Annotated in this window: 150 protein-coding genes, 2 tRNA genes and 1 other RNA gene; 109 read left to right on the forward strand and 44 right to left on the reverse strand. The window is 69.4% G+C overall.

Annotation, left to right across the window (positions count from 1 at the left end; genetic code table 11):
• Nucleotides 1-24 precede the first annotated feature (24 nt).
• The gene (locus tag M0G41_RS12480) at nucleotides 25-651 is read left to right on the forward strand and encodes a CoA transferase subunit B (protein ID WP_248209833.1); all 627 of its coding nucleotides are present in this window, start codon (nucleotides 25-27) and stop codon (nucleotides 649-651) included.
• A gap of 633 nt (nucleotides 652-1,284) precedes the next feature.
• On the opposite strand, the gene gmk is transcribed toward M0G41_RS12480, so the two are convergent.
• Together gmk and M0G41_RS12490 are read right to left on the reverse strand one after the other, a co-directional pair.
• Entirely contained in the window at nucleotides 1,285-1,902 is a 618-nt protein-coding gene (gene gmk / locus M0G41_RS12485; RefSeq protein ID WP_248209835.1) for a guanylate kinase, read from the reverse strand.
• Nucleotides 1,903-1,913: 11 nt separating this feature from the next.
• Nucleotides 1,914-2,771: a YicC/YloC family endoribonuclease gene (locus M0G41_RS12490; protein ID WP_248209838.1), complete on the reverse strand. Its 858-nt coding sequence runs from the start codon at nucleotides 2,769-2,771 to the stop codon at nucleotides 1,914-1,916.
• Nucleotides 2,772-2,838: 67 nt separating this feature from the next.
• Here M0G41_RS12490 and rph point away from each other — a divergent pair, with 67 nt between their 5' ends.
• From rph to M0G41_RS12515, 5 genes are all read left to right on the forward strand, one after another.
• On the forward strand, nucleotides 2,839-3,567 hold the full coding sequence (gene rph, locus M0G41_RS12495; protein WP_248209841.1) for a ribonuclease PH: 729 nt from the start codon (nucleotides 2,839-2,841) through the stop codon (nucleotides 3,565-3,567).
• A gap of 266 nt (nucleotides 3,568-3,833) precedes the next feature.
• The gene (rdgB, locus tag M0G41_RS12500; RefSeq protein ID WP_248209854.1) at nucleotides 3,834-4,424 is read left to right on the forward strand and encodes an RdgB/HAM1 family non-canonical purine NTP pyrophosphatase; all 591 of its coding nucleotides are present in this window, start codon (nucleotides 3,834-3,836) and stop codon (nucleotides 4,422-4,424) included.
• A gap of 245 nt (nucleotides 4,425-4,669) precedes the next feature.
• Nucleotides 4,670-5,293, forward strand: coding sequence for a hypothetical protein (locus M0G41_RS12505; RefSeq protein WP_248209856.1), 624 nt, complete (start codon nucleotides 4,670-4,672; stop codon nucleotides 5,291-5,293).
• Entirely contained in the window at nucleotides 5,290-7,086 is a 1,797-nt protein-coding gene (locus M0G41_RS12510; protein ID WP_248209866.1) for a DUF7507 domain-containing protein, read from the forward strand. Before M0G41_RS12505 ends, M0G41_RS12510 begins: the two co-directional genes overlap by 4 nt.
• Nucleotides 7,087-7,247: 161 nt before the next feature.
• Nucleotides 7,248-8,906: a M10 family metallopeptidase domain-containing protein gene (locus M0G41_RS12515; protein ID WP_248209868.1), complete on the forward strand. Its 1,659-nt coding sequence runs from the start codon at nucleotides 7,248-7,250 to the stop codon at nucleotides 8,904-8,906.
• An 80-nt stretch (nucleotides 8,907-8,986) separates the two neighbouring features.
• Here the strand turns inward: M0G41_RS12515 and M0G41_RS12520 are convergent, their stop codons facing one another.
• The 3 genes from M0G41_RS12520 to M0G41_RS12530 all read right to left on the reverse strand — a co-directional run bounded on the left by M0G41_RS12520 (nucleotide 8,987) and on the right by M0G41_RS12530 (nucleotide 15,109).
• Nucleotides 8,987-12,535 (reverse strand): RCC1 domain-containing protein, encoded by a 3,549-nt coding sequence (locus M0G41_RS12520; RefSeq protein ID WP_248209879.1) that lies wholly within the window; start codon nucleotides 12,533-12,535, stop codon nucleotides 8,987-8,989.
• A gap of 439 nt (nucleotides 12,536-12,974) precedes the next feature.
• A complete protein-coding gene (locus tag M0G41_RS12525; RefSeq protein WP_248209880.1) occupies nucleotides 12,975-13,904 on the reverse strand; it encodes a DHH family phosphoesterase in 930 nt (309 codons plus the stop codon).
• Between the two features lie 83 nt (nucleotides 13,905-13,987).
• On the reverse strand, nucleotides 13,988-15,109 hold the full coding sequence (locus M0G41_RS12530; RefSeq protein ID WP_248209882.1) for an alkane 1-monooxygenase: 1,122 nt from the start codon (nucleotides 15,107-15,109) through the stop codon (nucleotides 13,988-13,990).
• 83 nt (nucleotides 15,110-15,192) lie between these two features.
• On the opposite strand from M0G41_RS12530, the gene M0G41_RS12535 reads away from it, so the two are divergent.
• Genes M0G41_RS12535 through M0G41_RS12545 form a run of 3 tightly spaced genes read left to right on the forward strand, consistent with a single transcriptional unit; the run spans nucleotide 15,193 to nucleotide 21,023 of the window.
• On the forward strand, nucleotides 15,193-16,308 hold the full coding sequence (locus tag M0G41_RS12535) for an AraC family transcriptional regulator (RefSeq protein WP_248209885.1): 1,116 nt from the start codon (nucleotides 15,193-15,195) through the stop codon (nucleotides 16,306-16,308).
• A gap of 30 nt (nucleotides 16,309-16,338) precedes the next feature.
• Nucleotides 16,339-18,396: a S46 family peptidase gene (locus M0G41_RS12540; protein ID WP_248209888.1), complete on the forward strand. Its 2,058-nt coding sequence runs from the start codon at nucleotides 16,339-16,341 to the stop codon at nucleotides 18,394-18,396.
• 59 nt (nucleotides 18,397-18,455) lie between these two features.
• A complete protein-coding gene (locus M0G41_RS12545) occupies nucleotides 18,456-21,023 on the forward strand; it encodes a sensor histidine kinase (RefSeq protein WP_248209890.1) in 2,568 nt (855 codons plus the stop codon).
• On the opposite strand, the gene M0G41_RS12550 is transcribed toward M0G41_RS12545, so the two are convergent.
• Nucleotides 21,015-21,809 carry a helix-turn-helix transcriptional regulator gene (locus M0G41_RS12550; protein WP_248209892.1) on the reverse strand — a complete coding sequence of 265 codons (795 nt, stop codon included), beginning with the start codon at nucleotides 21,807-21,809 and terminating at the stop codon, nucleotides 21,015-21,017. The two genes, M0G41_RS12545 and M0G41_RS12550, sit on opposite strands and share 9 nt — an antisense overlap.
• A 107-nt stretch (nucleotides 21,810-21,916) precedes the next feature.
• Here M0G41_RS12550 and M0G41_RS12555 point away from each other — a divergent pair, with 107 nt between their 5' ends.
• The 3 genes from M0G41_RS12555 (at nucleotide 21,917) to M0G41_RS18685 (ending at nucleotide 25,577) form a co-directional block, all read left to right on the forward strand.
• Complete coding sequence (locus M0G41_RS12555; protein ID WP_248209895.1) at nucleotides 21,917-22,321, forward strand: hypothetical protein; 405 nt, start codon at nucleotides 21,917-21,919, stop codon at nucleotides 22,319-22,321.
• Nucleotides 22,321-22,701: a hypothetical protein gene (locus tag M0G41_RS12560; protein WP_248209898.1), complete on the forward strand. Its 381-nt coding sequence runs from the start codon at nucleotides 22,321-22,323 to the stop codon at nucleotides 22,699-22,701. The genes M0G41_RS12555 and M0G41_RS12560 overlap by 1 nt, the downstream gene beginning before the upstream one ends.
• A gap of 158 nt (nucleotides 22,702-22,859) precedes the next feature.
• The gene (locus M0G41_RS18685; protein ID WP_282452902.1) at nucleotides 22,860-25,577 is read left to right on the forward strand and encodes a methyl-accepting chemotaxis protein; all 2,718 of its coding nucleotides are present in this window, start codon (nucleotides 22,860-22,862) and stop codon (nucleotides 25,575-25,577) included.
• Between the two features lie 58 nt (nucleotides 25,578-25,635).
• On the opposite strand, the gene M0G41_RS12575 is transcribed toward M0G41_RS18685, so the two are convergent.
• A complete protein-coding gene (locus tag M0G41_RS12575) occupies nucleotides 25,636-26,478 on the reverse strand; it encodes a bifunctional transcriptional activator/DNA repair enzyme AdaA (RefSeq protein WP_248209899.1) in 843 nt (280 codons plus the stop codon).
• Between the two features lie 143 nt (nucleotides 26,479-26,621).
• Here M0G41_RS12575 and M0G41_RS12580 point away from each other — a divergent pair, with 143 nt between their 5' ends.
• The gene (locus M0G41_RS12580; RefSeq protein ID WP_248209902.1) at nucleotides 26,622-27,089 is read left to right on the forward strand and encodes a DUF1203 domain-containing protein; all 468 of its coding nucleotides are present in this window, start codon (nucleotides 26,622-26,624) and stop codon (nucleotides 27,087-27,089) included.
• Between the two features lie 30 nt (nucleotides 27,090-27,119).
• Here the strand turns inward: M0G41_RS12580 and M0G41_RS12585 are convergent, their stop codons facing one another.
• Complete coding sequence (locus M0G41_RS12585; RefSeq protein WP_248209904.1) at nucleotides 27,120-28,349, reverse strand: ATP-binding response regulator; 1,230 nt, start codon at nucleotides 28,347-28,349, stop codon at nucleotides 27,120-27,122.
• 30 nt (nucleotides 28,350-28,379) lie between these two features.
• Between M0G41_RS12585 and M0G41_RS12590 the strand changes: the two genes are divergently transcribed.
• Nucleotides 28,380-29,108, forward strand: coding sequence for a 4'-phosphopantetheinyl transferase family protein (locus M0G41_RS12590; protein ID WP_248209913.1), 729 nt, complete (start codon nucleotides 28,380-28,382; stop codon nucleotides 29,106-29,108).
• Here M0G41_RS12590 and M0G41_RS12595 read toward each other — a convergent pair.
• On the reverse strand, nucleotides 29,081-29,272 hold the full coding sequence (locus M0G41_RS12595) for a DUF2256 domain-containing protein (protein ID WP_248209914.1): 192 nt from the start codon (nucleotides 29,270-29,272) through the stop codon (nucleotides 29,081-29,083). The genes M0G41_RS12590 and M0G41_RS12595 overlap by 28 nt on opposite strands.
• Entirely contained in the window at nucleotides 29,272-32,124 is a 2,853-nt protein-coding gene (locus M0G41_RS18855) for a ligand-binding sensor domain-containing diguanylate cyclase (RefSeq protein WP_248209916.1), read from the reverse strand. The genes M0G41_RS12595 and M0G41_RS18855 overlap by 1 nt, the downstream gene beginning before the upstream one ends.
• Before the next feature lie 110 nt (nucleotides 32,125-32,234).
• On the opposite strand from M0G41_RS18855, the gene M0G41_RS12605 reads away from it, so the two are divergent.
• From M0G41_RS12605 to M0G41_RS12645, 9 genes are all read left to right on the forward strand, one after another.
• Nucleotides 32,235-32,789, forward strand: coding sequence for an RNA polymerase sigma factor (locus M0G41_RS12605; RefSeq protein ID WP_248209918.1), 555 nt, complete (start codon nucleotides 32,235-32,237; stop codon nucleotides 32,787-32,789).
• The gene (locus M0G41_RS12610) at nucleotides 32,786-33,247 is read left to right on the forward strand and encodes a hypothetical protein (protein ID WP_248209920.1); all 462 of its coding nucleotides are present in this window, start codon (nucleotides 32,786-32,788) and stop codon (nucleotides 33,245-33,247) included. Before M0G41_RS12605 ends, M0G41_RS12610 begins: the two co-directional genes overlap by 4 nt.
• Nucleotides 33,225-34,112, forward strand: coding sequence for a M61 metallopeptidase family protein (locus M0G41_RS12615; protein WP_248209926.1), 888 nt, complete (start codon nucleotides 33,225-33,227; stop codon nucleotides 34,110-34,112). The genes M0G41_RS12610 and M0G41_RS12615 overlap by 23 nt, the downstream gene beginning before the upstream one ends.
• 83 nt (nucleotides 34,113-34,195) lie before the next feature.
• Nucleotides 34,196-34,630, forward strand: a complete 435-nt coding sequence (locus tag M0G41_RS12620; RefSeq protein ID WP_248209928.1) for a hypothetical protein — start codon at nucleotides 34,196-34,198, stop codon at nucleotides 34,628-34,630.
• Nucleotides 34,631-35,147: 517 nt separating this feature from the next.
• Nucleotides 35,148-35,903, forward strand: coding sequence for a pyridoxine 5'-phosphate synthase (locus M0G41_RS12625; RefSeq protein ID WP_248209932.1), 756 nt, complete (start codon nucleotides 35,148-35,150; stop codon nucleotides 35,901-35,903).
• Between the two features lie 83 nt (nucleotides 35,904-35,986).
• Nucleotides 35,987-40,117 (forward strand): DEAD/DEAH box helicase, encoded by a 4,131-nt coding sequence (locus tag M0G41_RS12630; protein WP_248209935.1) that lies wholly within the window; start codon nucleotides 35,987-35,989, stop codon nucleotides 40,115-40,117.
• Between the two features lie 67 nt (nucleotides 40,118-40,184).
• Nucleotides 40,185-40,409 carry a DUF1289 domain-containing protein gene (locus M0G41_RS18905; RefSeq protein ID WP_248210185.1) on the forward strand — a complete coding sequence of 75 codons (225 nt, stop codon included), beginning with the start codon at nucleotides 40,185-40,187 and terminating at the stop codon, nucleotides 40,407-40,409.
• Nucleotides 40,406-43,054 (forward strand): DUF349 domain-containing protein, encoded by a 2,649-nt coding sequence (locus tag M0G41_RS12640; RefSeq protein WP_248209936.1) that lies wholly within the window; start codon nucleotides 40,406-40,408, stop codon nucleotides 43,052-43,054. The genes M0G41_RS18905 and M0G41_RS12640 overlap by 4 nt, the downstream gene beginning before the upstream one ends.
• Nucleotides 43,051-43,413 carry a tRNA-binding protein gene (locus M0G41_RS12645; protein ID WP_248209937.1) on the forward strand — a complete coding sequence of 121 codons (363 nt, stop codon included), beginning with the start codon at nucleotides 43,051-43,053 and terminating at the stop codon, nucleotides 43,411-43,413. Before M0G41_RS12640 ends, M0G41_RS12645 begins: the two co-directional genes overlap by 4 nt.
• Nucleotides 43,414-43,486: 73 nt before the next feature.
• Here the strand turns inward: M0G41_RS12645 and M0G41_RS12650 are convergent, their stop codons facing one another.
• The gene (locus M0G41_RS12650; protein WP_248209939.1) at nucleotides 43,487-44,791 is read right to left on the reverse strand and encodes an amidohydrolase family protein; all 1,305 of its coding nucleotides are present in this window, start codon (nucleotides 44,789-44,791) and stop codon (nucleotides 43,487-43,489) included.
• Nucleotides 44,792-44,807: 16 nt separating this feature from the next.
• Nucleotides 44,808-47,873, reverse strand: coding sequence for an amidohydrolase family protein (locus M0G41_RS12655; RefSeq protein ID WP_248209942.1), 3,066 nt, complete (start codon nucleotides 47,871-47,873; stop codon nucleotides 44,808-44,810).
• A 198-nt stretch (nucleotides 47,874-48,071) separates the two neighbouring features.
• Here M0G41_RS12655 and M0G41_RS12660 point away from each other — a divergent pair, with 198 nt between their 5' ends.
• The 10 genes from M0G41_RS12660 to M0G41_RS12705 all read left to right on the forward strand — a co-directional run bounded on the left by M0G41_RS12660 (nucleotide 48,072) and on the right by M0G41_RS12705 (nucleotide 55,355).
• On the forward strand, nucleotides 48,072-48,665 hold the full coding sequence (locus tag M0G41_RS12660; protein ID WP_248209943.1) for an anthranilate synthase component II: 594 nt from the start codon (nucleotides 48,072-48,074) through the stop codon (nucleotides 48,663-48,665).
• Nucleotides 48,666-48,720: 55 nt separating this feature from the next.
• Nucleotides 48,721-49,749, forward strand: coding sequence for an anthranilate phosphoribosyltransferase (trpD, locus tag M0G41_RS12665; RefSeq protein ID WP_248209945.1), 1,029 nt, complete (start codon nucleotides 48,721-48,723; stop codon nucleotides 49,747-49,749).
• A gap of 4 nt (nucleotides 49,750-49,753) precedes the next feature.
• A complete protein-coding gene (locus M0G41_RS12670; protein ID WP_248209948.1) occupies nucleotides 49,754-50,113 on the forward strand; it encodes an antibiotic biosynthesis monooxygenase family protein in 360 nt (119 codons plus the stop codon).
• A complete protein-coding gene (trpC, locus tag M0G41_RS12675) occupies nucleotides 50,110-50,898 on the forward strand; it encodes an indole-3-glycerol phosphate synthase TrpC (protein ID WP_248209954.1) in 789 nt (262 codons plus the stop codon). The genes M0G41_RS12670 and trpC overlap by 4 nt, the downstream gene beginning before the upstream one ends.
• A gap of 22 nt (nucleotides 50,899-50,920) precedes the next feature.
• Nucleotides 50,921-51,574 carry an HAD family hydrolase gene (locus tag M0G41_RS12680; protein ID WP_248209956.1) on the forward strand — a complete coding sequence of 218 codons (654 nt, stop codon included), beginning with the start codon at nucleotides 50,921-50,923 and terminating at the stop codon, nucleotides 51,572-51,574.
• Nucleotides 51,575-52,018: 444 nt separating this feature from the next.
• Nucleotides 52,019-52,732: an SEL1-like repeat protein gene (locus tag M0G41_RS12685; RefSeq protein ID WP_248209962.1), complete on the forward strand. Its 714-nt coding sequence runs from the start codon at nucleotides 52,019-52,021 to the stop codon at nucleotides 52,730-52,732.
• Nucleotides 52,733-52,808: 76 nt separating this feature from the next.
• On the forward strand, nucleotides 52,809-53,411 hold the full coding sequence (locus M0G41_RS12690) for an RNA polymerase sigma factor (RefSeq protein WP_248209964.1): 603 nt from the start codon (nucleotides 52,809-52,811) through the stop codon (nucleotides 53,409-53,411).
• The gene (locus tag M0G41_RS12695) at nucleotides 53,408-53,797 is read left to right on the forward strand and encodes a hypothetical protein (RefSeq protein WP_248209965.1); all 390 of its coding nucleotides are present in this window, start codon (nucleotides 53,408-53,410) and stop codon (nucleotides 53,795-53,797) included. Before M0G41_RS12690 ends, M0G41_RS12695 begins: the two co-directional genes overlap by 4 nt.
• On the forward strand, nucleotides 53,794-54,312 hold the full coding sequence (locus M0G41_RS12700; RefSeq protein WP_248209967.1) for a PDZ domain-containing protein: 519 nt from the start codon (nucleotides 53,794-53,796) through the stop codon (nucleotides 54,310-54,312). The genes M0G41_RS12695 and M0G41_RS12700 overlap by 4 nt, the downstream gene beginning before the upstream one ends.
• A gap of 74 nt (nucleotides 54,313-54,386) precedes the next feature.
• Nucleotides 54,387-55,355 carry a bifunctional helix-turn-helix transcriptional regulator/GNAT family N-acetyltransferase gene (locus M0G41_RS12705; RefSeq protein WP_248209969.1) on the forward strand — a complete coding sequence of 323 codons (969 nt, stop codon included), beginning with the start codon at nucleotides 54,387-54,389 and terminating at the stop codon, nucleotides 55,353-55,355.
• A 15-nt stretch (nucleotides 55,356-55,370) separates the two neighbouring features.
• Here the strand turns inward: M0G41_RS12705 and crp are convergent, their stop codons facing one another.
• Complete coding sequence (gene crp / locus M0G41_RS12710; protein WP_248209983.1) at nucleotides 55,371-56,057, reverse strand: cAMP-activated global transcriptional regulator CRP; 687 nt, start codon at nucleotides 56,055-56,057, stop codon at nucleotides 55,371-55,373.
• Nucleotides 56,058-56,215: 158 nt separating this feature from the next.
• Between crp and speD the strand changes: the two genes are divergently transcribed.
• Nucleotides 56,216-57,034 (forward strand): adenosylmethionine decarboxylase, encoded by an 819-nt coding sequence (gene speD, locus M0G41_RS12715; RefSeq protein ID WP_248209985.1) that lies wholly within the window; start codon nucleotides 56,216-56,218, stop codon nucleotides 57,032-57,034.
• A 291-nt stretch (nucleotides 57,035-57,325) separates the two neighbouring features.
• Here speD and coq7 read toward each other — a convergent pair whose 3' ends face one another.
• Both coq7 and M0G41_RS12725 read right to left on the reverse strand, forming a co-directional pair.
• Nucleotides 57,326-57,973: a 2-polyprenyl-3-methyl-6-methoxy-1,4-benzoquinone monooxygenase gene (gene coq7, locus M0G41_RS12720; RefSeq protein ID WP_248209992.1), complete on the reverse strand. Its 648-nt coding sequence runs from the start codon at nucleotides 57,971-57,973 to the stop codon at nucleotides 57,326-57,328.
• Entirely contained in the window at nucleotides 57,970-59,127 is a 1,158-nt protein-coding gene (locus tag M0G41_RS12725; protein ID WP_248209993.1) for a (Fe-S)-binding protein, read from the reverse strand. The genes coq7 and M0G41_RS12725 overlap by 4 nt, the downstream gene beginning before the upstream one ends.
• A gap of 100 nt (nucleotides 59,128-59,227) precedes the next feature.
• Here M0G41_RS12725 and rplM point away from each other — a divergent pair, with 100 nt between their 5' ends.
• The 4 genes from rplM to M0G41_RS12745 all read left to right on the forward strand — a co-directional run bounded on the left by rplM (nucleotide 59,228) and on the right by M0G41_RS12745 (nucleotide 60,554).
• Complete coding sequence (gene rplM / locus M0G41_RS12730; protein WP_248209996.1) at nucleotides 59,228-59,659, forward strand: 50S ribosomal protein L13; 432 nt, start codon at nucleotides 59,228-59,230, stop codon at nucleotides 59,657-59,659.
• Between the two features lie 15 nt (nucleotides 59,660-59,674).
• Nucleotides 59,675-60,067: a 30S ribosomal protein S9 gene (rpsI, locus tag M0G41_RS12735; RefSeq protein WP_248209997.1), complete on the forward strand. Its 393-nt coding sequence runs from the start codon at nucleotides 59,675-59,677 to the stop codon at nucleotides 60,065-60,067.
• 36 nt (nucleotides 60,068-60,103) lie between these two features.
• A tRNA-Gln gene (locus M0G41_RS12740) sits at nucleotides 60,104-60,178 on the forward strand.
• Nucleotides 60,179-60,481: 303 nt separating this feature from the next.
• Nucleotides 60,482-60,554 (forward strand) — tRNA-Ile (locus M0G41_RS12745).
• A 21-nt stretch (nucleotides 60,555-60,575) separates the two neighbouring features.
• On the opposite strand, the gene cdd is transcribed toward M0G41_RS12745, so the two are convergent.
• The 6 genes from cdd to M0G41_RS12775 form a co-directional block, all read right to left on the reverse strand.
• Nucleotides 60,576-60,983, reverse strand: coding sequence for a cytidine deaminase (gene cdd, locus M0G41_RS12750; RefSeq protein WP_248209998.1), 408 nt, complete (start codon nucleotides 60,981-60,983; stop codon nucleotides 60,576-60,578).
• A 537-nt stretch (nucleotides 60,984-61,520) separates the two neighbouring features.
• Complete coding sequence (locus tag M0G41_RS12755; protein WP_248210000.1) at nucleotides 61,521-62,738, reverse strand: CaiB/BaiF CoA transferase family protein; 1,218 nt, start codon at nucleotides 62,736-62,738, stop codon at nucleotides 61,521-61,523.
• 98 nt (nucleotides 62,739-62,836) lie between these two features.
• A complete protein-coding gene (locus M0G41_RS12760) occupies nucleotides 62,837-63,589 on the reverse strand; it encodes an SDR family NAD(P)-dependent oxidoreductase (RefSeq protein ID WP_248210001.1) in 753 nt (250 codons plus the stop codon).
• Between the two features lie 7 nt (nucleotides 63,590-63,596).
• Nucleotides 63,597-64,559, reverse strand: a complete 963-nt coding sequence (locus M0G41_RS12765) for an MBL fold metallo-hydrolase (protein ID WP_248210003.1) — start codon at nucleotides 64,557-64,559, stop codon at nucleotides 63,597-63,599.
• Nucleotides 64,560-64,673: 114 nt separating this feature from the next.
• Entirely contained in the window at nucleotides 64,674-65,039 is a 366-nt protein-coding gene (locus M0G41_RS12770; protein ID WP_248210005.1) for a DUF805 domain-containing protein, read from the reverse strand.
• Between the two features lie 84 nt (nucleotides 65,040-65,123).
• Nucleotides 65,124-65,495 (reverse strand): nuclear transport factor 2 family protein, encoded by a 372-nt coding sequence (locus M0G41_RS12775; protein ID WP_248210007.1) that lies wholly within the window; start codon nucleotides 65,493-65,495, stop codon nucleotides 65,124-65,126.
• A gap of 232 nt (nucleotides 65,496-65,727) precedes the next feature.
• Between M0G41_RS12775 and M0G41_RS12780 the strand changes: the two genes are divergently transcribed.
• From M0G41_RS12780 to M0G41_RS12810, 7 genes are all read left to right on the forward strand, one after another.
• On the forward strand, nucleotides 65,728-66,135 hold the full coding sequence (locus M0G41_RS12780) for a post-PEP-CTERM-1 domain-containing protein (RefSeq protein WP_248210009.1): 408 nt from the start codon (nucleotides 65,728-65,730) through the stop codon (nucleotides 66,133-66,135).
• On the forward strand, nucleotides 66,128-67,753 hold the full coding sequence (locus M0G41_RS18695; protein WP_282452904.1) for a PA domain-containing protein: 1,626 nt from the start codon (nucleotides 66,128-66,130) through the stop codon (nucleotides 67,751-67,753). Before M0G41_RS12780 ends, M0G41_RS18695 begins: the two co-directional genes overlap by 8 nt.
• A gap of 161 nt (nucleotides 67,754-67,914) precedes the next feature.
• Nucleotides 67,915-68,208, forward strand: coding sequence for a DNA-directed RNA polymerase subunit omega (rpoZ, locus tag M0G41_RS12790; RefSeq protein ID WP_248210013.1), 294 nt, complete (start codon nucleotides 67,915-67,917; stop codon nucleotides 68,206-68,208).
• Nucleotides 68,209-68,317: 109 nt separating this feature from the next.
• Nucleotides 68,318-70,495 (forward strand): RelA/SpoT family protein, encoded by a 2,178-nt coding sequence (locus tag M0G41_RS12795; protein WP_248210014.1) that lies wholly within the window; start codon nucleotides 68,318-68,320, stop codon nucleotides 70,493-70,495.
• Between the two features lie 94 nt (nucleotides 70,496-70,589).
• Nucleotides 70,590-70,982 (forward strand): RidA family protein, encoded by a 393-nt coding sequence (locus M0G41_RS12800; protein WP_248210021.1) that lies wholly within the window; start codon nucleotides 70,590-70,592, stop codon nucleotides 70,980-70,982.
• Nucleotides 70,979-73,090 (forward strand): ATP-dependent DNA helicase RecG, encoded by a 2,112-nt coding sequence (gene recG, locus M0G41_RS12805; protein WP_425511252.1) that lies wholly within the window; start codon nucleotides 70,979-70,981, stop codon nucleotides 73,088-73,090. The genes M0G41_RS12800 and recG overlap by 4 nt, the downstream gene beginning before the upstream one ends.
• 16 nt (nucleotides 73,091-73,106) lie before the next feature.
• Nucleotides 73,107-74,036 (forward strand): nucleoside hydrolase, encoded by a 930-nt coding sequence (locus M0G41_RS12810; protein ID WP_248210024.1) that lies wholly within the window; start codon nucleotides 73,107-73,109, stop codon nucleotides 74,034-74,036.
• Here the strand turns inward: M0G41_RS12810 and M0G41_RS12815 are convergent.
• Complete coding sequence (locus M0G41_RS12815; protein ID WP_248210033.1) at nucleotides 74,004-77,330, reverse strand: mechanosensitive ion channel domain-containing protein; 3,327 nt, start codon at nucleotides 77,328-77,330, stop codon at nucleotides 74,004-74,006. The two genes, M0G41_RS12810 and M0G41_RS12815, sit on opposite strands and share 33 nt — an antisense overlap.
• Before the next feature lie 88 nt (nucleotides 77,331-77,418).
• On the opposite strand from M0G41_RS12815, the gene M0G41_RS12820 reads away from it, so the two are divergent.
• On the forward strand, nucleotides 77,419-77,664 hold the full coding sequence (locus M0G41_RS12820) for a type B 50S ribosomal protein L31 (protein ID WP_248210035.1): 246 nt from the start codon (nucleotides 77,419-77,421) through the stop codon (nucleotides 77,662-77,664).
• A gap of 234 nt (nucleotides 77,665-77,898) precedes the next feature.
• Nucleotides 77,899-79,194 carry a citrate synthase gene (locus M0G41_RS12825; protein ID WP_425511253.1) on the forward strand — a complete coding sequence of 432 codons (1,296 nt, stop codon included), beginning with the start codon at nucleotides 77,899-77,901 and terminating at the stop codon, nucleotides 79,192-79,194.
• Between the two features lie 62 nt (nucleotides 79,195-79,256).
• Here the strand turns inward: M0G41_RS12825 and M0G41_RS12830 are convergent, their stop codons facing one another.
• Entirely contained in the window at nucleotides 79,257-79,856 is a 600-nt protein-coding gene (locus M0G41_RS12830) for a hypothetical protein (protein WP_248210037.1), read from the reverse strand.
• Nucleotides 79,857-79,889: 33 nt separating this feature from the next.
• The gene (locus tag M0G41_RS12835; RefSeq protein WP_248210038.1) at nucleotides 79,890-82,367 is read right to left on the reverse strand and encodes a penicillin-binding protein 1A; all 2,478 of its coding nucleotides are present in this window, start codon (nucleotides 82,365-82,367) and stop codon (nucleotides 79,890-79,892) included.
• A gap of 216 nt (nucleotides 82,368-82,583) precedes the next feature.
• On the opposite strand from M0G41_RS12835, the gene M0G41_RS12840 reads away from it, so the two are divergent.
• The 14 genes from M0G41_RS12840 (at nucleotide 82,584) to M0G41_RS12905 (ending at nucleotide 100,379) form a co-directional block, all read left to right on the forward strand.
• Nucleotides 82,584-83,642: a type IV pilus assembly protein PilM gene (locus M0G41_RS12840; protein ID WP_248210039.1), complete on the forward strand. Its 1,059-nt coding sequence runs from the start codon at nucleotides 82,584-82,586 to the stop codon at nucleotides 83,640-83,642.
• Complete coding sequence (locus M0G41_RS12845) at nucleotides 83,642-84,232, forward strand: PilN domain-containing protein (RefSeq protein ID WP_248210040.1); 591 nt, start codon at nucleotides 83,642-83,644, stop codon at nucleotides 84,230-84,232. Before M0G41_RS12840 ends, M0G41_RS12845 begins: the two co-directional genes overlap by 1 nt.
• Nucleotides 84,229-84,858, forward strand: coding sequence for a type IV pilus inner membrane component PilO (locus M0G41_RS12850; RefSeq protein ID WP_248210045.1), 630 nt, complete (start codon nucleotides 84,229-84,231; stop codon nucleotides 84,856-84,858). The genes M0G41_RS12845 and M0G41_RS12850 overlap by 4 nt, the downstream gene beginning before the upstream one ends.
• Nucleotides 84,858-85,373, forward strand: coding sequence for a pilus assembly protein PilP (locus M0G41_RS12855; protein ID WP_343226488.1), 516 nt, complete (start codon nucleotides 84,858-84,860; stop codon nucleotides 85,371-85,373). Before M0G41_RS12850 ends, M0G41_RS12855 begins: the two co-directional genes overlap by 1 nt.
• Nucleotides 85,339-87,642, forward strand: coding sequence for a type IV pilus secretin PilQ (locus tag M0G41_RS12860; RefSeq protein WP_248210046.1), 2,304 nt, complete (start codon nucleotides 85,339-85,341; stop codon nucleotides 87,640-87,642). Before M0G41_RS12855 ends, M0G41_RS12860 begins: the two co-directional genes overlap by 35 nt.
• 85 nt (nucleotides 87,643-87,727) lie before the next feature.
• Complete coding sequence (locus tag M0G41_RS12865) at nucleotides 87,728-90,334, forward strand: beta strand repeat-containing protein (RefSeq protein WP_248210048.1); 2,607 nt, start codon at nucleotides 87,728-87,730, stop codon at nucleotides 90,332-90,334.
• A 197-nt stretch (nucleotides 90,335-90,531) separates the two neighbouring features.
• Nucleotides 90,532-91,515, forward strand: a complete 984-nt coding sequence (locus tag M0G41_RS12870) for an AAA family ATPase (protein ID WP_248210049.1) — start codon at nucleotides 90,532-90,534, stop codon at nucleotides 91,513-91,515.
• A 7-nt stretch (nucleotides 91,516-91,522) separates the two neighbouring features.
• Nucleotides 91,523-92,509 (forward strand): DUF58 domain-containing protein, encoded by a 987-nt coding sequence (locus M0G41_RS12875; RefSeq protein WP_248210051.1) that lies wholly within the window; start codon nucleotides 91,523-91,525, stop codon nucleotides 92,507-92,509.
• 1 nt (nucleotide 92,510) lies between these two features.
• Nucleotides 92,511-92,969: a DUF4381 domain-containing protein gene (locus tag M0G41_RS12880; RefSeq protein ID WP_248210052.1), complete on the forward strand. Its 459-nt coding sequence runs from the start codon at nucleotides 92,511-92,513 to the stop codon at nucleotides 92,967-92,969.
• Nucleotides 92,969-93,964, forward strand: a complete 996-nt coding sequence (locus M0G41_RS12885; protein ID WP_248210053.1) for a vWA domain-containing protein — start codon at nucleotides 92,969-92,971, stop codon at nucleotides 93,962-93,964. The genes M0G41_RS12880 and M0G41_RS12885 overlap by 1 nt, the downstream gene beginning before the upstream one ends.
• Nucleotides 93,964-95,811 (forward strand): VWA domain-containing protein, encoded by a 1,848-nt coding sequence (locus M0G41_RS12890; RefSeq protein ID WP_248210054.1) that lies wholly within the window; start codon nucleotides 93,964-93,966, stop codon nucleotides 95,809-95,811. Before M0G41_RS12885 ends, M0G41_RS12890 begins: the two co-directional genes overlap by 1 nt.
• The gene (locus M0G41_RS12895) at nucleotides 95,808-97,472 is read left to right on the forward strand and encodes a BatD family protein (protein WP_248210056.1); all 1,665 of its coding nucleotides are present in this window, start codon (nucleotides 95,808-95,810) and stop codon (nucleotides 97,470-97,472) included. The genes M0G41_RS12890 and M0G41_RS12895 overlap by 4 nt, the downstream gene beginning before the upstream one ends.
• A gap of 87 nt (nucleotides 97,473-97,559) precedes the next feature.
• Entirely contained in the window at nucleotides 97,560-99,065 is a 1,506-nt protein-coding gene (locus M0G41_RS12900; protein ID WP_248210058.1) for an alanine/glycine:cation symporter family protein, read from the forward strand.
• A gap of 21 nt (nucleotides 99,066-99,086) precedes the next feature.
• Nucleotides 99,087-100,379, forward strand: coding sequence for a dicarboxylate/amino acid:cation symporter (locus tag M0G41_RS12905; protein ID WP_248210059.1), 1,293 nt, complete (start codon nucleotides 99,087-99,089; stop codon nucleotides 100,377-100,379).
• Between the two features lie 17 nt (nucleotides 100,380-100,396).
• Here M0G41_RS12905 and M0G41_RS12910 read toward each other — a convergent pair whose 3' ends face one another.
• Nucleotides 100,397-101,155: a class I SAM-dependent methyltransferase gene (locus M0G41_RS12910; protein ID WP_248210060.1), complete on the reverse strand. Its 759-nt coding sequence runs from the start codon at nucleotides 101,153-101,155 to the stop codon at nucleotides 100,397-100,399.
• 124 nt (nucleotides 101,156-101,279) lie between these two features.
• Between M0G41_RS12910 and M0G41_RS12915 the strand changes: the two genes are divergently transcribed.
• The 26 genes from M0G41_RS12915 (at nucleotide 101,280) to M0G41_RS13040 (ending at nucleotide 129,882) form a co-directional block, all read left to right on the forward strand.
• Entirely contained in the window at nucleotides 101,280-101,621 is a 342-nt protein-coding gene (locus tag M0G41_RS12915; RefSeq protein WP_248210061.1) for a hypothetical protein, read from the forward strand.
• Between the two features lie 101 nt (nucleotides 101,622-101,722).
• Nucleotides 101,723-102,460 carry a DsbC family protein gene (locus M0G41_RS12920; RefSeq protein ID WP_248210062.1) on the forward strand — a complete coding sequence of 246 codons (738 nt, stop codon included), beginning with the start codon at nucleotides 101,723-101,725 and terminating at the stop codon, nucleotides 102,458-102,460.
• A gap of 65 nt (nucleotides 102,461-102,525) precedes the next feature.
• Entirely contained in the window at nucleotides 102,526-106,377 is a 3,852-nt protein-coding gene (gene purL, locus M0G41_RS12925) for a phosphoribosylformylglycinamidine synthase (RefSeq protein ID WP_248210063.1), read from the forward strand.
• Nucleotides 106,374-107,027, forward strand: coding sequence for an exosortase H-associated membrane protein (locus M0G41_RS12930; protein ID WP_248210065.1), 654 nt, complete (start codon nucleotides 106,374-106,376; stop codon nucleotides 107,025-107,027). Before purL ends, M0G41_RS12930 begins: the two co-directional genes overlap by 4 nt.
• A complete protein-coding gene (gene gspE, locus M0G41_RS12935) occupies nucleotides 107,024-108,763 on the forward strand; it encodes a type II secretion system ATPase GspE (RefSeq protein WP_248210067.1) in 1,740 nt (579 codons plus the stop codon). Before M0G41_RS12930 ends, gspE begins: the two co-directional genes overlap by 4 nt.
• A 163-nt stretch (nucleotides 108,764-108,926) precedes the next feature.
• Nucleotides 108,927-110,144, forward strand: a complete 1,218-nt coding sequence (locus M0G41_RS12940; protein WP_248210068.1) for a type II secretion system F family protein — start codon at nucleotides 108,927-108,929, stop codon at nucleotides 110,142-110,144.
• Nucleotides 110,145-110,148: 4 nt separating this feature from the next.
• Nucleotides 110,149-110,583 carry a type II secretion system major pseudopilin GspG gene (gene gspG / locus M0G41_RS12945; RefSeq protein WP_248210071.1) on the forward strand — a complete coding sequence of 145 codons (435 nt, stop codon included), beginning with the start codon at nucleotides 110,149-110,151 and terminating at the stop codon, nucleotides 110,581-110,583.
• A gap of 5 nt (nucleotides 110,584-110,588) precedes the next feature.
• A complete protein-coding gene (locus M0G41_RS12950) occupies nucleotides 110,589-111,062 on the forward strand; it encodes a GspH/FimT family pseudopilin (RefSeq protein WP_248210073.1) in 474 nt (157 codons plus the stop codon).
• Nucleotides 111,063-111,096: 34 nt separating this feature from the next.
• Nucleotides 111,097-111,558, forward strand: coding sequence for a type IV pilus modification PilV family protein (locus tag M0G41_RS12955; protein WP_248210075.1), 462 nt, complete (start codon nucleotides 111,097-111,099; stop codon nucleotides 111,556-111,558).
• The gene (locus tag M0G41_RS12960; protein ID WP_248210076.1) at nucleotides 111,555-112,271 is read left to right on the forward strand and encodes a prepilin-type N-terminal cleavage/methylation domain-containing protein; all 717 of its coding nucleotides are present in this window, start codon (nucleotides 111,555-111,557) and stop codon (nucleotides 112,269-112,271) included. The genes M0G41_RS12955 and M0G41_RS12960 overlap by 4 nt, the downstream gene beginning before the upstream one ends.
• On the forward strand, nucleotides 112,268-113,158 hold the full coding sequence (locus M0G41_RS12965) for a type II secretion system minor pseudopilin (RefSeq protein ID WP_248210077.1): 891 nt from the start codon (nucleotides 112,268-112,270) through the stop codon (nucleotides 113,156-113,158). The genes M0G41_RS12960 and M0G41_RS12965 overlap by 4 nt, the downstream gene beginning before the upstream one ends.
• A gap of 10 nt (nucleotides 113,159-113,168) precedes the next feature.
• Complete coding sequence (locus M0G41_RS12970) at nucleotides 113,169-114,299, forward strand: PilN domain-containing protein (RefSeq protein WP_248210079.1); 1,131 nt, start codon at nucleotides 113,169-113,171, stop codon at nucleotides 114,297-114,299.
• The gene (gene gspM, locus M0G41_RS12975) at nucleotides 114,296-114,910 is read left to right on the forward strand and encodes a type II secretion system protein GspM (protein ID WP_248210081.1); all 615 of its coding nucleotides are present in this window, start codon (nucleotides 114,296-114,298) and stop codon (nucleotides 114,908-114,910) included. Before M0G41_RS12970 ends, gspM begins: the two co-directional genes overlap by 4 nt.
• On the forward strand, nucleotides 114,907-115,662 hold the full coding sequence (locus M0G41_RS12980) for a hypothetical protein (protein ID WP_248210083.1): 756 nt from the start codon (nucleotides 114,907-114,909) through the stop codon (nucleotides 115,660-115,662). Before gspM ends, M0G41_RS12980 begins: the two co-directional genes overlap by 4 nt.
• Nucleotides 115,663-115,673: 11 nt before the next feature.
• Complete coding sequence (gspD, locus tag M0G41_RS12985) at nucleotides 115,674-117,908, forward strand: type II secretion system secretin GspD (protein ID WP_248210088.1); 2,235 nt, start codon at nucleotides 115,674-115,676, stop codon at nucleotides 117,906-117,908.
• Between the two features lie 39 nt (nucleotides 117,909-117,947).
• The gene (locus tag M0G41_RS12990; RefSeq protein ID WP_248210091.1) at nucleotides 117,948-118,385 is read left to right on the forward strand and encodes a hypothetical protein; all 438 of its coding nucleotides are present in this window, start codon (nucleotides 117,948-117,950) and stop codon (nucleotides 118,383-118,385) included.
• A 168-nt stretch (nucleotides 118,386-118,553) separates the two neighbouring features.
• Nucleotides 118,554-120,323: a hypothetical protein gene (locus M0G41_RS12995; protein WP_248210093.1), complete on the forward strand. Its 1,770-nt coding sequence runs from the start codon at nucleotides 118,554-118,556 to the stop codon at nucleotides 120,321-120,323.
• A gap of 130 nt (nucleotides 120,324-120,453) precedes the next feature.
• Nucleotides 120,454-121,593 (forward strand): hypothetical protein, encoded by a 1,140-nt coding sequence (locus M0G41_RS13000; protein ID WP_248210094.1) that lies wholly within the window; start codon nucleotides 120,454-120,456, stop codon nucleotides 121,591-121,593.
• 60 nt (nucleotides 121,594-121,653) lie between these two features.
• Nucleotides 121,654-122,589 (forward strand): hypothetical protein, encoded by a 936-nt coding sequence (locus M0G41_RS13005; RefSeq protein ID WP_248210095.1) that lies wholly within the window; start codon nucleotides 121,654-121,656, stop codon nucleotides 122,587-122,589.
• 104 nt (nucleotides 122,590-122,693) lie between these two features.
• Nucleotides 122,694-123,284: a hypothetical protein gene (locus tag M0G41_RS13010; RefSeq protein ID WP_248210096.1), complete on the forward strand. Its 591-nt coding sequence runs from the start codon at nucleotides 122,694-122,696 to the stop codon at nucleotides 123,282-123,284.
• Between the two features lie 221 nt (nucleotides 123,285-123,505).
• Entirely contained in the window at nucleotides 123,506-124,246 is a 741-nt protein-coding gene (locus tag M0G41_RS13015) for an ABC transporter permease (protein ID WP_248210097.1), read from the forward strand.
• Entirely contained in the window at nucleotides 124,243-125,421 is a 1,179-nt protein-coding gene (locus M0G41_RS13020) for an ABC transporter ATP-binding protein (RefSeq protein ID WP_248210098.1), read from the forward strand. Before M0G41_RS13015 ends, M0G41_RS13020 begins: the two co-directional genes overlap by 4 nt.
• A 2-nt stretch (nucleotides 125,422-125,423) precedes the next feature.
• Nucleotides 125,424-126,263: a glycosyltransferase family 2 protein gene (locus M0G41_RS13025; protein WP_248210099.1), complete on the forward strand. Its 840-nt coding sequence runs from the start codon at nucleotides 125,424-125,426 to the stop codon at nucleotides 126,261-126,263.
• A complete protein-coding gene (locus M0G41_RS13030; protein WP_248210101.1) occupies nucleotides 126,260-127,141 on the forward strand; it encodes a class I SAM-dependent methyltransferase in 882 nt (293 codons plus the stop codon). Before M0G41_RS13025 ends, M0G41_RS13030 begins: the two co-directional genes overlap by 4 nt.
• Nucleotides 127,138-128,958: a DEAD/DEAH box helicase gene (locus M0G41_RS13035; RefSeq protein WP_248210103.1), complete on the forward strand. Its 1,821-nt coding sequence runs from the start codon at nucleotides 127,138-127,140 to the stop codon at nucleotides 128,956-128,958. The genes M0G41_RS13030 and M0G41_RS13035 overlap by 4 nt, the downstream gene beginning before the upstream one ends.
• Before the next feature lie 60 nt (nucleotides 128,959-129,018).
• Entirely contained in the window at nucleotides 129,019-129,882 is an 864-nt protein-coding gene (locus tag M0G41_RS13040; protein ID WP_248210105.1) for a glycosyltransferase, read from the forward strand.
• Here M0G41_RS13040 and ettA read toward each other — a convergent pair.
• Complete coding sequence (gene ettA / locus M0G41_RS13045; protein ID WP_248210106.1) at nucleotides 129,875-131,536, reverse strand: energy-dependent translational throttle protein EttA; 1,662 nt, start codon at nucleotides 131,534-131,536, stop codon at nucleotides 129,875-129,877. The two genes, M0G41_RS13040 and ettA, sit on opposite strands and share 8 nt — an antisense overlap.
• A gap of 97 nt (nucleotides 131,537-131,633) precedes the next feature.
• A complete protein-coding gene (locus tag M0G41_RS13050) occupies nucleotides 131,634-133,712 on the reverse strand; it encodes an O-linked N-acetylglucosamine transferase family protein (RefSeq protein ID WP_248210108.1) in 2,079 nt (692 codons plus the stop codon).
• Between the two features lie 83 nt (nucleotides 133,713-133,795).
• Between M0G41_RS13050 and glyA the strand changes: the two genes are divergently transcribed.
• The 6 genes from glyA (at nucleotide 133,796) to ribB (ending at nucleotide 138,963) form a co-directional block, all read left to right on the forward strand.
• Nucleotides 133,796-135,046 carry a serine hydroxymethyltransferase gene (glyA, locus tag M0G41_RS13055; protein ID WP_248210110.1) on the forward strand — a complete coding sequence of 417 codons (1,251 nt, stop codon included), beginning with the start codon at nucleotides 133,796-133,798 and terminating at the stop codon, nucleotides 135,044-135,046.
• Between the two features lie 111 nt (nucleotides 135,047-135,157).
• Entirely contained in the window at nucleotides 135,158-135,670 is a 513-nt protein-coding gene (nrdR, locus tag M0G41_RS13060; RefSeq protein ID WP_248210119.1) for a transcriptional regulator NrdR, read from the forward strand.
• A complete protein-coding gene (locus tag M0G41_RS13065; RefSeq protein WP_248210121.1) occupies nucleotides 135,667-136,149 on the forward strand; it encodes a GNAT family N-acetyltransferase in 483 nt (160 codons plus the stop codon). The genes nrdR and M0G41_RS13065 overlap by 4 nt, the downstream gene beginning before the upstream one ends.
• Nucleotides 136,146-137,270 (forward strand): bifunctional diaminohydroxyphosphoribosylaminopyrimidine deaminase/5-amino-6-(5-phosphoribosylamino)uracil reductase RibD, encoded by a 1,125-nt coding sequence (ribD, locus tag M0G41_RS13070; RefSeq protein WP_248210122.1) that lies wholly within the window; start codon nucleotides 136,146-136,148, stop codon nucleotides 137,268-137,270. The genes M0G41_RS13065 and ribD overlap by 4 nt, the downstream gene beginning before the upstream one ends.
• Nucleotides 137,255-137,857 (forward strand): riboflavin synthase, encoded by a 603-nt coding sequence (locus M0G41_RS13075; protein ID WP_248210123.1) that lies wholly within the window; start codon nucleotides 137,255-137,257, stop codon nucleotides 137,855-137,857. The genes ribD and M0G41_RS13075 overlap by 16 nt, the downstream gene beginning before the upstream one ends.
• Entirely contained in the window at nucleotides 137,854-138,963 is a 1,110-nt protein-coding gene (ribB, locus tag M0G41_RS13080; RefSeq protein ID WP_248210126.1) for a 3,4-dihydroxy-2-butanone-4-phosphate synthase, read from the forward strand. The genes M0G41_RS13075 and ribB overlap by 4 nt, the downstream gene beginning before the upstream one ends.
• 28 nt (nucleotides 138,964-138,991) lie before the next feature.
• On the opposite strand, the gene M0G41_RS13085 is transcribed toward ribB, so the two are convergent.
• Both M0G41_RS13085 and M0G41_RS13090 read right to left on the reverse strand, forming a co-directional pair.
• On the reverse strand, nucleotides 138,992-140,500 hold the full coding sequence (locus tag M0G41_RS13085) for a hypothetical protein (RefSeq protein WP_248210128.1): 1,509 nt from the start codon (nucleotides 140,498-140,500) through the stop codon (nucleotides 138,992-138,994).
• Nucleotides 140,497-140,958, reverse strand: coding sequence for a hypothetical protein (locus M0G41_RS13090; RefSeq protein WP_248210130.1), 462 nt, complete (start codon nucleotides 140,956-140,958; stop codon nucleotides 140,497-140,499). The genes M0G41_RS13085 and M0G41_RS13090 overlap by 4 nt, the downstream gene beginning before the upstream one ends.
• 167 nt (nucleotides 140,959-141,125) lie before the next feature.
• On the opposite strand from M0G41_RS13090, the gene M0G41_RS13095 reads away from it, so the two are divergent.
• Entirely contained in the window at nucleotides 141,126-142,784 is a 1,659-nt protein-coding gene (locus M0G41_RS13095; RefSeq protein ID WP_248210132.1) for a hypothetical protein, read from the forward strand.
• Nucleotides 142,785-143,153: 369 nt separating this feature from the next.
• A complete protein-coding gene (locus M0G41_RS13100) occupies nucleotides 143,154-143,687 on the forward strand; it encodes a hypothetical protein (protein ID WP_248210133.1) in 534 nt (177 codons plus the stop codon).
• A 529-nt stretch (nucleotides 143,688-144,216) separates the two neighbouring features.
• Here the strand turns inward: M0G41_RS13100 and M0G41_RS13105 are convergent.
• Nucleotides 144,217-146,910: a protein kinase domain-containing protein gene (locus M0G41_RS13105; protein WP_343226489.1), complete on the reverse strand. Its 2,694-nt coding sequence runs from the start codon at nucleotides 146,908-146,910 to the stop codon at nucleotides 144,217-144,219.
• Here M0G41_RS13105 and M0G41_RS13110 point away from each other — a divergent pair.
• The 3 genes from M0G41_RS13110 to nusB are packed head-to-tail and all read left to right on the forward strand — an operon-like array spanning nucleotide 146,909 to nucleotide 148,497.
• The gene (locus M0G41_RS13110; protein WP_248210137.1) at nucleotides 146,909-147,532 is read left to right on the forward strand and encodes an ECF-type sigma factor; all 624 of its coding nucleotides are present in this window, start codon (nucleotides 146,909-146,911) and stop codon (nucleotides 147,530-147,532) included. The two genes, M0G41_RS13105 and M0G41_RS13110, sit on opposite strands and share 2 nt — an antisense overlap.
• Before the next feature lie 39 nt (nucleotides 147,533-147,571).
• Entirely contained in the window at nucleotides 147,572-148,039 is a 468-nt protein-coding gene (ribH, locus tag M0G41_RS13115; protein WP_248210139.1) for a 6,7-dimethyl-8-ribityllumazine synthase, read from the forward strand.
• Nucleotides 148,036-148,497 (forward strand): transcription antitermination factor NusB, encoded by a 462-nt coding sequence (gene nusB / locus M0G41_RS13120; RefSeq protein WP_248210141.1) that lies wholly within the window; start codon nucleotides 148,036-148,038, stop codon nucleotides 148,495-148,497. Before ribH ends, nusB begins: the two co-directional genes overlap by 4 nt.
• Nucleotides 148,498-148,507: 10 nt before the next feature.
• Here nusB and M0G41_RS13125 read toward each other — a convergent pair whose 3' ends face one another.
• Nucleotides 148,508-148,978, reverse strand: a complete 471-nt coding sequence (locus M0G41_RS13125) for a hypothetical protein (protein ID WP_248210142.1) — start codon at nucleotides 148,976-148,978, stop codon at nucleotides 148,508-148,510.
• 150 nt (nucleotides 148,979-149,128) lie between these two features.
• On the opposite strand from M0G41_RS13125, the gene thiL reads away from it, so the two are divergent.
• Together thiL and M0G41_RS13135 are read left to right on the forward strand one after the other, a co-directional pair.
• On the forward strand, nucleotides 149,129-150,079 hold the full coding sequence (thiL, locus tag M0G41_RS13130) for a thiamine-phosphate kinase (protein WP_248210144.1): 951 nt from the start codon (nucleotides 149,129-149,131) through the stop codon (nucleotides 150,077-150,079).
• Nucleotides 150,076-150,543 (forward strand): phosphatidylglycerophosphatase A family protein, encoded by a 468-nt coding sequence (locus M0G41_RS13135; RefSeq protein ID WP_248210145.1) that lies wholly within the window; start codon nucleotides 150,076-150,078, stop codon nucleotides 150,541-150,543. Before thiL ends, M0G41_RS13135 begins: the two co-directional genes overlap by 4 nt.
• Nucleotides 150,544-150,549: 6 nt before the next feature.
• Here M0G41_RS13135 and M0G41_RS13140 read toward each other — a convergent pair whose 3' ends face one another.
• The 5 genes from M0G41_RS13140 to M0G41_RS13160 all read right to left on the reverse strand — a co-directional run bounded on the left by M0G41_RS13140 (nucleotide 150,550) and on the right by M0G41_RS13160 (nucleotide 159,054).
• Nucleotides 150,550-154,896, reverse strand: coding sequence for an RCC1 domain-containing protein (locus M0G41_RS13140; protein ID WP_248210147.1), 4,347 nt, complete (start codon nucleotides 154,894-154,896; stop codon nucleotides 150,550-150,552).
• A 71-nt stretch (nucleotides 154,897-154,967) separates the two neighbouring features.
• A complete protein-coding gene (locus tag M0G41_RS13145) occupies nucleotides 154,968-155,564 on the reverse strand; it encodes a uracil-DNA glycosylase family protein (RefSeq protein WP_248210148.1) in 597 nt (198 codons plus the stop codon).
• A complete protein-coding gene (locus M0G41_RS13150; protein WP_248210149.1) occupies nucleotides 155,561-156,952 on the reverse strand; it encodes an FAD-binding oxidoreductase in 1,392 nt (463 codons plus the stop codon). Before M0G41_RS13150 ends, M0G41_RS13145 begins: the two co-directional genes overlap by 4 nt.
• Nucleotides 156,945-157,298: a YraN family protein gene (locus M0G41_RS13155; protein WP_248210150.1), complete on the reverse strand. Its 354-nt coding sequence runs from the start codon at nucleotides 157,296-157,298 to the stop codon at nucleotides 156,945-156,947. The genes M0G41_RS13150 and M0G41_RS13155 overlap by 8 nt, the downstream gene beginning before the upstream one ends.
• Nucleotides 157,282-159,054 carry a penicillin-binding protein activator gene (locus M0G41_RS13160; protein ID WP_248210151.1) on the reverse strand — a complete coding sequence of 591 codons (1,773 nt, stop codon included), beginning with the start codon at nucleotides 159,052-159,054 and terminating at the stop codon, nucleotides 157,282-157,284. The genes M0G41_RS13155 and M0G41_RS13160 overlap by 17 nt, the downstream gene beginning before the upstream one ends.
• 43 nt (nucleotides 159,055-159,097) lie before the next feature.
• Between M0G41_RS13160 and rsmI the strand changes: the two genes are divergently transcribed.
• Both rsmI and rnpB read left to right on the forward strand, forming a co-directional pair.
• Nucleotides 159,098-159,964: a 16S rRNA (cytidine(1402)-2'-O)-methyltransferase gene (rsmI, locus tag M0G41_RS13165; protein ID WP_248210152.1), complete on the forward strand. Its 867-nt coding sequence runs from the start codon at nucleotides 159,098-159,100 to the stop codon at nucleotides 159,962-159,964.
• Between the two features lie 46 nt (nucleotides 159,965-160,010).
• Nucleotides 160,011-160,384: RNase P RNA component class A (gene rnpB / locus M0G41_RS13170), an RNA gene on the forward strand.
• Nucleotides 160,385-160,811: 427 nt separating this feature from the next.
• Here the strand turns inward: rnpB and M0G41_RS13175 are convergent.
• The gene (locus tag M0G41_RS13175) at nucleotides 160,812-161,915 is read right to left on the reverse strand and encodes an HDOD domain-containing protein (protein WP_248210155.1); all 1,104 of its coding nucleotides are present in this window, start codon (nucleotides 161,913-161,915) and stop codon (nucleotides 160,812-160,814) included.
• Between the two features lie 136 nt (nucleotides 161,916-162,051).
• Complete coding sequence (ppa, locus tag M0G41_RS13180; protein ID WP_248210161.1) at nucleotides 162,052-162,600, reverse strand: inorganic diphosphatase; 549 nt, start codon at nucleotides 162,598-162,600, stop codon at nucleotides 162,052-162,054.
• Between the two features lie 161 nt (nucleotides 162,601-162,761).
• On the opposite strand from ppa, the gene M0G41_RS13185 reads away from it, so the two are divergent.
• Complete coding sequence (locus M0G41_RS13185) at nucleotides 162,762-164,297, forward strand: bifunctional GNAT family N-acetyltransferase/carbon-nitrogen hydrolase family protein (RefSeq protein WP_248210163.1); 1,536 nt, start codon at nucleotides 162,762-162,764, stop codon at nucleotides 164,295-164,297.
• A 115-nt stretch (nucleotides 164,298-164,412) separates the two neighbouring features.
• On the opposite strand, the gene M0G41_RS13190 is transcribed toward M0G41_RS13185, so the two are convergent.
• Together M0G41_RS13190 and M0G41_RS13195 are read right to left on the reverse strand one after the other, a co-directional pair.
• Nucleotides 164,413-166,458: a sodium-translocating pyrophosphatase gene (locus tag M0G41_RS13190; protein ID WP_248210165.1), complete on the reverse strand. Its 2,046-nt coding sequence runs from the start codon at nucleotides 166,456-166,458 to the stop codon at nucleotides 164,413-164,415.
• 162 nt (nucleotides 166,459-166,620) lie between these two features.
• A complete protein-coding gene (locus M0G41_RS13195; RefSeq protein WP_248210166.1) occupies nucleotides 166,621-167,883 on the reverse strand; it encodes a 6-phosphofructokinase in 1,263 nt (420 codons plus the stop codon).
• Nucleotides 167,884-168,033: 150 nt separating this feature from the next.
• Between M0G41_RS13195 and M0G41_RS13200 the strand changes: the two genes are divergently transcribed.
• The 5 genes from M0G41_RS13200 (at nucleotide 168,034) to M0G41_RS13220 (ending at nucleotide 172,037) form a co-directional block, all read left to right on the forward strand.
• Entirely contained in the window at nucleotides 168,034-168,615 is a 582-nt protein-coding gene (locus tag M0G41_RS13200; RefSeq protein ID WP_248210190.1) for an adenylate kinase, read from the forward strand.
• A gap of 28 nt (nucleotides 168,616-168,643) precedes the next feature.
• The gene (locus M0G41_RS13205) at nucleotides 168,644-169,162 is read left to right on the forward strand and encodes a hypothetical protein (protein ID WP_248210167.1); all 519 of its coding nucleotides are present in this window, start codon (nucleotides 168,644-168,646) and stop codon (nucleotides 169,160-169,162) included.
• On the forward strand, nucleotides 169,159-170,517 hold the full coding sequence (gene mpl, locus M0G41_RS13210) for a UDP-N-acetylmuramate:L-alanyl-gamma-D-glutamyl-meso-diaminopimelate ligase (protein WP_343226490.1): 1,359 nt from the start codon (nucleotides 169,159-169,161) through the stop codon (nucleotides 170,515-170,517). The genes M0G41_RS13205 and mpl overlap by 4 nt, the downstream gene beginning before the upstream one ends.
• 53 nt (nucleotides 170,518-170,570) lie before the next feature.
• Entirely contained in the window at nucleotides 170,571-171,146 is a 576-nt protein-coding gene (locus M0G41_RS13215) for an LON peptidase substrate-binding domain-containing protein (RefSeq protein ID WP_248210168.1), read from the forward strand.
• Nucleotides 171,147-171,215: 69 nt separating this feature from the next.
• Nucleotides 171,216-172,037, forward strand: a complete 822-nt coding sequence (locus M0G41_RS13220) for an SDR family oxidoreductase (RefSeq protein ID WP_248210169.1) — start codon at nucleotides 171,216-171,218, stop codon at nucleotides 172,035-172,037.
• A 10-nt stretch (nucleotides 172,038-172,047) separates the two neighbouring features.
• Here the strand turns inward: M0G41_RS13220 and hemL are convergent, their stop codons facing one another.
• Together hemL and thiE are read right to left on the reverse strand one after the other, a co-directional pair.
• Nucleotides 172,048-173,337, reverse strand: a complete 1,290-nt coding sequence (hemL, locus tag M0G41_RS13225; RefSeq protein WP_248210170.1) for a glutamate-1-semialdehyde 2,1-aminomutase — start codon at nucleotides 173,335-173,337, stop codon at nucleotides 172,048-172,050.
• On the reverse strand, nucleotides 173,334-173,924 hold the full coding sequence (thiE, locus tag M0G41_RS13230) for a thiamine phosphate synthase (protein WP_248210171.1): 591 nt from the start codon (nucleotides 173,922-173,924) through the stop codon (nucleotides 173,334-173,336). Before thiE ends, hemL begins: the two co-directional genes overlap by 4 nt.
• A 132-nt stretch (nucleotides 173,925-174,056) precedes the next feature.
• Between thiE and M0G41_RS13235 the strand changes: the two genes are divergently transcribed.
• Nucleotides 174,057-174,242, forward strand: a complete 186-nt coding sequence (locus M0G41_RS13235) for a rubredoxin (protein WP_248210173.1) — start codon at nucleotides 174,057-174,059, stop codon at nucleotides 174,240-174,242.
• Nucleotides 174,243-174,246: 4 nt separating this feature from the next.
• Here the strand turns inward: M0G41_RS13235 and M0G41_RS13240 are convergent, their stop codons facing one another.
• Together M0G41_RS13240 and M0G41_RS13245 are read right to left on the reverse strand one after the other, a co-directional pair.
• Nucleotides 174,247-175,083 (reverse strand): SirB1 family protein, encoded by an 837-nt coding sequence (locus M0G41_RS13240; RefSeq protein ID WP_248210174.1) that lies wholly within the window; start codon nucleotides 175,081-175,083, stop codon nucleotides 174,247-174,249.
• Nucleotides 175,084-175,119: 36 nt separating this feature from the next.
• On the reverse strand, nucleotides 175,120-175,596 hold the full coding sequence (locus M0G41_RS13245) for a DUF192 domain-containing protein (RefSeq protein WP_248210177.1): 477 nt from the start codon (nucleotides 175,594-175,596) through the stop codon (nucleotides 175,120-175,122).
• Between the last annotated feature and the right edge of the window lie 236 nt (nucleotides 175,597-175,832).

Here is a 175,832-nt window from a genome sequence, read left to right on the forward strand (position 1 = left end):
GCAGACAAGACAGGAATCACGAGCATGCCCTGGAACCGCGACGAAATGGCCCAGCGCGCCGCGCAGGAACTCAGCGACGGCGCCTACGTGAACCTCGGCATCGGCCTGCCGACCCTGGTGGCGAACTTCATCCCCGATGGCATGGACGTCTGGCTGCAGTCGGAGAACGGCCTGCTCGGCATCGGTCCGTTCCCGACCGAGGACGAGGTCGATGCCGACCTGATCAATGCCGGCAAGCAGACCGTTACCGCGCGCGAGGGCGCCAGCTACTTCGGCAGCCATGACAGCTTCGCGATGATCCGCGGCGGGCATATCGATCTGGCCATCCTCGGCGCCATGCAGGTCACCGAGAAAGGCGACCTCGCCAACTGGATGATCCCGGGCAAGATGGTCAAGGGCATGGGCGGGGCGATGGACCTGGTCGCCGGCGTGAAGCGGGTGGTGGTGCTGATGGAGCACACCGCCAAGAACGGCGACCACAAGATCCTGCCCGAGTGCTCCTTGCCGCTGACCGGCGTCGGCGTGGTTGACCGGATCATCACCGATCTCGCCGTGCTCGACGTGACCGATGACGGGCTGAAGCTGGTCGAGATGGCGCCGGGGGTGACCCGCGAGGAGCTGGCGGAAAAGACCGGCTGCAAGATCGGCTGAGGCGGGATTGGGGCCTGCGGCGCAGGGACTAGAGACTAGGGCTCAGGGTTCGGCCGCTTCGCGGCAACGGCGGCTGCGCCGCCTGCGCCTTCGCTGCGCTCGGTCAGGGCTCAGGGCCTAGGGCCTAGGGCCTAGGACTGTCGGAGCGGAGATTGCTCCTCCCCTTGCGCCGGATGGCCGGGCGGTTGGGAGGGGGTGCCGGCGTGCGATGCCTTCCGCTTCGGCCCTCGCGGTGCGGGCCGGGCTGATCGTGGCGGGCGATTTCAGCGGTACGTACGGTGCGCCGGGGCGCACCCTATGGGGCGGGGCTCGGGGCTTGTCTCCTCCCTTTGCGCCGCGCAGCGGTGGAGGCGGGTGAGCAGGCTCGCGTGCCGAGGAACGCCCGTAGGCTGCGCCGGAGGGCCGGGCGGTCGGGAGTGGGTAGCGGCCCGCGGTGCAGTCCGCATCGGCCTTCGCGGTGTGCTTCGCGCTGATTGTCGGCGGAGAGTCGGGGCAACCTGAGCGGTACGTACGGTGCGCCCAGGCGCACCCTATGGCGGCCGCTTCGCCCGGTCGCGAGGGCGCGCGCGGGGTCGGGGCGATCGGCGGCACACATGGTGCGCCAAGGCCAAGGCGCACCCTATGGGCGGCGGATCAGTCGTCTGCGAGCAGGCCCTGGACCAGCGCGGCGTGGCGCTCGAGCTGCTGGGCGCGGCGCAGGCGCGAGGCGATGAAGATGCTGCGCATCTCCTGCACGGCGGCGTCGAAGTCCTCGTTGACGATGACGTAGTCGAAGTCGTGCAGGTGGGACATCTCCTCGCGTGCGGCGGCCAGGCGCTGCTGGATCACCGCCTCGCTGTCCTGGCCGCGCTTGCGCATGCGCTCGTCGAGTGCGGCGCGCGAAGGCGGCAGGATGAACACGGTGATTGCCTCGGGGATCTTGGCCCGCACCTGGCGCGCGCCCTGCCAGTCGATCTCGAGCAGCACGTCGCGGCCGGCGGCCAGCTGCGGCTCCACCGACTGCCGCGCGGTGCCCTTGTAGTCCCCATGGACCACCGCGTGTTCGAAGAACTCGCCCGCTGCGATCATGGTCTCGAACTCGTCCTTGCTGACGAAATGATAGTGCTGGGCGTGGCGCTCGCCCGGCCGCGCGCCGCGCGACGTGAAGGAGATCGACAGGCTGATCGTCGGCTCGATCTCCAGCACCGCATTGACCAGGGAGGACTTCCCGGCCCCGCTGGGGGCGGCGACGATGAACAGGTTTCCGCGCATGCGTCGCTCCCTTACTCGATGTTCTGCACCTGCTCGCGCAGCTGCTCGATCAATACCTTGAGTTCCACCGCAACCTGGGTGGTGCGGGCATCGATCGACTTCGAGCCCAGCGTATTGGCCTCACGGTTGAACTCCTGCATCAGGAAGTCCAGCCGCCGGCCGACCGGCTCGGACAGCTTGAGCACGCGGCGAGCCTCGGCGATGTGCACGCCAAGACGGTCCAGTTCCTCATCGACGTCGATCTTCGACAGGCCGAGCACCAGTTCCTGCTCAAGGCGCCCGTTGTCGGCGGCCTCGCGCAGGGCGGAGAGCTTGTCGCGCAGCCGCTGTTCCAGCGTCTGCCGGATCTCGGGCAGCCAGGCCCGCATCTGGGCGAGCTGGGCCTCCATCGCATCCAGCCGCTCGATCATCAGCGCGGCGAGCTTCTCGCCTTCGCGCTGGCGGGCTTCGGTGAAGGCCGAGAGCAGCTCGTCCACGGCGAGCAGGGTCTCCGCCTGCAGGGCCGTCGGATCGACCTCACCGCGCTGCAGCACGCCCGGAAACTGCAGCAGCTGGGCAAACTCCACCTTTAGCTGCGGAAAGCGCTTGTGCGCTTCGATGGCCATGTGGCCGAGCCGATCGAGCATGTCGGTGTTGAGGGCCATCTCGCCGCCGGCGTTGGCGCGGAAGCGCAGGCCAAGCTCGACCTTGCCCCGCTGCAGGCGCTGGGCGACCTTGTCGCGCACCGCGGGCTCGGCGGCGCGAAGCTCCTCGGGGGCGCGCAGCGAGAGCTCCAGATAGCGGTGGTTCACCGCCCGCATCTCGGCGGAGAGCGTGCCCCAGGGTGTGGCGCGCTCGACGCTCGCGTAGGCGGTCATGCTGCGGATCATCGGCGCTCCGGGTATCGGCTGAGCACGAATGGTAATCTTCGCCGCCCCGGATTCCCAAGGCGGCATGATGAGCGAGACTTCCCGACCCAGCGGCCGACGCGCCGATGAGCTGCGCCCGATGGCGCTGCAGCGCGGCTTTACCCGGCACGCCGAAGGCTCGGTGCTGATCAGCATGGGCGACACACGGGTGCTGTGCACGGCCAGCGTGGAGAACCGCGTGCCGGGCTTCCTGCGCGGCAAGGGCGAGGGCTGGGTGACCGCCGAGTACGGCATGCTCCCGCGCTCGACCCACTCGCGGATGGGTCGCGAGGCGGCCCAGGGCAAGCAGGGTGGGCGGACGCTGGAGATCCAGCGACTGATCGGCCGCGCCCTGCGTGCCTGTGTCGACCGCGGGGCGCTCGGCGAGCGCACCATCACCCTCGATTGCGACGTGCTGCAGGCTGACGGCGGCACCCGCTGCGCGGCGATCACCGGCGCCTACGTGGCCCTGGTCGACGCCGTGCGCACGCTGCAGAAGCGCGGCGACCTGTCGCGTGATCCGGTCCACGGCGCGGTGGCCGCGGTGTCGGTGGGCCTGGTCGGCAGCACGCCGGTGCTGGATCTCGATTACGCCGAGGACTCCGGCTGCGATACGGACATGAATGTGGTGATGAACGACGGCGGCGGCCTGATCGAGATTCAGGGCACCGCCGAAGGCCATGCCTTCCGCCGCAGCGAACTCGACGCCATGCTCAACCTGGCGGAGTCCGGCATCTCGCAGCTGCTGGCGGCGCAGCGGGCCGCGCTGGAGGGCTGATTGCCGGAACGCCGGCGCCGTGGGGCGTTTCGTGGATCCCTCCGGCGCGGCATGCCGTCACCCCCTGCCGACCGCCCGGTCCTTCGGCACGGCACGCCGCCACCCCCTCCCAACCGCCCGGCCCTCCGGCGCAGCCTACGGGCGTTCCTCGGCACGCGAGCCTGCGGCTCGCAAGCGTGCCTCCTCACCCCCCTACGCCGCTGCGCGGCGCAAGGGGAGGAGAATATTTCTGAGCCCTGAGCCCTGAGCCCTGAGCCCTAAACCCCATGCCCCGAATCCTGATCGCCACCGGCAACCCCGGCAAACTCGCCGAGTTCCGCGCCCTGCTTGGCCCGCGCGGCTTCGAGGTCGTGGGCCAGCGCGAGCTGGGCATCGACGATCCCGAGGAGACCGGGGCGACCTTTGTCGAGAACGCCCTGCTCAAGGCCCGTCATGCCAGCGCGCTGAGTGGCCTGCCCGCGCTGGCGGATGACTCGGGACTCTGCGTGGACGCGCTGGGCGGCGCGCCGGGGCTGTACTCGGCGCGCTTCGCCGGCCCGCAGGCCGGCGCTGCCGACAACATGGCCCTGCTGCTGGAGCGCCTGGCCGGCGTCCCGGCCGAGGAGCGCTCGGCGCACTTCGTCTGCGTGCTTGCCTGGCTCCGCCATCCCGGGGATCCCGATCCGCTGATCGCCAGCGGCCGCTGGCCCGGGCGGATCCTCGAGGCGCCGCGGGGCGAGGGCGGCTTTGGCTACGACCCGCTGTTCCTCGACCCCGCATCCGGGCTCAGTGCGGCGGAGCTGTCGGCCGAGGACAAGCATGCCCGCAGCCACCGCGGCCGTGCCCTGCGCCAGCTGATCGACGCCCTGCCGGACTGAGCCGGCGCGCTGCATCCTCCCTGCTGCCCGCTGCGTAAGGAGGGGAAAGGGCCGGCTCGCGTCGCAAGGCGTATGCTGTCCCGGTTGGGCAGGGGCGAGCAGATGGTCATCTTCTCCCAGTTCAGGCCGGTGTCGGATGCGCCATGCGTCCGGAGGTTCCGTGCCACCAGCGCGTCGCCCGCGCGGCGCCTTAGCTGCGCGCCTGCTCTCCGCCACGGTTCCCTGTGCCCAAGGAGGTCCTGGCCATGCGCTCGAACGCACACCTGACTCGCGCCCTTCCCGCCTGCGGCCCCTGGCTGCGCGCGGGCCTGACCGTTCTGCTGCTGGCTGGCGCGCTGCTCGCCGCCCGCCCGGCGCTTGCCTGCGAGGCGCCGATCTATGCCCAGTACCGCTCGCAGTCGCCGCTCCTGGCCGAGCTGGCCGACAGCGCCCTGCTGGTCGCGGTGCATGCCGATGGCTGCGTGCTCGCGCGCTTCCCCAAGCACGACCTGCGCGCCGGCACGCGCCAGATGGGCCTGTCGAAAGCCGACTGGCGATCGTTGCGCGCCGAGATCGACGCGGCCGCGGTGCAGTCGATCGACACCCGGCAGCTGAAGCAGCGCCTGGCCGCCGCCGACGCGGCGCAGAGCAAGGCGCTGGATGCCGGGCAATCGGCGCGCTTCCACGCCAGCGCCGACGAGAACCTGATCGAGTTCGTCCTGCCCCCGTCGGGTGCCGACAAGCGTCCGCGCGCGCTGAGCTGGACCGGACTGCATGCCGACCAGCTGCGCCTGCCGGGCGATCCTGAACTGGTCAGGATCGCCGCGCTGCGCGGCCTGTTCGAGGATCTCGCCAGCCAAGCCCACGCGAAAGGGGAGGTGCAGCCATGAGCCGCCAGTTCCCGGTCCTGATGGTGTCCTCCGGCCTCGCCCTGTTGCTCTGCAGCGGAGCCGCGCAGTCCGGCACCTTCCTGCAGTTCAACAACCGTCCGGCCAACCAGGTCGTGCACCCGCAGGGCTACAACGGCACCGGAGGCACGCTGCCGGTGCGCGTCTGCCTGGATCCCGCGGCGCGGCCGGCCTCGGGCGATCCGGCCCAGTCCTTCCGCAATGCGATGGCGACCTTCAACCGCAACCAGCCGGTGCTGGGCAACGTGGTGGTGAACCCAGGGGGCGCGGCCGACTTCGAGTCGGTCCTGCTGCACGAGGTCGGTCACTGCCTCGGCATGGGCCACAGCGCCGTCGGGCCCAGCGAGCAGGCCGCCGCCGGCGCCACAGAGGCGGCGCGCTACTACGCCAACGTGCAGACCGGCGGAAACGGGGTGCTCAATACCGATGCCGGCGCCGATGCCCGGCGCGGCAGCCGCGACGACGTGCGCGGAGACGACGTCAACATCAGCTGGTTCCGCAAGGGCGTGAACAATCCGTTCGAGTTGCCGCCCGCCACCGTCGACCGCGTCACCCACTCGGTGAGCCTCGGCGACCTGCCGATCGGCCACGCCTTCGCCGAGATCTCGACCTCGTTCGCGCCGTGCTCGCCCTCCTCGGCGAACACCAGCTCGCTGCGCGGGCAGCCGGCCACGCAGAACATCATGTTCCCGGTGATCTGCACCAACAACCACGTTCGCAACCTGGCTCCGGCCGACGTCACCCTGCTGCGCGTTGCGCGGGCCGGGCGTGACGGCGTCCAGGGCACGGTGGATGACTACACGCCACAGCTGCAGTACGTCGGCGAGACGACCAGCGGCTGCGACATCGTGGTCCGCTTCTCGGCCGGCGCCGGCTTCGCCTTCTGTTCGGTGGGCGGCGTTGGCATCTCCGGCAGTTCGGACATCGCCATCAGCTCCGCCGAGGTCCGCTTCGAGCGTACGGTGAACTGGCAGTTCAACCAGCAGGACACCACCGGCACGCCGACGGCGGAGTCCGATCTCTCGCTGAGCAAGGGCAGCACCAGCACCACGGCAGTGCCCGGGGAGACGGTGACCTTCTCCATCCAGGTGCAGAACCTTGGCAGCATCGCGGTCAATGATGTGCTGGTGACCGACCCGACGCCGGCGGGCATGAGCTTCGTCGCCAACAGCGGCGCCTGCACCACGGCCTTCCCCTGCGCGCTGGGTACGCTGGGTGCGGGCGGCAGCGCGACGATCAACGCGAGCTTCCGGGTCGATGACGGCACCGCGCCCGGCACTGTGCTGACCAACACGGCCAGCGTCAGCGGTGGGGTCAGCGACCCGAGCCCGGGAAACAACAGCGACGGCCATTCGATCACTGTGCAGGCGGCTCCCGGCGCGGACCTCGAGGTGAGCAAGGTCGCCTCGGCGCAGACCGGCTCGTTCGGTGACACCGTCACCTTCGACGTGACCATCACCAACAACGGGAGCGGCGTGGCGACCGGCGTGACGGCCGAGGACTGGGGGGCCGCCGGGTTCGCCTTCGTCTCCAACACCGGCGACTGCGTCACCGCCTATCCCTGCGATCTCGGCGTGCTGGCGCCTTCGTCTTCGGTCAGCTTCACCTCGACCTACACGATCGACGTCGCCCCGTCGGGAAGCGACTGGACGATGCTCACGCACACCGTGTCCAGCAGCTCGTCGGTCGGCGATCCGGATCCCGGCAACAACAGCGCGGTGAACTCGGTGCAGGTGGTCGACCCGGATCACCTATTCGGGAGCAGCTTCGAATAGGGCCGATGGGCGAAACCGTGACCCGGTCCACGTCCTGGGGGGCGCGCATCCCGCGGTTTGTGAACCGCTGCGCGTCCCCGAGGGCTGCCCCTCGATAGATTCATCGAACCGGCGGCGAACGGCTTCGTTCCCGCCGGCTTCGATGCGTTTCGAGGTGGCAGATGGTGCGGATGTGGAGTGCGGTGTGGCTGTTGGCGGTGGCGTTGGCGTTGGCGTTGGCGTGGTTCTCCGGGCCGGCGGCGGCCTTGAGCTACGTGATGATGGCCGACGAGGACCTGTTCGACGAGGCCGAGGGCGTGGCCCGGGTCACCGTGGTCTCGCGGCTGCCGCTGGCCGGCGGCGATCGTGAGACCCGCTACCTGCTGACCGTCAACCAGGTGCTGTCCGGGCCGAAGACGGCCGCGACCGAGATCCTCGCCCTGCCCGGCACCCGGCTGGAGGAGGGCGGTGGCTACTACGTGCCGGGAGTCCCCGGCCTGCGCGAAGGCACCACCCTGCTGCTGTTCTACAGCCGCGCCGAGGACGGTTCGCTGCGCGCCCAGCAGCTGAGCATGGGGCTGTTCGGCCGGGAGCAGACAGCCAAGGGGCAGTTCTACGTGCGCTACCTGGAGATGTCCTCCGACCTGTCGAAGGACGCGGTGCTCCGTCGCTACCACGCGCCGCGCGACCCGGAGGCCTTCGAGCGCTGGATCGCTGACCGCGCCCGCGGCGCCCGGCGGGCTCCCGACTACCTGCGTGGCGAACTGCAGGCGCTGCAGTCATCCAAGTTCAACTTCACTGTCTTCGATTTCGGCGGCAGCGGCAGCGGCCCCGCCCGCTGGTTCCAGTTCGACAGCGGCCAGTCGCTGGCCTGGACCGCCGGCTCGGGCGGGCAGGCAAACACCAGCTTCGACGAGTTCGCGTCCCTGCAGCAGGCGCTGGCGGCCTGGCAGAACGATGCCGGCAGCCGGATCCAGATGCACTACGTCGGCGCCCAGGCCTCGGCGCCGAGCTGCGTCGCCGGTGGCCAGAACAATTGCCTTGCCGGGCACGTGTACTGGAACGATCCCAACAACCAGATTTCCGGCAGCTTCAACTGCAGCGGAGGCGGCGTGCTCGCCATCGGTGGCTCCTTCGCCTACACCCCGGCAACCAGCTTCAATGGCCAGAGCTGGTTCCGGCGTTCGGCGGCGGACGTGATCGTCCAGGACAACGCCGGTTGCTTCCTCGACGGCAATTCGGGTGCCAACGGGGCCAACCTGCTGGCCCACGAGGTGGGCCACGCGATCGGCTTCGATCATTCCTGCGGCGATGCGGACAGCGGCTCCTGCAGCGGGCGTCCGGAGCAGAACGAGGCCACGATGCGCTCCCAGGCCCACAACGATGGCCGTGGCGCCGTGCTGGGCAGCGACGACCGGGCGGGTGCACTGGTGATCTATCCCGCGCCGCCCGCGACGCCAGTCGGGCCGACCCTGTCGCCGGTCTCGCCGCTCAACAACAGCACCACGGCGCTGGCCGGTGGTTCGTCGGGCACGACGGTGTCGGCCAATATCAGCTTCCAGGCCAGCGGCGGAGCGGCCGCCGGCACCACCCAGCTGGTCTGCAGCGGCAGCGGCGGCGTCAGCATCGGCTCCGGTTCGCCGCAGACCGTGGCGGTAGGCGGCACGGTGGCGCCGGTGGTGGCGCGCATGGTGCTGGGAGGCTCCGCCCAGTCGGGCTCGGTCGCCTGCACGATGACGCCGCAGAACGGCACGCCGGTGAACTACAGCTTCAACTTCACCGCGCCGGCGGCCAGCGCGGCCTGCACCGGAACCTGCCTGCTGCGCACGGGTTTCGAGTAGCGAGGAGCCCGTCGCGCCCGCTGGAGGGCAAGCGGTGGGCAGTCCCTGCGAGGGTGATCGAGGCTGCCCTGGCCCGCGGTCTACTCGAAATCGTGGGCGAACAGCGTGTCCGGATCCACCAGTGTCTCGCGGACGAAGATATTGCTTTGCCCGCCCGCCGCGGAAGCGGACAGGTTGCTGGCCGAGGACTCGTAGGCCAGCCGCTTGCCCATGTAGTCCAGCGCCGGACGCGTGCCTGCGCCGTTCGCGATGTCGCCGGTCCCGCCACGGTCGAGGCGACGAAGGCTTCCCTCGCGCAGCGAGAACACATGGACGTCGGACAGGCCATTGTTGTCCGCCTCGGTCGCGACCAGATTGCGCGCCTGCGAACTGAAGCTCACTGTGCGCCCGTCGCCCGAGATGCGGGGCTCCAGAGCCGCGCCGTTGCCGTCGGCCTGGCCTCTGCCCTCACTGACACGAATCAGCGCTCCGCTGGACAGATCGAGGTGATAGATGTCGGGAAGGCCGTTCTTGTCCGAACCCGAAAGCGGCAGCGAGCTCTCGAACGCGATCCGCGTTCCCGAATAGTCGACCTGCGGGCGGCTGCTTCCGGCGCCGGCCGCGCCGCATTGCTGGGCGTTGCCGGGCGCCGCGATGGTCTGGCTGCTGCCGGTGAGCATGTTGCGCATGACCAGCGCGGTGCCTGGGTTCGCGCACGGGCTGGACTGGCCGCCGAGGTTACTGGCCTCGGTCTCGAACACCACGATATTGCCGTTCGCGGACACCACCGGATTGCGGCTCGGTCCGTTGGCCATCAGACCGCTGCCGGCATCGGCGCAGGACAGGCATTGCGGATTGTCGGGAGCGACCGGAATGAACTCGCCCCCGCTTTCCTGCAGGGGCACCCGGAACACATTGATCTGGCCCGGCACGCCCTGCATCGGGTTGGATACCGCGCCCGAAAACACGACCGCCTTGCCGCCCGGAGCCAGCACCGGCTTGGCCCCGGTTTCGGGAGCGGTGGCCACGCGGCGGGTGCTGCCGGTCAGCATGTTGCGCATGAAGACGCCACTGCTGCTGCCCTTGCGCCGGGCGTCCGCGGACTTCTTCGACTCGCCCCTCAGCTTGCGCACCGCGGCATCGGGGGCGACGAAGACCACCAGTTGGCCATCTGCCGATACGGACGGCTCGCCGGAAGCTCCGCTGATCTGCTGGCCCGCATCATCCACGCTGACACGCTGGACAGCACCGGTGACCAGGTCGCGGCGGAAGATGTCCGGAGAGAGGTTGTTGTCGCCCGCCACCAGCGAATCCGAATCCGAGCGGAACACGACGTAGCGGCCCTGGGCATCGCTCACCGGCTCAGCGGAGTCGTCGTCGGCGCCGTCACTCGCGAGCGCGATCTCGCGGCTCGCCGAGTCCTCGATCACCGTGTCCGGCAGGAAGCGGCCGCCGGAGCTGCCATCGCCAAGGCGGCCGTAGTCGGAGAGTCCCCAGCAGCTGGCTGCGCCCGTGTCATCGATCGCGCAGCTGTGCGAGGTGCCGGCATCCACCCGCGCGTAGCGGATCGTCAGGTTGCCGACGCGAACGGGTGTGGACCGGTTGATCGTGCTGCCATCGCCAAGCTGGCCGTCGCCGTTGAAGCCCCAGCACCAGAGACTGCCGGACAGGGTTACGGCGCAGGTGTGCAGGTCTCCGGCACCCACCTGCGTGACCGGCGCATCGAAGCCCGACACCAGCTGCGGGGTGGCCGAGGCAAACGTGCCTGACACACCCAGCTGGCCACGGCTATTCGAACCCCAGCAGTACAGCGCGCCAGCCTGGTCGAACGCGCAGGCATGGTTGTTTCCCACCGCCAGCCCCTCTGCCGCGGGCAGGCCCTGCACCTCGACCGGGGTTCCGCTGGAGCCGCCCGGGACGCCGAGCTGCCCGGAGAAATTGACGCCCCAACACATCACCTTGCCGTCACCCTGGCGCGCGCAGCTGTGCTGGTCGCCGGCGCCGATCTGTTCCGCACTGCCTGAAATGCTCACTGCAACCGGACGGTTGCTCGCCACCGTTCCGCCGTCGCCAAGCTGGCCGCCGGTGTTGTCGCCCCAGCAGCGGGCCGCGCCGGACTGCAGCGCGGCGCAGGTGTGGAAGCGTCCGGTGGCGATATCGACGGCCGGGCTATCGAGGTCGACGACCGCGGTCGGTCGCTCGATGTTGAAATCGGTCACTCCGGCGCCCAGCTGGCCCTGCACGTTGATGCCCCAGCAGTCCACGCCGCCCACAGAGTCGATGGCGCAGCTGAACTCCAGCCCCGTATCGACCTCCTGGTAGCTTCCCGGCGGGCCGACCTGTGTCGGTAGCAGGCGGGTCAGGAAGCTGTCGTCGCCGATCTGGCCGAACCAGTTGTTCCCCCAACAGGCGAGCTCGCCTGAAGTGCCCACGGCGCAGGTGGTTGAGAAGCCGGTGGCGATGCGGCTGAGGCCGAAGGGCTGGCTTGCCACCGGGGTGGCGACCACCCGGTCTTCCGAGTCACCGGTGCCCAGCTGGCCGAAGCCGTTGTTGCCCCAGCACTGGAGCCGCTTGTCGCTGCTGATGGCGCAGGTGTGGGCCAGGCCACCGGCCAGCCGCGTGATGGTCCCTTCCAGACCCTGCACCGCCACCGGTGAAGTGCGGGTCTCGGTGGTCCCGTCACCCAGCTGGCCGAAGCTGTTGTCTCCGATGCAGGCCACCGCTCCGCCGGAAACCAGTGCACAGCGCTGCACGCCACCGATGGCGATGTCCAGCACGGTGCCGCCGAGGCCCCCGACCAGGGTGGGCGTGGCTTCGATGGTCTGGAAAGCGTCGCTGATCACCCGCATGCCCCAGCAGCGCATCTCGCCATTGTCCATGCGCGCGCAGCTCTGGGTGCCGCGGCGGTCGTTCTCGCTGGCCAGGATCTGGGCCACGCCGCTGGCAAGGCCGGACACCGCGACCGGTGCGTCGCGCTGGGTGAAGGTCCCGTCGCCGATGGCGCCATCCGAATTGCCACCCCAGCACTGCGCGCCGCCGTTGATGATGGCACAGCTGTGACGACCACCTGCCGTGATGTCGCTGACGCCGCTGACCAGTCCGCTGACCTGGGTCGGTACGGAGCGGAACGTAGTGCTGCCATCGCCTAGCTGACCGACGAAATTGTTTCCCCAGCACAGCGCAGCACCGGACACGGTGGCGGCGCAGGTATGCGTCGTGCCGGCGGAGAGTCGCTGCAGCGGCCCGGGCAGGCCGGACACCGCCGTGGGCGAGGACTTGATCTGCGTCGTGCCGTCGCCCAACTGCCCTGAGGAATTCGACCCCCAGCACATGGCCGATCCGTCGACCAGGCGCGCACAGGTGTGTGAGCCGCCGGCGCTGAGCTCGGCGACGGCAGCGCTGAAGCCGGTGACCTCTACCGGTGACTTCTGCTCGGTGAAGTGCCCCAGACCCAGCTGGCCGAACTGGTTGCGGCCCCAACAGAAGACGCGCCCATCCTCGAGCAGGGCGCAGGTATGGCCGTCACCTGAACTGGCCGCGATGACGCCGTCGAGGACAGGGGCAGCGTGGGCGGCAGAGGCGAGGAGGAAGAGCAGCAGGCCCGGGCCTACCACGGCCTTGAGCCAGCGGGTCCTGGTCAGGGTGGGCATCTTCGACACGCCGTTTGCGCCAATGCCGGAGACCGCACGCTACGCCGCCGTCGGCTCGCTGGCAAATTCACTTTTGCTGCGGACTCTCCTTGGACGCCGGCTTGTACCCGACGCACACCGGAAGGCGGCTGTTCCGTGCAATGCGGTAAGGCTTTCGGCCGCTTCGCGGCTACGGCGAGCTTTACTCGCTCGGCCGCTTCGCGTCTGCGGCGAGCTTCCCTCGCACGCCGGATCGCTGCTACGCAGCTCGAAATCCCGGCTCGTTCCGGCCAGAGCGCCTGCATGCGCTCTGGCGTTCGACCGCTTCGCATCTACGGCGAGCTTTCCTCGCACACCGGCTCGCTGCTACGCAGCTCGAAACCCCGGCTCGTTCCGGCCAGAGCGCCTGCATGCGCTCTGGCGTTCGCCGGCTCGCTGCTACGCAGCTCGAAATCCCGGCTCACCCATTCCGGTTGATGGCTTCGATCAGCTCGTTGAGCACCGCGTCGGCGCGGTCGTTTTCGACCTGGCAGGTGCCGGCGTTCTGATGGCCACCGCCGCCGTACTTCAGCATCAGCTCGCCGATGTTGGTTTTCGAGGTGCGATTGACGATCGACTTGCCGGTGGCGAAGACGGTGTTCTGCTGCTTGAGGCCCCACATGACGTGGATCGATATGTTGGTCTCGGGGAACAGCGCGTAGATGGTGAAACGGTTGGTGGCGTAGATGGTGTCCTCGCCACGCAGGTCGAGCACGGCGAGGTTCCCGTGCACGGTGGTGCAGCGGGTGATCTGCTCCTTGGCCCGCTCGGCGTGCTCGAAGTACAGCTCGACCCGCTCCTTGACGTCGGGCAACTGCAGGATGTCCTCGATGCCGTGGTCACGGCAGTAGCTGATCAGGTCCATCATCAGCTGGTAGTTGGAGACGCGGAACTCGCGGAAGCGGCCGAGGCCGGTGCGCGCGTCCATCAGGAAGTTGAGCAGCACCCAGCCGCGGGGCTCAAGGATCTCGGCGATGCTGAACTGCGCCGAGTCGCCCTTGTCGACGGCTTCCATCATCTCGGTGCTGATGGTGGGGAAGCGCTCGGCCCCGCCGAAGTGGTCGTAGACCACGCGTGCGGCCGAGGGGGCGCTGGCGTCGATGACGTGGTTGTCGCGCTCGCCGGGGTTGCGCACCGTCTCCGAGTGGTGGTGGTCGAAGGCCATGCCGATGCCGGGGACATAGGGCAGGTTGCAGCTGATGTCGCGCGGGCCGACCTCGATCTTGCCGTCCTGCATGTCCTTGGGGTGGACGAACTTGATGTCGTCGACCATGTCCAGCTCGTTCAGCAGCACGGCGCAGACCAGGCCGTCGAAGTCGCTGCGCGTGATCAGGCGGTACTTCTCGTCCATGCCTTGCCCCCTCTGCGCCGCATGCAGTACGGCTCCCTTCCCGCATTTCACTGCAGGCGGGCGGGCCGATGCAAGGTCGCGGATCAGCCCCGGTTGCAGCGGCTGCGATCGCCGCCGTAGAAGGCGATCACCCGGCGGTCCATCAATGCGAACCACAGCGGCGGAATCCAGGCCGCGGGGACCAGGGCCGCATAGCCGGCCGGCAGCTGCGGGCTGTCCTCGAAGTGACGCAGCAGCTGGTAGGGGCGCAGCGGGTGGGCGTGGTGGTCGGCGTGGCGTTCCAGCTGGTAGAGCAGCCAGTTGGACAGTCGCCGGCTGCTGTTCCATGAGTGCTGAGCCTGGCAGCGCTCGTAGCGTCCGCTGGCATCACGCTGGCGCAGCAGGCCGTAGTGCTCGATGTAGTTGACGGCCTCCAGCGTGCTGGCGCCATAGAAGGCCTGGGCCAGGAACAGGGGCAGGGCGATCCAGCCGAAAGCGGCGACCAGGGCTGCCGCGAGCAGCAGGCTGAGCAACCATCCCTGCAGGTTCTGGTTCTGCCAGTGCAGCACCGGTTTGCCCTCGCGGGTCAGGCGCTCGCGCTCCAGCGTCCACGCCGAGCGCAGGCTGCCGAGCAGGGTGCGCGGCAGGAAGCGCCAGAACGATTCGCCGAGCCGCGCGCTGGCCGGATCCTCGGGCGTGGCGACGCGCACGTGATGGCCGCGGTTGTGTTCGACCACGAAGTGCCCGTAGCAGGCCGGGGCCAGCGCAAGCCTTGCCAGCCAGGCATTGAGCGCGCCGCGCTTGTGGCCCAGTTCATGGCCGACGTTGATGCCGCCGCCGGCGACCAGGCCGAGGCTGGCGATCATGCCGAGCCAGCCGATCCAGCCCGGCGTCTCGTTGGCCACCACCCAGGCGGCGAGGACGAGGGCGGCGTAGTGCAGCGGGAGCCAGGCGATCAGCACGCCGCGATACCAGCCATCCGCAGCCAGTCCGTGGGACTGGGCCTCATCGGGATTGCGTGGATCCTCGCCAAGCAGCTGGTCGAGGAGGGGCACCAGTCCGTAGAGCACGCAGGGCGCGAGCCACCAGGCGAACTCGCCCATCGGTCCCCGGCTCGCCCACCAGGACAGCACCGGCAGCAGGGGGACGCTGAGTGCGATCAGCCAGACCGCGCGAGCGGGACGGGCGGGCAGGTCGCGCGGCGTGGAGGCCATTGTCTGCTGCATGGGTGTCGCCTCTGTCGGATGGAACAAGACTGGCTCCGGCGCTAAGCTCGATACTTGTCATTTTCTGCCAGGTGTCCTGGGCGATGGGTGGACCCAGACCCGATACGGCGAATCTGCCCGCGCGCTACTACCTGCGGCTCGGACTGTTGCTCGCCGAACAGGGCGTTCCAGCGGAGGACCTGCTGGCGCGGGCGAGGATTCCCGCGCGACGCCTGCTCGAGCCCGATGGCTCGCTGCGCATCCAGGAGGTCGAGCGTCTGTCGCTGGCGGCGCTGGCGCTGTTCCGGGGCAGCGACCTGGGCTGGCGGCTGGGGGCCGCGATCCCGCCTGCCGAGCACGCCACCCTGGGCCATGCCCTGCTCGACGCGCCGACCCTCGACGCGGCACTGCGCCTGGCCGCGCGCTATTTCTCCCTGCTTTCGCCCGGATTCCTGCTGCGCTACCGGATGCAGGACGGTGCGGGCGAAGTGGAGGTCATGCCGCGGCTGGCATTCGGCGCCGCCACGCTTCGGCTGCATCTCGACACCATCCTGACGGGCCTGCTCGCCGAACTCGGCTACCTTCATGGCCGGCCGCTTCCCTTGCTTGAGGTCGAGTGCGCACTGCCCGCGCCGGCGCCGGTCCGCAGCCAGCCCCTGCTCAGGCCGCATCGCTGCCGGTTCGGCATCGGGGGGCTGCCGCGCTTCGTGGTCCGGCTCCCCGAGGCCCTGCTGCTGGGCCGGCGCCAGCGAGAAGCCGGCGGCCTGCGCGAGGAGGCGCGCGGGCGGCTGGAGGCCGAGCGCGAACGCCTGCGCCACCGGGGCGGCCTGTCCGAATGGGCCGGCATGATGCTGCGAGAGGCCGAGGGCGGTCTTCCCACCCAGGCCGAGCTGGCCGGCCTGCTCGGCCTCTCTACACGCAGTTTCGCCAGGGAGCTGGAGCGCGAAGGCGTTGGATACCGCGCGCTTGCATCCGATATGCGCATGGCCAGGGCGCGGGCGGCGCTCGCTGCGGGCAGCCAGCCGATCACCGCGCTGGCCCTTTCACTCGGCTATGGCGACGTCGCCAACTTCAGCCGCGCGTTTCGCCGCGCCCACGGCGTCTCGCCGCGTGCCTGGCGCGCGGCCCGGCACCCGGGACACGGAAGCCTTCGGCAAGACGAGGGCGAGCCGCGGCCGTCCGTGACCCGGGCGCTTTGCCCGGCCCGGTGTGGACGCTAGGATGCCGGGTCCAGCCATCCGGAGCCCGCCATGCGCGTTCTCGCCACTGCCGTCCTGCTTGCCCTTGCTGTCCCGGTCGCCGCCGACGAGGGCATGTGGACCCTCGACAACCTGCCGCGCGAGTCGCTCAAGCAGCAGTACGACTTCGATCCCGGTGCCGAATGGCTGCAGCGCTCGATGAAGAGCGCCGTGCGCCTGGCCGGCGGCTGCTCGGGGTCCTTCATCTCGCCCACCGGCCTCGTGCTTACCAACCATCACTGCGTGCTGGGCTGCGTGCAGCAGCTGAGCTCGGCCGAGAACGACTACGTCAACGACGGATTCCTGGCCGCCTCACGTGGCGAGGAGCAGCAGTGCCCGGGGATGGAAATCAACCAGCTGGAGAAGACCGCGGACGTCACCGAGCGCATCCGCACGGCGACGCTCGGCCTCTCCGGCAAGGCCTACAACGATGCCAAGAAGGCCGAGCAGTCGAAGATCGAGTCCGAGTGCGTGGGCGATGACAGCAAGACCAGCCGCTGCGACATCGTCGAGCTCTACCAGGGCGGCGTGCAGCACCTCTACCAGTACCGCCGCTACCAGGACGTCCGTCTTGTGTTCACGCCGGAGTACGCATCGGGGTTCTTCGGCGGCGATCCGGACAACTTCAACTTCCCGCGTTACAACCTCGACATGGCCCTGCTGCGCGTCTACCAGGACGACAAGCCGCTGCAGCCCGAGGAACACTTCGCGGTCCGCGCCGAGGGCGCCAAGGAAGGCGAGCTGGTGATGACGCTCGGCCATCCGGGCAGCACCCAGCGCCTGTTGACCGTCTCGCAGCTGGAAACCCAGCGCGATACCGTGCTGCCCTTCCGGCTGATGTTCGCCGCCGAGATGCGCGGCATCCTGCGCCAGTTCGGCAGCCAGAGCGAAGAGAACGCGCGCATCGCGCAGAGCGACCTGGTCAGCGTCGAGAACGGCTTCAAGGCGCGCTCGGGCATGTTCCGCGCGCTGCTGGCGCCTGCGGTGATGGCCGAGAAGGCCGAAGCCGAGAAGGCCCTGCGCGACTGGGTGATGGCCGATGCCGGACGGCGCGAGCAGTACGGCGATCCCTGGCAGGAGATCGCCGGCGTGCAGCAGGCCTGGCGCGACCTCTACGTCGACTATTCGCTGGTCGAGGGCGGGCTGGGCTTCATCAGCCAGCACGTCGGCTGGGCCGAGACCCTGGTCCGCGGCGCCGAGGAGCGCGGCAAGCCCGATGGCCAGCGCCTGCGCGAGTTCGCCGAGGCCGGCCTGCCGGCGGTGCGCGCACGGCTGCTGGCCAAGTCGCCGATGTACCCCGAGTACGAGAAGGTCAAGCTGGGCTGGTCGCTGTCCAAGCTGCGCGAACTACTCGGCGCCGACCATCCGTTTGTGCGCGAGGTGCTGGGCAAGCGCTCGCCGGAGGCGCTGGCCGCGCACATCGTCGACAACTCGAAGCTCGCCGACCCCGCCCTGCGCGAGCAGCTCTGGGAGGGCGGCGCCGAGGCCGTCGCGGCCAGCGAGGATCCGGCCATCGTGCTGGCGCGCAGCGTCGACCGTTTCGGACGCGAGCTGCGCCAGCGCTATGAGGGCGAGATCCAGTCGGTGGAACGTCGTGCGGCCGAGCAGCTGGCCGCTGCGCGATTCGCCCTGAAGGGCACCAGCGTGTATCCGGACGCGACTTTCTCCCTGCGCCTGTCCTTCGGCACCATCAAGGGCTGGGAAGAAAAGGGTGAGCCGGTGGCACCGTTCACCACCATCGACGGGCTCTACGCCCGGGCCAGCGACTACGATCCCTACAAGCTGGCGCCGAGCTGGGTCGAGGCCAGGCCGAAGCTGGACATGGACGCGCGCTTCAACCAGGTCTCGACCAACGACATCATCGGCGGCAATTCCGGCAGCCCGCTGATCAACGCCCAGGGCGAGGTCGTCGGGCTGATCTTCGATGGCAATATCCACTCGCTGGGTGGCGCCTTCTTCATGGACGGCAGCGTCAACCGTGCGGTGTCGGTGCACCCGCAGGCCATGCTTCAGGCCCTCGAGAAGGTCTATCCCGCGGGCCATCTGCTGAAGGAAATCAGCGTCCGCTGATCCGCTCGCCGCGGCAGGGGCGCGCTCCCCTGCCGCGTTCGGGCTAAGCTCGGCGCAGGATGCCTTCCTCGCCCACGGTCCGCGATTCCAGCACCCACCCCGACCGCGACCCCGCAGCGGCGCTGGTCGCGCTCGCGGTGGCTGCCTGTGCCGCGCTGGTGATGCTCGCCTGGAAGCTGCGCCTGGATGCCGTGATCCAGGTGCTGCCGGGCCTGACGCCCATGCAGTTCAACACCGCGCTTGGCTTGCTCCTGTCCGGCAGCGCGATCGGCGCGCTGGCCATGGCCCGACCGCGGACCGCCGTGGCCCTGGCCCTGGTTGCCGGATCGATCGGCCTTGCCTCCTCCCTGCAGTACGCCACGGGGAACGATCTCGGCATTGACCAGCTGCTGCACCGCTCACACCTGGCCCAGGCCACGTCCCATCCCGGGCGCATGTCCCCGCCCACGGGGGTGGCCCTGTTCCTGCTCGGCTGCGTGGTAGTCCTGCTCGTGTCCGGGCGCGGCGAGCAGCGAGCGGTGCTGGCAAGCCTGCTTGTCTCGCTGGTGCTTGCCCTGGCCGGCTCGGCCCTGCTCGGCTACGCCCTGATCGGGACGCCCCTGCTGGGCGGGCCCGGGGTCACGCTGATGGCCGTCAATACGGCGCTTTTGCTCGCCCTGCTGGCGGTCGCCGTGCGCCGTCTTCTGCGCCCGCGGCTGAGCGCCGCGGAATCGCCGCCGCCACTCGCGATCGAACTGCTGGTGGTGAGCCTTCTGATCGGCAGCCTGCTGCTCTGGCGCGAGCTGGGCGAGGAGGAGCGACAGTCCGCCGAAGCACTTCAGCGCGCGGAGCTGGAGTGGCTGTCGGCGCGCCTGCGCAGCAATTTCAATGCCTTCGATCGGCCGCTGCGGCGCATGGTCGAGCGCGCACCTGACACGGGACCGTGGCCGGAGCCTGCCTGGCGGCTCGACGCGCGGCTGCTCCTGCGTGATGTCGCCGGCCTGGTCTCGCTGCAGTTCCTCGATCGGGAGGGTCGGGTGCGCTGGGTGGAGCCCGAGGATGGCACCCGGGCCCTGATCGGCACGCGTCCGAACGTCGATCCGCAGCGCCGGGCACTGCTCGAGCGTGCGGCAGACAGCGGTGAGGTCGTGCTCTCCCCACCCATCGAGCTGCTCCAGGGTGGGCTCGGCCTGCTGCTGTTCGCGCCGGTGCCCGGCGATGATCCGGGCTTCCTGGTGGGCGTGTTGCGTCTGGCCGACCGGCTGGAGACGGTGATCGAGGCAAGCCTCAGGCATACCGGAGTCGCCGTCCTGTATGGCGATCAGGTGATCTTCGAGGGAGAGGATCACCGCCGGGTCTCCAGCCGGCCCGGGGCGCTGCTGCGCGTGCCCATCGGCGGTGATCTCGAGGGCTGGAGCCTGGTCGCCCATCCGGCCGGCGTGCCGGCGATTTCGCTCAGGTTGGCCGACCTGACGCTTGCCATTGCCGTCGGCGCCTCGCTGCTCGTGCAGCTGGCCCTGTTCTGGTGGTGGGCGGGCCTGCGCCGGGCCCGCGATCTGCGCGCGGTCGGTGAAGCCCTTGCCGAAGCCAACCGGCGCACGGCCATGGCGACCCAGGTCGCGCGCATCGGCATCTGGGAGTGGCGGCGTGAGCGCAACGAGCTGATCTGGGATGCGCAGTGTCGCGAACTGTTCGGCGCGACGGAGGACGGACGCGCACCCATCGAGGTCCTGCGCGCCTGCCTCGACGGTGACGCGCAGCGGGAGATCGCCCGAGGCCTGCGCCGTGCGGTGGCGGGCGACGGGGTCGTACAGCTCGATCTCGCGATCCGTCGCCTTGACGGAACGCAGGCCGACCTGCATCTCACCGGTCGGGTCATTGGCGAGCGCTCGCGGCGTCAGCTGCGCGTGCTCGGCGTGGTGATGGACGTCACCGAGCGCCAGCGGCTCGAGCGGCTGAAGAGCGCCTTCGTCTCGACGGTAAGCCATGAGCTGCGTACGCCGTTGACGGCGATCAGCGGCTCGCTGGCCCTGATCGACTCGGGTCGCCTGGCCGAGGTGCCGGAGCCCCTGCGCCCGCTGCTCAGGGTCTCGCGCGAGAACAGCGACCGCCTGACCCTGCTGATCAACGATCTGCTCGACATGGAGCAGCTCACCCAGGGCGGGATCCAGCTTTCCCCGCGCGAACTTGATCTCAGCGCCGAACTGGACCGGGCACTGGCGCTCAACCGCAGCTACGCCGAAGCGCTGGACGTGCGGTTCTCGGCAGCCCGGGGGGCGGCGGCGATGGCGGTCATCGCCGACCCGGACCGCCTGCAGCAGGTCCTGTCGAACCTGCTGTCCAATGCATGCAAGTTCTCCTCGCCCGGGCAGACGGTCGAAATCTCCGCCGGCGCCGAAGGGGCATTCGCCCGCATCGAGGTGCTCGATCGCGGCAGCGGGGTACCCGAGGCCTTCCGCAACCGGCTGTTCTCGCGCTTCAGTCAGGCCGACGCCTCGGACAGCAGGCGGCACAGCGGCACGGGCCTCGGACTGTCGATCTGCCGCGAGCTGGTCGAGCGGATGGGCGGAACGATCGGCTATGCGCCGAGGGGCGGCGGGGGCAGCGTGTTCTGGTTCACCGTGCCCCTGGTGCCCGGATCACGCTGAGGCGAGCCTCGTCAGGCGCTCCGCGGTCTCGGCGTCGGCCGGAAACAGGGCTTCCAGGGCCAGTTCCGACAGGGTGACGTCGGCCGGTGCCCCGAACACGGTCAGGGTGCTGAGCAGGGCCAGCTCGCCGACCGGGCTGCGCAAGCGCAGCAGTACCGCGAAGTCGTTGCCGGTGGACTGGCCTGCCGCACCCTCGCCCGGCAGCGGAGCGTATCCGGCGAGTTCGTCGCGAAGCTCGGCCAGCACCGGGTCGCCGCTGTCACTGGCCAGCTGGCCGACCCGGCGCATGAAATAGGCGCGCATCTCGGCCAGGTTGATGATGGCGGGCGCCAGGCCACGCGGATGCAGGCTGACCCTCAACACATTGATCCGACCCTGCAGCAGGCTCGGGTCGACCATGCCCAGCAGGGCGCGGGCAGGACGGTTCGCCAGCTGCAGGTTCCAATGCCGGTCGACCACCAGCGCGGGGTAGGGCTCGTGGGCAGCCAACAGGCGCTGCAGGGCTTCGCGGGCGGCATCGAGGGCCGCGGAGTCGAGCGCGCGTTCCGCATAGGCCGGCGCGAAGCCCCCGGCCAGAAGCAGCCTGTTGCGCTCGCGCAGCGGAATCCCAAGCGCCAGGCACAGCTGCAGGATCAGCTCACGGCTGGGCCGGGCCCGGCCGGTCTCCACAAAGCTGAGGTGTCGCGCCGAGACGCCGGCGTCCAGGGCGAGTTGCTGCTGGCTGCGCTGCCGGCGCTGCCGCCAGTCGCGCAGCAGGCGGCCGGCTGGGGAAACAGGGTTGTCCATGCACCGAGTGTAGGCCGGGCGGGGTCATCGGCGGCATTACCCGGCAGGTAATCGCCGCGACGCGATAGCGCGCCCAGGATTGCTCCATTCCAGACGAGGAGACCGCCATGCTGTTCGATATCCGACGCCCCCTGATCCAGCGCGCCCTGTGGCTGGATGGCCTGGTCAGCCTGGCCGCGGGCCTGCTTTGCCTGCCGTGTGCCGCATGGTTGGCCGGCGAGCTGGGCGTCCCGTACGCCGCTGTGCTCGGCCTTGGCGCTTTCATGGCCGCCTATGGCGCCGGCCTGCTCGCCTGGGCCCCTCGCGTGCGGCAGCCCGGGCCCGGGCTTGCCTGGCTGGTTGCCGGCAATGGGATGTGGGTGCTGGCGAGCGTGGCCCTGGCCTTTTCGGACTGGATCGCGCCGAGCGCGATCGGCCTGGGTCTCCTGCTCGGCCAGGCCGCGATCGTCCTCGGCATCACCGAGCTGCAGTGGCTCGGCCTGCGCCGAGGCCTGCGCGCACGGGTGGCCTGATGTCCGCCCGTCACGCCGTCGCCGGCTGTCTCCTGGCCCTCACCCTGATCCACGTCCTGCCGCTGGCCGGCCTTGCCGGCGAGGCGGCCCTGCGCGCCGGCTACGGGCTGGCTGCGCTGGATGCCGGCAGCCTGATCCTGCTGCGACATCGCGCCCTGCTGTTCGGTGTGCTCGCAGGCCTGCTGCTGGCCTCGCTCTGGCGGCCCGCTTTGCGGGCCCCGGTGATCCTGGCCACCCTGGTCGCCGATGGCGGGTTCCTGCTGCTGGCCTGGCCGTGGACAGCGCTCCCCCCCGGCCTGCTGCCGATTCTCTGGGGAGATCTGCTGGCGGTGCCGCTGGCGCTGGCCGCCCTGCTTCTCGGGCGGCCCGCTTCGCGCTGACCGGGCGCGGCCCCGGGGCTCCATGGCCCCGGCGCCGTCCGGTCTCGGGCAAACCCTTGGCGCATGTGCGGCGCGGCGCGGGTATGCTCTTCGAACGCGGTCCCGGCCGGGACCTCCTTCCACCTCGCAAGGCAGGTCCTGCCAAGGGAGCTACGAAGATGGGATTGCGTTCGATCGCCGCGCGGACCGCGCTGATCCTGGCCCTGGTCGCCGCCCTGTGCTTCGCGGGTGCCGCCTGGCTGATCCTTCAGAAGGCCTCCGCCGAGCAGCAGGAAACCGCCCTGCGCGAGCTGGAGCAGCTGGCCCGCGCCGAGGCCGCGAAAGTGCGCGGGATGGCGACCGAGCCCCTGGTGATGGTCCGCGGACTGGCCGAGGCCACCCTGCAGATGATTGAGCAGGAGGTTCCCAGCCGCGATCAGGCTTCCGGCCTGGTGCGGCGCTACGCGGTGTCCGATCCCGGCACGCTCGGCTACTGGCTCGAGTTCGAGCGCAATGGCTTCGACGGTCGCGACGACGAACTGGCGCGGGACTGGAACGCGCCCCCTGACGATTCCGAGGCACCTGCGGACGATGCTGGAATGCCTGCGTTTCCGGCCGGCGAACCCAGCGGGGACGAGATGGATGCCTACGTAGCGGGGCTCTCCCCGGGCGAGCAGGTCACCACCGACTCGGGACGCCTGTCGATCTACTGGGTGCTCGACGACAACGGCGAGCCCTCGCTCGAACACTCGGTCGGCAGCGAGGGCGACAAGGACCTCGAAGGCGAGGACTACTACGTCGCCGCCCGCGACCGTGGCGCCGAGATGATGTTCGAGCCCTACGTCTACCCGGTGGACGGGGAGGACGTGCTGATGACCAGCCTGATGATGCCGCTGCTGCGCAACGGCCAGCACATCGGCGTGGCCGGGGCCGACATCACGCTGGACAGGATCCAGTCCGAGCTGGCGGCGGTCAGTCCCTACGGCAATGGCGTGGTTCGGCTGCTCTCGCCCAGCGGCATGGTGCTGGCCGCCCCGGAAAGCCAGCTGCTCGGCCAGGCCTGGCCCCAGGACCTGGCCGCGGTGCAGGCGGAGCTTGCCCGCGGCGGCGTGGTGCGCACGCGCGAGGACGATGCCGCGGTGGGTCAGGAGGTGTTCCGCGTCTACGTGCCGGTCAAGGTCGGTCGCGGCAGCGATGTGTTCATGCTGGCGGTCTCCGCTCCGGTCGATGCGGTGATGGCCGGCGTCGCCGAAGTGCGCAACCGGGTCGCCCTGGTCGCCGTGGCCAGCGTCATCGTGCTGGCCGTGGTGCTGGCGGTCCTGCTGAACCGCCTGGTCGGCCGCCCGCTGCAGGGCGTGGTGACCGCGGTGAACGCGGTGGCCCAAGGCAAGCTCGACTACCCGATCGCCGCCCGTGGTCAGGACGAGGTGGGTCAGGTCGGCGATGCCCTGCGCGGCATGCAGCGCGACCTGCGTGAGCGGATCGAGTCCGAGCGCGCGATCGCCGCACAGAACCTGCGGGTGAGGATCGCACTCGACAACGCCGGCACCGCGATGCTGATCGCCGATGCCTCGGGGAGGATCGCCTATGCCAATCCCGCCTTCCGCGGCCTGCTGCGTGAGCACGGCGCGGCCCTGGCCGAGGCGCTGCCCTCGCTGGATCCTTCGGCCATCGAGGGCGCTGCCCTGGAGGTGCTGCAGCGCCCGGGCGAGCGCAGTCTGATCGACATCGCCGAGGTCGTCCGCAGCCAGCGCGAGTTCGGTGCCAGCGTGTTCGAGCAGACCGCAGCGCCGGTGCGCTCCGCGGAGGGCGAGAAGCTGGGCGTGGTGCTGGAATGGCGCGACCGCAGCCAGGAGATCGCGGTCGAGGCCGAGGTGGCCGGGGTCATCGAGGCGGCGGCGGCGGGCGACCTGTCGCGGCGCATCGGGGTGGCCGGAAAACAGGGTTTCTTCCGCCGCCTCGCCGAGGGCGTGGACGGCATGCTCGATGCCAACGAGCAGTCGATCTCCGAGGTGCAGCGCGTGCTCGCCGCGCTGGCCGAGGGCGACCTGACCCAGCGGATCACCGCTGATTTCGGCGGCGTGTTCGGCCAGATGCGCGACGACACCAATCTGACCGCCGAGCGCCTCACCGACATCATGGCCAAGGTGCGTGAGGCGGTGGACGCCATCAACACCGCGGCGCGCGAGATCTCCGCCGGCAACCAGGATCTGTCCGCGCGCTCCGAGCAGCAGGCGGCGAGCCTCGAGGAAACCGCGGCCGCGATGGAGCAGCTGACCTCGACGGTGAAGAACAACGCCGAATCCTCGCGCCAGGCGCGCCAGCTGGCGGTTGGCGCTGCCGACGTCGCCAGCCGCGGCGGTGCGGTGGTCCATCAGGTGGTCGAGCAGATGGACGGCATCACCCGCGCCTCCAAGCAGATCGGCGACATCATCGGGGTGATCGACGGGATCGCCTTCCAGACCAATATCCTGGCCCTCAACGCGGCGGTCGAGGCCGCCCGTGCCGGTGAGCAGGGTCGCGGGTTCGCCGTCGTCGCCAGCGAGGTGCGCTCGCTGGCCCAGCGCTCGGCCGAGGCGGCCAAGCAGATCAAGGGACTGATCAGCCAGTCCGGGCAGCGTGTCGACCAGGGCGCGGCCCTGGTTTCCGAGGCCGGCGCCACCATGACCGAGATCGTCGAGGCCGTGCGCCGGGTCAACGACCTGATGGGCGAGATCGCCTCGGCCTCGGACGAGCAGGCCACCGGTATCGAGCAGGTCAACCACACCATCACCCACATGGACGGCGTCACCCAGCAGAACGTGGCCCTGGTCGAGGAGGCCACTGCCGCCGCCGGCTCACTGGAGGAACAGGCCGGCAAGCTGGCCGATGCGGTCGCGGTGTTCCGGCTCCGCTGACCCGAAGCTCGCGGCGCGGCCGTCTTCGGCGGGCCCCTGATCCCGCGCCAGGCGGTTCTCAGGCGCCGACGCCCTCGCCACGCAGCAGGGCGCGCTTGCGCGCCTCGCCCCAGCGGTAGCCGCCCAGACTCCCGTCGCCGCGCAGCACGCGGTGGCAGGGCACCAGTACCGCGACCCGGTTGGCGGCGCAGGCCGCGGCCGCGGCGCGGGCTGCCCGCGGCCGACCGAGCGCCGCGGCGAGTTCGCCGTAACTCCTCGTTTCACCCTCATGCAGGCCGACGAGAAACTCCCAGACCTGGATCTGGAAGGCGGTGCCGCGCAGGTCGAGCGGTAGCTGTGGCCGCGGGGCGCGCCCGGCGAGATGCCGCTCGAGCGCCTCGATCCAGGCGTCCAGGGCATCCCCCGCGCTGGACGCCGTCAGCCGGGCGCGGGGGAACTCCCGCTGCAGATCCGCGAGCAGGGCATGGCGCCCTGATCCGAACTGGGCGAAGCAGACGCCGCGCGCCGTGGCCGCCATCAGCAGCCAGCCGAGCCCTGTCCTGCGCGCCGCCCAGCTGATCTCCTCGCCGGCGGCGCCCTTGCGATAGGCGGACAGGGTCATGCCGAGATCACGTTGCGCGGGTTCGTAGACCCGGCTGGTCGAGCCGAAGCCCGCCTCATGGATGGCCTCGGTGACGCCGCGCCCGGCGCGCAGGGCCTGTTTGAGCTGCCCCATGCGCGCCGCATCGCGCAGCTGCCTCGGTGAAACCCCGAACAGGGCGACGAAGCGTCGCTGGAAGGCGGCGGCCGACAGTCCGTGGCGGGCGGCCAGCTCGGAAAGGGGCCAGCTCTCGCCGGGACGCTCGATGATCTGGCGGGCGAGGCGACAGAGGGCGCTGTCGGTGGCACGTTCGACGGGCATGGCTGTGGGCGGGGGTGGGGCGACGGGCACAGTGTCGCAGCCGGGCAGGGAGCACACACTCCGATCCTTGCGCGCAAGAAGCGGAGTGACGGCGGTGGGCACGGCGCACAGGCTGGTATGACCCCGAACGGAACCCCTGCACCATGTCCCTGCGCTTTCTCGGTATCGACCCGAAACCCTTTCGCCACCTGTTCGGCCTCAAGGATGCCGCCCTGGCCCGGCTCGGCATCGAACGCCACCGGGTCACCGCATCGCCCGGCACGCCGGACCGGATCAGCCTGCGCGACCTGCAGCCGGGCCAGACCGCGTTGCTGATGCACTACGTCCACCAGCCCGCCGATACGCCCTATCGTGCGAGCCATGCGATCTTCGTCGGCGAGGCCGATGGTGAAGCGGCCTGCTATGTGGACACGCTGCCCCCGGCGTTGGCCCTGCGACCGCTCTCCCTGCGCGCGTTCAGCCGCGGACACCGCATGCTCGACGCCGACCTGGTCACCGCAGACGCCGCCCTGGACTCCGCCGCCCGCCTGCTGGCCCGGCCGGATGTCGCCTACCTGCACGCGCATTACGCGCGACCCGGCTGCTTTGCCGCGCGGGTGGAGCGGGCCTGAGCGGCGTGCCTTGCCGCGCGGTCGGGTCGGTCAGGGCGGGGCGGGGCGGCGGACGTGCGCCGCCACGGCCGTCAGCAGGGCCTGCAGGGCGGTGGCGGAAAGTGGCCGTTCGAGCAGGGGCAGGCCCTGCTCCCCGGCCCGCGCGCGCATCGCCGCGGACGGGTCCCTGGCCAGCAGGGCCGCGGGCAGCTGGCCGCCGGCCTCGCGCCCGAGAATGCTGGTCAGCGCGAAGCCGTCCAAGCCGTCTTCCTGCCCTAGCTCGATCAGCAGCAGGTCCGGCCGATTCTCCCGAACGGACAGCAAGGCCGCCTCCGCGTCTGCGGCCGCGTCCACTGCGTGCCCCCACGCCTGCAGCAGGGCCTGGCAGTCGTCAGATCCGGCCTGCCCGGCGCCCACGTAAAGCACTCGAAGCCGACCGGCAGGCGCGGCCCCGGCGTCCGGCGTGGCCGGACTCCCGGGCGGGTCGCAGAGCGGCACCTCGATCTCGTGCAGGCTGCCACGGCCTAGCCGCGAACGGCGGCGCAGCGGGTGGCCGAGGAGGCGCGCGCTGCTGGCGCTGATCATCAGGCGCAGGGCGTCGCCGCGGGTGGCGCCCGAACCGTCGTCAAGGCGCCAGCGCTCGGCCGGCACCGGCTCGGCCTCGCCCGGCCGTCCCGGGCCGGTATCCCAGACCTGCAGCAGCGCGTGGCTGCCGCGTCGGCGTAGGCCCAGCAGCACCCCTCCGTAGCCGGTCTGGGCCAGGGCCGTGGCCAGCAGGTTCTCCAGCACGCGCTGAAGCAGTACGCGATCGGATCGGATCCAGCAGGGCGGACAGCGCAGGGCCAGTCGCAGGCCGGCTCGCTCGGCGGTGTCGGCGAACTCGGCGACCAGGGTGTGGAGCAGGGCGGGCGCATCAAGCGGTTCGATCCTGGGCTCGATGGCCGGCGGTCGGGGGCCTTCGCGTTGAACCGTGGCCTGGTCGGGGGCGTCCGCGATCGCCTCGACCGCCTCGACCGCTCCGGCGGGGGCTGCCGCGGCCAGCGGCAGCAGGGCGGCCGGAAGCAGCACGGCCGCAAGCAGCGCCCAGGGTCCCAGCAGCAGGTGCAGGACGGCCCCGAACACGGCCCAGGCCGAGCTGACGGCGATCAGCATCAGGCCGCGGCGGAGAGGGGCGGCGCCTCCGGGGCGACCGGGGGCCCTGAGCAGGGCGTAGAGCAGGCCGAGGGCCAGTGCGCCCAGGCAGGGCAGGGCCAGCCAGAGCAGGCCGGGTCCGGCGATCATCGGCGGGGGCTCCTGGCCAGGGGAGGACGGATGATCGACGATCAGGCCCGGCTTGGCGAGGCGGCGCCGGGATCAGGCACACTGGCCGCCATGAGCCTGCCGCCGCCGACCGAACTTGCCTGGCCGCCCCCGGCCCTGCAGCGCCCCCGGGACGAAGAGACCGATCTGTGGTGGATCGATCCGGTGATTGCAGCGGAGTTGCCTACCCGGGCCCGCGCGCGGCACCTGCTGCATAGCGTGCTGGCCGTCTACCTCGATGGCGAGCCGCTGGCACTCGACCGCGAACCCAAGGGACGGCCCTTTCTGCGCAATCCTTCGCCGCCCGATTTCAATCTGAGCGATACCCGCGGCGGCACCGTGCTGGCGGTGGCCGGCCGCGGCCGGATCGGTATCGACCTCGAGCGTCTCGATCGGGACCCGCCGGTGGCCCGGCTGGCTTCGCGCTGGTTCTCAGCGGAAGAGGCCGAGGCGATTGCCGGGCTGGACGGGGAGGCCGCGCGAAGCGCCTTCCTGCGCCTGTGGACCGCCAAGGAGGCCGCCTGCAAGGCCACCGGAACCGGCATCTTCGGCTGGCTGCCGCAATGGCGCTTCGAAGTCGGGCCGGAGGCGCCCTGCGCGCGGTCCGCCCCCGGCCACGCGGGGTCGCTCTCGGACTGGCATTTCCTGCGCGTCGCGCCCTCGGACCAGCACACCTGCGTCCTGGCGGTCTGGGGCTTCCAGCCGCGCTGGCGTCACTTCTTCCGCGTGATGCCGGGCTGAGCGGCCGCGCCGCGCGGCGTGCCGCGCCGGCAGGCATCGCTGCAATAGACCACCTGATCCCAGTCCTTCGCCCACTTGCGACGCCAGCTGAACATGCGCTGGCAGACCGGGCAGCGCTTCTCTGGCAGCCCCGGGGCCCGCGATTCGCGCCGGGAACCCGGCATCAGCGGGAGGTCGCGACCACGCGATTGCGACCCTGGCGCTTGGCGGCGTAGAGCGCGGTGTCGGCGTCGCGCAGCAGATCCGTCGGGGTGCGCCCGGCGGCCGGCACCTCGCTGGCCACGCCCACGCTGACCGTGGTCGGGAATCCGGGATGGTCGAAGCTCGCGCGCATCGCCTCGGCGCGCTGTATGGCCTCCTCGAGGTGGGTGCCGGGCAGGACCACGGCAAACTCCTCGCCGCCGAAGCGGGCCAGCAGCTCGCGCACCGGGCGCACCATTTCATCGAGCTTCTCCGCGACCCGTACCAGCTGCTGGTCACCCTCCAGGTGGCCATGCTGGTCGTTGAACTGCTTGAAGTGGTCGACGTCGATCATCACCAGGGACAGCGGCTGGCGCAGCTCGGCGCAGCGCTCCCACTCGCGGGCCATGGCCTGCTCCAGCGCGCGGCGATTCGCGACTCCGGTCAGGCTGTCCTCGGTGGCCAGCTCGGCGAGCTTGGCGTTGGCCTGCTTCAGCTCGAGGGTGCGCTCGGCGATCTTCGCCTCCAGCCGGCGGTTCGCCGCCCGGAACTGCCGGTAGCGCAGACGCGCCAGCAGCTGAGCGCCAAGCAGCAGCAGGAGCAGGACGGCGCAGCCCAGGCCGATTCGCGCCCAGGGCGTCTGCCACCAGGCCGGACGCACCGCAAAGGCAAAGGCCAGCGGCTCGCCCAGGCGACCATTCCGCGTGCGCCCCTCAACGCGCAGCAGGTACTCGCCCGGGCCGGGTGCGCGCAGGGTGAGGGCCGGTCGTCGGGCGGGGCTCCATTCGCTCCAGCTGCCGTCCAGCCCGTCGATGCGCTGGCGGAACTCCACCCCGGGTTCCATCGTCGGCATCCGGAAGTCGAACAGCAGTGCATCCCCGTCGGCCAGCGCCAGGTCGGGTGCGCCACGAAGCGGCAGGCGGTGGCTTCTGCCGTCGGCGCGACGCAGCTCCCAGCCGGCGAGCTGCACCGACAGGGGCATCAGCGGCGACTCGTCCACCTCTGGATCGAACTGCAGCAATCCGCCCCAGGTCTTGATCCGCAGCTTGCCGTCGGCGTCGGTCTTCATGCCGAAGAAGCCGCGCGCAAGCCCCGAGCCCAGCGGCGCGAGCTGCCAGTCCCCGGTGCCCGGAAGGCGCCGGAAGAGCTGCCGCTCCGCATAGGCGAAATCGCCATGCTCGGTCTCGGTCAGCCCCATGCTGAAGGGGCGCTCGAAGAGCGAGAACGGCGGGCCCTCGTAGGGCTCGAATCGTTCGCCGACGAACCGGTAGACGCGCTGCCCGCAGACCGCGTAGAGCCCCCCGTCGAGGCGGTAGAGGATGCTGCCCATCGCCGGATCCCAGTGCAGGCCCTGCTCCGGCCCGAACAACTCGCGAGCCTCGATGCGCAGGCCACTCTCGTCCAGCGTCCAGCGCTGCGGGGCCCCGCGCAGGTCGTCGACCCACAGGCGGCCGGCGTCGGCCTCGAAGATCTCGGTCAGGCTGATGCCCTCGAGCGGCCAGCGGGCCAGTGTCTTCCAGTGGACGCCCTGCTGCGCCAGCACGGCGATCTCGTCATTGCCCAGGGCGTAGACGCGCCCCGGAAACCGCTCCGACGCCTGCAGCAGGAAGGTTGAGTCCTGCTCCAGCACGCGAAGCGTCGACCCGTCCCGGTCGGAGTGCCAGAGCACCCCGTCACGGTCGCCCACCAGCAGGCCGCCTGCGGCGGCGAGCAGGGTGCCTGCTTCGAGGCTGGTGTCGATGGCCGGCCGGAAGGCGATCTGCCCGTTGCGACGCGCGCTGCGGAAGACGCCGACCGAGGTGCCGACCCAGAGCGAGCCGTTGTGGAATGCGGTGTCGAGCACCGACCCCGAGAGACCTTCGCGCGGGCTGAACGTGCTCCACGGGGAGGGCAGGCGAAGGCGGACGAGATCGCCCTCGGTCGACACCCAGACGCCGCCTTCCCGGTCATGGTCGAGCCGGAGGATGGAATAGGGGCCGAGGGCGTGGATGCCGACCACGCCGAACCCGGCGTCGAGATGGATCACCTCGCCGCCGTCGGTTCCGATCAGATAGCCGCCGTCGGCCAGCCGCAGTCCTGGCGCCGGGTCGCGGGCCGCCAGCACCGGGTCGGCCGGCCCGCTGAGCCGCGAGAGGCCCTTGGAATGGGACAGGTAGATGCCCTCCCGGCTGACCAGCACCAGGTCATCGGGGCGGGCGAAGATCTCGGACAGCGGTCGCTCGGCAAATGCTTCGCCGCCCGGCGCCAGCCGGAATCCGCCGGCGTCGATGCGGCCGAAGCCGTGCCCGTGGAGGCGCGTGTAGAGGGTGTCACCGATAGCAAACACCCGCCGGTAGTCCAGACCCAGCGGCCAGCGCTCGCGCTCGCCCGCGTAGCCGAGGAAAAACAGCGCTTCGTTGCTGCGGAAGAACAGTCCGCGCGGCGTCGCAAGCACGTCCCAGATGATGCCGAAGGTGGCCTGCTCGCCGTCGACGCCGAACTCGCCGCGCAGGTCGACGTAGCGAAAGGCGCCCGTGGCGTCGATGTCCAGCCGGCCGAACTGGTCGACGCCGCCGACGTGGATCCGTCCGTCGCGGTCCAGGGCAAGCGCACGGGCCGGCGAGAAGCCGGGGAGTTCGATCAGGTCCCAGTGGCTGCCGTCGTAATGCAGGACGCCGGCGCCGTTGGCCACCAGCAGACTGCCATCGGGCAGCGAGAGCACGTCATGGCTGGAGGGGTTGGCGTCGTGGTCCTCGGCCCCGAAGCGCTGCTGCAGCGGCTGCCCCTGCAGCGACAGGTCCGGAGCTGCCGCGGCGGCCAGGAAACTGCACAGCAGCAGCGGGAGCGCGGCTTTCACCATGTGCACAGTGTCGCGCAAGCGGGGTCCCGCGCCTATCGTCCGATCGGTTTTTCGAGACGCAGGGCGCAGACTGCGACGGATCGCCTCCACCAGCCGTCCTGATCAGCATGGATGTCGCCCAACGGGAAACTGCCAGTGGATTTGCCCTTGCCCTCGACGCCAGCGTGCTCGCCCGCGCCCAGCGCGGCGACGCCTCGGCCTTCGAAGTCGTCTACCGCAGCTATTCGCGGCCGGCTTTCGGCCTGGCGCTGCGCGTGCTCGGCCGGCCCGCGGTGGCCGAGGACGTCGTCCACGATGCCTTCCTTCGAGCGTTCGAGCGGATGGACGGCTATCGCGGTGATGCCCCGTTCGGCGCCTGGATCAAGCGCCTGGTGCTCAATGCCGCCATCGACCGGCTGCGCGCCGAGCGGCGCTGGGCTGGCGACGCCGAGCCGGTGGACGCGCTGCGCGAGGTGCGCGAGGACCCGTCCCCGCTGCTCGACGCCCAGGGCCTCCTGGCCAGGCTTGCCCCGCGCGCCAGGGCGGTGGTCTGGCTGCACGAGATGGAGGGCTGGTCGCACCCGGAGATCGCCGAGCGCTTCCGGCAGAGCGAGAGCTGGTCGAAGTCGGTGCTGGCGCGCAGCCTCGAGCGGCTGCGTGCGCAGCAGGAGGACGCAGGATGAACTGGACTGAACAAGAGGACCGCGACGAAGCGCAGGGCTGGCTGGTCGAGCGGCTGTCTGCCCTGCCGGACGCGGATCCGCCGGCGGCCCTGTTCGGGCGCATTCTCGCCACGCGGCGCCGACGGCGCTGGCAACGGCGGGTGGCGGCATCGCTTGCGGTGGCCGCCGGGCTGGTTGTGCTGATCGGTCCGCTGTACGTCGACCTCGGCCGGCCGGCGCCGGAGTCAGAGCCGATCCCGGTCTCCGCGACCGAGGAGCCGCTGCCCGACGGCCCGGCAGCGGCTGGCCGGGACTGGCAGCTCGCCGTGCTCGACCGTCGCCTGCAGGCCGCCTACGACCGCGGCGCGGATCCCGAACACATCACTGCGCTGTGGAAGGCGCGGGAACAGCTGGTCCGCCCTCAGGCAGGCCGCGACACCGACGAGGAGTCCGATGATGAACGCATCCTTTCGCTCTGAACGCAGCTTGCCCGCCCGGCCGCCGCGTCGGCCCCTGGCGCTGCTGCTGGCGCTGTTCGCGCCGGCGGCCTTCGCCCAGGCGCCGGTCAGCGCGCCCGAACTGGTCGACGAGGCGGTCATCGCCATCCACCACGCGCGGGGCGCGGAAGACCGGCCGCTGACCATCGAACAGCCGGCGCGGGTGCGCTACGAGCTGGGCGCGGTGATCGACAGCCAGCCCGAGGACGGTGGGCTGCCCCGGGTGATGGCGGTCACGCCGCGCCGCGCCGCGGACCGCATGGGACTGATGGAAGGTGACCGGCTGCTGTCATTGGGCGATACGCGATTCGACAGCGTGGCGGATCCGGGGGCGTTGCTGCGCGAGGCGGTCGCCGGTGGGCACGGCATGCTGCGCTTCGAAGTGCTCCGCGATGGCAGGACCCGGCAGGTCTCCGGCCACCTGGATCGCATCGACATTCCCGGCTATCGGCTGCAGATCGACGCCCCGGCCGCCGTCGAAGGCTGCGGGCGGGTCAGCACCTTCCTTACACCGCCGATCAGCGAGGATCTTTTCCCGGCCCTGCTCCATGAGATCGACGGTCGCCTGTATGGCTCCCTGGACAGCGAAGTGTTCCGCCTGCCCGCCGGCCGCCACGTGCTCAAGGTGACCGAGATGATCCGCGGCGATCGATTCCTTGGCCAGCAGAACCGCCAGCGCCAGCGGCTGATGCGCAACGAGCGCTTCAAGTACCTCGAGATCGACGTCAAACCGAACACCAAGTACCACCTCGGCGTGCGTTTCTTTCCAGATCGGCGCAATCCCATCCGCGACCAGAAGTACTGGGAGCCGGTGATCTGGAAGGAAACCGAGGAACCCTGCCGATAGACGGCCGCGCCCGGGGCGCGACCCCATTCCTTCGGCGAGTGACCGTCCACCGGTCCTCGTCGGAACCCAGCTGGAGACCCACCATGACCAGATCATCCTGCATCCTCGCCCTCTTCGTCGCCTCGTTCGCCGCCGCCGCGCCGGCCCTGGCCGACAGCTGCGCCCGGATCAGCACCTTCGACTCGGCCCCGCGCGCCCAGCAGCTCTTCCCCGCGGTGCTGATCGCGGTGGACGGGGACCTGCCCGGACCCACCGGCGCGCCGAGCTGGCGGATCACGCCGGGCCGTCACGTGCTGAAGGTGGCCGAGGCGATCGAGCCGAACCGGTTCACCACCACGCAGAACCGCGAGCGCGACGGCCGCCGCGCCGATCGCTACAAGACACTCGAGATCGATGCGAAGCCGGGCATCACCTACCGGCTTGCCGTCCGCTTCTACCCGGATCGGCGGAACCCGATGCGCGAGGGGCGCTACTGGGAGCCGGTGATCTGGAAGGAGTCGCCGGAACCGTGTGGCTAGCGGGACGGCCCGGCCGCCACGCATGCCGGGGCGCGGCGATGGTCCGTTGCGGGCGCAGAGCAGACATTCATAGGGTGCGGCTGGCCGCACCGGGCGTACCGTCCGAACGCCCGTATCGGTGCGCCAAGGCGCAGCCTATGGGGCTTCGCCGATGCCCAACGAGACCCGAATGTGGGAGTGCCCTTGGGCGCGACCGCGGAGATCCGCTCCGGCCGCGGTCTGTGGTGAATCCGTAGCGCTGCGGTCGCGCCCAAGGGCACTCCCACAATTTGACCGCGGCAAGGCCTGCTTTGCGGCGCAAACCGGACCTGGCAGCGCCGTTGCACGTAGGAGCCAGCTTGCTGGCGATCGTCCCGTCCGGGGGCCCATCGCCAGCAAGCTGGCTCCTACATCCGGGTTCTGCGCAAGGTCTGCTTCGCGCCCGCATTTCGCATTCGCACGGCAGTCATCGCGCGCCCTTTCCCCGCCCGCGGGCCGCCGCTACCGTACGCTTGTCATCCGTGACGGGAAGGATCCCATGGCCGCCACCGCCCTCAGCGTCAACGTCAACAAGGTCGCCGTCCTGCGCAATTCGCGCGGCGGGGCGCTGCCGGACCCGCTGCGCGCCGCCGATGCCTGTCTCCGCGTGGGCGCCCAAGGCATCACCGTGCACCCGCGGCCGGACCGACGCCACATCACCGCCGAGGACGTGGTCGCCCTGCGCCCGCTGTGTGCGGGACGCGGCGAGCTGAATATCGAAGGCAACCCCTTCGCGGCGGCCCGTCCCGGCTATCCCGGCCTGCTCGAGCTCGCCCGCGAGGCGCGCCCGGAGCAGGTGACCCTGGTCCCCGATGGCGACGGCCAGATCACCTCCGACCACGGCTTCGACCTCGAACGTGATGCCGAGCGGCTGGCGCCCCTCGTTGCCGAGTTCCGCGCCCTCGGTGCCCGGGTCAGCCTGTTCGTCGATGCCGGCAGCAAGGGCCTGTCGCGGGTTCGCGAGATCGGCGCCCAACGCATCGAGATCTACACCGGCCCGTTCGCCGAGGCCCACGCCGCGGGTCGTGCCGGCGATGCGCTGGCGCGCTGTGCCGCCACCGCCCGCTCCGCCAGGGCGCTGGGCCTTGGCGTCAATGCCGGCCACGATCTTTCGCAGGACAACCTCGGCGACTTTCTCCGCGCCGTGCCGGCGGTGCAGGAGGTCTCGATCGGCCATGCGTTGTTCGGCGAAGCGCTCTACGCCGGACTCGAGCGCACGGTGAAGTTCTATCTGGCGTTGATCGCCACCGCCTGAGGCAAGGGAAAATGGCGGCGGCGTGGCTGCGCGTTTTGCGCGGCCGCTGCTAGACTCGGGTGTTGGCCCGCCGAATCGCCTGAATGTCGATTTTTCCGCCGCACGAACCGCTCGATCCGCGTCAGCAGATCCGCCACGCGCACACCGAGCTGCTGCTGGAGCGCTTCGCCGCGCTGGGCGAGAGCGACCGCACGGTGATCGAGCTGGTCGCCCTGGCCGAGCTGCCGATCCGTATCGACTCGCTGGCCGCCCTGCTGCGGCTGACCGGCCTTGATCCTGCGTGGCGGGAGCATGGCGTAGGCGACCTGGTGAAGCTGCTGCTCCGCCTGCACGAGTTCCTGATCGATGCCCGCGCCGCCGACCTGCGCTCACAGGGTGGCCTGCCCCTGCAGCGCGCCGCCCAGCTCAGCCTGTTGCGCAGCGGCCGGGCGGCGCAGATTGCCGAGTCCCTCAAGGGGTCGCAGGCCGGCGCCCTGGAGCGCCTCGAGCCCGAGTACCGGAGCGGCGTCCGCCTGCGCCTGCGGATCGCCGGCATTCTCGCCGGCCTGTCTCCGGATGCCCTGCTGCTGGGCGCCTACCGCAGCGCCCATAACGACCCGATCGGCGAAGCGCTGGCCCGGGTCCACGCCCATCTGGGGGCCGCCGACGGCGAGGTGATCGACGGGCTCGACCAACGCTTCCAGATCCCGGTGCTGGAATCCCTGCTCTGGCGCCAGCTTCGCCGGCCCGAGGCGGGTCACCAGGCCCTGGTCGACCGCGCCCGCGGACTGCTCGCGGAACACCCTGAAGCAGCGGGCGGGCTGCTGCCGCCCCTGGCCGACCTGTCCGCCCTGCGCGGCGAGCCGCTGCCTGCGCTGCCGGCACAGGAAGGTCTGATCGGACTGGCCCAGTGTGATGCCGTGCTCGCCCGGCTGCGTGCGGGCGAGTCGCCCGAGCAGGCCGCCGGCGATTTCGATGCGGCCCTGCGCAGCTACCGCAGCGAGCACGGCAAGCGATCCCTGCCCCCGGGCCTGATCGGCAAGCTGCTGCTGGCCTGCCTGACGCTTGGACAGCAACCCACGGTGGTCAAGCGCCGGGAGCAGCTGGCGCGGCTGCGCGAGCCGCCCGGCGAGCTCCAGGGCGGGGTCGGCGTCGGTCATTGGCAGGCCTTCATGGCCGCGCGCCAGGGAGGCGAGCGCTTCGACTACCCGGGGGCGGTCGAGGCCGGCCGGCCAGACGATGTCTGGTGGCTGGCCCTGCTGCTGCACTGGTCGGGCACCCTTTGCCCGAGCGAGCTGCGCGAGCGGCTGCAGCTGGTCGAAACGCAGGCCGCCGAGGTCGGCTGGCGCTGGCTGGCGATGCAGTGCGCCAGCCTGCTGCGCCCCGATGAGTATCCGGGCGAGGCGCTGGAGCCACCGGTGCGCGACTGGCTGGAGCCGGCCAGCGAGTGGCAGATCAAGCTCGACGCCCTCGCCGAGGCGCTCTCGCTGGACGGCGCCGAACGCAGCAGCACCGGCAGCAGCGGCCATTCCCAGCTTCGCGTACAGGTACGTCCGCCGCGCGGCGTCACCGACCACCTGGCCATCGAGGTGCTTGAGCAGCGCGCCAAGGGCGGCGGCTTCACCAGTGGCCGGGCCATCACCACCGCTGCCGCTGTACGCGCGGCGCTGGAGCGCATCCCGCCGGGCGACGGCGCCGACCGGCGCCTGCTCCAGGCCATGCTCGGCGAGCCCAATCAGAGCCTGCGCCACGGTCTGCCGGTCGGCTCGCGGATCATCGGCGCCCTGGTCGGCCACCCGCGCGTGTTCCTGCGCGATCGCGACACGCCGCTGGCCGTATCCGAGGGCGAGATCGCCTTGCTGACCGAGCGCCGCAGCGACGGCAGCATCGGACTCAAGCTCTCGCCGCGCGAGGCGCTCGACGGCGAAGCGGTGGCGAGACTGGACGAGGCCGGGCTGCACCTGTTCCGTCCCGACCCCGGCCTGCTGCGCATCGGTGAGATCATCGGTGAAGGTGTCGAACTGCCGGAAGAGGCGGCCGATACGCTGCGTGCGCTGCTCCCGGGCCTGGCCCGCAAGCTCAGCCTGAACGCCGATCTCAGCCAGCTCGGCGTTCACGATGTGGTGGCCGAGGAACAGCTGGTCGCCCAGCTCGAACCCTGGCGGGGCGGGCTCGCCTTGCGCATCGTCGTGCGTCCGCTGGGCAGCCGGGGCGGCGTGTTCACCCCCGGTCGCGGCCCGGTCGCGGTACTGACCCATGGCGCGGGGCAGGTCCGCCGCGCGCGCCGTGATCTGGCCGCCGAGCGGGAGGCAGTGGAGCGCCTGCAGCGCGACTGCGAGGCCCTGCAGGCCCTGGATGATGATGGCGGTCTGCAGGTCGAGGATCCGGAAGCGGCGCTGGAGCTGCTCGAGGCGCTGCAGAGCCTCGGCGAGGCCCTGCAGCTGGAGTGGCGCGAAGGCAAGCCGATGCGGGTGTCCCGGGCGCAGGGCGAGGGCGCGCTACAGCTGCAGGTCGAGGCGCAGCGCGACTGGTTCAGCGCCAAGGGCGGGCTCAAGCTGGATGACGGCAGCGTGGTCGCCCTGTCCGAGCTGCTTCGGGCCCTGCCCTCCGCGCAGGGTCGCTACCTGCGCCTCGACGACGAGCGGGTGGTCGCGCTTGGCAACGAGCTGCGCCGTCGCCTGCAGGTGCTGAACAGCTTCGCCGACGATCGCGGTCAGGTGCAGGTCGGCGGCGTGGCCGCGTTCGCGCTGGAGGCGGCGCTGGACGAGGACAGCGAGCGCAGCGCCGCCTTTGTCGAGCAGGTCGAGCGCATGCGCGCGGCCGAGTCGCTGCAGCCGGCGCTGCCGGCCGGTCTGGAGGCCGAACTGCGCGACTACCAGATCGACGGTTACCGTTTTCTGATGCGCCTGGCCGCTGCCGGCTTCGGTGCCTGCCTGGCCGATGACATGGGCCTTGGCAAGACCGTCCAGGCCCTGGCCGTGCTGCTGGCGCGCTCGGCGGAGGGCCCGGCGCTGGTCGTCGCGCCGACCAGCGTGATCGGCAACTGGCGGCGCGAATCGCAGCGCTTTGCCCCGCGCCTGTCGGTGCGCGTCTACGGCGAGGGTGATCGCGAGGAGACCCTGCGCGACATCGGACCCGGCGACCTGCTGCTGGTCAGCTACGGGCTGCTGGCGAGCAACGCCGAGGCCTTTGCCGCGCCGGCCTTCGCCACCCTGGTGCTGGACGAGGCGCAGGCGATCAAGAATCCTTCGACCCAGCGCGCCCAGGCCGTGCGCGCCCTGAACGCGCAGTTCCGCCTGGCCTGCACCGGCACGCCCCTGGAGAACCACCTCGGCGAGCTGTGGAGCCTGTTCCGGGTGCTCAACCCCGGCCTGCTCGGCAGCGAGGACCAGTTCCGCCGGCGTTTCCTCGCCCCGCTGGAGCGCGACCCGCGCGCGCCGCAGCGCGAGGTGCTGCGGCGCCTGATCGCGCCCTTCCTGCTGCGCCGGACCAAGGCCGAGGTGCTCAGCGAGCTGCCGCCGCGCACCGAGATCGTGCTGCAGGTCGACCCCAGCGCCGACGAGGCGCGTCTGCTGGCGGCGCTGCGGCGGCAGGCCATGGAGCGCCTGCGCGGCGAAGGCGGACCCATCGAGCAGCGCCGCATGCACATCCTCGCCGAACTGACCCGGCTGCGCCGCGCCGCCTGCCACCCGCAGCTCGTCGCCCCCGAGCTTGGCCTTGCCAGCAGCAAGCTCGAGCAGCTCATCGAGCTGCTCCAGGAGCTGGTCGACAATCGTCACCGGACCCTGGTCTTCAGCCAGTTCACCGACTATCTGGCGATCGTCCGCAAGCGCCTCGAGCAGGAGGGCATCAGCTACCAGTACCTCGACGGCAGCACGCCGCAGAAGTCGCGCGACGCCGCGGTGGCAGCCTTCCAGGACGGCATCGGCGAGGTCTTCCTGCTCAGCCTGAAGGCAGGCGGTGTCGGCCTCAACCTGACCGCGGCCGACTATGTGATCCACCTCGATCCGTGGTGGAACCCGGCTGTCGAGCAGCAGGCCTCGGACCGCGCCCACCGGATCGGCCAGACCCGCCCGGTGACGGTCTACAAGCTGGTCCTGGCCGGCAGCATCGAGGAGCAGATCATCGACCTGCACGGCAGCAAGCGCGAACTGGTCGACCAGGTGATCGGCGAGACCACCGGGGCCGCGCCGGTCAGTGCCGAGGAGCTGCTGGGGCTGCTTTCCGGTGACTGAACCCGTCGATTCACCGCCGTCGCCCTGCGTGCGCCAGTGCTGCCTCGACTCACCGCCGTCGCCCTGCGTGCGCCAGTGCTGCCTCGACGAGGCCGACGTCTGCCTCGGGTGCGGCCGGCATGTGGATGAGATCCTCGCCTGGCATGCCGCCGATGCGATCGCCCGGAGGGCCATCCTCGAGCGCGCCGCCCAGCGGCGCCGGGCGCGCGCGCAGCGCCGACACGATTCCAACCCCGCGCCGACCGATGGGTCGGCGCGCCCGTTCCAGGCATCCCAGGATCCACCCGCATGAAGCTGTTCGGCCTGCTGCGCAAACCCGAGTGGGAACACGCCAACCCCGAGCGGCGCGCCCGCGCCGTCGCCCGCTCCGACGAGCCGGCCCTGACCGCGAAGCTCCCCGAACTGGCCCAGGCCGATCCGGCACCGGCCGTGCGCATTGCAGCGCTGGCCCGGGTCGATGACCTCAGCCTGCTCGAGCGCCGGTTGCGTGGCGAGCGTGAGCCGGACGTGGCCGCCGCGGCCCGAAGCCGCCTCAATGAGCTGCTCGGCGGCAAGCAGCCCGCCGAGGGTGCCGAGGCCCTGGTCGGCCAGCTGCTCGATGATCCGCTGCTGCAGACCCTGGCTGGTTCGGCCGCGACAGCGGGCATCCGCCGTGCCGCGCTTGAGCGCATCGACAAGCCGGGGCTGTGGCTGGAGCGCTGCCAGGTCGACCCGGATCCGGCCCTGCGGCGCTGGGCCCTGGAGCGCATCGACGACCCCGATGCGCTGGCGCGGATCGCCGAATCGGTGCGCAAGCGCGACAAGCGCCTGGCCCGGGCCGCGCGCGAGAAGTTCGAGGCGCTGGGCGTTGCCGCCGGCGATCCCGCCGCGCTGCGCCGCCGCGCCCTGGAGCTGGGCGAACAGTTCGGCCAGCTGTCCCGCCAGCTTCCCGATGACCGTGACGCCCGCCAGCAGGCCCTGCTCGCCGACTGGGCCGCGCTGCGTCCGCGGGTCGATGCCGACCTGCAGCGGCGGATCGACGGTGCCGCGGCGATGGCCGAGGCCGCGCTGGCCGGCGCCCGGGGCGACCTCGTCCGGACTGCGCCGCCGCAACCGGACAACGCCGACGAGCCCGAGTCCCCGGCGACCACGGCGAACACGGCACCCGATCCCGCCGCCCAGCTGCGTGCACTGGCCGAGCGCCTGCCGCCCGCCGAACAGGGCGACGCGCTGGCCGTGCTCGATCGGCTGGAGGCCGAACTCGCCGCGCTCTCGCCGACGCCGCCGGCGGGCGAGGTGCGCGCCGTGCTCGAGCAGATCCATGCCCGTCGCCGCGACATCCGCCAGCGCGAGGCCGCGGTCCAGCGTGCCGAGCAGGCCGAGGCCTGGAAGGAGGCATCGCGGGCTTTCGAGGCCGCGCTGGATGCCGGCCATCCGGGCCCTGCCCGCGAAGCCCGGGAGCGCTGCGCCCCGCTGGCCACCACGCCGGCGCAGCACCGCGAGCTGACCGGGCTGGACGCCCGCCTCGCCGAACTGGAGCGCTGGCAGCGCTGGTCCGGGAGCAAGGCGCGCCAGCGACTCTGCGACGAAGCCGCGGAGCTGGCCGGCAGCGGCCTGCATCCCGACGCGCTGGCGACCCGGCTGCGCGAACTGCAGGAGGAGTGGGCGCGTCTGGACACCATCGACGGCGATGCCGCGCCCGGTCCCGAACACGGCCTTACCCGGCGTTTCCGCGCGCTCTGTGGGCGCGCCATCGCCCCGGCCCGGGCCTACTTCGCCAAGCGCGAGTCGCTGCGCCGCGAGCGCGCCGAAAGCGTCGACGAGCTGCTCGCGCGCAGCGAGGCGCTGCCCGAGGGCGAGGCCCTGCGCGCCCTGCGCCAGGACATCGCCGGGGCGCTGCGCGATCTCGACAGCGTGCCGCCCGCCCAGCGTGGCGAGTACGGCCGTCGCCTGCGCGAGCGCCTGCAGGCCATCGACGCCGCGCAGGCCACGGCCCGCGAAGCCGCCGTGCTCGACAAGCGTCGCCTGCTGGCCCGCCTGCGCCGCGATCTCGGTGCGGCGGAGCCCGCCGCGCGGATCGGTCTGGCCAAGTCGGCGCAGTCGGAGTGGAAGCGCCTGCCGCGCGGCACCCGGGAGCAGGAAAACGCGCTCTGGAGCGAGCTGCGCGAGCTGGTCGATCCGCTGTTCGCAGGCGAGCGCGAGCGCAGCGCCGAGCGCGAGGCCCAGCAGGCCGCCCAGCGCCAGGCAGCCCAGGCCATCCTCGACGAGCTGGCGGCGCTGGTCGACGCCGAGCCGGAGCGACTGCTGCATGCGCCGGCCCACCTCGAGCAGCTGCAGGCCCGCTGGCGCGCGCTGCCGCTGGAGGCGGAGGCGCCCGCACGTCCCGCACGGGGCGGCCGCCCGATGCCGCGCCGGGCGGCCCAGCACCCGATGCAGGCCCGCTTCGATCGGCTCCAGGCCCAGCTGGAGGCGGCCATGGCGGCCGCCGAGCGGCAGCGCGAGGCGGTCACCATCGAGGCCCTGTGCGAGGCCGGCGCCCTGCTCGACGCCCGAGACGCCGCCAGCAGCGGCGCGGAGCGCGAAGGCCTGCAGGCGCAGCTCGAGGCCCTGCCGCTTGCCGGCGAGGACCGCAGCGCCCTGTGCGCCCGCCTGGAAGGCGACTCTCTCGATGCGCTGGACGGGCAGGAGGTGGAACGGCTGGTGGTGGGCGCCGAGCTGTATGCGAGCGCCGACTCCCCGGCAGAGAGCGCAACCCTGCGCCGGGAGGCGCAGATGCAGCGTCTGGCGGCCAAGCTCGAGGGCGGCACCGAAGCCCCTGCCGAGCAACAGCTGCGCCAGCTGCTGCGCGAGCTTCAGGGCCGCCCACTGCAGCGCCCGGACACGCGCGCCGAGGCCATCCGGCGCTGGCGCCGCGCCTGGGACGCGCTGACGACCGGCGGGGCAGGGCGGGCGCCATGAGCGGGCAGCCCGACGCCGTCCCCGGCCTGATCGGTTTTGATGACTTCCTGCGCGTCGAGCTGCGGGTCGGTCGCATCGTCGAGGCGCGACCGTTCCCGGAGGCGCGCAAGCCGGCCTATGTGCTGATCGTCGACTTTGGCGAGGCCATCGGCCGGCGCAAGTCCAGCGCCCAGATCACCACCCATTACACCCCCGATGCGCTGGTGGGTCGGCTGGTGGTGGCGGTGGTGAACTTCCCGGCCAAGCAGATCGGCCCGCTGCGCTCGGAGTGCCTGGTCACCGGCTTCCACGACGCCGACGGCGCGGTGCGCCTGTGCGTGCCCGACGGCGAGGTTCCACTGGGGACGCGGCTCCTGTAGCGCCCTGCCGGGTAGGGCAGCAAGCTGCGCGCCAAGGGCGCGCCGCGGATCTCCCGCGGCGGCCGGGTCCGGCTCAGCGCTCGGCGTACTTGCGCTGGTACTTCTCGTAGAGCCGCTGGTGACGATTGTCGAGGTCGATCTCTCGGCCGCCGATGAAGGCGCGCTCGACCCGTGTGGTGACCTCGAGGGGATCGCCGTCGGTCACGATCAGGGTGGCGTCCTTGCCGACTTCCAGTGAGCCGAGCCGGTCGGCCACGCCGAGGATCTGCGCGGCGTAGAGGGTGACCGACTTCAATCCCTCGTCGGCCGGCAGCCCGTGGGCCACCGCGCTGGCTGCCTGGTAGGGCAGGTTGCGCTCGTTGCTGGTGGAAAAGCTGTCGCCCGGGCTGGCGATGGCAAAGCGCACACCGGCTTCGTGCAGCCGGGCCGGGTTGGCATAGACCGCGTCCACCGGGTCGTGCCGGCGCAGCGGCAGGACCTGGGTGCCGCCGACGATCACCGGCACGTCGTCCTGCCTGAGCAGGGCGGCCAGCCGCCAGGCCTCCAGCCCGCCGACGATCACGATCCGCAGCGACTCCTTGCGGGCGAAGGCCAGGGCGTCCTCGATCGAGGCGGCATCATCGGCGTGGACGAACAGCGGCAGCTCGCCGCGCAGTACCGGGCGCATCGCCTCCCAGCGCAGGTCGGGCGCACCGGCATGGTCCGCCGCTGCGTAGGTGCGTGCGTCGCGAAGCGCCTCGCGCAGCGTCGCGCGCTTTTCCTCCAGCGTTTTCTTCCAGGTCTCCAGCGCTTCCGGCAGCAGCCCTTCCGGCGGCAACGGCGTGGGCCAGACCAGGTGCATGGCGACCGGCGCCTTCAGCGTCATCGTCTCCCAGGTCCAGCCATCCATCGAGAGCAGGGCCGACTGGCCGAGCAGAAGGCTGTGGTCGCCGGGCTGCGGGCGGCTGAGCGCGCTGAGCACGCCGTTCGCCCGGGTGACGGGGATGATTTCGCTGTCCGGGTTCACCGCGATCTCGGCGCGGACCTCGGGAGCGATGGCGGCAACCTCGGTCTCGTCGACCGTGGCGCGTACCGATTCCACCTCGACCAGGCCCATGACCGAGTTGGCGGCGATCAGCCCGGGGTAGACGCGGCGTCCCGCGAGGTCGACAAGTTCAGCGCCCGTGGTATCGACCTCATCGCCGCCGACGGCGGTGATGCGCCCGTCCTCGAAGCGCAGGCGCCCGTGGCGGATCGGCGCCGAGGACACCGGGTGGATCTCGGCGTTGACCAGCACCAGCGGACGGGTCTGGTCGGGCGCCGGTGCGGTGACCACGTTCTGCGCCAGGGCAGGGGTGGCGGCGAGCAGGGTGAGGCCGAGGAGTCGATGGAGGTTCATGGGCGGCTTCCCGGTATCAGTGCAGGTGGTCAGCGACGCGGCAGCCGGCGATGTCGCTGCCGTCGTGATAGAGGCCCCGATGGGCCGGATGCTGCAGGTGCAGCCAGGGCTCGTCGGCGGCCTTCGGCGCCGAGTCCTTGGACTTCTTCTCCGGCCGGTCGGCCGAGAGCAGCTTTCCGAGCAGGCGCTGCCGCTCGGCCTCGTCGCGCTGGCGCAGGGCGGCGTCCTCGCTGCGGCTGAAGTAGCGGCGACCCTCGATCCAGGTCTGTTCGACGCGGGCGAAGCTCGACAGGGGCGGGGCGTTCCAGAGCACCAGATCGGCGTCCTTGCCCGGCTCGATGGAGCCGATCCGCTCACCGACCCCCATCTGTCGCGCCGGGTTGAGGGTCACCATGGACAGCGCTTCGGCCGGCGCGACGCCGCCGTACTTCACCGCCTTGGCTGCTTCGGTGTTGAGCCGTCGTGCCATCTCGTCGGAATCCGAGTTCAGCGAGGTGAGCACGCCCTGCCGGTGCAGGATGGCCGCGTTGTAGGGGATGCCGTCGTAGACCTCCATCTTGTAGGCCCACCAGTCGGAGAAGGTCGAGGCCCCGGCGCCGATCTCGGCCAGCACATCGGCGACCTTGTAGCCCTCGAGGATGTGGGTGAAGCTGCCGACGCGGAAGCTGTACTCCTGCGAAAGCCTGGCGAACATCAGGATCTCGTCCTGGCGGTAGGAGTGGATGTGCACCAGACGGCTGCCGTCCAGCACCTCTGCCAGCGCCTCCAGCCGCAGGTCGCGGCGCGGTGCCGGCCCGCGCGGGCGCTTCGCGTAAGCGGCCTGTTCAGCGGCATAAGCGCGCGCTGCGTTGAGCCGGTCGCGCATGAGGGTGGCCACGCCCATCCGGGTCTGCGGGTAACGCGTGGTGAAGCGCTCGCCCCAGTTCGACTGTTTGACGTTCTCGCCGAGGGCGAACTTCACCCCGCCCGGCGCGCCGGCGAACCTCAGCCCCTCGGCGTCGCTGCCCCAGCGCCACTTCAGGGTCGCGCTCTGTCCGCCCATGGGATTGGCCGAGCCGTGCAGGGCCAGCACCGTGGTCACCCCCGAGGCCAGCTGGCGGTAGATCGAGATGTCGCTCGGGTCGAGCACGTCGCCGACGCGCACCTCGGTGGTCACCGCATGCGAGGGCTCGTTGAGGTTGTGGGCGATGGCGCTGTGCGAGTGGGCGTCGACCAGGCCCGGCGTCAGGTGCAGGCCATGCGCGTCGATCTCCTCGGCACCGGCGGGTGCCGCAAGGCCGCTGCCGACGCGGGCGATGCGGCCCTCGCTGACCAGAACGTCGGCGTTCTCCAGCACGCCGTCCGGCCCCTGGGTCCACACCGTGGCGCCGCGGATGAGCAGGTGGCGCGGCCGGGCAGGCGGCTCGGCCAGACCGAAGGCCCCGGCCGGATAGGCCTGCCAGACGGCGATGGCCGGCGTTTCTTCCTCTGTCTCGGTTTCGGTCTCGGCCACCTCGCCGATGCGCTGCGCCTCGACCGGCAGCGCCTGGCCGCCGGGGCCGCTGCGCAGCCCGCGGAGCATCCCCCTCTCGAGGCGCAGGCTGAGCGGCTGGGGCACCTTGCTGCCCAGCCAGCCGGCCGGCGCGACAAAGCGCAGCTGCGGTGGCTGCCAGTCGGCCTTGAGCGTCTGTCCATCGAGCTCGACCGTGATCTCATCAGCGCCGCTGACCTCGAACTCCGCCGCAGCCTGCCCCGTGCCGCTGAGCTGCCAGCGGCCCAGCGGCGGCGCATCGGCCAGCGGCCGCAGTAGGTGCAGTCGTCCGCCGATGTAGAGCTGGTAGCGCTGCGCGTCGTCCTCGCGGAACAGAGATTCGTCGGCGACCAGCAGATGCGCCGAGTGGCCCGGGGCGATGCGGCCGAGCCGCTGCGACTGGCCGAGCAGTTCGGCGGGCACCGTGGTCAGCGCGGCCAGGGCCTGGGTCTCGGACAGTCCGGCGCGCACCGCCCGGCGCAGTGCCGGCCAGAAGTCGGCGGGCGAGTCCAGTCCGGCCGCGGTCAAGGCCAGCGGCAGGCCGGCCGCGGCGATCCGCCCCGGGTTGGCCGGGGCCTGCTCCCAGTGCTGCAGGGTGGCGAGGCTGACGGCGAGCAGGGCGCTGGCGCTTCCCGCCTCCGGTGCCTCCGGAAAGCGCAGCGGCGCGATCACCGGCAGGCCGGCCGCCTTCAGGGTTGGCAGGACGCGGTATTCACTGCCGCTGCCGACCAGCACCGAGCGCAGGCCGAACTCGCGGCTCAGCATGGCGACCCGGCCGCCGTCCAGCTCGTCCCCGGCGCGCCACCACACCGCGCTGCGCCCGGCGAGCACCTCGCCCAGCGCCGGCCATGAAAGATTGGCCTCGGGCGGGGCCCCGGATTCCGAGACGTCCGCAAACCATCGGGCGTCCAGCAGGCTCTGCCGGACAAGCGCAATCGCGCCCATCTTCGAGCCCGGATACTCGCCGCCGAACGGGTCCCCGGTCTCGAACGCGGCCTGCTGGGCGGTCTGCGTCAGCAGCACGCGCTCGGCCAGCGTATCGGTGTCACCCAGGTGCAGCAGGGCGCCGCGGCCGCGCCAGATGCCACGCGCCGGTACCGCATGGGCCAGGGCAAAGCCCTGCTCCCGCAGCGCCCGGGCCTCCTCCGGATCAACCTGCAGCAGGCCGGCCAGCTCACGCTCGGGTCGCACCCGCGCGTTCCAGTGCCGCGGCCCGGCCTCGGGCTGCTCCTCCTCCGGCTCGCCGGACTCGGCGCGCAGCGACTTCGGCACGCCGACCGAGGCCAGCGGCTCGATCAGCCCGTAGAACACGCTGCGCCCGCCTAGGTCCTCGCCATGCAGGCCCTCGACCGCGCCGCCGCCGGCCTCGACCCGCTCGATCACACCGTCGCGGATCACGATCCGTCCACGTTCGATGACCTCGCCCGGGGCCACGACGATGCGCGCGTTGTAGAGCACCCGCGAGATCGGCGTGCGGTCGGCGATGCCCTCGTCGGGCTGCGTGGGCGGCGCGGCCTCGGCGGTGCCGGCCAGCACCAGCAGGCCTAGGGCGAGGGCGATCGGTCTGTACATTCAGGGGCCTCCGTGGGAGGTCGGCACGCTAGCAGCCGAATGGCGGCTTGTCTCCACGCCCCGCCGCGCGAGAATGCGCCTCGCCGCACAGGCCGCCCGACGGGCGCGGCCTCCGCGCGGCCCGCCCGCGCCTTGCGGCTTCCTCCGTCACCCGGCAGCGGGTATCGTGGTGCGCCGCACCAAGCCCTGCCCGCCGCCATGCTGTTGATGATCGACAACTACGACAGCTTCACCTGGAACCTCGTGCAGTACCTGCAGGAGCTGGGTGAGGAGGTAAAGGTTATCCGCAACGACGAGCTGGACGTCGCCGGGATCGCAGCGCTGCGGCCGGAGCGGATTGTGATCTCTCCCGGCCCCTGCACGCCGAACGAGGCGGGCGTGTCGCTGCTGCTGCTGAGCGAGCTGGGCGGACGGATCCCGATCTTCGGCGTCTGCCTTGGCCACCAGAGCATCGGCCAGGCCTTCGGTGGCAAGGTGGTCCGCGCCAAGCGGATCATGCATGGCAAGACCTCGATGATCCGCCATCGCGGAAACGGCGTGTTCGGCGGCCTGCCGGACCCCTTCGAGGCGACCCGCTACCATTCGCTGGTGGTCGAGCAGGACTCGCTCCCCGACTGCCTTGAAGTCACCGCCTGGACCGAGAATCCGGACGGTACGATGGAAGAGATCATGGGCCTGCGCCACCGTTCCCTGCCGATCGAGGGCGTGCAGTTCCACCCCGAGTCCATCCTTACCCAGCACGGCCATGCACTGCTGAAGAATTTCCTCCAGCCGCAGCGGATGGCTGCCTAGTTCGCTCCATCGCCAGCAAGCTGGCTCCTACAGAGAAGCGCGAGTCCCGAAAACGATGCCGATCACGCCCCAAGAAGCCCTGCAGCGCACCATCGAGCACCGCGAGATCTTCCACGACGAGATGGTCGAGCTGATGCGCCAGATCATGCGCGGCGAGGTCAGCCCGGTGATGAGCGCGGCGATCCTCACCGGTCTGCGGGTCAAGAAGGAGACCATCGGCGAGATCGCCGGCGCGGCCTCGGTGATGCGCGAGTTCTCCTCCAAGGTCGAGGTCGACGGCGGCCCGCATTTCGTCGACATCGTCGGCACCGGCGGCGACGGCTCGCACACCTTCAACATCTCCACCGCCTCGATGTTCGTGGTCGCCGCGGCCGGGGCCAAGGTGGCCAAGCACGGCAACCGCAGCGTCAGCTCGAAGTCGGGCAGCGCCGACGTGCTCGAGCAGCTCGGGGCAAAGATCGACCTGCAGCCGGATCAGGTGGCGCGCTGCATCGACGAGATCGGCCTCGGCTTCATGTTTGCCCCGGTTCACCATCCGGCGATGAAGAACGTCGCTCCGGTGCGTCGCGAGATGGGCGTGCGGACGATCTTCAACATCCTCGGTCCGCTGACCAATCCGGCCAATGCGCCGAACATCCTGATGGGCGTGTTCCACCCTGACCTCGTCGGTATCCAGGTCCGTGTGCTGCAGCGCCTCGGTGCGCAGCGTGCCCTGGTGGTCTGGGGTCGCGACGGCATGGACGAGATCTCGCTGGGCGCCGGCACCCTGGTTGGCGAGCTGCGCGACGGCAGGATCCGCGAGTACGAGGTCCACCCCGAGGACTTCGGCATCGCCATGGCCGCCTCGCGCAACCTGCAGGTGGCCGACGCCGGCGAGAGTGAGGGCATGTTGCGCGAGGCGCTCGACGACGCCGACGGGCTGCCGCGCGAGATCGTTGCGCTGAACAGCGGCGCTGCCCTCTATGCGGCGGGCGTGGCCGACAGCATCGCCGACGGCATTGCCCGCGCTCGTGACGTCCTGGCGCGTGGACTGGCCCGTGACAAGCTGCAGCAGTTCATCGACTACACCTGTCGTTTCGCCTGAGCCCATGTCTGCCGAGCGATTCGCCGACACGCCGGCGCCGCCGTACTACGCGGTGATCTTCACCGCCCAGCGCAGCGAGGTCGAGGCCGGCTACGAGGCCACCGCCGAGCGCATGGTCGAGCTGGCAGCCGGGCAGCCGGGCTATCTGGGCATCGAGTCGACCCGCGACGCGCAGGGCTTCGGCATCACGGTCAGCTACTGGGCCTCGGAGCAGGCCATCCTGGCCTGGAAGCATGACCTCGAGCATCGCGCCGCCCGCCAGCAGGGGCGCGAAGCCTGGTACACCCGCTACGAGCTGCGCGTAGCGCGCATCGAGCGCGCCTACGGCTGGCAGCGCAAGGACCCGAGCAAGGACGCGACATGAGCGACATCCTCAACACCATCATCGCCCGCAAGCACGACGAGGTCACCGCGCGGCGCAGCGTCTGGTCGATGGCCGAGCTCAGGGCCCGCGCCGCCGCAGCGCCGCCCTGCCGAGGCTTCGCCCGCGCCCTGCGCCAGCGGGTCGATGCCGGAACCGCCGGAGTGATCGCCGAGATCAAGAAGGCCAGCCCGAGCAAGGGGGTTATCCGGGCCGACTTCCATCCCGACGAGATCGCGCGCAGCTACGAGCGGGGCGGGGCGACCTGCCTGTCGGTGCTGACCGACATCGACTTCTTCCAGGGCAGCGATGACTACCTGAAAGAGGCCCGCGCCGCCTGTGCCCTGCCGGCCCTGCGCAAGGACTTCCTGGTCGATGCCTGGCAGGTCTACGAGTCGCGGACCCTGGGCGCCGACTGCGTGCTGCTGATCGTTGCCGCGCTGGGCGACGGGCAACTCGAGGAGTACGCAGGGCTAGCGGCCGAGCTGGGCATGGACGTGCTGGTCGAGGTGCACGATGAGCACGAGCTGCAGCGGGCCCTGCGCGTGCCGGCGCCCCTGCTCGGCATCAACAACCGCTCGCTGCGCACCTTCGAGGTGTCTCTCGACACCACCCTTCGCCTGCGCGAGGCGGTGCCCGGCGATCGCCTGCTGGTGACCGAAAGCGGCATCCACACGCCGGACGACGTGCGCCGCATGCGCGGCAATGGCGTGCACGCCTTCCTGGTCGGCGAGGCCTTCATGCGCGCCCCCGACCCGGGTACCGAGCTGGCCCGGCTGTTTGGCTGAGGCGGCGCCCCAGACAGGAGCGGTGCTGTTCGACTTCGACGGCACCCTGGTGCGCGGCGACTGCGTTGCAGGGTTCCTGCATGCCCAGTTCGCCCGGCATCCGTGGCGGCGTCTTGCGGCCTGTCTGCTGCTGCCGTTGCTGCCGCTGCTTGGCCACTGGCGCAGCGCCTGGATCCCCGCCTCGGCGTTCAGTTGGCTGCTGACCATCGGCCGGGACGATGCCTCGCTGACCGCCGAACGCGCGGCCTATGTCGCCCGGCTGGGCGCCGAGCCCGGGCGCTGGCTGATTGCCCCCGCCGTGCAACGACTGCGCGAACACATCGCCTGCGGCGATCGGGTCGTCATCGTCACCGGCGCCGAGCAGGGCATGGCCGAACTGCTCTGGACCGCCCTGGTGCCCGACCTTGCCCGGTTGCCGATCGTCGGCAGCGCCATGCACCGGCGGCTGGGCGGCTATGTCGGCCGCTGGCACAACGTCGGCCGGCGCAAGCTCGCCAGCCTCGCCAAGGCCGGCTTGCATCCGCCCTTCGCCGCTGCCTACAGCGACAGCAGCAGCGATCTGGCCATGCTCGCCAGCGCCCGCCGCGTGGTCCTGGTCGCCCCCGACGCGACCCAGCAGCGCAAGATCCAGCGCGCCCTGCGCGTCGACGAGATCCTCGCGCCGCGCGAGGACTGAACGCCGATCTGGCGCGAAGAAGACGTGCATAGGGTGCGGCTGGCCGCACCGGGCTTACCGTCCGAATGCCCTTATCGATGCGCCCAAGGCGCACCCTATGGGGCATCGCCGACGCCCAACGAAGCCCGACCGTAGGAGCGCACGTGGGCGCGACCGCGGCGTGACGTGTTCTCCACAGACCGCGGCCAGAGCGAACCTCCGCGGTCGCGGCCATGTCCGCTCCTGCGAAGAGCCCGCCCGATCGGGGTCGGCGGCGAATGTCCGATTTGCGCCCATCCTTCGCCATGGCGCGCCGATCCGGGGCTTGGGATGTTACGGCGCCGTGCGCCAGGGGCTACCCCATGGCTCGTCGTGGCCGCCCCGGTCGGCTGTAACCTTTTTCCCCTGGGGGCCGTCATTCAAGGCAGGCGCCGGGGGGCCGGCGCGTTGCCGGGGAGTCCTTGCATGAAGCGTTTGCTGCCGTGTCTGTTCATCCTGCTGTCCGCCGCCGCTTGTTCCGAGCCGCCTGGAGCGCTGACCGGGCTGCAGCGCGAGCTGTTCAACTCGGATGGGTTTCTTGCCCGGCATCCCGATGTCGGCGAACGCAAGCGGGCGATCTGGCTTCTTGATCAGGGGCGCCACGAGGAGGCGCTGGCCGCGTTCCGCTCGGCCGCCCACTACGGCGACAAGCCCTCGCAGGCGATGCTTGCCGAGATGTACTGGCAGGGCAGCCGCGTGACCCAGGACAGGGCAACGGCCTACGCCTGGATGGATCTCGCCGCCGAGCGCGGTTACGCGCTGTTCGTCGCCAAGCGCGAGCGCTACTGGCGCGCACTCAACCCTGCAGAGCGCCAGCGCGCGCTCGAAGTGGGAGCGAGGATCTACGAGGGGTTCGGGGACGAGGTCGCCATGCGGCGCCTGCAGACCGTGCTCGACCGCGGTCGTTTCGGCGTCACCGGCAGCCGGGTCGGCTTCGTCGGTGCGCTGACCGTGCTCGACCCGAGGCACGGGCTGCGTTTCACGTTCGATGGCGAGGACTATTACGACCGCCGCTTCTGGGAGATCGACCGCTACCGCGAGTTCACCGATGCCATCTGGTCGGGTTGGCCCCGGGGCGAGGTCGAGGTTGGGGGGGCGACCGTGGAGCGCTGCGTGTCGGGCGGCGACTGTGGGCAGTAGGGGGGGCGCAGAGGGACGCGTCCGGCGGTCGGGGTCGGGCGGACCAGGCTCCCGGGCTCGCGGCTAAGATGCGGCCGTGAGCGCTTCGACCTCCACCCCCGCTTCCTGGCCTACGCGCGCCCTGCACGCGATGTGGCGCTTCGGTCGCGCCCATGCGCAGGATTCCGAGGCGCAGCTCATTGCCGCGGCTCGACGCGGGAATCGCGAGGCCCTCAGCGCGCTGTACCGGCGCCATGCCGGCGCGGCCTTTTCGCTGGCGCTGCGACTGTGTGGTGATCCCGATCAGGGCCAGGACCTGGTCCAGGACGCCTTCCTGCGCGCGTTCGACCGGCTCGACCGTTACCGCGGCGATGCCCCGTTCGGGGCATGGCTGCGCCGCATCCTCACCAACCTCGCGGCCGACCGTGCACGGAGCGATTGGCGTTGGGTACACGACGGTGAGGTCATCGATGCGCTGTCCGCCGGCGAGGGTGCAGGGCCGGGCGGGCAGATCGATGCTCTGGGTCTGCTTTCGCGACTGGCGCCGGCGGCGCGCATGGTCATGGTGATGTACGAGTATGAGGGCTACTCGCACGCCGAGATCGCCGGGTTGCTGGGACGCACCGAGGTCTGGTCGAAGACCACCCTCTCGCGCGCCCGGGCGCGGCTCGCCGGCTGGCTGGAGGGTGAGGGGGCATGAGCAGCGATTCCCGCGACCGGCGCGTGGACGATTACCTGCGCGGCCTGCCTGGGGCCATGCCGCCGGCGGACCTGGGTGAGCGGATTCTCGCCCGGCACGCCTCACGAAGGCGGCTGCGGCGGCTGCTCCCGCTGGCGGCCGCTGCCACCCTGCTGGCCGGATTCCTTGCCTGGCGCGCGCAGACGCCGGCCGCTCCGCCGGTGCTCGTGGTCGATCCTCCGGCGGCCCTGCTCGACCTGCGCAGCGTCGACCGTCGGTTGCAGGCCGCCTATCTGGCCGGCGCGGGTGAAACCGAGCTGGACCGCCTGTGGAATGCGCGCGAGCAGGCCGTGGCCGAACTCCGCGGCGGGGGTCACGGCTCCGGTCGGCGGCAGGTTCGTCTGTGAGCCGGCTGAGCTGGCTGTGCCTGGCTGCCCTCGTCGCTGTCGGTCCCTCGATGGCGGCCGAAAGCGAGGTCGAACGGCAGGTGGCGGACGAGGTCGAAGCGGCCCTGTTGCGCCTTGCCGAATCCGGCGCGCTGGCCGAGACAGGGCGCAGCCTGAGCATCGAGCGTGAGCCCAGGGTGCGCTACGAGCTCGGGGCCGTGGTGGAGATCGATACCGCCTCGGGTGAGGCGCCGATCGTCGCCATCACCCCGGGTGGCAGCGCAGAGCGGATGGGACTACGGGTCGGCGACCGCATCCTGGCGATCAATGACCTCGACCTGACCCGCAGCGAGGACCCAGGCGCGGATTTCGCCCGCTCCACGGCCCGTGCCCAGGGCCGGCTTCGGCTCGTCGTGCGGCGCGGTGAGCGTCGCCTGGAGTTGGCCGGCAGTGCCGAACGGGTACTGGTACCCGGATTCAGGCTGCGCATCGAGCAGCCGGACCTCAACTCGACCGGCGTTGAGCCCTTGCGTTGAAGCGAAGCGGAAGGCCCTTGCGTCGGGGGTCACAAGAAAATACGTTAGTGCTTACGTAAGTGATGAATGCAGCCATGAAAGCAAATTGCTACGGCGAACTGGCATTGGGCTCTCGTCTGCGGGCATTAAGCGACCGCCTGTTCGATGCGGTCGACGAGGTCTATCACCAGCAGGGGGCCGGCATCCAGTCGCGCTGGTTCCTGCTGCTGCGCGTGCTGCTTGACGAGGGCCCGATGCCGGTCAGCGAGCTGGCCGCCGCCTTGGGCCAGAGCCATGCCGCGGTCAGCCAGCTGTCGCGCAAGTTGCAGGCCGAGGGGCTGCTGGAGCGGCGCAGCGACCCGGAAGATGCGCGGCGCAGCGTGCTGGCCCTGAGCGCCGAGGGCGAACGCCGGCTGCAGGCCCTGCAGCCCCTCTGGGCGAGCATCCGGGAAGCGGTTGGCGAATGCATCGCCCGCAGCGGCCATCCCCTGCTCGACGCGGTATCGGCGCTCGAAGCTGAACTCGATCGCACGCCCCTGGCGGATGCCATCAACCGCGAGCAGGCCCGGCGACGCGCCGCGGAGGTGCGCATCGTGCCCTTCGAGGCAGCGTATCGCGGCGATTTCTACCGGCTCAATGCCGAGTGGCTGACCCGCTACTTCTGCATCGAGGAAATCGACCACCGGGTGTTGTCGCAGCCGGAGACCGAGATCCTCCAGCCTGGCGGCTCGATCCTGTTCGCGCTGCTGGGCCACGAGGTGATCGGCACCTGTGCCCTGCTGCCGGACGGCGAAGGCCGCTTCGAGCTGACCAAGATGGCGGTAACCGCCTCGGCGCAGGGGCTGGGCATCGGCAGGAAACTGCTGGTGGCGGCCATCGAGGAGTTCAAGCGCCTGGGCGGGACGGAACTGTTCCTGGAATCGCACAGCAGCCTCGGACCGGCGCTGGCGCTTTACCAGTCTCTGGGCTTCGAGCGCATGCCGACGCGCAGGCCCGGCTCGCACTACCAGCGCTCGGACGTCTACATGATCTGGCCCAGCGCGCAGGCATCGCGCGCCGCCTGAATCACAAGGGCGTCGTCAGCCCCGCGGGTGGTAGACCACGATGGTCTTGCCGTGTGCTTCCAGCGCGCCGTTCTCCTCCAGCTGCTTGAGGACCCTGCCGGCCATCTCGCGCGAGCAGCCGACGATGCGGGCCAGCTCCTGGCGGCTGACCCGGATCTGGGTGCCCTTGGGGTGGCTCATCGCGTCGGGCTCCTGGCAGAGGTCGTTCAGCGTATTGGTGATCCGGCTGGTGACGTCCATGAAGGCCAGGCGGCTGGCCTTGCGCGAGGTGTGGAGCAGGCGCTTGGTCAGCTGCTGGCCGATGGCGAAGAGCAGCTTCGGGCAGTCGTCCTGCAGCGGGCCCGAGAACAGCGCGTGCAGCCGCTCGACGCCGATCTCGGCCAGCTCGGTCACCGTGCGGGTGCGCATCACCACCTCGCGGGACGGGGTGCTGACGAAGATCCCGGTCTCGCCGACGAAGTCCCCTGCGTTGAAATAGCCCAGGACCAGCTCCCGGCCGTCTTCTTCCTCGACCACCGCCGACAGCGAGCCGCTGATGATGTAGTACATGGTCCCTGCCGGGTCGCCCGGGCGGAACACGTCGGAGCGGCTGGGGTAGCGCCGGCGGTGGCAGTGCGCCAGGAACCGGTCGATGGTGGCCCGGTCGGGTGCAAGGGACGGCGGCGCGTGGGGACGCCGGAGGGTGGAAACGAGCATCGACATGGCCTGCGCTCCCGGCGCGGGTCAACAGAATGCGCCAAGCGTACTGTGCGTTGGCGCACAGATTCAACGCGGAATGAACCCACGGTGGTAGTGGCCACCGTTTTAGCCGATACTTGAAGGTTCTGTCCCCCTCGCCGGTCCCAAAGGGAATGCACGCCGTGGTCAAGCCGCTCCCGCGTCTGAAGCTGCAAGGCTTCAACAATCTCACCAAGGCCCTGTCGTTCAACATCTACGACATGTGCTACGCGGTCACCGACGAACATCAGGCCCGCTACATCGAGTACATCGACGAGGTGTACAACGCCGACCGGCTGACCCAGATCCTGACCGAGGTCGCCGACATCATCGGCGCCAACGTGCTGAACGTCGCCAGGCAGGACTACGACCCGCAGGGCGCCTCGGTGACCATCCTGATCTCCGAGGAGCCGGTGGTCGACAAGAAGGCCGCCGGCAAGGAGGTCGTCGCCGGCGCCGTGCGCGAGCATGCCGACGAGGCATCGGTGGTGGCGCATCTGGACAAGAGCCACATCACCGTCCACACCTATCCGGAAACCCACCCGCACAACGGCATCGCCACCTTCCGGGCCGACATCGACGTCGCCACCTGCGGGGTGATCTCGCCGCTGAAGGCGTTGAACTTCCTGATCGAGAGCTTCGATTCGGACATCGTGGTGATGGACTACCGCGTGCGCGGTTTCACCCGCGACGTGCGCGGCCGCAAGCACTACATCGATCACCGCATCAACTCGATCCAGGATTACCTGGCCAAGAACATCAAGAACCGCTACGAGATGTTCGACGTCAACGTGTACCAGGAGAACATCTTCCACACCAAGATGCATGTGAAGGAGTTCGACCTGGACAGCTACCTGTTCGAGGAAAAGGCCAAGAACCTCAGCTTCAAGGAGCGCCTGCGCATCGAGTCCGCGCTCAAGCGCGAGATCGAGGAGCTCTTCCACGGCCGCAACCTCGACTGAGGACGGCCGCGTCGGGCGGAGAGAAGACATTCATAGGGTGCGGCTGGCCGCACCGGACGTACCGTCCGAACGCCCGAATGGGTGCGCCCAAGGCACACCCTATGAGGCTTCGCTGAGGCCCAACGAGGCCCGACTGTAGGAGCGCACATGGGCGGACCGCGGCGTGACGTGTTCTCCACAGACCGCGGCCAGAGTGAGCCTCCGCGGTCGCGGCCATGTTCGCTCCTACGAAAAGCTCGCCCATCCGAAGCCGCGGCGAACGTCTGCTTCGCGCCCTCCTGGTCCCTTCGCTTACAGCCGATAGGCCAGCGTCTTCATGATCCGACTGGTCCACTGCATCAGCCGCGGAATCGGCTCGGGCAGCAGCTTGGCGCCGGCGGCGCGTGCATGTTCCCCGTGCTCGGCCTCGTCCGCCTGCATCTGGCTGAGGATGGCCCGGCTCCGCGCGTCCTCCGCCGGCAGACGCTCGAGGTGTTCGCCAAGATGTGCTTCGACCTGCCGCTCCGTCTCGACCACGAAGCCGAGGTTGTAGCCGTCGCCGTACAGCCCGGCGGCAACGCCCAGGGCGTAGCTCCCTGCGTACCAGACCGGATTCAGCCGGCTTGGCCGGCTGTCCAGTTCGCGCAGGCGAGCGGCGCACCAGGCGAGGTGGTCGCCTTCTTCAGCCGCTGCCTGCAGAAGGGTTTCGCGGGTGGCCGCGTCCCGCGCCACGGCGGCCTGCCCGCGATACAGCGCCTGGGCGCAGACCTCACCGGCGTGGTTGATCCGCATCAGCCCGGCGACGTGGCGGCGGGCCGGGCGGTCGAGGTCTGCCGGCGGGTGCGCATCGCCGGGGCTGGGGCGCGCGGCCTCCGGGGCTTCTGCCAGGCTGGTGACCAGGCCCGACTCGATTGCCGACAGCGCGCGGTCGAGCGGGGAAAGGGTGCGTCGGAGAGTCATTCCAGATGTCCAACCAGAAACTCGAGGGGATGCTGGACCTCAAGCGTGCCGGATCCGCTGCCAAGTCCGCGTGCAAGCTGCAGCCGGCAGCCGAGATTTCCTGCCAGCAGCAGGTCGGGCGCGGCGTCACGATACCAGTCGGAGATCGGCTTCATCCGCTGTGACGACTGCCCCGGGAACTGCAGGGACTGCACCCCCGCAGCGCCGCAGCATCGGGCGGGCGCGGGCGGGCAGAGCCGTAGGCCCGGAATCCGCAGCAGCAGGTCCTGATCGGCATCCGCGCGACGGACCACGTTGCGCTGGGTACAGGCGACATGCAGGGCGACCCGCAGGCTGGAGCTGCGCAGTCGAAGGCCGGGAAGCCGGCTGTCCCCGGCAATGAAGGCGCTCAGCTCGTGGGTGGGCAGTTGGCCCGCGGCCTCGCCGATGGCTTCGTGGCAGCCCCCTCCGGCATGCAGTACCGCCTCGCACCTGCGTGACGCGATGGCGGTCGCCAGGCGCTCCCGGAGCCTTGCGGCGTCGCCTGCATTCCCGGCGTGGCGGTGCAGGGCGCCACAGCAGCCCGGTTCCAGAACATCGACCTCCCAGCCGAGCCGCGAGAGCAGCTGTAGCGCAGCGGCGTGGGCCGGTCGTTCCCAGTGGGCGGCGACACAGCCCTGGACCAGCAGGAGTCGGCCACGAGGCGTGCCTGTCGCCGCTCGTGGCCGCAGAGGTCGCACCCGGGGAATCGAAGGAAGCCGGTTGCGCAGCCAGGGCAGCGGGCGCAACCATCGCGCCAGCCGGAATCCCGCATCCAGCACGCGCGGCCGGCCGACGCCCCATTCCAGCAGCCGCTGCCAGCGGCGCGGAGGCTGCTCGGCGCGCAGGGCGCTGCGGGTCAGGTGCAGGATGCGTCCATAGTCGACCTTGGCCGGGCAGACCGCCTCGCAGGCGCGACAGCCAAGGCAATGGCCCAGCGCGTCATCGCGGTCGGCTTCTGCCGCAGCGATGCGGCCCTCGGCGATGGCCCGTCCAAGCAGGATTCGCCCGCGCGGCGACTCCGGCTCACTGCGCGCGTCCTGATAGGTCGGGCAGTGCGGCAGGCACAGTCCGCACTGGACGCAGGCGTCCGCCAGGCGGGCGAGGGCGCTGCGGTCGGAGGCGGTCGGGGGCACCGGCGAAGGCTAGCATGGGCGGCGAGGGGTCTTGCGCAAAATCGAGACTGTGACTACAATTCCGCTCCTTTCTTTTCCGTTTGCCCTCTTGGGAGCTGCAATGAAGACCATCAGCGCCAAGCCGGAGACCGTGAAGCGCGACTGGTTTGTGGTCGACGCTACGGGTAAGACGCTGGGACGTCTTTGCTCCGAGCTCGCACGCCGCCTGCGCGGCAAGCACAAGCCGATCTACACCCCGCACGTCGATACCGGCGACTACCTCGTCGTGATCAACGCGGAGAAGATCGCCGCCACCGGCAACAAGATGCAGGACAAGATGTACTACCGGTTCACCGGCCACATCGGCAACCTGAAGAGCCAGAGCCTGGGCGACATGCTCGGCGGCGCCCACCCTGAGCGCGCGATCGAGATCGGCGTCAAGGGCATGCTGCCGAAGAACCCGCTGGGCCGCGCGATGTTCCGCAAGCTCAAGGTCTACGCTGGCCCCAACCATCCGCACACTGCCCAGCAGCCGCAGGCGCTGGACATCTAAGGCAAGGCGAAGCTCATGGCAACCGCTCAGAATTACGGCACCGGCCGTCGCAAGTCGTCCACCGCCCGCGTTTTCCTGCGCAAGGGCAGCGGCAACATCACCGTGAATGACCGTCCGCTGGACGAGTACTTCGGCCGCGAAACCGCGCGCATGATCGTTCGCCAGCCGCTCGAGCTGACCGACAACGCCGACAAGTTCGACATCCTGGTCACCGCAGACGGCGGCGGCACCACCGGTCAGGCCGGTGCGATCCGCCTCGGTATCGCGCGTGCCCTGGTCGAGTACGACGAGACCCTGAAGGGCGCCCTGCGCAGCGCGGGCTTCATGACCCGTGACGCGCGCGAAGTCGAGCGCAAGAAGGTCGGCCTGCACAAGGCACGTCGCGCTACCCAGTTCTCGAAGCGTTAATCGCGAACCTGCGCACTGCGTTAATATTGGAGTTATAGCCCCGTCGCCAAGTGGTAAGGCACCTGACTCTGACTCAGGCATTCGGTGGTTCGAATCCATCCGGGGCTGCCAAATCCAGCAAAAGACCCGCCGCAAGGCGGGTTTTTTGTTTCAGGCGACAACCCGCGCGGCAATCGTCACAAGGTTGTCGGAGTTGGCTGAAGGCGGGCGCTGACCCTCAGATTGCGTGCTCCGCACTGGCCCGGCGCGGGACGCAAGGACCGCTCCGGCGTTTGCCACCAAGTACCGCTTTCTCTTCGATCACTGGAAAGGCGACAGCCGTCTTCAGGGCAGGCTGTGGCGCTGATGGGGCCGATCCGGCAGAATCGCCGCGGATCGACAAGCGGGCGCCGCGGCTCGATCCGTCGCCTCCACGGGCCTGTAGCTCAATGGTTAGAGCAGAGGACTCATAATCCTTTGGTTCAGGGTTCGAGTCCCTGCGGGCCCATTTGCCGAAGACTCCGGCTGTTCAGGCCGACTGCGATTCCAGATTGAACGCCGCAGGCAGGAGGTCGCGTATCGACCAGCGCTGTGCCTTGCCGTCATGCCCGAGAAAGCCGATCACGGCGTCCGAGCTAAACTCCAGGATAAGTTGGCGGCAGGCGCCGCACGGTGCCGCGGAGCGGAGCGTGCCGGAGTCGTCACGGGCCACCACGTGCAGCTCCGTGATGCGCAACGACGGCCCCTCGGCGAGCACAGCGGCGGCGATGGCGGCGCGTTCGGCGCAGCCGCCGAGGGGATAGGAGGCGCATTCCACGTTGCATCCGGAATAGACATGACCCGCCTGGCTCCTCAGTGCCGCGCCGACACGAAAGCGGGAATAGGGGGCGTGGCTGTTGCGCAGCGCGGCTTCAGCCAGTTCGATCAGTTCGGTCAAGGCGGCGGTACCGGTCGGCCCAGGCACTGCAGTGTGCGAGTTCAAGGAGGGGCGCGCCAGCTCGGGCGCCTGCCGGGAGCGCGGCGGTGAGCGGCTGGCCGTGTGCCTCGTTTCCGTCGGCGTGTTCGGGCGCAAAGCAGACCTTCCACAACACCCGAATGTAGGAGCCAGCTTGCTGGCGATCGTCCCTTCCGGGGCGCCTATCGCTAGCAAGCTGGCTCCTACGTGCAACGGCGTTGCCAGGCCCGGTTTGCGCCGCAAAGCAGACCTTGCCGCAGTCAAATTGTGGGAGTGCCCTTGGGCGCGCCCGCAGCGCTGCGCATTCAACGAGGACCGCGGCCAGAGCGGATTTCCGCGGTCGCGCCCAAGGGCACTCCCACAGTCGGGCTTCGTTGGGCGACAGCGAGCCCCATAGGGTGTGCATTGGGCGCACCGATACGGGCGTTCCGACGGTACGCCCGGTGCGGCCAGCCGCACCCTATGGATGTCCGCTTCGCGCCCGAATATGCCCTTCGGCGGCATCCCGCGCCGAATGCTTCAGGCAGCGTGGATCACGCCCTGCTCTTGGAGTCGCTCGAGGGTGCCGTCATCGAGCGCGAGCCGCAGCTGCAGCACCTCGCGCGTGTCCGCGCCGAGCAGAGGCGGTGCATGTGTGAACTCGACCGGAGAGGCGCTGAGGCGCAGCGGATTGGCCACCAGGGGCAGGGCGGGATGAAGCGGGTGGGGAATCTCGCGACGCAGTTCGCGGGCTTCGGCCTGCGGGCCTGCGAAGACCGAGTCCAGTCCGTTGACCGGGGCACAGGGGATGCCGGCGGCCGAGAGCGTCGTCACCCAATGCTCCACAGGCTGTACCAGGAATGCGGCCTCCAGCGCCGGCACTAGGGACTGGCGATGCGCCACCCGGCCGCTGTTGGTCGCAAAGCGTGGATCGTCGGCGAGGGCGCTTCGGTCGACCAGAGCGCACAGGCGCGCGAACTGGGCATCGTTACCCACCGCCAGCATGAAGTGACCGTTGCGCGCCGGCATGACCTGGTAGGGCACGATGTTGGGGTGGGCCGTGCCGAGCCGCGCAGGCACTTGGCCGCCGACCAGGTAGTTCATTGCCTGGTTGGCGAGCATGGCCACCTGGGTGTCGTACAGGGCGAGGTCGATGTGCTGGCCCTCGCCGGTCGCCTCGGCGTGACGCAGCGCCGCCAGCATGCCGGTGGCGGCGTACATGCCGGTCATCAGGTCGACCACCGCAACGCCTACCTTCTGTGGCCCGCCCTCGGCGTCGCCGGTGAGGCTCATCAGGCCGCCCTCGGCCTGGATCGCGGCGTCGTAGCCTGCGCGCTGCGCGTTCGGGCCGTGCTGCCCGTAGCCCGTGATCGAGCAGTACACCAGCCTGGGGTTCAGCGACTGGAGCGAGGGCCAGTCCAGTCTGTGTCGGGCCAGCCCGCCGGGTCGGAAATTCTCCACCAGCAGGTCGCAGTGGCGCGCCAGTTCGCGGACCAGGTCGGCCCCTTCCGTCTTCGAGAAGTCGATGGCGACCGAGCGCTTGCCGCGGTTGGCGGCCAGGTAGTAGGCGGATTCGGCGCTTGGATTGCCGGCGCCGTCATGCAGGAAGGGTGGCCCCCAGCGACGGGTGTCGTCGCCGCCTCGCGGATGCTCGATCTTGATGACTTCGGCACCGAGATCGGCCAGCAGCTGGGTGGCCCAGGGGCCGGCGAGGATCCTCGACAGGTCCAGCACCCGCAGCCCGGCGAGCGGCCCCATCAGCGCCTCACCCCGCATCGCAAAGTGATTGCCACCGGGCTGGTGTCGGACAAGGAGGTCATGCGGGTGGGGCTGAGGCCGGGCGCTCCGGCGGGCGCTCAGCGTACGTAGCTGGCGCCATTGATGTCGAGGCAGCTGCCGCTGGCGCTGGGGCAGGCGCCACTGGCAAGGAAGGCGCATGCCGCGGCGATCTCCTCGGCGGCAGCCATTCGACCGAGCGGGATCTCGCTCGCGGCGAGGTCGCGGGTCGCCGGGTCCTGCGGCGCCATCCGGGTGTCGACCCAGCCCGGTGCGATTGCAAAGGCCAGCACCCCCTGTCCGGAATAGGCCCGGGCCAGGGTCTTGGTCAGCGCCAGCACGCCGCCCTTGCTGGCCGCGTAGGCGCTGTGGTCGGCATCGTCGCCGCGATGGCCGGCGCGGCTGGCGATGGCGATCAGCGATCCGCCGCCGCGATCGCGAAAGGCCAGCACCGCGGCGCGGCTGATGTCCGCCACCGCTATCAGATTCACCTGAAGTGTTCGCTGCCAGGCGGCCTGCCAGCCCGCATCGTCTGCAGCCAAGGGGCTGTCGACGAAGATTCCTGCATTGTTGATCACCACATTGAGCCGACCATCCGACAACGCGTCGGCTTCGGCGAACAGGTCGGTTCCCGCGCCGGGAACTGCCAGGTCCGCCTGCAGGGCGCCCACCGCGCCTGAGCCCAGCGATGTGGCGAGCTCCCGTGCGCGTTCGATGTCGCGGCCCGCATGCAGGACAACCCGGGCGCCAGCGCGCACGAAGTGCGCCGCCACGGCTGCGCCGACGCCGTGGCTGGCGCCGGTCACCAGGGCGCAGACCGATGACAGGTCCATGGGTGGGTCAGTGGCTGTGGCTGGATTCGCCGTCGTGGCGATGGGGGGGCTTTTCGCCAGACGCGTTCGCCTGGCGCCGTTTGATGCCCTGATAGACCATCTCCACCCAGGGCTCGATCTTGAGGAAGCCGTTGCCCCAGCGCGCGTCGAACTTCGCGGTGGGCTTCGCGGCCTTGACCTCCTCGAGCGACTTGCCCTCGGCGACCAGCGCATTCATGGACGCGGCGACCTCGGCGAGCATGTCGCGATAGGTGCGCAGTTCGGCCTTGTTGGACAGCGGGCCATGGCCGGGAATCACCCGGGTCTGGTCGTCGATCAGCGCCAGCAGGCGGTCGACCGCCGCGATCATGCCGTCGATATGGCCGCCGCTGCCCCAGTCGATCACTGGGTAGAAGCCATTGAAATACAGGTCGCCGGCATGCAGCACGTTGGCCTCGGGCCACCAGACGAAGGCGTCGCCGTCGGTGTGTGCGGCGCTGACGTGGTGCGCTTCCAGGCGCAGCCCGTTGAGGTGCAGTTGAAGGTCCTCGCCGAAGGTAACCACCGGCAAGGCGTCCGGCGTGGCCGGAGGTACTTCGCGACCGAAGGCTTCCATCAGGCCGCCCGCTGCCATGCGCCGGCGCACTTCGTGATGGGCGACGATGACCGATCCGGATTTGCCGAGGTTCTCGTTGCCGCCGGTGTGGTCATAGTGCCAGTGCGTATTCAGCACGAAACGGATCGGCTCGGCGGAGACCTCGCGGATGGCCGCCTCGATCTTCGGCGTCAGCGGTGCGAACTGGTCATCGATGAGGATGACCCCGTCGGCCCCGACCGACACGCCGATATTGCCGCCTTGTCCTTCGAGCATGTGGAGCCCCCGGCCGAGATCGGTGCGCTTGATCACGACATCCGGATCCTGGGCATGCCCGGGCGCAGCGAGGGCGAGGGCGAGCGCAGGGCACAGCAGCAGTGCGAGCGAACGATTCATGGACGGGCTCCGATTTGCGGAAGGCGCAGGCGCGCCGGGGCCCCGAGCATGGCTTCCCGGCGGAAGGAACAGCGTGAAGCCGGACCGGCCGCGCGGGGCGGCCGGCCGGAAGACTCAGCCGACGCCTTTCGGGTTCGGGCCGTACTCGTTGCTGCCGGGCTGGCTGTCGAGCACGAAGAACACGATCAGGACGATGGCGCCGATAAGCGGGATGAAGGCAATCAGCAGCCACCAGCCGGTGCGGCCGGTGTCGTGCAGCCGGCGGACGCCAACCGCGATGCTGGGCAGCAGGACGGCCAGCGAATACAGGCCGCCGAGGATGCCCATGCCGCCTTCCGTGGTCAGCCCCAGCACGCCGTCGATGATTCCCAGCACGAAGGCGATGATGATGTTGAACAGCACGAACATCCAGTATTCCTTGCGCCGGGCGCGGCCACTGAATACGGCGTACTTCTTGAGGACTTCCAGGTACCAGTTCATAACGTCTCCCCTCGTTGAACCCCGCGCCATTCAGCCACGAGGGGGGCTGCGGGGCAAGTGCGGGTGCAGCAAGACGCCGGGGAATCAGTCGCCAAGGTAGCTGTCGGGCACCGCTATGCCCTGCTGGCGGAAGAAGCTCAGCTGGTCGAAGTAGCCGCGCTGGAAAACGATCAGCCCGTCGACGACGCGGAAGAAACCACAGCCGCGCAGGCCCAGCGGATCGCGCCATTCGAGGATCGCCCACTCGCCGTCCTCGAACAGGTTCTCCTTCAGGCAGTGCATTCGCGCCCGGCCGAATTCGCGCCTGAACATGTCACGGATCGCCTCCCGGCCGACCAGTGGCTCCATTACTACCTGGTGGTTCACCGCGTCCGGGGCATACAGCGCTGCGAGCGACTCTGCGTCCGAGCGGTTGAAGCGCTCGATCCACTCGATGACCGTGGCCTTGGGGCTCATGGGGCCTCCTCTGGAATGGGGGCGCCAGCCACTCCCGCGCCGACCGGCCCACCGAATCTTTGCGGGTTCAAGAGGGGGCGGTCACGGATCTGGCGCCGCGAACGGGAGGAGAGTATCTTCTCGCGGCCCGTTCAGCTGGCGTTTTGCCCGGCGGTCCTGCGGCCATCTCCCAGCGCGCGAAGGGCTCCGGCCCGACGCGCAGGCTGGGTCCAATCGATCTGGGGAGAACATCATGAAGACGTTGCAGTGCGGCGCCATTTGCGTGGCGCTGGCCTTGGTCGCGCCGCTTGCCGGCGCCGCCGAGTCCGGGAAGGGGGGCGCGGACGCGCCGGCGATGCGGGCTGCGGTGGATCCCGCAACCGGGCGTTTCCGGCCGTTGAGCGAGGCCGAGCAGCAGGCGCTCGAGGCGCAGGGGCTGGATCGCAGCAGCGCGCTGAGCCAGCTGCGGGCGCAGCAGGCCAAGCGCGGACAGCCGGCGAAGTCGGCGGTGGTCAGCACGCCCTATGGCGAGTCGATGGATGTGCCGGACGAATACCTGGTGCAGCTGCGCGCCACCCGCGATGCGGACGGCGTTCTGAAGCACGGCCACGGGGATCCGCGGCTGGATGGTCACGCTGGCGAGGAACTGCCCAATGAATAAGCTTCGCCTGTCCCTGGCCGCCGCGCTGGCGGTCCTCCTGCACGCCACGCCCGCTTCGTCCGTCGAGGTGGAACTGACTAACTTCGATGCCGGAACCGGCGCCGGTCTCGACGACCCCAGCCCGCGGGCTCCGGTCGGCGGGAACCCGGGAACCACCCTCGGGCAGCAGCGCCAGATTGCCTACCAGTTTGCTGCCGACCTCTGGAGCACGGTGCTCGACGGCGAGACGCCGGTTCGGGTGACCGCCTCGACCCAGCCGTTGAGCTGCACGCCGACCAGCGGCACCCTCGCCCAGGCGGGCGCGCTGAGCGTCTACCGCAACTTCCCCGGCTCGATTCCCAACACCTGGTACCACGTTGCCCTGGCCAAGGGGATTACCGGCATCGACCTGCCGACCAGCTCCGGGTTCGACATCCTCACCCAGTTCAACGGGGCGATCGGCGTTGATCCGAACTGCCTGACCGGTTCGGACTGGTACTACGGCCTCGATGGCAATACGCCCGCCGGAAAGATCAACTTCCTCAACGTGGTCATGCACGAGATCGGGCATGGTCTCGGCTTCTCGGGCTTCGAGAACGTGAGCAGCGGTCAGCCGCTGGCGGGCACGCCGAGCATCTACGCCACCTATGCCTTTGACAACACGCAGGGTCAGCTGGTCCGCAACATGACCGCCGCCCAGCGCGTCGCCGCCTTCGTCAACGACGGCAACCTGGTCTGGACCGGCCCGAACGTGACCGCCCAGGCGCCGCTGGTGCTCGACTACGCGGTCGTCCTCCGGGCCTCGGCGCCTGCTGCGATCGCCGGCAACGAGTACGACGCGGTAGCCGCCGCCTTCGGCCCCGCAGCCACGCCGGGCAGTTTCGCGGGAGCCGTGGCCGTCGCCAACGACGGCACCGGTCCGACCGCCACCCTGGCCTGCCAGCCGCTGCAGAACGCTGCAGAGGTGGCCGGCAAGCTGGCCCTGGTCGATCGCGGTGTCTGCGCCTTTGCGGTCAAGGCCGCCAATGCCCAGGCTGCCGGCGCCACCGGTGTGATCATCGCCAACAGCGCTGGCGGGGCGTTCGCACCCGGCGGCACCGCGGCCGATGTCACCATTCCGGTGATCGGGGTGGCGCAGGCCACCGGCGCTGCCTTCAAGGCGAACTCCGCGGGACTGGCGGCGGCTCTGGTGCAGAGCGGCACGCGTCTGGCCGGTGCGGATGCGGCGGGCCGGGTGCAGATGTACGCGCCGACGGCGCGGGCGCCTGGATCCACCTACTCGCACTTCGATACGCGGGTCAGCCCGAATGCGCTGATGGAGCCGTTCAACACGGCCAGCATCCAGGCCAACTACAGCATCGACCTGACCCCGGCCCTGTTCGCCGACGAGGGTTGGCCGCTGGATACCGGCTCGGCACGCATCGGCGACTGTGATACCGGCGTGGCCGTGCAGCAGGAGGGCGGGCTGATCATCGGCGCCAACCTGGTCGCCCAGAGCAATGTCTGCAAGATCGGCGCGCGCAACCACGGCCAGTACGTCAGCTGCATGTCCGGGCATACCAATGCCCTGCGCGCCGCCGGCCTGCTTCCGGCCGGTTCGCACGGGGCAATCCAGCGCTGCGTGGCGAAGAACAAGTAGGAAAAGGGTGGGCGGGCCCGGCTCCGGTCTGCGCCGGAGCCGGGTTCTTCGCATCGGGCGCCCTCCCTTCGGGGGGGCGCCTATTGCCCGCAGCCCGGCCAGGCCCTATTCTTGGCTGTTCTTTTTTCGAGGAGCGCCCAGCCGGGCGCGTTGAGGATCCTATGGCGCGTGTAACCGTCGAAGACTGCCTGAAGGTGGTCGACAACCGTTTCGAACTGGTGGTGATGGCCTCAAAGCGGGCCCGCCAGCTCGCCAAGGGAGCGCAGTCGGCCCTGGCCGGCGAGGAAGGCGAGGACAAGCCGACCGTGCTGGCGCTGCGCGAGATCGCAGCGCGCAAGGTCGACCAGGCGATGATTGATGAAGTCGAGAAGGTCGAGCGCGAGCGGGCCGAGCGCGAGGCCCTGGAGTGGGCCGCCGCCGAAGTCGACGACGATCTTTCGAAGGGCGACGACTGACCCGAGCGGGCGACGCCGCGCGCCCTTTCATACCCGCCGCCTGTCCGCGGCGCGGCGGGGAGGGATCTCCGGCGTTGCCGCCGCACCGGGGGCTTTGTAGTCTCCCCGGATGAATGCGAATTCCGCCGCAGCTACCGGACTCCGACTGCTCGATCCCGTCCCCGAGGCGGCCGCGCGGCTGGAGGCGGCCGCGGCCGACTACCTGCCGGCCGAGCAGGTCGAGCGCGTCCACCGCGCCTACCTGATCGGTGCTGCCGCGCATGATGGCCAGACCCGCAAGAGCGGCGAACCCTACATCACCCATCCGCTGGCGGTCGCCGGCATCTTGGCCGAGCTGCGGCTGGACTGGGAAACCCTCTGCGCCGCCATCCTCCACGACACGCTGGAGGACACCTCGCTCGGTCGCAAGGCGTTGACCGCCGAGTTTGGCGAGGCGGTGGCCGAGCTCGTCGATGGGGTCACCAAGCTCGACCGGCTCCAGTTCCGCGACCGCTACGAGGCCGCGGCCGAGAGCTTCCGCAAGATGATGCTGGCGATGGCCCGTGATCTGCGGGTCATCCTGATCAAGCTCGCCGACCGCCTGCACAACATGCGCACCATTGACGCGATGAGCGTCGAGGCGCGGCGGCGCATCGCCCGCGAGACGCTGGAGATCTACGCGCCGATCGCCCAGCGCCTGGGCATGAACCGGATCAAGGCCGAGCTCCAGGATCTTGGCTTTGCCGCGCTGTATCCGTTCCGCTATCGGGTCATTCGCAAGCGTATCCAGTCGCAGCCCGTGCTGCGTCGCGAATCGATGGCCACCATCGAGGCCGCGCTGGCCCATCGGCTGACCCAGGAGCACCTGCCGCACCGCGTGGTCGGCCGCGTGAAGTCGCCGCACAGCGTCTATACGAAGATGCGCAGCGAGAGCAAGAGCTTCGACCAGGTCATGGACGTGTTCGGTTTCCGCGTCATCGTGCCCAAGGTGATGCAGTGCTACCACGCGCTCGGTGCCGTGCATGGCCTCTACAAACCGCTCGACGCGCGCTTCCGCGACTTCATCGCCATCCCCAAGGCGAACGGCTACCAGTCGCTGCACACCGTGCTGTTCAGTCCCTACGGTTCGCCGATCGAGGTGCAGATCCGCACCGAGGAGATGGACCAGATCGCCGAACGAGGTATTGCCGCCCACTGGATGTACAAATCCGGTGAGCGCGCCGGCAGTGGCGCCCAGCTGCGCGCGCAGGACTGGCTGCGTGACCTGCTGGAAAGCCAGGAGGCGGCAGGCTCTTCGGTGGAGTTCCTGGAGAACGTCAAGGTCGACCTGTTTCCCGACGAGGTCTACCTGTTCACCCCCAAGGGCGACATTCGCGCCCTGCCGCGGAATGCCACCGTGCTCGACTTCGCCTACGCCGTGCACACCGACGTCGGCAACCACGCGGTGGCCGCGCGGGTGGACAAGAAGCTGGTCCCGCTGCGCACCCGTCTGGTCAGTGGCCAGTCGGTCGAGATCATCACCGCGCCCTCGGCGCAGCCGAGTCCCGGCTGGCTGGAATTCGTGGTCAGCAGCAAGGCGCGTACGGCGATCCGCCACTTCCTCAAGCACCTGCAGCACGAGGATGCGGTGCAGCTGGGCCACCGCATGCTCGACCGCGCACTGGGCGAGCTGGATTTCTCCCTCGACCGGGTGACCCCGGAGCGACTGGAGCGCTTCCTGGTCGAGGCCCGGCTGCCGCGGCTGGAGGAATTGCTGGCCGATATCGCCCTTGGAAACCGGATGCCCCTGCAGGTCGCGCAGGCCCTGGTGCAGCGGGACGATCCGCATGCGGATCCGAAGCGCGGGCGCGCCGGCGATGCGCTGGACAGCGAGAAGATCCTGATCAGCGGCGGCGAACGGGGCGTGGTCAGCTTCGCAAACTGCTGCCATCCGGTGCCCGGCGACGACATCATGGGCTACCTCACCGCCGGCAAGGGCATCGTGGTGCACCGGCTGGAATGCAGCAACCTCCCCGAGTTCCGCAAGTCGCCCGAGCGCTGGGTGGCAATCGGCTGGGATGTCGAGGTCACCGGCGAATACGCGGCGGTGCTGCGCATCGAGGTCGACAACAAGCCCGGCGTGCTGGCCCAGGTCGCTGCCGCCATCGCCGAAGCGCACTCCAACATCGACAACGTCGAGTACCAGGAGCGCGACCTGCGCATGGCGGTGATGCATTTCGCCATCGAGGTGCGCTCGCGCAAACACCTTGCGGATGTGATCCGCCGGGTGCGCCGGCTTGGCGTCGTGCATGGCGTGCAGCGGCTCTGACCGATAGCGGTTTTTCTCGGTCGCGCAAGCCGCCGTTTCCTCTGCGGCCGCGCGCTGCATAGAATCGACCGCTCCGCCCCCACAGGTTGCGACCATGCCCCGTGACGCCATAGCCACCTCCAGCGCCCCCGCGGCCATCGGTCCCTATTCGCAGGCGGTGCGCGCCGGCGACACGGTCTACCTGTCCGGACAGATTCCACTCGATCCGGCCAGCGGCGAGCTGGTCCGGGGTGATATCTCGGCGCGCACCCGGCGCGTGTTCGAGAACCTCAAGGCGGTTTGCGCCGCGGCCGGCGGTTCGCTGGACGACGTGGTGCGGATCGGCATCTACCTGACCGATCTCGGCGACTTCGCTGCGGTGAACGCGGTGATGGCCGAGTATTTCAGCGCGCCGTACCCGGCGCGTTCGACCATCCAGGTCGCCGGGCTGCCCAAGGGCACCGACGTCGAGGTGGATGCGGTGATGGTGCTCGCCGGCGGCGCGTGAGCGCCGCGGAACAGCCCGTGTCGGCGCCGGCGGGGACCGCCGACTCGCCCATTCACCGGCTGCCCGGCGTCGGCCCGAAGTTCGCCGAGAAGCTGGCGGCCGCAGGCCTGCACACCCTGCAGGACCTGTGGTTCCACCTGCCCCTGCGCTACGAGGACCGCACCCGGCTGGTGCCGGTGTCGGCCCTACAGCACGGCCGGGCGGCCCAGATCGACGGCCGCGTCGCCGAGGTCGAGCGCAGCTTCCGGCGGCGGCCGCAGCTGCGGGTGGCGATCAGCGATGCGGCCGGCGACGTGCTGGTCCTGCGCTTCTTCCACTTCCGGGGCTCACAGGCCGCCCAGTTCCGCACCGGCGCGCGGATCAGGGTCTACGGCGAGCCGCGGCACAGCCTGCTTGGCTGGGAAATGGTTCACCCGAGCTACCGTCTGCTGGCCGAGGACGCCGAGCCGCCGATGGCCGAGCGGCTCGACCCGGTCTATCCGGCGGTGGTCGGGATCGGGCCGCAGATGCTTGCGCGCTTGATCGGCCTTGCCCTCGATGCGCTCGAGGGCGAGGCGCAGCTCGACCTGCTGCCGCCGGACTGGTTCGAGGTGGCCCGCGGCTGGGCGCTGCGCCGGGCCCTGCAATACGTCCACCGGCCGCCGCCGGACGCGGATCTCGGCGCCCTGGCCCTGGGCCAGCATCCGGCCCAGCAGCGGCTGGTGATCGAGGAGCTGCTCGCCCACCATCTCAGCCTGCGCCGTCAGCGCGACGCCCTGCAGCAGCGCGGCGCTCCGGCCCTGCGCCGGCGGGGCGAACTGGCGCAGCGACTGCGTGATGCGTTGCCATTCAAGCTGACCGGTGCGCAGCAGCGCGTGCTCGGCGAAGTCGAGGCCGATCTGCGCCAGGCAAGGCCGATGCTGCGCCTGGTCCAGGGCGATGTCGGCAGCGGCAAGACCGTGGTCGCGGCCCTGGCCGCGCTGCGGGCGGTGGAGAACGGCGCCCAGGTCGCCCTGGTGGCGCCGACCGAACTGCTCGCCGAGCAGCACTTCCAGGCCTTCAGCGCCTGGCTGGAGCCGCTTGGCGTCCGGGTTGGCTGGCTGGCGGGCAAGGTGACCGGCAAGGCGCGCCAGGGCGTTCTTTGTGAGATTGCCGAAGGCACCCTGCCGGTGGTGGTCGGCACCCATGCGCTGATGCAGCAGGCGGTGCGCTTCCACAAGCTCGCCCTGTGCATCATCGATGAGCAGCATCGCTTCGGTGTGCACCAGCGCCTGGCGCTGCGCGACAAGGGCCTCGAGGGGCGGCGCATCCCGCACCAGCTGGTGATGACTGCGACGCCGATCCCGCGCACCCTGGCGATGACCGCCTATGCCGACCTCGATGTATCGCGCATCGACGAGCTGCCGCCCGGACGCACGCCGGTGCGCACGGTGGTGCTGGCCAATGCCCGCCGCGAGGAGATCATCCAGCGCATCCGCGAGGCCTGTCTGGCGGGGGCGCAGGCCTACTGGGTCTGCACCCTGATCGAGGACAGCGACGAGGTGCAGGCCCAGGCTGCCGAGAGCACCTTCGCCCTGCTGCAGGTGGCGTTGCCCGACCTGAGCGTCGGTCTGGTCCATGGTCGGCTGAAGCCGGCCGAGAAGGCCGAGGTCATGCGGCAGTTCAAGGCCGGCGATCTGCAGCTGCTGGTGGCAACGACGGTGATCGAGGTCGGCGTCGACGTGCCGAACGCCTCCCTGATGCTGATCGAGAACGCTGAGCGTCTCGGGCTTGCCCAGCTGCACCAGCTGCGCGGGCGGGTCGGTCGCGGCGCCGCGGTGTCGTCCTGCGTGCTGCTCTATCAGCCGCCGCTGTCCGGGCTGGCGCGCCAGCGCCTTGAGACGATGCGGGAGACCGGCGACGGCTTTGTCATCGCCGAGCGCGACCTCGCCCTGCGCGGCCCGGGCGAGATGCTGGGCACCCGGCAGACCGGGCTGGCCCAGTTCCGCCTTGCCGACCTGCAGCGCGACGCGCCCCTGCTCGACGCCGTCGCTGCGCTGGGCGAACGGGTCCAGGCAGAACGACCCGAGGCCACCGATGCGTTGATCCGGCGCTGGATCGGCAGCGCGGTGCGCTACGCTGGCGTCTGAACCCAAGAGTCCCGCCATGCCTCCGATTCCGCTGCTGATCGACACCGACCCTGGCGTCGATGATGCCCTTGCCATCCTGATGGCCCTGAACAGCCCGTTGCATCGGGTAACCGGGCTGTGCATCGCCGCCGGCAATGTCGGGCTCGCCCACACGACACGCAACGCGCTGAAGCTGCTGGAGGTGGCCGGCGTGAGACAGGTGCCGGTCTACGCAGGCTGCGACCGCCCGCTGCTGCACCCCGCGCTGGATGCGGCCTTCGTCCACGGCCACGACGGTTTCGGCGACATCGGCTATGCCGACCCGGCCGGTCGCGCCGAGCCGCTGCATGCGGCGCTGGCCATCCTCGAGCAGAGCCATCGGCACGCCGGCGAGCTGCTGCTGGTGACCCTGGGTCCACTGACCAATCTCGCCCTCGCCTTGCGCCTCGACCCGTCACTGCCGCAGCGCGTCGCGCGCCTCGTGGTGATGGGCGGTGCGGTGACCGGTCGCGGCAACATCACGCCCTCGGCCGAATTCAACATCGCCTTCGACCCCGAGGCCGCACACGTGGTCTTCGAGGCTTGGCCGCGCTTCGACCTGGTCGACTGGGAGGCCACCCTCGCCCATCCCTTCGCCTTTGAGGATGCGACGCGCTGGATGCGCGACGGCGGCGAGCTGGGCGCCTTCTACGAGGCGATCTCGCGCACCTCGCGCGCGTTCACCGCCGCCCGTTCGGAGCATTGGCACTCTGCCGACGGTCTGGCGATGGCGGTGGCGCTGGCGCCCGATGCGCTGCTGGAGTGGGCCGACCGGCGCATCGAGGTCGAGCTGCAGGGGCCGCTGTATCGCGGCGCTACCCGGGTCGACTGGGCGCAGCACGGCGAACGCGCCGCGAATGCCCGCATCGTCCAGCGCTTCGACCCCCAGCGCTACCTAGGGATGCTCTCCGCCGCCCTGCGCCGCTGAGTCCTGATCCGCAGCCGGGCCTCCCGGCCGTTCGCGCGGCATGTCGCGGACGTGCAGATCCATCTGCGGGAAGGCGATCTCGATGCCGTGTTCGGCGAACAGCTGCGCGATCCGCGTGTTCAGCGCGTTGGTGGTAGGCAGGCGGTCGGCCAGGGACTCCACGAACACCCGCAGCTCGAAGTCCAGCGAGCTGGGGCCGAAGCTGAGGAACCAGGAGGCCGGTGCCGGCTCGCGCAGCACCGTGGGATGCTCGTCGGCCGCCTGGCGGAGCAGCCGATGGACCAGGGCCAGGTCGCTGCCGTAGGCGACGCCGACCTTGAGGATGATCCGCGTACGGGTATCGCTCAGGGTCCAGTTGATCAGCCGGTCGGTGATGAAGACCTTGTTCGGGATCACCACCTCCTTGTTGTCCCAGTCGACCAGGGTGGTAGCCCGGGTGCGGATCTTCGACACCGTGCCGGTGTACTCGCCGATGGTGATCACGTCGCCGACCCGGAACGGTCGTTCGAACAGCAGGATCAGGCCGGATACGAAGTTGCCGAAGATCTCCTGCAGACCGAAGCCGAGGCCCACCGAGAAGGCCGCCGCCATCCACTGCAGCTGCGACCAGCGCAGCCCGAGCAGGCCAAGGCCGATCATCATGCCGGCGATGATGATGAAGTAGCGACTGACGCTGGCGATCGCATATCGGCTCGCCGCATCGATGCGGATCCGGCTGAGCAGGCCGATCTCCAGCAGGCCGGGGAGGTTGCGCGCCGCGACCCAGGTCAGCACCAGGGCGAGCAGACCGAGGATCAGGGCGCGCAGCGTGACATCGCCGCGCACCGCCTGTCCCTGATCATCGACATCGCTGAACTGCCACAGGTTGATGGCATCAAGCCGCTCGAAGGCCGGGTAGACGTCCGACCAGATCCACAGCAGGCCCGCCGCCATCACGCTTAGCGTGATGGCCCGGAGCAGCCGTGAGGTCTGGGCATTGACCGATTCGATGGGGATCAGCTCCTCGCTGACCTCGGGCGCTTCGTCGACGCTGCGCTCGGGGTCCTGGGCTGCCTGCGCCTCGCGCTGCTGCTGCAGCCGACGCCGCGCGAGACGCCGTTCGCCGAGCAGCATCCAACGCGAGAGCATGCCGTGCAGGAGAGCCACCGCCAGCACCAGCCAGAGGGTCTGCCACAGGCAGCCGAGCAGGATCGCTGCGCTGAATACGTAGCCCTGCACCAGCAGCAGGGCCAGCCACAGGCAGGCCAGCGGAAGGGCGACGCGCAACACCTGGCGCAGCTTGAAGGGTTCGCTCCTCCCCCGCGGCGACCACCAACGTCCCGGGCCAAGATTGCGCCAGAGCACCGCCGCCGCGAACAGGGCGAACAGGACGGATGCCGCCCGCGCGGCGCCGCCGATCGCGAGGTCGACACCCCGGGTGAAGCTCAGCAGGACGTGGAACTGCAGCACCAGGGTCACCGCGGCGAGCAGGGGCAGGCGCCAGGCCAGCGACTCGCGCCGGCTGCGCGTCCAGCGGAAATGCAGGTGGGCGAGGCCGCGCTCCCGAACCAGGGTCTTCAGGATGGTGAACAACAGCCCGGTCACTGCAACGCCAGTCAGCGTAATACCCAGAGAGTGGGTGAACTTGCCGGCCTCTCCGGCGAGACTGAGGTGGTGGCCGACCAGACCGACCAGCAGCGGCCAGGGCAGGGCGGCCACCAGCGTCCAGCCCAGTGCCGCGGCGGTCAGGGCGTAGCGGTCGCTGTCATCGTGGCGAAGCGGTGGCGCCAGCGCCTCGATACGGGCCTGCGCGCGGCGACGCAGCACCAGCAGGGCGATGAAGGTGCCAAGGCCGAGCAGGGTTCCGGCCGGGCGGTCGGCCAGCCGCATGGCCAGAAGTTCGAGCGAGCGCTGCCAGCGGCCGGGCGCCCAGAGGTCGGCCGCGCTGGTCGGCAGCCGCGCCCACCACGCCGCCGAGATCGGCGGATGGCTGGGCAGCCAGAGCAGCTGTTCGTCGAGCAGTCGTTCGAGGGTGCGGGTATCCTCCAGCTGGCGTCGCAGGGCGACCTCGGTGCGGGTCAGCGTCTCCAGGCGACGCTGCAGGGTGTCGCCGAGGCGCTGTTCGACGCTCTGTCGCTGCCCGCGCAGGATGCTGCGCAGGCGCAGCGGCTCGGGCGTCGCCGAGTCGGCCGGGGCCGCCGCTGCAGGCTCATCGTCGCCTTGATCGGGGCGAACCGGCCATTGGGCCTCCCGCGGCAGCTCCAGCAGGCGAAGGCGCAGCTCGGCGATGTCCGCGCGCAGGGATTCGAGGCGGGCGAGGAGCCGCTGGGGCTTGTCGAGCCCGCGGCGCTCGGCGAGCAGCAAGGCCCCCAGCGACTCGCCGGAGGCATCGACTCCGATCCGCGAGCGCACGGCGGTCAGCGAACGCGCGGCGGCCTCGCGGGCCAGTTCCGTACTGCGCTCGACCTGGCGGTCCTCGGCCAGGCGCTCGATCTGTTCGAGCAGCCGCCCGGCGAGCGCCTCGGTATCTTCAGCCACCGAGTTCAGGAAGGGGTCCTCGATGTTGCGCCGGGTCTCGGCCAACGTCTCCTGGAGCTGCCGGGCTGCCCGAAGGTCGCTGCCGGCGATCCGTTCCTGCAGCGCGGCGATTCGCAGTTCCAGCATGGCGATGGCGGTCTGCGCCGCGGCCAGCTGGGCCTGCGACTCACGCCAGCGAAGCTCGGCCCCGGCCTGCTCGCGCTGGATCGCGGCAATCTCGGCCTGCGCCGAGAGCTGTTCGGCCTGGATCTTCGGGGGCAGCGGGGCGGGCTGGCGGGCGAGGGCGTCAAGCCGCGCGTCGAGCTCGGCCAGTCGCTCGCTGCTGAACACGCCGGCCTCGCCGCTGCCGATCCGGGCGCGGGCCGCGACAAGCTTCTGGCGCTCTTCGCCGATCCGGGTCTGCGCTTCCTGCAGCGCGGCTTCGAGGGCGGCGCGGGAAGGATTCGCCGGCTGGCCCCGCAGCCACTCGGCGTGGCCCTCGCTGACGTCCCGCGCCGCCGCGGCCTCCAGGCGCCGCACCCGCTCGGCACCCGTGCGGTCGAACTCCACCGCGGCGCGCAGCCGCTCTACCGACTGTCGCGCCTGAAGCAGGGCCTGGCGGGTCGGCGGGAGGTCAGCCTCTGCGACGGCGCCCTCCTCCTTCACCGCTGCCTCGAGGCTCTCCAGGCGGTTGGCAAACTCGTCCGCGGCCGACTGGGCCCCGGCCGGCGACATCTGGGCGAGCAGCGCCAGGCCGAGGGCGATCATGAAGGCGCGAGCAGCGTCCCTGCTTGTCATCAATCTATCCTTGTGGTTACAATTTCGGTCTTTTCCGCGCCGAGCGCACCCCGCCTGCCGGGGCTCAACCCCGATTAGGAACCGAATCATGAAAGCCGACATCCATCCCGCCTACAAGGAAGTGGTGTTCCAGGACGTCTCCTCGGACTTTTCCTTCCTCACCCGCTCGACCCTGAGCAGCAAGGAAACCGTCAAGTGGGAGGATGGTCAGGAGTACCCGCTGATCAAGGTGGAAATCTCCTCCGCCTCGCACCCGTTCTACACGGGCAAGCACAAGATCATGGACACCAGCGGCCGCGTCGACAAGTTCCGTCGCCGCTACGCCCAGAAGTAAACCGGTCCGGCGCCTCACGGGCGCCGACCGCGAGAAAGGCCCGGCCTCGTCCGGGCCTTTTTCTTTGCCGGCGCGACGCATCCGTCACGCCGTCGCGACTGACGCCATTCGTAGCCGTATGCGATACTTCGCCGCCCGTCGAACGGGCCGGGTAAGGAGAGTCCCGGGCCGACGCCAAGCTCGGTAAGACCCGCTCGACGTGTTCGCAGCCTGACCACCAGAAGGAGCGCCGCCGTGTCCGCGAGCAAGATCGTCACCCTGTCCGATTCCGATTCCGGCAAGAACACCGAGATGCCGGTGCTGCAGGGGACGCTAGGCTCCCCGGTGATCGACATCGGCAAGCTGTACAAGGAAACCGGCTGTTTCACCTTCGACCCGGGGTTCGTCTCCACTGCCAGCTGCCGCAGCGCGATCACCTACATCGACGGTGACCAGGGCGTGCTGCTCTACCGCGGCTACCCGATCGAGCAGCTGGCCAAACACTCGAGCTTCCAGGAAGTCGCCTATCTGCTGATGTACGGCGAGCTGCCGTCCAAGCAGCAGTTCGACGCCTTCAGTCACGAGGTGACGCATCACACGATGATGCACGAGGCGTTGAAGTCCTTCCTCAATGGATTCCGCCACGACGCCCATCCGATGGCCATGCTGTGCGGCGTGGTCGGCTCGCTGTCCTCGTTCTATCACGAGCAGCTGGACATGGATGATCCGGAGCACCGCCGCCTCGCGGCCATCCGCCTGATCGCAAAGGTGCCGACCATCGCGGCAGCCTGCTATCGCTACTCGATCGGTTGGCCGGTGCGCTACCCGCGAAACAACCTCGAGTACGTGAACCGCTTCCTGCACATGATGTTCGAGGTGCCGAGCGAGCCGCTGGAGCTGCCCCCGGTGGCGGCCAAGGCCCTCGACCTGCTGTTCATCCTCCACGCCGACCACGAGCAGAACGCCTCGACTTCGACCGTCCGCCTGGTCGGCTCGACCGGCGCCAATCCCTATGCCTGCGTGTCGGCCGGCATCGCCGCGCTTTGGGGTCCGGCACATGGCGGAGCGAACGAGGCCGTGCTGAAGATGCTCGAGGAGATCGGCACTGCCGACCAGGTGGGCAAGGCGATCGAGAAGGCCAAGGACAAGAACTCCGGCTTCCGCCTGATGGGCTTCGGCCATCGCGTCTACAAGAACTTCGATCCACGCGCGACAATCATCCGCGAGATGTGCCACAAGGTGCTCGACGAGCTCGGCGTGCACGACCCCCTGCTGGAAGTGGCCATGAAGCTGGAAGAGGCCGCGCTCAAGGACGACTACTTCGTCCAGCGCAAGCTCTATCCAAACGTCGATTTCTACTCCGGCATCATCTACAAGGCGCTGCGCATCCCGACCGAGATGTTCACCGTGATGTTTGCCATCGCGCGGACAGCCGGCTGGGTGGCGCACTGGCTGGAGCAGCAGTCCGATCCGGATGCCAAGATCGGCCGGCCGCGGCAGATCTACACCGGTGCTGACAGCCGCGACTACGTGGCACTCGCCAAGCGCTGATCGACCCCGCTGCGCGGCCCTGGCGGCGCAGCCACCCGGCGGATGGGCGCCTCACGCGCCCGTCAGTCGTCGCCCCTGGCCAGGCCTTCTCGGGCGCGTAGCCGAGCCAGCCGCGTCCGTGGAAGCGGCTCGCCGAGAGCGGCATCGAACAGGGGCTCGCCGCGCATGCGCGCTGGCAGCGGCCAGAACTCCACGCGTTCCGCCTCCACGGTGACCTCGATCACGTCGACATCAAGCGGGTCGCGACGGGCCTTCAGCAGCCGGGCGCGTCGGATGCGGTGGCGGCGCCCGGCGGAAAGCAGGTGCTGCACCGGTGCATCCGGATCCTCCGAGTAGAGCAGGATGCGCAGCGCCAGGTCGGCCTGGGTCAGCGGGAGATCCGGGTCCTCGGCCAGCTCGGGCTGGAACTGGCGCATGAATTCCATGGCGTCCAGCGCCAGCTGAAGGCGCGCCGGGTCGCTGCGCGCCTCGCCGCCGAACAGCCCCCGATACGCCGAGAGCTCCTCTCGGACCATGCCGTCGTCGGGCAGCAGTGCGCTGTCGCGGATGCCAAGGCGCCGCGCCGCCTTGCGCCGCGCCGCGTCGATGGAGGCGGCTTCATCCCGGGCGACCAGCCGGGCTGCCTCGATGGCTACCCGCCGCGCCGTCTGATTGTCCTTCATGCGCTTCCCCCCTCCAGTGGAAGCCACGGGGGCTCAGAAGATGTCGAAGCTTTCCTTCTCCTGCTCGGATTCGGCACGTGCCGCGCGCTGCTCGAGCCGGGCGATGTCCTCTACCCGGAAGACCTCGGCAATCGCATCGGGATCCCCCGGCGTCGTCAGCAAGCCGGTGTCACGGTCGATCATGGCCGTGGTCAGGCCCTCGGGCAGTGGGACGCTGTGCTCGGGCTCGCCTTCCAATGCCACCTTCATGAAGTCGATCCACATCGGCAGTGCGGTGGCCGAGGCGAACTCGCGACGTCCCAGCGAGGTGAAGTCGTCCATGCCCACCCACGCCGTGACCGCCAGCGGGCCACCGAACCCCGAGAACCAGCCATCACGGTACTCATTGGTCGTGCCGGTCTTGCCCCCGAGGTCCTGGCGTCCCAGGACGCGCGCCTTGCTGCCGGTGCCGCGGCGGACGACATCGCGCAGCAGGGAGTGCACCAGATAGGCGGTGCGCTCATCGACGGCGCGCTCGGCGAGTGCGACAGGGCCCTGCTCCGCGGCGGCCTCGGGCGTCGCCGCCTGCTCTGAGACGGCCGCTGGCGGGGCAGCGGAGGACAGATCGAAGCCCTCGCTGTCGCCTAGCCCGCCCGCGGCGCCGGTGCGCTCGGGGCAGCGGGCACAGGCGCGGGTCGGGGTGGCCTCGAACACCACCTCGCCGTCACGGTCCTCGATGCGCTCGATGAAGTGGGGCTCAACCCTGAAGCCGCCATTGACAAAGGCAGCGTAGCCACGGGCCATCAGGATGGGCGGCGCGGCATTGGTGCCCAGCGCCATGGACAGGTTTTCCGGCAGGCTCTCCGGCGGAAAGCCGAAGTTCTGCACGAAGCGACGGGCGTAGCCGACCCCGATCGCGTCGAGAACGCGGACCGAAACCAGGTTGCGCGAAGTCACCATGGCCTCGCGCAAACGCATCGGGCCGGCGAACTCCTCGTTGTCATTCTGCGGGCTCCAGGTCTTGCCGGCGCCGCGGTCGTTGAAGACGACAGGCGCGTCGAGGACCATCGTCGCAGGCGTGAAGCCACGCTCGAAGGCGGCGGCGTAGATGAACGGCTTGAAGCTCGAGCCCGGCAGGCGTTGCGCCTGAACCGCCCGGTTGAATTTGTTCAGGGCGAAGCTGAAGCCGCCGGTCAGCGCCCGTACGGCGCCGGTCTCCCAGTCGAGCGCGGTCAGCGTGCCCTGTGCCTTGGGAATCTGGCCGAGCTGCCAGACGCCCTCGTCGTCGAGGTAAAGACGGACCACATCGCCCGGATTGAGACGGTCGTTGACCTTGCGCGGGGCCTCACCGCGACGGCTCTCGTCCAGGTATTCGCGGGTCCAGGCGATGCGCTCGAGGTCCAGCTCGACCTGCTGGCCGTCGCCGAGACCGAGCGTGGCACTGGACTCGTCGCTGCGCAGTACCAGCGCCGGAAGCAGTCCGGAGATGGTCCGGTAGCCACGCAATGCCTCACGCCACTGCTCGGTCTGCTCTGCAGGAATCGGGGTCAGCCTGGCCTCTACGCCGCGCCAGCCGTGGCGCCGATCGTAGGTCATCAGCGCGTCGCGAGTGGCCTTGTTCGCCGCCTCCTGGGCCCGCGAGTCGAGGGTGGTGAAGACCCGGAAGCCATCGATCAGCGCCTGGTCGCCGAATCGCTCGATGGCGTCCACGCGGACCATCTCGGCTACCCAGGGGGCATCCAGCTCGGTCGGTGGCTCATGCGGGCTGGCAAGGTCGGGCGCCTGCTGGGCCGCACGCGCCTCGGCGGCGCCGACCAGGCCCTCCTCCAGCATCCGCTCGATGACGTAGTTACGACGGATCAACGCTCGGGACGGATTGACGATGGGGTTGCCGCTGGAGGGGAACTTCGGGATCGAGGCGAGCATCGCGGCCTCTCCCAGGGTCAGCTGATCCAGCGTCTTGCCGTAGTAGAACTCGGCCGCAGCGACCACGCCGTAGGCACGATTGCCGAAGAAACTCTTGTTGAGGTAGAGCTCGAGGATCTCGTCCTTGCTCAGCTCGCGCTCCATCTTCAGCGCGAGGAACATCTCGGTCAGCTTCCGGGTATAGGAATACTCGTTGCTGAGGAAAAACATCTTCGCCACCTGCTGGGTGATCGTGCTGCCGCCCGGCACGCGGGCCCGGTCGGAGGTCGCCAGCAACCAGACGGCGCGGGTCACGCCCCGCCAGTCGACGCCCGGGTGCTCGTAGAAGCGCGCATCCTCGACGGCGATGAAGGCGTCACGCACGACTGGCGGAACGTCTGCCAGGGCGACCGGGTAGCGCCGTGTCTCGCCAAACTGGGCCAGCAGTTTGCCGTCCCGCGAGTAGACCGACAGCGGCACCTGCAGGCGCACGTCGCGGAGTGCCTGGACAGAGGGCAGGGTGGGCTCGATCAGCCAGTAGAGGACCCCCAGCGTTGTCACCCCCATGACGGCAGCCAGCAGGAACAGGACGAGGGCGAGCCGCAGAAGGCGGCGGAACTTGGGCATCCGATGGACTTCGCGAGAGGTTTGCAGTGAGCGGAGGCGGGGAGTATAGATCGGAGGGGTCGTGGCCAGCACCCCGGTTCTGACCGGACCCGGTGCGGCGAAATATGCCGGTGAGGGGGAGAAGAAGGCAGGGGTGGTTGCCAGCGGTGATATAACCGGTATTTAATGTAGCAGTGCAGTTAGTGCTCGTAAGAGCCCGTGGGAAGGGGAGAATCCGTGGGTCTTTTCTCATCAGGCAAGGCACCACTCGTTGGAGTGGACATCAGCTCCACGGCGGTAAAGCTCCTCCAGCTCAGCCAGAGCGGCGGGCGCTACCGCGTTGAGCACTACGCCGTTGAACCCCTGCCGCCCAACGCGGTGGTGGAAAAGAACATCGTCGAGGTCGAGGCGGTGGGCGAGGCGATCAAGCGCGCGCTGGCCAGGTCCGGCAGCCGTTCGAAGGGCGCAGCCGCGGCTGTTGCGGGCAGCGCGGTGATCACGAAGGTGGTCCCGATGCAGGCCGGGCTGTCCGACGAGGAGATGGAAGACCAGGTCCAGGTCGACGCCTCGCAGTACATTCCGTACCCGATCGAGGAAGTCAGCCTCGACTTCGAGGTCATGGGGCCGGTGAAGGACAGCCCGGACATGGTCCAGGTGCTTCTGGCCGCCTCGCGTACCGAGAACGTCGACGTGAGGGTGGCCGCGCTCGATCTCGGCGGCCTCCAGGCCAAGGTGGTCGATGTCGAGGCCTTCGCCATGGAGAACGCCTTCCGGCTGATTGCAGACCAGCTGTCGGTGGCCAAGGACGCTCTGGTGGCCCTGGTCGATGTCGGCGCCACCATGACCACGCTCAACGTGCTCCGCGGCGAGCGCAGCATCTATACCCGCGAGCAGGTCTTCGGCGGCAAGCAGCTGACCGATGAGGTGATGCGGCGCTACGGCCTGAGCTACGAGGAGGCCGGCCTCGCCAAGCGCCAGGGCGGGCTCCCCGAAAGCTACGAGATCGAGGTGCTGGAGCCGTTCAAGGAGGCCATGGTCCAGCAGGTCAGCCGGTTGCTGCAGTTCTTCTACGCTGGCAGTGAGTTCAACCGGGTCGACCAGGTCGTGCTGGCTGGGGGCTGCGCCTCCATCCCGGGCGTGGCTGAAATGGTCGAGGAACAGCTCGGCGTGTTGACCGCGGTGGCCAACCCGCTGGCCAACATGTCCCTGTCCAATCGGGTGCAGGCCCAGTCGCTGGCGCAGGATGCGCCTTCGCTGATGATCGCCTGCGGCCTCGCGCTGCGGAGCTTCGACTGATGACCAGGATCAACCTACTCCCCTGGCGCCAGGAGCGCCGAGCGCAGCGCCAGAAGGAATACCTCACCATCCTGGGCTTGTCCGGCTTTGCCGCCGTCGCCCTGGCCTTCGGCGTCATCCAGTACTACGACGCGCTGATCGAGAACCAGAACGACCGCAACAACTATCTCAAGGCCGAGATCACCCAGCTCGACATCAAGATCAAGGAGATCGAAGAGCTTGAGAAGAAGCGGGCCCACCTGCTCAATCGCAAGCAGGTCATCGAGCAGTTGCAGGCGGACCGTAGTCAGATGGTGCACCTGTTCGACCAGCTTGTACGCACGATCCCCGAAGGCATCCGGTTGAACTCGATCAAGCAGACTGGCACCACGCTGACTCTGGATGGTCTCTCGCAGTCCAACGCACGGGTTGCTTCCTACATGCGTTCTCTTGAAGGCTCGGGGTGGATGAGCAGCCCGGAGGTCAGCATCATCGAGGCCAAGGAGGGCGAGGACAAACTGATGCCCTACCAGTTCACGCTCAAGGTGCAGTTGACCAAGCCGAAGCCGCCGAAGGAAGGCGAGGTTGCCGCCGAGGAGGGCGTGTCGTGAACAACTTCGACTTCAGGAATCTCGACTTCAACAATGCCGGTGCCTGGCCGGTGCCGGTCAAGGCGTTCTTCTGTGCGCTACTTGCTGTCGTGATCCTGTTCCTCGGCTGGTATCTCTTCGTCGATGAGCAGCGCGATCAACTCGAGCAATTGCAGGCGCAGGAAGCGCAGCTGAAGAAGGACTTCGAGTTCAAGCAGGGCAAGGCTGCCAATCTTCAGGCGCTGAAGGAGCAGCTGGCCGAGATGGAGGTCATGCTTTTCCAGATGCTCAGGCAGCTGCCGAGCAAGACCGAGATGCCCGACCTGATCGTGGATATTTCCCAGACGGCCCTGGCGACCGGAATCCAGAACGACCTCTTTCGCCCCGGCAACGAAACGCGAAAGGATTTCTACGCGGAGAAGCCGATCACGCTCAGAATGGTGGGAACCTTCCATCAGTTCGGAGCTTTTGTCAGCGGCGTGGCTTCGCTGCCACGAGTGGTCATCATGACCATGCATGACATCTCGTTAAGGCCCCAGGGGGGCGCCCGAGCCGGTTCAGCGTCTGGAACTCTGGTTCTCGAGGGAACGGTGAAGACCTATCGGTACCTGGACGAAGATGAAGTCAGTCAGGAAGGGGGAGGCTAATGAACCGAGTCGCAATTCCCGCGCGCTTGGTCTGCATTGGGCTGTTGCTCTGCCTTGCTGGGTGCACACCGGGCAAAGCTGATCTAGAGAGCTACGTGGCGGAGGTGAAGGCCCGGCCGGGCCCTCCCCTCGAGCCCCTGCCGGTGATGCAGCAGTTCGAGACATTCGAATACCAGGCTCAGGAACTCAGGGATCCCTTCAGTTCACCCAAACAGGCCGACGAAGTGGCATCCAAAGGCCCCCGCCCGGACCCCGACCGCAGGAAGGAGTTCCTTGAAACCTTCCCGCTGGACGGTCTGGACATGGTCGGCAGCTTGGGTACGGGCGAGGAACTGGTGGCTCTGGTAGTGGATCCGGAAAACGTGGTTCACCGGGTTTCGATCGGCAACTACCTCGGTCAGAACGAGGGTCGGGTGACGGCGATCTCGGAGACCGAAATCAACCTAACCGAACTCGTCGCGGACGGGGCGGGAGGCTGGATTGAACGACAAGCGACGTTGGCGCTCGATGAATAGCATGCAGCTGGGGGAAAAGACGATGACTCCTACCAATTCTTCCAATCGCGGCCACCGGCGTGCGCGTTTGGCCTTCAGCGGAGTGTTGCTGGCGATCGGCGGACTGCTGGCCGCGCCGGCGTGGTCAGCAAACAAGCTGCGCGACGTCCAGTTCACGGCAGGTCCCGCGGGGGCCGTCGAGATCATCCTGCAGCTGGATGGGCCTGCCACCGACGCGACGGTGTTCACTACCGAAGAGCCACCGCGTATCGCCGTGGACTTGCCGGACACCTTGAATGAGGTGGCGACGCGACGGATCGCTGTCGGAAGCGGCGCGACCAGTTCGATCACCACGCTGGAGGCCAACGGAAAAACCCGCGTGGTCGTCGACCTCTTCCAGGCAGCGACGTATCAGTCGCGGGTGGAAGGCAACAGGTTCTTTCTGACGGTTTCAGGTGGGGCTCAGAGCACGGCAGCAGCCATCGCGAGGGTGTCCGCCCAGACTGACCCGGCCAAGCGCATCGCTGGCGCGAATGAAGTTGAGAATATCGATTTCCGTCGCGGCGAGGGCGGTGCCGGGCGCGTCATCCTGACCCTGAGTGCCGAGAATGTGGTCACCGATTTCGAGGACACCGGCGAAGCAATCAGCGTCCAGTTCAGCGGCACCGAGGTGCCCGACTCGCTGGCCCAGAGGCTTGACGTGACCGATTTCGCGACCCCCGTCCAGACGGTGGAACTGCGCCGCGGGCGCGGCGGTGCTTCGCTGATGGTCAAGGCAAGCGGCGACTACGAGTCGATGGCCTACCAGTCAGGTACGGACTATGTGATCGAAGTCGTGCCTGTCGCTGCGGAGGAACAGACCGCCGCAGAGATCGGTATTGCCGCCGAGGAGGAGAGCTACAGCGGCGTGCCGGTGACATTCAACTTCCAGAATATTCCGGTTCGGACCGTACTCCAGCTGATCGCGGAAGAGTCAGGTCTGAACATGGTGGCTGCCGACTCGGTTTCGGGCAACGTCACGCTCCGATTGATCAACGTCCCCTGGGATCAGGCCCTCGACATCGTGCTCCGGGCCAAAGGCCTCGACAAAAGGCGAGACGGAAATGTGATCTGGGTGGCGCCCCAGTCCGAGCTTGCGGCCTATGAGCAGGCCCGCGCCGATGCTCGGCTCGCCCTCGAGCAGCGAGCGGAACTGGTCACCGAGTACATTCCGATCAACTATGGAAACGCTCAGGACATTGCCAGTCTGCTGACCGATGACGCGAAGCAGGGTCAGGGGGGCGGTGGCGCTCAGGGCCAGGATCAGCGCGGTTTCCTGTCTCCCCGTGGCAGCGTCAGCTTCGACCGCCGCACGAATACGCTGCTCCTCAATGACAACGCGGAGAAGATCCGTGAGATCAAGGCGCTGATCGCCCTGCTTGACCGTGCCGTTGACCAGGTCCTGATCGAGGCCCGCATCGTGGTGGCGTCCGAGTCCTTCGCTCGCGAGCTCGGTGCCCGCTTTGGAGTCAGTGGAGGCTACGAGGACAACAACGGAAACGTGTTGACCACCAGTGGCTCACTTAACAGCGCCGATCGTATGTCGAACCTTGCGCTGCGCAATCGTTTTGCCGGTCAGGGCAGCGGCCTGCCCGTGGCGGCCCCGGGCCCGGTGGGCGGCGGCATCGGTACGCCTGGTATCGGCGATCGGCTGAATGTCAACCTGCCCGTCGTCAATCCGAGCGGCACGATCGGCTTCGCCCTGCTCGGTGCTGACTATCTGCTGGATCTCGAACTGTCGGCCCTCGAAACCGAGGGTCGAGGTGAAGTGGTCTCCAGTCCGCGCGTCATTACCGCTAACCAGCGCGAGGCGATCATCCGCCAGGGTGATGAGGTCGGCTACGTCACGATCTCGCCGCAGGCGGGGGGCAACACCATTCCGATCCCGAACGTGCAGTTCAAGGAGGTTCTGCTTGAACTGACCGTCACCCCGACGATCACCCAGGATGGACGAGTCTCGATGGTGATGCGTGTCGTCAAGGACGAGATCGCTGATTTTGTCGACACCTCGATCGGCCTGGTTCCCCAGATCACCAAGCGGGAGATCAGTACGCAGGTGCTCATGGACAATGCCCAGACGGTGGTCATTGGCGGCGTCTACGAGTTCTCCTCGCGCGAGGACCTCAACAAGGTGCCGTTCCTGGGCGATATCCCGGCGCTCGGGAATCTGTTCAAGCGCAAGGGGCGGAATACGGAGAAGGCCGAGTTGCTGATCTTCGTCACTCCAAGGGTTCTTGCGGTCAAGCGTTGAGTTCCACCCTTCCATGCCTTGCAGCCAGCGACCGATTTCCAGCCAACGTCATCCGGCCGAAGGGTCGGGATCGCGGAGAGTTCCTATGAAACTGAGTAATGCCTTCCATGCCGCCGTGCTGCTTGCCGGCTCAATGCTGCTTGCCGCCTGCGGGGGCGGCGGAGGAAGCGGCAACGACTCCGGGTTCAATCCGCCTGGTATCAATGTGTCTGCTTCAGCTGCCTCGAACTCGGTGCAGTCCGGGCGGCCGGTCAACATCACGGTGACGGTCAGGCAGGCAGGTGGCGCCGCGATTCAGGATGGCACGCAGGTGACCGGAGTCGTGGCCCCTGCCAACGTGGGCAGCGTGGTGGCCCTTGGGCCGAACGGGCCGCTGGCCGGCTCGACCGCCACCACGGTCGGCGGCGTGGCCAACTTCCGTTTCACCGGCGGTGCGGTCGGCACGGCGACGGTAACCTTTTCAGTGGCCGATCCCAGCGCGCCCTCGCGCAACGTGACCGCGACCGTCACGCTCACGGTTACTCAGGGCATCGATCGCCTGACCCTCGAATCGACCCGGCTTTCGCTTCCGGCCAATACCTTCAATGTCGCCCCGTTCTTCGGATCCCCCTACATGTCCGAGGTCACCATCACGCTGCGCACCGCCAGCGGGGAGCTGGTGAATGCTACGAATGGTGTGCAGGTATCGGTCAATCCGGTCGGCAACACCGGCGGTTTCTCGACCCTGGATGACGCCGCGACGCCTGAGAACGAATTCCTGGTCCGTCTGGGCCAGGGCCCGGTCGACGTGGTGGCTGGCAAGGCCACGGTGTTCCTGCATTCCCTGAACTTCACCGGGCAAACCACCATGACGGTCACCGGGCAGGACCCGGAAACCGGCGAGACCGTGAGTGCGTCCCAGGTCTACACCATCGTTGCCAGTTCGCCGGCTCTGCCGGCCACGGTCAGCGTCAGCCCGACGGCTGCGCCGCAGTACGTGCAGTCGTCCGGTGGCAATACCTCCGGCCGCTTCGACGTCCAGGTCACCGACGGCAATGGCGAGACGGTTCCGAATCCGGTCTCGGGCAACAATGCTTTCAACAATGTCCGCCTCGAGCTGATCGGCGACGCCAACGGTGCCCGCCTGTCCGGGACCAACGCCAGCGGCCAGGCCGTCAGTGGCACGGCCATCTCTGTGCGCACCACCAACGGCATCGCCGGCGCTGTGCTGATCTCCGGCAACGTGCCGGGCAACGTGCAGATCCGCGCCACGGCTGATCGCGCAGACAACAATGTCGACAACGGCATCAGCGACGCCGTGTTCAGCCAGCGCACGATCGCGATCTCCGACGGCGTGATGTTCGATATCGACATCACCCAGCCCACGGCAAATGCGCTGTTCGTGAACCGCGTCTCGGACGACGTGACCACCCCGGGCGGCACGGTCCCCCCCGATCCGGACGGAACCTACAGCCTGGTGATCAGCGCCATCGCCACCGATCGCCTTGGCAACCCCGTTCTTCCCGGCACGACGGTCAGTTTCGGCCTGATCGACGAACCGCAGCTCGATGGGCTGGGCACCTTCCTGATCTCCGGGAATGACGGCGATCCGCAGGAAGGCGGGCGCAACTTCTCCGCTCCGGGTGGTGCCTTCACCACGGCGGGTGGCGGGGCGGGTCCCGGCGATGCCCTGGTGCTGTTCGGCGAGGAGGTCACCGGCAACCGCGACCATGAAAGCGCCCGTCGCATCAGTGCCATCACTTCGCGCTCGACGCTGACCGTGGACCGTCGCTTCAACCACAACGACACCACCGGTTCCATCGTGAACTCCGGGCCGGTCCTGCCTTACGTGATCGGCCGCGCTGCAGACGGCAACATCGTCGCCTCGGGCACCACCGACGAGCGCGGCGTTGTCACCGTGCGGATGAACTACCCCGTGTCCAAGCTGGGCAAGGTGGCGATCATCTGGGCGCAGGGCGATGGCGACATCGTGGCCAATGCCCCGGAAACCGTGGGTGATGTCGAATTCACGGTGTTCGCCGGCGTTGCTGATGCAGTGCTTTCGGTCAGCCCGACCACCATTCCGGGCAACACGACTACCTCGGTCGCGGCCTGCGTGGTCGATGCCCTCGGCTCGCCGATTTCGGGGATCGATGTCGGGTTCAGCTTCGTCTTCAGCGGCGGCGGCACCGGCAGCGTCGATGGCGTGACGGGCTCGGGCGGTTTCGCATCGCCGACTGACTCCAGCGGCTGCACCACGGGCAGTGTCACCACCAGCGCGGTGGTCCAGAACGGCAGCCAGCTGCGGATCAGCGCGGTTGGACAGACCATCAACGTGAACATCACCGTGGGCAGCTTCGTGTTGACCGCCAATCCCTCGTTCTTCTTCGGCGGTGGCGGCGTAACCACGCTGCGACTTGTCGATGACCGCGGCAATCCCGTCGCCGGTGTGCAGCTCTCGGGGACCTGTACGGGTTCCGGCGGTGCGGTCATCGGCACGGCACCTGATCGCGGACAGACCGGCGTGACGGACGCCAATGGCCAGGCCCGCTTTGCCATCACCACCGAACGGCTGAACCAGAACAACGCGGCGGGAAGCGGCACCTGCACCTACTCGGTGCCGTCTGGTCAGCCCAGCGCCACGGTTCGCCTCCAGGGCGTCGACCTTTGCGACGCGGCCTTCAGCCCGCCGAATCCGGGCTGTGGTCCCTGACCAAGGGCGTCCGGGGCCGATCTGCTGATCGGCCCACGGAGATCGTCTCAACACGGCCCCGGGCGCTCCCCGGGGCCTTTTTGTTGGCTGAGCGGTTACTGCCGGGACCAATGGCGCATGGTGAACGCCGCCAAGGGCTGCTAGCGTGCGCGGTTGCGCAGGCGCGCCCCTGAACAACCGGAACGAGCACGATCGCTATGGAAGGATTCGAACCCGCCTCCCTGCAGAGCCGATTCAGCCAGCTGCGCGAGGGGCTGGCCGCCGATGTCGTCGGACAGCCAGCCCTTGTGCACCGGCTCCTCCTTGCCCTCCTCGCCGATGGCCATCTCCTGGTGGAGGGGGCGCCGGGCCTTGCCAAGACGACCGCCATCAAGGAGCTGGCCTCGCGCCTCGAGGCCGACTTCCAGCGCATCCAGTTCACGCCCGACCTGCTTCCTGCGGACCTGACCGGCACCGATGTGTTCCGCCCCCAGGAGGGTCGCTTCGAGTTCCAGCAGGGACCGGTCTTCCATAACCTGTTGCTCGCCGACGAGGTCAACCGGGCACCAGCCAAGGTGCAGTCCGCCCTGCTTGAGGCCATGGGCGAGCGACAGGTGTCGGTGGGCAGGACCACCTACCCGCTCCCCGAGCTCTTTCTGGTCATGGCCCCCCAGAACCCCATCGAGCAGGAGGGCACCTATCCTCTCCCCGAGGCCCAACTTGACCGGTTCCTCTTGCATGTCTGCATCGATTACCCGGACGCCGATGCCGAGGTCAGGATTCTCGAGCTCGCTCGGCGACGCGCCCGCGGTGGAGAGCGGCCGCGCCAGGCGGCCGAGCTGCTCAGCACGCAGGAGGTGCTCGCCGCGCGCGCAGCGGTGCTCGATGTGCATCTCGCGCCGCAGGTCGAGCAATATCTGGTCGAACTGGTGCAGGCCAGCCGCAAGCGCTCCCGTTACGGGCAGGCGCTGCACCCGCTGATTGCCTTCGGGGCCAGCCCGCGCGGCTCGATTGCGCTGGACCGCTGCGCGCGGGCGAATGCATGGCTCGACGGTCGAGACTTCGTGACGCCGGACGACGTGCAAAGCGTCGCGATCGATGTGCTGCAGCACCGGATCCTGCTCAGCTACGAGGCCGAGGCTGAGGGCACGCGCCCGGCTGAAGTGGTCAGGCGGCTGCTCCAGGCCGTTCCGGCTCCCTGAGCGCGGCATGGACCTGCATCACGGGCGCCAGCGTCCGACTGCCCAGCCCGGCGATTTCGGCCTTGCCCTATCTGGCGCAGAACGCATTCGCAGCAGCGTGGCCTCGCTGGCGGCGCTGCGTGGATACGCGGGCCTGCTTCGAGGGACCCGCGCCAAGGCCGTTCGCCAGCCTCGCGCGGCGCAATCGCATTCGCCCTTCCGCGGACGCGGCATGGAATACGCCGAGTCCCGCCCCTACAGCCCGGGCGACGATGCCCGGCATGTCGACTGGCGGGTCAGTGCGCGCACCGGCCAGCTGCACAGCAAGCTCTACCACGCGGAGCGCGAGCGGATCAGCGCGGTGCTGTTCGATTCCGGGCCGTGGATGGCTTTCGGGACGCGTGGCTGCTTCAAGACGGTCCAGGCAGCGCGCTTGGCCGCGCTGTTCGCCTGGGATGCACTCGGCCGCGGCGACCGCGTGGCCGCGGCGAGCAACCATCCCGCACAAGCCCTGCTGGCCCCCGCTGGCGGAGAGCGCGGCGTACTGCGCCTGCTGGCCCAGCTTTGCCGCTGGCAGCCGCTGGCCAGCGCGTCGACACCGTCACAGCCGGGGCTGGCAGGCCCCCTTGCCCGGCTGGAGCGCCTGTTGCGTCCGGGAAGCCGGCTGCTACTCACCGTCGATGCACACACGCTGGACGAGGGCGCATTGAGGCGCCTGGCGCACCTGCGCATCCACCATGACCTCATGGTGGCATTGTTGGTCGACCCGCTGGAGCAACGCGCGCCCTCGGCGCCGGCCCTGCCGGTAAGTGATGGGGAAACCACGCTGTGGCTCGACGCCGGTGCCGGTACGTCGAGGACCCGCTGGAACCAGGCCCTCGGCAGTGTCTGGCGGACAAGGCTCGGAGAGCTGCACCGTGCGGGCATCAGCGCCAGGGCGGTAAGCACCACCGACTCTCCCGTCGATGCACTGCGCGATCTGATGCGCGGCGCGCTCTTCGAGCCGGATCGCTGAGGTGGGCTCCACCCTGCCGCTTCGCGATATCCACCTGCCGCCCGAACCGGGCTGGTGGCCGCCGGCACCGGGCTGGTGGATGCTGGCCCTGTGCCTCGTTGGCGTCTTGATCCTGCTTGCAGTGCTCGCCTGGCGCAGCCTGCAACGGGCCCGGCTGCGTCGGCAGCGGCTGGCGGTATTGGAAGGCCTGCTGCGGGAGGCCGGAGAGCCGGCCATCGATCGTATTCGCGCCTGCGCCGAGGCGCTACGCAGGGTGGCCGCATCCGAGGCGCCGGAGTGCGCCAGGCTGAACGGCGAGGAATGGCTTGCGTGGCTGGACCGCGACCTTCCCGGGAAACCCTTCAGCGAGGGTCCGGGGCGGGCCCTGCTGGATGCGCCCTATCGGCCCTCTGCTGAGCCGCAGCAGGCAGAATCCCTGGTGCGTCTGGTTCGCCAACGCCTTCGCGGGGACTTCCGGTGATGGAATTGGCCGCACCCTGGGCGCTCACCCTGCTCCCGCTGCCCTGGCTGCTGGCCTGGCGCCGCAGCGAAGGCAGCCAGCGGATCGCTGCGGGCGCTATCCGCTGGCCGCATTGGAAGGAGGTCAGCGCGCTGGCCGCTAAGCTCGCGCCAAGGCGGAATTTTCCTGGCTGGCTGCCTGGCCTCGCCTGGCTGCTGCTCTGTCTGGCGGCCGCACGACCGGTGGAATGGAGTGAGCAGATGCCGACCCAGCGCTCGGGCCGGGAACTGATGCTCGCGGTCGATGTCTCCGGCAGCATGGCCGCGGATGACATGGTGATCGGAGGCCGCCGCGTGGACCGGCTCACAGCGGTCAAGGCGGTGGCCGGGGACTTTCTCGAGCGTCGTCAGGGCGACCGGGTCGGACTGATCCTGTTTGGCCAGCAGGCCTTCCTGATGACCCCGCTGACGCTCGACCTGGCCAGCGTGCGCTACCAGCTCGACACCAGCGCGATCGGACTGGCCGGCCGCGAGACCGCGATCGGCGACGCCATCGGCCTTGCCGTCAAGCGACTGCGGGAGCGGCCCGAGGCCGAGCGGGTGCTGGTCCTGCTGACCGACGGCGTGAACACCGCCGGTGCCCTCGACCCCGAGTCCGCGACCCAGCTGGCGGTCCAGCATGGCCTGCGCGTGCATACGATCGGCATGGGCAGCGAGGACGGTGGCCGAAGCGGCCTGTTCGGACTGATGATGCCGGCCACAGGCGCCGAGATCGACGAGGCCATGCTGACCTCGATCGCCGAACGGACCGGAGGTCGCTACTTCCGAGCCAGAAACGCCCGCGAGCTGGCGGAGATCTACGCGGAACTGGATCGCCTGGAGCCGCTTCCGGAGTCCGCTTCGCCGGTCCGTCTGCAGCGCGAACGCTTCATGCTGCCGCTGGCGGCCGGACTGGCCGTGTTGATGCTCGCCTGGGCCCTCCCTCGCTGGCCCAGGAAGACGGGGCAGGGGGCATGATGGCCGGCCTGTTCGAGTCCCTGATGGCTTTCCATTTTCTTCGGCCGCTGTGGCTGCTCGCCCTGCCGCTGGCCTTGCTGCCCTGGTGGCTGGCGAAGCGGGGAGCAGCAGTGGATTCACCCTGGGCACGCTGGGTCGATCCTGAACTTCTGCCCCATTTGCTGGTGGATGGGCCCGCCGGCAACTCCGCCGGCCGGGCAGTGGCCCTGTCGGCGCTGCTCATCATTGCCAGCCTCGCCCTCGCCGGGCCGGCCTTTCGCCTGGCCCCGCAGGCCGAGATGGTGCGTGAGTCGGCGTTGGTCATCGCCCTCGACCTCTCCGCCGGGATGCGGGCGGCGGATGTCCCGCCCGACCGCCTTTCCCGGGCGCGCTTCGAAATCGCCGATCTGCTCCGCGAGCGCGGCGATGGACAGACCGCGATGATTGCCTTCGCCGGCGAGGCATTCACCGTGGCCCCGCTGACCGATGACGCCTCGACGCTGGAGTCGCTGCTCTCGGCGTTGGAGCCGGACGTCATGCCGGTTGCCGGGCAGCGGCCCGAGCGGGCGCTGCGGCTGGCGGCCGAGCTGCTGGGCAATGCGGGACACGACTCGGGGGACATCCTGCTGGTCACCTATGCCCCCGGGCGGGATTCGCTGGCATTGGCCGGCGAGCTGGGCCAGCGGGGCATCCGGACCTCGATTCTGCTGCTGGGTACCGACGCCGGCGCGCCCGTGCCAGAAGCGCAGGGCGGGTTCCGCAGCGGCGAGGACGGCCAACTGGAACTGGCGCCGCGCGACCTGGACGGGGCCCTTGCAGTGGCCCGGGCGGGGGCGGGGCGCGTCGTGGCGGCCGAAGCCGACGACTCGGACACACAGCGCCTGCTCGCCTTCTGGGAATCGGCGGAAGCCCGGCTACGCGAGCGGGAAGAGGATGGGGCCCTGCGCTATGTGGACGAAGGGCCGTGGCTCGCCCTACTGGCCCTCCTTCCCGCGCTGTTCGTGCTCCGGCAGATCTCAGCAGGGCGGGCGATCCTGTTTCTCGGCGTGGGATTGATGGGTATTCAATCGGCCCCGGTCCGGGCCGAGGACAGCTTCTGGCAGGGACTCTGGTCGCGGCCTGACCAGCGCGCCTGGCAGGCCCTCGAAGAGGGCAATGCAGCCCGCGCCCGGGTGCTCGCGCAAACGCCGGGTCTCAGCGGGGCGGCCGCCTACCGGGAGGGAGACTTTGCCGCCGCGGCCGAGGCCTTCGGTGCGGAAAGCGACGCCGTCGCGCACTACAACCGGGGCACGGCGCTGGCTCGCGCCGGCAGGCTGGAGGAGGCCCTGTCCGAGCTCGATGCCGCGCTGGGGCTGGATCCCGACCTGGACGATGCCCGGCACAACCGGGATGTTGTCCAGCGGGCACTGGAGCAGCAGGCCGCCGAGAACGAATCGGGCGAAGAGGGCGATCCGGAATCCGGCGCGCAGCAGGGCGAATCCGAGCCTGGCGAGGCCGGTGAGGACGCGGAATCCGAAGCGGGGCAGGACCAGGCCGACGAGGCCGGCGCCCAGGGCCAGCCCTCTGAGCGTGAGTCCGACGAGTCGGCTGAGCGCGAATCGGAGGGCGAGGCCGGCACCGAGCCGGATGCCGAACGCGAGGCAGCCGAGGCGCAGCGCCAGGCCATGGAAGAGGCGCTGGCCGAGCAGCAGGCCGATGCGCTGGAAGAGGGCGATACGGCAGCGGATAGCGAGGCCATCGAGGCGCGCGAGGTCCAGCAGGCCAGCGAGCAGCTGCTGCGGAAGATTCCCGACGACCCCGGCGCCCTGCTGCGGCGCAAGTTCGCACTGGAACAACGGCGTCGGGTACTGGAAGGAGACCAGCGATGAGCCTGCGGTGGATGGTCCGTGTCGTTCTGTTGACCTGCCTGGGCTGGGCGTTGCCGGCCAAGGCCGAGGTGCGCGCGTGGCTGGACCGGGAACAGGTGGCGCTCGGCGAGACGGTTACCCTGAATATCGAGGTCCAGGGGGCAGGGGTCGCTGCGCCGGATTTCTCGCCGCTGGATGCGGAATTCGAGCGCCGCGGCAGCTCCAGCAGCTCGCAGATTTCCCTCGTCAACGGGCAGCGCAGCGCCACCACCCTGTTCGCTGTGTCGCTGCAGCCCCGGCGCGAAGGCGAGCTTCGGGTGCCGTCGATCCTGGTGGGCGGTGAGCGCACGCCCGAGTTGAAGATCGCCGTCGGCCCCTCGCCGATCGATACCGGGAGCGGCGGCGACGTGTTCCTGGAAGCCACGCTCGGCGCCTCCGAGGTCTACGTACAGCAGGAGGTGGTGTATTCGCTGAAGCTCTTCTACGCGCTCAGTCTCTGGGACGGCCAGCTCGATGCACCGACTGGCGAGGGCCTGCAAAGCGTCCGGCTCGGTGACGACCTGAAGTACCAGGTCGAGCGCGCGGGCCGGCGCTACTCGGTGATCGAGCGCCGCTTCGCCCTGATCCCGGAGCGCAGTGGCACCTTGACCGTCGAGGCGGCCCGGTTCGAAGGCACGGGCCTGGAGCGCGGCGGCTACGGCGGCCTGATCGGCTCGGGCGGCATCCGACTCAGTGCAGCCGGCAAGCCACTGACGCTCGAGGTGAAGCCGCGCCCGGCCGGCGCCGAGGAGCCCTGGCTGCCCGCCGCCGAGTTGCAGCTGGACTCGACGGGCGAGTCCTGGCCGGCCGAAATCCGGGTCGGGGAACCGCTTAGCCTTGGGCTCCAGCTGCGCGCCAAGGGATTGCTGCCGGCCCAGCTTCCAGAGCTGGAGCTGCCTCCGATAGCTGGTGCAGCGGTGTATCCAGACCAGGCGGCCAGCCGTGACCTCAGCAGCGGGGAGGGTCTGGCCGGCGAGCGTTTCCGGCGTTTCGCAATCGTGCCGCAGAAGCCAGGAACGCTGGAGATTCCGGCCGTACGCCTGCCCTGGTGGGATACCGGAGAGCACCGGCAGCGCTGGGCCGAGCTGCCGGCGCGCCGTATCGAAGTACTGCCGGCGGCAGGGACTGCGGCCCCGAGCGACCCGGGAGCTGCCTCGTCGGGGACGCCTGCCGACAAGGAAAGCTTCGCGCGGGGCCCGGCGTCTCCCGCGTATGGCCTGCCCGCCTGGCCGTTCATGCTGCTGAGCCTGGTGCTGGCCGTCGGTTGGTGGTTGAGTCTGCGCCGCCGCGCGCTGCAGGTGTCGGTGCCGGCGCCCGCAGCGCCCGTCGAGCCCTCAGCGGCGGCGCCTGACCTGAAAGCGGCGCTGCGCGAGGGCGATGCGCACGCTATCTCATCGGCCCTGCAGGCCCTGGCGCCCCCGGGCTACGGTCATTCGTTGCGCGCCGTCGCCTCCGCCCTCGCCGACGTCGCGCAGCGCGATGCTGTGCTGGCGCTGGAGCGCCATCGGTTCGCGCCGCCGGGCATCGAGCCCGCCTCACCGGTCGAGGCCCTGCGTGCCGCATTCGCCCGTGGTCCGGTCTGGCGCGCCAGCGACGCTGGGGCCGGTCGCGCCGCCTCGCGCTATCCGCCGCTGTACGGCTGAGCAGATCCGGCGTGCTCCGGTCTGCCGGGAAACCGCGCATGGCTGGTGGTGTAGACTCCGGGCCCTTGTCCGGTTGAGGAATGGTTCATGATCAAGCGTGTAGGGGCATTGCTGGCTGGCTGCCTGGCATCCATGGCAGCGGCCGCGCAGTCGCCCGAACCCGGCATCGACGAGCGCATCAACGCGGCGGTCACGCCGGTCAGCACCGCGATCTCGGACGCGATCTTCTACGCGATCCCGATGCACGGCACCGAGTTTCCGCTGATCGTCGGCTGGCTGGTGCTGGCGGGCATCATCTTCACGCTGTACTTCCGCTTCATCAATTTCCGCGGCTTCACCCACGCCTTCCGCCTGCTGCGCGGCGACTACAACGATCCCAAGGCGCCGGGCGAAGTGACCTACTTCCAGGGGCTTTCCTCGGCGGTATCCGGAACTGTCGGCCTCGGCAATATCGCCGGCGTGGCCGTGGCGATCACCCTCGGTGGCCCGGGCGCGACCTTCTGGATGATCCTCGCGGGCATCCTCGGCATGGCGACCAAGTTCGTCGAGTGCACGCTGGGCACGCAGTACCGGCTGGTGAAGCCGGACGGGACCATCTCCGGTGGCCCGATGTACTACCTCTCGCGCGGCATCGGCGAGCATTACCCCAAGCTGCGTGGCTTCGGCATCGTGCTGGCGACGATCTTCGCCATCTGCACCATGTTCGGCGCGATCGGTGCCGGCGGCATGTTCCAGGCCAACCAGGCCTATGCGCAGATCGCCAGCATTTCCGGCGGATTCTTCGACGACAAGGCCGCGCTGTTCGGGATCATCTACGCGATTCTCGCAGGTGCCGTGCTGATCGGCGGTATCAGCCGCATCGGCCAGGTCACCGCCAAGCTGGTGCCCAGCATGGCGGCTCTGTACATCCTTTCTGCGCTGGTCGTGCTCGCCATGCACGCGGCGGATATTCCCGCGGCCCTCATGACCATCATCGGCGACGCTTTCAACCCCGAGGGCGTAGTCGGCGGCATCGTCGGCACCCTGATCATGGGCTTCCGCCGCGCCGCGTTCTCCAATGAAGCCGGGCTGGGCTCGTCGGCCATCGCCCACTCCACCATCCGCACCCGGGAGCCGGTCAGCGCCGGCATGGTGGCCTTGTTCGAGCCCTTCGTCGATACGGTGATCATCTGCACCATGACCGCCCTGGTCATTGTCATCACCGGTGCCTACATGCAGGGCGAGGGTGTGGAGGGCGTTCGCCTGACCTCGATGGCGTTTGCCTCGGTGATGCCCTGGTTCCCCTACCTGCTGGCCTTCCTGGTCCTGCTGTTCGCCTTCTCGACCACCATCACCTGGGGCTACTACGGGGCCAAGGCGGCGAGCTTCCTCGCTCGCGAATCGAATGCCGTACTCTACGGATTCAAGGCGTTCTATCTGGTCATGGTGGTGGTTGGCTGCACCATGCAGCTCAGCGCCATCGTCGATCTCGCCGACGGCCTGCTGTTCATCATGGCGATCCCCAACCTGATCGGCATGTACCTGCTGGCTCCGGTGGTCAAGCGCGAACTCGCGGCCTACATGGAACGGGTGCGTAACGGAACGACGCGTTAAGAGCCGCCCGGGAGCCCGACGATGAAGCGCAAGATCCCGCTGCATACCCAGATGCTGATTGGCTTCGTCGTCGGCGCCGTGGCCGGCATCCTCGGTAACCTGTTCTTCGGTGGCGCCGGCTGGCTTGAGGCGCTGGTCAACTACGTGGCGCAGCCGATCGGTCAGATCTTCCTGCGCCTGCTGTTCATGCTGGTGGTGCCGCTGGTGTTCTCGGCGCTGGTGCTCGGCGTGGTCGAGATCGGTGACCCGAAGTCGCTCGGCCGGATCGGCGGCAAGACGCTCGGCTACGTGGTGGTGGTGACCGCGCTGGCGGTCACCATCGGCCTGGTGACCGTCAACGTGCTGCAGCCAGGACGCGGCCTGCCGCCCGAGGTCGGTAACGCCATCCTCGCCAGCTCGGCGGAGAATGCCGGGGCCATCGCCGCCAAGCGCGAAGGTGTGTCGGGCATGGATCTGCTGCTCAACATCGTCCCGCGCAACCCGCTGGCTTCAGCGGTCAACGGCGATCTGATCGGAGTGATGTTCTTCGCCCTGATGTTCGGCATCGCCGCGGCGGTGCTGCGCACCGACGGCACCCGGAGCTTCCTGGGGGCCGTGCAGGGCATCTACGACATTTCCCTGCGCCTGATCGACTGGATCATCCTCACCGCGCCCTATGCGGTGGCGGCGCTGTTGTTCGCGATCACCGCCAAGTTGGGCGTCGACGTGCTGGTCCAGCTGGCCCGCTTTGTCGGCACGGCCACGCTGGCGCTCGGCATCCACTTCTTTGTCGTGTTTCCGCTGCTGGTGCGGCTTGTTGGCGGCATGTCGCCGCTGGAGTTCTTCAAGCGCGCCGAGCCGGCGATCCTCACCGCATTCTCGACTTCATCCAGCTCGGCGACGTTGCCGACCACGCTGATGGTCGCCGAGGACCGCCTGGGCGTGCCTCGCCGGGTCGGACGATTCGTCTGCACGCTGGGCGCCACGGCCAACATGAACGGCACTGCGCTGTTCGAGGGCGTGACCGTGCTGTTCCTCGCCCAGTTCTTCGGCGTCGAACTGAGCCTGGTCCAGCAGATCACCGTCCTGCTGCTCTGCATCCTCGGCGGCATCGGCGCGGCCGGCGTTCCTGGCGGCTCGCTGCCGGTGATCGCTATGATCCTCGCCATGTTCGGCATTCCGCCGGAGGGCATCGGCCTGATTCTGGGCGTCGATCGCTTCCTCGACATGTGCCGGACCACGGTCAACGTGACCGGCGACCTGGTCGGTGCGGTGGTGGTCTCGCGGGGCGAGCCGGACGCCGAGGTGCCAACAGTGGAGGCCGCGCAGGGCTGAGTCTGCGCCGCCGTCGCTCAGTCTTCGACCCAGCCGGCGACCATCACCCGCTTGCGGTGGACCAGCTGCTCGTAGCCGTCGTCCGGCACCGGCAGCACCTCGACGCGCGAAAAGCCGATTCGCTGCATGATCCAGACCAGGGCCTCGGTGCTCGGCACCAGGCAGATGCCGGTGGTCGAGGCTTCGGGGCCGTGGGTCTCCCCGGTTTCGTCGATGATGCCGAAGCTGCCCTTGAGCGGGCGCACGAAGCGGTAGCTGCCGTAGTCGACCCAGCCGGTCATGCCCGGCACCACCTGGGTCTCCACCAGGCACAGCCGGCGGCAGTGGGCGCGGGCGGCGCGCAGCGCGCCGACCGGATTCTCCAGGTGATAGATCAGGCCGAAGCAGAGCACGAGGTCGTGCAGGCCCAGCTGCAGGGGCTCCAGCTGATGGACGTCGGCCTGGCGGACCTGCCAGTGGGGCAGGCCGAGCGCGTCGCGGATCAGGCTGGCGTCGGCGACGTGCTCCTCGCGGGCATCGATGCCGGTGACGCGGGAGAAACCCCGCTGGGCGAGATGCGCCGAGAACCAGCCCTGGTGGCAGGCGAGGTCAAGCGCGCTGAGCCCGTCGAGACGATCGTCGAAGGTGCGCGCCAGTTCGGCGTCCAGCATCTGCGTACGGGTGTGGTGGATGGCGTCGAGCACGCCACCATCGTAGGTCGGCGTCTGCCGCCCGGAGGGCAGGCGGAAGGGGTAGAACCAGGTCTTGGCCAGGGCCCGGGATTCGAGGTCGGTCATGGAGGCTGCCTTGCCGCAGGGGGCGCAGAGTGTAACCGGCCCCTACTTCCGGCAGTCACAGGACGTGCGGGGGTGCGTCATGATCCCTGCAAGCCGGCGCCACGCCGGCGCTGTGGAGCCCCCCATGACGACGACGCTTTTCCTGATTGGCCTGATGGCCCTGTTCCTGATCGCCCTGCCGGTGCTGCTGTTCAAGCTGGTCTGTGGCGTGTTCAGCATGATCGGCTGGCTCTTCGGGGCCGTGTTCAGCCTGATCGGCGGAGTCTTCTCCGCGGTCTTCGGGCTGTTCACCGCGCTGGCCGCGATGGTGCTGGTGCTGGCGATCGTGCCGCTGATCCTGGTCGCCGTTGGATTCGGCCTGATGCTGCCGGTCCTTGTGCCCGTGATGCTGGTCGTCGGCCTGGTCTGGCTGATCGCGCGCGCCGCCCGTCCGGCCCCCGCGCCCGCCCAGCTGCCGGCGCCCTAGCAGGGCGCGATAAGTTCTGCCGCGCGGGAACTTTTCCCGCGCGGTAGGGTCGGGGCTCTGACCGGGCGCATTCTGCCCGCCTACCAGGATTCCGACTCCCGATGATTCGCACCCTTGCCCTTGCGGCCCTCGCCGCCCTGACCCTGAATGCGCCCTCCGCCGCCGAAGACGCCGGCGAGGCGAAGGTGAAAGCGGCGATCCAGTCGCTGGTGCCCGGTGCGACCATCGACAGCATCGCCGAGTCGACCCTGCCCAACTTCTACGAGGTGGTGCTCGCCGGGCAGGTGATCTACGTCAGTCGCGACGGCCGCTACCTCATCCAGGGCTCGGTCTACGACGTGCCGGCGCGCACCGACCTGACCGAAAGCGCGCGCGCCAAGCTCCGCGTCGAGGGACTCAAGGAAGCCGGCCCCGAGCGCCGGATCATCTACGGGCCCAAGGATGCCAAGTACCGCCTGACGGTGTTCACCGACATTGACTGCGGCTATTGCCGCCGCATGCACCAGCACATGGACGAGTACAACCGCCTTGGCATCGCCATCGAGTACCTGTTCTTCCCGCGCGCCGGTGTCGGCTCCGAATCCTTCGACAAGGCGGTATCGGTGTGGTGCTCGGACGACCGCGCCAAGGCCCTGACCGATGCCAAGGCAGGCGTGGCGCTCGACAAGAAGCAGTGCAGCAACCCGATCGAGGCCGACTACGCGCTGGGCAACAAGATCGGCGTCAATGGCACGCCCGCCGTCTTCACCTCCCAGGGCGTCCAGATTGGCGGCTACATGGCGCCGGACCAGTTGATCCAGCGCCTCGAGCAGCTGGAGGGCAAGCCCGCCGGCGGCTGAGCCGCGGCCGCGAAGGCGGGCGCATCCGCTAGACTAGCGGGCTCCTCCGCCCGCCCTGTCTCCCGATGATCGTCCTGCTCGGCCGTGAGGCCCTGTCGCGTTTCCGGCTTGACCGCCTGGATGCCCGCCTGACCGCCGCCTCCGGCGCCCCGATGGCGCTGGATTGGGTCCACTGGCTGTACTTCGTCGACGCCGATGCGCTGGATGGCGATGCGCTGGCGCGGCTCTGTCGCATCCTCGACGCCGAGCCGGCCGCCGCGGACCTGGCCCTCGATGCGCTGGTGGTGCCAAGGCTCGGCACTATCTCGCCGTGGTCGAGCAAGGCGACCGAAATCGTGTCCGGCGCCGGACTGGCCGTGCGCCGCGTCGAGCGCGGGCAGGGCTTTCGCTGGACCGCCGCGAGGCCGCTTGGCGAAGACGCCCGCGAGGCGGCCTGCGCAGCGATCCACGACCGGATGACCGAGAGCTGCCTTGGCGGCCTGGACGAGGTGGCTCCGCTGTTCCGCAAGCAGTCCCCCGGCCGGCTGGTGCATGTCTCTCGCAGCGCCTTGCCGCAGGCCAATGACGAGCTGGGCCTTGCCCTCTCGCCCGACGAAGTCGACTACCTGCAGCAGCGCTACGCCGAGCTGGCCCGCGACCCCAGCGACGCCGAGCTGATGATGTTCGCCCAGGCCAACAGCGAGCACTGCCGGCACAAGATCTTCAACGCCCGCTTCCGCCTTGATGGCGAGGACATGCCGCACTCCCTGTTCGGCATGATCCGCCACACCCAGCAGCAGTCCCCGCAGCTGACCCTCAGCGCGTACAAGGACAACGCAGCGGTGGTCGAGGGCTTCCCCTGCGCGGCGTTCGCCGCCGGCGACGATGGCCTGTGGCGCGAGTCCGCTGCGGCGAGTTCGGCGTTCTCGATCAAGGTCGAAACGCACAACCACCCGACCGCCATTGCGCCGTTTCCCGGCGCGGCAACCGGCTCGGGGGGCGAGATCCGCGACGAAGGCGCGGTGGGTCGGGGCGGCAAGCCCAAGGCCGGGCTGACCGGATTCTCCGTCAGCCACCTGCGCATTCCCGGCCACGCCCGGCCCTGGGAAGCGGCACGCCGGCTCAATCCCGGCATGGCCAGCGCGCTGGAGATCATGATCGAGGGCCCGATCGGTGCCGCCGCCTTCAACAACGAGTTTGGTCGGCCGGCCCTGCTCGGCTACTTCCGCAGCTTCGAGCTGGGCGAGCCCGAGGGCGGCGTGGTCCGCGGCTACGACAAGCCGATCATGATCGCTGGCGGTCTGGGCCGGGTCGAGCCGCAACAGGTCGAGAAGCAGCGTCTTTCGCCGGGAGACAAGGTCATCGTGCTGGGTGGCCCGGCCATGCTGATCGGCCTCGGTGGTGGAGCGGCCTCCTCGGTCGGCTCCGGGCAGAGCAGCGCCGAGTTGGACTTCGCCTCGGTGCAGCGTGACAACCCCGAGATGGAGCGTCGCTGCCAGGAAGTCATCGACCGCTGCTGGCAGGCCGGCGAGGCCAATCCTATCGTTTCGATTCACGATGTCGGCGCCGGCGGCCTGTCGAACGCGATTCCCGAGCTGCTTCACGACGCCGGGCGCGGCGGCCTGATCGATCTGCGCAAGATTCCCTGCGACGACGCGGGAATGACGCCGATGCAGATCTGGTGCAACGAATCCCAGGAGCGCTACGTGCTCGGCGTGCACGAATCCGACCTCGAGCGCTTCAGCGCCTGGTGCGAGCGCGAACGCTGCCCGTTCGCGGTGGTCGGCACGGTGACCGAGGTCGAGCACCTGCGCGTCGACGATCCGCTGCTCGGCGAGCCGGTCATCGACCTGCCGATGGACGTGCTGTTCGGCAAGGCGCCGAAGATGGAGCGCGACACCGCCCCGCCGGCACCGACGGCCTGGCCGCGCCCCGAGCTGGCTGCCGACGAGCTCTACGAGGCCGGCCTGCGCGTGATGCAGCACCCGACCGTGGCCGCCAAGAATTTCCTGGTCACCATCGGCGATCGCAGCGTCGGCGGTCTGTGTTCGCGCGACCAGATGGTCGGCCGCTGGCAGCTGCCGCTGGCCGACTGTGCGGTCACCCTGGCCGATTTCCGCGGCCGTGGCGGCGAGGCCATGTCGATGGGCGAGCGGACCCCGCTGGCCCTGCTCGACGCCGCCGCCAGCGCCCGCATGGCGGTCGGCGAGGCCCTGACGAATCTCGCCGCGGCGCCGGTGGCCTCGCTGCGCGAGGTCAAGCTGTCGGCGAACTGGATGGCCGCGGCCGCGCATCCCGGCGAGGACGCCCGGCTGTTCGAAGCGGTGCGCGCGGTCGGCCTCGAGCTGTGCCCGAAGCTCGGCATCGGCATTCCGGTCGGCAAGGATTCGCTGTCGATGCAGTCGCGCTTCCCGCGCGAGGCGGACGACGACGGCCGGATGGTCTCGCCGGTGTCGCTGATCGTCAGCGCTTTTGCCCGCGTCGCCGATGCCGGCAAGACACTGACGCCGGTGCTGCAGCGCGCCGAGGACAGCGAGCTGTGGCTGATCGGGCTCGGGGGAGGCCGCAAGCGGCTGGGGGGATCGATTCTTGCCCAGTGCTACTCCAGCTTCGGCGGGCCGCCTCCGGATCTCGACGATCCGCAGCGCCTGCGCAGCTTCTTCGAACTGGTCCAGGCGGCCCGCGAGGCCGACCTGGTCCTGGCCTATCACGACCGCAGCGACGGTGGCGCCTTCGCCACCTTGTGCGAGATGGCCTTCGCCGGCCATGCCGGTGTCGACATCCAGCTCGACGGTTGGGGCGACGATCCGTTCCGCGCCCTGTTCAACGAGGAGCTCGGTGCCGTGGTCCAGGTGCGCTGCGAGGACCGCGCCGCCTTTGCCGACCTCGTCGACCGCCACGGACTGACCGACTGCGCCCAGCGCATCGGTCGGCCCAGCACGGCGCCGCGGGTTCGCGTTGGCATCGCCGGGCGGACGCTGGCCGAGTGGTCGTGGAACGACCTGTTCAGCGCGTGGTGGGAGGTGTCGCACGCCATCGCCCGGCTGCGCGACAACCCGCTCTGCGCAGACAGCGAGCGCGAGTGGCGCAGCGAGTTCGATGACCCGGGCCTGGTGCCCGCGCTGGGCTTCGATCCGGACGAGGATATCGCCGCGCCCTTCATCTCCCGCGGCGAGCGCCCGCGCATCGCGATCCTTCGCGAGCAGGGCGTCAATGGCCAGGTCGAGATGGCTGCCGCCTTCACCCAGGCCGGCTTCGATGCGGTCGATGTCACCATGACCGACCTGATCAATGGCCGGAGGCAACTGGCCGAGTTCCGCGGCCTCGCCGCCTGCGGCGGCTTCTCCTACGGCGACGTGCTGGGCGCCGGGCGCGGCTGGGCGACCTCGATCCTGGAGCGTGCTGCGCTGCGCGACCAGTTCGCGGCCTTCTTTGCCCGCCAGGACAGCTTCGCCCTCGGTGTCTGCAACGGCTGCCAGATGCTTTCACAGCTTCGCGAGCTGATTCCCGGTGCGGCGCACTGGCCGCGCTTCCAGCGCAACCTCAGCGAGCAATACGAGGCCCGCCTGTCGCTGGTCGAGGTCATCGAGTCGCCGTCGATCCTGCTGCGCGGCATGGACGGCTCGCGCATTCCCGTCGTGGTCGCGCATGGCGAGGGCCGCGCGGAGTTCGATTCCTCGCTGGACGAGACTGCTGCGCGGGCCGCGCTGCGCTTCGTCGATGCGTTAGGCGAGCCGGCCTCCAGCTATCCGCAGAATCCCAACGGCTCGCCCGGTGGCCTGACAGGCTTCGCCAGCGAGGACGGGCGCGTGACGATCATGATGCCGCACCCCGAGCGGGTCTTCCGCACCCTGCAGATGAGCTGGGCGCCCTCCGAGTGGGGCGAGTATTCGCCCTGGATGCGCATGTTCCGCAACGCGCGGGTGTGGTGCCGATGAGGGTCTCTCCGCTGCGCCAGTTCGTCCTCGCGGCGGCGCTGTGGCTGCCGATGGCCTTCTTTCTATGGGCCGTGCTGTCCAGCGCGGTGGTCTGGCCGGTGGCCCGCGTCGCCGACCTGGTCCTGCCGGCCTGGCTGCCCCATGTGGTCTCGGGCATCGAGCAGAGCGGCGCCCAGCTCGAGGTGGTCACCCGCCTGCAGACTGCCACCGATCCCCAGGGGCGTGTCGGCTTGCTGGTGCTGAACATGAATCCGTTGATCTACGCCTGGTGCATCGCCCTGTTCACGGGTCTGGTGATGGCGACCCCGCTCGCCGCCCGCCAGCGTGCCCTGCAGCTCGCCGTCGGGTTTTTCGTGCTCTGGCTGACCACAAGTTGGGGCGCGGTCTTCGATGCGCTCAAGCTGCTGGCCTTCGACGCCGGTCCACTGGGCGCGGCGGCGGTGAGTCGGGCCGGACTGTCGGTGGACGCCATCGCCCTGGGCTACCAGTTCGGCTACCTGATCCTGCCGGCAGTGACCCCGATCGCCCTGTGGGTGGTGCTCAACCGCCGCTTCCTCGAGCAGCTGGTCGGTTGGGCCGGGGAACCAGCGGGCGCCGATGGCGGTCCACCCCCGGCGATGGATACCGACGCCACCAAGGACAAGCCATGAGCGCGCTGACCCAGACGCCGGCCGAAGCGCCCGGCGAGGCCGCCGGACAGCTCGAGCTGGAAGAGCGGATCAGCGAGCAGCTGCTCGCCCGCGGCCGGCTGAAGGAGGCCGATCTCGGCCGCGCCCGGCGATTGCTGGAGGAGTCGGGTGGCTCGCTGATTTCGCTGATCACCCGGATCGGCCTTGCCTCGGAGCGCGACGTCGCCGAGGCCAGCGCCGAGGTGCTCGGCATGCCGCTGCTCTCATCCAAGGATTTTCCTGAGCAGGCCCCGCCCAACGTGCAGCTCTCGCAGCGCTTCCTGAAGCAGATGCACGTTTGCCCCGTGGCTGAGGCGGATGACCGCATCGACCTGCTGGTCGCCGATCCGCAGGATCCCTATCCGGCGCAGGCGGTGGCGATGGCGACCGGTCGGCCGGTGCGCTGCCTGATCGGCATCCGCTCCGAGGTTGACGACCTGATCGAGCGCCTTTACGGCGCCGGCAAGTCGGCCATGGGCACCATCGTCGAGAATCTGTCGGAAGGCGAAGGCCGCGGCGAGGACGATATCGAGCACCTTCGCGACCTCGCCTCCGAGGCGCCGGTGATCCGCCTGGTCAACCTGGTCATCCAGCGCGCCGTCGAGGCGCGGGCCTCGGACATCCACATCGAGCCCTTCGAGAACCGGCTCAAGGTGCGTTACCGCATCGACGGCGTGCTGCAGGAAGTGGAGTCGCCGCCGGCGGGTTCCACCGCCGCGGTGATCTCGCGCGTCAAGATCATGGCCAAGCTCAATATTGCCGAGCGCCGACTGCCGCAGGATGGCCGCATCATGCTGCGGGTGCAGGGCAAGGAGCTCGACCTGCGCGTGTCCACCGTGCCGACCTCGCACGGTGAGTCGGTGGTGATGCGTATCCTCGATCGCGAATCGGTGGTTTTCGATTTCCACACCCTCGGTTTCACCGACGAATTCCTGCACAAGTTCATTCATGTGCTGGAGCAGCCGCACGGGATCCTGCTGGTCACCGGACCGACCGGCTCGGGCAAGACGACGACGCTCTACACCGCGCTGTCAAAGATCAACACGCCGGACGTCAAGATCATCACCGTCGAGGACCCGGTCGAGTACCAGATCGAGGGCATCAACCAGATCCAGGCCAAGCCGCAGATCGGCCTCGACTTCGCCCATGCCCTGCGTTCGATCGTCCGCCAGGACCCGGACGTGATCATGATCGGCGAAATGCGCGACCTGGAAACCTGCCGCATCGCCATCCAGTCGGCGCTCACCGGACATCTGGTGCTGTCCACGCTGCACACCAACAGCGCGTCCGGCGGCATCACCCGTCTGCTCGACATGGGCGTCGAGGACTACCTGCTGACCTCGACCATCAACGGCATCCTCGCCCAGCGTCTGGTGCGCCGCCTTGAGCCGACCCATCGCGAAGCCTATCCGGCGATGCCCGAGGTGATCGAGGAGTTCGGTCTGCGCCGCTTCACCCAGGACGAGCCGGTCACCCTCTACCGGCCGGTGGCCTCGCCGCTGACTTCGACCGGCTACCTCGGCCGGACCACGATCATGGAATTCCTGACCATGAGCGATCCGATCCGGCGGCTGGTGATGAAGCACGCCGACACCGGCGTGATCGAGGCCGAGGCCAAGGTGCAGGGCATGCGCACCATGTACGAGGACGGCCTGGTCAAGGCGCTCGCCGGCACCACCACCATCGAGGAGGTGCTGCGTGTCACGCAGGAAGGCTAGTTCCGTGATTCGTGATTCGTCATTCGTGATTCGTAGAAGCCCGGCTGCGCCGGTCATTGATTCGCGTGTGGTGCCTGGTGGATTGGTCGATCCCGTCGCCGGCCGGAGAGGCGCCTTCGCTGTTGCGAATCACGAATCACAAATCACGAATCACGGCTTCTGAATGCCCCTCTTCCGCTACAAGGCCTTCACCCCCGCGGGCGACGCCATCGATGGTGCGATGGAGGCGTCGAGCGCGGAGGAGGTGATCGCCAGGATCCAGGACGCCGGCAACCTTCCGGTCGAGGCGAAGCCTGCCGATGCGGTGGGCGGGGGCGGATTCCTCGGCCTGTTCCGCAAGCGCGATGCGCTGAGCGCGGATCAGGTCCTTCAGTTCACCCAGCAGCTGGCTACCCTGCTCGGGGCCGGCCAGCCGCTGGACCGGGCATTGCAGATCCTGCTCGACCTGCCGGAGTCGGAGGCCGCGCGCAAGGTGATCGAGCGCATTCGCGAAACCGTGCGCGGTGGCGCGCCGCTCTCGGCCGGGCTCGAGCAGCAGCACGGCATGTTCTCCAAGCTCTACATCAACATGGTGAGGGCCGGCGAGGTCGGCGGCTCGCTGCACGACACCTTGAGGCGCCTCGCCGACTACCTCGAGCGCAGCAAGGCGCTCAAGGAGAGCGTGATCAATGCGCTGATCTACCCGGTCATCCTGGTACTGATGGTGCTCGGATCGCTGGCCCTGCTGCTCGGCTACGTGGTGCCGCAGTTCATGCCGCTGTTCCAGGACATGGGCGCCGAGCTGCCCCTGCTGACCCAGATCGTGCTCTGGGTGGGCGATGCGCTGAATGCCGGCTGGTGGATGATCCTCGGGATCTTCGTGCTGTTGCTGGTGGTGCTGCGCCGGCAGTTGAACGATCCGCAGCGCAGGGCCCAGATCGATGCCTGGCTGCTTCAGCGCGGCAGGATCGGTGACCTCGTTGCCAAGATCGAGACCGCGCGCCTTGCGCGCACGCTCGGCACCCTGCTGCACAACGGTGTGCCGCTGCTGGCCTCGCTGTCGATCGCACGCAACGTCATGGGGAACTTGGCCCTGGTCGAGGCGGTCGATGAATCGGCCGAGGCGGTCAAGACCGGCTCGGGGCTTGCGCTATCCTTGGCCCGCAGCAAGCGCTTCCCGCGCCTGGCCCTGCAGATGGTGCAGGTCGGCGAAGAGTCCGGCGAACTGGACACCATGCTGCTCAAGGTGGCAGACACCTTCGACATCGAAGTCCGCAATACGCTGGACCGGCTGCTGGCGGCCCTGGTGCCGCTGCTCACCATCGTCATGGCGGGCGTGATCGCGATGATCGTGCTGGCCATCCTGCTTCCCATTCTCGATCTCAGCACCGTGGTTGGATGACGACATGAACCGAATTTCCCTGAAACCGTCCCGGTCCGGCCTGCGCCAGGCGGGCTTCACCCTCATCGAGATCCTGATCGTGGTCGGCATCATCGCGATCATCGGCGGCATCGTCGCCAACCGGATCTTCGGCGGCCAGGACCGTGCCAAGTGGCAGTTGGCCAAGTCGCAGGTGCAGACGCTCGCGGCCAAGATCGAGTCCTATGAACTGGACAACGGCGGTCCGCCCAACCAGCTCCAGGATCTGGTCACCCAGCCCAGCGGTGCCGGCAGCTGGCTCGGCCCATATGCCAAGGAGGCCGAGCTGAAGGACCCATGGGGCAAGCCCTTCGAGTACCGCGTCCCCGGTCAGAACGCCAAGTTCGACCTGGTGAGTCTCGGCGCCGACGGCCGCCCCGGCGGCGACAGCTGGAACCGCGACATCTCCAACGCGGACTGAGGCCGATGGGCGCGCGCGTCCGCACGGCGCGGCGGGCGACGCGCGGGTTCACCCTGATCGAGATCATCGTCGTGGTGGCGCTGATCGCGGTGCTTACCGCGATCATTGCCTCGGTGATCAGCGGCGGCCTCGGCAGCTCGCGGGTGCGCGCCGCCTCCAAGGATCTGGTCGCCGCCCTGCGCTCGACCCGGGCGATGGCGGTGGTCGAGCGAGAATCGCAGGTGCTGGTGCTGGACGTCGAACGCCGCGCCTACAAGGCCCCGGGGCGGGACTGGGTCGAGCTGCCTGAGGACATGGAAATGTCGATGCTCACCGCGGCCGAGGAGCAGCTCGACGAAGGGCAGGGCCAGATCCGGTTCTTCCCCGATGGGTCCTCGACCGGTGGCAATATCGAGCTGATCCGGGGTGAGGCGGTCTGGCGCATCGAGATTGGCTGGCTCACCGGGGAGGTACGCATGAACCCCGAGGCCAACCGCTGAACTCGCTGCCGCATCGCCGGTCCCAGACTCCGCCATGAGCCTTTCCCCTCGCCCCGCCAGCCCGCTTCGCCCCCCTGCGCCCCGCGGCCGAAGGCAGCGCGGCTTCACCCTGCTCGAGGTGGTCGCGGCCTTTGCCATCCTGGCGCTGGGGCTGGGCCTTGCCATGCGCGCGGCCACTGGTGCCATGCAGCAGAGCCGGCAGGCGGCCGAGCATACCCGCGCCGCACTTCATGCACGCTCGATCCTCGACACGCTCGGCGTCGGCGAGCCGCTGGAGGAGGGCGTCTATGAAGGTGAGTTCGCCGACGGCTATCGCTGGGTGGCCGAGGTCGGGCCGCACGAGCTGGCCGCGGAGGAGCTTCCGGTCGGCTTCGACCCCCAGCTGGGCGCGGTACGCCTGCTGCGCATCGACCTGGTGGTGGAGTGGGAGCGCGGGCAGCAGACCGCCCAGGCCCGCTTCGCCAGCCTTCGCGCCATGCTTCCGGAGCGCCCATGAGCCCGGCGCCGCATCGCCAGCATGGCTTCACCCTGCTCGAGATCCTGCTCAGCGTGGCCCTGCTGTCGCTGGTCATTGCCCTGGCCTACGGGAGCATCCGCGTGGCGGTCCAGGCCAGCCGCAGCGGCGAGGCGCTGATCGAGCGCACGGAAGAGGCGCGCACCACCCAGCAGTTCCTGCGCCGCCAGCTGAGCCAGATGCTGCCGACCCCCTACGAGCGCCTGGAGGACTCCGGCGAAGAGACCCGTTTCGAGGGCTCGGCGGACTTCATCCGCTTCGTTGCGCCGATGCCCGGCTACCTCTCGCGCGGCGGCGCCCATGTCCAGGAGCTGGCGCTCGTGCGGGTGCGCGACGGCTACCAGCTTGAGTTCCGCCACGCCCAGCTCAACGGCTTCGACCCGGTCCTCGGCTTCGATCCCGAGCAGGAGCCGGTGGTGCTGATCGACGGCATCAGCGATGCCGCCTTCTCGTTCCGTCGCGTCGAGCCCGAGGGCGGGCTGTCCGGGTGGATGGCCGAATGGGACGAACCGCAGTCGCTGCCGCTGATGCTGCGCCTCGAGATCGAGTTCGACAGCGCCGATCAGCGCAGCTGGCCGGAATTCGAGGTCGCGAGCCTGGCCGCCTCGGCCGGGCTGGGGCTGGGCATGGGTTCCGGGCAACTGGGTCGCGGCGGCTCGATGCGGCGTCCTCCCCGACCGCGTGACAGCCAATGATCGCGACCCAGCGCGGCGCCGCGTTCCTGATCGTGATGTGGTTGCTGGCCCTGCTGGCGATCATCCTCGGCGCATTCGCCCTGCTGGCCCGCAGCGAGCGGCTGCAGGCCCGCCATCTGTATGACACCACCCAGGCCCGCTATGCGGCCGAGGCCGGCGTGCACCGCGCGGTGTTCGCCATGGCGATTCCTGACCCTACCCAGCGCTGGGTGCCCGACGGCCGGCCGTACACGATAGAGTTCGGCGGCGCACAGATCGAGGTCGAGGTCACCGACGAGACCGGCAAGATCGACCTCAACTCGGTCGACGTCACCGTGCTCTCGCAGTTCCTGATGGGCTTCGAGCTGCCGCTCGACGAGGCCAACGCGCTGGCGGCGGCGATCATCGACTGGCGCGATCCCGACGATCTGGTCACCCTGAACGGCGCCGAGATCGAGGAGTACGAGGCGGCCGGACTCGACTACGGCCCGCGCAATGCGCCCTTCGAGCTGATCGCCGAGGTCCAGCAGGTGCTGGGAATGAACTATGCGCTCTTCGAGCAGGTCGCACCGTACCTCACGATCTACTCGGGTCTTGCCATGCCCAATCCTTCCTTTGCCGCCGCCCCCGTCCTGCAGGCCCTTCCGGGCATGGACCCGGCGCTGGCCGAGCAGGCGCTGGCCGCGCGATTCGGTTTCGATCCGGTCCTTGGCGGCGATCCCGTGGCGATGCCGGACGGCACGCCCCTCGTGGTCACTGCCGGCAGCGGCACGTATAGTATTAGGTCGCGCGCCCGCCTCCCGAACGGTGCCTGGACCGAACTGGACACCGCGGTCCGGCTTGGGGGCGTGCCGATTTCCGGGCTTGCCTTCTCCGTCCTCCGCTGGCAGGACGGCGCCCAGCCGTAGAGATCCCACCTTGACGACGCTTCCCTTCGCCGACGCGCTGACGCCGATGCTGGGCCGCCTGAGGGCGCGCTACCAGCAGTCCCGCCTGCCCGGTTTTCTCGACTGGTGGTTCGGCGAGCTGCGCGGTCTGCTGCCGCAGCGCTGGCAGGCCTATCTCCGGGTCCAGCAGACCCAGCTCCTGCTGCGCCGCATCGGCGATGTGCTCCACCTGGAGGCCGCTGAAGGCGGTTCCACGGAGACGCTGGGCCAGATCCACGCGGAGTCGCCGCCCGGCGAACTGCAGCTGAGCGAGCAGGTTGGCGCCGAGGCCGCACGGGCCCCGCGCATCCTGCTGCTCCCCGCCGACGCGGTCCTGGTCCGGCGGCTGTCCTTTCCGGCCGCCGCGGCAGGCAATGTCCGCTCGCTGGTCGGATTCGAGATCGATCGGCAGACGCCATTCCGCGCCGATCAGGTCGAGTACGACTGTCGGTTGCTGCCGGCCGAGAAGGGAGCCCGTCAGGTATCGGTGGAGCTGGCCGTAGTGACCCGCGAGCGCCTGGCGTCTGAGCTGGCGGGCCTGGGCGAGCTCGCCCAGCGGCTCGACGCCGTCGACGTCGCCCGCGAGGGCGGGCGGGCGGGGTTCAACCTGCTGCCCCCGGCCCAGCGGCGCCCGCACGACCATCGCCCCATGCTGATCAACCTGGCTCTCGTCGCCTTCAGTGCCAGCCTGCTGCTGCTGGCCATGGGCCAGCTGGTCGAGAACCGCCGCGAGGCCGTGGCCCAGGTCGAGGCCGAGGTCGAGGCGAGGCGGGTCGAGGCGCGGAGGACCGCCCAACTGCGCAAGACCCTGGAGGAGGCGGCCACCGCGGCCAATTTCCTCGCCGAACACAAGGCTCAGCGTCCGACCACCATCAGCCTGCTGCGCGACCTGACCGACATCCTGCCTGACGACACTTTCCTGGAACGGCTGACCATCACCGGTGCCGACCTCAGCCTGACCGTGCAAAGCGGCTCGGCCGCCAAGCTGATCGGCTTGTTCCAGACCTCGGGGCAGTTCGCCGACCCGACCTTGCTCGGCGCCGTGCAGCCCGACTCGCGCACCGGCAAGGACCGCGCGACGCTGACGGTCAAGGCGATCGACGGCGGGGAGGGCGGGTCATGAGTGGCTTTCGCGGAAATCGCCGGGCCAGCCGGGTGGCTGCGGTCTCCCTGCTCGCCCTCATCCTGCTGCTGGGCTACTTCCTCGGCGTGCACTGGTGGTTCACCGCCCCCTTCCTGGAGGCCCGCGCAGCGCTGATCGAGGCGCGCGACCAGGAACTGCAGCTGCGCACCGTGGCACAGCTGCGCGAGGAACTGCAGCGCGAGCTGGAGGAAGTGCGGCGCTTCGAAGCCAGCAACCCGGAGTTTCTGCCGGAAGCCAACTTCGATCTCGCGGCATCGGCGATCATCCAGCGTCTGCAGGCGTTGGTGGACGAGCAGGGGGCGGGCCAGGAATGCACCCTCATCAGCCGCTCGCCGTTCCGATCCTCGATCGAGGAGCCGTTCCAGCGGGTCACCATCAAGGTGCGGATCCGCTGTTCGCTCGACCACCTCGCCCCGGTGGTCCACGGCCTTGAGGCCGGGAGTCCACGGCTGTTCATCAACGAGTTTTCGGTGATCAACCGCGCCGGAATCTACTCGCGTCGACCGCAGGCCCAGACCCAGGGGCTGATCGATGCAAACTTCGATGTCTATGGCTTCCTTCGAACGGCACCTGCCAGGGAGGGCGCATGAGCGCGGCCAATCATCCATTGCTCCGCGTGGTTCTCGCCGTCTTCGGCGTCTGGTCGGGCGCCGTGCTGGTCGCGGTCGAGGGCGGCCTCGGAGGGCGCTGGTCGCTGCACCCCGATGCGCCGGTCGATCCGGATCAGATCCCCGAGGTGAGCCTGGTCAGTGGCGCCGGTGGCGTGGAGGGGTTCGATGCCTACGCCTCGATCGTCCAGCGACCGCTGTTCAGCGAGGATCGCCGGCCGCTGCCGGCTGATGCCTCCCAGGGCGAGGAGGCCCCGGCGCCGACCGATGTGCCGCTGAACGTGATCGTCACCAGCATCATCATCACCGCCGACCGGCGGATCGCCATCGTCACCGACCCGGATTCCAAGCGCAGTCAGTCGGTCAGCGTGGGGGCCGCGCTGGAGGGCGACCTGTCGAGCTGGAAGCTGAAGGAACTGGAGCCGCGCCGCGCGGTCTTCGAAGGCCCCTCGGGCACCAGCACGATGGATCTGCGCGTGTTCGATGGCCAGGGCGGAGAGCCGCCGACCCCGATCGTGCAGTCCGCGCCGGCGCCGGCGCCGACCCCGGCATCGCCGGGCGGCGAGGAGGGCGGTGGTGAGAAGTCCGAGACCCCGGGTCGACCCGAGGGCGCCGTAGTGGTCGAGGCCGACAGCCCCGAGGCGCGGGCGGAGCAGATCCGCCGGCGCATCGAGGAGCGGCGCCGTCAGATGCGAGAAGAGGCCGAGCGGGCCCATGCCGAGCGCGGCCAATGAAGGAGAATTTGGTGAATCATCGTGTCCTTGTGTCCACCGCGCTGGCCCTGTTGCTGGCCGCCTGCCAGTCGGCGCCGCCGAAACAGGCCGACCCGTTCAGCGGGGAGAGCTATCTGTCCCGTGCAGAGCAGCGCAGCAGCGCCGCCGAGGGCCAAGGCATGGCCGAGGCGCTGGGCGGCGAAGCGGCCCAGCCCGCCTCGGCGGATGACGAGCGGCCGATCGAGTCGAAAGCCCCGGGAAGCGGCAGCTTCATCAACCAGCAGGCCGCCGCACGGGTGCCGCCGCCGGCCGGAAACGTCGGCGAGGTGACCTTCAACTTCGAGGGTGAATCCCTGCATGCGGTGGTCAAGACGATTCTTGGCGAGATCCTCCAGCAGAACTACGTGATCGCACCCGGCGTGTCCGGCACGGTGACCTTCTCCACCGCCAAGCCGCTGCGCGGCGACCAGGCGCTGTCGATCCTCGAGATGCTGCTGCGCTGGAACAACGCGACCCTGGTCTGGCAGGACGGCCGCTACACCATCCTGCCGATCGCCCAGGCCCTGCCCGGCAACCTCACCCCTCGCACCGGCTCGGCGTCGACTGCGCGTGGCTACGAGGTTCGCGCCGTGCCCCTGCAATACATCTCCGCGCTGGAGATGGAGAAGGTGCTCAAGCCCTACGCCAAGCCCGAGGCGATCGTGAACATCGATCCGGCGCGCAACATGATCGTGCTGGGTGGCACCCGGGAAGAGCTGCAGAACTACCTGCAGACGGTCGAGATCTTTGACGTCGACTGGCTGGCCGGCATGTCGGTCGGCATGTACTCGCTGCAGCAGACCGAGGCGGCCAAGGTGGTCACCGAGCTGGAGAAGATCTTCGGCGAGGGCGGACAGACGCCGATCTCCGGCATGTTCCGCTTCATTCCGCTCGAAGGCGTCAACGGAGTGATGGTGATCACCCCGCAGCCGAAGTACCTGGCCACCATCGAGGAGTGGCTGCAGCGCTTCGACCTCGGCTCCGGAGAGGCCGGGCAGCGGCTGTATGTGTATGACGTCAAGAACGTCAAGGCGGTTGATCTGGCCGACACCCTCAACGAGGTTTTCGGATCGGGCGGCGGCTCGCGCAGCGGTCGCAGCTCGGGCGGTGTCGCGCCGGGCCTGCAGCCGGTCCGCATCGGCAGCGCCGGTTCGCGCAATGCCGGTCAGCCGATCCGCGGCGGCGACGCCAAGCAGGACGGCGGCGGTGGGGCTGGCGCGGGCGCCGGCGGAGGCGATGACTCGGGCGGCGGGCGCAGCTCGGCAGGCAGCCTTTCGATCGGTGGCTCCGAGGATGTCCGCATTTCCGCGGTGGAAGAGGGCAACGCCCTGCTCGTCCGCGCCACGGCTGCGCAGTGGGAGTCGATCCGCCGGGTGATCGAGCGGATGGATGCGGTGCCGCTGCAGGTCGCCATCGAGGCGCAGATCATTTCGGTCTCGCTGACCGATGAGCTGCAGTACGGCGTGCGCTGGTTCTTCGAGAATGCGATCACCGACCAGCTGTTCGGTGAAGGCGCTCGGGATCTCGCCGCGAACCGCCGCATCTGGGGCGACCTCGCCGGCTCCATCTCCAATGGTTCCACTTCCTGGACCCTGGTGGGCCCGAATATCGGCGCCCTGGTGAACATCGTCGACAAGCTGACCGATGTCCGAGTGCTGTCGGCCCCCTCCCTGGTGGTGCTGAACAACAAGGCCGCGTCGATCAACTCCGGTACGCAGATCCCGGTGACCACCACCTCGATCAACCTTGGCACCGGGGGCACCAATACCCCGATCGCCAGCACCCAGTACGTGCAGACCGGCATCACCCTCAATGTGACCCCGCGGGTGAATCCGGGCGGCCTGGTTTTCCTGGAGATCGACCAGGAAGACAGCTCGGCCGGCGCGATCCCCGAGGGGGGTGGCAACCCGCCGATCTCGCAGTCGACGATCCAGACCGAGATCGCCGTGCAGAGCGGGGAAACCGTGCTGCTCGGCGGCCTGATCAAGCAGACCGACTCCAAGGGGTCCAGCGGCTTCCCGGGCCTCAGCCGGATTCCCCTGGTGGGCGGCCTGTTCGGCAACCAGTCGCGCAATGTGGCCCGCCAGGAACTGCTGGTCCTGATCACCCCGAAGGTCATCGCCGGGCCCCAGGACACCCGCGCCATCACCGACGAGTACAAGAAGCAGTTCCGTGCGCTGACTCCGCTGCGCCGTCTGCTGCCCACCGACGATGCGTCGACGCAATAACGCCACGCCTCGCCCGATTCTTAGAAGGAAGACACCCAGATGACCCGTACCGTGCATTTCACCCTGCTCGCCACCGTCCTTCTCCTGCTGACCGCCTGCGCCGGCGGCGTGCGCAAGGCGGCTACGCCCGAGGAGCTGATCGCCGACCGCGCGGCCAAGCGATGGGAGGCGGTCCTTGCCGGTGACTGGTCCAAGGCCTACACCTACTTCACCCCCGGCTACCGGAAGGTCGTGGACGCCAAGTCCTACGAAGCCTCCGCCCTGGCCCGCAATGTGAAGTGGACCGGCGCGCGGGTCACCGAGGTCCGCTGCGATGCGGAGCTGCCGGACCGCTGCGTGGCCTTTGTCTCCGTCGACTACCAGATCATCGGTGGTGTCCGCGGCGTTCCGGAGCTTGCCTCCACCCAGCTGCTTCGTGAAAGCTGGTTGAAGGAAGACGGGAATTGGTACCATCTTCCCCGTCGGGCGGGCCGCTAGGAGGGGGGTTGCACCCCACCCGAACGGACCGCTTGCTTAACGCGCAAACCATGCGCTACCCTACGGCGGCTGTTGCCATCGTCAGAGGAACCTCAAATCGGGTTTCACCGATGCCCAACGTCGTTGCACAGCAGCAGAGCCCTGTTTCCATATCCATGGAGTGTTGAGATGAAGAAGAACGCACTGACGACGGCCGTCGTCGCTGGCGTCGCTGGCGTTGCCGGTCTCGCCAACGTGGCGACCGCGGTCAACCTGAATCCGGATGGTCTCGGTCAGGTCCTGATCTACCCGTACTACACCGTTAACGAAGGTCAGGCCTCCCTGATCTCCATCGTTAACACCACCAACCAGGCCAAGGCTGTCAAGGTCCGCTTCGTCGAGTCGCTGAACTCGGCCGAAGTCCTCGACTTCAACCTGTACCTGTCCCGCTTCGACGTCTGGACTGCGGCCCTGACGCAGGACACCAACGGCACCCCCGTGCTGACCACCGCTGACCGTTCGTGCACCGTGCCGGACGTGTTCGCCAACCAGCCGGTTGCTTTCCGTCCGTTCGAGTTCCAGGAAAACAACTTCGACATCGTCGGCCTGATCGACGCCGTTCGCGTGGGTGGCTCCGGCGGTTCGCTGGTCCCGCTGTCCCCGGAAGAGCGCATGTCGCAGGGCTACCTCGAAGTGATCGAGATGGGCGTCCTGTTTGACGAAGGCACCGCCTCCTCCTCGTTCCGTCCGGCCACCTGGGCGACCCACGGTTCGTCGGGCGTTCCGTCGAACTGCGCCGGCCTCGTGTCCGCGTGGGATTCCGGTGGCGTGTGGCAGTCGATCGATCCGAACAACCAGACCGGTCCGCGCGGCGTGAACTCGCCGACCGGCGGCCTGTTCGGCTCGGGCGTCATCGTCGACGTCGACTTCGGTCGCGCGCTGACCTACAACGCCACCGCCATCGACGGCTTCTGGCGCAACACCGGCCTGGCCGTGAACACCGCCACCACCGGTGGTGAGGCTGACCTGCACTTCCGTCCGGGCAGCACCTTCCCGAGCCTCGAGTTCGCTCGTACCGAAGCTGACGACTCCGCCACCGCGAACATCTTCGCGAATGGTTCGGTCGTCTCGCTGAACTACACCGCCGGCCTGAACGCTGTCTCGGCCGTGCTGATGTCGGAAGGCATCTTCAACGAGTTCAACATCGAGCAGGGTTTCCTGGGCGCTTCGGAGTGGGTGGTCACCTTCCCGACCAAGCGCGCTCACACCTACCAGGCGGCTGCTGCTGCCGGCGAGGCCCAGCGTCCGTTCACCGACGCCGCCGACTCGGAAGCCTCCAGCTCGCTGCGTGACGGCCTGCTGTTCGACACCTACGGCATCTGCGAGACCATCAACACCCTGTTCTTCGATCGCGAAGAGCGGACCCGCGCTCCGGTGGGTTCGGACTTCTCGCCGCCGCGCCCGGGCCAGGCCCGTGACGCGCTGTGCTGGGAAGCCAACGTTGTTGCGTTCAACCAGACCGTCACCGCTGACGCTCCGACCGCTGTCCTCGGCACCGCTGGCAAGCAGGGCGCCCAGGGCATCACCGTCGGCACCTTCAGCGCTGGCTGGGTCCGTATGGACTTCAATGCTGCCTCGCGCAACCCGACCTCCGGCCTGTACGACTCGTACTCGAACTTCCTGGTGTCGAACCCGAATGCCACCACCAACCGTCGCACCGCTCTGGTCGGCCTCCCGGTGCTGGGCTTCTGGGCTGCTGACTACCAGAACACCGCGGCTGCCGCGGGCGTTCGTGCGAACTACAGCCAGCTGCACGACCACCGCTACTTCCGTAACGGCTTCCAGCTCCCGGCTGGCACGACTGGTCCGGCCTACAACGCTCCGCTGTCGGTCGTTGTCGGTGGTGCCCGTCTGATCGGCGCCGACGGTAGCTGCCCGCAGGGCCAGACCTGCTCCTGATCAGCCCACCGATCAGACAGTAGTCTGTAAATAGCAGATGAAAGGGGGCGGGACCGACGAGGTCCCGCCCCTCTTCATTTGGTAAAGTGTTGAAGGTGGCACCAGTTCCGGTGCCGGTTGTGGAGAAGTAATGAAACTGCAGACGCTTTTCGGGGCGATGATTGCCACCAGTTGCCTCGCCGGCTTCAATGTCATGGCGCAGGACAGCCGCACTATCACCTTTACCAACTTCGGAACTTCGGGTAAGACCGTCGAGCTGGAGCCCGGCTCCACCGTGCAGTGGCAGTCGAATGGCGACATCGAAGTGCGCTGCAAGGCGCCCTGCTCCGAACTGAGCAGCGGCGGCGCCGGCGGCAGCGCCCCGCCCACTTCGGTGGTATTGAGCGCCTCGCCGGCTTCGCCCGCATCCATTTCTCACCGCGCCGCCTATTCCCTGACCTGGAACAGTGCAGGCGCCGATGTCTGCATCGGCGCAGAGTCGACCCTGGGCGGGGTCGCGACCAGCATCGCGAACTGGACCAACCAGATCTTTCCCGCAACCCGCAGTACCCCGCTGTCGCTGATTCTTGACGGCCCGGCTGTCGGGACCGCCACTCCCAATTCCTATGCGTTCCGGCTGCGCTGCTACGGCACCGGCGGATCGCTGCTCAGCAACCAGGTCACCGTCGATGTGGCCGCCCAGACCGGTGGCGGCGGTGGAACGCCTGGTGCTGATTACTGCGGTGAGCTCTACGGCGCCAATCCGCCCTCCAGCACCCCGTTCAATCTCACCAGGGTCGAGGCTGGCTATAACGACATCTGGCCGGGCGTGAACCCCGGACAGAGCGCGCCGCTGGTGGTGCTACCCGGCGGAGCAGCCGGCGGCATCATGTCGCCAAGCACCGGACGCTACCTGGCGATCCGTTTCGTCATGCCGCAGACGGAAGTCCAGGCCGACCAGCAGATGCGCATCACCACGCAGCTGCCCCAGGCCCAGGGGGTCAGCGCAGGCGCCATCAGCATGACCTTCAGCCCCTGCCCGGGTGACTTCCGCCCGCGTACAACCAACTCCGATCCGGATCCGTACCTGCGCCCGCAGTGCGGCACCTTCGGTACGGGCTTTGCGCTCAATGCCTCGTCGAACAGCGGCCTGTCCGGCTGTCCGGCACCGGTGGGCAAGACCATGTACCTGAACATCGCCATCTACGACATGTTCAAGCCGTCCCTCGGCAGCCCGACCTGCTTCTCCTCGGGTGACAGCACCTGTGGACTGTCGGTCGTCACCCAGTAACGGGCGCAGGCCGGTCGACGCTTAACCAGGACACGGATGGTCATGAAGATGGTTCGAGTGATGGCCCTGTTGCTGTCAGCTTCGCTTGCCTGGGCGCTCGTCGCCCAGGTGAGTGCCCAATCCGCCGATCGGGTCGTCGCCACGCGCGGCGACGCGGTCGTCTTCGAGTCGGATCTGCGCGAGGCGTTTCTGGAGATCCCGGAGGATCTGCGCCAGAACGTTGTCGGCAATCCCGACAAGGTTGGCAAGATCCTTGACGAGTTGCTGCTCGCGCAGCAGATCGTCCGCGACTCGGAGCAGGGGCGGAGATGGCTGGAAAGCCTCGAGTTCCGGCCCGACGTAGGGGCGTTCAAGCGCAAGGCCACCGAGATCATGGATCAGCGCGCTGCGGTGGAGTCCGAGGAGGATCTGCAGGAGCTGGCCCGCGAGTACTTCCTTGCCGATCCGTCCCAGTACCGGCTACCGGACGTCTACGCGTTCGCCCTCGCCATTCAGGGCACGGCCGACTCAGCCGCCGAGAACTCCGAACAGGTGCAGGATGATGCGGAATCTGCAGCCTCGGGGGAGGGCGCCGAGTCGGCCGCTGCCGAGCAGGAAGCCGAGCTCCCGGCGAACCTTTTCGGCGCCGGGGACGACGGTGCCGAGAATCTCCCGGAGGGCGTGTCGGTGGTCCGCTTCGATTTCGACGGGCTTTCCAAGCAGCCGCCGATCGTGGTGTTGGCTGCGCGGAGCATCCGTGAAATCGGCGGCTCGTCGAAGGTGTTCCAGCTGCCAGACGGGCGCCCTGCGCAGATCAAGCTTGAAAGCCTTGAGCGTGGCCGGCAACGGCAGTTCGAGGAGGTTCGGGACAGCATCGTCGAACGGCTGCGCGTCGATCTGAAGCAGGCGACGGTTCGGCGTTACACCGTGCCGCTCGGCAATCTTCCGATCGATATCAATGGCGAAGCGTTGAACAGCGTGGCTGCCTCCTTCCTGAAGCCGTCGGGCGAAAGTTAGAATCGGCGCTGCTGGCCGCTTTGCCTCGCTCCGCGGCCCTTCCGCCTTCCGCCCATCGTTCCAACGCTCCGAGAGCGCGGGAATCGACGACCATGGAGCTCGCCATGACCCTGCTGCGTTGCCTTGCGGCTGCCCTTCTTCTTCCCGTCCTGGTCTCCTGCACCAGCACGGGCAGCCAGGACTCATCCGAAGCCGGTCCGGGGGCGGTCGCCACCGAAACAGCTGCACCCGAGCTGTTGAACGGAAGCTTCGACGCGGCCGAACACCCGCTGCACGGCTGGGAGAAGGGCGTCCACGCCAACCCGGACTCCTACCGCTTCGAGATCCGTACGGGAGAGGAGTGCCTGTCGAATCCCTGCGTGGCGATCATCCAGCAGGGCAGCGAACCCTGGGGTGGAATCTTCCAGATGATCAACCTGCCGGGCCAGAAGCCCGGCGGCGTGCGCTTCGTCGCAATGTTTCGCGGAATCGACGCCGACAGTCCGACCCACCTGCAGGCGCTGGTCAAGCGCCCGGGCCGGCCGGATGACATCCATGAGGCCAAGGTCGACCTGTTGCCGGTCTTCGCGCCGGTTACCCTGGATGTCACGCTCCCCGAGGATGCCAGCGCAGTGGAAATCGGTGTTGTGCATCACGGGCAGGGCGCCGTGGTCGTCGATGATGTCAGCATGAGCCTGCTGCCGGGCCAGCCCTAGCCAGCGCACTGGCGGCCCCTGCGGGCAGCCGAAGGCATGTCGGAAAGCACGCCGGGCAGCGGCTGGCGGTAAACTCGTCAGCCGCCGACCCGCTTCCCGGCCGGCGCCGACTGCGTCGCCGGCAAGCCGTCGAATCCCATGCCGGCCTTCAGGGCACTGCCCCGCGGGGCGCCGGCGACATAGGACATTCACCGTTGAGATCGGAGCTCAGGAGATTTTGGGTGCTGTGCCGCGTGGACCTCAATGCGCGGGGTCTGCAGAACGGCACCCTGCTCGTCTGGCTGGTGGTCCTGCCCGTCCTTCAGCTCGGGCTATACGCTGCGGTGTTCGCGGGAATTTTCAAGGCGCGTGTTCCGGGGCTCGATGCCATGGGCTACGTGGGCTTCCTGTCTCTCGGGCTGTGGCCGTGGTTCGCATTCTCCGAGGCGGTATCACGCGGCGCGACGGCCCTGGTGGACAACGCCGGGCTGCTCGGGAAGACCGCGATCTCGCCGTTCCAGCTGATCCTGGCGAGGGTGGCCTCGGCCTTCATGATCCACGGATTGGGGTTCCTGATCGTCCTGGTCGTGCTGTTCGCGCTGCAGATTCCGCTCAAGCCGACGGGCCTGCCATGGGTGATGGCCGGCTGGCTGGTACTGCTGGCCTGTGCGGCGGCGTTCGCAGTCATCGCCGCCCTGGTCTGCGTCTTCGTGCGCGATGTGCAGCACCTGCTGCCGCTCGCGCTCACGGCGGTGTTTTTTCTGTCGCCCCTGCTCTACCGGCTCGAATCCCTGCCCGAGTGGTCGCACCCTGCGCAGTGGTTCAACCCGGCGGGCCTGTCGATCGTCGCCCTCCGTGACGGCCTGCTCTGGGAGCCCAGTCCCACCCATCTGCTGGTCGCCCTGATCGGGGCTGCGGCGGTGGCTGGGCTGGCCCGGGCGCTCTATGCGCGGCTGCGCGTTCCGATGACGGATTACCTGTGACCGGCCCGCTGGTCTCCGTCCGCGACCTTGGCAAGTCGTACCCGCTGCACAACAGCCCGGGGCGCAACGCCCGAGACCTGGTCCGCGTGCTCCTCGGTCGGCCGGTCGAGCGCGCCGCGGTGCTGGAGGGCGTGAGCTTCGATGTGCTGCCCCGCGAATCGCTGGGCATCATTGGTGAGAACGGCGCCGGCAAGTCGACCCTGCTCAAGCTCATCACCGGTGTGCTCAGGCCCAGCATCGGCAACGTCTACCGGCGGGGCAGGGTGGGGGCGCTGCTCGAACTGGGCGCCGGCTTCGATCGCGATCTGACCGGACGGCAGAACATCGCCCTGTCTGCCGGCCTGCAGGGCTGGAGCGGCGCGCAGATCCGCGAGCGCGAGCAGCAGATCATCGAGTTCGCCGATATCGGCCGCTACGTGGACGAGCCGATCAAGCACTACTCCTCCGGCATGGTCGTGCGACTGGGCTTTGCCATCGTAGCCGCGGTCAAACCCGAGCTGCTGATCACCGACGAGGTGCTGGCGGTCGGCGACGAGAGCTTCCAGAAGAAGTGCATCCGCTGGATCGAGGGCTACGTCGAGGAAGGCGGCACCCTGCTGTTCGTCAGCCATTCCATGTACCACATCCAGAAGCTCTGTCGGCACGCGCTGTGGCTGCGCAGTGGGCGGGTTGCCGCGTATGGCGATGTCTTCGATGTGACCCGCGACTATCTGGCCTACCACGAGCGGCTCGCCGCGGCCGAGGCCGATCGCGACATGGGGCTCGGCGGTGTGGCTTCCGACCTGCGCCTGGTTCGGGTCTCGCTGAACGGTGAGGAGGGCGAGCTGCCCCCCGACATCGAGAGTGGCGGCCGGCTCGAGGCCGAGGTGACGGTGGATTCCTCCGACGCCCAGCCGGTGCGGATCGTCCTCGGCCTGGTTCGCGCCGACGGCACCGCGATCTTCGGCACCACCAGCGAGATCGACGGCGCAGAGCCGATTCGCCAGGAGGGTCGGCTGATCACCTTCCGCGTGGTCTTCGATGCGCTGCCCCTGCTGCCCGGCAGCTACAGCCTGCGCGTGCACAGCATGGACCACGAGGGCCATCGCATTTTCGATACGCTGGACCGGGCGTTCACCGTCCGCGGGCGACTGCGCGAGGTCGGCCTGGTCAACCTGCCGCACCGCTGGGGCTGAGCATGCGGCCCTGGGTACTGATCCCCGTGTTCAATGCGCCGGCGGCGCTGCAGCGCTGCCTTGAGGCCCTGGACGAGACCCTGTCGCCCGGCGAGCGGGTGCTGCTCTGCGACGACGCCTCGACCGATGCCGCAGTCGCGCCCTTGATCGAGCGCTGGCAGGCCGGCACGGCGCTGGAAGTGCATGTTGAGCGGTCAAGGCAGAACCGGGGTTTCGTCGGCAACGTCAATGCCGCGATGGCCCGGCTGGGCGGCGAGGACGCCATTCTGCTCAATACCGACACCGTGCCCGCACCGGGCTGGTTCGAGGCCATGGTGCGCTGCGCCGAGGTCGATCCGCGTATCGCCACCGCCACCCCCTGGTCGAACAACGCCGAGATCTGCTCGTTTCCCCAGCTTTGCATCGCGGCACCGATCCCAGGGCAGCGGGCGCTGAAGGCGATTGGCCGCGCGGCGGCGCAGATGGTTGACGTGCAGCCGCCCGAGTTGCCGACCGGCGTCGGCTTCGCGATGTTCGTCCGCGGAAGCGCCTGGACCACGCTGGGCGGTTTCGACGAGGCGACCTTCGGCCGCGGCTACGGCGAGGAAAATGACTTCTGCCGGCGCGCGGCCGGCCACGGCTGGCGCAACGTGCTCTGTCCCACCGCCTACGTGGCCCATGAGGGGCATGCCTCGTTCGCGGGGACCGGCCACAGTCCGGGTGGTGAGAATCTGCGCCGGCTGACCGCGCGCTACCCCGATTACAATGAGCGGGTGGCCACCTTCATCTGCGAGGACCCGCTGCGGCCCTTGCGCGATCGACTCGCCGAGCTGCTCGAGCGCGAGTCCGGAATCCCTTCGTGAGCGATCGACAAGACCCGGCACTGCCCTTCACCGGCGAGCGATTCACGCCCGAGTGCGTGCGCGAGATCTGGTATGAGCACCTGCATCGCTATGCCTTCGCGGCCCAGCTCGCCAATGGCCGGCGCGTACTCGATGCGGCCAGCGGCGAAGGCTTCGGCAGCGCCATGCTCGCCTCGGCCGGTGCCCGCTCCGTGCTCGGCGTCGACATCGACCCCGAAGCGGTGGCGCATGCGCAACGGCGCTACGCCGATCGGCCCGCGCTGCGCTTCGAGAGCGGCGACGCGACGCGCCTCGAATCACTCGAGTCGGCCAGCTTCGATCTGGTCTGCAGCTTCGAGACGCTGGAGCACGTAGAGCGCCAGGAAGCGCTGCTCGAAGGCTTCGCGCGTGTCCTCACCGAGGACGGCCTGCTGCTGATCTCGACCCCGGACAAGCGCGTCTACAGCGACCTTGCCGGGCACGACAACCCGTTCCACGTGCGGGAGCTGTACCGGGCTGAGTTCGAGGCCCTGCTGCGGCGGCACTTCCCGGCGATCGCCCTGTGGGGCCAGAAGCTGCTGTTCCAGTCGGTGATCTGGTCACCCGGAAGACAGCAAGGCTGGCAGGCCAACGTCGAGGGCGCAGAGCAGCCGGGCATGGCCTATGAGCCGATGTACTGGATCGCGCTCTGCGCACGCAGCGAGGCGGCGCTTTCGGCGCTGCCCTCGCTCCATCTGTTCGGTGATGCCGCGGAAAGCGTCTATCGCCACTATGACGAGGAGATCCGGAAAGGCATCCGTGCGGGCCACCGGATCCTCGAGCTGGAGGCCGAGGTCGAGCAGCTGCGCGCCCGCCTCGCCGCGTCGCAGGACGCCCAGGAAAAAGGAGAAGGATCTTGAACACCCCAACCCATGCCGCCCGCTCGTCCCTCGGGGATGTTCCGCTGTACGCATCGATCGGCGGCCGTATGGCCTCGCTCGGCAACGAGGAGGTGGTGTTCTTCGATCCCGAGTCGAATCGCTCGCACGTGATGACCGCCCAGGTGATCGAGGCGCTCGAGCTCTGCCGCCCCTTCGCGACGATGGACGAGCATGTAAAGAACGTCGCGTCCCGGGTGCAGGGACTGGCCGGACAGGAGGCGGCCGTCCGCCGCGTGCTCGAGGGCCTGACCTCCCGTGGCCTGCTGGTCAGCGATGATGCATTCCTGCGCCGCATGACCTCGGTCCCGGCGGTGCCGGTGGCCGAGCATGCCGGCCTGTTCGTACGCGCCTGCGACCGGCCCGAGCAGCTCTCCGCCCTGCTCGACAGCCTGCCGGATGGCGAAGCTGCGCTGGAACGACTGGTGGTGATGGATGACTCGCGCGAGGCGACTTCGGTCGAGCAGCACGCCGCCCGGCTGTCCTCAGCCGGCGGACGGGAAGTCTTCCATGTCACCCCGGACCGCTGGCAGGCCTTCGAGCAGGCGTTGGCTGCCGAGCTGCCCGAGCACGCCGAGCTGCTGGGCCAGCTGCTGCGCCACGATCCGGGCTATCGCGGCCCGGTCGGCGGCGGCCAGGGGCGCAACCTGATCACCCTGCTCAGTGCCGGGCGCCGACACCTGCTGCTCGATGACGACAACCTGTTCCCGCTCGCCCGCCATCCCGAGGCCAGCGCCTCGCTGCAGCACGAGGCCCTGGCCTGGGCGCCGCGCACCTTCTCCGCGCAGGACGAGGCGATGTCGGTCGGCGAGGTTGATCCGGATGCGGCCTCGACCCTGCTCGACCTTTGCGGCCGCACGCTCGGCGAGCTGGTCCGCGATGGACGGCTGCGCTTCGGTCGCGAAGAGCTGGTCGGGCGCATGCCCAGCGTCGAGCCCCTGCTGCGCGGTGATCTGCGCGTCAGCATGGCGGTGAACGGCCACCGGGGCGGTTCCTGCGCCTCCGGGGTCAACTGGCTGCTCCTGCTGGATCCGCAGGCCCGCGCCGGTCTGCTTGCCGACGAGGCGCGCTACCGGCAGCTGCGCGGCGACCCGGCGGTGTGGTTCGGGTGCTCGGCCTTCGCCGCCACCCGGCTTGCCCAGTTCACCCCCTTCAGCGTCGACAACAGCCTGCTGTTGCCCTGCACCAGCCCCTTCGGCCGCAGCGAGGACGCGGTGTTCAACGCGCTGGCCAGCGCCATGCATCCGGGCAGCGTCCAGCTGCACGTGCCCTGGTCGGTGGGCCATCGACCGCAGCAGGGGCGCGACCGCTCGGCCCTGTATGCGCAGGCGGATACGCCGGACGTCAACCAGAGCCTGGCCGACCTCATCATGCGCAGCGCCGACGAGATCCACGCCGAGGCGCCCGAGGCTCGCGCCGCCGCGATCGCCGCGCGCATCGAGGACCTCGCTGCCGGCAGCGAGCGCAACCTGCTTGCCTACCTCGGCGAGTTCCTCGCCTATCGCCGCACCACCCTGATCGCCCAGATGCAGCAGGTGCTGGCAGCGGCGCAGCGGGCGCCTATTCCCGACTGGTTCTTCGCCGACCTGCGGGCGCAGATCGAAGCCAATGGCCGCGCCGTGGTCGAGCGCAAGCCGCCGCGCTTTGCCGGTTGGCCAGAGGAGGCCAGCGCGGCGCAGAGCGCTGCGCGCTTCCGCGAGCAGGCCGCCGTGCTGGCCCGTGGCCTGCGCGCCTGGCCAGCCATTCGCGAGGCCGCCGCGGCGCGCGCCGGGGACTTCCTTGGCAGCTGCCGGATCTAGTCCGCTGATCGCCCCGCGAGCGCCGGGGCCGGCCACCCGATCGTGAGCGAAGTGCCCACCGTGAGTGCCGTCGTCGTGCTGCACAACAGTGCCGCCACCCTGGCGGCCTGCTTGCGCGCGGCGCTCGCCCAGCCCGCCCTGGTGGAACTGATGGTGGTGGACAATGGCTCGATCGACAACTGGCGCGGCGAGCTGCCGGAAGACGATCGCCTACGGGTACTGAGCAATGCCGGCAATCCCGGCTTCGCCACCGCCTGCAACCAGGGCGCGGCGGCCTCGGCCGGCGATGTCCTGCTGTTCCTCAATCCGGATTGCCTGCTTGAGCCGGACAGCCTTGGCGCCCTGCTCGACGTGGCGGCCGAGCAGCCCGGCGACGGCCTGCTCGGCGCGCAGCTGCTCGAGGCCGATGGCCGTCCCCAGCCTGCCTCGCGGCGCCTTGCGCCGACCCCGCCGCGGGTGCTGGCCGGCCGCATCGATCTCGATCAACCGGAATGGCAGGCCGCCGGCCGCGGCCCCGCGCCGCGGTTCGAGCCGCTTGAGGCGATTTCCGGCGCCCTGATGCTGATCCCGCGCTGCCTGTTCGAATCGGTCGGCGGCTTCGACGCCGGCTACCGTTTGCACTTCGAGGATCTTGACCTGTGCCGCCGGGTGCGCGATTCGGGCGCCTGGGTCGGCATCGCACCGCGGGTGAGGGTGCGTCACCTCAAGGGCACCAGCAGCCGGCGCCGCCCGTTCTGGGTGGAATGGCAGAAGCACCGCGGCCTGTGGCGCTACTACAGCAAGTTCGATCGGCCCACGGCGGGTGCCTGGACCAGCCTGCTGTTGGCCAGCCTGCTCGCCGCCCACTATCCGTGGGCGGCGCTGCGTGCCTGGTGGCGATCGCGGCGCGCCGGGGGCGCGCCATCGGGGTCGCCGCTTACTTGAGCGCCTTGAAGCGCAGGCGGTGTGGCCTCGCCGCTTCGTCGCCGAGGCGACGCTTCTTGTCTTCCTCGTACTCGCGATAGTTGCCCTGGAAGAACTCGACGTGCGAGTCGCCCTCGAAGGCGAGGATGTGCGTCGCGATACGGTCGAGGAACCAGCGGTCGTGCGAGATCACCAGCGCGCAGCCGGGGAATTCAAGCAGAGCGTCTTCGAGCGCGCGGAGGGTTTCCACGTCGAGGTCGTTGGAGGGCTCGTCGAGCAGCAGCACGTTGCCGCCCTGCAGCAGGGTCTTGGCAAGGTGCAGGCGGCCGCGCTCACCGCCTGACAGCGTGCCGACCAGCTTCTGCTGGTCCTGGCCCTTGAAGTTGAAGCGGCCGATGTAGGCGCGTGACTGGATCTCGACGCCATTGATGTTGAGGATGTCGCTGCCGCCGGAGACTTCCTGGAAGACGTTGTGGTTGCCTTCCAGCTTCTCGCGGCTCTGGTCGACGTAAGCCAGCTTCACCGTCGGGCCGACGTTGATCTCGCCCGAGTCAGGCTTCTCCTGGCCGATCAGCATGCGGAACAGGGTCGACTTGCCGGCGCCGTTCGGGCCGATGATGCCGATGATGGCGCCCGGCGGCATGATGAAGCTGAGGTCGTCGATCAGCAGGCGGTCGCCGTAGCTCTTGCTGACGTTCTTGAACTCGATGACGTTGTTGCCGAGGCGCTCACCCGGCGGGATGAAGATCTCGTTGGTTTCCGCGCGCTTCTGGTAGTCGACCGACTGCAGCTCCTCCAGCTTGGCGAGGCGCGCCTTGCCCTTGCTGCGGCCGCCCTTGGCGTTCTGCCGCGCCCACTCGAGCTCCTTCTGGATCGCCTTCTGGCGCGCCTTCTCCTGGTTTTCTTCCTGCTTCAGGCGCTCGTCCTTCTGCACCAGCCACTCGGTGTAGTTGCCCTTCCACGGAATGCCACGGCCGCGATCGAGCTCGAGGATCCACTCGGCTGCGTTGTCGAGGAAGTAGCGGTCATGGGTGACCGCCACCACGGTGCCGGTGTAGCGGGCGAGGAACTGTTCCAGCCATTCCACCGACTCGGCGTCGAGATGGTTGGTCGGCTCGTCGAGCAGCAGCATGTCGGGCTTCTGCAGCAGCAGGCGGCACAGCGCCACGCGGCGCTTCTCACCGCCCGACAGGTTGCCGATGACGGCGTCCCATGGCGGCAGGCGCAGCGCGTCGGCGGCCACTTCGAGCTGGTTTTCGAGGGTGTGGGCATCGCCGGCAGCGAGAATGGCCTCGAGGCGCTCCTGCTCCTTGGCCAGGGCGTCGAAATCGGCGCCTTCCTCGGCGTAGGCGGCGTAGACCTCTTCCAGCTTGGCCTGCGCCTGCAGGACCTCGCCGACGCCTTCCTCGACCGCCTGCCGCACGGTCTGGCTCGGATCCAGACGCGGTTCCTGCTCCAGGTAGCCGACCTTGATCCCGGGCTGCGGGCGCGCTTCGCCGACGAAGTCCTTGTCGACGCCGGCCATGATCCGCAGCACGGTCGACTTGCCGGCGCCGTTCAGGCCGAGCAGACCGATCTTGGCGCCGGGAAAGAAGGACAGCGAGATGTCCTTGATGATCTGGCGCTTCGGGGGAACGGTCTTGCTGACCCCGTTCATGGTGTAGATGTACTGCATGGCGTCCTGACTGATCCTGGCGGCCGCGGGCGGCCAAAAGAGCGGCATTATCTACCAAAGGCCGACACGCGGCCACGCGCCGCGCCGGCCCGGGGCCTCAGCGGGGCGCTGACTCGCCGCGCAGCCAGGCGTCGAGGAAGGGCGCGACCCGGCCGTCATCGAACAGTTGCCCGCGGCGCTCGCGCAGGCGGGCGGACAGGGCCGCACAGCGGTCCGCATCGGGGGCCAGGGCCACCACCTTGTCGACGTAGTCGTCCGCATTGCGGGCGATCAGTTCCCCGACCCCGAGCCGTTCCAGCAGGGCAGCGGTCTGCCGGCAGCGCATCCGGGCGCCGGGCAGGGCAATCGTCGGCAGACCCTGAGCGAGCAGGTCCAGCGCGCTCATTCCTCCGGACCAGCCGAGCGTATCCAGATTGAGCCGGAAGCTGCGGGCGAGGCCCAGATACTCCGGCAGCGGCAGAAAGCCGTGCAGGGCGAGCTGCCGTGCGGGATCGACGCCGGCGGCCTCGAGCGCCGCGCCAAGCCGACGGGCGATGAACTCGCGCACCGGTGTCCGCGGGTCGACCAGCAGATGCAGGCGCGCCTTGGGCAGGCGGGCCAGGATCCGCGCGAACAGGACGTCCTGGGCGGGGAGCAGCTTGTAGACGGTCTGCGCGCAGAGCAGGGGGATCTCGCCCTCACGAAGGTTGAGCTCGGGTTCGCGCGGCTCCGGCAGGTCGGCTTCGCGCAGTCCGTGGCCAAGCCCGGGCAGGCGCACCAGCGGCTCGGCGTAGTGCGCCGCGCCATCGGCGGGCTCCAGGGCGTCGGGACTGAGCACGGCATCAAGGGTCGGCAGGCCCGGGCTGACCGGGTGGCCCCAGAGCGCAGCCTGGCGCGGCGCAAGGCGCAGCGCCGCCAGCGCGAGGGTGCGTGCGTCCATGCCGATCTCGGGGTAGAGCAGCACGTCCGGTCGGGCTGCGCCGATGCGCGCTGCCCATTCGCGTATGCCGCCCGCGCCGCGGTGCAGGGTGCCGATGCGCGCCACCCGCTGCGTCCAGGCGTCCTCGCGTGCATCCAGCGAGAAGAAGTGCCAGTCGAAGTCGCCAGCCAGCTGCTCCAGCAGCGGCACGAACAGCCGGGCCACCGTGTGCTCGCGCAGGTGGGCCGAGACCACGCCGATCCGACGCGGCGGTCCGTCCGTCGCGGCCTCCGCCGGGGCGATTCCGCTGGCGGCCATGATCCGGCCCACCAGCCGCCCGTAGTCCGCCTGGCCCGGCACGGAGTCGCCAAGGTAGTGACGGTAGAAGGCGCTGCAGAAGCCGACGCAGTCGATCAGCGCGGGGCCGGTCAGGCGCCCCGAATCGACATCCCGGGCGAAGCGCTCCACGCCCTCCTGCCAGGCGCGGCAATAGGCGAGCTGCGCTTCCTCCGAGGCGGGCGCCGGATCGGGCGGGATCTGGAAGCGCGCCCAGGCCGGCCCGGGATGAGCGGGCTCCCGACGCGCGGCTTCCTCGATCGCCTCGCGGGCCGCAGCGAACTCGCCCGCCTCAAGGTCTTCCTGGGCGCGATTCAGCCACGGCTCGGCGCCCGGCTGCAGCGCGCACAGCTGTGCCGCAAGCTCACGTCGGCGGGCGCTGCGCTCCCCGGCCATGACCCGCGACCAGTAGGCGCCGCGAACCACCGCCAGATCGGAGCTGCCGCCTTGCAGCAGCGCATCGAAGGCCACTCGCGCCCGCTCCGCCGCCCCGGCCGCCAGCATCAGCTGGGCGTGGAGCAGGGCATCCCCCTGGGGGAGTGCTCCGGGCAGGGCGTCGAGCAGGGACAGGGCCTCGGCGGGCCGGGTTCGGGCCAGGGTCAGGGCCAGCTCGCGCTGGCCCTGCGCATCGTCCGGGTCCAGTGCCAGGGCCTGGCGCAGGCTGCGCTCGGCCGCATCGGGCCGTCCGGCGAGGCGCTCGATGACGCCCAGCTCGCGCCAGGCCGCGGGCTGCGCGCGATCGAGGCCCAGCGCCCGCTGCGCAGCCCCGTGGGCTTCACCAAGCCCGCCCAGCTGGCGAAGGCAGCGCGCCGCCAGCGCCCAGGCCCGGGCGTCGCCGGCATGGCGCTGCAGGTGGGTCTTCAGGTGATCGAGCGCGACCGAGGGCTGGCCGGCGCGTTCGGCCTGCTCTGCTTGCCGCAGACTCGGCTGGCTGTCTTCCATGATGCTTCTCAGCCTCCTTGCACACCCTGGCCGCGGCCGATCGGCTAAGCTAGAGCGTTGTTTCCCGACCTGGTGAAGGCCCGATGGTAAGCCCTGTTCCGCGTATTGCCGAATTCGATCCCGAGCTGGCCGAGGCGATGGCCGCCGAGCTGGTCCGCCAGGAGGATCACGTCGAGCTGATCGCCTCCGAGAACTACGCCAGCAAACGGGTCATGGAAGCCCAGGGCAGCGTGCTCACCAACAAGTACGCCGAAGGCTACCCGGGCAAGCGCTACTACGGCGGCTGCGAGCATGTCGACGTTGCCGAGCGTCTGGCGATCGAGCGGGTCAAGCAGCTGTTCGGCGCCGACTACGCCAACGTCCAGCCGCATTCCGGCTCGCAGGCCAATGCCGCGGTCTATCTGGCCCTGCTCAGCCCGGGCGAGACCATCCTCGGCATGAGCCTCGCCCACGGCGGCCATCTCACCCACGGCGCCAAGGTCAACTTCAGCGGCAAGATCTTCAACGCGGTGCAGTACGGGGTCGACGAGAACGGCCTGATCGACTACGCCGAGATCGAGCGGCTGGCGCAGGAGCACCGCCCGAAGATGCTGGTCGGCGGTTTCTCCGCCTATTCGCAGAAGATCGACTGGGAGCGCATGGCAGCGATCGCCAAGTCGGTGGACGCCTACTTCTTCGTCGACATGGCCCATGTCGCCGGTCTGGTCGCCGCCGGGGTCTATCCCAACCCGGTACCCCATGCCGACGTGGTCACCTCGACCACGCACAAGACCCTGCGCGGCCCGCGCGGCGGCATCATCCTCGCCCGCGCCAACGAGGCCCTCGAGAAGAAGTTCCAGTCGCTGGTCTTCCCCGGCACCCAGGGCGGCCCGTTGATGCACGTCATCGCCGCCAAGGCGGTGGCGTTCAAGGAAGCGCTGGAGCCGGGCTTCAAGGCGTATCAGCAGCAGGTGGTCAAGAATGCCCAGGCGATGGCCGCCACGCTGATCGAGCGCGGCTACAAGATCGTCTCCGGCGGCACCGAGAACCACCTCATGCTGATCGACCTGATCGGCCGCGAGGTCACCGGCAAGGACGCCGAGGCCGCACTCGGCGCCGCCCATATCACCGTGAACAAGAACGCGGTGCCCAACGATCCCCGCTCGCCCTTCGTCACCTCGGGCCTGCGCATCGGTACGCCGGCGGTCACCACCCGCGGTTACACCGAGAAGGAGTGTCGCGACCTGGCCGGCTGGATGGCCGACGTGCTGGATGCCCCCACCGACGAGGCCGTCATCGCCCGCGTGCGCGAAGCCGTCACCGCGCAGTGCCGCGCGTTCCCGGTATATGCCTGATTGGCGTGATGGGTGATTCGTGATTCGTGATTCGACAGAACGAAAGCATCCGGGCCGCACCGGCCTGCTCTTGCGAATCACCAATCACCCACCACGAATCACGGACGCCTGATGCACTGCCCCTTCTGCCAGCACGAGAACACCCGGGTCATCGACTCGCGTCTGGCCGACGAGGGCACGACCATCCGACGGCGGCGCGAGTGCGAGACCTGCGGCGAGCGCTTCTCGACCTTCGAGACCGCCGAGATCAAGCTGCCGAGCATCGTCAAGAGCGACGGCCGCCGCGAGGCCTTCGACGAACGCAAGCTGCGCACCAGCTTCGACCGCGCACTGCAGAAGCGGCCGGTACCGGCCGAGAAGATCGAGCATGCGGTGCGCGAGGTGATCCGCGCGTTGCGTCTGGCCGGTGAGCGCGAGTTGCCCTCGTTGCGGGTCGGTGAATGCGTGATGGCCGAACTGAAGAAGCTCGACCAGGTGGCCTACGTCCGCTACGCCTCCGTCTATCGAAGCTTCGAGGACGTGCAGGCGTTCCGCGAGGAGATCGAAAAGCTGGAGCGCGACCTGCCCTCGCTCGAGGGCCTGCAGCTGCCGCTGCTCGACGCGGTCGAGAAGGCGCGCAAGTGAGCGAGCTGCGGATCCGCCCGCTCGCCGAGAGGCCGGAGTGGGTGGACAGGCTGGCCGACTGGCATTACGCCGAATGGGGGCCGCTGTACGGCAGCGCCTGGTCACTCGCGGCGTGCCGCCGCGAGCTCAGGGTCCACGCGCGCTCCGACGCCTGCCCCGGGACCTGGGTCGTCGAGAAGCTGGGCGTGCTGATGGGTTCGGTCAGCGTGGTGGAGAAGGATGCCGACGAGCTCAGCGAAGTGGCTGGCCCGTGGCTGGCCAGTCTCTATGTGCGGCCGGCAGAGCGCGGTCGCGGGCTGGGGCGCCGGCTGATCCTGGCCGCCGAGGAGGCCGCGCGGCAGGCCGGCTATCCGCGGCTATGGCTGTTCACCCTGGAGCATTCGGCGCTCTACCTTTCGCTCGGTTGGCAGGTCAGCCACCAGGGCAAGGTCCAGTCGACACCGGTCACCGTGATGTGCCGCGAGCTGGCCCGCGCATGAGCGGGTTCTCCGCCTTCGACCATGCCTGCATGACCGAGGCCCTTCGCCTGGCCGAGCGCGGACTGTGGACCACCGACCCGAACCCCCGGGTGGGCTGCGTCATTGCACGGGAGGATCGCATCGTCGGCCGAGGCTGGCATCAGCGCGCCGGCGGACCGCATGCCGAGGTCTTCGCCCTGCGCGAGGCCGGCGAGGCTGCGCGCGGCGCCACGGCCTACGTGACCCTTGAGCCCTGTGCCCATCACGGCCGCACACCGCCCTGCGCGGAAGCCCTGGTCGCGGCGGGGGTGGAACGGGTGGCGGTGGCGGCGCACGATCCCTTTCCGGAAGTCGACGGCCGCGGCAGCGAGCGGCTGCGCGCCGCGGGTATCGAGGTCGAGCATGGTCTGCTGCAGGATCAGGCGAGGGAGCTGAACATCGGTTTCTTCTCGCGGATCGAGCGCGGACGGCCCTGGCTGCGCCTGAAGCTGGCAAGCAGCCTCGACGGCCGCACCGGCCTGGCCAATGGCGAGTCGAAGTGGATCACCGGCGAGGCGGCCCGCGCCGACGTGCAGCGCTGGCGTGCCCGCAGCAGTGCGGTTATGACCGGCAGCGCCACCGTGCGGGCGGACGATCCGGCCCTGACCGCGCGGGTCGACGCCGAGCTGGCTGCGCCGGTGCGGATCGTGGTCTGCGGCGAGGGCGGCGTGCCCATCGGCGCACGCCTGCTGGCCGATGGGCTGGCGCCGGTCTGGCTGGCAGGGCCAAAGGGCAGTCTCGCCGAACTGCCGCGATGCGAGCAGATCGAGCTGCCCGCCGCCGAACGGGGCGTTGATCTGTCCGCCCTGCTGATGACCCTTGGGGAGCGCGGTATCAACGAACTGCAGGTCGAGTGCGGTGCGCGCCTCGCCGGCGCCCTGCTGCGGGGAGGCTGGGTCGACGAGCTGCTGCTCTACCAGGCGCCCTGCGTGCTGGGCAGCGGCGCCCGCCCGCTGTTCGACGACATCGATCTCACCGCGATGATGCAACGCTTCCGTTTCGAAACCGTCGACCGCCGCTTTCTGGGCGACGACCTGCGCTGGCGGCTGCGACCGCTGTCGGACCACCAGCGCCCCGAGGAGACCCCATGTTCACCGGATTGATTCAGGGCGTCGGCCGCGTGGCCGCGCTGGAGCCGCGCGGCGGCGACCTGCGGCTGCATGTCGAGGTCGGCAGCCTGCCGTTCGAGGCGGTCGAGCTCGGCGAGAGCATCGCCTGCAGCGGCTGCTGCCTGACCGTCATCGATTTCGACGCCAGCCGCTTTGCTGCCGACGTGTCGACCGAAACGCTGGCCTGCACGACGCTCGGCCAGTGGCGCGAAGGCAGCGCGGTCAACCTAGAGCGTGCCATGCTGCCGACCACGCGGTTCGGCGGGCATATCGTCTCCGGGCACGTGGACGGCCTTGGCGAAGTGGTGTCGGTGCACGACGATGCGCGCGCCCAGCGCTGGCGCTTTGCCGCCCCTGCCCAGCTGCTGCGCTACATCGCGCACAAGGGTTCGATTGCCGTCGATGGGGTCAGCCTGACCGTCAACGCGGTGGACGATGAAGGCTTCGAGGTCGCGCTGATCCCGCACACGGTGAGCCATACGCGGTTCTCCGAGACCCGCGTTGGCGATGCGGTGAACCTCGAGGTCGACCTGATCGCGCGCTATGCCGAGCGCCTGCTGCAAGCGAGGATGGAACGATGAGTTTTGCACCCGTGTCCGAGCTGCTCGAGGAGCTGCGCCAGGGGCGCATGGTGGTGATCGTCGACGACGAGGACCGCGAGAACGAGGGCGACCTGATCATGGCCGCCGAGCTGGTCAAGCCCACCGACATCAACTTCATGGTGACCCACGCGCGCGGTCTGGTCTGCCTGTCGATCACCCGCGAGCGCGCGCGCCAGCTCGGGCTGGCGCCGATGGTCCAGCACAACCGCTCCCAGCACCACACCAACTTCACCGTCAGCATCGAGGCTGCCGAGGGCGTCACCACCGGCATCTCGGCCTATGACCGCGCGCACACCATCCGCACGGCGGTGCGCCCGGATGCCGCGCCCGAGGACCTGCACCAGCCCGGCCACATCTTCCCGCTGATGGCCCAGCCGGGCGGCGTGCTGACCCGCGCCGGGCATACCGAAGCAGCCAGCGACCTGGCACGCCTTGCCGGTCTGGAGCCGGCCGGCGTGCTGGTCGAGATTCTCAACGAGGACGGCAGCATGGCGCGCCGGCCGCAGCTCGAGGTGTTCGCCCGCGAGCACGGCCTGAAGATGGGCTCGATCGAGGATCTGATCCGCCATCGGCTGGAGACCGAGCACACGGTCGAACGGGTCGACAGCCGGCAGATCGACACCGAGCACGGCCCCTTCACCCTGCACAGCTACCGCGACCGCCTGGGCGGCGCGCTGCACTTCGCGATGGTGCGCGGCACACCACAGGCCGATTCACCGACCCTGGTGCGCGTGCACGTGAAGAATCCGCTGGCCGACGTGCTGCGCTGGCGGCGGCCGGATTTCGGCCTGCCGCTCGGCGAGGCGATGGCACAGATCGCCGCCGAAGGCTGCGGCGTGCTGGTGGTGCTGGCCGAGCAGTTCGAGCCGGAAACCCTGCTGGCACGCGTCCGCGAGGAGCCGGCGCCGGCCAAGGCCGGCCGCGAGGGCGCCCTGCAGCAGTGGCGCCGGAACGGCGCCGGTGGGCAGATCCTCGCCGACCTAGGCCTTGGCAAGCTGACCGTGCTCGGCACCCCGCGCCGGCAGGTGGGCCTGGCCGGCTACGGGCTGGAGATCGTCGGCTACCGCGAGTACGCCAAGGGCTGAGCCAAGGCGGCGCGCGCAGTGCGGGCCGCTACTCGAAGCCATCGCCGAAGATCCGGCTGCGGTCGAGCTCGAAGGCGCCCACGTCGCAGCGTGCGGTGCCATCCAGGTCGCCATCCGAGGGGCGCGGCGTGCGCAGGGTGTCGGTCGCGGTGCAGCGGCTGAAATCGCCGTCGTCCGGGGCCAGCGCCACACCGGCATCCAGCGCATCGCTGTTCTCGCCCAGCTCGACGAAGGCGATGCCGCGATCACTGAAGCCGTTCGCGACGAGATCGGCATTGACCAGGTTGGCGCCGCTGGCGTCGAAGGCGGTGCAGCTGCCATCGGCAAACAGGTTGGCGCCGCCGATCACCACCGGGCCCGGCGCCAGGCTGATTGCGCAGGCCGCCGCCGCGCCGGTCGGTCCGCCACTGACCTCGCTGGCCACCTGCGCAAACAGGGTGCTATGGGTGTCCTGGATGCGCGCCCCGCGCACGCTGAGATGGGCGCCCGGGCGGTCCACGCTGGTATCGCCGGCGGCGTTTCCGAAATACGTGACGTTGCGCTGGCGGATGATCGCCGTAGTGCCCTGCACGTCGACTGCGCCAGCCTGGCTGGCCTGGTTGCCGATGAAGCTGACGCTGCCGAGGCTGAGCCGGGTCGCTGCCTGCAGGTTGGGAGCGAAGGCATGGACCGCGGAGCCGAATGCCGCGGCGTTGCCCAGGAAGCTGCTGCGGGTGATGTCCGCCTCGGGAATGCGCGTGTGCACGGCGCCGCCAAGATCAGCGCGGTTGCCCTCGAAGGCCACCTCGTCGAGCACCAGCCGGCTGGGGCTGCCGAACTGCACGAGGCCAATCGCCCCGCCGAACCCCGCCGAGGGCGTGGGCGCGGAGTTGGCGAGGTTGCCGCGGAACAGGCTGCGGCGGATGGTGAGGGTGCCGATCGCGTGTGACAACGCGCCGCCGACCGCGCCGTCCGGCGAGAACACCCGGTTCTCGGTGAACTGGCTGTCCTCGATGGTCACCGTGCCGTTGAGCGCGACTGCGCCGCCAAACGCACTGTCGCTGCCGCGCAGCTGCTGGCAGTCCGACATGCGCACGCGCGTCAGCGTGACCTCTGCGTTGAGGGGCAGGGCGATGCCGTCCAGGCATCCGGGTCCGCTTGCCGAGCCGCCCTGGGCCAGGTCGACATCCTGCAGGGTGAAGCGCTGCACCGTATCGGCCAGCCGCAGCAGGGCCACGTTGTTGGGCACCGCCGACTCGATGCGCACCCGCTCGCCGTCAAAGTCGATGGCCGGGCCAATGATCGACACGTCCGGATGGCTGATCGGCGTCGCGTCCAGGCTGGCGCTGATCGTCCGGTTGCCGGCAGGCAGCTGGAGCAGGATGCGCACCGGCGTGTTGGCGTCGCTGGTGTTGGCGCTGTCGATAGCGGCACGCAGCGAGCCGGGGCCATCGTCGGCCGCGCTGCTGACCACGATATCGATCGCCGACGCGGGCGCTGTGGCGATCAGCAAGGTCAGCGCAGCGGCGAGGCTGTGGCGTGGGAATGGCATGTTCATTCGGCGATCCTCCGGCTGATGCGCTCGGCCAAGGCCAGCGCGGCGCTGCGCTCGAAGCGCTCCGAGCCGGCCAGGGTCAGCATCCAGTGCGCCTCCGCCCAGCTCAGCGAGTCGCCCTGCGCGCTCAGCGCGGCGGGCCGGTCAGCCACGCGCAGGTCAAGCTCGGCGCCCGCCTCGCCCAGTCGGCCGAGCTGGCGTTGCACGCGCGCGGTGTCCTTGGCCGGATGCAGGACCAGACGCAGCGAGCGCTGCCCGGCCTTGTCGACCAGCAGGCATTCGGATTCGAAGCGCCCGCTGCGCGCCTCGCGGGACAGCGTGGCGTTGCCGGGCAGGCCGGGATACAGCTGCGACAGCGCGCCGGTTTCGACCAGGGCGCAGGGATCAGCCAGCCAGCGCTCGGCGGGCGCGGCAAGGGCGGCGGCAGGAAGCAGAGAACAGAGCAGCAAGGCACGGCGCATGACGCACTCCATGGGGACTTGCAGCGGAGTACGCGAAAACCAAGCGGGCAGCGTCAGCGCCCTTCGGCCACGGCGCTCAGCCGTAGTCCGGGCCGGCTGGCTGCCCCGGGATGACGCTGGTCGCGCGCTTTCTCCGTACTCCGGGGCAGTCCCAAAGGAATGCCTCCATGACTGGCCGTTCTGCTCTTCCCCTACCCCCGTTGTTCGCCTCGCTTGCCGGGGTACTGTCCTGTCTGCTGTTTGCCGCCGGCGGTGTCCAAGCGGCCACCCACACCGTTACCCAGAACGGTGATGCCGGCATCGGCTCGCTGCGCTGGGCGGTGGAGCAGGCCAACGCAGCCTCAGCCGGAGAGGCGCAGGAGATCCGCTTCTCGCTGGCCGCGCCGTTCCGGCAGATTATCCTCGCGAGTGAGATCCTGATCACCCATCCGGATGTGTCGATTCATGGCCTTGCCACCGGCGCACTCGACAGTCCGGGACGGATTCGCATCAGCAGCGTCCGGGGAAGCGGAGTTCTTGAGCTGGGGGCAGCGGTGACGCGCTTCGCACTGCGCGATCTGGACCTTGGTCCGACGGTTCGCACCAGCGATCGACGTGGCGGCTGTCTGGACGCCGAAGTAGTCTCGCCAATCTTCAGTCAGATCACCATCGAGCGGGTGGCATTCCTCGGCTGCACGGTCAGCGCCGGCCTGGGGCCAGTGGAGGGCGGCGCGCTCTATGCCAATGGAAACGTAGTCATTCGCGATGCCTTGTTCCGCGACAATCGAGCTGAATGGCTGGGTAACTCGCAGTCGGTCCGCGGCTTCGCTGCACACGGTGGCGCAGTTGCCATGGAGTTCGGACTGCTGATCGTGATCGGCACGACCTTCGAGCGAAACACTGCTTCGTCCAACAACCGCGACGGGTTCCGGGGAGCGGGCGGAGGCGCGGTGGCCTACACCGCAGCCAACCGCGGGGGCATGAGCTTTTCCGGCACGCTGTTCGTGGAAAACACCGTGCAAGGCACGGATTGCCAGGCAGTACCGCAAGGGGTGTCTGCGTGCTCGGTGTTCGGCGACGGCGGCGCGGTCTTCAGTCGTGCTTCGTCCACGGTGCTCCGACGCAGCGTCTTCGCCCGCAATCAGGCTTTCGGTGGCTCGGCGGTGCACCAGCGCTCCTACCCTTCGGAAGGATTTGGCGGCCGCCTCGACCTCGATAACGTGGTCTTCAACGAAGAGAAGGTATATCGCGCTGTGGTGTCACTCCTGGGCGGTTCGGCGCGGCTGCGCCAGCGAAACGTGACCTACGGCGCAATCGTACTGGCCACTCTGTCGCAGGTGCCGGGCTTCCTGCGCCCGTATTACATGATCGAGCTGGCGGATGCGGGAGCGGACGTTTCCCATTCGGTTCTGTTCGGACATGTCAGCAACGAGGATGGCAGTGCGGTCGTATGGCCTTTCTGTGACCAGGGCGGTTTCCCAAAACCACCGCCGCCAATTCAGGGCAACAGCCTGAGCGTGGAGTCGCTCGATTTGGCCATGGGCACGCACAGCTGCGCGTTTCTTGGCGCTACAAGTGTCTCGCTGGCCGATGTCGGCATTCCGGAAACCGGTCGCTGGGATTTCGAGCCGCGTGGCCTTGCCCTGGAAAATGGCGCTGCCGGCGCACCCAGCCCGTCCGATTGGTCGCGCTGCTCGCCGACCGACGCCCTCGGGCGCGCCCGCAACATCGATGCGGATGGCGACGGAACGGCAAGTTGTGATGTCGGCGCGCTCGAGGGGCTGGCGATGGAGCCGGCGATCTTCGCCAATGGCTTCGAGCAGGCCGCCATGGCGCTACTGCGCTGAGGCCGTGCGTGCTGGATAGACGGTCTCGCTTCGGATTGGCGCGCTGCTCGCGCCGCATCGATGGCCGTGTGACGAAGGCCCGCGCCATGGGGTCCCTGAACGACGGTTTGGTGAAACGTCATTGCCGCGGAGTCGGGAATCCAGTTGTTCGAGTGCCGATCAACGGCTTGCAGAGCAGGAGCTGGACCCCCGCCTTCGCGGGGGTGACGAGGTTTCGAGGATTTAGACTTTCCCCGGACAGCAGTGCGCCTTCGCGGGCATGACGAGTGTTGTTCTGGCCTCTCCAAGCAGTCCAACCGTGTAGAACACCCTCAACTCACTTCAGCAAGGAACCTGATCATGAAAACCTCCCTCATCTGTAGCTCGATGTTGTGCTGCGCGCTGCTGCTTGGCTGCTCAAGCGAAGCGCCCTCCGCTGCCGGCAGCAGCGCAAGCGCCGCGGTGCCCGCGCGGTCCGCGGGTGCAGATGACGTTCTCCAGGCAAAGTTCGACCTGGAACAGCAGCTGCGCCCGTTCAAGCGCGATGCCCGCGTCTACGAAGATCCCCAAGTGCTGGCCGCGCTTGAATCCACCCGTCAGGCGCAGACCGCCTGGGTGCAGGCCCGCGACGCGCATCCCGCGCTCTTGCCACTGGTCGAGAAAGCCAACGGCCTCATGAGCCAGGCCACGCGCGAGGCCCAGACCGGCGATTCGGCGGTCGCCAAGCGACTGGCTGCCGAAGCCGCGGCGGCCAAGGTGGCGCTGGAGCAGACAGGCCTGCAACAGCCGGATCTCGCGCCACTGAACCAGGCACGGCAGGACGCCCAGCGCGCCGTGGAGATCGCGGAAATCGAGGCGCTCAAGCGCATCCCCGAAGCCCGCGAGCTGGCGCTGCGGCTTGAGGCGTTGATCCAAGCGCAGTAACGTCCCGCGCCCGACGCGCCGCCCGCTGCGGCGCGCGTGGCGTGGATCGGCGTCATTGCCCAGGACTGCTTGCCGCGCTCATCGGGCGGGGTTGGTCGTCGTTGAGTGTGGGTTGCGGTGGTCGCCGACTTGGATGGCTTCAATGGGCGCGAAGTTCGCATTCGCCCCGGTCCCGCTGTAGGAGCCAGCTTGCTGGCGATAGGCGCCCCGGATGGGACGATCGCCAGCAAGCTGGCTCCTACATTCGGGTGTTGTGGAAGGTCTTCTTTGCGCCCCACATGCGCATTCCAGACGAGGTCACGGCGCATTGATGCTCCGCAGCCGGGAAAGCCCGGTCACTGGGCGGCCGTGGCATCCGGCCGCCGTGCCAATCGCCAGTTGTCTGCACCCGCCGCCTCGGCGAGTTTCTGCCGTGCCTGAGCGTAGTCGGTCGCGGCGTGCGGCGTTGCCTGCGCGCGGCACAGGGCAAGGTCCAGCGACGAGGATCTGGCCAAGCCGTCCGGCGCATCCTGCCGGGCTCGGCTGAGCGTCAGTCGCGCCGCAGTCGAGCCTCCAGCCATTCCTGCAGGGCTTGGGTCCTGGGGCGGCTGGTGCCGTGATCGGTTACCCAGGCGGACAGCAGAGCCGCGGCCTCGCTGTAGCGATCTTCAGCATAGGCCGTCCAGAAGCGAATCTCGAGCTGCTCCATCGGCGTGATCGGCACACGCTCGGCGACTAGCGCGGCCGCTGCGGCAGCGCTTGCGCAGGCCGATGCCCTGCCGGCGCTGCAGTGGGCCTCGGCCGCCCACAGCCACGCCGCGGTCGCGCCTCGCGCCAGCATCGGCGGCGCACCCGACAACTGCTTTGCGAGTGCTTCGAGTTCTCCCACCGTCGTGGGGTCGCGCCGAAGGTCGACGCGCTGCAGCGAAAGCTGGGCCCGGAGCGGCAGCGGATGCCCTGCCGGTACCAGCGCCTGCATCGCTGCGAGCGCCTGCGCCGCGAGGTGCCGGGACTCTTCAAGCTGACCCTGCTCGAACGCGATGTCGCTCAGCACCAAGCGCACTCCTGCCACATCCATCGACTCCTCACTGCTCAGTCGCTGCGCGATGCCGAGCGCTTTGTCGGCTAGCGTCCTTGCTTCATAGGGGTCGCCCAGGCCAAGTCGGATGCGGGCGAGATTGCTCAGGACGCTGGCATAGGCGCCGGTCTCCGGTCGACCCGACTCGTGGCCAGCCTTGGCCACTCGAAGGCTCTGTTCGGCGGCGACGAGATCGCCGCGCAGCAGGGCAGAGGTGCCGAGGTTGCCCAGCGTGGTGAGGGCATGGGTGTTCTCCTCCAGTCCACCGCGCTCCCAGGTGTCGAGCGCCTCGCGGAAGTAGTGCTCGGCCTCGTCGAATCGCAGTGCCTGTAGCAGGCCCACACCCAGGTTGGACTGCTCAATGCCCAGTACCAGCATGCCGGCGTCGCCAGCCTGGGCGATCATGTCCACGGCTTGCTCCTGCATTGCCAGGCCCTCGTCCTGGCGTCCCTGCTGGCGCAGCCAGTTGGCTCGCGCGGCAAGGATGCCGCCGCGCAGGCGCGATGCACGTGGTGGCAGCGCCTGGGCAAGCGTTTCGGCCTCCACCAGTGGCGCTTCGGCGGCTACCGCGTCGCCCTGGCGCAGAAGCACCATGGCGTGGATCTGCGCCGCCATCGCCTGGTCAACGAACGGGGTGTCAGCGTCCACCTGACTGCGGTAGCGTTCGATCAAGGCGCGTGCCGCCGTCATGTCCTGCAGGTTGAAATACAGTTCGGCAAGCACCAGCAGCACACGACGACGCAATTCGGGATCATCGGCGTACAGGGTGTCGAGCTGCGCGGCGCTGGCATCGAGCAGGGCCTTCGCGTTCAGGTCGCTGCCTTGCACCCCGGTCTCGCGGAAGATCAGCATCAGGTGTTCGCGCAAGGCGTCCTGGCGCAGCGCTTCCAGCCGTGCGCGGTCTCGCTCTTCCGCGGCAATGCGTGCCTGCCAGGTCGTGCCGGCCAATGCCAGCACGAGGCCGAAGAGGGCCAGAACACCGAGCGACACGGGCAGCCGATGACGCTGGAAGAAGCGCCTCGCCACATACCAGCGCTCACCCGCGCGATCGGCGATCGGCAAGCGTCCGCGGACGGCGAGGAGGTCCTGGCGAAACATCGTGAGCGACGGATAGCGCTTTTCCGGATCGTCCCGGAGACTGCGATCGAGCACGCTGCGCAGGTCCGTGAGCTGGCCGCGGCTTAGTCCGGTGGAATCCGGCGTGCCAGAAGGCAGCTCGTGCGGCGCATCACCGAAGAGCAGCCAGCCAGCGATCAGACCCAGTTGATACTGATCGCTGGCGGTGGAGATCGATTGTCCCGCCCGCTGCTCGGGGCTTGCCCAGCCGGGTGTGAAGCCCCGAGCCGGATGATCGCGATCCTCGCCCACTGAGCGGGCGATGCCGAAGTCGAGCACGCGCAACCGGCCGTCGTCCTCAACCATCATGTTCGCCGGCTTCAGATCGCCGTGTACCACCAGTTGGCGGTGGGCGTAGGCGACCGCATCGATCGCCTGCAACAGCAGATCGAGTCGTGTGTTGAAGTCGGGCTGGGTTTCGCGCACGAGATGATCGAGCCGGCGTCCCTCGATCTGCTCCATGGCAAGCCAGGGGAAGCCCTCGGCGTCGACGCCGCCGTCGATCAGGGTGGCAAGGCCGGGGTGGCTGAGCCGGGCGAGCAGGGCGCGCTCGGCGGCGAGGTGCTCGGCGGCCTGTTCGCGGTCGAGCAGGGGCGTATCGAGGATGCGCTTGATCGCCACCTGCTGGGCGAACTGGCCATCGTCGCGATGCGCGCTGTAGACCTCGCCCATGCCACCATGGCCGAGCAGGGCATCGATCACAAAGGCGCCGATCCGCGTGCCGGCGGCCAGCGGGGTCGCCTGCATCAGCTGGCGGGCCGCCGCGCCGGTCAGCCCTTCGCGTGCCGTGCCGGCGTCAAAGGCGTCGAGGAGGCGGGCCACGATGCCGGCGAGGGCCGGATCCTCGCGGTGCAGGGCGGCGATGCGCGCCTCGCGGGTGGGGGTGTCAGCGTCAAGCAGGGCGTCAAGCTCGGCATCGGCGCGCTGCATGCGGGCTGCATCGAGCGTGGCCGCTGGAGCGGGGTGCGAAGGACTGTCCATGCTCGCGAGCATAGCGTCCGCGCCGCGAGGATCGAAATGCCGCTCCGAGGCGTGCGACAGTATGCGCATGAGCGCACCCGAGGACACCACCGCCAGCGCCGTCGCCGGCGAGCTCCAGGCCTTGATCGATGGCTGGCGCCGCGGCGAGGGGAGGGCCGCCGACCGGCTGTTCGCCCACCTCTACCCCGAGTTGCAGCGACTGGCCGCGCGTGCCCTGGCGCCGCATCGACGCGGGCCGACCCTGGACACCGGCGCCCTGGTGCAGGAAGCCTGCCTGCGCCTGCTGGGCAGCGCCCTGACGCCGGAGAACGCCCTGCACCTGAAGGCGATCGCCGCCTCGGCGATGCGTCAGATCGTGGTCGACCACGCGCGCCGGCATCTGGCCGGCAAGCGTGGTGGCGACTGGCTGCAGGTCACCCTGGGCGCCACCGCCGAGCAGTTGCCCGTCGAGCAGGTCGGGCCGGCCGACGTGGTCGAGGTGGAGCAGGCCCTGCAGCGACTGACGGCGCTGGGCGAGCGGCCGGTACGGGTGGTCGAGTGCCGCTTCTTTGCCGGCCTGAGTGAGCAGGAGACCGCCGAAGCCCTCGGCCTATCGCGCAGCACCGTGCAGCGCGAATGGCGTCGGGCCCAAGCCTGGATGGCCGTGCTCAAGGAGGGCCAGAGGGGCGTGGCGGGTGATTCACGGACATAGCGGGTAGAATGCTCGCCCGTTTTTCCCCGCATGCTTTCCATGGCCCACTTTGAAGGCGACCTGCGCATCGCTGCCGGTCATCGCTTCGCCATCGTCGCCAGCCGCTGGAACCCGCGCATCGTCGATGCCCTGGTCGACGGCGCGCGGCGCACCTTTGCCGGCAACGGTCTCGACCCGGACGCGCTGGACGTGATCCGGGTGCCCGGCGCCTGGGAGATCCCGCTGGCGGTGCAGCGCGCGGCCTGCTCCGGCCGCTACCGCGCGGTGGTCGCGCTGGGCTGCGTGGTGCGCGGTGACACCCGGCACTACGAGCATGTGGCCGATCGCTGTGCCGAGGCCCTGATGCGCGTATCGTTGGATGAAGGCATTCCGGTTGCCAACGGTGTCCTGGCCGTGGAGCGACACGAGGATGCGGAAGCGCGCGCCGGTGGCGCGCATGGCAACAAGGGTGAGGAAGCGGCGCTGGCCGCGCTGGAGATGGCGCAATTGATCGAGCAGCTGGCATGAAGACGCGACGCAGCGATGGCATCGACCCGGTTCTGCGGTCGCGGGCGCGCAAGCGCGCGCTGCAGGCGGTCTACGCCTGGCAGATGAATGGCGGCCCGGTGGAGCGCGTCATCGAGGAATTCGCCCACGAGCAGGCCCGCGAGCAGGCCGACCTTGGTTACTTCGAGGATCTGCTGCGCGGCCTCATCGCCCACGTCGAGGACATCGACGCTGCGCTGCTGCCCTTCCTGGACCGCCCGGTCGACCAGGTCGATCCGGTGGAGCGCGGGGTGTTGAGGCTGGCCGCCTACGAGCTGAAGTATCGCCCCGACGTTCCGTATCGGGTGGTGCTCAACGAGGCCGTCGAGACGGCCAAGCGCTTCGGTGCCGACCACGGGCACACCTATGTGAACGGGGTCCTCGACCGCGCCTGCAGCGAGTGGCGGGCCGCCGAGTCCGCCGCGTCGCGGCGCCGCTGAGCCGCCAGGGTCAGTAGAAGCGGCGCGACTCCAGGCCGTCCGAGAACAGACCCTCGCGGTCGATGGGCGGCCCCGGCTCGCCGCGCGCGCCCTGCTTGATCCAGTCAAAGATAAGGCCCTGCTCGAATGCCGGCAGCGGCTGGCCTGCCAGTGGCATTCGACTCCTGCCATCACCCGGCAGGTTGCAGTTGATCTTGTCGAAGAGCCGGCTCTGCAGCGGCTGTCCCGGGCGCACATAGGTGTCGATCAGCTTGTAGATCGCGTCGACGTTCTGGTCGCTGACATCCGGCCGCTGGCCCGGACCGTGGCAGTTGATGCAGCGCGAGACCAGGATTGGTTTGACCTCGGTTTGCCAGTCGACCGCGAAGGCGATCGGTTCGCCGCGCAGGTCGTCGCATTCGCTGCCCACCTGGGAGAGCGCGGGCAGGGCGGTCAGGCCGAGGGCGGCGGCCAGAAGCAGGTGTCGCGGGAAAACCGTCAAGCCAGGCTCCAGAGCCGGAGGATGCAGGGCACGCTATCCGCAGCGGCGACCCCGGCTCAAGCCCCGCGGCGCAACTGCGGACCGGCGGCGGCAGGCATGGGTGCGGGCGGCTGTGCCAACATGGCGGTTTCCGTCAGGGCAGGCTCCCGCATGGCCGAGTTCGAGCTGATCGCGATGATCCGCGAGCGCTGCGCCGCGCAGCGCGAGGTGCTGCTCGGTATCGGCGATGACTGCGCCCTGCTCTCCTTGCCGCCGGGCCAACAGCTCGCGGTGAGTTGCGACACGCTGAACGCCGACGTCCACTTCGACGCCGCGCACGCCGCCGCCGACATCGGCTACAAGGCGGCCGCCGTGAATCTGAGCGACCTCGCCGCGATGGGCGCGGAGCCCGCCTGGTGCACGCTGTCCCTGTCGATGCCCAGCGCCGACCGCGCCTGGCTGTCAGGCCTGCTCGACGGCTTCCTCGAGCTCTGCGCGGCGCATCGGGTGGCCCTGGTCGGCGGCGACACCACGCGCGGCCCGCTCTCGCTCTGCGTCACCGCGATGGGCTGGTTGCCCCACGGCCGGGCGCTGCGCCGCGATGCGGCCCGGGTCGGCGACGACCTCTGGGTCACCGGCTCGCTGGGTGACGCATCGGCCGCGCTGGCGCTGGGCGAAGCGGCCGGCCGCTACCTGCGTGGGCGGCTGCTGCGGCCGACACCCAGGGTGGATGCAGGGCGCGCCCTTCTGCGCCTGGCCCACGCGGCGATCGACCTTTCGGACGGGCTTCACGGCGATCTCGGACACGTGCTGCGGGCCTCCTCGGCGGGCGCCGACCTTCAGCTGGGCGCATTGCCCGCATCGCAGGCACTCATCGAGGCCTTCCCCGAGCGCGAGGCGCGTTGGAACCACCAGCTGTGCGGGGGCGACGACTATGAACTGGCCTTTACCGCCGACCCCTCGCAGCGTCGGGCGGTCGAGGAGGCGCTGCAGGCAGTGGGGGTGCTCGCCACGCGCATCGGCAGCCTGCGCGCCGAGCCCGGTCTCCGCCTGATGTTGCCGGAAGGCGGATCCTGGGAGCCGGCGGCGGGGGCCTGGCAACATTTCGGCGAGGCGACATGAGTCGACCACCGGCCTGGCATTGGCAGGTGCTGCTCGCGAGCGGACTGGGCAGTGGCCTGGCGCCGCGGGCGCCGGGTACCTTCGGGTCCCTGGCGGCGCTGTTGCCCTGGTGGCTGCTGCGTCCGCTGCCGGCCTGGGCCTATCTCGCGGTCACCGTCCTGGTCTTCGTGCTCGGCGTCTGGGTCAGCGAACGGCTGACCCGACAGCCCGGCAGCGAGGACCCGGGCTGGATCGTCATCGACGAATGGGTGGGGCTGTGGCTGGCCCTCTTCCTGCTGCCGCAGGGCTGGCCTTGGGTTCTCGCCGGCTTCGTCCTGTTCCGGCTTTTCGACATCGCCAAGCCCTGGCCGGTCGGCTGGGCCGACCGCAGCCTGGGGGGCGGGCTTGGCGTGATGGCCGATGACGCGCTGGCCGGGCTGATGGCACTGGGCTGCCTTCAGCTGGTCGCGCTCTGGCTCGCCTGAGCCCCGCTACTCCGGCGCCGCATCCTGCGAGCGGCAGATGTTGGCCTCGTCGCCGACCAGCAGGCGGACGATGCGCCGGGTCTGGTCCACCGTCCCGATCCGGTAGCTGAAGTCAGCGGTCTCGCCGTCGATGAAGCGAAGCGTTGTGGAGCCGATGATGTCGGCGCCCGGGCTCGGCTCGGCTCCGTCGATGGCCGAGAAGGGCGTGCCGTTCTGCTGGCGGAAGATGTCTCCACTGAAGCTGCCGTCGGGCTGGCGTGTGGTGGTGAGCAGGAAGAAGACCGCCTCGCCATCGGTGTCGTAGGTGTACCAGATCGCCACCAGCAGCTCGTCGACGTGGAACAGGGTGAGCCCCCAGCCGGCGTCGGCGCCGCTGCCGGTCCACAGGTCGGTGTAGTTGGCGGCGTCGGCCCGGCTGAGCGTGGCCGAGGTCGAACAGGCGAAGGTGCGGTTGCCAAAGGGGAAGCGGCTGAGCGTCTTGCTCTGGCTGATGCCGCCGACGGTGTAGTCGAAGGCCAGTTCGTCCTCGCCGCTGTAGCGCAGCGTGAGCTCGCCCACGGGCGTGACCGACTGCGCTGCCGGCCCGTCGATCTGGGCCAGGGGGGTCCCGGTGAATCGGAACAGGTCGCCGCGGAAGCTGCCGTCGGCCTGCGGGAAGGCGCCGGCGGCGATGAACCAGGTCGGCTCGCCGTCGCTGTCATAGGTGAACCATGTCGGCGCGAGCACGCTGCCCTGGTCGAACACGGTCAGCCCCCAGCCGCTTTCGGTCGAGACCCACCAGGTTGCCGATCGCTTGCCGCTGGACAGCGGGTTGCTGCGGGTGAACACATTGTTCCCGCCCCCGGTCAGTCCGCCGAGCAGCTTGGCGCTGGTGTCGAACGCGATCTGGCTGCCGTCGAGGTTCAGCGCCGGCGAATCTGCGGGCGCATCGGCCTCGCCGCCGGTGTCCGACTGTGCCAGGCGGACGATGTCTCCGGTCTCGAGGTCGGCGACATGGACATCGGCGAGATCGTTGTTGTCGGGCAGGGAGAGGTCGAGGTTGGGCGCATCGGAGACGAAGGCGAGCTGGCTGCCGTCCCCTGACAGCGCCGCCTGGCTTGATGCACCGGTCGAATCGCCGCCGTCCACGCTGGCGCTGGCCCGCTCGAGGCTGCCGGCGGTGGAGACGTAGATGTCGGGCAGCAGGTTGAGGTCGTCGGCGCCGTGCGCGTGGTCGGTCTCGAAGGCGACCACGCTGCCCGAGTCGTCGATGCTCGGCGCGCTGCTGCCGGCGCTGCCGCAGCTCTCTGCAGACGTGCCGGCGGGGGGACTGACCACCTGGGTGGCGCCGGTCAGCATATTGCGCAGGAGGACCTGGCTCTGCGCCTCAGGACAGCTCGAGGGCGTCGTGGTGGCGTTCTTCGCCGTGCTCTCCCAGGCCACCCACTGCCCGTCGGCCGAGAGCACCGGCGCCGTCGACAGGTCATCGGTGTTGGTCGAGGTCGACTGCCCGTCGCCGCCCACCGACTTGCAGGAGACGCAGACCGCCTGGCCGACCGTCAGCGCCTCGCCCCCGTCGTCGAAGAGTGGCGCCCAGTAGACCTGGGGCACGCCGGGCGTGCCTTCGGCGGGATCATCGGGTACCTCGGTGAACACCACAGCATTGGCGGAGGCCGAGAGCTGGGGCGCCGGCTGCGTGCCGGGTTCGGCCTCCGCGTCGGCGCTGGTGGTGGCGACCTGCTGGGTGGTGCCGGTCAGCATGTTGCGCAGGAAGACCGAGCTGCCGCCCCCCTTGCGCCGTTCCGCCGCCTGCTTGGCGGTTTCGCCATAGACGCGCTTGACGGCCGCGTCGCGGGCCACGAACAGCACGCGCTGGCCGTCTCCGCTGAGTGACGGAAGGCGTGCCGCGCCGCTGACCGGGGATTCGTCGTTGCCGAGGCTGACCCGCTCGATCTCGCCCGACTCGCGATCAAGACGGAAGACGTCAGCCTGGCCATCTCCGTCGCCGGGCACCAGGTTGCCGGCGCGCGACTCGAACACCACATAGCGGCCGCTGGCATCGAGCAGGGACTTGCGACTGTCGCCGTCGGCCTCGGCGGTGACCGCGCTGATCTGCCGCGGACGCGCGTTCACCACGACATCCTGCGGGCGCGCCTGGCCGAACAGGGTGCCGTCGCCGAGCTGGCCGAAGCTGTTGTCACCCCAGCACAGCACGCGGCCGCCCGGCGCGACGACGCAGCTGTGCCCGATGCCGAGGTCGATCCGGGTCGCCCCCGCGGCCAGTCCGGCGACCGGGGTCGGGCGCGGCCTCGATATCTGCGAGTTGTCGCCCACGGCGCCAAGGAAGTTGGAGCCCCAGCAGCGCACGCCGCCACGCGCGCCGATCACGCAGCTGTGCGAATCGCCGAGCGAGAGATCCACGATGCCCCCGGCCAGCGCCGGCACCGGCGCCGGCACCAGCCGGTCCTGCTCGCTGCCGTCGCCCAGCAGCAGGCCGAAGAAGGCATCGCCCCAGCAGGCCACCGAGCCGTCCGTGCGCAGGGCGCAGCTGTGCCGGGTGCCCAGGGCGACGCGATCGACGCCCGAGCCGAGCGAAGTCACCGGCGTCGGACGCGATCGGTTGCTGCGCGTGCCGTCGCCGATCTGCCCCTCGTTGTTGAGCCCCCAGCAGAACAGGGCGCCGGTCTGCAGCACGGCGCAGGTGTGCAGCTGTCCGGCGGCGATGAAGCGGGCAGGGCCGGGCAGGCCGGAGACCTCCCGCGGGGACGGCGCGGCCGCGGTGGTGCCGAGGCCGAGCTGGCCCTCGTCGTTGCCACCCCAGCACAGCACCACGCCGTTGTCGCGCAGCGCGCAGCTGTGCTTGCGGCCCAATGCCAGCGCCCGCACTCCGGCGGACAGGCCGGAAACGTCCACGGCGCGATCCTGGTTCTGCCCCGAGCCGTCGCCGAGCTGGCCTTCCTGGTTGTAGCCCCAGCACTTTACGCCGCCGCTGGCGGTGATCGCGCAGCTGTGGTCGAAGCCGACCGCCACCGCCTGCGCGCCGAGGGCGAGCCCGGCCACGTCGACGGGGGCCAGGCGCAGGGGCAGCGGGTCGACCCCGTTGCCGAGCTGCTGCTGGTTGTTGGCGCCCCAGCAGCGTACGCGACCCTCGCGGGTGCGACCGCAGGAATGGAAACTGCCGCCGGCGACCTGTTCGTAGACCGCGCCGACGCTGGCCAGGGGCGTGGGCACCAGGCGCAGGGTCGAGCGGTTGTTGCCCAGCTGCCCGTCGGTGTTCAGGCCCCAGCACTGGACGAATCCGCGCCGCGAATGGGCGCAGCTGTGGCGGGCGCCGGTCGAGAGTCCGCGCACCTCCGGCGCGAGGCCGATGACCTGGACGGTCGAGAACGTCTCCTCGATGCCGGCGCCGCCGAGCTGGCCGCTCAGCGAATCGCCGAAACAGCGTACGCCGCCATTGGCATCCACCGCACAGACGTGGAAGTCCCCGCCGTCGAGGGCGGTGAAGCCGCGGGCCATTTCGGGCACCGGGCCGGCGGTGGTCCGGCCTTCGGTGCTGCCGTCGCCGAGCAGGGCAAAACCGACCCCGCCCCAGCACTCGACGGCGCCTTCACCGACGATCGCGCAGCTGAGCACGTTGGCGGCGGCGATCTCCCGTCCGGGTGCGCTCAGTCCGCGCACGGCGACCGGCAGCAGGCGGTCGGTTGTGGTGCCGTCGCCCAGCTGCCCGGTGTTGTTGGCGCCCCAGCAGCGTACCGTGCCCGACTGACCGATGGCGCAGGTGTGGGCGCTGCCGGCATCAAGGCGCAAGGCGGATTCGGGCAGGGCGCGGACCTGCGCAGGGCGGGCCCGATCAACGCGGCTGTCGTCGCCCAGCTGGCCGTTGCCATTGCCGCCCCAGCACCAGACCTCACCGCTGCGCATGAGCGCGCAGCTGTGGTTGAAGCCGAGGCTGATTGCCACCGCATCGGCGGGCAGCCCCTCGACGCGCAGCGGAGAGGGGCGATCCTCGCCGGCTGTTGTACCGAGCTGGCCGAAGGCGTTCCAGCCCCAGCAGTGCACCGCGCCCATGCCGTCCACCGCGCAGCTGTGGGCGAGGCCGGCAGCGATGAAGCGGATATCTGGCGGCAGGTCGCGCACCGGCACCGGGGTGGTCCGTGGCTGGGTCGAACGCTCGCCGACTCCCAGCTGGCCGAACTCGTTGCGCCCCCAGCAGACCACCCGGCCGTCGCGGATCAGGGCGCAGCTATGTGCCCGGCCCGAGGCGGTCTGCAGGACGCCGCCCAGGCGGCTGAAGCTGTCCTGCGCTGCGGCCGTCGCCGCTCCCAGGCAGGCCAGAAGGACGAAAAGGCCAGGCACGCTCAGGATCCGCTGCATCGCCGCTCTCCCCGAATCAGCTTGAACCTGAGTCTACGCCGCTTGTTCCGCGGTGGATGCCGTGGGTGCGATCAGGCCTCCGCACCCTCGAGAACGTCCGCGACGCGCTTGCGCAGCACCGGCACCAGATCCGCCTCGAACCAAGGATTGCTGCGCAGCCAGAGCTGGTTGCGCGGGCTGGGATGGGGCATGGGCAGGTACTTCGGCAGATACCGCTGCCAGTCGCGCACGGTGTCGGTCAGGGTGCGACCGCGCTCGGCGCCGAGGAAATAGGCCTGGGCGTAATGCCCGATCAGCAGGGTGAGCTGGATGTTGGGCAGCAGCGGCAGCAGCTTTGGATGCCAGGTCTTGCTGCATTCCGGGCGCGGCGGAAGGTCGCCGCTGCTGCCGGTGCCGGGATAGCAGAAGCCCATCGGCACGATGGCCACCGAACGTTCGTCGTAGAAACGCTCGCGCTCGATGCCCAGCCAGTGGCGCAGGCGGATGCCGCTGGAGTCGTTCCACGGAATGCCCGAGTGGTGCACCCGGGTGCCCGGTGCCTGACCGACCACCAGCAGCCGCGCCTTGGGATGGGCGCGCAGCACCGGGTTGGCGCCCAGCGGCAGCTGCGACTCGCACAGCTTGCAGGCGCGGATTTCGCTGAGCAGGGCGTTGAGTTCGGTCCTCACGGCAGCAGCTTACCCGGGTTGAGGATGCCGGCGGGATCGAACTGGCGCTTGATCGCGCGCATCAGGTCGAGTGCGACGGGATCCAGGGCGCGGGCCATGAAAGGGCGCTTGGCCACGCCGATGCCGTGTTCCCCGGACAGCGTGCCGCCGAGCGCGAGCACGCTGTCGAACACCGTGTGCAGGCAGCGCTCGGCGGCGCGCGCCTGGGCCGGGTCGGCGCGGTCGAACATCAGGTTGACGTGCAGGTTGCCATTGCCGGCGTGGCCGAAGCAGACGATCGGAATGCCGGCCTCATCGGCAAGCTGCTGGGCCCGGCGCAGCAGGGCGGGGACCCGGCTCACCGGCACCACGACGTCCTCGTTGATCTTGTCCGGAGCCAGCGAGCGCAATGCCGGAGACAGGGCCTTGCGCGCGGCCCACAGCGACTCCAGCTCGGCCGTGGAGCCCGCCACCTGCCAGTCGACCAGTCCGCTGCCCCGGGCGGCGACGCCAAGAGCCGCGCAGGCGTCATCCAGCGCGGCCTCGCGGCCGTCGGCCTCGAGCAGCAGCAGCCCGCGGGCCCGCTTCGGCAGCTCAAGGCCGCGGGCCCGCACCAGGTCCAGGGCGCGGTCGTCCATGAATTCCAGCGCGCTGGGCACCACCGGCTGGGCCATGACCCGCGCCACCGCGGCCGCGGCCCCGTCCACGCTGTCATAGAGCGCGCGCATGCCCCGCCGCGCCTCGGGGAGCGGGGTCAGCCGCAGGGTCGCCTCGGTGATGATGGCCAGCGTGCCTTCGCTGCCGGCGATCAGCCGCGTGAGATCGAACCCCGTGCTGTTCTTGGTCACCGCAGCGCCGCAGCGGAATTCCCGGCCCTGGCCATCGACCGCGCGCAGCGCCATCAGGTTGTCACGCGCACTGCCGTACTTCAGCGTGCGCGGGCCGCCAGCGTTGCAGGCGAGATTGCCGCCGACGCTGGAATAAGGCGCCGAGGTCGGGTCGGCGGCCCAGAAGAACCCATGCGGTGCCAGTGCCGCCTGCAGTTCACCGTTCAGAACACCCGGTTCCACCACGGCGACGCGGTCGTCCGGCCTTATCTCGATGATCCGCTGCATGCGCTCAAGACCAAGCACGACGCCGCCTTCGGCGGCGATGCAGGCGCCCGTCGTATTGCTGCCGCGCCCGCGTGCGGTCAGGGGGACGCCGTGCCGATGACAGGCGGCCACGGCAGCCTGGACCTCTTCGTGTCGAGTGGGCAGCAGGACCAGGTCGGGCTCGCCCACCAACCGCGAATTGTCGCTGCCGTAGGCGATGCTCGCAGCCGGTCCCTGGAGGATGGCCGCTGCCGGCAGTCGGCCGCGAAGCTCGTCCAGCAGGGCGACCAGCGCAGACTGCGGAGAGTCAGCCATCGATGCGGAACGCGTCGCGCACCCAGTCGCTGCGGGAATCGCCGATCGCAACGACGTCGAAGCGGCAGGCGCGCCGCGCGTGCTGTGGGTGATCGACCAGATACTGCGAGGCAGCGCGGGCCAGCTTTCGCCGCTTTCCGGAGGTCACCGAGGCCAGGGCGCCGCCGAAATCGTGCTCTCGCCGGTAGCGGACCTCGACGAAAACCAGTACCTCGCGATCGAGCATGACCAGATCGATCTCGCCCACCCGGTATCGCACATTGCTGGCCAGCGTGCGCAGGCCGGCGCGCTCAAGTCCGGCGCGCGCCTGGGCCTCGCGGGCATCGCCCTCAGCCTTGCGGTCCATCGTCCGGCACCAGCCCGACATCACGGACCGGCCGCGGCTGGCCATTGCGGAACTCGGCGATGCCCGGTTCGCGCTGCGCCTCGCCCAGTTCGTCGACGCTGAGCACGCCGGTGGCGCCCTGCACCACGCGCCCGGCATCGCCGGCCAGGCGCAGCTGCAGCAGTGTCCACGCGTCCATGCCGAAGGCGAACAGCCGCGCCGCGGGGCCGCGGGCGCTGTCCAGATGGCGGGCCAGCTCGCGACGGGCGGGCAGGCCGGGGATCTCGTCGAACAGCCAGGGCGAGTCGACGAACTCGACGCCGCTCAGCTCGCGGTCCATGCGCGCATCGCCCCCTGCGGCGTGGACCTGGGAGGTGGCCAGCATCGGCACCGAGGACAGGCCGAAGACCTTGAGCTGGGGCACCAGCAGCCGGGCCGCAGGTGCCCGGACAGCGATGAACAGGGCGTCGAAGCCCGGATCGTGGGGAACGTTGAGGTCGACCGGCGCCGAGGTCGGCAGGCCGGCGCCCTGCAGGGCCGAGCGGATCACCGGCTGGAAGTCGATGGCCCGCTCATCGATGGAGATCGTCGCCGTCACGCTGCCGCCAGCGCGCTCGAGGCGCTCGCGGAACGCGGACACCGCGCGTTGCGCGGCGTCGTCTCCGCCCACCACCACCACAACGCGCTCGAAACCGCGTCGCTGCATGCGCCCGGCGATCGAGGCGCCCTCGTCCTCGGGCAGCAGGGCGAAGCTGGTCTGGCCCGGTGGCACGGGGCCGCTGCGGTTGAGCGCCAGCACAGGGACCGGGAGGCTGGGCTCGGCGAACAGCGCCGCCACCGCCTCCCGGCTCAGCGGCCCCACCACCAGGTGATGGCCATCATTCACTGCCCTGCGATAGGCCTCGACGGCCGACTCGGGGCTGCTGCCGCTGTCCATGACGTCGACCGACAGTCCGCCACCGCCGTCGGTGTCGAATCGTGCGGCGAGAAAACCGTCGCGCACCGACTCGCCCGCGGGCTTCAGGTTGCCGGACAGGGGCAGCAGAAGGGCGATTGACGGAGGGCCGTTGCGCCCGGCCAGGGCCGGCGCGGGTTCGCTGACCGGGCCACGCTGAAGCTGCGGCGGCACGGCGATGCCACGACCGGTCAGCGCGCGTGCGGCGTAGGGCCGCAGAGGTTCATCACCGCGCAGGGCATTGCTGCCCTCGACCAGGTCTGCATCGCGCAGGCCTGACAGCAGGTCGCGGATACGCCGCGCGTTGTCGCTGCGCTCGCGTCCCTCGAGCAGCGTGCCCAGCTCGGCGTAGACGCGCGCTGCGAAGAACGGATCCTCGCGCTCCCACGCCCGGCCGCGCAGCTCGAGCCAGCGGGCGCGGTAGCCGGCTGGGGGACTGCGGGTGATCCGCTGCAGGGCCTCCCGCGCGCCGCGGTAGTCGCCGCGGGCGAGCGCCAGTTCGGCGCGCAGCAACTCCAGCCGCATCGCCTCGCTTCCATCCAGGCGCTTCGGATCGATGCCCTCGACGAGCTGGGACGCACCACTGCGATTGCCGTTCTCGCGCATCGACTCGGCCGCGCGCAGGCGATAGTAGTCGCGGTCACCACGGACCTGCTCTGCGGCGTCAAGGTAGGCCTGGGCAGCGGCGGCAAAATCACCCTCGCGATAGAGCGCATCGGCCATCCGCGCCACTTCGGGCGTGCTCCGCTGCCCGGGCCCGCTGGCGCAGGCGCTCAGCAACGCGGCAGCCAGAAGCAGTGTCCACACTCGCATCGAATTCATCCGTGGTCCGTCGGCGGCGGGAAAGATGGCAAGATCATAGCGGATGACCTCACGCCTTCCCGACGCTTCGAGCCCGCCCGTCACCCGCGATGCAGATTCCGGGGGGCTGTGGGTTGTAGCCACGCCCATTGGAAACCTTGGCGACTTCGCGCCGCGCGCGGCCGAAACGCTGCGCAGCGTTGACCTGGTGCTGGCCGAGGACACGCGCCATTCGCGGCCCCTGCTGCTGCAGTTCGGCATCGAGACGCCGATGCAGGCGCTGCACGACCACAACGAGGCGACGCAGGCGGCCAAGCTGGTCGAGCGCATGCTCGCCGGGGCGAGCATGGCCCTGATCTCGGACGCAGGCACGCCGCTGATCAGTGACCCGGGTTTCCGACTGGTCCAGGCTGCCCGCGCCGCAGGCGTCCCGGTCCGGCCGGTGCCTGGTCCGAGCGCGCTGGTGGCCGCGCTGTCCGTCGCGGGCATCGCCAGCGACCGTTTCTGCTTCGAGGGCTTCCTGCCCAGCAAGGCCGGCGCTCGCCGTGAGGCGATAGCCCGGCTCGCAGCCGAGCCGCGCACCCTGGTCTTCTACGAGAGCGCCCATCGCGTCGTCGAGTCGCTCGCGGACCTTCGCGATGGGCTGGGCGGGGCGCGGAAGATGGTGCTTGCAAGGGAACTGACCAAGCGCTTCGAGACCGTCCTGGATGGAACGATCGGCGAAGTGCGCGAACGGGTAATGGCTGACGCCGACCAGCAGCGGGGCGAGTTCGTACTGGTGGTGGAGGGCGTGCAGGACCTCGCAGCCGCGCAGCTGGCCGAGGGTCGACGACTGTACGAGAAGCTCGCCGGGCATCTGCCTCCGTCCCAGGCTGCACGCCTCGCCGCCGAGCTGAGCGGGGCTCCGCGCAAGGCGCTGTACGGCGGCTGAGCCGGCTGCCGGCCCGGGCGGCCCGCGCGGGGTACAATCGTGTCGCGGAGTCGGCCAGGCAGTCGCCGCCGTCGCGGCATGCCGCGACGGGGGAGGAAAGTCCGGGCTCCACAGGGCAGGGTGCCAGGTAACGCCTGGGCGGCGCGAGCCGACGGAAAGTGCAACAGAGAGCAGACAGCCGAACGGTGACCCGCGCAAGCGGCGTCATGCGTGGTGATGGTGAAACGGTGCGGTAAGAGCGCACCGCGCGCGGGGCCAACGCCGCGTGGCACGGCAAACCCCACCCGGAGCAAGGCCAAATAGGGATGCAATGCCGCGGCCCGCGGTGCATCCGGGTAGGCTGCTTGAGCCGGTCGGCGACGACCGGCCTAGAGGAATGACTGTCTTCGACAGAACCCGGCTTATCGGCCGGCTCCGCACCTTTTCCGCCGAGCTTGCAGGGCGAGCCCGGCGGAAAGGGTTGTGCGCATGCGTCCTGACCCCACCCCGGCCCTCCCCGGACACCGGAGAGCGGGTGCCAACTGCCTCGGCGGACGGCGGCGTGGCAGGGCAGGGATGGGCGCAGAGAAGACGTTCATAGGGTGCGGCTGGCCGCACCGGGCGTAGCGTCCGAACGCCCGTATCGGTGCGTCCAAGACGCACCCTATGGGGCTCCGCCGACGCGCAACGAAGCCCGACTGTAGGAGCGCACATGGGCGCGACCGCGGCGCGGCGTATTCACCACAGACCGCGGCCAGAGCGAATCTCCGCGGTCGCGGCCATGTCCGCTCCTACGAAGAGCCCGGCCGATCGGGGTCGGTGGCGAACGTCTGCTTCGCGCCCGAGATGGCCCTTCCGGCCTCGCGGCTCAGTCCTGGCCCTGGTCGAGGATGTCGTCGGCCAGCTTCTGCCAGGCAGGCAGGCGGTCGAGCATGCTGACCTGGCGCAGGTACTCCTCGTCGATCGGCTGCTTGGCGATGAGCGCGCGGGCGACATGGACGGCGCCGCCGACCCAGAACCCCCTTGCCTTGGAGCGGCTTGGCTGATGGTGGCTGGCGACTGCTTCGACGATCGGCATGGGCAGGCCCCACATACCCAGCAGATAGGCCCCCGCCTCGGCGTAGTGCGGCCCGTCGCCTTCCAGCTCGCCTTCCTTGTTGAGGTACTGCACGCCCGGCAGGAGCATGCCGACTTCGGCCAGCAGGGCAGCGGTCGAGGCAAGTTCAGCGCTGCTGCCGGCCAGCAGGCGGGCGGCGAGCTGCGAAGAGAGCAGCGCGCGCTGGCGCATCGCATCGCGGTCAACCGCGGAGTTGGTCGAGTCCGAGAAGACCTCGGTTGCCAGCACCATCCTCCGCAGGATCTGCTGGCCGAGGCGGATCACCGCCGTTCGGATGTCGGAAATCGTACGGCCGCCCGAGAAGTACGCCGAGTTGCACAGGCGCAGCACCTTGGCCGCCATGGCCGGATCCTGCTGGATCAGGGTGGCCAGCGAGGCGGGCGAGACATCGGGATCGTCCAGCGCACGGGTCAGCGCCAGGTAGAGCTTGGGCGGCGGCGGCAGCTTGTCGATCCTGCCGATCGATCTCTGCAGCTCGGGTGAGCTCAGGATCTCCCGCAGTTCATCGATGCTCTCGACGGCCTCGAGCAGCTCCTCGGCACGCAACGGCTTGTTCAGGATGCGGTGGGCGCTGCCCAGCGCCTTCATCGCCTGTGACTCCTCGCTCTCGTCGAGGAGCATGATCCGCGCGGCCTCGGGATGGTGGCCGCGGATGCGGTCAAGCAGGGCGGTGCCCTCCATCCCGACCGGACGCAGCTCACAGAGCATCACGTCCACCTTGTTCGCCTGCGCAAAGGTCAGGGCCGACGTCGCATCGGCGCAGAACTGCAGCGTCCAGTCGACGCCGAGGTCTTCCAGAGCCGCCACGATGCCCTCGTTCAGACTGGCATCCCGTCCCACGACCAGTACGATCACGCCTTCCTCCTGGGTTCGGACCGCCGGCTACGGCCGGGCGCTGGGTGAAGACTACCGCAAGCGCGGGGAGCGGGTCACTGCGCCGCCACGGCGCCCGGGTCCAGCCCGGGGGCGCCGCGCGAAGGAGGGCGTCGGATCAGTAGTTCGGGCGCTCCGGGAGCTGGTTGAAGCGCTCGATCGACTCGGCAATGATCCGCTTGGCTTCGTCGGCGCCGCCCCAGCCGTCGAGCTTGACCCACTTGCCCTTCTCGAGGTCCTTGTAGTGCTCGAAGAAGTGGCCGATGCGCTCCAGCCAGTGCGCGGACACGTGGCCGATGTCCTCGATGTGCTCGTAGCCGGCAAAGATCTTCGGCACCGGTACGGCGAGGATCTTCTCGTCGCTGCCGGCTTCGTCGGTCATCTTCAGCACGCCGACCGGGCGGCAGCGGATCACCGAGCCCGGCACCAGCGGCAGCGGCAGCACGACCAGCACGTCGGCGGGGTCGCCGTCACCGCACAGCGTGTGCGGCACGTAGCCGTAGTTGCACGGATAGCGCATGGGGGTCGACAGGATGCGGTCGACGAAGATCGCGCCGGTGGCCTTGTCGACCTCGTACTTGACCGGCTCGGCGTCCTTCGGGATTTCGATGATGACGTTGATTTCGTTCGGCACGTCGCGGCCGGTCGGGACGAGGTCGAGGCCCATGGCGGATTCCTTCTGGATCGGAGGGCGGCGGCGGGCCGCCCGGAGGTCAGGGCGCGAATGATACGCCAGCCCCTGCTGCACCGCAGCATCGACGACCGCCCGCCACGCAGTCTTGCCCCGTGCTCTGGCAGGATGCGCGCAGGCCCGCATGGAGAACGCCCGTGAACGAGGAGTTGATTGAGGTCCGCAACCTGCGCATGGAGGACTACGAGCAGATGGCCGAGGTCACCCGCCGCTGCTACGCGGGGATCGGCGGCCTGCCCTGGGGACTGCAGCACATCGGCAAGCTGCTCGACCTTTTCCCCGAGGGACAGCTCTGCGTCACCGTCGGCGGCAAGCCGGTGGCCTTCGCGCTCGCCATCATCGTCGACTACCCGAAGTTCGGCGATGCCCATCGCTACGAGGACATCACCGGCAAGCTGAGTTTCTCGACCTTCGACCGCGACGGTGACGTGCTCTACGGGCTCGACATGATGGTCGACCCGGACTACCGCAACATGCGCCTCGGGGGGCGGCTCTACGACGCGCGCAAGGCCCTGTGCGAGAACCTCGGCCTGCGCGCGATCATCGCCGGTGGCCGCATTCCGGGCTATGCCGATCACGCCAGCCAGATGACTCCCAAGGAGTACATCGCACGGGTCGCCCAGAAGGACCTTTACGATCCGGTGCTGAGCTTCCAGATCGCCAACGGTTTCCACGTCCGCAAGGTGCTGACCGGGTACCTGCACTTCGACACCGAATCCAAGGCCTACGCCACCCTCATCGAGTGGAACAACATCTACTGGCAGCCGAAGACCGATCTGCACAAGCGTCAGCGCAGCCTGGTCCGCATCGGCCTGGTGCAGTGGCAGATGCGGCCGATCGAGTCGCTGGAGTCGCTGCTACAGCAGACCGAGTTCTATGTCGATGCGATGGGCGCGGTGCGCGCCGACTTCCTGCTCCTGCCCGAGCTGTTCCACATGGGCATGATGGCCCGCTTCGGCGATGCCACGCCGGCCCAGGCGATCCGCCACCTCGCCGACGATACTCCCGCGATCTGCGACCGGCTCAGCCAACTGGCGGTCAGCTACAACATCAACATCATCGCCGGCAGTCTGCCGCTGAAGGAAAACGGCAAGCTCTACAACGTCGCCTACCTGCTGCGTCGGGACGGTTCCCGCGAGGAGCAGCGCAAGATCCACATTACTCCGGGCGAGCGGCGCTGGTGGGGCATGGTCGGCGGCAACCAGCTGCGCGCCTTCGATACCGACTGCGGCAAGATCGGCATCCTGATCTGCTATGACAGCGAGTTCCCAGAGCTGCCGCGGATCCTCGCCGACCAGGGCATGCAGATCCTCTTCGTTCCCTTCCTGACCGAAATGAAGAACGGCTACCAGCGCGTGCGTCTGTGCACCCGCGCGCGGGCCATCGAGAACGAGTGCTACGTGGCGATTGCCGGCGCGGTGGGCAGCCTGCCCAAGGTACAGGCCTCGGATACCCACTATGCGCAGTCGGCGGTATTCACCCCCTCCGACTACGCGTTCCCGGGCGATTCGATCATCAACGAGGCCGCGCCGAACGCCGAGGCGCTGATGGTGGCCGAGGTCAATCTCGACCTGTTGCGCACCCTCCACGAGCACGGGACGGTGACCATCCTCAAAGACCGCCTGCCCGAGCTCTACCAGCTGCGCTGGAACGGGCCCGAAGCCAACGACTAGACCGGACATTTCCTGAGGGGGCGCGGTTGCGTAAAAAGAAGAAGGCCCGCATCGCGCGGGCCTTCTTCGTGCTTTTGCCTCGACGGGCGACTCCCGGTCGCCCGCCGCGATGCCATCAGAGCAGCGGCACCAGCAGCAGCGCCACGATGTTGATGATCTTGATCAGCGGATTGACCGCCGGACCCGCGGTGTCCTTGTAGGGATCACCCACGGTGTCGCCGGTGACCGAGGCCTTGTGCGCCTCGCCGCCCTTGCCGCCGTGGTTGCCGTCCTCGATGTACTTCTTGGCGTTGTCCCAGGCGCCGCCGCCCGTGGTCATCGAGATGGCGACGAACAGGCCGGTGACGATGGTGCCGATCAGGAGGCCGCCGAGCGCCTGCGGACCGAGCACCAGGCCAACGATCACCGGGACCGCGACCGGCAGCAGCGAGGGGATGATCATCTCCTTGATCGCCGACTTGGTCAGCATGTCGACGGCACGGTCGTACTGCGGCTTGGCCGTACCCTGCATGATCCCGGGGATCTCGCGGAACTGGCGGCGCACCTCTTCGACCACCGAGCCCGCTGCGCGGCCGACCGCCTCCATCGCCATGGCGCCGAACAGGTAGGGGATCAGGCCGCCGATGAACAGGCCGATGATCACCATGTGGTTCGACAGGTCGAAGCGCATGGCCTCGTAGGCCACGCCCTCCGCCGCCGCCTTGGCCGCACCCAGCGCATCGAGGTTGTGGGTGTAGTCGGCGAACAGCACCAGGGCCGCAAGCCCGGCCGAGCCGATCGCATAGCCCTTGGTCACCGCTTTGGTGGTGTTGCCCACCGCGTCCAGCGGATCGGTGACCGCGCGCACTTCGGGCGGCAGCTCGGCCATCTCGGCGATGCCGCCGGCGTTGTCGGTGATCGGGCCGTAGGCGTCCAGCGCGACGACCATGCCGGCCATCGACAGCATGGCGGTGGCGGCGATGGCGATGCCGTACAGGCCGGCCAGTTCATAGCAGCCCCAGATCGCCGCGCACACCGCCAGCACCGGCCAGGCAGTGGACTTCATCGACACGCCGAGGCCGGCGATGATGTTGGTCGCATGACCGGTGGTCGAGGCGTGTGCCACATGGCGCACCGGCGCGAACTCGGTGCCGGTGTAGTACTCGGTGATCCAGATGATCACGCCGGTCAGCACCAGGCCGATCAGCGCGCACCAGTACAGGCTCATTGCGCCATCACCCATCAGCATCGTGGTGATCGGATAGAACAGGCCGGCGGCGATCACGCCCGACACGATCACACCCTTGTACAGCGCGCCCATGATCGAGCCACCGTCGGTGGTCTTGACGAAGTAGGTGCCGATGATCGAGGCGATGATCGAGGCGCCGCCGAGGACCAGCGGGTAGAGCACAGGATTGCCTCCGATGCTGGCCGCCATCAGGCCGCCGAGAAGCATGGTGGCGATCACGGTGACCGCATAGGTTTCGAACAGGTCGGCCGCCATGCCGGCGCAGTCGCCGACATTGTCACCGACGTTGTCGGCAATCACCGCCGGGTTGCGCGGGTCATCCTCCGGGATGCCGGCTTCGACCTTGCCGACCAGATCGGCGCCGACGTCCGCACCCTTGGTGAAGATGCCGCCGCCGAGGCGGGCGAAGATGGAGATCAGCGAGGAGCCGAAGGCGAGGCCGATCAGTGCATGCAGGGCCTTGTCGGAGGTCACGCCCATTTGCATCAGGATGCCGTAGTAGCCGGCCACGCCCAGCAGGCCGAGCCCGACGACCAGCATGCCGGTGATGGCACCGCCCTTGAAGGCCACCGCCAGCGCCTTGTCGATGCCGCCGCGCGCAGCCTCGGCGGTGCGTACGTTGGCGCGAACCGAGATGTTCATGCCGATATAGCCGGCGGCGCCCGAGAGCACCGCGCCGAGCACGAAGCCGATCGCGGAGTACCAGTCGAGGGCGAACCCGATTACAACGAAGAGGATGGCCCCGGCAATCGCAATCGTGCCGTACTGCCGGTTGAGATAGGCCCGCGCGCCCTGCTGGATCGCACCCGCGATCTCCTGCATGCGCTCATTGCCCGCCGGCTGTTTGAGGATCCAGCCGATCGATACCGCTCCATAGATGATCGCGAGCACGGCGCACCCGATCGCGATCAGAAGTCCATATTGCTCCAGCATGTGCTCTCCCCGGCTTGGCTAGATAAATGAACGGCCGCTGAAATCGCGGCCGCACCCGAGTATAGCCAAAGGTTCCGATGGCACCCGCCGCAGTGCAGCACGGCGCCCGGTGCTGGCGCTGCGACGCGCCGGCGGGGCCGGTGGAGGAGGCGCCCCGGTGGGTCAGCCGTCGCTGAGCGAGTAGTCGGCGAGCTTTCTGGCCACCGCCACGTTCTTCAGCCTCACGTAGGCGGGCAGGCCGTCCTTGCCGTAGGGCGGCGACGCCTCGCCGCGGATCAGCGGGGCAAGGTATTCCCGGCAGGCCGCCGTGATGCCGTAGCCGTCACGGCGGATGTAGCCCTTGGGCATCTTCTTCTCGTGGTTGGCCACCTTGGTCAGCGGGGCCGGGACGATCTTCCAGCGGTAGGGCGCGCTCGAGCTGCGCTGGATCACCGGCATGACGCCGTGCTGGCCGGCCAGCGCGTACTCGACCGCCTTTTCCCCCACGGCCCAGGCGTGATCGTGGTCGACCTGGGAGGCGAGGTGCCGCGCCGAGCGCTGCAGGTAGTCCGGCACCGCCCAGTGGACCTTTATGTTCAGGTTGTCCTTGACCAGGGCGGCGATCGCCGGCCCGACGCCGCCGAGCTGGCTGTGACCGAAGGCGTCCTTGCCGCCGGCCTCGGCCACAAACCGACCGTCGGCATGGCGCAGCCCCTCGGAGACCACCACCGTGCACCAGCCGACCTTGTCGACCGTGGCCTTCACCTTGGAGAGAAAGGTCGTCTGGTCGAAGGCGATCTCGGGGAACAGGATCAGGTGCGGCGGGTCATCCGCCTCGCGCTGGGCCAGGCCCGCGGCAGCTGCGATCCAGCCGGCGTGGCGGCCCATCACCTCCATGACGAAGACCTTGGTCGAGGACTCCGACATCGAGGCGACGTCGAGGCAGGCTTCCAGCACCGAGACCGCGGTGTACTTGGCCACCGAGCCGAAGCCCGGGCAGCAGTCGGTGACCGCGAGGTCGTTGTCCACGGTCTTGGGCACGCCGATGCAGGCCAGCTCGTAGCCCAGCTGGCGGCTGACCTCGGCCACCTTCAGCGAGGTGTCGGCCGAGTCGTTGCCGCCGTTGTAGAGCAGGTAGCGGATATCGTGGGCGCGCAGGACCTCGATCAGGCGCTCGTAGTGGCGGCGGTCGGCCTCCAGCGACTTCAGCTTGAATCGGCAGGAGCCGAACGCACCGCCCGGGGTGTGGGCGAGGCCGCGGATGGCGGCGGCCGACTCCTTCGAGGTGTCGATCAGGTCCTCGCGCAGGGCGCCGATGATGCCGTTTCGCGCGGCATAGACCTTCAGCCCCTGGGCCCGGGCGGTGCTGATGACCGCCGCGGCGGTGGTGTTGATGACGGCGGTGACGCCTCCGGATTGGGCGTACAGCAGCTTTCCACGGGCCATGCGGGACTCCACGAGGGTTTAAATTGACTTGCCGGAGCCGGGCGGCTAGCGTTGGCCCGTTTCGCGCTGCGGCGCTCCGCCAGTGTAGCGGGAGCGGTCTTTTCCGCCAGCGCGCCCGAATTCCCTTTGGCTTTTCAGGAAACACCCACGATGCGACTGGTCCTGTTGGGAGCGCCCGGTTCGGGCAAGGGCACCCAGGCAACCCGGCTCAAGGAGGCACTCGCGGTGCCGCACATCTCCACCGGCGATCTGCTTCGGGCTGCGGTGGCGGCGGGTTCGCCGCTGGGCCAGAAGGCCAAGGCCGTCATGGAGCGCGGCGAGCTGGTGTCCGACGAAATCGTCCTCGGCATGCTCGAGGAGCGCCTCGGCCAGAGCGATGTGGCCAAGGGCTTCATCCTGGACGGCTATCCGCGCAATCTCGCCCAGGCCAACGCCCTGGACGCGCTTCTGAACCGGATCGGCCAGCCGGTCGACCTCGCCGTCCAGCTCGACGTCGGTACCGAGCTGCTGATTCAGCGCATTGCCGGCCGCGCCCAGGCCGAAGGTCGTGCCGATGACAATCCGGAGTCGGTGCGCAATCGCCTGCGCGTCTACACCGACCAGACTGCCCCGGTGATCGACTTCTACCGCGGCCAGGGGAAGCTGGTCTGCGTGTACGGCGTGGGCAGTATGGAAGAGGTCTCGCAGCGCGTCATCGACGCGATCAAGGGCCATCAGCCCGCGAAAGCCTGACCGTTTCTCGCCTGCCGTGGCACCCGTGGTGCGCGTGCTGCTGGACCTGTGCCTGCTTCGCCGCGGGCCACAGGACCTGCCCTATTCGCCGACCCTGACCCGCAACCTGGTGCTGGTCGGGCTGGGCTGCGATCTGCTCTACGTCTCGCTGCTCGAGGTGCCCGGCGCGCTGCCGCGGGTGGGCTTCGGGCTGGCGATGGCCCTGCTGGTGCCGTGGCTGCTGCTGAGCTGGCGCCGTCACAGCGAGCGCTACGCGCAAACGCTGGGTGCCCTGGTCGGTACCGGCGTGCTGTTCACCCTGGCCTTTCTGCCGATTGCACTGTGGGCTCAGCAGCACGCACCGCCGGAAGGCGTGAAGGAGCTGACGCGGGAGCAGATTGCCGCCGGCTGGATGGTCCTCGGCATGCTCGGCTGGAAGCTGGCGGTCAATGGCCACATCCTGCGCCACGCGCTCGACCTGCCGCGCGTGGCCGGGCTCGCACTGGCCCTGGCCTGGTTCCTGGTCGAGTTCAACGTCGACCGTCTGCTGTTCGGAGTCACCGAGTGAAACTGCATGTCCTGGGCGTGTGCGGCACCTTCATGGGCGGCGTGGCGGCCCTTGCCCGCGAGCGTGGCGACGCCGTCGAGGGCAGCGACCAGAACGTCTATCCGCCAATGTCGACCCAGCTCGAGGCCCTGGGCATCGCCCTGCGCCAAGGCTATCTGCCCGAGCACATCGGCGCCGACGTCGACCAGGTGGTGGTCGGCAATGCGCTGTCGCGCGGGAATCCCGCGGTTGAGGCGCTGCTCGACTCCGGCCGTCCCTACACCTCGGGCGCGCAGTGGCTTGCCGAGCAGGTCCTGCCCGGGCGCCGGGTACTGGCGGTGGCGGGCACCCATGGCAAGACCACGACCAGCAGCCTGCTGGCCTGGATCCTCGAGCATGCCGGACGGTCGCCGGGGTTCCTGATCGGTGGTGTGCCGCAGAACTTCCCGGTCTCGGCGCGGCTGGGCGCAGGAGACTGTTTCGTGGTCGAGGCGGACGAGTACGACACCGCCTTCTTCGACAAGCGCTCGAAGTTCGTCCACTACCGGCCCGAGGTCGCCATCCTCAACAATCTTGAGTACGACCACGCCGATATCTTCCCCGACCTTGCCGCCATCCAGCGCCAGTTCCACCATCTCGTGCGCACGGTGCCGCGCAAGGGCAGACTGGTGGTGAACGCCGAGGACGCCGCGCTTGAAGCGGTACTGGCGATGGGCGCCTGGACCCCGGTCGAGCGCTTTGCCATCGACCGCGAGGCGGACTGGACCGCCCGCCTGGCCGAGCCCTCCGGCGCCCGCTTCGAGGTGCTGCACAAGGGGCGCCCGCTCGGCGAAGTGACCTGGCCGCTGTTCGGCCGGCACAACGTGATGAATGCGCTGGCAGCGGTGGCTGCCGCGGCGGCGGTGGGCGTCGATCCGATGGCGGCGCTGGCCGCCCTACCTGGCTTCGGCAGTGCCCGCCGACGCCTGGAAAAGCTGGCCGAGCGCGACGGGATCGTGGTCTACGACGATTTCGCCCACCATCCCACGGCCATCACCACCACCCTCGAAGGCCTGCGCGCCACGCCGGGTGGCCGCGTGCTGGCGGTGCTTGAGCCGCGCAGCAACTCGATGCGACTGGGCGCCCACTCCGCCGCGCTGGGTCCGGCGCTGCGTTCGGCCGATGCGGTCTTCCTCCTGCGTCGTCCGGAACTGCCCTGGGACGCCGAGGCGGTCCTCGAAGGCCACGCCGGACCGGGCGCGGTGGCAGCCAGCGTCGATGCCCTGCTTGAGGCGGTGCAGGCCGAGGTACGCCGCGGCGACCGGGTGGTCTTCATGTCCAACGGCGGATTCGAGGCCGCCCCGCAGCGCTTCGCCCGCTGGCTGCAGGAGCGCTGATCTCGCCGCGGCGTTGACGCGACTTTGCGCTGCATCCGACGTAACCTCCCCGCATGGTCCAGCTCGCCCTGTTTCCGCTCAACACCGTCCTCTTCCCCGGCGGCGAACTGCGGCTGCGGATCTTCGAGCCGCGTTACCTGTCGATGGTCCGTGACTGCACGCGCGACAACCTGCCCTTCGGCGTGTGCAGGATCCTGCACGGACAGGAGATCGGTGAGGCTGCAGTGCCGGCCGCCTACGGCACCGCGGCGCGGATCGTCGATTTCCACGTCGATGATCGCGGCCTTCTAGGAATCGTCACGCACGGCGAGCGCCGCTTCCATGTCGAGGAGCCGCGCCTTCGCGATACCGGCCTGCTGGTGGCCAGGGTGAACTGGATCGAGCCGCGCTGCGAGCCGCTGCAGCCCGAGCACGCCCTGCTGGCCTCCCTGCTTGAGCGCATGCTGGAGCGTGCCGGTGGGCTGCACGCCAAGGCCGGGCCGTCGCTCTACGACGACGCCGAGTGGGTCGGCTTCCGGCTCTGTGAGCTGCTGCCGCTGGATGACGACGAGCGCCAGCACATGCTCCAAGTCGACAATCCGCACCAGCGCCTGCAGCGCCTGCTCGAGCTGCTGCCCTCGATGGCCTGAAAGCCATCGAACACCGTCCCCGGCGGCAGTCGGTAGAGTAGTCGCAGACCCCATCCATCGGAGAACTCCATGAGCGCTAGCCTGGCCGGCAAGACCCTGTTCATCACCGGCGCCTCGCGCGGTATCGGTCTCGCCATCGCCCTGCGTGCGGCCAAGGAAGGGGCGAACATCGCCATCGCGGCGAAATCCGCGGTCGCCAACCCCAAGCTGCCCGGCACGATCCACTCCGCTGCCGCCGAGGTCGAGGCAGCCGGCGGGCAGGCGCTGGCCCTGCGTTGCGATATCCGCGAGGAGGACGAGGTGCAGGCGGCGGTGGCGGCGACGGTCGAACGCTTCGGCGGCATCGACATCCTGGTCAACAACGCCAGCGCGATCTGGCTGAAGGGTCTCGCCGAGACGCCGATGAAGCGCTTCGACCTGATGCAGCAGGTCAATGCCCGCGGCAGTTTCCTCTGCGCTCAGGTCTGCCTGCCCCATCTGCGCAAGGCGTACAACCCGCAGATCCTTACCCTGGCGCCGCCACCGACGCTGGCGCCGCGTTGGTGGGGGCCGCATACCGGCTACACCCTGGCCAAGATGGGCATGAGCTTCGTCACCCTCGGGCTGGCCGCCGAACTCGGCCCGCAGGGCATCGGCGTCAGCGCGCTGTGGCCACAGACGGTGATCGCCACCGACGCGCTGAAGATGATTCCCGGCGTCGATGAAGCCGGCTGCCGCACGCCGCAGATCGTCGCCGACGCCGCGGCGGTGATCCTGGCAAGGCCTGCGGCCGAGAACAACGGCCGCTTCTTCCTCGATGAGGCGGTGCTGCGCGAGGCCGGGGTCGAGGACTTCTCGGCCTACGCGGTCGACCCCGATCAACCGCTGCTCCCCGACCTGTTCCTCGACTGATCCGGCAGGCTCAGCCCGCTGCGACCTTGGCGAAGGCGCGCCGCGCCGCCTCGACGGTGGCGGCGATCTCGTCCTCGCCGTGGGCCGAGGACAGGAAGCCGGCCTCGAAGGCGGAGGGCGCGACGTAGACGCCTTCCTCGAGCATGGCGTGGAAGAAGCGGCGGAAGGCCGCCACGTCGCTGCCCACGGCCTCGGCGAACGAGGTCGCCGGCGACTCGCGGAAGTACATCCCGAACATGGCGCAGGAGCGGCTGGTCGAGAAGGTCACGCCGGCCTCGCGGGCGGCCGCTTCGAGGCCATCGCAGAGCCGGTGGGTGGCGGCCTCGAGTCGCTGATGGAATCCCGGCGCCTGGATCAGCTTCAGCGTAGCCAGGCCCGCGGCCATGGCCACAGGATTCCCGGACAGCGTTCCTGCCTGGTAGATCGGCCCGCTCGGTGCGACCTGACGCATCAGCTCGGCCTTGCCGCCGTAGGCACCGACCGGCATGCCGCCGCCGATGATCTTGCCGAAGGTCGACAGGTCGGGGCGCACGCCATAGCGCTCCTGTGCGCCGCCCAGCGCGACGCGGAAACCGGTCATCACCTCATCGAAGATCAGCACGGCGCCGTGGCGTTCGCAGAGTTGGCGCAGGTGCTGCAGATAGCCTTCGTGCGGCAGGATGCAGTTGGCATTGCCAACGATCGGCTCGACGATCAGCGCGGCGATCTCACCGCCGACCTCCGAGAAAAGCTGGGTGGCCGCCTCGAAGTCGTTGTAGGGCAGGGTGCTGGTCAGGTCGGCCAGCGCCTTGGGCACGCCTGGCGAGTCGGGTACGCCAAGGGTCAGCGCGCCGGAGCCGGCCTTCACCAGGAAGGAGTCGCCGTGGCCGTGGTAGCAGCCCTCGAACTTGACGATCCGCGGGCGGCCGGTCGCGCCGCGGGCCAGACGGATCGCCGACAGCGTGGCCTCAGTGCCGGAGTTCACCATGCGGACCATCTCGCAGCTTGGCACGATCCGGCACAGGGCCTCGGCCATCTCCACCTCAAGCGCGTTCGGTACGCCGAAGCTCAGCCCGTTGCCCATCACCGCGCGAACGGCCTCGAGCACTTCAGGATGGGCGTGACCGGCGATCATCGGTCCCCAGGAGCCGATGTAGTCGATGTAGCGCTTGCCCTCGACATCCCACAGATAGGCGCCTTCCGCGCGCTGGGCGAAGAACGGATCACCACCGACCGACTTGAAGGCGCGCACCGGTGAATTGACGCCACCAGGCATGCGCTCTCCGGCGCGGGAGAACAGGTCGCGGTTGCTCTGGGTCATGGGGAAGAGGACTCCTTGCAGGATGAAAAGCAGTCGTTGATGGCGCGCAGCGCGGCGGTCGGATCGGGGGCGTTCCAGACCGCGCCGATCACCGCCAGCCAGCGTACGCCGCGGGCAATCAGCGGCGCGGCATTGCCGGCGTCGATGCCGCCGATGGCCACGCAGGGCACCGGGGATCCGCGCCATTCCTCGAACAGCGTCAGAGGCGCGCGGTGTGGCGTCGACTTGCTGGTCGAGCCGTAGACCGCGCCGAAGGCTACATAGGTCGCGCCTTCGCCCGCCAGCCGCCGCGCACGCTCGGGGTCCGCGTAGCAGGATACGCCGACCCAGGCCTCGGCTCCGAGCAGGTCGCGCGCCTTCGCGATGCCGCCGTCCTCGCGTCCAAGGTGCACGCCATCGGCGCCGATCCGGGCCGCGAGCCCCGGGTCGTCATTCACGATCAGTGGAACGCCATGTTCGGCACAGGCGGGTAGCAGCTGTCGGCCGAGGCGTTCACGCTGTGGCGCGTCGAGGTGCTTGCTGCGCAGCTGGAGCACCGAGATGCCGGGCTCCAGCAGGCGTCGCACGTCGCCGTCGATCTGGTCCACGGAGCCGCGATCCGGCGTGATGAGGTAAACGCCCGGGCGAACCGAGGAGGGTGTAATCATGGGTGGCTTGGCCGCCATGGCGCCGCGTGGGAAAATCGCCGGGGATTGTCGCCCAAGGCCACCGGAGAAGTCATGAACGCCCCTGCCGTCACGTACAAGACCTACATGTGCGTGGTCTGCGGCTTCCTCTACAGCGAGGCCCAGGGCCTGCCCGAGGAAGGCATCGCCCCCGGCACCCGCTGGGATGACATCCCGGACACCTGGACCTGCCCCGACTGTGGCGTGGGCAAGGAAGACTTCGAGATGGTCGAGGTCTGATCCTCTATTGCAGGCTGATCCGCTGCGAGGCGGCCTCGATCAGCGCCTCGCGCACCGAATCCGCGTCGCCGGCCTCCGGCACCCGGGACAGGTACTGGCGCAGATCGGCCACCGCATGGGGCCCGAGCCCGAGGCGCAGGTAGAACAGGCCACGGTCGCGGACGTCCTCGATCGATGACAGGCCCTTGCCGACCAGACGGTCGGCGCAGCGCAGCGCCTTGTCCCACTGCTCGCTCTCCGCGTAGATGCCCTTCAGGTTGCGCAGCATCCGGCCGACGATCGCCCCGTTGCTGGCCGGGGTCAGCATATGGAACAGCTGCTGGTCGTCGATATCGCGGTCGCCGAAGTGCGGCTGGGCACGCTGGCGCAGCTCGTCGATGCCCACCGAGCGTCCGCGGTGGTAGGGATCCATCACCAGGATGCCGTCGCCCATCGGCACGCGCACCAGGAAATGGCCGGGGAAGGACACACCCTCGAGGTCGAGGTCCAGGGCCCGCGCGCACTCGATCTGCAGCACCGCGAGGGAGATCGGGATGCCGAGTTTCCGCTCCAGCACGTCATTGATATAGCTGTTGCGCGGGTCGTAGAACTCGTCGTGGTTGCCGGAGAAGCCCTGTTCGACGAACAGGAACTCGTTCAACGCCTGGATCTTCTCGCCGGCCGGCGCGGCGGCGTCGACAGTGGAGCGCAGGGAGTCGGCCAGCGTGTGCAAGGCATGCTCGACCTCCCTCGCGTCCAGCTCGGGGTACTCGTCGAGGGCGATCTCCAGTACGGCCGGCAGCAACTCGATATCGCCGCCATCGCGGCTCGACTCCGGGCTCGGGGGCGTGGCGCTCTTCATCGTCATGCTCCTGATATGGACCCGCCCCGCAATCGATCAAGGGGCGCAGGCTGGCAACGGCGTGAGCTTGGGTGCGCGCTCACACAATAGCGCATCGCTGCCGATGCCCAGCTCCCGGGCCCGCCCTGCATTCAACTCCAGCACGTATCGCGCCGGGCCCTCACTCGGATAGCTCTCGCAGAAGTTCGTGCGGCAGGGAGGCACATCGCGCTGGATCGAAACCAGGCGCCCGGCCGCGTCGAAATAGAGGATGTCGAGGGGGATCAGCGTGTTCTTCATCCAGAAGGCCTGTGGGTAGGCGCTCTCGAACACGAAGACCATGCCTTCGTCGCGGCCCAGCGTCTTGCGGAACATGAGCCCGCGCATGCGCTCGTGGTTGTCGTCGGCGACCTCGGCGTTCACCGGATGCCCACCCACCTCGACGACCGTGGTCGAAAGGCGCGCCTCCGCGGTGGGTGGCGAACTGGCGCAGGCGAGCAGAAGGGCTGAAAGGACGGGCAGGGCGCTGCGCACGAGATGGCTCCTCCGGTCAGGCTGACTCGACTCTATCCGAGAGCGATGCGCGATGTCGTGCACGAGGGGGCTTTTCATTTCGTCTCGATTCCTGCATAGTTCGCGGCCCTTCAGCGGGGCGGTCTTTCGGGGCGGCGAAGCGGGAGGGACCGGAGTAGAAAAGTTCGTTTGAGGGTATTGACGGACTTCGGAAACGGTGTAAGATGTGCGGCTCGGTTGGACGGAAACGTTCGATC

This window comes from Pseudomarimonas salicorniae, assembly GCF_023156535.1.
Classification (GTDB): Bacteria; Pseudomonadota; Gammaproteobacteria; order Xanthomonadales; family Xanthomonadaceae; genus Pseudomarimonas; species Pseudomarimonas salicorniae.

Excerpts from the sequence above, each read along its gene's own strand:
- M0G41_RS12480 (WP_248209833.1), top strand. The coding sequence starts at position 25 with ATGCCCTGGAACCGCGACGAAATGGCCCAGCGCGCCGCGCAGGAACTC.
- gmk (WP_248209835.1), bottom strand. The coding sequence starts at position 1,902 with ATGCGCGGAAACCTGTTCATCGTCGCCGCCCCCAGCGGGGCCGGGAAG.
- M0G41_RS12490 (WP_248209838.1), bottom strand. The coding sequence starts at position 2,771 with ATGATCCGCAGCATGACCGCCTACGCGAGCGTCGAGCGCGCCACACCC.
- rph (WP_248209841.1), top strand. The coding sequence starts at position 2,839 with ATGAGCGAGACTTCCCGACCCAGCGGCCGACGCGCCGATGAGCTGCGC.
- rdgB (WP_248209854.1), top strand. The coding sequence starts at position 3,834 with ATGCCCCGAATCCTGATCGCCACCGGCAACCCCGGCAAACTCGCCGAG.
- M0G41_RS12505 (WP_248209856.1), top strand. The coding sequence starts at position 4,670 with ATGCGCTCGAACGCACACCTGACTCGCGCCCTTCCCGCCTGCGGCCCC.
- M0G41_RS12510 (WP_248209866.1), top strand. The coding sequence starts at position 5,290 with ATGAGCCGCCAGTTCCCGGTCCTGATGGTGTCCTCCGGCCTCGCCCTG.
- M0G41_RS12515 (WP_248209868.1), top strand. The coding sequence starts at position 7,248 with ATGGTGCGGATGTGGAGTGCGGTGTGGCTGTTGGCGGTGGCGTTGGCG.
- M0G41_RS12520 (WP_248209879.1), bottom strand. The coding sequence starts at position 12,535 with ATGCCCACCCTGACCAGGACCCGCTGGCTCAAGGCCGTGGTAGGCCCG.
- M0G41_RS12525 (WP_248209880.1), bottom strand. The coding sequence starts at position 13,904 with ATGGACGAGAAGTACCGCCTGATCACGCGCAGCGACTTCGACGGCCTG.
- M0G41_RS12530 (WP_248209882.1), bottom strand. The coding sequence starts at position 15,109 with ATGCAGCAGACAATGGCCTCCACGCCGCGCGACCTGCCCGCCCGTCCC.
- M0G41_RS12535 (WP_248209885.1), top strand. The coding sequence starts at position 15,193 with ATGGGTGGACCCAGACCCGATACGGCGAATCTGCCCGCGCGCTACTAC.
- M0G41_RS12540 (WP_248209888.1), top strand. The coding sequence starts at position 16,339 with ATGCGCGTTCTCGCCACTGCCGTCCTGCTTGCCCTTGCTGTCCCGGTC.
- M0G41_RS12545 (WP_248209890.1), top strand. The coding sequence starts at position 18,456 with ATGCCTTCCTCGCCCACGGTCCGCGATTCCAGCACCCACCCCGACCGC.
- M0G41_RS12550 (WP_248209892.1), bottom strand. The coding sequence starts at position 21,809 with ATGGACAACCCTGTTTCCCCAGCCGGCCGCCTGCTGCGCGACTGGCGG.
- M0G41_RS12555 (WP_248209895.1), top strand. The coding sequence starts at position 21,917 with ATGCTGTTCGATATCCGACGCCCCCTGATCCAGCGCGCCCTGTGGCTG.
- M0G41_RS12560 (WP_248209898.1), top strand. The coding sequence starts at position 22,321 with ATGTCCGCCCGTCACGCCGTCGCCGGCTGTCTCCTGGCCCTCACCCTG.
- M0G41_RS18685 (WP_282452902.1), top strand. The coding sequence starts at position 22,860 with ATGGGATTGCGTTCGATCGCCGCGCGGACCGCGCTGATCCTGGCCCTG.
- M0G41_RS12575 (WP_248209899.1), bottom strand. The coding sequence starts at position 26,478 with ATGCCCGTCGAACGTGCCACCGACAGCGCCCTCTGTCGCCTCGCCCGC.
- M0G41_RS12580 (WP_248209902.1), top strand. The coding sequence starts at position 26,622 with ATGTCCCTGCGCTTTCTCGGTATCGACCCGAAACCCTTTCGCCACCTG.
- M0G41_RS12585 (WP_248209904.1), bottom strand. The coding sequence starts at position 28,349 with ATGATCGCCGGACCCGGCCTGCTCTGGCTGGCCCTGCCCTGCCTGGGC.
- M0G41_RS12590 (WP_248209913.1), top strand. The coding sequence starts at position 28,380 with ATGATCGACGATCAGGCCCGGCTTGGCGAGGCGGCGCCGGGATCAGGC.
- M0G41_RS12595 (WP_248209914.1), bottom strand. The coding sequence starts at position 29,272 with ATGCCGGGTTCCCGGCGCGAATCGCGGGCCCCGGGGCTGCCAGAGAAG.
- M0G41_RS12605 (WP_248209918.1), top strand. The coding sequence starts at position 32,235 with ATGGATGTCGCCCAACGGGAAACTGCCAGTGGATTTGCCCTTGCCCTC.
- M0G41_RS12610 (WP_248209920.1), top strand. The coding sequence starts at position 32,786 with ATGAACTGGACTGAACAAGAGGACCGCGACGAAGCGCAGGGCTGGCTG.
- M0G41_RS12615 (WP_248209926.1), top strand. The coding sequence starts at position 33,225 with ATGAACGCATCCTTTCGCTCTGAACGCAGCTTGCCCGCCCGGCCGCCG.
- M0G41_RS12620 (WP_248209928.1), top strand. The coding sequence starts at position 34,196 with ATGACCAGATCATCCTGCATCCTCGCCCTCTTCGTCGCCTCGTTCGCC.
- M0G41_RS12625 (WP_248209932.1), top strand. The coding sequence starts at position 35,148 with ATGGCCGCCACCGCCCTCAGCGTCAACGTCAACAAGGTCGCCGTCCTG.
- M0G41_RS12630 (WP_248209935.1), top strand. The coding sequence starts at position 35,987 with ATGTCGATTTTTCCGCCGCACGAACCGCTCGATCCGCGTCAGCAGATC.
- M0G41_RS12640 (WP_248209936.1), top strand. The coding sequence starts at position 40,406 with ATGAAGCTGTTCGGCCTGCTGCGCAAACCCGAGTGGGAACACGCCAAC.
- M0G41_RS12645 (WP_248209937.1), top strand. The coding sequence starts at position 43,051 with ATGAGCGGGCAGCCCGACGCCGTCCCCGGCCTGATCGGTTTTGATGAC.
- M0G41_RS12650 (WP_248209939.1), bottom strand. The coding sequence starts at position 44,791 with ATGAACCTCCATCGACTCCTCGGCCTCACCCTGCTCGCCGCCACCCCT.
- M0G41_RS12655 (WP_248209942.1), bottom strand. The coding sequence starts at position 47,873 with ATGTACAGACCGATCGCCCTCGCCCTAGGCCTGCTGGTGCTGGCCGGC.
- M0G41_RS12660 (WP_248209943.1), top strand. The coding sequence starts at position 48,072 with ATGCTGTTGATGATCGACAACTACGACAGCTTCACCTGGAACCTCGTG.
- trpD (WP_248209945.1), top strand. The coding sequence starts at position 48,721 with ATGCCGATCACGCCCCAAGAAGCCCTGCAGCGCACCATCGAGCACCGC.
- M0G41_RS12670 (WP_248209948.1), top strand. The coding sequence starts at position 49,754 with ATGTCTGCCGAGCGATTCGCCGACACGCCGGCGCCGCCGTACTACGCG.
- trpC (WP_248209954.1), top strand. The coding sequence starts at position 50,110 with ATGAGCGACATCCTCAACACCATCATCGCCCGCAAGCACGACGAGGTC.
- M0G41_RS12685 (WP_248209962.1), top strand. The coding sequence starts at position 52,019 with ATGAAGCGTTTGCTGCCGTGTCTGTTCATCCTGCTGTCCGCCGCCGCT.
- M0G41_RS12695 (WP_248209965.1), top strand. The coding sequence starts at position 53,408 with ATGAGCAGCGATTCCCGCGACCGGCGCGTGGACGATTACCTGCGCGGC.
- M0G41_RS12705 (WP_248209969.1), top strand. The coding sequence starts at position 54,387 with ATGAAAGCAAATTGCTACGGCGAACTGGCATTGGGCTCTCGTCTGCGG.
- crp (WP_248209983.1), bottom strand. The coding sequence starts at position 56,057 with ATGTCGATGCTCGTTTCCACCCTCCGGCGTCCCCACGCGCCGCCGTCC.
- coq7 (WP_248209992.1), bottom strand. The coding sequence starts at position 57,973 with ATGACTCTCCGACGCACCCTTTCCCCGCTCGACCGCGCGCTGTCGGCA.
- rplM (WP_248209996.1), top strand. The coding sequence starts at position 59,228 with ATGAAGACCATCAGCGCCAAGCCGGAGACCGTGAAGCGCGACTGGTTT.
- rpsI (WP_248209997.1), top strand. The coding sequence starts at position 59,675 with ATGGCAACCGCTCAGAATTACGGCACCGGCCGTCGCAAGTCGTCCACC.
- M0G41_RS12755 (WP_248210000.1), bottom strand. The coding sequence starts at position 62,738 with ATGGGGCCGCTCGCCGGGCTGCGGGTGCTGGACCTGTCGAGGATCCTC.
- M0G41_RS12760 (WP_248210001.1), bottom strand. The coding sequence starts at position 63,589 with ATGGACCTGTCATCGGTCTGCGCCCTGGTGACCGGCGCCAGCCACGGC.
- M0G41_RS12765 (WP_248210003.1), bottom strand. The coding sequence starts at position 64,559 with ATGAATCGTTCGCTCGCACTGCTGCTGTGCCCTGCGCTCGCCCTCGCC.
- M0G41_RS12770 (WP_248210005.1), bottom strand. The coding sequence starts at position 65,039 with ATGAACTGGTACCTGGAAGTCCTCAAGAAGTACGCCGTATTCAGTGGC.
- M0G41_RS12775 (WP_248210007.1), bottom strand. The coding sequence starts at position 65,495 with ATGAGCCCCAAGGCCACGGTCATCGAGTGGATCGAGCGCTTCAACCGC.
- M0G41_RS12780 (WP_248210009.1), top strand. The coding sequence starts at position 65,728 with ATGAAGACGTTGCAGTGCGGCGCCATTTGCGTGGCGCTGGCCTTGGTC.
- M0G41_RS18695 (WP_282452904.1), top strand. The coding sequence starts at position 66,128 with ATGAATAAGCTTCGCCTGTCCCTGGCCGCCGCGCTGGCGGTCCTCCTG.
- rpoZ (WP_248210013.1), top strand. The coding sequence starts at position 67,915 with ATGGCGCGTGTAACCGTCGAAGACTGCCTGAAGGTGGTCGACAACCGT.
- M0G41_RS12795 (WP_248210014.1), top strand. The coding sequence starts at position 68,318 with ATGAATGCGAATTCCGCCGCAGCTACCGGACTCCGACTGCTCGATCCC.
- M0G41_RS12800 (WP_248210021.1), top strand. The coding sequence starts at position 70,590 with ATGCCCCGTGACGCCATAGCCACCTCCAGCGCCCCCGCGGCCATCGGT.
- M0G41_RS12810 (WP_248210024.1), top strand. The coding sequence starts at position 73,107 with ATGCCTCCGATTCCGCTGCTGATCGACACCGACCCTGGCGTCGATGAT.
- M0G41_RS12815 (WP_248210033.1), bottom strand. The coding sequence starts at position 77,330 with ATGACAAGCAGGGACGCTGCTCGCGCCTTCATGATCGCCCTCGGCCTG.
- M0G41_RS12820 (WP_248210035.1), top strand. The coding sequence starts at position 77,419 with ATGAAAGCCGACATCCATCCCGCCTACAAGGAAGTGGTGTTCCAGGAC.
- M0G41_RS12830 (WP_248210037.1), bottom strand. The coding sequence starts at position 79,856 with ATGAAGGACAATCAGACGGCGCGGCGGGTAGCCATCGAGGCAGCCCGG.
- M0G41_RS12835 (WP_248210038.1), bottom strand. The coding sequence starts at position 82,367 with ATGCCCAAGTTCCGCCGCCTTCTGCGGCTCGCCCTCGTCCTGTTCCTG.
- M0G41_RS12845 (WP_248210040.1), top strand. The coding sequence starts at position 83,642 with ATGACCAGGATCAACCTACTCCCCTGGCGCCAGGAGCGCCGAGCGCAG.
- M0G41_RS12855 (WP_343226488.1), top strand. The coding sequence starts at position 84,858 with ATGAACCGAGTCGCAATTCCCGCGCGCTTGGTCTGCATTGGGCTGTTG.
- M0G41_RS12865 (WP_248210048.1), top strand. The coding sequence starts at position 87,728 with ATGAAACTGAGTAATGCCTTCCATGCCGCCGTGCTGCTTGCCGGCTCA.
- M0G41_RS12870 (WP_248210049.1), top strand. The coding sequence starts at position 90,532 with ATGGAAGGATTCGAACCCGCCTCCCTGCAGAGCCGATTCAGCCAGCTG.
- M0G41_RS12875 (WP_248210051.1), top strand. The coding sequence starts at position 91,523 with ATGGACCTGCATCACGGGCGCCAGCGTCCGACTGCCCAGCCCGGCGAT.
- M0G41_RS12885 (WP_248210053.1), top strand. The coding sequence starts at position 92,969 with ATGGAATTGGCCGCACCCTGGGCGCTCACCCTGCTCCCGCTGCCCTGG.
- M0G41_RS12890 (WP_248210054.1), top strand. The coding sequence starts at position 93,964 with ATGGCCGGCCTGTTCGAGTCCCTGATGGCTTTCCATTTTCTTCGGCCG.
- M0G41_RS12895 (WP_248210056.1), top strand. The coding sequence starts at position 95,808 with ATGAGCCTGCGGTGGATGGTCCGTGTCGTTCTGTTGACCTGCCTGGGC.
- M0G41_RS12900 (WP_248210058.1), top strand. The coding sequence starts at position 97,560 with ATGATCAAGCGTGTAGGGGCATTGCTGGCTGGCTGCCTGGCATCCATG.
- M0G41_RS12905 (WP_248210059.1), top strand. The coding sequence starts at position 99,087 with ATGAAGCGCAAGATCCCGCTGCATACCCAGATGCTGATTGGCTTCGTC.
- M0G41_RS12910 (WP_248210060.1), bottom strand. The coding sequence starts at position 101,155 with ATGACCGACCTCGAATCCCGGGCCCTGGCCAAGACCTGGTTCTACCCC.
- M0G41_RS12915 (WP_248210061.1), top strand. The coding sequence starts at position 101,280 with ATGACGACGACGCTTTTCCTGATTGGCCTGATGGCCCTGTTCCTGATC.
- M0G41_RS12920 (WP_248210062.1), top strand. The coding sequence starts at position 101,723 with ATGATTCGCACCCTTGCCCTTGCGGCCCTCGCCGCCCTGACCCTGAAT.
- purL (WP_248210063.1), top strand. The coding sequence starts at position 102,526 with ATGATCGTCCTGCTCGGCCGTGAGGCCCTGTCGCGTTTCCGGCTTGAC.
- M0G41_RS12930 (WP_248210065.1), top strand. The coding sequence starts at position 106,374 with ATGAGGGTCTCTCCGCTGCGCCAGTTCGTCCTCGCGGCGGCGCTGTGG.
- gspE (WP_248210067.1), top strand. The coding sequence starts at position 107,024 with ATGAGCGCGCTGACCCAGACGCCGGCCGAAGCGCCCGGCGAGGCCGCC.
- M0G41_RS12940 (WP_248210068.1), top strand. The coding sequence starts at position 108,927 with ATGCCCCTCTTCCGCTACAAGGCCTTCACCCCCGCGGGCGACGCCATC.
- gspG (WP_248210071.1), top strand. The coding sequence starts at position 110,149 with ATGAACCGAATTTCCCTGAAACCGTCCCGGTCCGGCCTGCGCCAGGCG.
- M0G41_RS12950 (WP_248210073.1), top strand. The coding sequence starts at position 110,589 with ATGGGCGCGCGCGTCCGCACGGCGCGGCGGGCGACGCGCGGGTTCACC.
- M0G41_RS12955 (WP_248210075.1), top strand. The coding sequence starts at position 111,097 with ATGAGCCTTTCCCCTCGCCCCGCCAGCCCGCTTCGCCCCCCTGCGCCC.
- M0G41_RS12960 (WP_248210076.1), top strand. The coding sequence starts at position 111,555 with ATGAGCCCGGCGCCGCATCGCCAGCATGGCTTCACCCTGCTCGAGATC.
- M0G41_RS12965 (WP_248210077.1), top strand. The coding sequence starts at position 112,268 with ATGATCGCGACCCAGCGCGGCGCCGCGTTCCTGATCGTGATGTGGTTG.
- gspM (WP_248210081.1), top strand. The coding sequence starts at position 114,296 with ATGAGTGGCTTTCGCGGAAATCGCCGGGCCAGCCGGGTGGCTGCGGTC.
- M0G41_RS12980 (WP_248210083.1), top strand. The coding sequence starts at position 114,907 with ATGAGCGCGGCCAATCATCCATTGCTCCGCGTGGTTCTCGCCGTCTTC.
- M0G41_RS12990 (WP_248210091.1), top strand. The coding sequence starts at position 117,948 with ATGACCCGTACCGTGCATTTCACCCTGCTCGCCACCGTCCTTCTCCTG.
- M0G41_RS12995 (WP_248210093.1), top strand. The coding sequence starts at position 118,554 with ATGAAGAAGAACGCACTGACGACGGCCGTCGTCGCTGGCGTCGCTGGC.
- M0G41_RS13000 (WP_248210094.1), top strand. The coding sequence starts at position 120,454 with ATGAAACTGCAGACGCTTTTCGGGGCGATGATTGCCACCAGTTGCCTC.
- M0G41_RS13005 (WP_248210095.1), top strand. The coding sequence starts at position 121,654 with ATGGCCCTGTTGCTGTCAGCTTCGCTTGCCTGGGCGCTCGTCGCCCAG.
- M0G41_RS13010 (WP_248210096.1), top strand. The coding sequence starts at position 122,694 with ATGACCCTGCTGCGTTGCCTTGCGGCTGCCCTTCTTCTTCCCGTCCTG.
- M0G41_RS13025 (WP_248210099.1), top strand. The coding sequence starts at position 125,424 with ATGCGGCCCTGGGTACTGATCCCCGTGTTCAATGCGCCGGCGGCGCTG.
- ettA (WP_248210106.1), bottom strand. The coding sequence starts at position 131,536 with ATGCAGTACATCTACACCATGAACGGGGTCAGCAAGACCGTTCCCCCG.
- M0G41_RS13050 (WP_248210108.1), bottom strand. The coding sequence starts at position 133,712 with ATGGAAGACAGCCAGCCGAGTCTGCGGCAAGCAGAGCAGGCCGAACGC.
- glyA (WP_248210110.1), top strand. The coding sequence starts at position 133,796 with ATGGTAAGCCCTGTTCCGCGTATTGCCGAATTCGATCCCGAGCTGGCC.
- nrdR (WP_248210119.1), top strand. The coding sequence starts at position 135,158 with ATGCACTGCCCCTTCTGCCAGCACGAGAACACCCGGGTCATCGACTCG.
- ribD (WP_248210122.1), top strand. The coding sequence starts at position 136,146 with ATGAGCGGGTTCTCCGCCTTCGACCATGCCTGCATGACCGAGGCCCTT.
- M0G41_RS13075 (WP_248210123.1), top strand. The coding sequence starts at position 137,255 with ATGTTCACCGGATTGATTCAGGGCGTCGGCCGCGTGGCCGCGCTGGAG.
- ribB (WP_248210126.1), top strand. The coding sequence starts at position 137,854 with ATGAGTTTTGCACCCGTGTCCGAGCTGCTCGAGGAGCTGCGCCAGGGG.
- M0G41_RS13085 (WP_248210128.1), bottom strand. The coding sequence starts at position 140,500 with ATGAACATGCCATTCCCACGCCACAGCCTCGCCGCTGCGCTGACCTTG.
- M0G41_RS13090 (WP_248210130.1), bottom strand. The coding sequence starts at position 140,958 with ATGCGCCGTGCCTTGCTGCTCTGTTCTCTGCTTCCTGCCGCCGCCCTT.
- M0G41_RS13095 (WP_248210132.1), top strand. The coding sequence starts at position 141,126 with ATGACTGGCCGTTCTGCTCTTCCCCTACCCCCGTTGTTCGCCTCGCTT.
- M0G41_RS13110 (WP_248210137.1), top strand. The coding sequence starts at position 146,909 with ATGAGCGCACCCGAGGACACCACCGCCAGCGCCGTCGCCGGCGAGCTC.
- M0G41_RS13105 (WP_343226489.1), bottom strand. The coding sequence starts at position 146,910 with ATGCGCATACTGTCGCACGCCTCGGAGCGGCATTTCGATCCTCGCGGC.
- ribH (WP_248210139.1), top strand. The coding sequence starts at position 147,572 with ATGGCCCACTTTGAAGGCGACCTGCGCATCGCTGCCGGTCATCGCTTC.
- nusB (WP_248210141.1), top strand. The coding sequence starts at position 148,036 with ATGAAGACGCGACGCAGCGATGGCATCGACCCGGTTCTGCGGTCGCGG.
- thiL (WP_248210144.1), top strand. The coding sequence starts at position 149,129 with ATGGCCGAGTTCGAGCTGATCGCGATGATCCGCGAGCGCTGCGCCGCG.
- M0G41_RS13135 (WP_248210145.1), top strand. The coding sequence starts at position 150,076 with ATGAGTCGACCACCGGCCTGGCATTGGCAGGTGCTGCTCGCGAGCGGA.
- M0G41_RS13140 (WP_248210147.1), bottom strand. The coding sequence starts at position 154,896 with ATGCAGCGGATCCTGAGCGTGCCTGGCCTTTTCGTCCTTCTGGCCTGC.
- M0G41_RS13150 (WP_248210149.1), bottom strand. The coding sequence starts at position 156,952 with ATGGCTGACTCTCCGCAGTCTGCGCTGGTCGCCCTGCTGGACGAGCTT.
- M0G41_RS13155 (WP_248210150.1), bottom strand. The coding sequence starts at position 157,298 with ATGGACCGCAAGGCTGAGGGCGATGCCCGCGAGGCCCAGGCGCGCGCC.
- M0G41_RS13160 (WP_248210151.1), bottom strand. The coding sequence starts at position 159,054 with ATGAATTCGATGCGAGTGTGGACACTGCTTCTGGCTGCCGCGTTGCTG.
- rsmI (WP_248210152.1), top strand. The coding sequence starts at position 159,098 with ATGACCTCACGCCTTCCCGACGCTTCGAGCCCGCCCGTCACCCGCGAT.
- ppa (WP_248210161.1), bottom strand. The coding sequence starts at position 162,600 with ATGGGCCTCGACCTCGTCCCGACCGGCCGCGACGTGCCGAACGAAATC.
- M0G41_RS13190 (WP_248210165.1), bottom strand. The coding sequence starts at position 166,458 with ATGCTGGAGCAATATGGACTTCTGATCGCGATCGGGTGCGCCGTGCTC.
- M0G41_RS13195 (WP_248210166.1), bottom strand. The coding sequence starts at position 167,883 with ATGGCCCGTGGAAAGCTGCTGTACGCCCAATCCGGAGGCGTCACCGCC.
- M0G41_RS13200 (WP_248210190.1), top strand. The coding sequence starts at position 168,034 with ATGCGACTGGTCCTGTTGGGAGCGCCCGGTTCGGGCAAGGGCACCCAG.
- M0G41_RS13215 (WP_248210168.1), top strand. The coding sequence starts at position 170,571 with ATGGTCCAGCTCGCCCTGTTTCCGCTCAACACCGTCCTCTTCCCCGGC.
- M0G41_RS13220 (WP_248210169.1), top strand. The coding sequence starts at position 171,216 with ATGAGCGCTAGCCTGGCCGGCAAGACCCTGTTCATCACCGGCGCCTCG.
- hemL (WP_248210170.1), bottom strand. The coding sequence starts at position 173,337 with ATGACCCAGAGCAACCGCGACCTGTTCTCCCGCGCCGGAGAGCGCATG.
- M0G41_RS13235 (WP_248210173.1), top strand. The coding sequence starts at position 174,057 with ATGAACGCCCCTGCCGTCACGTACAAGACCTACATGTGCGTGGTCTGC.
- M0G41_RS13240 (WP_248210174.1), bottom strand. The coding sequence starts at position 175,083 with ATGAAGAGCGCCACGCCCCCGAGCCCGGAGTCGAGCCGCGATGGCGGC.